Source organism: Salinimicrobium sediminis (assembly GCF_900215295.1).
Lineage (GTDB): Bacteria > Bacteroidota > Bacteroidia > Flavobacteriales > Flavobacteriaceae > Salinimicrobium > Salinimicrobium sediminis.
Map to the genome: position 1 here is coordinate 114,847 of NZ_OCMF01000002.1, position 230,686 is coordinate 345,532.

205 protein-coding genes and 3 tRNA genes (2 of these 208 running past the window's edge) are annotated in these 230,686 nt (G+C 40.6%); 83 read left to right on the forward strand and 125 right to left on the reverse strand.

Annotated elements, in window-relative coordinates; translation table 11 throughout:
• Positions 1-1,044 carry the 5' portion of a multicopper oxidase domain-containing protein gene (locus CRO16_RS08320; protein ID WP_097055929.1) on the reverse strand. Its footprint begins 1,041 nt before the window's first position, so only the first 1,044 of its 2,085 coding nucleotides appear in the window; its start codon is at positions 1,042-1,044; the stop codon falls past the left edge of the window.
• 320 nt (positions 1,045-1,364) lie between these two features.
• Here CRO16_RS08320 and CRO16_RS08325 point away from each other — a divergent pair, with 320 nt between their 5' ends.
• The 4 genes from CRO16_RS08325 to CRO16_RS08340 all read left to right on the forward strand — a co-directional run bounded on the left by CRO16_RS08325 (position 1,365) and on the right by CRO16_RS08340 (position 6,691).
• Positions 1,365-3,050: a formate--tetrahydrofolate ligase gene (locus tag CRO16_RS08325; protein WP_245858954.1), complete on the forward strand. Its 1,686-nt coding sequence runs from the start codon at positions 1,365-1,367 to the stop codon at positions 3,048-3,050.
• A 183-nt stretch (positions 3,051-3,233) separates the two neighbouring features.
• The gene (locus CRO16_RS08330; protein WP_097055931.1) at positions 3,234-4,691 is read left to right on the forward strand and encodes a RimK family protein; all 1,458 of its coding nucleotides are present in this window, start codon (positions 3,234-3,236) and stop codon (positions 4,689-4,691) included.
• On the forward strand, positions 4,688-5,914 hold the full coding sequence (locus CRO16_RS08335) for a carboxylate-amine ligase (protein ID WP_097055932.1): 1,227 nt from the start codon (positions 4,688-4,690) through the stop codon (positions 5,912-5,914). Before CRO16_RS08330 ends, CRO16_RS08335 begins: the two co-directional genes overlap by 4 nt.
• 93 nt (positions 5,915-6,007) lie before the next feature.
• Positions 6,008-6,691, forward strand: a complete 684-nt coding sequence (locus CRO16_RS08340; RefSeq protein ID WP_097055933.1) for an N-formylglutamate amidohydrolase — start codon at positions 6,008-6,010, stop codon at positions 6,689-6,691.
• A 4-nt stretch (positions 6,692-6,695) separates the two neighbouring features.
• On the opposite strand, the gene CRO16_RS08345 is transcribed toward CRO16_RS08340, so the two are convergent.
• The 5 genes from CRO16_RS08345 to CRO16_RS08365 are packed head-to-tail and all read right to left on the reverse strand — an operon-like array spanning position 6,696 to position 16,361.
• Positions 6,696-7,109 (reverse strand): OsmC family protein, encoded by a 414-nt coding sequence (locus tag CRO16_RS08345; protein ID WP_097055934.1) that lies wholly within the window; start codon positions 7,107-7,109, stop codon positions 6,696-6,698.
• Between the two features lie 2 nt (positions 7,110-7,111).
• Positions 7,112-8,170, reverse strand: coding sequence for an NAD(P)-dependent alcohol dehydrogenase (locus CRO16_RS08350; protein ID WP_097055935.1), 1,059 nt, complete (start codon positions 8,168-8,170; stop codon positions 7,112-7,114).
• Positions 8,171-11,068 carry a 1,4-alpha-glucan branching protein GlgB gene (glgB, locus tag CRO16_RS08355; RefSeq protein WP_317042520.1) on the reverse strand — a complete coding sequence of 966 codons (2,898 nt, stop codon included), beginning with the start codon at positions 11,066-11,068 and terminating at the stop codon, positions 8,171-8,173.
• A gap of 3 nt (positions 11,069-11,071) precedes the next feature.
• Positions 11,072-14,371, reverse strand: a complete 3,300-nt coding sequence (treS, locus tag CRO16_RS08360; protein ID WP_097055936.1) for a maltose alpha-D-glucosyltransferase — start codon at positions 14,369-14,371, stop codon at positions 11,072-11,074.
• A gap of 10 nt (positions 14,372-14,381) precedes the next feature.
• Positions 14,382-16,361 carry an alpha-1,4-glucan--maltose-1-phosphate maltosyltransferase gene (locus CRO16_RS08365; protein WP_097055937.1) on the reverse strand — a complete coding sequence of 660 codons (1,980 nt, stop codon included), beginning with the start codon at positions 16,359-16,361 and terminating at the stop codon, positions 14,382-14,384.
• A 191-nt stretch (positions 16,362-16,552) separates the two neighbouring features.
• Here CRO16_RS08365 and treZ point away from each other — a divergent pair, with 191 nt between their 5' ends.
• The 4 genes from treZ (at position 16,553) to malQ (ending at position 25,016) form a co-directional block, all read left to right on the forward strand.
• Positions 16,553-18,370 (forward strand): malto-oligosyltrehalose trehalohydrolase, encoded by a 1,818-nt coding sequence (gene treZ, locus CRO16_RS08370; RefSeq protein ID WP_097055938.1) that lies wholly within the window; start codon positions 16,553-16,555, stop codon positions 18,368-18,370.
• A gap of 151 nt (positions 18,371-18,521) precedes the next feature.
• Entirely contained in the window at positions 18,522-20,870 is a 2,349-nt protein-coding gene (locus CRO16_RS08375) for a DUF3536 domain-containing protein (RefSeq protein ID WP_245858956.1), read from the forward strand.
• Complete coding sequence (gene treY / locus CRO16_RS08380; RefSeq protein ID WP_097055940.1) at positions 20,867-23,509, forward strand: malto-oligosyltrehalose synthase; 2,643 nt, start codon at positions 20,867-20,869, stop codon at positions 23,507-23,509. Before CRO16_RS08375 ends, treY begins: the two co-directional genes overlap by 4 nt.
• A 1-nt stretch (position 23,510) precedes the next feature.
• Positions 23,511-25,016, forward strand: coding sequence for a 4-alpha-glucanotransferase (gene malQ, locus CRO16_RS08385; protein ID WP_097055941.1), 1,506 nt, complete (start codon positions 23,511-23,513; stop codon positions 25,014-25,016).
• A 71-nt stretch (positions 25,017-25,087) separates the two neighbouring features.
• Here the strand turns inward: malQ and CRO16_RS08390 are convergent, their stop codons facing one another.
• From CRO16_RS08390 to CRO16_RS08430, 9 genes are all read right to left on the reverse strand, one after another.
• Positions 25,088-25,408 (reverse strand): four-helix bundle copper-binding protein, encoded by a 321-nt coding sequence (locus tag CRO16_RS08390; RefSeq protein ID WP_097055942.1) that lies wholly within the window; start codon positions 25,406-25,408, stop codon positions 25,088-25,090.
• A 95-nt stretch (positions 25,409-25,503) separates the two neighbouring features.
• Positions 25,504-26,286, reverse strand: a complete 783-nt coding sequence (locus CRO16_RS08395; protein WP_097055943.1) for an ABC transporter permease — start codon at positions 26,284-26,286, stop codon at positions 25,504-25,506.
• On the reverse strand, positions 26,279-26,986 hold the full coding sequence (locus CRO16_RS08400; RefSeq protein WP_097055944.1) for an ABC transporter ATP-binding protein: 708 nt from the start codon (positions 26,984-26,986) through the stop codon (positions 26,279-26,281). The genes CRO16_RS08395 and CRO16_RS08400 overlap by 8 nt, the downstream gene beginning before the upstream one ends.
• Complete coding sequence (locus CRO16_RS08405; RefSeq protein WP_097055945.1) at positions 26,980-28,215, reverse strand: nitrous oxide reductase family maturation protein NosD; 1,236 nt, start codon at positions 28,213-28,215, stop codon at positions 26,980-26,982. Before CRO16_RS08405 ends, CRO16_RS08400 begins: the two co-directional genes overlap by 7 nt.
• Positions 28,212-28,652, reverse strand: coding sequence for a nitrous oxide reductase accessory protein NosL (locus tag CRO16_RS08410; RefSeq protein WP_097055946.1), 441 nt, complete (start codon positions 28,650-28,652; stop codon positions 28,212-28,214). The genes CRO16_RS08405 and CRO16_RS08410 overlap by 4 nt, the downstream gene beginning before the upstream one ends.
• A gap of 6 nt (positions 28,653-28,658) precedes the next feature.
• A complete protein-coding gene (locus CRO16_RS08415; protein ID WP_097055947.1) occupies positions 28,659-29,273 on the reverse strand; it encodes a hypothetical protein in 615 nt (204 codons plus the stop codon).
• A gap of 92 nt (positions 29,274-29,365) precedes the next feature.
• Positions 29,366-31,285, reverse strand: coding sequence for a Sec-dependent nitrous-oxide reductase (nosZ, locus tag CRO16_RS08420; RefSeq protein WP_394341396.1), 1,920 nt, complete (start codon positions 31,283-31,285; stop codon positions 29,366-29,368).
• A 63-nt stretch (positions 31,286-31,348) separates the two neighbouring features.
• Positions 31,349-31,945 carry a fasciclin domain-containing protein gene (locus CRO16_RS08425; protein ID WP_097055949.1) on the reverse strand — a complete coding sequence of 199 codons (597 nt, stop codon included), beginning with the start codon at positions 31,943-31,945 and terminating at the stop codon, positions 31,349-31,351.
• 54 nt (positions 31,946-31,999) lie between these two features.
• Positions 32,000-32,488, reverse strand: coding sequence for a c-type cytochrome (locus CRO16_RS08430; RefSeq protein WP_097055950.1), 489 nt, complete (start codon positions 32,486-32,488; stop codon positions 32,000-32,002).
• A gap of 210 nt (positions 32,489-32,698) precedes the next feature.
• On the opposite strand from CRO16_RS08430, the gene CRO16_RS08435 reads away from it, so the two are divergent.
• Positions 32,699-33,130, forward strand: coding sequence for an RrF2 family transcriptional regulator (locus CRO16_RS08435; protein WP_097055951.1), 432 nt, complete (start codon positions 32,699-32,701; stop codon positions 33,128-33,130).
• Between the two features lie 39 nt (positions 33,131-33,169).
• Here CRO16_RS08435 and CRO16_RS08440 read toward each other — a convergent pair whose 3' ends face one another.
• Both CRO16_RS08440 and pta read right to left on the reverse strand, forming a co-directional pair.
• Complete coding sequence (locus tag CRO16_RS08440; RefSeq protein WP_097055952.1) at positions 33,170-34,357, reverse strand: acetate/propionate family kinase; 1,188 nt, start codon at positions 34,355-34,357, stop codon at positions 33,170-33,172.
• An 82-nt stretch (positions 34,358-34,439) separates the two neighbouring features.
• Positions 34,440-36,533 carry a phosphate acetyltransferase gene (gene pta, locus CRO16_RS08445; RefSeq protein WP_097055953.1) on the reverse strand — a complete coding sequence of 698 codons (2,094 nt, stop codon included), beginning with the start codon at positions 36,531-36,533 and terminating at the stop codon, positions 34,440-34,442.
• Positions 36,534-36,713: 180 nt separating this feature from the next.
• On the opposite strand from pta, the gene CRO16_RS08450 reads away from it, so the two are divergent.
• Complete coding sequence (locus CRO16_RS08450) at positions 36,714-37,448, forward strand: class I SAM-dependent methyltransferase (protein WP_097055954.1); 735 nt, start codon at positions 36,714-36,716, stop codon at positions 37,446-37,448.
• A 62-nt stretch (positions 37,449-37,510) separates the two neighbouring features.
• On the opposite strand, the gene CRO16_RS08455 is transcribed toward CRO16_RS08450, so the two are convergent.
• Positions 37,511-38,125 carry a hypothetical protein gene (locus CRO16_RS08455; RefSeq protein WP_097055955.1) on the reverse strand — a complete coding sequence of 205 codons (615 nt, stop codon included), beginning with the start codon at positions 38,123-38,125 and terminating at the stop codon, positions 37,511-37,513.
• A gap of 437 nt (positions 38,126-38,562) precedes the next feature.
• Positions 38,563-38,958, reverse strand: coding sequence for a hypothetical protein (locus tag CRO16_RS08460; protein WP_097055956.1), 396 nt, complete (start codon positions 38,956-38,958; stop codon positions 38,563-38,565).
• A 172-nt stretch (positions 38,959-39,130) separates the two neighbouring features.
• Between CRO16_RS08460 and ychF the strand changes: the two genes are divergently transcribed.
• The 5 genes from ychF (at position 39,131) to mscL (ending at position 45,996) form a co-directional block, all read left to right on the forward strand.
• Positions 39,131-40,225: a redox-regulated ATPase YchF gene (ychF, locus tag CRO16_RS08465; protein ID WP_097055957.1), complete on the forward strand. Its 1,095-nt coding sequence runs from the start codon at positions 39,131-39,133 to the stop codon at positions 40,223-40,225.
• Positions 40,226-40,505: 280 nt separating this feature from the next.
• Positions 40,506-42,359: a DNA topoisomerase IV subunit B gene (locus CRO16_RS08470; protein WP_097055958.1), complete on the forward strand. Its 1,854-nt coding sequence runs from the start codon at positions 40,506-40,508 to the stop codon at positions 42,357-42,359.
• A 1-nt stretch (position 42,360) separates the two neighbouring features.
• Complete coding sequence (locus CRO16_RS08475; RefSeq protein ID WP_097055959.1) at positions 42,361-42,843, forward strand: hypothetical protein; 483 nt, start codon at positions 42,361-42,363, stop codon at positions 42,841-42,843.
• A 99-nt stretch (positions 42,844-42,942) separates the two neighbouring features.
• Complete coding sequence (locus CRO16_RS08480; protein ID WP_394341397.1) at positions 42,943-45,540, forward strand: DNA gyrase/topoisomerase IV subunit A; 2,598 nt, start codon at positions 42,943-42,945, stop codon at positions 45,538-45,540.
• Positions 45,541-45,996 (forward strand): large-conductance mechanosensitive channel protein MscL, encoded by a 456-nt coding sequence (gene mscL / locus CRO16_RS08485; protein ID WP_097055961.1) that lies wholly within the window; start codon positions 45,541-45,543, stop codon positions 45,994-45,996.
• A 46-nt stretch (positions 45,997-46,042) separates the two neighbouring features.
• Here mscL and CRO16_RS08490 read toward each other — a convergent pair whose 3' ends face one another.
• Positions 46,043-46,417: a DNA topoisomerase IV gene (locus CRO16_RS08490; protein ID WP_097055962.1), complete on the reverse strand. Its 375-nt coding sequence runs from the start codon at positions 46,415-46,417 to the stop codon at positions 46,043-46,045.
• Between the two features lie 9 nt (positions 46,418-46,426).
• On the reverse strand, positions 46,427-46,861 hold the full coding sequence (locus CRO16_RS08495) for a helix-turn-helix transcriptional regulator (protein WP_097055963.1): 435 nt from the start codon (positions 46,859-46,861) through the stop codon (positions 46,427-46,429).
• A gap of 278 nt (positions 46,862-47,139) precedes the next feature.
• Here CRO16_RS08495 and CRO16_RS08500 point away from each other — a divergent pair, with 278 nt between their 5' ends.
• The 4 genes from CRO16_RS08500 to CRO16_RS08515 all read left to right on the forward strand — a co-directional run bounded on the left by CRO16_RS08500 (position 47,140) and on the right by CRO16_RS08515 (position 50,625).
• Positions 47,140-48,288: a M14 family zinc carboxypeptidase gene (locus CRO16_RS08500; RefSeq protein WP_097055964.1), complete on the forward strand. Its 1,149-nt coding sequence runs from the start codon at positions 47,140-47,142 to the stop codon at positions 48,286-48,288.
• Between the two features lie 93 nt (positions 48,289-48,381).
• Positions 48,382-48,861 (forward strand): Lrp/AsnC family transcriptional regulator, encoded by a 480-nt coding sequence (locus CRO16_RS08505; protein ID WP_097055965.1) that lies wholly within the window; start codon positions 48,382-48,384, stop codon positions 48,859-48,861.
• Between the two features lie 82 nt (positions 48,862-48,943).
• Entirely contained in the window at positions 48,944-49,960 is a 1,017-nt protein-coding gene (locus CRO16_RS08510) for a YihY/virulence factor BrkB family protein (protein ID WP_097055966.1), read from the forward strand.
• A 116-nt stretch (positions 49,961-50,076) separates the two neighbouring features.
• Entirely contained in the window at positions 50,077-50,625 is a 549-nt protein-coding gene (locus CRO16_RS08515) for a type 1 glutamine amidotransferase domain-containing protein (RefSeq protein ID WP_097055967.1), read from the forward strand.
• Between the two features lie 76 nt (positions 50,626-50,701).
• Here the strand turns inward: CRO16_RS08515 and CRO16_RS08520 are convergent, their stop codons facing one another.
• Together CRO16_RS08520 and aroB are read right to left on the reverse strand one after the other, a co-directional pair.
• The gene (locus CRO16_RS08520; protein ID WP_097055968.1) at positions 50,702-51,028 is read right to left on the reverse strand and encodes a hypothetical protein; all 327 of its coding nucleotides are present in this window, start codon (positions 51,026-51,028) and stop codon (positions 50,702-50,704) included.
• 93 nt (positions 51,029-51,121) lie between these two features.
• Entirely contained in the window at positions 51,122-52,207 is a 1,086-nt protein-coding gene (aroB, locus tag CRO16_RS08525; RefSeq protein WP_097055969.1) for a 3-dehydroquinate synthase, read from the reverse strand.
• Between the two features lie 100 nt (positions 52,208-52,307).
• Here aroB and CRO16_RS08530 point away from each other — a divergent pair, with 100 nt between their 5' ends.
• Positions 52,308-53,519: a proline dehydrogenase family protein gene (locus CRO16_RS08530; protein ID WP_097055970.1), complete on the forward strand. Its 1,212-nt coding sequence runs from the start codon at positions 52,308-52,310 to the stop codon at positions 53,517-53,519.
• The gene (locus CRO16_RS08535; protein ID WP_097055971.1) at positions 53,503-54,042 is read left to right on the forward strand and encodes a 1-acyl-sn-glycerol-3-phosphate acyltransferase; all 540 of its coding nucleotides are present in this window, start codon (positions 53,503-53,505) and stop codon (positions 54,040-54,042) included. Before CRO16_RS08530 ends, CRO16_RS08535 begins: the two co-directional genes overlap by 17 nt.
• Positions 54,043-54,087: 45 nt before the next feature.
• Here CRO16_RS08535 and CRO16_RS08540 read toward each other — a convergent pair whose 3' ends face one another.
• The 3 genes from CRO16_RS08540 to CRO16_RS08550 all read right to left on the reverse strand — a co-directional run bounded on the left by CRO16_RS08540 (position 54,088) and on the right by CRO16_RS08550 (position 57,320).
• On the reverse strand, positions 54,088-55,257 hold the full coding sequence (locus CRO16_RS08540; protein WP_097055972.1) for a baeRF3 domain-containing protein: 1,170 nt from the start codon (positions 55,255-55,257) through the stop codon (positions 54,088-54,090).
• Between the two features lie 161 nt (positions 55,258-55,418).
• Positions 55,419-56,243 (reverse strand): DUF1853 family protein, encoded by an 825-nt coding sequence (locus tag CRO16_RS08545; protein ID WP_097055973.1) that lies wholly within the window; start codon positions 56,241-56,243, stop codon positions 55,419-55,421.
• Between the two features lie 3 nt (positions 56,244-56,246).
• On the reverse strand, positions 56,247-57,320 hold the full coding sequence (locus CRO16_RS08550) for an AI-2E family transporter (protein WP_097055974.1): 1,074 nt from the start codon (positions 57,318-57,320) through the stop codon (positions 56,247-56,249).
• Between the two features lie 125 nt (positions 57,321-57,445).
• Between CRO16_RS08550 and CRO16_RS08555 the strand changes: the two genes are divergently transcribed.
• Positions 57,446-58,234: a tRNA pseudouridine synthase A gene (locus CRO16_RS08555; protein ID WP_097055975.1), complete on the forward strand. Its 789-nt coding sequence runs from the start codon at positions 57,446-57,448 to the stop codon at positions 58,232-58,234.
• A 188-nt stretch (positions 58,235-58,422) separates the two neighbouring features.
• Here CRO16_RS08555 and recQ read toward each other — a convergent pair whose 3' ends face one another.
• Positions 58,423-60,525: a DNA helicase RecQ gene (recQ, locus tag CRO16_RS08560; RefSeq protein ID WP_097055976.1), complete on the reverse strand. Its 2,103-nt coding sequence runs from the start codon at positions 60,523-60,525 to the stop codon at positions 58,423-58,425.
• Positions 60,526-60,643: 118 nt separating this feature from the next.
• Between recQ and corA the strand changes: the two genes are divergently transcribed.
• A complete protein-coding gene (gene corA, locus CRO16_RS08565) occupies positions 60,644-61,726 on the forward strand; it encodes a magnesium/cobalt transporter CorA (protein WP_097055977.1) in 1,083 nt (360 codons plus the stop codon).
• Here corA and CRO16_RS08570 read toward each other — a convergent pair.
• Complete coding sequence (locus CRO16_RS08570; RefSeq protein WP_097055978.1) at positions 61,721-62,194, reverse strand: hemerythrin domain-containing protein; 474 nt, start codon at positions 62,192-62,194, stop codon at positions 61,721-61,723. The two genes, corA and CRO16_RS08570, sit on opposite strands and share 6 nt — an antisense overlap.
• Before the next feature lie 194 nt (positions 62,195-62,388).
• Here CRO16_RS08570 and CRO16_RS08575 point away from each other — a divergent pair, with 194 nt between their 5' ends.
• The 6 genes from CRO16_RS08575 to CRO16_RS08600 all read left to right on the forward strand — a co-directional run bounded on the left by CRO16_RS08575 (position 62,389) and on the right by CRO16_RS08600 (position 68,680).
• Positions 62,389-63,354, forward strand: coding sequence for a TIGR03885 family FMN-dependent LLM class oxidoreductase (locus tag CRO16_RS08575; protein WP_097055979.1), 966 nt, complete (start codon positions 62,389-62,391; stop codon positions 63,352-63,354).
• A 9-nt stretch (positions 63,355-63,363) separates the two neighbouring features.
• Entirely contained in the window at positions 63,364-65,004 is a 1,641-nt protein-coding gene (locus CRO16_RS08580; RefSeq protein WP_097055980.1) for an alpha-amylase family protein, read from the forward strand.
• On the forward strand, positions 65,001-66,596 hold the full coding sequence (locus CRO16_RS08585; RefSeq protein WP_097055981.1) for an alpha-amylase family glycosyl hydrolase: 1,596 nt from the start codon (positions 65,001-65,003) through the stop codon (positions 66,594-66,596). The genes CRO16_RS08580 and CRO16_RS08585 overlap by 4 nt, the downstream gene beginning before the upstream one ends.
• 1 nt (position 66,597) lies before the next feature.
• Positions 66,598-66,969, forward strand: a complete 372-nt coding sequence (locus CRO16_RS08590) for a sensory rhodopsin transducer (protein WP_097055982.1) — start codon at positions 66,598-66,600, stop codon at positions 66,967-66,969.
• A 114-nt stretch (positions 66,970-67,083) separates the two neighbouring features.
• On the forward strand, positions 67,084-68,247 hold the full coding sequence (locus tag CRO16_RS08595; RefSeq protein WP_097055983.1) for a lactonase family protein: 1,164 nt from the start codon (positions 67,084-67,086) through the stop codon (positions 68,245-68,247).
• A 91-nt stretch (positions 68,248-68,338) separates the two neighbouring features.
• Complete coding sequence (locus tag CRO16_RS08600) at positions 68,339-68,680, forward strand: hypothetical protein (RefSeq protein ID WP_097055984.1); 342 nt, start codon at positions 68,339-68,341, stop codon at positions 68,678-68,680.
• 9 nt (positions 68,681-68,689) lie between these two features.
• On the opposite strand, the gene CRO16_RS08605 is transcribed toward CRO16_RS08600, so the two are convergent.
• From CRO16_RS08605 to CRO16_RS08620, 4 genes are all read right to left on the reverse strand, one after another.
• Positions 68,690-69,589, reverse strand: coding sequence for a M14 family metallopeptidase (locus CRO16_RS08605; RefSeq protein ID WP_097055985.1), 900 nt, complete (start codon positions 69,587-69,589; stop codon positions 68,690-68,692).
• Between the two features lie 11 nt (positions 69,590-69,600).
• Positions 69,601-70,650 carry a glutathione synthetase gene (locus CRO16_RS08610; protein ID WP_097055986.1) on the reverse strand — a complete coding sequence of 350 codons (1,050 nt, stop codon included), beginning with the start codon at positions 70,648-70,650 and terminating at the stop codon, positions 69,601-69,603.
• Between the two features lie 91 nt (positions 70,651-70,741).
• Positions 70,742-71,791: a glutathione synthetase gene (locus tag CRO16_RS08615; RefSeq protein WP_097055987.1), complete on the reverse strand. Its 1,050-nt coding sequence runs from the start codon at positions 71,789-71,791 to the stop codon at positions 70,742-70,744.
• Positions 71,788-73,668, reverse strand: a complete 1,881-nt coding sequence (locus CRO16_RS08620; protein ID WP_097055988.1) for a flavohemoglobin expression-modulating QEGLA motif protein — start codon at positions 73,666-73,668, stop codon at positions 71,788-71,790. Before CRO16_RS08620 ends, CRO16_RS08615 begins: the two co-directional genes overlap by 4 nt.
• A 350-nt stretch (positions 73,669-74,018) precedes the next feature.
• On the opposite strand from CRO16_RS08620, the gene CRO16_RS08625 reads away from it, so the two are divergent.
• The 4 genes from CRO16_RS08625 to CRO16_RS08640 all read left to right on the forward strand — a co-directional run bounded on the left by CRO16_RS08625 (position 74,019) and on the right by CRO16_RS08640 (position 75,418).
• A tRNA-Arg gene (locus CRO16_RS08625) sits at positions 74,019-74,092 on the forward strand.
• A 45-nt stretch (positions 74,093-74,137) separates the two neighbouring features.
• Entirely contained in the window at positions 74,138-74,392 is a 255-nt protein-coding gene (locus CRO16_RS08630; protein ID WP_097055989.1) for a GIY-YIG nuclease family protein, read from the forward strand.
• Positions 74,393-74,490: 98 nt separating this feature from the next.
• Positions 74,491-74,745 carry a GIY-YIG nuclease family protein gene (locus CRO16_RS08635; RefSeq protein WP_097055990.1) on the forward strand — a complete coding sequence of 85 codons (255 nt, stop codon included), beginning with the start codon at positions 74,491-74,493 and terminating at the stop codon, positions 74,743-74,745.
• Between the two features lie 211 nt (positions 74,746-74,956).
• Entirely contained in the window at positions 74,957-75,418 is a 462-nt protein-coding gene (locus tag CRO16_RS08640; RefSeq protein ID WP_097055991.1) for a COG2426 family protein, read from the forward strand.
• A 211-nt stretch (positions 75,419-75,629) separates the two neighbouring features.
• On the opposite strand, the gene CRO16_RS16165 is transcribed toward CRO16_RS08640, so the two are convergent.
• Positions 75,630-75,806: a hypothetical protein gene (locus CRO16_RS16165; RefSeq protein WP_179670515.1), complete on the reverse strand. Its 177-nt coding sequence runs from the start codon at positions 75,804-75,806 to the stop codon at positions 75,630-75,632.
• 46 nt (positions 75,807-75,852) lie between these two features.
• On the opposite strand from CRO16_RS16165, the gene CRO16_RS16170 reads away from it, so the two are divergent.
• Positions 75,853-76,029 (forward strand): hypothetical protein, encoded by a 177-nt coding sequence (locus tag CRO16_RS16170; protein WP_179670516.1) that lies wholly within the window; start codon positions 75,853-75,855, stop codon positions 76,027-76,029.
• 76 nt (positions 76,030-76,105) lie between these two features.
• The gene (locus tag CRO16_RS08650) at positions 76,106-76,927 is read left to right on the forward strand and encodes an HAD family hydrolase (protein ID WP_097055993.1); all 822 of its coding nucleotides are present in this window, start codon (positions 76,106-76,108) and stop codon (positions 76,925-76,927) included.
• An 81-nt stretch (positions 76,928-77,008) separates the two neighbouring features.
• Here CRO16_RS08650 and CRO16_RS08655 read toward each other — a convergent pair whose 3' ends face one another.
• Together CRO16_RS08655 and CRO16_RS08660 are read right to left on the reverse strand one after the other, a co-directional pair.
• Positions 77,009-78,502 (reverse strand): S10 family peptidase, encoded by a 1,494-nt coding sequence (locus CRO16_RS08655; RefSeq protein ID WP_097055994.1) that lies wholly within the window; start codon positions 78,500-78,502, stop codon positions 77,009-77,011.
• 61 nt (positions 78,503-78,563) lie between these two features.
• Positions 78,564-79,403, reverse strand: coding sequence for a phosphatase PAP2 family protein (locus tag CRO16_RS08660; RefSeq protein WP_097055995.1), 840 nt, complete (start codon positions 79,401-79,403; stop codon positions 78,564-78,566).
• 197 nt (positions 79,404-79,600) lie between these two features.
• Between CRO16_RS08660 and CRO16_RS08665 the strand changes: the two genes are divergently transcribed.
• Complete coding sequence (locus CRO16_RS08665; RefSeq protein WP_097055996.1) at positions 79,601-80,077, forward strand: SRPBCC family protein; 477 nt, start codon at positions 79,601-79,603, stop codon at positions 80,075-80,077.
• Between the two features lie 68 nt (positions 80,078-80,145).
• Here the strand turns inward: CRO16_RS08665 and CRO16_RS08670 are convergent, their stop codons facing one another.
• Positions 80,146-81,600, reverse strand: coding sequence for a TonB-dependent receptor (locus tag CRO16_RS08670; RefSeq protein ID WP_097055997.1), 1,455 nt, complete (start codon positions 81,598-81,600; stop codon positions 80,146-80,148).
• Between the two features lie 121 nt (positions 81,601-81,721).
• Between CRO16_RS08670 and CRO16_RS08675 the strand changes: the two genes are divergently transcribed.
• Positions 81,722-82,483 (forward strand): MBL fold metallo-hydrolase, encoded by a 762-nt coding sequence (locus tag CRO16_RS08675; RefSeq protein ID WP_097055998.1) that lies wholly within the window; start codon positions 81,722-81,724, stop codon positions 82,481-82,483.
• Positions 82,483-82,980, forward strand: a complete 498-nt coding sequence (locus CRO16_RS08680; RefSeq protein WP_097055999.1) for a hypothetical protein — start codon at positions 82,483-82,485, stop codon at positions 82,978-82,980. Before CRO16_RS08675 ends, CRO16_RS08680 begins: the two co-directional genes overlap by 1 nt.
• On the opposite strand, the gene CRO16_RS08685 is transcribed toward CRO16_RS08680, so the two are convergent.
• The 8 genes from CRO16_RS08685 to CRO16_RS08720 form a co-directional block, all read right to left on the reverse strand.
• Positions 82,977-83,639, reverse strand: coding sequence for an alpha/beta hydrolase (locus CRO16_RS08685; protein ID WP_097056000.1), 663 nt, complete (start codon positions 83,637-83,639; stop codon positions 82,977-82,979). The two genes, CRO16_RS08680 and CRO16_RS08685, sit on opposite strands and share 4 nt — an antisense overlap.
• The gene (locus CRO16_RS08690) at positions 83,639-83,965 is read right to left on the reverse strand and encodes a DUF4870 domain-containing protein (protein WP_097056001.1); all 327 of its coding nucleotides are present in this window, start codon (positions 83,963-83,965) and stop codon (positions 83,639-83,641) included. The genes CRO16_RS08685 and CRO16_RS08690 overlap by 1 nt, the downstream gene beginning before the upstream one ends.
• Positions 83,966-84,000: 35 nt before the next feature.
• Complete coding sequence (locus CRO16_RS08695; RefSeq protein ID WP_097056002.1) at positions 84,001-85,269, reverse strand: dihydroorotase; 1,269 nt, start codon at positions 85,267-85,269, stop codon at positions 84,001-84,003.
• Complete coding sequence (locus CRO16_RS08700; RefSeq protein ID WP_097056003.1) at positions 85,266-87,191, reverse strand: BatA domain-containing protein; 1,926 nt, start codon at positions 87,189-87,191, stop codon at positions 85,266-85,268. The genes CRO16_RS08695 and CRO16_RS08700 overlap by 4 nt, the downstream gene beginning before the upstream one ends.
• Positions 87,192-87,227: 36 nt before the next feature.
• Positions 87,228-88,406, reverse strand: a complete 1,179-nt coding sequence (locus CRO16_RS08705; RefSeq protein WP_097056004.1) for a sensor histidine kinase — start codon at positions 88,404-88,406, stop codon at positions 87,228-87,230.
• A 164-nt stretch (positions 88,407-88,570) separates the two neighbouring features.
• On the reverse strand, positions 88,571-89,335 hold the full coding sequence (locus CRO16_RS08710) for a TIGR02757 family protein (protein WP_097056005.1): 765 nt from the start codon (positions 89,333-89,335) through the stop codon (positions 88,571-88,573).
• 133 nt (positions 89,336-89,468) lie between these two features.
• Positions 89,469-90,128, reverse strand: coding sequence for an ABC transporter ATP-binding protein (locus CRO16_RS08715; RefSeq protein ID WP_097056006.1), 660 nt, complete (start codon positions 90,126-90,128; stop codon positions 89,469-89,471).
• Between the two features lie 22 nt (positions 90,129-90,150).
• Entirely contained in the window at positions 90,151-92,589 is a 2,439-nt protein-coding gene (locus tag CRO16_RS08720) for a DUF5916 domain-containing protein (RefSeq protein WP_097056007.1), read from the reverse strand.
• Between the two features lie 109 nt (positions 92,590-92,698).
• On the opposite strand from CRO16_RS08720, the gene msrA reads away from it, so the two are divergent.
• The gene (msrA, locus tag CRO16_RS08725; protein WP_097056435.1) at positions 92,699-93,250 is read left to right on the forward strand and encodes a peptide-methionine (S)-S-oxide reductase MsrA; all 552 of its coding nucleotides are present in this window, start codon (positions 92,699-92,701) and stop codon (positions 93,248-93,250) included.
• A 44-nt stretch (positions 93,251-93,294) separates the two neighbouring features.
• A complete protein-coding gene (locus CRO16_RS08730; protein WP_097056008.1) occupies positions 93,295-93,600 on the forward strand; it encodes a hypothetical protein in 306 nt (101 codons plus the stop codon).
• 119 nt (positions 93,601-93,719) lie between these two features.
• Here the strand turns inward: CRO16_RS08730 and CRO16_RS08735 are convergent, their stop codons facing one another.
• The 7 genes from CRO16_RS08735 to CRO16_RS08765 all read right to left on the reverse strand — a co-directional run bounded on the left by CRO16_RS08735 (position 93,720) and on the right by CRO16_RS08765 (position 100,589).
• A complete protein-coding gene (locus CRO16_RS08735) occupies positions 93,720-95,975 on the reverse strand; it encodes a TonB-dependent receptor (RefSeq protein ID WP_097056009.1) in 2,256 nt (751 codons plus the stop codon).
• A 55-nt stretch (positions 95,976-96,030) separates the two neighbouring features.
• A complete protein-coding gene (locus tag CRO16_RS08740; RefSeq protein ID WP_097056010.1) occupies positions 96,031-96,348 on the reverse strand; it encodes a hypothetical protein in 318 nt (105 codons plus the stop codon).
• Between the two features lie 7 nt (positions 96,349-96,355).
• Entirely contained in the window at positions 96,356-96,676 is a 321-nt protein-coding gene (locus CRO16_RS08745) for a DUF6787 family protein (protein ID WP_097056011.1), read from the reverse strand.
• 64 nt (positions 96,677-96,740) lie between these two features.
• On the reverse strand, positions 96,741-97,166 hold the full coding sequence (locus CRO16_RS08750; protein ID WP_097056012.1) for a DUF6146 family protein: 426 nt from the start codon (positions 97,164-97,166) through the stop codon (positions 96,741-96,743).
• 196 nt (positions 97,167-97,362) lie between these two features.
• Entirely contained in the window at positions 97,363-98,319 is a 957-nt protein-coding gene (locus CRO16_RS08755) for a D-2-hydroxyacid dehydrogenase (RefSeq protein WP_097056013.1), read from the reverse strand.
• Between the two features lie 26 nt (positions 98,320-98,345).
• Entirely contained in the window at positions 98,346-99,410 is a 1,065-nt protein-coding gene (gene serC, locus CRO16_RS08760) for a 3-phosphoserine/phosphohydroxythreonine transaminase (protein ID WP_097056014.1), read from the reverse strand.
• Positions 99,411-99,509: 99 nt separating this feature from the next.
• Entirely contained in the window at positions 99,510-100,589 is a 1,080-nt protein-coding gene (locus CRO16_RS08765; RefSeq protein ID WP_097056436.1) for an acyl-CoA reductase, read from the reverse strand.
• A gap of 64 nt (positions 100,590-100,653) precedes the next feature.
• Between CRO16_RS08765 and CRO16_RS08770 the strand changes: the two genes are divergently transcribed.
• Positions 100,654-101,004 (forward strand): 4Fe-4S dicluster domain-containing protein, encoded by a 351-nt coding sequence (locus tag CRO16_RS08770; protein ID WP_097056015.1) that lies wholly within the window; start codon positions 100,654-100,656, stop codon positions 101,002-101,004.
• A 98-nt stretch (positions 101,005-101,102) separates the two neighbouring features.
• Here CRO16_RS08770 and CRO16_RS08775 read toward each other — a convergent pair whose 3' ends face one another.
• A complete protein-coding gene (locus CRO16_RS08775; RefSeq protein ID WP_097056437.1) occupies positions 101,103-101,531 on the reverse strand; it encodes an FKBP-type peptidyl-prolyl cis-trans isomerase in 429 nt (142 codons plus the stop codon).
• A 280-nt stretch (positions 101,532-101,811) separates the two neighbouring features.
• Here CRO16_RS08775 and CRO16_RS08780 point away from each other — a divergent pair, with 280 nt between their 5' ends.
• The 3 genes from CRO16_RS08780 (at position 101,812) to CRO16_RS08790 (ending at position 103,754) form a co-directional block, all read left to right on the forward strand.
• Positions 101,812-102,264, forward strand: a complete 453-nt coding sequence (locus tag CRO16_RS08780) for a 3D domain-containing protein (RefSeq protein ID WP_245858958.1) — start codon at positions 101,812-101,814, stop codon at positions 102,262-102,264.
• 11 nt (positions 102,265-102,275) lie between these two features.
• Positions 102,276-103,043 carry a phosphatase PAP2 family protein gene (locus tag CRO16_RS08785; RefSeq protein WP_097056016.1) on the forward strand — a complete coding sequence of 256 codons (768 nt, stop codon included), beginning with the start codon at positions 102,276-102,278 and terminating at the stop codon, positions 103,041-103,043.
• 78 nt (positions 103,044-103,121) lie between these two features.
• On the forward strand, positions 103,122-103,754 hold the full coding sequence (locus CRO16_RS08790; protein WP_097056017.1) for a CPBP family glutamic-type intramembrane protease: 633 nt from the start codon (positions 103,122-103,124) through the stop codon (positions 103,752-103,754).
• 12 nt (positions 103,755-103,766) lie between these two features.
• Here the strand turns inward: CRO16_RS08790 and CRO16_RS16405 are convergent, their stop codons facing one another.
• Positions 103,767-103,901: a hypothetical protein gene (locus CRO16_RS16405; protein ID WP_262507445.1), complete on the reverse strand. Its 135-nt coding sequence runs from the start codon at positions 103,899-103,901 to the stop codon at positions 103,767-103,769.
• A gap of 124 nt (positions 103,902-104,025) precedes the next feature.
• On the opposite strand from CRO16_RS16405, the gene CRO16_RS08800 reads away from it, so the two are divergent.
• Positions 104,026-104,853 carry a Vgb family protein gene (locus CRO16_RS08800; RefSeq protein ID WP_097056019.1) on the forward strand — a complete coding sequence of 276 codons (828 nt, stop codon included), beginning with the start codon at positions 104,026-104,028 and terminating at the stop codon, positions 104,851-104,853.
• Here the strand turns inward: CRO16_RS08800 and CRO16_RS08805 are convergent.
• Positions 104,850-105,497 (reverse strand): hypothetical protein, encoded by a 648-nt coding sequence (locus CRO16_RS08805; protein WP_097056020.1) that lies wholly within the window; start codon positions 105,495-105,497, stop codon positions 104,850-104,852. The genes CRO16_RS08800 and CRO16_RS08805 overlap by 4 nt on opposite strands.
• A 98-nt stretch (positions 105,498-105,595) precedes the next feature.
• Here CRO16_RS08805 and CRO16_RS08810 point away from each other — a divergent pair, with 98 nt between their 5' ends.
• Positions 105,596-106,924 (forward strand): aspartate kinase, encoded by a 1,329-nt coding sequence (locus CRO16_RS08810; RefSeq protein WP_097056021.1) that lies wholly within the window; start codon positions 105,596-105,598, stop codon positions 106,922-106,924.
• Positions 106,925-106,975: 51 nt separating this feature from the next.
• Here the strand turns inward: CRO16_RS08810 and CRO16_RS08815 are convergent, their stop codons facing one another.
• Entirely contained in the window at positions 106,976-108,220 is a 1,245-nt protein-coding gene (locus CRO16_RS08815) for a glycosyltransferase family 4 protein (RefSeq protein WP_097056022.1), read from the reverse strand.
• Positions 108,221-108,295: 75 nt separating this feature from the next.
• On the opposite strand from CRO16_RS08815, the gene CRO16_RS08820 reads away from it, so the two are divergent.
• From CRO16_RS08820 to CRO16_RS08830, 3 genes are all read left to right on the forward strand, one after another.
• Positions 108,296-108,808, forward strand: a complete 513-nt coding sequence (locus tag CRO16_RS08820; protein ID WP_097056439.1) for a GreA/GreB family elongation factor — start codon at positions 108,296-108,298, stop codon at positions 108,806-108,808.
• A complete protein-coding gene (gene gndA / locus CRO16_RS08825) occupies positions 108,805-110,715 on the forward strand; it encodes an NADP-dependent phosphogluconate dehydrogenase (RefSeq protein WP_097056023.1) in 1,911 nt (636 codons plus the stop codon). The genes CRO16_RS08820 and gndA overlap by 4 nt, the downstream gene beginning before the upstream one ends.
• Positions 110,716-110,802: 87 nt before the next feature.
• A complete protein-coding gene (locus tag CRO16_RS08830; RefSeq protein ID WP_097056024.1) occupies positions 110,803-111,219 on the forward strand; it encodes a DoxX family protein in 417 nt (138 codons plus the stop codon).
• A gap of 69 nt (positions 111,220-111,288) precedes the next feature.
• Here the strand turns inward: CRO16_RS08830 and CRO16_RS08835 are convergent, their stop codons facing one another.
• Positions 111,289-112,152, reverse strand: a complete 864-nt coding sequence (locus tag CRO16_RS08835; RefSeq protein ID WP_097056440.1) for an OmpA family protein — start codon at positions 112,150-112,152, stop codon at positions 111,289-111,291.
• 319 nt (positions 112,153-112,471) lie between these two features.
• On the opposite strand from CRO16_RS08835, the gene CRO16_RS08845 reads away from it, so the two are divergent.
• Together CRO16_RS08845 and tamL are read left to right on the forward strand one after the other, a co-directional pair.
• On the forward strand, positions 112,472-117,499 hold the full coding sequence (locus CRO16_RS08845) for a translocation/assembly module TamB domain-containing protein (protein ID WP_097056026.1): 5,028 nt from the start codon (positions 112,472-112,474) through the stop codon (positions 117,497-117,499).
• Positions 117,429-119,813 carry a translocation and assembly module lipoprotein TamL gene (gene tamL / locus CRO16_RS08850; RefSeq protein WP_245858960.1) on the forward strand — a complete coding sequence of 795 codons (2,385 nt, stop codon included), beginning with the start codon at positions 117,429-117,431 and terminating at the stop codon, positions 119,811-119,813. Before CRO16_RS08845 ends, tamL begins: the two co-directional genes overlap by 71 nt.
• On the opposite strand, the gene upp is transcribed toward tamL, so the two are convergent.
• On the reverse strand, positions 119,810-120,469 hold the full coding sequence (upp, locus tag CRO16_RS08855; RefSeq protein WP_097056027.1) for a uracil phosphoribosyltransferase: 660 nt from the start codon (positions 120,467-120,469) through the stop codon (positions 119,810-119,812). The genes tamL and upp overlap by 4 nt on opposite strands.
• Positions 120,470-120,672: 203 nt before the next feature.
• Between upp and CRO16_RS08860 the strand changes: the two genes are divergently transcribed.
• Positions 120,673-121,059 carry a nuclear transport factor 2 family protein gene (locus tag CRO16_RS08860; RefSeq protein WP_097056028.1) on the forward strand — a complete coding sequence of 129 codons (387 nt, stop codon included), beginning with the start codon at positions 120,673-120,675 and terminating at the stop codon, positions 121,057-121,059.
• Between the two features lie 32 nt (positions 121,060-121,091).
• Here the strand turns inward: CRO16_RS08860 and CRO16_RS08865 are convergent, their stop codons facing one another.
• Positions 121,092-121,484 (reverse strand): hypothetical protein, encoded by a 393-nt coding sequence (locus CRO16_RS08865; RefSeq protein WP_097056029.1) that lies wholly within the window; start codon positions 121,482-121,484, stop codon positions 121,092-121,094.
• Positions 121,485-121,641: 157 nt separating this feature from the next.
• Between CRO16_RS08865 and CRO16_RS08870 the strand changes: the two genes are divergently transcribed.
• Positions 121,642-122,307: a hypothetical protein gene (locus tag CRO16_RS08870; protein ID WP_143544486.1), complete on the forward strand. Its 666-nt coding sequence runs from the start codon at positions 121,642-121,644 to the stop codon at positions 122,305-122,307.
• Between the two features lie 5 nt (positions 122,308-122,312).
• Here CRO16_RS08870 and CRO16_RS08875 read toward each other — a convergent pair whose 3' ends face one another.
• Positions 122,313-123,554: an APC family permease gene (locus CRO16_RS08875; RefSeq protein ID WP_097056031.1), complete on the reverse strand. Its 1,242-nt coding sequence runs from the start codon at positions 123,552-123,554 to the stop codon at positions 122,313-122,315.
• A 151-nt stretch (positions 123,555-123,705) separates the two neighbouring features.
• On the opposite strand from CRO16_RS08875, the gene CRO16_RS08880 reads away from it, so the two are divergent.
• The 3 genes from CRO16_RS08880 to CRO16_RS08890 all read left to right on the forward strand — a co-directional run bounded on the left by CRO16_RS08880 (position 123,706) and on the right by CRO16_RS08890 (position 125,384).
• Positions 123,706-124,164: a universal stress protein gene (locus tag CRO16_RS08880; RefSeq protein ID WP_097056032.1), complete on the forward strand. Its 459-nt coding sequence runs from the start codon at positions 123,706-123,708 to the stop codon at positions 124,162-124,164.
• Positions 124,165-124,272: 108 nt separating this feature from the next.
• Positions 124,273-124,725: a cupin domain-containing protein gene (locus tag CRO16_RS08885; RefSeq protein WP_245858962.1), complete on the forward strand. Its 453-nt coding sequence runs from the start codon at positions 124,273-124,275 to the stop codon at positions 124,723-124,725.
• Between the two features lie 215 nt (positions 124,726-124,940).
• Complete coding sequence (locus CRO16_RS08890; RefSeq protein ID WP_097056034.1) at positions 124,941-125,384, forward strand: cold-shock protein; 444 nt, start codon at positions 124,941-124,943, stop codon at positions 125,382-125,384.
• 57 nt (positions 125,385-125,441) lie between these two features.
• On the opposite strand, the gene CRO16_RS08895 is transcribed toward CRO16_RS08890, so the two are convergent.
• Entirely contained in the window at positions 125,442-127,310 is a 1,869-nt protein-coding gene (locus tag CRO16_RS08895; RefSeq protein WP_097056035.1) for a M61 family metallopeptidase, read from the reverse strand.
• Between the two features lie 282 nt (positions 127,311-127,592).
• Here CRO16_RS08895 and CRO16_RS08900 point away from each other — a divergent pair, with 282 nt between their 5' ends.
• On the forward strand, positions 127,593-129,710 hold the full coding sequence (locus tag CRO16_RS08900) for an elongation factor G (RefSeq protein WP_097056036.1): 2,118 nt from the start codon (positions 127,593-127,595) through the stop codon (positions 129,708-129,710).
• 102 nt (positions 129,711-129,812) lie between these two features.
• Positions 129,813-130,274 carry a DUF1569 domain-containing protein gene (locus tag CRO16_RS08905; RefSeq protein ID WP_097056037.1) on the forward strand — a complete coding sequence of 154 codons (462 nt, stop codon included), beginning with the start codon at positions 129,813-129,815 and terminating at the stop codon, positions 130,272-130,274.
• Positions 130,275-130,610: 336 nt separating this feature from the next.
• Here CRO16_RS08905 and CRO16_RS08910 read toward each other — a convergent pair whose 3' ends face one another.
• On the reverse strand, positions 130,611-131,114 hold the full coding sequence (locus tag CRO16_RS08910; RefSeq protein ID WP_097056038.1) for a DUF4251 domain-containing protein: 504 nt from the start codon (positions 131,112-131,114) through the stop codon (positions 130,611-130,613).
• Positions 131,115-131,338: 224 nt separating this feature from the next.
• Between CRO16_RS08910 and CRO16_RS08915 the strand changes: the two genes are divergently transcribed.
• Positions 131,339-131,905 (forward strand): 3-hydroxyacyl-CoA dehydrogenase NAD-binding domain-containing protein, encoded by a 567-nt coding sequence (locus tag CRO16_RS08915; protein ID WP_097056039.1) that lies wholly within the window; start codon positions 131,339-131,341, stop codon positions 131,903-131,905.
• A gap of 49 nt (positions 131,906-131,954) precedes the next feature.
• Here CRO16_RS08915 and CRO16_RS08920 read toward each other — a convergent pair whose 3' ends face one another.
• The 15 genes from CRO16_RS08920 to CRO16_RS08990 all read right to left on the reverse strand — a co-directional run bounded on the left by CRO16_RS08920 (position 131,955) and on the right by CRO16_RS08990 (position 145,884).
• Entirely contained in the window at positions 131,955-133,985 is a 2,031-nt protein-coding gene (locus CRO16_RS08920) for an aconitate hydratase (protein WP_097056040.1), read from the reverse strand.
• A 300-nt stretch (positions 133,986-134,285) separates the two neighbouring features.
• A complete protein-coding gene (locus CRO16_RS08925; RefSeq protein ID WP_097056041.1) occupies positions 134,286-135,005 on the reverse strand; it encodes a hypothetical protein in 720 nt (239 codons plus the stop codon).
• 60 nt (positions 135,006-135,065) lie between these two features.
• Positions 135,066-135,668: a 4'-phosphopantetheinyl transferase superfamily protein gene (locus CRO16_RS08930; protein WP_097056042.1), complete on the reverse strand. Its 603-nt coding sequence runs from the start codon at positions 135,666-135,668 to the stop codon at positions 135,066-135,068.
• A complete protein-coding gene (locus CRO16_RS08935) occupies positions 135,665-135,919 on the reverse strand; it encodes an acyl carrier protein (protein ID WP_097056043.1) in 255 nt (84 codons plus the stop codon). Before CRO16_RS08935 ends, CRO16_RS08930 begins: the two co-directional genes overlap by 4 nt.
• Positions 135,920-135,996: 77 nt before the next feature.
• Complete coding sequence (locus tag CRO16_RS08940; protein ID WP_097056044.1) at positions 135,997-137,271, reverse strand: beta-ketoacyl-[acyl-carrier-protein] synthase family protein; 1,275 nt, start codon at positions 137,269-137,271, stop codon at positions 135,997-135,999.
• Entirely contained in the window at positions 137,268-137,699 is a 432-nt protein-coding gene (locus CRO16_RS08945) for a 3-hydroxyacyl-ACP dehydratase FabZ family protein (RefSeq protein ID WP_097056045.1), read from the reverse strand. Before CRO16_RS08945 ends, CRO16_RS08940 begins: the two co-directional genes overlap by 4 nt.
• Complete coding sequence (locus CRO16_RS08950; RefSeq protein WP_097056046.1) at positions 137,700-138,482, reverse strand: SDR family NAD(P)-dependent oxidoreductase; 783 nt, start codon at positions 138,480-138,482, stop codon at positions 137,700-137,702.
• A 117-nt stretch (positions 138,483-138,599) separates the two neighbouring features.
• Complete coding sequence (locus CRO16_RS08955) at positions 138,600-139,394, reverse strand: enoyl-ACP reductase FabI (protein WP_097056047.1); 795 nt, start codon at positions 139,392-139,394, stop codon at positions 138,600-138,602.
• The gene (locus tag CRO16_RS08960; protein ID WP_097056048.1) at positions 139,388-140,440 is read right to left on the reverse strand and encodes a type III polyketide synthase; all 1,053 of its coding nucleotides are present in this window, start codon (positions 140,438-140,440) and stop codon (positions 139,388-139,390) included. Before CRO16_RS08960 ends, CRO16_RS08955 begins: the two co-directional genes overlap by 7 nt.
• 10 nt (positions 140,441-140,450) lie before the next feature.
• Positions 140,451-141,158 carry a methyltransferase domain-containing protein gene (locus CRO16_RS08965; RefSeq protein ID WP_097056049.1) on the reverse strand — a complete coding sequence of 236 codons (708 nt, stop codon included), beginning with the start codon at positions 141,156-141,158 and terminating at the stop codon, positions 140,451-140,453.
• Positions 141,155-142,273, reverse strand: coding sequence for an NAD(P)/FAD-dependent oxidoreductase (locus CRO16_RS08970; RefSeq protein ID WP_097056050.1), 1,119 nt, complete (start codon positions 142,271-142,273; stop codon positions 141,155-141,157). Before CRO16_RS08970 ends, CRO16_RS08965 begins: the two co-directional genes overlap by 4 nt.
• Before the next feature lie 56 nt (positions 142,274-142,329).
• The gene (locus tag CRO16_RS08975) at positions 142,330-143,022 is read right to left on the reverse strand and encodes an OmpA family protein (RefSeq protein WP_097056051.1); all 693 of its coding nucleotides are present in this window, start codon (positions 143,020-143,022) and stop codon (positions 142,330-142,332) included.
• A 2-nt stretch (positions 143,023-143,024) separates the two neighbouring features.
• Positions 143,025-143,504, reverse strand: a complete 480-nt coding sequence (locus CRO16_RS08980; protein ID WP_097056052.1) for a lipocalin family protein — start codon at positions 143,502-143,504, stop codon at positions 143,025-143,027.
• 79 nt (positions 143,505-143,583) lie between these two features.
• Complete coding sequence (locus tag CRO16_RS08985) at positions 143,584-143,745, reverse strand: DUF1328 family protein (RefSeq protein WP_029033028.1); 162 nt, start codon at positions 143,743-143,745, stop codon at positions 143,584-143,586.
• Positions 143,746-143,874: 129 nt separating this feature from the next.
• A complete protein-coding gene (locus tag CRO16_RS08990) occupies positions 143,875-145,884 on the reverse strand; it encodes an alpha-ketoacid dehydrogenase subunit alpha/beta (protein ID WP_097056053.1) in 2,010 nt (669 codons plus the stop codon).
• A gap of 127 nt (positions 145,885-146,011) precedes the next feature.
• Here CRO16_RS08990 and CRO16_RS08995 point away from each other — a divergent pair, with 127 nt between their 5' ends.
• The 7 genes from CRO16_RS08995 (at position 146,012) to CRO16_RS09025 (ending at position 152,778) form a co-directional block, all read left to right on the forward strand.
• The gene (locus CRO16_RS08995) at positions 146,012-146,959 is read left to right on the forward strand and encodes an isopenicillin N synthase family dioxygenase (protein ID WP_097056442.1); all 948 of its coding nucleotides are present in this window, start codon (positions 146,012-146,014) and stop codon (positions 146,957-146,959) included.
• A gap of 5 nt (positions 146,960-146,964) precedes the next feature.
• Positions 146,965-147,321, forward strand: a complete 357-nt coding sequence (locus CRO16_RS09000) for a translation initiation factor (RefSeq protein WP_097056054.1) — start codon at positions 146,965-146,967, stop codon at positions 147,319-147,321.
• A gap of 12 nt (positions 147,322-147,333) precedes the next feature.
• On the forward strand, positions 147,334-148,269 hold the full coding sequence (locus CRO16_RS09005) for a DUF1835 domain-containing protein (protein WP_097056055.1): 936 nt from the start codon (positions 147,334-147,336) through the stop codon (positions 148,267-148,269).
• 1 nt (position 148,270) lies between these two features.
• Complete coding sequence (locus CRO16_RS09010; protein WP_097056056.1) at positions 148,271-149,143, forward strand: nucleoside phosphorylase; 873 nt, start codon at positions 148,271-148,273, stop codon at positions 149,141-149,143.
• A gap of 72 nt (positions 149,144-149,215) precedes the next feature.
• Positions 149,216-151,267 carry a polyphosphate kinase 1 gene (ppk1, locus tag CRO16_RS09015; protein WP_097056057.1) on the forward strand — a complete coding sequence of 684 codons (2,052 nt, stop codon included), beginning with the start codon at positions 149,216-149,218 and terminating at the stop codon, positions 151,265-151,267.
• Positions 151,264-152,118 (forward strand): substrate-binding domain-containing protein, encoded by an 855-nt coding sequence (locus CRO16_RS09020; RefSeq protein WP_097056058.1) that lies wholly within the window; start codon positions 151,264-151,266, stop codon positions 152,116-152,118. The genes ppk1 and CRO16_RS09020 overlap by 4 nt, the downstream gene beginning before the upstream one ends.
• Positions 152,119-152,121: 3 nt before the next feature.
• Positions 152,122-152,778 (forward strand): hypothetical protein, encoded by a 657-nt coding sequence (locus tag CRO16_RS09025; RefSeq protein WP_097056059.1) that lies wholly within the window; start codon positions 152,122-152,124, stop codon positions 152,776-152,778.
• Here CRO16_RS09025 and CRO16_RS09030 read toward each other — a convergent pair whose 3' ends face one another.
• Positions 152,779-153,444, reverse strand: coding sequence for a uracil-DNA glycosylase (locus tag CRO16_RS09030; RefSeq protein ID WP_097056060.1), 666 nt, complete (start codon positions 153,442-153,444; stop codon positions 152,779-152,781). It lies immediately after the preceding gene.
• 44 nt (positions 153,445-153,488) lie between these two features.
• Between CRO16_RS09030 and CRO16_RS09035 the strand changes: the two genes are divergently transcribed.
• Both CRO16_RS09035 and CRO16_RS09040 read left to right on the forward strand, forming a co-directional pair.
• Positions 153,489-155,660, forward strand: coding sequence for an endonuclease MutS2 (locus CRO16_RS09035; RefSeq protein ID WP_097056061.1), 2,172 nt, complete (start codon positions 153,489-153,491; stop codon positions 155,658-155,660).
• A 12-nt stretch (positions 155,661-155,672) separates the two neighbouring features.
• Entirely contained in the window at positions 155,673-156,086 is a 414-nt protein-coding gene (locus CRO16_RS09040) for a thiol-disulfide oxidoreductase DCC family protein (RefSeq protein ID WP_097056062.1), read from the forward strand.
• Between the two features lie 221 nt (positions 156,087-156,307).
• Here CRO16_RS09040 and CRO16_RS09045 read toward each other — a convergent pair whose 3' ends face one another.
• The 4 genes from CRO16_RS09045 to CRO16_RS09060 form a co-directional block, all read right to left on the reverse strand.
• Positions 156,308-157,507, reverse strand: a complete 1,200-nt coding sequence (locus tag CRO16_RS09045) for a flavohemoglobin expression-modulating QEGLA motif protein (protein WP_317042521.1) — start codon at positions 157,505-157,507, stop codon at positions 156,308-156,310.
• 62 nt (positions 157,508-157,569) lie between these two features.
• Positions 157,570-159,018: a dicarboxylate/amino acid:cation symporter gene (locus tag CRO16_RS09050; protein WP_097056064.1), complete on the reverse strand. Its 1,449-nt coding sequence runs from the start codon at positions 159,016-159,018 to the stop codon at positions 157,570-157,572.
• Positions 159,019-159,037: 19 nt separating this feature from the next.
• Entirely contained in the window at positions 159,038-160,102 is a 1,065-nt protein-coding gene (gene aroC, locus CRO16_RS09055; protein WP_097056065.1) for a chorismate synthase, read from the reverse strand.
• Positions 160,103-160,152: 50 nt separating this feature from the next.
• Complete coding sequence (locus tag CRO16_RS09060) at positions 160,153-163,062, reverse strand: FAD-binding and (Fe-S)-binding domain-containing protein (protein WP_097056443.1); 2,910 nt, start codon at positions 163,060-163,062, stop codon at positions 160,153-160,155.
• 132 nt (positions 163,063-163,194) lie between these two features.
• Here CRO16_RS09060 and CRO16_RS09065 point away from each other — a divergent pair, with 132 nt between their 5' ends.
• Complete coding sequence (locus CRO16_RS09065; RefSeq protein WP_097056066.1) at positions 163,195-163,686, forward strand: hypothetical protein; 492 nt, start codon at positions 163,195-163,197, stop codon at positions 163,684-163,686.
• 36 nt (positions 163,687-163,722) lie between these two features.
• Here the strand turns inward: CRO16_RS09065 and bshA are convergent, their stop codons facing one another.
• From bshA to CRO16_RS09080, 3 genes are read right to left on the reverse strand one after another with little or no spacing between them, the layout of a single operon-like run.
• Positions 163,723-164,865 carry an N-acetyl-alpha-D-glucosaminyl L-malate synthase BshA gene (gene bshA, locus CRO16_RS09070; RefSeq protein ID WP_097056067.1) on the reverse strand — a complete coding sequence of 381 codons (1,143 nt, stop codon included), beginning with the start codon at positions 164,863-164,865 and terminating at the stop codon, positions 163,723-163,725.
• 3 nt (positions 164,866-164,868) lie between these two features.
• Entirely contained in the window at positions 164,869-167,796 is a 2,928-nt protein-coding gene (locus CRO16_RS09075) for a glycoside hydrolase family 3 N-terminal domain-containing protein (RefSeq protein WP_097056068.1), read from the reverse strand.
• The gene (locus tag CRO16_RS09080; protein ID WP_097056069.1) at positions 167,796-168,281 is read right to left on the reverse strand and encodes an ABC transporter ATPase; all 486 of its coding nucleotides are present in this window, start codon (positions 168,279-168,281) and stop codon (positions 167,796-167,798) included. The genes CRO16_RS09075 and CRO16_RS09080 overlap by 1 nt, the downstream gene beginning before the upstream one ends.
• 177 nt (positions 168,282-168,458) lie before the next feature.
• Here CRO16_RS09080 and CRO16_RS09085 point away from each other — a divergent pair, with 177 nt between their 5' ends.
• Complete coding sequence (locus CRO16_RS09085; RefSeq protein ID WP_097056070.1) at positions 168,459-168,983, forward strand: hypothetical protein; 525 nt, start codon at positions 168,459-168,461, stop codon at positions 168,981-168,983.
• A 154-nt stretch (positions 168,984-169,137) separates the two neighbouring features.
• Here CRO16_RS09085 and CRO16_RS09090 read toward each other — a convergent pair whose 3' ends face one another.
• From CRO16_RS09090 to CRO16_RS09105, 4 genes are read right to left on the reverse strand one after another with little or no spacing between them, the layout of a single operon-like run.
• Positions 169,138-169,929: a (Fe-S)-binding protein gene (locus CRO16_RS09090; RefSeq protein WP_097056071.1), complete on the reverse strand. Its 792-nt coding sequence runs from the start codon at positions 169,927-169,929 to the stop codon at positions 169,138-169,140.
• A 41-nt stretch (positions 169,930-169,970) separates the two neighbouring features.
• The gene (locus CRO16_RS09095; protein WP_097056072.1) at positions 169,971-171,323 is read right to left on the reverse strand and encodes a (Fe-S)-binding protein; all 1,353 of its coding nucleotides are present in this window, start codon (positions 171,321-171,323) and stop codon (positions 169,971-169,973) included.
• 9 nt (positions 171,324-171,332) lie between these two features.
• On the reverse strand, positions 171,333-172,283 hold the full coding sequence (locus tag CRO16_RS09100) for an MlaD family protein (protein ID WP_097056073.1): 951 nt from the start codon (positions 172,281-172,283) through the stop codon (positions 171,333-171,335).
• 54 nt (positions 172,284-172,337) lie between these two features.
• Entirely contained in the window at positions 172,338-173,456 is a 1,119-nt protein-coding gene (locus tag CRO16_RS09105; RefSeq protein WP_097056444.1) for an N-acetylmuramoyl-L-alanine amidase family protein, read from the reverse strand.
• A 168-nt stretch (positions 173,457-173,624) separates the two neighbouring features.
• On the opposite strand from CRO16_RS09105, the gene CRO16_RS09110 reads away from it, so the two are divergent.
• Both CRO16_RS09110 and CRO16_RS09115 read left to right on the forward strand, forming a co-directional pair.
• Entirely contained in the window at positions 173,625-176,285 is a 2,661-nt protein-coding gene (locus tag CRO16_RS09110) for a putative LPS assembly protein LptD (protein ID WP_102016843.1), read from the forward strand.
• Between the two features lie 11 nt (positions 176,286-176,296).
• Positions 176,297-176,677: a Rid family detoxifying hydrolase gene (locus CRO16_RS09115; protein WP_097056075.1), complete on the forward strand. Its 381-nt coding sequence runs from the start codon at positions 176,297-176,299 to the stop codon at positions 176,675-176,677.
• A 138-nt stretch (positions 176,678-176,815) separates the two neighbouring features.
• Here CRO16_RS09115 and CRO16_RS09120 read toward each other — a convergent pair whose 3' ends face one another.
• Entirely contained in the window at positions 176,816-181,201 is a 4,386-nt protein-coding gene (locus CRO16_RS09120; protein ID WP_245858964.1) for a translocation/assembly module TamB domain-containing protein, read from the reverse strand.
• A gap of 126 nt (positions 181,202-181,327) precedes the next feature.
• Between CRO16_RS09120 and tsaD the strand changes: the two genes are divergently transcribed.
• Genes tsaD through CRO16_RS09150 form a run of 6 tightly spaced genes read left to right on the forward strand, consistent with a single transcriptional unit; the run spans position 181,328 to position 186,526 of the window.
• On the forward strand, positions 181,328-182,350 hold the full coding sequence (gene tsaD, locus CRO16_RS09125) for a tRNA (adenosine(37)-N6)-threonylcarbamoyltransferase complex transferase subunit TsaD (RefSeq protein WP_097056077.1): 1,023 nt from the start codon (positions 181,328-181,330) through the stop codon (positions 182,348-182,350).
• A gap of 3 nt (positions 182,351-182,353) precedes the next feature.
• Positions 182,354-183,067, forward strand: coding sequence for a 16S rRNA (uracil(1498)-N(3))-methyltransferase (locus tag CRO16_RS09130; RefSeq protein ID WP_097056078.1), 714 nt, complete (start codon positions 182,354-182,356; stop codon positions 183,065-183,067).
• A 20-nt stretch (positions 183,068-183,087) separates the two neighbouring features.
• The gene (locus CRO16_RS09135; protein ID WP_097056079.1) at positions 183,088-183,732 is read left to right on the forward strand and encodes a DUF4159 domain-containing protein; all 645 of its coding nucleotides are present in this window, start codon (positions 183,088-183,090) and stop codon (positions 183,730-183,732) included.
• On the forward strand, positions 183,732-184,244 hold the full coding sequence (locus tag CRO16_RS09140) for a TrmH family RNA methyltransferase (RefSeq protein ID WP_097056080.1): 513 nt from the start codon (positions 183,732-183,734) through the stop codon (positions 184,242-184,244). Before CRO16_RS09135 ends, CRO16_RS09140 begins: the two co-directional genes overlap by 1 nt.
• 19 nt (positions 184,245-184,263) lie before the next feature.
• Entirely contained in the window at positions 184,264-185,352 is a 1,089-nt protein-coding gene (locus tag CRO16_RS09145) for an AI-2E family transporter (RefSeq protein ID WP_097056081.1), read from the forward strand.
• Between the two features lies 1 nt (position 185,353).
• Positions 185,354-186,526, forward strand: a complete 1,173-nt coding sequence (locus tag CRO16_RS09150; RefSeq protein ID WP_097056082.1) for a THUMP-like domain-containing protein — start codon at positions 185,354-185,356, stop codon at positions 186,524-186,526.
• Positions 186,527-186,535: 9 nt separating this feature from the next.
• On the opposite strand, the gene CRO16_RS09155 is transcribed toward CRO16_RS09150, so the two are convergent.
• The 4 genes from CRO16_RS09155 to CRO16_RS09170 form a co-directional block, all read right to left on the reverse strand.
• Positions 186,536-187,360, reverse strand: coding sequence for a glycosyltransferase family 2 protein (locus tag CRO16_RS09155; RefSeq protein WP_179670517.1), 825 nt, complete (start codon positions 187,358-187,360; stop codon positions 186,536-186,538).
• Positions 187,361-187,597: 237 nt separating this feature from the next.
• A complete protein-coding gene (locus CRO16_RS09160; protein WP_097056084.1) occupies positions 187,598-187,990 on the reverse strand; it encodes a VOC family protein in 393 nt (130 codons plus the stop codon).
• 877 nt (positions 187,991-188,867) lie between these two features.
• Positions 188,868-188,942 (reverse strand) — tRNA-Pro (locus tag CRO16_RS09165).
• A 116-nt stretch (positions 188,943-189,058) separates the two neighbouring features.
• Positions 189,059-189,143: transfer RNA gene (locus CRO16_RS09170), tRNA-Ser, on the reverse strand.
• Positions 189,144-189,481: 338 nt separating this feature from the next.
• On the opposite strand from CRO16_RS09170, the gene CRO16_RS09175 reads away from it, so the two are divergent.
• A complete protein-coding gene (locus CRO16_RS09175; RefSeq protein WP_097056085.1) occupies positions 189,482-191,128 on the forward strand; it encodes an ABC1 kinase family protein in 1,647 nt (548 codons plus the stop codon).
• Between the two features lie 52 nt (positions 191,129-191,180).
• Here CRO16_RS09175 and CRO16_RS09180 read toward each other — a convergent pair whose 3' ends face one another.
• Positions 191,181-192,455: a capsule assembly Wzi family protein gene (locus CRO16_RS09180; protein WP_245858966.1), complete on the reverse strand. Its 1,275-nt coding sequence runs from the start codon at positions 192,453-192,455 to the stop codon at positions 191,181-191,183.
• Between the two features lie 164 nt (positions 192,456-192,619).
• On the opposite strand from CRO16_RS09180, the gene CRO16_RS09185 reads away from it, so the two are divergent.
• Complete coding sequence (locus tag CRO16_RS09185) at positions 192,620-193,384, forward strand: tyrosine-protein phosphatase (protein WP_097056086.1); 765 nt, start codon at positions 192,620-192,622, stop codon at positions 193,382-193,384.
• On the opposite strand, the gene CRO16_RS09190 is transcribed toward CRO16_RS09185, so the two are convergent.
• Genes CRO16_RS09190 through CRO16_RS09215 form a run of 6 tightly spaced genes read right to left on the reverse strand, consistent with a single transcriptional unit; the run spans position 193,353 to position 200,897 of the window.
• Positions 193,353-195,740 carry a GumC family protein gene (locus tag CRO16_RS09190; protein ID WP_097056087.1) on the reverse strand — a complete coding sequence of 796 codons (2,388 nt, stop codon included), beginning with the start codon at positions 195,738-195,740 and terminating at the stop codon, positions 193,353-193,355. The genes CRO16_RS09185 and CRO16_RS09190 overlap by 32 nt on opposite strands.
• Before the next feature lie 2 nt (positions 195,741-195,742).
• Entirely contained in the window at positions 195,743-196,552 is an 810-nt protein-coding gene (locus CRO16_RS09195) for a polysaccharide biosynthesis/export family protein (RefSeq protein ID WP_097056088.1), read from the reverse strand.
• Positions 196,553-198,538 (reverse strand): polysaccharide biosynthesis protein, encoded by a 1,986-nt coding sequence (locus CRO16_RS09200; protein ID WP_097056089.1) that lies wholly within the window; start codon positions 198,536-198,538, stop codon positions 196,553-196,555. It lies immediately after the preceding gene.
• An 18-nt stretch (positions 198,539-198,556) separates the two neighbouring features.
• Positions 198,557-199,687: a DegT/DnrJ/EryC1/StrS family aminotransferase gene (locus CRO16_RS09205; protein WP_097056090.1), complete on the reverse strand. Its 1,131-nt coding sequence runs from the start codon at positions 199,685-199,687 to the stop codon at positions 198,557-198,559.
• Entirely contained in the window at positions 199,674-200,291 is a 618-nt protein-coding gene (locus tag CRO16_RS09210; protein WP_097056091.1) for an acetyltransferase, read from the reverse strand. Before CRO16_RS09210 ends, CRO16_RS09205 begins: the two co-directional genes overlap by 14 nt.
• Positions 200,292-200,897 (reverse strand): sugar transferase, encoded by a 606-nt coding sequence (locus CRO16_RS09215; RefSeq protein ID WP_097056092.1) that lies wholly within the window; start codon positions 200,895-200,897, stop codon positions 200,292-200,294.
• A gap of 59 nt (positions 200,898-200,956) precedes the next feature.
• On the opposite strand from CRO16_RS09215, the gene CRO16_RS09220 reads away from it, so the two are divergent.
• A complete protein-coding gene (locus tag CRO16_RS09220; RefSeq protein ID WP_097056093.1) occupies positions 200,957-201,178 on the forward strand; it encodes a hypothetical protein in 222 nt (73 codons plus the stop codon).
• Between the two features lie 271 nt (positions 201,179-201,449).
• On the opposite strand, the gene CRO16_RS09225 is transcribed toward CRO16_RS09220, so the two are convergent.
• Complete coding sequence (locus CRO16_RS09225) at positions 201,450-202,613, reverse strand: glycosyltransferase family 4 protein (protein ID WP_097056094.1); 1,164 nt, start codon at positions 202,611-202,613, stop codon at positions 201,450-201,452.
• An 86-nt stretch (positions 202,614-202,699) separates the two neighbouring features.
• Positions 202,700-203,923: a hypothetical protein gene (locus CRO16_RS09230; protein WP_097056095.1), complete on the reverse strand. Its 1,224-nt coding sequence runs from the start codon at positions 203,921-203,923 to the stop codon at positions 202,700-202,702.
• 307 nt (positions 203,924-204,230) lie between these two features.
• Between CRO16_RS09230 and CRO16_RS09235 the strand changes: the two genes are divergently transcribed.
• Both CRO16_RS09235 and CRO16_RS09240 read left to right on the forward strand, forming a co-directional pair.
• The gene (locus CRO16_RS09235) at positions 204,231-204,893 is read left to right on the forward strand and encodes an acetyltransferase (RefSeq protein ID WP_097056096.1); all 663 of its coding nucleotides are present in this window, start codon (positions 204,231-204,233) and stop codon (positions 204,891-204,893) included.
• On the forward strand, positions 204,893-205,837 hold the full coding sequence (locus CRO16_RS09240) for a glycosyltransferase family 2 protein (RefSeq protein ID WP_097056097.1): 945 nt from the start codon (positions 204,893-204,895) through the stop codon (positions 205,835-205,837). The genes CRO16_RS09235 and CRO16_RS09240 overlap by 1 nt, the downstream gene beginning before the upstream one ends.
• Here CRO16_RS09240 and CRO16_RS09245 read toward each other — a convergent pair.
• The 23 genes from CRO16_RS09245 to CRO16_RS09355 form a co-directional block, all read right to left on the reverse strand.
• On the reverse strand, positions 205,817-206,674 hold the full coding sequence (locus CRO16_RS09245) for a glycosyltransferase family 2 protein (protein ID WP_179670518.1): 858 nt from the start codon (positions 206,672-206,674) through the stop codon (positions 205,817-205,819). The genes CRO16_RS09240 and CRO16_RS09245 overlap by 21 nt on opposite strands.
• 58 nt (positions 206,675-206,732) lie before the next feature.
• The gene (gene asnB, locus CRO16_RS09250) at positions 206,733-208,625 is read right to left on the reverse strand and encodes an asparagine synthase (glutamine-hydrolyzing) (RefSeq protein ID WP_097056099.1); all 1,893 of its coding nucleotides are present in this window, start codon (positions 208,623-208,625) and stop codon (positions 206,733-206,735) included.
• A 56-nt stretch (positions 208,626-208,681) separates the two neighbouring features.
• The gene (locus tag CRO16_RS09255; protein ID WP_097056100.1) at positions 208,682-209,659 is read right to left on the reverse strand and encodes a polysaccharide deacetylase family protein; all 978 of its coding nucleotides are present in this window, start codon (positions 209,657-209,659) and stop codon (positions 208,682-208,684) included.
• Between the two features lie 135 nt (positions 209,660-209,794).
• Entirely contained in the window at positions 209,795-210,700 is a 906-nt protein-coding gene (locus CRO16_RS09260; RefSeq protein ID WP_245858968.1) for a hypothetical protein, read from the reverse strand.
• 299 nt (positions 210,701-210,999) lie between these two features.
• Positions 211,000-211,941, reverse strand: a complete 942-nt coding sequence (locus tag CRO16_RS09265; protein ID WP_097056102.1) for a GNAT family N-acetyltransferase — start codon at positions 211,939-211,941, stop codon at positions 211,000-211,002.
• A gap of 144 nt (positions 211,942-212,085) precedes the next feature.
• Positions 212,086-213,213, reverse strand: coding sequence for a glycosyltransferase (locus CRO16_RS09270; RefSeq protein ID WP_097056103.1), 1,128 nt, complete (start codon positions 213,211-213,213; stop codon positions 212,086-212,088).
• Positions 213,214-213,340: 127 nt separating this feature from the next.
• A complete protein-coding gene (locus CRO16_RS09275) occupies positions 213,341-215,569 on the reverse strand; it encodes a glycosyltransferase (protein WP_179670519.1) in 2,229 nt (742 codons plus the stop codon).
• Between the two features lie 95 nt (positions 215,570-215,664).
• Entirely contained in the window at positions 215,665-216,558 is an 894-nt protein-coding gene (locus CRO16_RS09280) for a hypothetical protein (RefSeq protein WP_097056105.1), read from the reverse strand.
• Complete coding sequence (locus CRO16_RS09285) at positions 216,548-217,402, reverse strand: polysaccharide deacetylase family protein (RefSeq protein WP_097056106.1); 855 nt, start codon at positions 217,400-217,402, stop codon at positions 216,548-216,550. Before CRO16_RS09285 ends, CRO16_RS09280 begins: the two co-directional genes overlap by 11 nt.
• Positions 217,399-218,544, reverse strand: a complete 1,146-nt coding sequence (locus tag CRO16_RS09290) for a glycosyltransferase (protein WP_097056107.1) — start codon at positions 218,542-218,544, stop codon at positions 217,399-217,401. Before CRO16_RS09290 ends, CRO16_RS09285 begins: the two co-directional genes overlap by 4 nt.
• A gap of 4 nt (positions 218,545-218,548) precedes the next feature.
• Positions 218,549-219,457: a glycosyltransferase family 2 protein gene (locus tag CRO16_RS09295; RefSeq protein ID WP_179670520.1), complete on the reverse strand. Its 909-nt coding sequence runs from the start codon at positions 219,455-219,457 to the stop codon at positions 218,549-218,551.
• 65 nt (positions 219,458-219,522) lie between these two features.
• Positions 219,523-220,434: a glycosyltransferase family 2 protein gene (locus CRO16_RS09300; RefSeq protein WP_097056109.1), complete on the reverse strand. Its 912-nt coding sequence runs from the start codon at positions 220,432-220,434 to the stop codon at positions 219,523-219,525.
• Between the two features lie 27 nt (positions 220,435-220,461).
• Positions 220,462-221,886, reverse strand: coding sequence for a lipopolysaccharide biosynthesis protein (locus tag CRO16_RS09305; RefSeq protein WP_097056110.1), 1,425 nt, complete (start codon positions 221,884-221,886; stop codon positions 220,462-220,464).
• Positions 221,887-221,927: 41 nt separating this feature from the next.
• On the reverse strand, positions 221,928-223,055 hold the full coding sequence (locus CRO16_RS09310) for a glycosyltransferase family protein (protein WP_143544490.1): 1,128 nt from the start codon (positions 223,053-223,055) through the stop codon (positions 221,928-221,930).
• A 3-nt stretch (positions 223,056-223,058) separates the two neighbouring features.
• Positions 223,059-223,898: an NAD-dependent epimerase/dehydratase family protein gene (locus tag CRO16_RS09315; RefSeq protein ID WP_097056112.1), complete on the reverse strand. Its 840-nt coding sequence runs from the start codon at positions 223,896-223,898 to the stop codon at positions 223,059-223,061.
• A gap of 1 nt (position 223,899) precedes the next feature.
• Positions 223,900-224,436, reverse strand: a complete 537-nt coding sequence (locus tag CRO16_RS09320; protein ID WP_097056113.1) for a dTDP-4-dehydrorhamnose 3,5-epimerase family protein — start codon at positions 224,434-224,436, stop codon at positions 223,900-223,902.
• A gap of 2 nt (positions 224,437-224,438) precedes the next feature.
• Positions 224,439-225,764: a lipopolysaccharide biosynthesis protein RfbH gene (rfbH, locus tag CRO16_RS09325; RefSeq protein ID WP_097056114.1), complete on the reverse strand. Its 1,326-nt coding sequence runs from the start codon at positions 225,762-225,764 to the stop codon at positions 224,439-224,441.
• A gap of 2 nt (positions 225,765-225,766) precedes the next feature.
• Positions 225,767-226,873: a CDP-glucose 4,6-dehydratase gene (rfbG, locus tag CRO16_RS09330; RefSeq protein WP_097056115.1), complete on the reverse strand. Its 1,107-nt coding sequence runs from the start codon at positions 226,871-226,873 to the stop codon at positions 225,767-225,769.
• Positions 226,834-227,607 carry a glucose-1-phosphate cytidylyltransferase gene (gene rfbF / locus CRO16_RS09335; protein WP_097056116.1) on the reverse strand — a complete coding sequence of 258 codons (774 nt, stop codon included), beginning with the start codon at positions 227,605-227,607 and terminating at the stop codon, positions 226,834-226,836. The genes rfbG and rfbF overlap by 40 nt, the downstream gene beginning before the upstream one ends.
• A 10-nt stretch (positions 227,608-227,617) precedes the next feature.
• A complete protein-coding gene (locus CRO16_RS09340; RefSeq protein ID WP_097056117.1) occupies positions 227,618-228,595 on the reverse strand; it encodes an FAD-binding oxidoreductase in 978 nt (325 codons plus the stop codon).
• A gap of 15 nt (positions 228,596-228,610) precedes the next feature.
• Positions 228,611-229,627 carry an NAD-dependent epimerase gene (locus CRO16_RS09345; RefSeq protein WP_097056118.1) on the reverse strand — a complete coding sequence of 339 codons (1,017 nt, stop codon included), beginning with the start codon at positions 229,625-229,627 and terminating at the stop codon, positions 228,611-228,613.
• 1 nt (position 229,628) lies between these two features.
• Entirely contained in the window at positions 229,629-230,423 is a 795-nt protein-coding gene (locus CRO16_RS09350) for a hypothetical protein (protein WP_143544492.1), read from the reverse strand.
• Positions 230,424-230,426: 3 nt separating this feature from the next.
• On the reverse strand, positions 230,427-230,686 hold the 3' portion of the coding sequence (locus CRO16_RS09355; protein WP_097056120.1) for a sulfate adenylyltransferase subunit 1. Its footprint extends 997 nt past the window's final position; 260 of the gene's 1,257 nt are visible here — the last part of the coding sequence; its start codon lies beyond the right edge, outside the window; its stop codon occupies positions 230,427-230,429.

Here is a 230,686-nt window from a genome sequence, read left to right on the forward strand (position 1 = left end):
TCCGCCATCAGAACCTATCTGGTAGAAATCCACTCCGGGGATCTTAAGATCATAGAACCTGGAATCTGACCCATTCAACAGGCGTAGCCTGTATTTCCTTGGCTGCACATTTAAGAAGGGCCAGGCCTTTCCGTTCACCAGGATAAAGTCTCCAAACATTTCGGGCATTATGGAATTGTAGATAGTCTCCGGGCTTCCCTCTGTCATATTTATTCCTGTAAAAAGTTCGGTAGGATAATACAGTTCACCATCAGCAGTAAAAGACCTGTCCTGGATAGCAAGCGGAATCTCGAAATGTTCCATAGGCGAACTTTCATCGGCGAGATCCATATGTTGATCTCGGGGAATGTTCAGTTTATCTTCATGGTTATCCCTTAGAAGATAAAACCCGGCGAGCCCCGCATATACGTTGAGGCGGGTAATCCCTATAGTGTGATCGTGGTACCACAAGGTCGCCGCTTCCTGACTGTTGTCATAAGTATAGAGCCCTTCATTGTCGTAATACTGAGAACCTTTATACTTATGATTGGGAGTATACCAGGCTTCAGGATGCCCATCGCTATCGGCATCTGTATGTCCTCCATGCAGGTGGGTTACAGTAGGCATTCCATTAAAGCTTTCTCCCTCAGGAGGGAGTACTCCGCCCATGTCATTCCCGGCCCAATGAATGGTTTTATCAATTGGAAACAGATGTTCCTCAGGCAGGTCATTGTACCATTTAACTTTAATTTTCACCCCGGACCGGGCTTCAATGGTAGGACCGGGATAACTCACTTCAGAGTCACGGCCATACCCCCACACTTTAGTTAGTACAGGATCTCCCTGCAGGGTTTTTAGTCCTAGCAGATCCTGTTTAGTGGCTTGAATGTAAACTTCATAATTACCGGGACTCACCGGCTGCATAACTCCGGGAAATGGAAGTTCATTCACAAATTTAGGATGAGAGACGGGATCAAGCAAAGGCTGTTGTGAAAACATTCGCCCTGCAATAAGTAAGCTAAAGAAGAGGAATAGCCTGTTGCTGAAAAGTAAAGTTTTTTTCATAAAAAAAATAAATAGGTTAAACGAAAGGGATCAAAAGCCAGGGGGAAGAGCTTTAAAGAACACTTGTGGGGGAATCATTCAAAAGTAACGGGAAGGGCTTAATTAAAACCTGATTAATATCACAATTTAATAAATTTAACTTCCTTAAAAACAGATTATTAGAATAATTTAAAAGATTTTTTTTGAAGAATTTATAATGCTTAATAAGTTCTGTAATAAACAGCGAAAACGTTTGAAAATTTTAGCGAAACCTGATCCTCATCATTCTTCACACTGCTCTTTGATCGTAATTTTGACCTGTACTTAAAGCATTAAGATCAATGATGACAACCGCACCGCTCAGTGACCTGGACATTGCCCAAAAGATTAAATTATCTCCCATTACAGAAATCGCCAAAAAACTTGGCCTCGATCCCGAAGAAATAGAAATGTACGGGAAGTTCAAAGCTAAACTTCCATTGAACAATATTGATAAGGAGAAGGTAAAGCAGGGGAATTTGATCCTGGTTTCAGCAATTTCCCCGACCCCTGCAGGAGAAGGGAAGACCACGGTTTCCATAGGTCTTTCTGAAGCTTTGAACAGGCTTGGCAAAAAAACTACTGTAGTGCTTAGAGAGCCTTCTCTGGGGCCTGTTTTTGGGATCAAAGGGGGAGCGACCGGTGGAGGTTATTCTCAGGTTCTTCCAATGGAGGATATCAACCTGCACTTTACCGGGGATTTTTCGGCCATTGAAAAGGCTCACAACCTGCTTGCTGCACTTGTAGATAATAACATCCAGTCAAAAGTGAATAACCTCGGTCTTGATCCCCGTACCATTTCTCTTAAAAGGGTAATGGATGTTAACGACAGGGCATTGAGGAACATAGTTATTGGACTCGGCGGCACAGGATCGGGTATACCCAGGGAAAGCGGATTTGACATTACAGCGGCCTCAGAGATTATGGCTATCATGTGTCTAACCGAAAACCTGGAGGACCTTAAAGGCCGTTTAGGGAATATCTTTATTGGTTATACCTATGATAAAAAACCCATTTATGCCCGGGATCTTAATGCCGAAGGAGCAATGGCTACCTTGTTAAAGGATGCTTTGAAGCCAAACCTGGTACAAACCGTTGAAGGGAACCCGGCTATCATACACCTTGGGCCTTTTGCCAATATTGCCCAGGGTACAAACTCGGTGATCGCCACCAGAATGGGGATGAGCCTTTCTGATTATACTGTTACCGAAGCCGGATTTGGTTTTGATCTTGGAGCCGAAAAATTCCTGGATATTAAGTGCCAAAGTGCGGGGCTTGCACCAAAAGTGGTGGTGATGACAACTACCATAAGGGCTCTAAAATATCATGGGGGAGCTCCTTTGTCCACTCTCACCATACCTAATGTAGAAGCACTTATCAAAGGCTTGCCTAACCTTGAGAAACATCTGGAGAATGCAAAACTTTACAATATTACTCCTGTTATTGCCATAAATAAATTCTTTAGTGACAGCGAGGAGGAAATACAGGTGATCTTTGATCTTGCGAAAAGACTTGATATTAAAGTCGCACTTTCTGACGGATGGGCAAAAGGAGGTGAAGGTGCCCTGGATCTTGCTGCAAAAGTGATCGAGGCCATCGAAGAAAACGATGCTCCATTCAAGCCTCTGTACCAATGGGATCAGGATGTGATGACAAAGATAGACACCATTGCTAAAAAGATCTATGGAGCAGAAAAAGTAGAATACGCTCCCAAAGCCCGCAAAGATCTTAAAACCATTCTTGACCTTGATCTGGATAATTTACCAATATGTATTGCAAAAACACAAAAATCCCTCTCAGATGATCCGCTCTTGCTGGGTCGGCCTACAGGATTTACACTGAATGTAAGAGAGATACAGATCGCTGCCGGCGCCGGATTCTTGATTCCCATTACGGGAGAGATGATGCGAATGCCGGGACTACCTGCACATCCTGCTTCAGAAAATATAAACATTGATTTGGAAGGAAATATTTCGGGGCTGATATAAGGGCAAGATCTCTTTTCTTCTAGAAAATGGCCTTCCGGAAATCTTTCCGGAAGGCTTTTCTTTTTCCCTGATGAATTCTGTAAATTACATGAAAATAAGGATTAGAAGAGTCTACGGAATTTTGATTTCGTCTGAAAAAGATGACCTTATTTGATATACATTTGATCAAATTTTATAATCTTAATGAATAAATACATAGTTGTAAATAAACCTGAAAACTGGAACCTTCCGCTGGAGAATGTGAAGGTGATTTCGGCCAGGGATTATCTTACAAATCCTGAATTTTCCCGACTGAAAAAAGCCAGGATCTTTAACCTCTGTAAAGATTACTCTTATCAGTCAAAAGGCTATTATGTTTCTCTTTTAGCCGAAGCCCGCGGGCATCTTGCAATTCCTACAGTCAGAAACCTTGTGGACCTTAGGGAGCCCATCCTGGTAAAGATCGTTTCAGATGAATTTGACGACCTGATCCAAAAAAGCCTGAAAGGCATCAAATCTACTGAATTTACCTTAAGCATATACTTTGGGCAGAACGTGGCTCAAAAATATAAGGAGTTGAGTGCCATGTTTCACAGGCATTTCCAGATACCCTTTCTCAGGGTAAAATTTAGCTATACCAATAAATGGAATTTGAAATCCATCAAAGCGCTTTCTGAAATTGAAATTCCGGAAGAACATAAGCCAAGTATGCATGAATTTGCGGTGCAGTATTTTGCTAAAAAGCGTTATGACACTCCAAAGAGTGAAAGCTATGAATATGACCTCGCAATTTTAGTACAGGATCACGACCCGGCCCCGCCTAGTAATCCAAAGGCTTTAAAGAAATTTGCAGAGATTGCCGAAAAAATGAATTTTTATGTGGAATTCATTTCACCAAAGGATCTTTCGCGTCTTCCTGCCTTTGATGCTTTGTTCATTCGGCAAAGCACCGAAGTAAACAATGAAGCCTACGCCTTTGCCAGAAAAGCCCAACAGGAGGATATCGCGATAATTGATTATCCTGATGCTATCTTAAAGTGCTGCAATAAGGTTTTTATGGCCGAAGCTCTTGAAAACGCCGGCATTCCTACGCCCAAAACTATTATAGTACACAAGGAAAACCGTAACACGGTGATTGAAAAAACAGGTTTACCGCTTGTGCTTAAATCGCCCGATTCTACTTTTTCCTTCGGAGTTAAAAAAGCTTCCACGGTCGAGGAATATGAAAAGCTGGTAGGGGAGATGCTCAAAAAGTCAGAATTGGTAATCGCGCAGGAATATACTCCATCAGATTATGACTGGAGAATTGGTATCCTTGATGACAAGCCTATATTTGCCTGCCGCTATTATATGGCAAAAGGCCATTGGCAGATCTATAACTGGGATGCTAAAAAGAAGGATGACCGCGATGGAAATGCAGATGTTATGGCCATCGAAGAAGTGCCTAAAAAGATCATGAATGCTGCCCTTAAATCGGCCAAATTAATGGGAAAAGGTCTTTACGGGATAGATCTGAAGGAAGTAAACGGGAAACCGCTGGTCATTGAGATCAATGATAATCCCAACATCGATTTTGGAGTAGAGGACAGGCATTATGGTGATAAGATCTATACTGAAGTTTTAATGGCTCTTAAAAACCGGATTGAAAAGAAAACAGAATGAGTTATCACCTTTTTGAAGTCTACGGAATTGAACTTGAATACATGCTCGTAAGTTCCGGAAATCTTAAAGTAAAGCCTATTGTTGACAAGCTGCTCACCCGCAAAAACGGCTTCCTGACATCTGATGTTGAGAACGGAAAAATCGAGTGGAGCAATGAGCTAGTGGCACATGTGGTGGAAATGAAGACCAATGGTCCTACTGCAGATCTGGAAACTTTGGATGAACTGTTTGCTGAAAACGTGCAGGAAATGAACCGGCTGCTTAAGGAGTTCGGGAGCGAATTATTGCCTACAGCCGCACATCCGCTCATGCATCCTGAAACCGAAATGCAGCTGTGGCAACATAACTACAGCAAGATCTATGCATTGTATAACCGCATTTTTGACTGCAGAGGCCATGGCTGGAGCAATGTGCAAAGTATGCACATCAATCTGCCATTTTCGGGAGATGCTGAATTTGAAAAATTACATGCAGCAATAAGGATCCTGCTTCCTATCATCCCCGGGTTGAGTGCCAGTTCTCCTATTTTTGAAGGAAAAGTAACAGGTTTTAAGGATGCAAGGATGCATGTGTACAAAACAAACCAGAAGGAAATCCCGCAAATGACAGGAAAGGTGATCCCGGAACAACTTTTTAGCAGGGAAGAATATTTTGGTGGAATCTTTGAACCTATAAACCAAGCCATAAAACCTCATGATTCGGAAAACATACTGGATCATCATTTCCTGAATTCCCGAGGTGCTATTGCCCGGTTTGACAGGGGAGCTATTGAAATAAGGGTGATTGATATACAGGAATGCCCAAAAGCCGATGTTGTTATTGCCGTTCTCATCATTGAAGCCCTGAAACTGTTGGTGAGCGAAGAACTGGTATCTTTGGAAGATCAAAAAAGCTGGCACGAAAATGACCTTTTTGAGATCTTTGATAAGGTTATCGTTGATGCTGAAGATACAGTGATCAAAAATGCTGCTTTTGCCGGTCTTTTCGATCTTGAACCGGGAGTTACAGTCAGGGAATTGTGGGAAAAGATCTATGTTCTGGTAAAAGAAGAGCTTTCTAAAAAGCACAGGGAGAGTATCGAATTTCTTCTCGAAAATGGCAGCCTCTCCACCCGGATTTTAAAAGCAGTTGGAGACGATTTTTCTGAAGAAAAAATAATTTCAGTCTACAGGAAGTTGGGAAGGTGTTTGGAGGAAAACAGGTTCTTTGCAATTAACAATTGACAATTAACAATAAGCAATTTGCATGCACCGATTTCCAAAAATGGTCAACTCTATTAAGGACTCAACAAAACCTTAAACCTTAAACCTTCAACCTTGAACCTAATCCTTACATGTGAACACGCGGGCAATGAGATCCCTGCACACTACGAACATCTTTTTGCCAATGCTCATGATGTCATCCAAACTCATCGGGGATATGATCCCGGGGCATTGGACCTTTTTCGTGAATTATCAGGCTTAGCTGTTTTTAGTCAGGAGTACATGATAAGCAGGTTACTGGTGGAACCCAACAGAAGCCTGGGGCATCCGCAGTTATTTTCAGAATATACAAACCAGCTTCCGGAGGCAGAGAAAGAGGAACTGCTGGAGGAATTTTATTTACCCTACAGGCATTACATAGAAAGCCGTATTGGTAATTATATTTCTGCAGGAGGGGAGGTGCTGCACATTTCTGTACATTCCTTTACTCCCGAACTCAATGGGGAGGTAAGGAATGCTGATGTCGGGTTGTTATTTGACCCTGCAAGAGATGAAGAAGCACATTTCTGTAAGAGGTTCCAAAAAAGCCTTTTTAGGCAGGATAAGGAGCTTGAGGTAAAGTTCAATTATCCCTATTTAGGAATAGACGATGGTTTCACCACTTATCTGAGACAAAAATTTCCGAACCAATATGTGGGAATCGAGCTGGAAGTGAACCAAAAATTTGTGAAAGACAACAAAATGGAAAAGCGCCTCAAAAATGTCATTTTTGAAGCGCTTTTAGAAACTCTTAAGTAATATTCTAACCGTTTAAGGTGGATTCCAGGCTAATCTCGGTATTAAGAAGCTTTGAAATCGGACAATTTTCTTTTGCATGTTTTACCAGCTCCTCAAATTTTTCCTGAGAAACCCCCGGAACTTTTGCTTTCAACACCAAATGTGATTTTGTGATGCTGCCGTCTTCTAAAGTGATCGTAGCTTCTGTTTCCAAAGTAACAGGAGAAAATCCCTCTTTTGAAAGATTGGCAGAAAGCTGCATGGTAAAACAGCCTGCATGAGCTGCTCCCACCAATTCTTCAGGATTAGTTCCCTTTTCATTTTCAAATCGGGTATTAAAAGAATAAGGAGTCTTATTCAAAACCTCGCTTTGAGTAGATAAATTACCTTTTCCTTCTTTAAGTGTGCCGTTCCAAACGGCTGTTGCTTTTCTTTTCATTATTAGTTTTGATTAATTAGAGATTTCATGTCTATTACAAATCTGTAGCGCACATCGGCATCCAAAGTACGTTCATAAGCTTCATTGATCTGATCCATGTTGATCATTTCAATTTCTGAAACTATGCCATGTTCTGCACAGTAATCCAGCATTTCCTGGGTTTCCTTTATTCCGCCAACAAGAGAACCCACAAGGCTCCTTCTTTTCATGATGAGTTGGGCTGCCTGTACTTCGGAAGGTTTAGGTGGAATACCGAGTAATACCATTACCCCATCGGTTTTTAGCAGGTTAAGGTATGGATTATAATCATGTTGGGCGGAAACAGTGTTAATGATCAAATTAAAACTGCCTGCCAATTTCTTCATGTTCTCTTCACTGGTAGTGAGCTCGAAATGAGCAGCCCCTAATTCGTTGGCATCTTTTTCTTTTTCTGGAGATCGGCTTAGCATAGTTACTTCGGCACCCATAGAGGATGCCAGTTTAACTGCCATATGGCCTAACCCCCCGAGACCTACCACCGCAACTTTATCTCCTTTTTTAACGTTCCATCTTTTCAAAGGAGAGTAAGTGGTAATACCGGCACATAAAAGAGGAGCTACAGCGTTAAGAGGCAATTTGTTTGAAATTTTAAGCACAAAATCCTCCTTCACAACGATGTGTGTAGAATATCCGCCGTAGGTATGAACATTCCTGTCCAAAGGGGATGGAGAATTATAAGTTGCCGTGGGACCATTTAAACAATATTGCTCAAGATCATCCTTACAGTTCTCACAATGTCCGCAGGAATCAATAAAACATCCCACACCCACAGTATCTCCTTCTTTATATTTTTTTACATCTTTCCCTACACGGGATACCTTTCCCACGATTTCATGGCCGGGAACGCAGGGATATTTGGTGCCTCCCCATTCGTTCCTTGCAGTGTGAATATCTGAATGACAAACTCCGCAAAAAAGGATTTCAATTTCTACATCTTCGGGTCCCGGGTCAGGACGGTCAATAGAAAATGGCTCGAGTTGTTTATCGGCTGCCTGGGCAGCATAAGCTTTTACATTTTTCATTTATGCTTTTTTAAGATATATCACTGCCATTGGCGGGATAGTCAAAGATATGGAGTTATTTTGTCGGTGAGCCGGTAACTCTTCACTATTGATCTTCTCGGAATTCCTAACATTACTTCCCCCAAATCGTTCCTCATCACTGTTAAAGATCTCTTTCCAGCTTCCGCTTTGCTGTACCCCGATCCTGTAATTCTCCCTGGGTACAGGAACAAAGTTGCATACCACCAGGATGTTATCCTCAGGATCCTTTCCTTTTCGCAGGAAACTTACAATACTATTTTCTTCGTCATTGATATCTACCCACTCAAAACCTTCATGGGAAAAGGCTTTTTCATAAAGAGCAGGTTCCTGTTTGTACAATTTGTTAAGTTCCTTTAAAGTTTCCTGAATCCTTGCATGCGGTTGTTCATTGGTGAGATGCCATTCAAGGCTGGAATCATGATTCCACTCGGTTGTTTGGCCGAATTCTGCTCCCATGAAGAGCAGTTTTGTACCCGGATGCGCAAACATATAACTGTACAGGGTGCGCAGGTTTGCGAATTTGTTCCACTCATCTCCCGGCATCTTGTTCAGGATAGATTGCTTTCCATATACGACCTCGTCATGAGAGAGCGGTAACATGAAGTTTTCTGTAAAGGCGTAATTCGAGCTAAAGGTGATCGTATTTTGATGATGCCTTCTGTATAATGGATCTTTGCTGAAATACTCCAGAGTATCATGCATCCATCCCATCATCCATTTCATGCCAAAGCCAAGACCTCCAATATACGTGGGTTTTGAAACCATAGGCCAGGCAGTTGATTCTTCGGCAATGGTTACGGCATCGGGAAATTCTTTATAAACTACTTCATTGAATTCCTTAAGGAAACTTATTGCCTCCAGGTTTTCCCTTCCACCGAACTCATTAGGTTCCCATTCTCCTTCTTTTCGGGAATAATCCAGGTAAAGCATAGAAGCCACGGCGTCTACACGTAATCCATCCACGTGGAATTTATCAAGCCAGAACAAAGCATTACTTATAAGAAATGAACGTACTTCATTTCTTCCGTAGTTGAAAATATAGCTTTGCCAGTCGGGATGGAAACCTTTGCGGGGATCCTCATGTTCGTAAAGGTGAGTGCCGTCAAAATAGTGCAATCCATGAAGATCATTAGGGAAGTGGGAGGGGACCCAATCCAGAATGACTCCAATTCCTTCGCGGTGCAGGCTGTCAATCAATTGCATGAATTCCTGCGGAGTTCCAAAACGGCTTGAGGGAGCAAAATATCCGGTGATCTGGTACCCCCAGGAACCAAAGAAAGGATGTTCCATTACAGGCATGAATTCCACATGGGTAAAGCCCATCTCTTTTATGTAACCCGGAAGCTGTTCTGCCAGTTCCAGATAGGTCAATGAACGCAGATTATCTTCGGGTACTCTTTTCCATGAACCCAAATGCAGTTCGTAAACCGACATTGGTTGGGGTTTGCCTTTTTTGCTGTCCCTGTCTTTCATCCATACATTATCATTCCATGTATTTTCCAGATCCCACACCATAGAAGCGGTATTGGGCGGAGTTTCCCATTGAAAGGCAAAAGGATCCCCTTTTTCAGCTTCATATCCGGTATTGGACTGGATATAATATTTGTAAAGACTTCCCTTTTTGGCTACCGGAATAAAGACTTCCCAGATCCCCGAATTATCCCAACGGGCAGACATGGGATGAGCTTCCCGATCCCAGTTGTTAAAATCTCCTATTACCGAGATCTTTTCGGCATTGGGTGCCCATAAGGCAAAGTAAACTCCTTTTGTTCCCATATATTCCATGAGATGGGAACCCAGTTTATTGTATAGGTGGTAGTGCTTACCTTCCCTGAACAAATGGATATCAAAGTCGGTTAGCAGCGTAGCTTCGGCCGGTTTTTCAGCAGAAGATTTCTGTTCCTTCTTTTTATCGGTGGTAGCATCCTCAATCGTCTTTTTCACTTTGGCGGCCGCGGCAGTCACCTCTTCCGGGCTGGGAGTGATATCTTCCACGAATTTTTTAGCCTTTTCGGTCCCTTCCATCAATTTCTCTGCGATAGATCCGGCCACTCCTTTGATATCTTCAGAATCGGGAATATATTCTCTTGCCTTTTCCTCCAGGTCCCGCTTCGTTTTCTCATCGGGAGTAAGCTTTTCTTTCAATCCTTCTGCAGTTTCCTTGGCTGCATCCTTCAGGTCATCGGAAGGGGAAGTATTGGGTAATTTCATTTTCTCTTCTGCACTTATTCCCGGAACTGCCTTTGGACGGGACATCTTTTTAGCAGGTTTCTTCTCTTCAGGTTTTGCTTTGTCTTCGGCAGCTTTTTTTCCCGGAGATTTCTTTGCAGCAGGTTTTGAAGTTGAAGCAAATTTTTTATCTGCAGCTTTTCTTCCCGGTTTTTTCTTATCCTCCTCCTGCGGACTCCTCACTTCTCCTGTGGCAGGTGCCGAAACATGTGGCACAGGCTCATCGATCATAGGATCCTGAAATTTTGCAGGTTTACTTGAAGTTTTGGAGGCAGCAGCTTTCTTTCTTCCGGGTTTTCTATTTTCTGCTGAAGTTTTTCCTGTTTTTTCCTTGTCTGGCGTACCTGTTTCCGGTAAAGCCTTTTTTGGCTTCGGAAGTTTTGGTTTCCCGGAAGTATCACCGGGCGTGCTTCCTGCGGCAGAAGACTTACTTTTTGAAGGTTTTTTATCTGAAGTATCTTTTTTCAAATTTGAGCCTTTGGCACCCGATTTTGAACGGGTTTTATCACCAACTCCCATAGGTCCTTTTACATCACCTGATTCTTCAGCCTTTCCGGAAGTTTTAGTTCCCGGTCTGCCTTTAGGTGCCTTTTCTGAATTAGTAAACTTCTTTTCTTTATCTGGATTATTTTCCTTTTTCTTAGCCATTTTCTATCGTTTTATGCATGATTTTATTCCTCTTAGGGGGATCAAAACCCAATCTGGACGATTGTTCAATTCATAATTCATTTCATATATCGCTTTTTCAAGCAGGAAGATCTGCATTAGGATCTCTGTGTCTTCCTTATCTGCAGGAATAAATTCGTTTTCTCCCACATGGTCATAATATCCTTTTAAGAATATTTGGGTCACCAGGTAATACCAGTTCTCTGCCCAGGTATCCAGTTCCCCTGTTTTGTTCTGTTGATCAAATTCCGATTCCAGAATGCTGCTGTATGCTGCATAATGGAAGGATCTAACCATCCCGGCGACATCCCGTAAAGGTGAGCGTTTCAATCTTCTTTCACTGAAAGATCTTGCCGGTTCTCCTTCAAAATCAATGATCACAAAATCTTTCCCGGTCCAAAGCACCTGACCCAAATGATAGTCTCCATGGGTCCTTATCTTCATGATGGGGATCTTATGATCGTATACTTTCTTAAAAGTGTTTAAAACTACTCCCTTCATATCAAGCACCTCCTGTGCTTCGGGTTGGATGTGCTTCGGAAGCAATTTGATGCTCTTCTGAAGGTTTTGAAAAGCATTTCTGGTAAGCGACTGAAGCGAGGAGAAGAGAGACCTTTGATAATGCAGGGAAAAAGGTTCGGGTTCAAAATCCTTTTCAAGTGGATTCGCAGCCAAAGCTTTATGCATTTCGGCAGTCCTTTGTCCCAGCAGGGACATTCTCTCCGGGAATACTGCTCCCATTAATTCCTTCATATTTTCAGAAAGATCCTGATAAGAGAGCGGGGTAAGGGTATGGGGAACTTCTTCAAATTGTTTTTCTTTAGGAAGGGTTACTACCCTGTCAAAAAAGCGATTTAAAGAATCCTTTGTATAATCCCATGCATCTCCATGATTAGGAATGAGATCCTGCATCATTCCCAATACGATGATGTTCCTGGTACCCTGGGTATATTCTATAGCCCCTACAAACCTTGGGGAATTTTGATAATCGGTTTTTTCAGTTAGATACCTGGTGATCTCGAGATCTGGATTGATTGTATTATCCAGTTTACGGTACAATTTCAGGAAATATTTGTTGTCAAAGATGAGCGAGGTATTGCTTTGTTCGGCGTTAAGGATCTTCGACTGAACTTTTTCCGCTTCCTCCGCAAAGTCATTATCGCTGTGATAAAATACCAGGTTCCCCCGGCCGCTTTGAAGACTTCTACCTTTCTTTATATTACGGAACAGCACATTTCTGAAACTTTCACTGTACACGGCATCAAAAAGATATCCTTCTTCTCCGTCAAGACTTAATTTTGCAATAATACCCTTTGCAGGCAGGTCTTTGTACTCCTGATCCATTTTAGGACTTAAAAAACCTAGAGGTAGTTGATACACTTCCGGCAGGCCATCATTATAATTCACTTCAATAGTGATTAAGGTGGAAGGCACATTGTGCACAGGAATATCAACCTTATTCAAAATGGAAATATTCTGGATCACCCTGGATTTGCCTCCAAACCAGCGGCAGGTATTTAGGTATTGAGGGAGGATATCATGTTCAAAACGGGATTTTGTTTTATTTTGAAGCAGTTGCTCCCAATTATTGAGCTGCAATACCGGGGTTTCTGATTTTGCCACATGCCCTTCTTCCTTTTGAAGAATGAACCAGTAATACCCATGAGGTGCCATGGTAAATAAGTAAGGATGTTCTGTGATCCTTGGGAACTTATTGTGGCTAAAAACCTCTACCGGAATATAACCTTCATAAGCTTCAAGGTCTAACTCTGCTGCCTGTGGAAATCTGGAAAGATTTCCCAGCACCAGAATGTCCTCATCTTCAAAAGTTCGGGTATAGGCAATAACCTTAGCGTTACTTGGGGAAAGGAAGTTGATATCTCCGCGGCCAAAAGCTTTATATTTTTTTCTCATAGCAATGATCCTTTTCATCCACCATAATAGAGAAGAGGAATTCATTTGCTCGGTTTCCACGTTCACCGCCTCATATTTATATGAAGGATCAATGATTACCGGTAAATACAATTTGTGTGGGTTAGCGGTTGAAAAGCCCGCATTCCTGTCCGAGGACCACTGCATTGGTGTTCGTACCCCATCCCGGTCTCCCAGGTAGTAGTTATCTCCCATTCCTATTTCGTCTCCGTAATAGATCACCGGAGTTCCGGGAAGGGAGAAAAGCAGCACATTCATCAATTCGATCTTGTTGCGGTTGTTCTCCAAAAGCGGAGCCAGTCTGTGCCTTATCCCTACATTGATCTTTGCCTGCGGATCTTTTGTATATACCTTATACATATAATCCCTTTCCTCATCGGTCACCATTTCCAGCGTTAACTCATCGTGGTTCCGGAGAAAAATTGCCCATTGGCAGTTAGCCGGAATTTCAGGAGTTTGGTCAATGATATCCATGATTGGATAACGATCTTCCATTTTGACCGACATGAACATGCGCGGCATTATTGGAAAATGATAATTCATATGGCACTCATCACCCTCACCAAAATATGCAGCCGAATCTTCGGGCCACATATTGGCCTCGGCCAACAGCAGCTTGTTATCGTATTTTTTATCAACGTGAGTTCTAAGCTTTTTTAGAAATTCATGCGTCTCGGGTAGGTTTTCACAATTGGTGCCTTCTCTTTCGAAAAGGTAAGGCACGGCATCTAATCTAAAACCATCCACTCCAAGGTCAAACCAAAAATCCAGGACATCAAATACTTCCTGTTGTACCTTGGGATTGTCGAAATTAAGATCAGGTTGATGACTAAAGAATCGGTGCCAAAAATATTGCTTTGCTACGGGATCATAGGTCCAGTTTGAAGGCTCGGTATCTGTGAAGATGATACGGGTATCTTTGTATTTATTGGGATCATCTGTCCAGACATAATAGTCCCTTTCAGGAGAACCAATAGGTGCATTCCGGGCTCTCTGAAACCATGGATGCTGATCTGATGTGTGATTGATCACCAGCTCGGTAATGATTTTTAATCCGCGGCTATGAGCTTCTACAATAAGACGTTTAAAAACGTCCAGGTCGCCATACGAGGGATTGATACTGTAGTAATCCGCGATGTCATAGCCGTCGTCCCGCAGCGGGGAAGGATAAAAAGGTAACAGCCAAATGGCAGTAACTCCAAGATCCTCAAGATAATCCAGTTTTTGAAGCAGACCTTCAAAATCTCCTATTCCGTCACCATTACTGTCAAAAAATGCTTTTATATGTAGTTCATAAATTATAGCGTCTTTATACCAGGTTTCCTGATCGCTCGAATTAATTGGTTTGATCATGGTTTTATTTTTATCTGATTGGTTTTTTTGTTTCTACTTTTAAAATATGGGCAGGAACAGCCCGGGGATGTAACTCTACATAGTTCCATTCATTTTGCCAGATATAGCTGGCGCCGGTAAGCAGGTCTTTTACCGAATAGGAGTCGTGGTTCTCGATCTTTAATCTTTTTAATGGCACTTGAACCCAACCCGATTGGGTATGGTGGGGATCGAGATTAACAATGATGATAAGTTTATTGGTTTCTTCTTCGTCTATTTTGGAATATGCGATAATTTGATCATTATCTGTATCGCAGAATTCAATGTTCCAGGTGGTTTGCAAGGCAGCATTTTCATTCCTTATGCGGTTGAGAATACTTATCATCTCCTTGATCCTTGTATTTCTATGCCAGTCCCAGTGATAGACCTGGTACTTTTCTGAATGATTGTATTCCTCCTTACCCGGATAAGCTTCATTGAGTCCTAACTCGAATACAGGACCGTACAGGCCGTAATTAGAAGACATTGTTGCAGCAAGGATGAGGCGTATGATAAACGATGGCTCCTCTTGATTTTCGAGGGAAATAGGTAAAATATCAGGCGTATTGGGCCAAAAATTAGGGCGGTAATATTCCCTGACTTCAGTTTTGGTGAGCTGGGTAAGGTACTCGATGAATTCCTCTTTAGTGTTCCTCCAGGTAAAGTAGGTATAGGATTGATTGAACCCGATCTTTGCAAGTTCTTCCATCACCCGTGGGCGGGTAAAGGCTTCAGCAAGGAAAATTATACCCTCATGTTTTTTATTGATCTCCCTGATACACCACTCCCAAAAAGGGAAAGTTTTGGTGTGGGGATTATCCACTCTAAAAATGGTGATACCCTTGTCGATCCAGAATTCTACAATGCTCTTTAATTCCTCCCAAAGATTTTCCCAGTCTTCGGTCTCGAAATTCACAGGCAATACATCCTGATATTTTTTGGGCGGATTTTCGGCATACTGCACAGTGCCATCCGGCCGCCACTTAAACCACTGGGGATGTTCCTTCACATAAGGATGATCTGGAGAACATTGGATCGCAAAATCAAGCGCGATCTCGATATCCATATCTTTTGCTTTTTTGACCAGACGTTGAAAATCATCCATGGTCCCCAGTTCGGGATGTATGGCTTTATGGCCCCCTTCTTTAGCACCAATGGCCCATGGCGATCCGGGATCACCTTCTTCGGCATCGGTTGCGTTGTTTAAGCCCTTTCTATGGCTACGGCCAATAGGATGAATAGGGGGGAAATAGATCACGTCAAATCCCATTTTTGATACTTCAGGAAGCACATTCTCACAGTCTTTGAAAGTTCCGTGTTTTCCTTTTTCGGGAGAAGATGACCTGGGAAAGAATTCATACCAAGCACTGAATAATGCTCTTTTTCTTTCTACCCTTACCTCCAGGACTTTATCATATGCAAAAGCTTTGTTCCGGTCCCGGGATTCGTACATTACTTTGGAAGCCGAATCACTCAAAGCTTCAGAAACAGAACGGGCCTCATGATCCTCATCTTTAAAAAGAGATATCCACTCCTTTAATTTCTTTTTGTTGGGCGCAGAGGCGCGGGATAGAGCCTCCTCCATGAGTTCGGCGCCAATGAGCAATTCTGTTTTAAGATTTTGATTAGCGGCGGCTTTTTTCTTCAGTCCGTCCTGCCAGGTAGAGAAATGATCTACCCAGGATTCCAGGGTATATTCGTATTCACCAACCTCGGGAAGTTTAAAGACGCTGCTCCAGTGGTCATTGCCTTCAAACTCCATTGGCTGTTCCTGCCATTTTTTCTCACGTCCTCGGTTTTTCTTCTTCTCCCTGTAAAGCAGGACCGCATCCACCTTATCATGGCCATCACCAAAGATATCGGCTTCAACTTTTATTTCTTCGTTTATGATTCTTTTGATCGGATATTTTCCGCAGTCAATTTCGGGTTTTACATTTCTTATACTTACTCTTTTATGTCCATCAATTTTCATACGTAAATTTTAAAGGTAAAAGCTGGGTGATTTATGGAAGTACCTGCATTTACAGGATTTCCCCAATCTAAAACACTTAAATTTAGGCAAGTAAACCCACACCCTTAGTTAAAAAACTATTAAACATAAAATCTTCCGTTTTATCCTTCTTAGCTTTGAATGTGTTAGGAAAAATCTGAGGAATTTTATTTATGGGAAAGAAAGTTGGTGCAGTATATAAAGGAGAAAAAAATAGTCAATTTTGCATATGGGCTCCCAAAGCCGAATCTGTAGAAGTACTTATAAAGGATAAACAAAAGCCACTTCCACTAACCAAAGATGCTAAAGGTTACTGGAGTGGGGACTTTACTGAAATCGCTCCCGGCACCCTTTACAAATTCCGCATAGACAACGAGACATTTCCCGATCCTGCTTCCCTTGCTCAGCCTGAAGGAGTCCACTCCTGGTCACAGCTTGTTGATCATCATTCTTTTAATTGGCAGGATGCTGCCTGGAAGGGTCGTAAACTTTCAGAAATGGTCATTTACGAACTTCATGTGGGTACTTTTACACCTCAGGGTACTTTTGAAGCCATTATTGAAAAACTTGATCACCTGGAGGAACTCGGCGTCAATACTATTGAACTAATGCCTGTTTCTCAGTTTCCCGGCAATCGTAACTGGGGTTATGACGGGGTCTATCCTTTTGCCGCCCAGGATAGCTATGGCGGAATGGAAGGTCTCAAAAAGCTCATAAATGCCTGTCATTCCCGTAATTTTTCGGTGCTGCTTGATGTGGTTTATAATCATTTAGGTCCCGAAGGGAATTACATTTCTCAATATGGCCCCTATTTTACTGAAAAATATCACACTCCCTGGGGCAGTGCCATTAATTTTGATGATGCATACTCTGACCAGGTGCGGCATCATTTTCTCCAGAATGCCTTAATGTGGCTGGAAGATTTTCACTTCGACGGACTGCGGCTTGATGCAGTACACGAGATCATTGATAGGGGAGCCAGGCATTTCCTTAAAGAGCTGAGCGAAAAAACCGATGAGCTTGAACAAAGGACCGGAAAAAAATATTGCCTTATCGCAGAAAGTGATCTTAATGATTCCCGGCTGGTTACCTCTTATGAGAAGGGCGGCTACGGACTGGAAGGCCAGTGGGTGGATGATTTTCACCACGCCGTACATACTGTTTTAACCGGCGAAGATGCAGGTTACTACAGTGATTACGGAAAAATGGAATACCTGGCAAAAACCTTTACACAGGCATTCATCTATGATGGGATCTATTCCCCTTTTAGGAAGCGTAGTATAGGAAATAGCCCGCAGGGGATTGAGCCATCGCAATTCGTGGTGTGTATACAGAATCATGATCAGGTTGGCAACAGGTTGTTGGGAGAACGTCTTTCTGAACTGGTGACTTTTGAAAAAAATAAACTGGCTGCCGGCATTATGCTTTCTTCTCCTTATGTACCTATGCTGTTCATGGGGGAGGAATTTGGAGAAAAAAACAGGTTTCAGTATTTTATTAGTCACGGAGATCCAAATCTGGTGAAGGCCGTTCAGGAGGGGCGAAAAAGGGAGTTTTCATACTTCTTCCAAAGCCATAGCGATACAGAATTTCCCGATCCACAGTCAGAGAACACTTTTAAAAATTCTAAATTGAACTGGAATTTTAAAAAAGATGATCATCAAAATACCCTTTTTCAATATTATAAGGAGTTGCTGAAATTAAAAAAACAGGGGGCTTTTGATCTTTTCAGGCATGAAAGCCTTTCGACAGAAGCCGATGAGGCTTCAAAAGTTCTTAAAGTTTCGGCCTCAAATGGGAATAATACCCTTACCGGAATTTATAACTTCGGAAAAGAGCCATTTTCAGCAGAAATTTCCGAAGAAAAAAATATTAGAGTGATCATTTCCTCCTCCGCTACCAAATGGGGAGGAAAGAAAGCAGAAAACGAGGTGCAAAAAGGAGGAAGGATCCAAGTTCTTCCTGAAGCGATGCTAATCTTCAGTTACTGAAAATCATCATATTAAAAGCCCTTTTTAGAACCCGGAGTTCCCGGGGGGAAACAACTAACATATATCATGTAATATGAGTAAAAAATATATTTGCGTACACGGACATTTTTATCAGCCGCCTAGAGAAAACCCATGGTTAAATAAGGTGGAAATGCAGGAATCTGCATATCCTTACCACGACTGGAATCACAGGATCAATGCAGAATGTTATGTAAGAAATTCGGCATCCAGAATACTTGATGAGGAGGGGAGGATCCAGGAGATCATGAATAACTATGCCTGGATGAGTTTCAATATTGGTCCTACGCTCCTGGCATGGATGCAAAATGAGACTCCCGAAACCTATGAAGCCATCCTTGAGGCCGACAAGCAGAGCATTGAAAGCTTTTCGGGACATGGGGCTGCTTTGGCACAGGCTTACAACCATCTAATTATGCCCCTTGCCAATGAAAGGGACCAGGAAACGCAGGTAATATGGGGAATTGAAGATTTCAAATCGCGTTACGGAAGATTTCCGGAAGGAATGTGGTTGGGAGAAACCGCCGTAAATACCAGCGTCCTGGAAATGCTCGCAAAACACGGTATAAAATTCACCATTCTTTCTCCATACCAGGCAAAACAGGTAAGAAAAATCGGGGATAAAGAATGGAAAGATGCCACAAATGCAAAGGTAAATACCCGGCGGGCCTACACCTGCAAATTACCTTCAGGAAATGAAATAAGCCTGTTCTTTTATGACGGTCCGGCATCACAAGCCGTGGCCTTTGAAGGCTTGCTGAACAATGGAGAGGCATTTGCCGATCGTCTGCGCGGTCAGTTTTCTAATACTGAGGATAGGGAATTGGTAAATATCGCAACAGATGGGGAAAGCTATGGCCACCACCACAAGCTGGGGGAAATGGCACTTTCCTACTGCCTTAATGCCCTCGAACAGGATGAGGATATTAACCTTACGATCTATGGGGAATTCCTTGAGAAGTTTCCGCCGCAGTATGAGGCACAGATCATCGAAAATACTTCCTGGAGCTGTTACCATGGGGTGGAAAGATGGAGAAGCAATTGCGGTTGTAATACCGGGGGCAATGATGACTGGGACCAGAAATGGCGTAAACCTTTAAGAGAGGCCTTTGATGAGGTGCGGGAAAAGCTTATCGTGCTTTACGAAAACCAAATGCAGCAGTACACCCGGGATCCATGGGGTGTAAGGAATAAATACATCCAGGTGATCCTTAACAGGGATAATGAAAATGTAAGTACTTTTCTAAAAGAGAATTTTGGGAATGAACTTTCTGAAGAAGACGAGGTGAAACTGCTTAAACTGCTGGAAATGCAGTACCACGCTATGTTGATGTACACCAGTTGCGGCTGGTTCTTTGATGAAGTTACGGGAATCGAATCCATGCAGGACATTTTCTATGCTACCCGTGCCATACAATTGGCAGAAGAAATAAGCGGGGAAAGCTATGAACCCGATTTTGTTGAATCTCTTAAAAAGATCCCTTCAAATATTCCGGAATATGGAAGTGCTCATAAGGCCTATGAGTTGTTCGTTAAACCTACCGAGTTGGATATGATAAGGATCGGAGCCCATTACGCGATTTCTTCCCTTTTCGAAGAATTTCCGGAGGAGGTCACGCTATATAACTTTAGTGCCACTACAAAGGCAAGTCACTATTATGAGGCGGGAAAACAAAAATTGATCATTGCCCGCACAGAATTCCGAAGTGATATCACCTGGGAAAAAGTGGATATTTCTTATGCTGTTCTTTACATGGGAGATCACCACCTATTCGGGGGAGTGCGACAATACATTAGTGCCGAAGCTTTGGAAGAATTGCACAACAAAATGGCTGAATTCTTCGAAAGAGGGAATATCTACGAGATCTTTAATCTCATGGATGAACATTTTGGTAACCATAACTACTCCTTCTGGCATTTGTTCCGGGACGAGCAGCACAACATTATGAGGCAGGTGATGGAAAGCAATCTGCGCGGCGCCGAGGGTGCTATGCAGCAGCTTTATGACAATACTTATCCTTTGCTAAAAACTTTCCAGGAGATCAATATGAGGGTTCCGGCAAGGCTGAAGCTGCCTGTGGAAATGGCTGTTAACAACAGGTTAGTGAAGGAATTAAATAAAAAAGACTGCAATTTCAAAAAACTGGAATTACAGCTAAAATCTGCAGTTTCAATTGAAGTCGAACTGGATCTAGTTACGCTGAACTACCTGGTGGACCGCAGACTCACCGAAAAAATGAAAGAACTTCAAAACAACCCTAAAGATCTAAAACGGCTTGAAGATGTTAATGTACTGCTGTCTCTGTTAGAGAAAACCCCCTTAAATCCCGAAAAATGGGAAGCCCAGAATATCACTTTTGGTTTGAAAGCAGAATATTATCGTGAAATGCAGGAAAAAAGTGAAGAGGGAGATCAAAATGCCACCCAATGGGTAGATTCTTTTCAGATGCTTGAAGAATCTGTAAATCTGGTGATAGAATGAAAAATCCTGTCTCCACTTATCGGGTACAACTTTCACCGGAGTACACCTTAGAAGATATGGAAGAGATCCTCGATTATCTTGAAGCCTTCGGTATTTCCACCATATATTCTGCGCCATTATTTCAGGCAAGGAAGGGCAGTAGCCATGGCTATGATATCACTAACCCTTTCCGCCTGAATAAGGAGATAGGGAAACTGGCTCTTTTCAAGAGGATTAGCGACCGCCTGCAGCAAAAAAAGATGACCTGGTTACAGGACATTGTTCCCAACCATATGGCTTTTGACGGAGATAATATCTGGCTGCAGGATATCTTTGAATTAGGGCCCGAAGCGAGTCAATACAATTATTTTGATATCGATTGGGAGAAAAACGGAAAGCTCATGGCTCCTTTTCTGGGAAATCCTCTGGAAGAAGTCCTTGCAAATCACGAGTTGAAGCTAGAGGTGTCAAAAAGGGGATTTTCCTTTGTTTATTTTGACCACCGCTATCCGGCTGCTGCGAGATCCTATTATCTTATCCTGAAGGGTCTGGGGAAGTGGGACGAAAAATTCCGGGATCTATCAGACAAAAAGGAGAGATGGGAAGAACTAAAGGAATTTCTGGTCAGGGAGTATCAAAAAGTTCCGGATATTAGAAACAGCATTAATAAGAGACTAATAGATATAAATGCTTCCGAAGAAAAACTGAAACAAATCCTGGATCAGCAGTTCTTCCTTCCTGCACATTGGAAAGAAACCGAAAAAGAGATCAACTACCGCAGATTTTTTACTATTAATGATCTCATTTGTTTAAAAATGGAGGATGAGCAGGTTTTTGAGAGCTATCACCGTTTTATTCTGCAGTTGTGTGAAGAAAATCTTATCCAGGGCTTAAGGATAGACCATATTGACGGGCTTTTTGACCCCAAGGCTTATTTGGAAAGACTAAGGGAAAAATTGGGTCCCGACTTTTATATTATTATAGAGAAGATCCTGGAGTGGGATGAAAAGCTGCCTGTGCATTGGCCGGTTGAAGGAACCAGTGGGTATGGTTTTCTGGCCACGGTCAACCAGGTGCTTACGAACAAAAACAGTGAAGATCTATTCTTTAAAGCCTATTTAAAAGTGGATCCCGAACATCCAGATTATCATGACCTGGTTTACAAACAAAAGATGTTTATCCTCAATGAGAGAATGGGAGGTGAATATAAAAATTTATGGCAGCTTGCAATAGATCTTGAATTGCTGGAAGAGCAGGAGGATACAAAATTAAAGGAAGCCCTGGGCGCATTTTTGGCAGGATTTCCTGTTTATAGGATCTATCCCGAGGAATTTCCTTTGAGGAAGCGACAGAGAAAAATTATTGAGGCTGCCTATCAAAATGCTCTAACCCATTCCGAAGCTTTGGAACGGGAACTGGAGCAAATAAAAAATGTGTTTTTGGGAGATGCCGGTAAAGACAAAGAAAGTATGCTGATGTTTTTGCAGCGTTGTCAGCAATTTACCGGGCCTCTGGCTGCAAAAGGAGTGGAAGACACGTCCTTCTATATATACAATGAATTGATCTCTCATAACGAGGTGGGGGATTCTCCGGATGTCTTTGGAGTTTCTGTAGAAGGTTTCCACAAGAGGATGCAGTTGCGGAGAGAAGATTTCCCGCTTTCTATAAATGCGACGGCCACTCACGATACGAAACGTGGAGAAGATTCCCGAATGAGGATCAATGTGCTTAGTGAAATAGGAGAGGAGTGGTTTGAGAATGTAGGGCAGTGGAAGGAAATTGGGGAAAAACTTCGGAAAGAGAAAAGTATCCCTGATGCCAATGAGGAGTATTTTATTTATCAGATGCTTATTGGCGCCTGGCCTTTTGATGGAGAACCGGGAGAAGAATTTTTAGAAAGGTCAACCGCTTACCTTCAAAAGGTTTTGCGGGAGGCAAAGGTGAATTCTTCCTGGGCACAACCCGATGAAAAATATGAAGAACAGGTTTACGAATTTTTGAAAAAGCTCCTTAAAAGTGATGATTTTCGTACTTCCTTCGGAAAATTCCATCATAATGTCTCCGCATACGGAGCTATAAAATCCCTTTCCCAGTCGCTTCTGAAGATCACTGCCCCAGGAATTCCTGATGTGTACCAGGGAACAGAATTGTGGGATTTGAGTTATGTGGATCCGGACAATCGCAGGCCGGTCGATTATCAGCTTAGGAAACAATACCTGGAAGAAATAAACAGCTTAAAACCTGAAAATATTACCGAGCAACTTCAAGACCTGAAGCAGGATTTTCCCTCCGGAAAGATCAAGATGTTCTGTTTGCACAAAGCCTTACAAACCAGGAAAGACTTCAAAGAAGCTTTTGAAGAAGGAGCCTATTTGCCGTTAGAAGTAAAAGGTGAAAATGCAGAAGGAGTTATTGCTTTTGCCCGAAAGCTCCGGGAAAAAGTGGTGATCATAGTAGTTCCTGCCATGGTAACAGCATTTTTTACCGAAGAACTGCAGCTAAAAGAGGGGCTTTCCAATGATCTTAGAGTTGTGGTTCCTGAAGATCTTAAAGGAGATTTCAAAAATGCATTCACAGGAAAAACAATTTCTTCAGAAGAGATTGTGCTAAACACTATTTTTGCCGACCTACCGGTAGCACTATTAATAAAGGAAGTATAATATGAAATTAAAAAGGAGCAGTGGCATTCTTTTGCATATCACCTCCCTTCCGGGGAAATTCGGGATTGGAGATATCGGGCCTAACGCCTACAAATTCCTGAATTTTTTAAAAAGATCCGGGCATACTTACTGGCAGATCCTGCCGGTAAACCCCACAGACGGTATTTATCAGCATTCACCCTACAGCAGCCATTCGGCTTTTGCAGGAAATCCATTGTTGATAAGTCCGGAGTTACTGGAACAGGAGGGTTATATAAGACTATCCGATTTTTCTGTGCCTTCAGAAATTAAGGCTGAAAAAGTCATTTTTGACAGCGTAGAAAACTACAAACGCAAACTTCTTGATACTGCTTTCAATACCTTCAGTAATCAGGAACAGGAGGACAGTGATTATTTAGAATTTTGTGAAAAACACGGGCAGTGGCTGGAGAATTATGCACTTTACCTCGCGTTGAGGAAGAAGTATCACAAGGCCAATTGGGTGGATTGGCCAAAGGAGCTGAGGGATAGAGATCCCGAAGCCATGGAGGCAGTCCGGGAGGAATTGAAAGAAGAGGTAGATAAAGAAAAATTCATTCAGTTTATTTTCTTTTCCCAATGGTCACAATTCATGCAGGAGGCACATAAAGCCGGAATTAAAATCTTTGGCGATGTACCGTTTTATATCAATCACGATAGCGCCGACTGTTGGGCAAACCCTGAGTTCTTTAAGTTAGATAGGGAAAAACAACCCACGCATGTTTCGGGTGTGCCGCCAGATATGTTCAGCAAAACCGGGCAACTTTGGGGAACCCCAGTGTACGACTGGCAGGAATTACAGCGAAGGGAATACGAGTGGTGGATAGATCGCCTGCGACAAAACCTGCTGTTATTCGACGTGCTTCGAATTGACCATTTCAGAGCTTTTGCTGCCTATTGGGAAGTTCCGGCAGAAGAGAAAACAGCAATACATGGAAAGTGGCAGGAAACCCCCGGAATGGATTTCTTTAAGGTGGTGAAAGAGAAGTTTCCAAAAATGCCTTTTATAGCCGAAGATCTTGGGTTACTTGATCAACCTGTTTACGATCTTATGGAGGCCTATAATTTCCCCGGGATGAAGGTTCTTCAGTTTGCTTTTGGAGACACCAACAGAGAAAATCCATACCTGCCTTATAATCATGTTTTCAACAGCATTGTTTATACAGGAACGCATGACAACAATACAACCCGTGGCTGGTTCCATGAGAGTGGAAAAGATACGAGGCAGCACCTGGAGAAATATCTGGGAATAAAAGTTTCAGAGGAAAACGTGCACAAGGTGTTGCACCGGGTTGCATTACAATCTACCTCTGCTGTAGCAATTGTTCCCCTGCAGGATATTACCGGACTGGGAGGCGAGGCAAAAATGAATATCCCCGGAAGCAACTCAGGAAATTGGTCCTGGAGAGCAACTGCAGAAGATATTCCTGAGGAAAAAACCGGGGAACTTTTTTCTCTCAATGAGTTGTTTGGCAGGATTTCATATTAAAAAATGGCGAGAGTCCTTTTATCGATATTTTAAAACTAAAAAAGCCCGGAATTTTCCGGGCTTTTTTGATGTTATGCTGCATATTTTCTACAGGCATCTGCACAGTCGCGACAGGCTTTTGCACACTCTTTACAGTGTTGATGTTCATGTTTCTCACATTCCTGAGCACATTCTTCGCAAATCTGGATGCAGTAATCCATAAGGCCTTTTACATTAGTGTGTTTTGTGGCTAAGACATCTGCAAGGGTAGCGCAAACTGAAGCACAAACCTTATCTGTCCTTATACATTTGGCCATCATTTTCACATTGTCTTCATCCAGGCATGCATCGGCACAATAATTACACGCATTGATACAATCTGATAATTTGTTTAATATTTCCTGATTTCTCATCATAAATTTTTTTGGTTAGACTTTTATTAATTTCAAGATACCAAAAGCAGGAGGGAATTGGTGTAAAAGCCTGTTAAACAATGCTCAAGGACAGGTTAAAAATCCTTTTTCCCTACCACCCTTTTAAGCCTGAAAAGAGGAAGTATAACCCACAGGAAAAGCATTCCCAGAGAAGCCAGGGTACCAACGGGAGTCCCAAAAAACTGTTTAAAAACTGCTCCGGTATAACTGAGCAGGGCAGAGATATCTAACTTTAAAAGGATGAGGATCCTGGAGAGGTCAATAGGATTGAACATGCTTGCTGCAAGAGAGAATTTATCCAGAGGATAATCCTGAAAGTAGACCAAAGACAGGAGGAAGATCCCGTCATAGATCACCGCCAGGAACAACCAGAGCAAGATCGCATAACCAAAACCTTTGATTTTATTCTCATGGGAAAGAGCTATGTTAAACGCCAGTGCAGAAAAAATAAGGGTAAGGAAAAGCCCGGTGACCAGGAGCATTGAAAAATCCCAGATAGCAGAAGATTTAAATAAGCCATAGGCGGCAAAAGGTATTCCCAGTCCCAGGATCAAACTAAGAGATAAGGAAATAGCCACTCCAAAATACTGCCCCAAAAAAATAGAACTTCTTCTAACCGGCTGCGCCAGGAGTAACTGTGTAAATTCACGGGAGTTATAATAGTACATCACTCCAAAAATTGTCCCTATAAGCGGCACGATCATAATGATCACGTTCATTAGGGTGATGATCGCTGTAGAAAGGTCATTGTTAAGGAATAATAGAACACTTCCCAGCAGAAGATAAAAGAAGAAATATACGTAACTCCAGCTGCTTCTGGTGAGGTCAAAAAAGCTGTATTTTAATATTTTAAACATGATCTTCAGATAAAAGTTTGGCTATGGCGTGTTCAAAATCAGGTTGTCCCGTACTTGATTTAATTTCTGAAACCGTACCGTCAAAATAGATCTTTCCTTCCAGGAGAAAGACAATCCTGTCTGCCACTTCTTCCACAAAATTCATAATATGGGAAGTAATTAAAATTGTTTTTCCTTTTTCCTTTTCCTCCTGCAAAAGGTTTCTAAGTTGAAGCAAGGCAACAGGATCCAGTCCGGAGGTAGGTTCATCAAGAATGACCAGTTGACTGTCAAACATGAAACAAAGCACCAGGTTTACCTTTTGTTGTGTTCCCCCGGAAAGTTTATTTAGTTTTTTGTCCAGGAATGGCTGCAGCCTGAAGTATTCTATCAATTCCTTTTCTCTGGCAGGTTTCCCGCGTAGATCCTTGATCATTGTGATCAATTCCTGAACCTTGAGATTTCCGGGAAAATTAGCTATTTGAGGCAGATAATCTATTTCCTGCCGGTAATTCCATCTTTTCCTGATATTACTGCCGGCAATGCTGATCTCCCCCTTATCGGGTACTACCATCCCAAGGAGGCTTTTAATAAGAGTAGTTTTTCCGGAACCGTTGGGTCCCAGTACTGCAATGATCCCTTTTTCCATGATATCCAGTTCCAGTCCGTTAAGGACTTTTAGGGCACCAAATTGTTTATGCAGGTTTTGTATGCTTACCATTTTATCTTTTTCATTTGAGGGTAATCGTCTGTAAGTTCTGCCGGCGTAAAGACAGGGGAAACTTTTTCAGAAAAATCCAGAAGGCCTATAAACATACTACGGAGCAAAATTATTGCTTCGGGAGTACGGTTTACCAGGTAGGAGAATAACTTGACCGGCCGGTACGGTACATCCCCGATACCATCCTTATCCAAATCATAGCCTGTATATTCGCTCCAGTAATTTCTACTGAATTCGTTCTCATTGATATTGCCTGTATAGGACACGTCGAAGGAATTAGCGATGAAACTGTTTGCTGTAAAAACATTTTTATAACAGGCTCCCCTTATCCTCACAGCATATCCATTACCCCTGAATTCATTATTGATGTAATTGATCCTGTTGGTGTTATCTGCACTGATGGCTATGGTATTATCTTCAAAAATGTTATTTTTTAACTCAGCATCATTGATTTCCTTGAGAAGTAGTCCATAGGAGGCGGGTCCCCAGTTTTTTCTGAAGAGGTTTCGCTGCATTTCAATAAATTTCGAGTACATGACTGCCACCCCTGCGCCATTATTGTCAAAAGTATTGTCAAGATATTTATTGTTATCTGCAAACATAAAATGAAGGCCATAACGAAGATTTCCCTCACATAAATTATTTGTTATGGTACAGTTTTTAGAGAATTCGAGATAAATTCCATCTCTTACGCTTTTTACTATGTTATTGCTAACCGTAAGATCACTGCAGTTCCACATATGTATCCCATTGCCCGACTTAGCCTGAGAGACAGCCTTGCTGCTTATTTGATTCCGGGATATTACACCATGGGAAGACTTCTCCACAAGGATCCCGAAAAAGATATTTTCCAACCTGTTGTTCTCAATCCTGAAATTTTTTGATCCCGATACCAAAATGGCTGCATGATCACTTGTATGACTGGTTCCAATATTAATGATCTTCAGGCCTTCGAGGGAAAAATTTTCTGCCCTTACAGTAAGTGCGGTACCCTTAAATTGCGCATCGATCACCGGGTATCCCTCCCCGAGAAGGTGGAGGGATTTATCGATGATCTTGATCTCCTGCTCCCTGTAAGTTCCTTTTGCAATCTTTATAGTATCTCCATTATCTGCAAGATCTATAGCTTTTTGAATCGAAGAAACTTCGCAGGTAGGACAAACTTCTACGACCTGGGCCCGGGTAGTGAAGTAGAAGAGCATTAAAAGAACCGGAATAATTTTTTTCATTCTAGAATTTTTCCGCCTATAGAATCTTTCCGAAGGAAATATTCAAGGAGTTGATCCCACTCCAGTAAATCGTGTTTCTCTTTAGGAGGATTTTCTTTACTTACTGCAGCGAGGTTAGCTCCCATAGGACTGTTTATGCTGTCCTCCATGATGAAAAAAGCGTTTTCAACATTGAGCATTTCACCGGGATCTGAATAATTGGCCACCTGGATTACTGCCATCTCAATCTCTTTTTGTTCCAGGTCATGCACTAAACATTCGATCGCATCATACTTGAACTGTTTCCCTTTAGTACTTACTGCTCTTGCAGAAAAAACTTCATTAACTATGGTCATTTCACAGAAATCGCAGGTATCATGACCATAAGCTATAGGCTTAGGATCAGTGTTACAACCAAACAGGAGGAGCAAGGCCGCTAAAAAGATCAGCTTCTTCATTTTCAACTATTTTTTTGTTTTAACTGTACGAAAACCTGCAAACCAGGCGATCAAAGTTAAAAACATCCCTATAAACATCATGTAAGCACCGGTTCTTGGGTAGGAATGGGCAGTAAAATTGAGGATCTTTTCTGACCCTAATAAAGGTGGTTTATAATTTAGGGGATTTCCTTCAGCATCGGTTAACTTTATAATGGCCTTTGGATCCAAATCTGTTCCGTAGTCCAGCAGCCAGTTATTGAAATCATACATCCCAAGTATTCCCAGAATGATCATTAGAACCAGCCATCCCATAAACCAGTGGGGGCTGATCTTTCCGAAGAAACCAAGAAAACCTAAGAGTATTCCTAAACCTGCCATAGATCCAATAACAATTGGAAATACATTAAATTCCCACATTTCCTCGGGTTTCGGAATTTTTTTCATACCAATATAATGATTTACACCATCAATATTCTGAATGTCAAATTCTTCTTCACCCTCAATTCCGGCGATATAAATATCCATCCCCAGGGGATCGGGATATTGTGGCGCCTCCAGCCTTATGTTCCATAAGGGATAGAAGAAAAGGCCCAGCAACAAAGCGGAACCTAATATCATAATAGTTCCTGAAATTTTCATATCACTTAGTTTTAAGAAAAAGAAAGCGGGTAGTTTACCCAACCCGCTTTCTTAAAATTGAAGAGTTACATTTTATAACTAATTAAACATAATTACTCTCCGTCCAGGGTCCATGTAAGCGGGGTGTTTGAATTTTTACCCGATACCCGAACATATCCCTGCATTTCCTGATGCAGTGCAGAACAGAAGTCTGTACAATAGAACGGCCAAACCCCTGCTTTTTTAGGCTCCCAGGTAATGGTCTTGGTTTGTCCGGGCATAATCAGTAATTCTGAAGTATTGGCACCAATCATTGCAAATCCATGCGGTACATCAAAGTCCTGCTCCAGGTTGGTTACGTGGAAGAAAACCTTGTCACCTACTTTGATTCCTTCAATGTTATCTGGTGCAAAGTGGCTACGTACGGTGGTCATGTAAACATGCACTTCATTTCCTTGACGAACTACCTTGGTCGCATCTTCACTTGTAGCAGCAAATTCATGCTTGTTCTCATCCAGACGGTATATCTTCCTGGAGTTTGCTTTTACCCTGTCTGCAGAAATACCGGCAGCATAGTGTGGTTCCCCGTGAGTCGGGAAGTCCAGAAGTAATTCCATTTTGTCTCCGGAGATGTCATAAAGCTGCGCAGAGTGCTCTAATTCAGGTCCTGTTGGTAAGTAGCGATCTTTGGTGATCTTGTTCATAGAGATAAGATACTTACCTTCAGGCTTACGGGAGTTACCTCCTGGGATCATAAGGTGGCCTACAGAATAGTAACTTGGTTGTCTGTCAAGTACTTCCCAGGTTCCAAGTTTCCATTTTACCACTTCAGAAGAAATAAAGAAGGTAGTATAGGCATTTCCCTCCCCATCAAATTCTGTATGCAATGGTCCAAGACCTCCTTCTTTTACAGTTCCTGCTAAGGTAGATTCAAAGTTGAGGATTGGAATTCCGTAAGCATCTCCATCAAAATCCTTATTCTCAATAGCTTTCAGCATTTTAGAGAAGGAGTGAACAGTAAGATCTGTAGAGAGTTTACCGTTACCCACGATGTACTCTCCAGAAGGATCCACATCACACCCGTGTGGAGATTTTGGAGTAGGCATAAAGTAAACTGCACCTTCCACATCTCTTGGATCCACAGTCAATACCTTGTTCATCATAGTAGAGGTTGCGGTATGGGTTTCATGATCATAAACGTTATGAGCGTATTGGGCATCAATTTCCTGACCTCCCCCGTTGGCCACATATTCCTGGATCTTTTTCCAGTTTACGGCAGCAATAAAATCCTTATCGTTCTGAGATGCATTTACCTCCTGTAAAGTATGAGCTTCTTCGGTATTGTAAGTGGTAAAGAAGAACCATCCATGGGAATCTCCACGTCCCGGGTGAGAAAGGTCATAGTTGAAGCCCGGCATTTTTAACTGGAAATCGATCTTCATACGCCCTTCATCATCAATAGCGATAAAGGTAAGAGGGCCTTTAAAGTTACCTTTCATTTCTGAAATAGCGATATCTTCCTGAGGGTAGGGGACAGAGAATCTTGTTCCTGCTACCACATATTCTGTATTTTCGGTTACGAAAGAAGAGGAGTGGTTACCGGCACTGTGTGGAATTTCAATGATCTCTTCGGTCTCAAAGGTTTCAAGACTTATTCTGGCGATCCTTGGAGTATTGTTCTCATTAATAAAAACCCAGCGCCCGTCTGTCTCTCCATTTGTTTGAGAAATATCGGGGTGGTGAGCATCTCCCCATGGCACAAATCCGAAAGAAGTATTTAGCATGGGTTTTGTCTCTTCAGAATACCCATACCCCGAGGTTGGGAATTGAGAAAAGACAGGGATTTCTTTTAGCATTCTTCCCGATGGTAATCCATATACGGTAAGATTCCCACTATATCCCCCTGAAAGGAAGGCATAAAATTCATCATGTTCTCCCGGTGCGACATATACTCTTTCTGCGGCATTTGAAGCCATTGCACCTCCGGAACGACTATCCCGGGATTTTGCATCGTCCTCTCCACAACTCACCATAAGTATAGAAAGAAGAAATAAAAATAGAATTGAATTTAATTGTTTCATTGGTAGTGTATTAATTTAATTTTTTGGTAAAATGACTGCATCGACAACATGTACCCATCCATTACTGGCCTTGACCGTACCTAATATTTTGGCTCCGCCTACAAAGATGTCTTTTCCTTCCCGGGTAATTTCTACGTTCTCACCAGAAGCCATATAAAGGGTACGTCCTTTTTCAATATTCTTGTTGAGCATATCTACGGGATAATTACTGGGAGCTACATGGTGCTTTAGAATGTAGGCCAGTTTGCCCTTATTTTCAGGTTTTAGAAGGTCTTCAACTGTACCTTCGGGTAGTTTTTCAAAGGCTGCGTTAGTTGGTGCAAACACTGTGAGCGGTCCTACATTTACAAGGGCGTTCTGTACTTCAGCCGCTTCCACTGCTGCCACCAGCGTGGTATGATCGGGAGAATTAAGTGCTATTCGTAAAGCATTAGGATTATCACTTTCATCTTCGATATATGCCTGCCCCTGGTTAGAAACATTTTCTGTCGCGACAGGGGAAGCAGTATCTTCTGTGCGGTCTTCAGCAGTGGTGTCCTGCTTACAGCCGGTAAAAGCCAGGGCAAAAATACCCAGGGCGATCACAAGTAAAATTGGTTTGGTTGTCTTCATTAGAGGGTTGTTTTTAAATTAAGCCGTAATTAAGAAGATAAGAGAGTAGGGGAGTTAGTTTTCCTGGTCAAACTGCCTGAAATACTCCAGGATCGCTCTGGCTTCTTCCTGAGTAAGACCTTGATTTGCCATAACTGCCATATTGGATTCAATAAGAAGTTTTTTGGCAATGGGGTCTTCTTTGATCATCTTTTCGGGATTCAGGATCATATTCATGATCCATTCGGGAGTGCGTCTTTCTGTAACACCGGCCAGTTCGGGTCCAATGAATTTTTTATCCATTTTATGGCAGGCAGAACACATATTTTTGAATAGCTCTGCACCTTGGGTCGCCAGGGCTGCATCGATGTCTGCACCTATTTCTACAGATTTTACAGGTCCCACCCCTTTGTTGTCAAGATTGCTTACTTCAGCTGTAGTGGTTTTTGCCTCTTCTACAGTTTCGGGGTCTGATAATTTAGGTTGTTCCTTTTCTTCTTTCTCCCCACATGATATTGCGAAAAGGATTAAAAAAACGGAAAGGATCTTAAAAGTTAATTTCATGATAAAGGTTATTAATGTTATGCTGCAATATTACGACATTTACACTTATTAAAGATATTAAGGTCTTATAATATTTTTAACAAGAAAGAAATAATCTTATTAGGACAAAGTAATCCTAAAAGAGCAATAAAAAATATGACCGGCGTCAGGATTTATTATCTTTGACCAGCTTTTTTAGCCCCCGGGCAAAAACTAACCATTAATTATTATATGTTATCAAGCTCCAGTAAATATGCAGTAAATGCCGTGCTTTACCTGGCGGTACATTCCAGCCAGATCAATAAGATAAGAGCAAAGGAAATCGCGGAGGCTATTAAACTTCCCTCACCCTTCCTGGCAAAGTTGCTTCAAACGCTTTCCCGGGAAAATATAGTTTCCTCCTCCAAAGGACCAACGGGAGGATTTTATCTTACCCCCGAGGCTCAGCAAAGACCGCTTTTGGAAGTGGTGAAGATCATCGATGGGACAGACAGGCTCGATGAATGCGTGTTGGGATTGAAAAAATGCAGCTCAGAAAAACCCTGCCCGGTTCATTTCTCTGTACAGCCATTAAAGAAAACCTTCCGAAAAGAGCTTGAAGAGAACAGTATCGCTTCTTTTGCCGAAAAAGTAAAAAGCGGGGAGACCTATTTATTTGTTTAGGAGCTCCCCGCTTAAAAATGTCATATTTGACAGGTGATATCAGATCATTGCAAGCGTTTGCTTGGCGATCTCCAGTTCTTCATTTGTAGGGATCACCAGGATCTTTACTGCAGAACTTTCCTTGCCAATACTTCTTATTTCTTTGGAGCGAACACTATTCTTCTCTTCATCCAGCTGTAAACCGAGGAAATCCATATCCCGACAAACCATTTTTCGAATAACCTCACTGTTTTCACCAATTCCCGCGGTAAACACAACAGCATCAAAGCCATTCATGGCGGCGGCATAGGCGCCAATGTATTTTTTGATTCGGTAGGCATTCATTTCCAGTGCCAGGATACATTCTTTATTCCCTTTTTCGGCCTGCTCCTCAATATCTCTAAGGTCACTGTAACCGGTAAGGCCAAGCATTCCGCTTTTGTGGTGCAGCAGGTCGCTCACTTCTTTAGCTGTATACCCAAATTTTTCAATCATGTAAAAAATGACCGACTGGTCGATATCTCCACTTCGGGTCCCCATGATCAATCCGTTTACCGGGCCAAAACCAAGGCTGTGATCAACACTTTTTCCATTCTTTACAGCAGTTATACTGCAGCCGTTCCCAAGATGTACTGTGACCAGTTTGGTATCTTTTCTTTTGAGGTAATCATTCGCTTTTTCTGAAACATATTTATGGCTGGTGCCATGAAATCCATAAACCTGGATTTTATCTTCTTCGTAAAATTTATTCGGAATTGCATACCGGTTAGCCGGAGCGGGAATGGTTTGATGAAAAGCCGTGTCAAAAACTGCAACCTGTTTTGCTTCAGGAAAAATTTCTTCAGCTACTTCAATGCCCTTTAAGTTTGGCGGATTGTGGAGCGGGGCAAGGGAGAACAATTGTTCGATCTTGCTTTTCACTTTCTCATCAATAATTATGGTATCTGAAAAACTCGCACCTCCATGCACCACTCTGTGTCCAATTGCCGGAATTTCAGCAGGATCTTTGATCACGCCATAGTCCTTATGCATCAGGTGCTTTGTCACTCCTTTCAATGCTACGGAATGATCTGTTATTTCCATTTCTTCGGAAGTTGAGAAAGCTTCCGATTTATAATGCAACTTTCCTGAAGCCTGACCAATTCGCTCCACTAATCCCGATGCCAGTACTTTTTCTGAAGGCATTTCGATGAGCTGGAACTTTAATGAAGAACTTCCGGAATTAATTATCAGTATATTTTTATTCATAATCTTTATTTTGAATCAAGAGTTAAGAATCAAGACTTTTAGAATTTTGATTTTTTTATTACTGCCCATTGCCAACTGACGACTATAATCCCTGTGCCTGTATAGCTGTTAGAATTACAGTATTGAAAACGTCATCTACAGTACACCCGCGGCTTAGATCGTTGACAGGTTTGTTGAGACCTTGTAACATCGGGCCAATAGCCAAAGCTCCGGTCTCGCGTTGCACTGCTTTATAGGTATTGTTTCCGGTATTAAGGTCAGGGAAAATAAGGACGCTTGCCTGTCCGGCCACTTCAGATCCGGGAAGTTTGGCTTTCCCGACACTCAGGTCAACTGCGGCATCATACTGAATAGGACCCTCGATCTTAAGGTCTGGACGTTTGCGTTTTACAATTTCGGTTGCCTCCCTTACGCGGTCTACATCCTCACCTTTTCCTGAGCTTCCGGAAGAGTAGGAGAGCATAGCGATCTTTGGTTCAATTCCGAAGGCTTTACTGCTTTCCGCAGAAGAAATACAGATCTCTGCAAGCTCTTCTGCAGTGGGATTAGGATTAATTGCGCAATCCCCAAAAACGGAAACCCTGTCCTCCAGACACATAAAGAAAACCGAAGAAACCACAGATACTCCCGGCTTGGTCTTGATAAACTGCAGTGCAGGACGAATGGTGTGCTGGGTAGTATGTGCAGCACCCGAAACCATTCCGTCGGCATGACCTTTATAGATCATCATGGTGCCGTAGTAAGAGACATCACTCATAAGATCCCGTGCAATATCCATGTTGACATTTTTATGCTTTCGCAGCTCATAAAAAGTCTTCACGTAATCCTCAAAATATTCTGAAGTTGTGGGGTTGATGATCTTCAGCTTTTTGAAGTCCATTGGCAGCGCCAGCTTCATGATGAGCTTCCTGATCTCTTCTTCATCTCCAAGAATGGTAAGATCAACAATATCCATGGCGATGAGACGGGAAGCTGCGGTAAGGATTCGCTCGTCTGTACCTTCAGGCAGGACGATGTGTTTTCTCTTTTGCTGCGCTCTTTTCACCAGGCTGTACTGGAACATACGTGGCGTTAATCCTGAAGGTTGCAAGCCTGCAAACCTTTCGATAAGGGGATCTATTTTTATATATTTTTCAAAGGTGCTGATGGATGTTTCGATCTTTTGAATGCTGTCTGCATAAATATTCGAATTAATGGCACCCACTTTATTGGTCACGTTAAAAGTCCCGTCCTCAACAGAAATAATTGGCACCACCTGGGAAAGACCTTCAATAAGTTTTATAATGGAATCCTCCGGAATAAGTCCGCCGGTAAGTATGATCCCTGAAATTCTGGGGTAATTGCTGGAAATATGTGCCTGAAGGGCACCAAGAATGATATCGGCACGGTCACCAGGAGTGATCACCAGGCTCTCATTTTTAAGATGCTTCAGGTAATTGCGTAATTGCATGGCTCCCACATTGAAACTTCCGGATTGGTTGTCCAGGAATTCCTCTCCAAAAAGCACTTTGCCGTCAAGCTCTTCCACGATCTCTTTAAGCGTTGGATTGGCAAGGGTATCAATAAGAGGCAGGGCGAAAACCGCAACATCATCGGGTAAAAATTCCCTCATTCCATTGGTTGCAATGGCAAGGTTCGCAAGTTCGATTTTGTTGCTTACCATCGCCATGACCCTTACATCTTTATTGATGAAAGTTTGATATGCCATTTGCAGGCTCCCCATAAGGCCCTCTTTGGTTTTTCCGCGGCCGCTGGCCACGATGATCACCGGTAGTCCAAGGTTTTTGGCTATGGTAACATTCTCATCAAATTCAAAAACAGAGCCCTCGCCCGAGAAATCACTGCCTTCAACCAGTACAAAATCAAAATTCTCCTCCAGGGCTTTATATTTCCTGATGATGGTATCTATAATCTCCCCACTTTTTCCTTCATTCCTCTTTTGGATCACCTCTTTTCTTTCGAAGGCAAAAGCATCGGTATAAGCGAGGGGCAAGTCAAAATATTTAAGTACCGTTTCGATGTGGTTATCAAGGTTGCCGGGTTTTTCCTCATTAATGATGGGGCGAAAGTAGGCTACCTTGACCGTCTTGCCCAGGAGGGCTCTCATGAGGCCGAGAGAGATCAAAGATTTACCACTATTTGGCTCTAAAGTCGCAATATAAAGTCCTTTGTTCATAGTTATTCAAATTCTGATGCAAAAGTAAGGCTAAATGCAAACCTGAATTGGGATAGAGGGTTAAAAAGTCGTGAAAATCTGATGAAGATCAGCTGAACCAAGACCTTTTTGTCTTCAAAATTTGGGGTCTCTTGAATTCCTTTTTAAAATCATATTTTTGAGGGTACAGGCTCTTTAATTATGAAAGATCTTTTTTCCGGACATTCCGCAGCTTACTCACAGTACCGGCCAACTTATCCTTCAGGATTATATGCTCTGCTGCACAAACTTTGCTTAAACAAGGAAAAAGCCTGGGATTGCGGTACGGGAAACGGACAGGTAGCAGGGGAGCTGGCGAACTCTTTTGAGCAGGTATATGCGACAGACATTAGCACCAATCAATTGTCACAGGGTATTCAAAAGGAAAATATTCATTACACCAAACAAGCTGCCGAAAAAACCAATTTCCCCGATGCCTATTTTGACCTGGTAACGGTGGGGCAGGCGGTACATTGGTTTGAATTTGACAGGTTTTATGCTGAAGCTAAAAGAGTTCTAAAAAAGGATGCTGTAATTGCCATTTTTGGATATGGATTATTTAGGAGTGATCCTGTCACCAATGAGTTTATCGAGCACTTCTACAACGATATTATAGGACCATATTGGGCGACCGAAAGGCGATATTTGCAGGATAGTTATAAAACTATCCCATTCCCCTTTGAAGAAATTGAAACTCCTCCTTTTACCATGAAGCATACCTGGAGTTTTGAAAGATTATTAGGGTATCTCAACACCTGGTCTGCAGTGAAGGCTTTCGAAAAGGAAAAGGGAGAAAATCCGGTGGAACTGATTAAAAATGATCTTTTTAATAGTTTTGGAGAGCTGGGATCGGTGGAATTTCCTATTCTCCTTAGGGTAGGAAGAAACCCGGAGTGATAAATCAAAAAAAGGACGCCCAAACTGGGCATCCTTTACTTTCTTTAATACAATACGGACTACTAGTTATTTCCCTGAGCAGGTTGTATTTGTCCACAAGCCACTGGTAACGTAGCAACATATTCTCCTTCTACATACATTCCGTGTAGAACAATTACTCTGTTTTGAAGTGGAGTAACAGAAAAATCAAGATCACTTACGTTGTAGGTTTGTACAAATGAAATCATACCATTTGGCGCTGTTGGAAATGGATCAAGGGGTAAAAGCACAGGACCGTAAAAAGGTAATCCTTCCCCTAATTCTACAAGACCGTCCCCATCATTATCGGCAGAGGCCGGAGGACACTTTGCATTTCGGTTATCGTCCTGAAATCCATGAATATGTTGAGGATGCAACATATCCGGAACTAAATTCCTGGCATTAATAGTTACAGTAAGTTCATTACCTTCTAAAACAAGTTCTGCGGTACCCATTACGTCAGAGCCGTTTAATTCAGCTAATTCTGCAGTGTACATTTTTGCCTTTGAAGAATTATTAACATCCTTGTGTGCAGCCTGAAGATCACTTTCAATACCTGTCATGATAGCTTCATCATTATCGGGCGTTGAACAACTCACAGTAAATAAGATTGAACTTAAGAAGAGGCACGAATAAATAAATCGATTAAATTTTTTCATAATACTTATATTATAGGGTTTAAAGTTATAATCCAAAGATAGGGAGTGACAGCAGCGTTTTGAGAGCATAAAAAGCTAATTGTGAGCTTATTGTGATTATTCGGAAAGATAATTCCATGAAATACCTTAAATCAAGGACAAAAATGTCCTAATTGGATGGGAGTGAGGTTTTTCCTCTATAGAGAATTAAGAAAAAAGACCCTGAGATTGAGAAATTATCAATTATTATTACCTGTTAAGAGTAAAAATTAAGAATTCTATTGTTCTAAACAGGAAGTTGTACAGATTTTAAAATTAAGATGGGATATTTAAATTGCATCCATGAAGTGATCATAAACCGGAAAAATAATAGAGGAAATAGAAAAAGGCGTTTTTGGACTTTCTCCTCAAACGCCTTCCAGGTTGTAGGGGTAAAAACCTTTTAAAATACCCTACTTCTAAGGGTCTTGAAGTTTGCCGGAATTTTTAACAACAAAAAGATCTTCCAGTACAGAATCTCTTGTTATGTCGTATCTAAGAGTTCGGAAATTTCCTAAGGAATCAAATCTCCCAAAAGAAACTTCGTCGTTGAGAGTAGAGGTCATAATGTAAAGACCGTCATCTGTAGTTCTGCGCAACTGTGCAAATTCCATCTCCTCATCATTTTTCAGTTTTTTGATTCTGATGACGTCGTTCTCCGGTCTAAAAGTAAAATCTGTGTCTTTAAGTTGATAAACTGCCGGCTTTTTCAGCTCGTAAAGCTCTGCCCCGGCGTGGTGCACCCGGGTGGTAGTGTCCTGCGCCTTTCCAAAGGCAAAGACAAAAAGTAATGCAAGAGTTAAAACGATTTTCATAGTTTCATGATTAACAACACTCAAAATTAGCTTTCCGGCTAGACAAGTCTTAATAAGAAGGCGTTAAAATAGAGCTGTTGCTTCTTAGTATTTTCTGAAATTTTAGGTTTCTAAAAATTCAAATCCTTATACCTATATTTGCAGCCGCTAAAAGAGCATCTAAATTTTATATATGAAAGCCGGAATTGTAGGATTACCCAACGTAGGAAAATCGACCTTGTTCAATTGTCTCTCTAATGCTAAAGCTCAGAGTGCCAATTTTCCATTTTGTACCATTGAACCCAACATTGGAGTGGTTAACGTTCCCGATAAACGTTTGGAAAAGCTGGAGTCCCTTGTGCATCCTGAAAGGGTATTACCCGCCACTGTAGAGATCGTGGATATTGCAGGTCTTGTAAAAGGAGCGAGTAAGGGAGAAGGGCTTGGGAATCAATTTTTGGGAAACATTAGAGAGACCGATGCTATTCTACACGTGCTGAGATGTTTTGAAAATGATAATATTGTTCACGTAGATGGTAATATCAATCCTTTAAGGGATAAAGAGACCATCGATATGGAATTGCAGCTTAAGGATCTTGAAACTGTGGATAAAAAGCTGGAAAAGGTAAAACGTGCGGCAAAGACAGGAAACAAAGATGCGCAAAAGGAAGAAGCTGCATTGCTTAAAGTCAAAGCCGGTCTTGAAGCAGGAAAATCTGTTAGAGCAATTGATCTTACCGAGGATGAAAGAATAGAGTTTATTCGTCCCCTACAGTTCATCACAGATAAACCTGTTATGTATGTATGTAATGTGAATGAAGAAGACGCTGTTTCAGGAAATGAATATGTGGAAAAGATCAAGGCAGCAGTAAAAGACGAAGGAGCAGAAGTTCTTGTACTTGCAGTGGGAACTGAAGCCGATATTACTGAACTTGAAGATTATGAAGAACGTCAAATGTTCCTTCAGGATATAGGCCTGGATGAGCCTGGATCGGCTAAACTAATTCGTGGGGCCTATAAACTTCTAAATCTTCAAACATACTTTACCGCCGGAGTAAAAGAAGTGAGAGCCTGGACTATTCCTGTGGGTGCTACTGCGCCACAAGCTGCAGGTGTTATTCATACCGACTTCGAAAAGGGGTTTATCCGGGCAGAAGTTATTGCATATGATGATTATGTGAGCTACGGCAGTGAGGCAAAGGTAAAGGAAGCCGGAAAAATGAAAGTAGAAGGGAAAGAATACATCGTGAAAGACGGGGATGTTATGCATTTTAGGTTCAACGTTTAGTTAGATATGAGATTTTAGTATTGAGTATTGAGACTTGATACTCAATAAGACCTCATGGGTTTCTTAACCCTTTGAGGTCTTTTTGGTTAAAAGCTTCAGAATAAATTACTTCAGGAAATGGCATTTTAGAGGATCATATTTTCATCAGTCCAATCTTGAATATTGAACCCGGAATTTTGAATCTCCGGATTGTGAAACAATTGTTAATTATTTTGTTCCCCGGAGGTTTCAACTTTTTAGGGGAAAGCTTATATTAGCCACGAAACCGTAGGAAGCAGCTATGATCGAAGAAACTAAATATACCGAAGATAATATCCGGTCCCTGGACTGGAAGGAGCATATTAGAATGCGTCCCGGGATGTATATTGGAAAGCTCGGCGATGGTTCCAGTGCAGATGATGGGATTTACATCCTTCTAAAAGAGGTGATTGACAACTGTATCGATGAATTTGTCATGGGTGCAGGTAAAACCATTGAAATTTCGGTACAGAACCAAAAAGTAATTGTCCGTGACTACGGAAGGGGAATTCCACTTGGAAAAGTAGTAGATGTGGTTTCCAAAATGAACACCGGGGGTAAATATGATACCCGCGCCTTCAAAAAGTCCGTGGGCTTAAACGGGGTAGGTACAAAAGCAGTAAATGCACTCTCCAGCAGTTTTAGAGTAGAATCCACGAGAGATGGCAGGTCAAAGTCGGCCGAATTTGAGCAGGGAAACCTTATCAATGAAGAAGAGCTGGAGGAAACCTCGAGAAGAAGGGGTACTAAAGTTACCTTTATCCCAGATGAGCTCATTTTTAAGCACTATAAGTTTAGGTCTGAATACATAGAAAAAATGCTGAAGAACTATGTATACCTCAATCCGGGGTTGACCATAGTTTTTAATGGCGAGAAATTTTATTCCGAAGAAGGGCTGAAGGATCTTTTGTCTGATTCCATACATCCCGATGACAGGCTTTATCCTATCATTCACCTTCGCGGCAACGATATTGAAGTAGCGATCACCCATAGTAAATCCCAATATAGTGAAGAGTACCATTCTTTTGTGAACGGGCAGCATACTTCGCAGGGAGGAACACATTTAGCCGCTTTTAGAGAAGCGGTGGTGAAAACCTTAAGGGAATTCTACAATAAGAATTTTGAGGCCAGTGATGTTAGAAAATCCATAGTTTCGGCCATTAGTATAAAAGTAATGGAGCCGGTTTTTGAGAGTCAGACAAAAACCAAACTAGGCTCTACAGATATGGGAGGCGATCTGCCAACGGTACGTACCTATATCAACGATTTTCTGAAAACCCAACTGGATAATTTCCTGCACAAGAATCCTGAAACTGCAGATGCACTGCAACGCAAGATCCTGCAGGCAGAAAGAGAGCGAAAGGAGCTTTCGGGCATCAGGAAGCTTGCAAAAGACAGGGCCAAAAAGGCAAGCCTGCACAATAAAAAATTACGGGATTGCCGTATCCACCTGGGAGACAGTAAAAAAGAGCGGTACCTGGAAAGTACACTTTTCATTACCGAGGGAGATTCTGCGAGTGGATCTATCACCAAATCCAGGGATGTGAACACGCAGGCCGTTTTTAGCTTAAAAGGAAAACCTCTTAACAGCTATGGGCTAAGCAAGAAGATCGTATATGAGAATGAGGAATTCAACCTGCTTCAGGCGGCGCTGAATATTGAAGAATCCATGGAAGATCTTCGGTATAACAATATTGTGATCGCTACAGATGCCGATGTTGACGGGATGCACATTAGGCTATTGCTTATTACCTTTTTTCTGCAATTCTTTCCGGAGATCATTAAAGAAAATCACCTGTATATTTTGCAGACCCCGCTCTTTCGCGTGCGCAATAAGAAAGAGACCATCTACTGTTATAGTGAGCAGGAGAGGAGAGATGCTATAGAAAAACTTTCGGGAAAACCGGAGATCACCCGCTTTAAGGGATTGGGTGAGATCTCACCGGACGAGTTTAAACATTTTATTGGAGATAATATACGTCTGGATCCTGTGATGCTTGACAAGGATATGAGCATTGAAGAAATGCTGAGTTTCTATATGGGCAAAAATACCCCGGACAGGCAGGAATTCATCATTGATAATTTGAAAGTTGAACTGGACATTATCCAGGAGTAGTATGAAATTCAACAACAGAAAGGAAACCAGTATTATTCCCTCCATCTATATTATTGTAGTTGCAGTATTTATCACAAATGCTTTTGCTTCAGTTGAATTAAAATATGATGATGTTCCTTTTAACTACAGCAGCCTTATCCCTAATGGAATTGCCCTGCTCATTGGGATCTACATCTTCATTGTGGGAAAGACCTTTGAATTTGACAGTGATGGCGAAACCATAAATTTCAAAAGTAACGGGGTATTGGTTTCGCAGTTCATGCACTACAGAGAGCAGCGAACCGAGGTGCCTAAATCCAAACTTAAAGATTTTAAAGTAGAGAATTACTTTTTATACAAACGCCTGCACATTTTTATTCATTCCAGAAATAGCAGAGGGTACAGGCATTATAAATACAATATCACCTTTTTGACAGGTAAGAAGACAAAATCTTTAAAAATGTCACTAGCCAAAGTGATGGAAAGAAATAAAGCAAGGGTTTAAATGGAGAACGAGAATTTTGACAATCCTAAGGACAACCAATTTGAACAAAACGGAGAGGTAAATCCAGATAAAAATGAATCGCTTATCAAGGTTACCGGGATGTATAAGGACTGGTTTCTTGACTATGCCTCCTATGTTATCCTCGAAAGAGCTGTTCCGGCACTTGAAGACGGCTTTAAACCGGTACAGCGACGCATTCTTCATTCAATGAAGGATCTTGATGATGGCCGCTACAATAAGGTGGCGAACATTGTAGGTCATACCATGCAGTATCATCCGCACGGGGATGCCAGTATTGGCGATGCCATGGTGCAGATAGGACAAAAGGATTTGCTGATCGATACCCAGGGGAATTGGGGAAATATCCTTACCGGGGATGGGGCCGCTGCACCGCGTTATATAGAAGCAAGGCTTTCTAAATTTGCTCTTGATGTAGTTTACAATCCAAAGATCACAAACTGGCAGTTGTCTTACGACGGCCGAAAGAAAGAACCTATCAACCTGCCGGTGATGTTCCCTATGTTGTTAGCGCAGGGAGCCGAAGGAATTGCAGTTGGATTGAGCACACGTATTCTTCCTCATAATTTCAATGAGCTTATTGATGCCAGTATAAAACATCTGCAGGGGAAGAAATTTAAATTATACCCCGATTTCGTCACCGGAGGAATAGCAGATATTACCAATTACAACGATGGGATGAGGGGCGGTCGGGTTCGTGTTCGCGCAAAGATTTCCCAGCTGGATAGAAATACCCTGGTAATAAAAGAAATACCTTTTAGCACCAACACTTCTACTTTAATTGACTCTATCCTCAAAGCCAATGATAAAGGCAAGATCAAGATCAAAAAAATAGAAGATAATACCTCCAGCGATGTAGAGATCCTTATCCATTTACCCGGAGGAATTTCTCCGGATAAAACTATTGATGCGCTTTATGCCTTCACCAACTGCGAAATTTCGCTACCGCCATTAAGCTGTATCATCATTGATAATAAACCGGCTTTTCTCGGAGTTTCTGAAATCCTTAGAAGATCTACAGACCACACTTTAAGCCTGCTAAAACAGGATCTTGAAGTAAAACTTGAAGAGTTCCAGGAACAATGGCATTTCGCATGTTTAGAAAGGATCTTTATAGAAGAAAGAATCTATCGGGACATAGAAGAGGAGGAAACATGGGAAGGAGTAATAAGAGCTATTGATGAAGGTTTAAAGCCCCACATTGCTCACCTGAAACGTGCAGTAACCGAAGAAGATATTGTGCGTCTAACCGAAATAAGGATCAAGCGTATCTCTAAATTTGACCTGGAAAAAGCACAGCAAAAAATTGAAGCTCTTGAAGGAGAGATCGCTAAAATAAAACATCACCTGGACCATCTGGTAGCATATGCTATCGCTTATTTCACACGCCTTAAAAAGGAATATGGTGCAGGAAAAGAGAGAAAGACAGAATTACGACTTTTTGATGATATCGAAGCCACAAAGGTGGTTATCCGCAACACGAAGTTGTATGTAAACCGTCAGGAAGGTTTTGTAGGTACATCTCTCAAAAAGGATGAATATGTCACAGATTGTTCAGACATCGATGACGTGATCTGCTTTACAGCAGAAGGGAAGATGATCGTAACCAAAGTGGATGCCAAGACTTTTATTGGAAAAGATATTATCCACGTAGCCATCTTCAAGAAAAAAGACCGCAGGACCATTTATAATATGATCTATAAAGATGGTAAGGGCGGAGCTTCCTACATTAAAAGATTTGCAGTGACTTCGGTGACCCGGGACCGGGAATATGATCTCACCCAGGGAAAAAAGGGCTCAGAAGTATCCTATTTTACCGCTAATCCTAATGGAGAGGCCGAAGTGGTCATGGTTTACCTGAGACAGGTGGGGAGTATCAAAAAATTAAAATTTGAAGTCGATTTTGCAGATATGGCCATTAAAGGCAGAGCTGTAAAAGGAAATATTGTGACCAAATACCCTGTAAAGAAGATCGAACTTAAAGAAGAAGGGGTTTCAACCTTAAAACCCCGCCGAATCTGGTATGACGAGGTGGTGAGAAGACTCAATGTTGATGAAAGAGGAGAACTTCTGGGGGAATTTAAGGGAGAGGACCGGCTTTTAATCATTACTCAAAATGGGGTAGCCAAAACGATAAAACCAGAGCTTACTACAAGATTTGACGAAGATATCATCGTGCTTGAAAAGTGGTCGCCTAAAAAACCAATTTCAGCAATTTACTGGGAGGGCGAAAAGGAACGTTTCTATGTAAAGCGCTTCCTGATAGAAAATGAAGACAAAGAGGAGAATTTTATTGGAGATCATCCTAAGTCATATTTAGAAGTTGTTTCTACGGATTATTTACCGGTGGCCGAGGTGGTCTACGGGAAATCCCGCGGAAAAGATCAGAGACCCAATGACCTTTTAGAGCTTGAAGAATTCATTTCTATAAAAGGGATTAAAGCCCTTGGAAACCAGCTGACTACAGAAAAGGTAAAACAAATCAACCTGCTAGATCCAAGGCCTTTTGTAGAGCCGGAAGAAACCGCCCCGGAAGATATGGAAGTAGTAGATGAAGAAGCTGTGGATACAGCAGGTGAAAACTCTCCGGCAGGGGAGGCCCCTAATTTTTCAAAAGAAAAACTTCATAAGAAATCGGGCACCACAGATGAATCCCAGATCAAACTTTTTGAAGAGTAAATGGCACTTAATTTAATTAAGGAGTTTAAGGAGTTTGCCGTAAAAGGCAATATGATCGACATGGCGGTGGGTATCATTATTGGTACCGCTTTTAACCGTGTAGTAGATGTTCTGGTTAAGCAGGTAGTGATGCCACCTTTATCCATGTTAACCGGGAAGATCAAATACGCTGACAGGAAATATGTTTTAAAGGACGCGGTCCCCGCAACAGAAACTACCGAGGCGGTGGAGGAGATCGCTATTGGATATGGACTCTTAATAGAAGTTTTTATAGATTTCCTCGTGATAGGCTTTACGGTCTTCCTGGTTGTAAAATTCATGAACAGGTTTAGGAAAAAAGCCGAGGATCCTAAAAATAAAACGGTAAGTACTCCGAAAGATATAGAACTGTTGACTAATTTAAATGACCTGATGCAGGAACAGAATGAATTATTAAGGAAAAACAGCAGTTTATAAAGCAATCCGTTTATAGAACAAAGAGGGTGTCTACGGGTACCCTTTTTTATTCTACTTTCACCACTGTGCCTCTCTGTTTTTTAGATTCTCCCACTAATCCATATTCGAAGGTATAGGTATTTCCTTTAGTAGTAAGGATCTTTATGTGTATAGGCTTCTCCTCTGCACGGTTTTTAGGGTTTTTATTCGCAATAATATATTCACAGTTATTGATCCACCTTATGGAAGAGGTATCAGTGTTCCCGCGAAAATAATCAATTTCAATACTGTCATTGCGCACAAACTGACTCTTCACGAGCTCACCCTCCAGATAGGATTCAAATTCGAAGGTGCCTGTCTTAAAATCGCTGCAGTTGCGTTCAGGTTGAAAGCAGGAGCTTAGGCTTAAAATTAGAAGTAAGCAGGGTAGAATTCTTTTCATGCGTCAAATTTAAGATCTTTTTCTTCCTTCACCATTCTCAAAGGCTTCAAAAGTGCCATCTGAATAAAAGATCACGATCTTACTAATATTTTTTCCTCTTTCTGAAGTCATTTCTGAAAATGTTTCTTCTGGCAATGGAGAAGAGCTGGAGAAAAGGTCCCGGGCAGCAAATTTTTCTGAAGCTACTGGTTTATCCTCTTTTACTACAGATTCTGTGGTCTTCGGAAAAGATCCTTTTCCATTGAGCAGCCAGTAAAGTTCAACTTCCGGAAATGCCTTAACGATCTTCATTACAAAATCCAGGCTGGGTTTATTTCTGCCTGAAAGCAAATGGGAAATAGAGGAGCGGCCAACCTCAATTTTGTCGGCAAAAGAAGCTGCAGAAAGATCATAATATTCCATGACCTTATTGAGTCGATTTGTAAATTCTTCAACGTTTACCATTGTAAACAAGTATTAATTTCTTAGGTATTTACAAATGTAAAACATCTAAAGGAGGTGCGCAATTGACAGGTGTAAATTAATTTAAAACTTAAATACTAACATTAAGTAAATCTATGCAATAACTTAATTTATAGTAAGTTAAGTGTATTAAAATTAGCTACTGGAAAGTTTCCATCTCTTTTGTTTACAAGGATGTAGAGGCTGTTTACAGAAGTAGACAATAAACGATAGATTTCTTGTATACAAATGTAATTTTTGGATTATTTACTTTTGTAAACATGAATATCACAATGGACTTTTTCAGGAACTACGATCACTACAAGGCTTCAGAAGTGACAGGAAGATTTCTCCCCAGGAAGGAACTGGAGAAGCAACTGGAAAAATTAAAAAACTATTATAAGGTGTTTGAGATAGGACGTTCCTTTCTCAATTTGCCTATAGAAACTATTAGAATAGGAACAGGTGAAATAAAAATTCTCGCCTGGTCACAAATGCACGGGAATGAAACTACTACCACGAAAGGAATTCTCGACCTGCTTCAATATTTTATTAAAAAACGAGAGGATCCTGAGATAAGTGAGATGCTGCAAAAGATCACTTTGCTCATCATTCCCATGCTGAATCCTGACGGAGCTGATCGCTATACGAGGGAGAATGTCAACGGCACAGACCTAAACAGAGACGCTCTTAATATTATTGAGCCGGAAAGTAAAGTGCTTAGGGAATGTTTTGAGAAATTCGCTCCACATTATTGTTTCAACTTACATGATCAACGTACCATTTTTGGAGCTGGAGAGGAGGCACATCCCGCCACACTTTCTTTTTTAGCACCATCACTGGATTCGTCAAGGACGATTAGCGGCGGCAGAAAAAAAGCTATGCAGGTGATCGTGGCAATGAATACTGCCCTACAAGAGATAATTCCACACCAGGTAGGAAGGTTTGATGACTCCTTTAACCTCAATTGTTCCGGAGATTATTTCCAGGCGCAGGGCGTACCAACTATCCTGTTTGAATGCGGACATTTCCAGGAGGATTATCTGCGGGAAAAAACCCGTGAATTTTTTACTTTTTCGATGCTTACTGCTTTAAACGCTATAGCTTCAAGTTCTTACCTCTTGCAGGATTATGAGGAATATTTTAGAATTCCGGAAAATCAAAAGAACTTCTACGATATCATTTTACGCAATGCACTTATTGCAGGAAATATAGTTGATGTGGCGATCCAGTATTCTGAAAAGATCAAGTCAGGTGAGGTTGTTTTTGTTCCTACGGTAGCAACTATGGCGCCCGTTATTAGCTTTTATGGTCATAGAGAAATTGATTGTAAGGGAGAAGATGTTGAAAATATAGATGAAACCCCACTTTCCGAAAACGATATAGTAGAGGCTATTTTGTTAAATAAAGAGAAGTTATTAATAAAATAGCCTCATATTCCATTAATATTATTTATAATCTAATTATTTTGTGCTAATTTTGTACTTCATTTAAAATAATGGAGAATCTACAAAAGAGAAGATATGGCAAAGTTTAGATTAGATGAAACAGATCACCAGATCCTGAACATGTTGATAGACAACACCCGTACCCCGTTCACCGATATAGCGAAGAAACTCAATATTTCGGCAGGTACAGTTCATGTAAGAGTTAAGAAAATGGAAGAGGCAGGGATAATTCTTGGATCCTCTCTTACGCTTAATTACGAAAAACTTGGTTATGCTTTTATTGCATACGTTGGAATATTCCTTCAGAACACTTCTCAGACAAAGTTTGTACTGGAACGCATCAATGAGATTCCGTTTGTAACTGTTGCTCATGTTACCACAGGAAAATTCAACGTTTTTTGTAAAATACGGGCACGTGATACACAACATGCAAAAGAGATCATTTTCAAGCTTGACGATATTGAAGGAGTGTACCGCACAGAAACAATGATATCACTTGAAGAAAGCATCAATGACAAAAAACGTTTAATGCATTCTATTTTTGAGAATCTTTAGTGTATTAAAGTCTTATTAAAAACCCTCTAAACACCATGTTTAGAGGGTTTTTTTATTAAATTCAGACCAACGAGCAGCGAATATGCCTGACATAAAACGAAAAACGAAAACATTTTTCAGCCTGCTGAAAAGAGCTTATTTCAGTTGGGATCGTAATGATCCCTGGGCAAGAAGTGCTACTATTGCTTATTATGCGTTGTTTTCCCTGCCATCACTTCTAATTATTGTTGTGACCGTTGCCGGATATTTTTGGGGTCAGGAAGCAGTGCAGGGGAGGATTACCAAGGAAATTGGTGAATTTATAGGAATGGAAGCGGCCAATTCTATCGAAGAGATGGTGGCGGCTGCAGCTTTGGACCAAAGTTCTACCTGGGCCCTGGTTTTCGGATTCTTTTTTCTTTTGTTTGGAGCTACAGGAGTCTTCTTTCAGCTAAAAGCAGCCATGAACAATATCTGGAATATTGCCGCGAAGAAGAACAACGTGAAAAGGATCGTGATTAACCGGATCATTTCGCTGGGAATGGTTTTCGTTCTGGGCCTTTTACTCTTGATTTCGCTCATAATTTCTACAATCTTAAGAGCTATTAGTGATTACCTTGCCAAAATAACCCCGGGAATTACTACCTTTTTGCTGGACCTGGCCGATTTCGTGCTTTCTTTTACCATTATAATGTCTCTTTTCGCTTCCATCTTTAAATGGCTTCCCGATGTAAAGCTAAGGTGGAAGACCACTTATTTGGGCGCAATGTTAACGACAGCCCTGTTTTTAATCGCTGAATATCTCATTGGCTTCTATTTTGGCCAAAGCGATCCTGCTTCAGTTTATGGCGGGGCATCTTCTGTAGTACTTATCCTGCTCTGGGTGTATTACACCTGCCTTATAGTCTTTTTTGGTGCCGAATTTACCGTACAGTATGCGCTCCATAAAAAGGAAAAGGTAGAACCTAATGAATATGCCGAACCTGCTATTTATCAGGAATTACAGAGACTGGAATCCAAACGTGGACAGTTGATAGATGAAAAGCGTATCCTGGATACCCTTCAATCTCATACAGACAAAGATGAGGAAGAAAAGAAAAATCAAGAGAGCGAAAAATAAAAGTCTTAGCCTAAGTTTAACCTTAATCCCTCCAATTTTAAAGGCAATTTAGCACAGAAAGTACTGGTTTCTGGTTATCTTATCTATGAGAAAATGTTAAACCAAAAAACTTAGAAATGAAAAAGAAAGTAGCAATATTAGCCACCAATGGATTTGAAGAAATAGAATTGACTTCCCCAAAGGAAGCCATGGAAAAAGAGGGTTTTGAAGTCCATATTGTAAGTCCTGAAAAAGATAAGATCAAAGCCTGGGATAAGACAAATTGGTCCAAAGAATATAAGGTGGACAAAACTTTGGGAGAAGTAAGTGCATCAGATTATAATGCTCTCATGCTGCCGGGCGGAGTTATGAATCCCGATAACATGAGGACCAATAAAGATGTGCAGAAATTCGTAAAGTATTTCTTTGAGCAAAAGAAACCTGTTGCCTCAATTTGTCATGCCCCGTGGACGTTGATAAGTGCAGGAGTGGTAAAAGGAAGAACAATGACTTCCTATCATACCCTGAAAGACGATCTTATCAACGCAGGAGCAAACTGGGTAGACCAGGAAGTAGTGGTAGATGAAGGTTTTGTTACCAGTAGGAAACCGGATGATCTTCCTGCCTTTAATGCAAAATTAATTGAAGAGATTAAAGAAGGAAAGCATGAAGAACAACACGCCTAATCTCTTTTAGTTCATTTAATAAAAAAAGCCGCTCAACAAAAAGTTAAGCGGCTTTTTCTATTAATTATATTTTCTTCTATTCTTCGGCATCTTCCTCTTCCTCATCAATATCCTCTTCAACCTCTTCTTCGGTTTTTTCAGGAATTTCTACAATAGGTTCATTGAAGTCTGCGTCATCATAATCGTCTTCATCATAATTGGCCATGGTATTTTCCAGTCGGGTACTTACTTTGACCAGGTAAATGCTGTCTTCGGTTCTCACTTCTACTGCCTCTACGGTTTCATTCTTAGCATTTTTGAAAGAAATGATCTGGTCATCATCATAACCATCGGGATATTTCTCTACCAGTAGGCCCAAAATTTCGGGAGTAAGCTTTTTGTAGTCAACGATAATTCTTTTCATAAATAATTTTTAAGTCCTCCTTCTTAGCGAAAATAGCGATTACATCTTGCGCTGTCGTTAAAATAAATAAAAAATTTAAAGTCTTTTTTCTTTTTACTGTTGTTCATCCTGTTGTGGATCAAGGTAGTATTCAAAAGCTTCATGTATCAAGCTGTTTGGCACCTCACGATCCACTATGGGTTCTCCAATTTTCCGCAAAAGAACAAAATTTATCTTTCCGCCTTCATTTTTTTTATCAAATTTCAGCAAGCCGATTATTTTTTCTTTGTCCTCTTCAGTAAAATCAATTCTTCCGTAGAGAGAAATGATATTTCGCTTTATCTCATCCCGGTCTTGCTTCGGAAATTTTTCAATTTCTGAAGAAAGATATGCCGCCAGCACCATTCCTGCTGCCACAGCCTCTCCATGAAGTAGCTTCTTTTTATCTTTCTGTTCCAAAAACAAGGATTCTATGGCATGTCCCAGGGTGTGACCAAAGTTCAGGCTCTTGCGAAGGCCTTTTTCAAAAGGATCCTGCTGTACTACTCTTTCTTTTATTACGACAGATTCTTTGATCAATCCTTCAAGATCATCAAGATCTAAATTTTTCAGGGTGTTGAGGCGATTCCAGTAACCTTTATCTGCAATGAGGCCGTGCTTAAGCATTTCTGCCAGTCCGCTGCGCATTTCGGCTGCTTCCAAAGTACCGAGGAAAGAGGTATCTGCCACTACCATTTCAGGATTTTTAATCACACCCACCTGGTTCTTAAGAGTACCTAAATTAACGCCATTTTTGCCACCTAATGCCGCATCCACCATGGCCAGGAGGGTGGTGGGGAAATGTACACAGGAAATGCCTCTTTTAAAAGCTGCAGCCACAAAGCCACCCAAATCTGTGACCACTCCGCCTCCAAGATTTATTAATAAGCTCTTGCGGTCTCCTCCCAATTCTGATAATGCTCCCCATAAGCCGCTGCAGGTCTCCAGCGTCTTGTTTTCTTCCCCGGCTTCTATTTCCAGAATCTCAACAGGAGTGTCAGTTTTCAGATTTTGCATAAAAGGAGCAAGGCAATGCGAATGCGTGTTACTGTCTACCAGCACAAAAATTTTGGTGAACCGGTTCTTCTCTAAAAACTGGTTGAATTTTTGATATCCTTCAGTATTAAAATAAATGGAAGATTCAGCAGAGATTTGAGACATGATATTCGTTAGGTTTTCTTGAATTTAAGGCCGAAAATAAGGAGAAATATAATAACAATGTCTACCCAATAATTATCTTTGTCTTCCCTAATTGATATTCATGATCACGAAAAAAATCTTCAATGATACTGAAACAGCTTTTACACTTAAAACTGAATCAGAATTAAACCGGGCGATATTTCTTTTTGAAATGATTGACCGTCCTCTTTTGGTAAAGGCCGGTACTGCTATGACCAATCTTGCCCTAAAAGTTCACCTGCCGGTTGAAAGCCTCATCAAAAAGACCATTTTTAACCAGTTCTGTGGAGGAGTGACCGAGAAGGATTGCCTTCCTACTATTGAGAAAATGTACTCTAAAAACCTTCACAGCATTCTTGACTACTCTGTAGAAGGAAAGGAGAAGGAGAGTGAATTTGAAAAAGCTATAGAGCGTAAGACCAATATCGTTAAGTTCATTGCTAACAGAAAAGAGATGCCATTTGCTGTGTTTAAACCTACAGGAATCGGGAGGTTTGAGCTGTGGCAAAAAGTTTCGGCCAATGCCAGTCTTTCTTTAGAGGAAGAAGAGGAATGGCAAAGAGTGAAGAATCGTGTCAACAGGATTTGTGAGGAAGCCTACAATCAGGGGGTAAGGTTATTGGCCGATGCCGAAGAAAGCTGGATGCAGGATGCTGCCGATGTACTTATGGAAGATATGATGTTCAAGTATAACCGCGAACGTGCAGTCATTTTTAATACTTTACAGTGTTACCGATGGGATCGCATGCAATACCTGAAGGATCTACATAGTCGTGCAAAGGAAGAAGGTTTTATAGTGGGTGCTAAGATAGTGCGCGGTGCATACCTGGAAAAGGAAAACGAAAGAGCATCAAAAATGGGCTATCCTTCTCCAATTTGTGAAAACAAAGAGGCAACCGATGTGAATTATAATGGTGTTCTTACTTATTGTTTGGCCCACATTGATGATATACATGTATTTATAGGAAGCCACAACGAGGTGAGCAATTATCTTGCCCTGCAGGTGATGGAAGATAAAGGAATTGCAATCGATGATGACCGGGTTTGGTTTTCTCAGCTCTTTGGAATGAGTGAGCATATTAGCTACAACCTGGCACAGGAAGGTTATAATGTTGCCAAACTGGTACCGTTTGGTCCGGTAAGGGAAGTGGTGCCTTATCTAATTCGCAGGGCCGAAGAGAATACTTCTGTAAAAGGACAAACCAGCCGTGAATTAGGACTTCTTTACGAAGAAAGAAAAAGAAGAAACGGAGAGATCACAAAGAGCAACAGGGAGAGTGAATTGGCTGGCTAGATTCATCTACTTTAAGATCATGGGCTGGAAATTCTATGGAAGCTGGCCCGCCGGAATTAATAAAGCGGTTGTCATTGTAGTGCCTCACACCAGCTGGCATGACTTTTACCTGGGACTTTTGGTGAGAAGGATTCTGGGAGTGGATATAAAATTTGTGGCCAAAAAAGAGCTTTTCAAACCTCCTTTTGGCTGGTACTTTAGATGGATGGGCGGTACCCCTTTGGACCGTACTGCGGGACAGAACAAGGTGGATTCAATTGCGGCCTTATTCGGAAAAAAAGAGGAATTCCGCCTCGCAATCGCTCCCGAAGGTACCAGAAAGAAAGTAAAAGACTGGAAAACCGGTTTCTATTACATAGCAAAGACTGCAGACGTTCCTATTGTTATGATCGCTTTTGATTTTGGAAAGAAAAGGGTGAAGATATCAAAGCCCATGTATCCCACCGGGGATAAGGAACGGGATTTTGATAAAATTCGCGCATTCTATAAGGAGGTGACGGGTAAAATTGCTCATTACACATAAAAAAAGCTGCCGTGAAAGGGCAGCTTTGCTTTTCATTGCTTTCTGTTAATATCTAAAAACGGCATTCATCTTCGAATTTTTATCCGGCATAAATTCTTTTTCTACCAAATACACTTTTCCGTTTTGTTCGATAACTTTAACGGCTGCAAGATTCATTAGAGAAATACTTCCATTCTTTCTCTCTTCATGCACATCTACAGAAGCCATATTTTCATTGTAATTACCCCAGATATCTTCCCTGTTCTCCAGGAACAAAGTATCTACTTTACCTTCAAAGATGGCAGGAATAATTTCTGAAACCCGGGTCGAGGTACGGGAAGGGTTAAGCTCTGTGAACTGACGCATCTTTTCCTCTCTTTCCTTCCTAAAATGAGGTTCCAGAGTATCTAATGCTGCGGCATGTAAACCAAACATGTTCTTGTGATCTGCTTCCGGATTTCCGGGAACAGGCTTTGGATAAAGATTTTTATATCTGGAAGCTTCCTGGTAAATAGGAAAGTTTGAATCCTGGCAAGCCACTACCAAAGGTACATTTTCATTGTTGAGTATCTCGTAAATACCTTTATCTACTGCCCTAAAGAACCTAAGGATCTCATTTTTATCATCCCTGTTTGCTGCATCATATCCATGTTGAGTGGAAACTCCTGCATCACCTGCTCCCACGTTCCTCTGGGTCTTATGTTTGGTATTCTTTTCCTCATAATCATAACCTACTCTGTCTTCCAGTCGGGAAGGGGTGAGGTCGCTCACATCAACTTCTCCAATTGAATATTGTGTAGCCTCATATAACTTTACCTCATCCAGTTGCAGGTGAAGCAGATAAAACCTGCCATCTCCGTTGAACATGGGCACCAGGGGTTTCAGGTAAAAATGATCGGCTACATAGGTGAAAGTTTTAAAATTCACCGGCACTGTATGTTTTTCAGAAAATCCATCAGCTAAGAAAATTGCGAGACCATCGCTTTGGTGTCTCCAAAAATCGCGATCCTCCAGGATATCATTTACCGGCTTTCCGATCTTTTCAATTTTTTCCTGGGAATGACCCATCTCCTTTAGAGTTTCTGAAGCCTTTTTCCACTGGCTTTTCAAATTGATCTTATCCTTTTCTTCCAGCACATCTTTTCCTGCCCTTTGTGTAGGAATAAAAATCGATACACATGGATTGCTGTCAAATTTTGCTAAGTTCTGAAATTGCTCTTTACTCAAAATTGGCATGATCTGTAAGTTTTAATGGAAATAGTCCCGCGGAAACTGCGGAAGATTTTTCCGATTTATATTCCCTGTTAAGATACTAAGACCTTAAAAAAGCTAGCGAACGCGGGGTCATAATTTTTCCTTAACTCCTAAAGGTCTGCCCGTTAATATTGTGCTAAGGACTACCACCATACCACGAAAAACCGCTCATGTTTTCCCGAAGGCGTTTTCATCCAAACCAAAGGGGAAAATTTTTTAGCCAGTAATTGGTGAAGCTGTGGCTCGATTTCCTGCCTTGTCAACCAGGTACTGTTCCTTTGGGGTTTTACAGGCCAATAGTTTTTTGCGGGGATGAAAAATTTATTTTTCTGATAGGCTTCTAAGGTAAATTCTGAAGTTTTAATCCAGTACCCGCTAATGGTGGCGGGATTTATTATCTCCAAAGATATTCTGTCCATTCGCTTCGGAAGAAAAACGGATGCTTTAAAGCACATTTTTTGAACCACATCATTAGGAGCTACTTCCAATTCGTCCAGAAGGTTTCGGGTAGCTTCATGGTATAATAGCGGAAATTGTCTTTTTTTAAGTCTGTCTATTTTTCTACCTAAACTATCTCTTTTGTTGGGGCCAATAAGATGATCTGATTCTGAAGAACCGGTAGCCTCGTCATAGATATAAAACTTATAGACCAGCTCGACATGTGAAATTCCCCCTGAAATATTGTTCTTCAGCAGGAAATCCAGTTCTCCCAGAGTTTTTTGATCCTGAATGATCTGCCGGTTGTGAGCGAGGATCATTTCCGAAGTAAACTGATCGATATAAGAGGCAAAAAAATGTTCCATCCGCTTTCCGAGGATTGTGGCACCGGGAGCGGAAATTTCCGGAAGCTCCTCCGGAGAAGCTAAATGAAATGCATGGTAAAGCGGATAGTCTAAAATGTGATCTTCTGCATAGATTTGAGGGGTCGCTAAAAAACCTTCAAATTGTTCCTTAATAGAGAAGTCCATTTTTTAATCTGTTTCCTGACCCAAGAGGAATCCGAAAGGTTTAAGTGTCGTGACATGGTTAAAGATCACATTGATAATGGCAAGAATAGGAATCGCCAGCACCATCCCGGCAAGACCCCAAATCATTCCGCCAATTATAACGGCAAGGATCACGAAAAAGGGGTGAAGATCCACCTGGTCTCCCACCACATATGGTTCCAGCACATAACTTTCAACAAATTGAGCTACAGTAAATGTTATAATGATCCCAATTAAAACTCCCATTTCCCCCGATATGAGGTAACCAAAAATCATAGCCAGTCCAAAGCCTATGATATTTCCTATGTAAGGCAGCAGACTAAAAACAGCAGCAAGGATACTGATCAATATAAAATTATTAACCCCGGAAACTCCCAGCCCTATAGCATATAAAATCGCTAAAAGCCCTATAAGGATCAATTTTCCCACCAAGTATTTTTGAGTAACACTTGCCGAATCTTCTATTACTCCTTTAATTTTATGACGTTTTGAATCGGGAAAAAGCTTCAGGAGAAAAGCTTTGAACCGATGGCGGTAATTGAGCAGGAAAAAAATATAAATGAATGTAAGCAGATAATCCCCAAAAAAACCGAGGGTTTTATTGAGAAAAGTGGCTGCTTTTTGACCTGCATTGGAATTACTGCTCATCAATGGTAAACCAGATCCTTCTTTAGATTCTTTAAGGTCTTCCTCACTTAAAGGTGTGTGTTCAAAAAGAAAGGCTTTTAAATTTTCTATTTTAGGGGTCATGGTTTCTTCGATCTTTGGCCAGTCATCTACTACAGTTTTTACCTGCATGGAGACCAATGCTAAAAAGCCCAAAGAAGCCAGTAGGACGATAAAAGTGCTTATTAATGAGGAAGCTGTACGGTTTAGAAAAGATTTCTCCATTTTGCGTGAAAGAGGCAACATGAGCAAAGCAAGAATGAGCGCCGTAGTAAGCGGAATTAAAAATCCGCTGGCTTTAACCAGGCTCAAAAATAAGAAGTAAAAACCCAGGATTGTAAGGGTGCCGTAAATAAGCATCTGCTTTCCTTTGGAGGTCGTAGTTTTTTCCATATCAGTGAAGATACAAAAGTAAAGGCCATAATTTTTTAAGTAAAAGTTAAAGACTTTTCTCACATAGCCTGTATTAAGAGGGAACTGGCAAAAGAATTTCCGTTATTTTCGTATAAATTGAACACTTGAAACAGCAGCGATATTATTACTTAGTCAAGATCCAGTACCTGGGATACCGGTTGCATGGATGGCAAAGGCAACCGGGATTAAAGACAGTAGAAGGTCTGGTAAAGAAGACTCTTAAATTTGTACTCGGAGATCTCCGGTTCAAGATCCTGGGCTCCAGTCGCACAGATGCTATGGTTTCTGCACATGAATCGGCTTTTGAACTTTTTACAGACCATGAACCCCTTGAAAACCTGGCCGACTTCCTGGTGCTGTTCAATAAAAACCTTCCTCCCGACATCAGAGCTTTAAGTATTAAAGAGGTGGATGCGGGTTTTAATATTATTCAGCATCCAAAGAAGAAGGAATACCTGTATTTGTTTTCCTTCGGAAGAAAAAGTCATCCCTTTGCCGCCCCTTTAATGGCAACCTTTCCCGAAAAACTAGAGGTAGACCTTATGATGCAGGGTGCAAAATTGTTTGAAGGAAAACATTCCTTTCATAACTATTGTACCAAACCCACCCCACACACAGTACTGCAACGGGAGATCGTGCTTTGCGAGATCGTGCCGAACAAGGAAATAACTGCCAGTTTTTTCCCCGACAAATCTTTTCTCCTCCGGGTGACAGGATCCGGATTCCTAAGGAATCAAATAAGGCTTATGATGGGCTGCTTAGTCCAATTGGGAAGAGGGGAATACACTATTGAGGAAGTACAAAAAAGTCTTGACCCGGACGTAAAAATGCCCATGACCTACATTGCTCCCGGCAGCGGATTGATCCTGAATAAGGTGGAATTTGACCAATGATTAAGGTCTAAGGTTGGTGGAGCCTTATCGACTGGTTTGCCCGATTTAAATTTGCCCAATTGCGAAATCCCAGGTTACTATTCCATAAAAAAAATGAAAATAACGCTTAAAAACTGCTCACTGGCTCCTTTTTCCTGAACACTGATCACTGAACACTGATCACTGAACACTGACCACTGGCTACTTATCTACTCCTCCTTATTCAAAATCGTAAGCGCAACCCGAATGGTACCATAATCCATTTCCTCATTAAAATGTTCAAAATAGGGTCTTAGGGCATCGGCATCATTCAGTTCAGATTTAGCTTTGCGTATTGCATCCAGGTCTTGTGTGGAAATAAATTTCTTCAGGTCAACATCTTCTCCTGATTCATAGAGTTTTGAAAGGTGAGAAAAAATGGTAGTAGGAGAGAGGTTCCGCATTTGGGCGATGTCTTCTATAGTCATTCCGTCGCGGTAAAGTTTGAAGGTCTCTTTATATGTGTTACCTTTTTTCCGGGTTTTCTTTTCCCTTTTTTCCTTTCCAAAAGCGATTATTTCCTTTATAAAATGGTAACCGTAGTTCTGCATTTTTTGCCTTCCCACTCCGTTGATCTGTATAAACTCTTCATCGGTCATAGGGCGTTCTTTTTCCATTTCCTTCAGGGTTGCATCATTAAAAATAAGGTAGGCAGGAATTCCTTCTTCCCTGGCAAGCTCCAGCCTTAACTGTCGTAACCTTTCAAAAAGAGTATTTTCGGAAGCCTTTTCTGCAACTACAGGGGATTTTTTAATTTCAGCTTGTGTGACCTCTGCAAGTAAAACTTTTTGATGATCAAAAAGGACATTTTTCGCAAGGGAAGTAAGCTTGAGCTTGTTCTGGTCATGAAAAGCAATTTCTACATACCCCTGGTTGATCAACTGGATCATGTATTGTTGCCAGTCTCTCCAGGAAACATCCTGGGAAATCCCATAGGTTTTTAAATTTTGAAAGCCTTTCTCCAGCACCTGTGCATTCTGTGCCCCACGCAGTACATCAATAACCATCGAGATTGGTTCCTGCTCTCTAAGCCTATAGATGGTGGAAAGGGCTTTTTGTGCAAGAATAGTTCCGTCGAAGAATTCCGGCGGATTTTTACATACATCACAATTACCGCAGTCCCGGGGAATAATTTCCCCAAAATAGCTTAGCAGAATTCTTCGGCGGCAGGTAAGCGCTTCAGAATATTGTTTCATGCGCTCCAGTTTTGCAAGCTGCACTTCGGCATTTCCGGAACCTTCAGCAAACTTCTGCAGCTGCACCACATCGGCATAGCTGTGAAAAAGAAGCGTGGAAGAAGGCAAACCATCTCTCCCTGCACGACCTATTTCCTGGTAATAACCTTCCAGGTTTTTGGGCATATTGTAATGGATTACCCACCGCACATTTGATTTATCGATCCCCATACCAAAGGCGATCGTAGCACAGATGATCTCCAGCTTATCATTGATGAAATTTTCCTGAATGCTTATGCGGTCGCTGTGGGACAGGCCGGCATGATAAGCTTCGGCTTCATAGCCTTTTGCCTTAAGCTTTGCGGCGAGTTCTTCGGTATTTTTTCGGCTAAGGCAATAAATTATCCCGCTTTCGCCACGCCGGCCTTTCAAAAATACCAGGATCTGTTCAAATTTTTTGTTCCCCGGCCTCACATCCAGGCTCAGGTTCTTACGGTCGAAAGAAGAGATATGATGAGTAGCGTAAGGAATATTTAGCTGGTCACAAATGTCCTGCCGTGTAGCTTTATCGGCGGTAGCGGTAAGAGCAATCATAGGAGTTTGCGGGTGGCGGTTTTTTAGATAACCTAACTGAGTGTAGGCAGGTCTAAAATCATGTCCCCAGCTGGAGATACAATGTGCTTCATCTATGGCAATAAGGCTGATGTTTCCTGCGGAAAAAACCGCATCTATGTATTGCAGACTTTCAGGAGCTACGTAAAGGAGCTTGATCTCATTGAGTTCAATCTTTCTGAAGATCTCCTGCTGTTCCTTTTCCTGCTGACTGCTGTTTAGAAAAGCGGCGGGAATTCCGTTTGCTGTTAGTCCGTCAACCTGATCTTTCATCAGGGCGATAAGAGGAGAGATGACGATGGTAATACCGGGAAGCAGGAGAGCTGGGAGCTGAAAACAGATGGATTTTCCGCCGCCGGTGGGCATGATCACTAAATTGTCATTCCCTTCAAAAACTGAACGTATGATGTTTTCCTGCTGCGGCCTGAAGCTGTCATAGCCAAAATATTCCTTTAATGTCCTCTTTAGTTTTACCTCCTCTACCATACCACAAAGAAAAACAAACGCTGATTTACAGCCAATCAAATTCGGTTTGAAAAATTGCGATTTCCGCTTAAATTGATAATAAGGGAATATTCTTACTTTTAAGGAAACAAATTTCTCTATGGTAAAAAGAATCCGTCACCTCTCCAAAAGACCTAAGTCCACAAAAGCACTTCACCAGGCTCCGGGCACTGTCACATATGTGGGTAGTAAGGAACAGGTGGAAACGACCCTTGAAGTGATAGATTATAATGCAGATAACTTTGAAAGGTTTACCTCTAAAACTCCCGAAGACGCTTTTAAATTTGAAGCCGAAGACCGCACCACCTGGATCAATATTGACGGACTTAGCAATACAGCTGAAATTGAAAAGGTGGGGAAATATTATGAACTCCACCCGTTGATCATTGAAGACATAGTGAATACCAATCAGCGGCCAAAAATTGATGAATATGGAGATTATTTTTTCATAGTTGCCAAGATGCTCTATTACCGTAAAGACGGGAGATTGGAAAATGAACACATTAGCATTGTTCTCGGGAAGAACTATGTACTCACCTTTCAGGAAGCGGGAGGAGATGTTTTTGACGGGGTACGGGAACGGCTTAGCAATGCCAAAGGCCGCATTAGAAGCAGGGGAGCAGATTACCTTGTTTTTGCCCTTTTAGACGCCATAGTAGATAATTACTTCGTGGTGGTAGAGGAGATGAGTGATAAGATTGAGAGTCTGGAGGAACGTTTATTCAATGCACAACCAAATGATGATATTACTCTTGAAATTCAGGAATTAAAACGCACTATGTTAAGGATAAGACGGGCGGTGAATCCATTAAGGGAAGTGGTGAGCAGGCTTGAGAAGGTAGATCATGAATTGGTACAGGAACAAACCATCAATTACATTAGGGATCTTTACGATCACATGATCCAGGTTTCAGAAAACATTGAGATCTACAGGGAAATGACCTGGGGCTTAATGGATATGTACATGACCACCATTAGCAACAAAATGAATGAGGTGATGAAGGTGTTGACCATTATGGCCTCTATATTTATTCCGCTAACTTTCCTCGCAGGTCTCTACGGAATGAATTTCGAATACATGCCCGAACTGGAGTATAGATTCAGTTATCCTATTTTATTGGGCGTAATGTTCCTTATGTTGCTGGGGATGCTGTTCTATTTCAAACGCAAACACTGGTTATGATTCTTCCTTTAGCCAGAATTTGTCATCCCAGTCTTCAGGATCGGGGGTACGCACCTCTTCCTCCTTATTTGTGATGTTTTGAAGAGCCTCTTTAGAAGCTGTCTTTTGAAGCTCCTGAAAAAGTTCTCTTTCCTCAAACCTGATATGCCGGTTAAGTTCGGTCTCAATAGCAGTAAAAATTTCTACCGATGCTTCTTCTTTAAAAAGGAACTCCAGTCTTCTGTGTTCGTTGACTGCTCTTTCCTTCATTGAATGGTAGCTTCCTAAAAGCGGAAAGATCTCCCTTTCTTCAAATCTAAAGTGTGGTCTTAACTGGGAAGTGAAGAAATAATCTGTGTAATTCTTAATACGCGCGGGTGATACCTGCTTTTTTATCCCTTCTCTTATTTTCCAGCACAGCAAAAGGCCATGGTGGTGGTCTCGGCTCAACGGTTTCAAGGCTTCGTGTCTAACAATAGGCTTTGTCATGTTGTTGTATATGGATTGACGGCAAAGTTAAGCCCCTTGTCGGCAAGGCCTTATGATACAGGTCATGTATGGTGTAATATTGGAAGGAGGAAATAGATTTTATCTTTTTTTTAATATCCTAAACCCTCCAATATCCTTGAAAGCTTTATAATTTAGAAGAAACAGGATGAATTTTTGAATTAAAATCAATTCCAATGAAAATAGGATTTCACGCCTCTCATGAACAATTTTCTCCCCGCCATTTACTAGAACTGGTACAAAAAGCCGAGGCTGCAGGTTTTAAAGCAGTATTATCTTCAGATCATTTTCATCCCTGGAGCGACCTGCAGGGGGAAAGCGGTTTTGCCTGGAGCTGGCTGGGAGCGGCTATGCAGGCTACTTCTATGGAATACGGAATTGTAAATGCTCCGGGTCAAAGATATCATCCTGCTATTATTGCCCAGGCCGTTGCTACTTTAGATCAAATGTTCCCCGGGAGATTCTTTTTATGTTCAGGGAGCGGGCAACTGTTGAATGAAAATATTACCGGGGAGAAATGGCCTTCCAAAAGGGACAGAAACAAAAGATTACAGGAGTCAGTGGAAGTGATGCGGCGCCTTTGGCAGGAGGAGGATTATCTCAATCACAAAGGAATGTTTACTGTTGAAAGAGCTAAACTATTTACCAAACCCACTCACATTCCCACAGTTTTTGGAGCAGCAATCACTGAAAAAACTGCAGCCTGGCTTTCTTCCTGGGCAGATGGGATGATTACCATTTCTAAACCATTAGAGGATTTGGAGAAAATGGTAAAAGCGTTTAGAGGTACAGATGGTGCGAATAAACCTATGGCTTTAAAAGTGCAGATTTCCTATGCAAAAACCCGGGAAGAAGCTTTGGACGGAGCCTGGGAACAATGGAAAAATAACATTTACCCTAGCAAGCTCATAGCAGATATTGACAGCCCCGAAAAATTTGATGCTCTGGGTATGAATACCAGGAAAGAAGATCTGGAAAAGCACGTGATCATTGGAGATAGTGCAGAGATCTTTATTGACAGGATTAAAGAATATGAAGAAATGGGATTTGAAAAGATCATCATTCATAACGTGAATAAAGAACAGGAAAGTTATATCGATTTCTTCGGAAAGGAAGTGCTTCCCAATTTCCAACAACAATAATTAGCCAACATGAACAAATATTGGTATAAAAATGCCGTGATCTATTCGCTGGATGTAGAAACCTTTAAGGATTCAAATGGTGACGGCACAGGAGATTTTAAGGGCTTAAAAAATGCCCTGCCTTACCTTTCCAGCCTGGGGGTAACCTGTTTATGGCTTCTTCCCATATTCGATACTCCTAACCGCGACAACGGTTATGATGTAAAGGATTATTACAAAATAGATCCCAGGCTGGGAGACCTGGGCCACCTTGCGCAGTTGATAGACGCTGCGGAAGAAGTAGGGATTAGGGTGATCATTGATCTCGCCGTAAACCACACCTCGATTGAACATCCCTGGTTTCAGAAATCGCGGGAAGACAAAAATTCGAAATTTAGGAATTACTATATATGGCTAGATGAAAAACCGGAAGATCCCGAACGCAACATGATGGCCGAAGATGGGGAAGATGCTACCAGCTGGAAATATGATAGGAAAGCCAAGGCATATTACTTCCATTCCTTTTATCCACACCAGCCCGATCTTAATCTTGCCAATCCCGATGTACAGGAAGAGATCTTCAGGATCATGCATTTCTGGCTTAAAATGGGAATTTCAGGATTCAGGATAGACGCAGCTCCTCATATGTTCAAGGAAAAGGGAAGAATGGATTTTGAAGGAGATCCACATGAGATCTTTAGAAACTTCCGGTCTTTTGTTGAGACTCAAAAACCGGATGCCATATTACTGGCCGAGGTCGATCTCGACCCTAACCAGTACAACAAATACCTGGGAAATGAAGATCAAATGCATATGCTCTTCAATTTTTACGTGAATAATTTCCTTTACCTCGCTTTCGCTAGAGAAGAGGCCACTCCGTTGTCCCGTGCTTTACAAAGAATGCCTATTGAAATTACTGAAAAAGAACAGCTGGCCACATTTCTTCGGAATCATGACGAGCTCAACCTCGATAAATTGAGCCGGAATGAAAGGGAGGAGGTCTTTAAAGTTTTTGCGCCGGACGAAAATATGAGGATCTTCGGCCGCGGAATCAGAAGAAGATTGGCTTCTATTCTGGGCAATGACCGGAAAAAAATGGAACTGGCGCACAGTCTTTTATTCACCCTTCCCGGCACGCCGGTACTGCGATATGGTGAGGAGATTGGAATGGGAGAGGATCTTTCTATGGAAGGTCGGTCCAGTGTTCGTACCGTCATGCAATGGTCTAATGAGAAAAACGGCGGATTCTCCACAGCACCCACAGAAAATCTAATAAGAAATGTCATTTCCGGAGGGGATTACGGTTATGAAAAAGTAAATGTAAGTGATCAATTAAGAGATCCGGAATCATTTCTTACCTGGATCTCGAAGGCCATTGATTACCGAAAAGAATTTCCTGAATTCGGCTGGGGCCGTAATAATATCATAGACACCGGCGATCCTCACGTATTGGGTCATTACGTAAAATCGGATAAAGGAATGGGAATAGCCTTTCACAACATGTCGGGAAAAGAAATAACTATTAAACTGGAAATAGATAAAGATGAATTTAAAGATGTAGTAGATGTCTTTGGAAACATCAGGTATGAAAGTTTTGATCCTGAAAAACCGGAAGTGAGACTAACAGCTTACGGTTACAGATGGATGCACAAAAAACACAATTTCTTATGACAGAAAAAGAGTATTTATGGTGGCACAAGGGAGTAGTTTACCAGATCTATCCCCGGTCATTTCAGGATAGTGATGGTGACGGAATTGGAGATATCAAAGGAATTATTAACAGATTGGACTACCTGCAGGACCTCGGGGTCAAGGCAGTATGGGTATCACCTGTTTTTCCTTCTCCCATGGCCGATTTTGGATATGATGTAAGTGATTATACCGGAATACATGAAATGTTTGGAAGCATGGAAGATTTTGATGAGCTGCTTAAATCTGTTCATCAACGGGATATGAAGCTTATTCTGGACCTGGTGCCAAACCACTCCTCAAACCAACACCCCTGGTTTCAGGAATCTAAAAGTTCCATAGACAATCCCAAGCGTGACTGGTATATCTGGAAAGATCCTGCACAGGGCGGCGGACTACCAAATAACTGGCTAAGTGTATTTGGAGGTTCGGGCTGGGAATATGATGAAACTACAGGCCAATATTACTACCATGCCTTTTTGAAGGAACAGCCCGATTTAAACTGGAGAAATCCTGAGGTGCAAAAAGCTGTTTTTGATGCTATGCGTTTCTGGCTTAAGAAAGGGGTTGATGGTTTTAGAGTTGATGTGATGTGGCACATGATCAAGGATGAACAGTTCAGAAATAATCCACCAAATCCCGATTATTCCAAAGACATGTCTTCCTATAATAAACTTATTCCCGCTTATTCTACAGATCAGGATGAAGTACATGAGATTGTGGCCAAAATGCGAAATGTCATAGAAGAATTTGATGAACGGTTGCTTATTGGGGAGATCTACCTGCCCATCTCTAAATTAGTTACCTATTATGGCCATAACAATGAAGGAGCGCACCTGCCATTCAATTTTCAGCTATTGGAGCTGCCATGGGATGCTGAAAAGATCAATGCCACCATCAATGAATATGAAGGGGCATTGCCCGAAAATGGCTGGCCAAACTGGGTTTTAGGAAACCATGACAAATCGCGTATAGCCAGCAGAGTGGGGAAGGAGCAGGCAAAAATAGCAGCTATGATGCTCCTAACGCTTAGAGGCACTCCCACCATCTACTATGGAGATGAACTGGGAATGGAAGACGTGGACATTCCTGAAGATAAAATTAAAGATCCCCAGGCGCTCAATGAACCCGGAGTGGGTCGAAGCCGGGATCCTGAACGCACCCCTATGCAGTGGGATGATTCTCAAAATGCCGGCTTTACCAAAGGGGAACCATGGCTTCCGCTAAGTGATGATTTTAAAGAGGTGAATGTAAAAAGGCAATGGGATCAAAAAGGTTCTATGCTCAAGCTTCACAGGGATCTTCTAAAATTAAGAGCTGAGGAAGCCGCATTGAACATTGGAGAATACACTCCTGTTTTTACAAAAAAAGATCTCCTGTCTTACATCAGGGAGCATAAGAATTCAAAATTCCTGGTGGTACTTAATTTAGGTACTTCTGAAATAATTTTTGAACCGGAACTGGAGTGGAAAGGCAGCGTATTAATTTCCACACATCCGGAAATGGAAGGCAAAGAATTAAAAAATAAAACAAAAATAGCCCCTAATATGGGATTGCTAATAAAATTAAAATAACATGAGAGCATTAGGAAAGAAGACCTGGGTGATCGCTGAAGGCTATATACCCGAATATGGTACAGGAAAGGAACCGGAATTCACAAGTCATGAAACAGCCTGCATTCTCAACACCTCGAATGAGGATGCTAAGGTGGAGCTAACCATTTATTTTTCAGATAAAGATCCTGTGGGGCCATATAAAGTAACCGTGGAGGCACAGCGAACTAAACATTTAAGGTTCAATGATCTAAAAGATCCTGCGCCTGTACCTTTAGGAACAGATTATGCCTGTGTGATAGAATCTTCCATTCCGGTGGTTGTGCAACATACCCGCCTTGATTCAAGGCAGGCAGAAAATGCACTTTTGACCACCATTGCTTATTCGGAATAAATAGGAGCAGCACTAATTTGATCAAAAACCAGATTTTAAAAAAGGACCTGTCAAAAACCTCATTTTTGGAGATGATTTTGTGGGAAAATTCTTAGCTTTATAGAAAATCTTCCGATGCCCATATTTCACTCCAGACTTTTCGCCTTTGTAATTATCCTTGGTTTTCTTGGCTGTAAAAATTCAGAAATAGCAGGGGATAAAACATATACAAAAGCTTCTGAAAATAAAGATATGAATACCATGTTCGCAGGTACCTATACCAAAAAAGAGGGGCATGTGGATGGACAGGCAGATGGAATAATCGCTATCCAATTAGATCCTGAATCAGGGGAGATCATGTCTCAGAGCACTGTTGCTGAAGTTGTCAATCCATCTTTTGTAAAGGTTTCCAAAAATGACAAATTTCTGTTCGCCGTTAGTGAACTGGGAAGTGCCGATGCACCCAGCGGATATTTCTATTCCTTTAAAATAATTGAAAATAATTCTCTTGAGGAGATCTCCAAACTTAGTACTGAAGGTTTCGCGCCTGCGCATATAGCACTGGACCAAACAGGAAATTTCGCCTTTGTCTCTAATTACATGGGGGGAGTAATGATGGTATATCGTATAAATGAAGATGGTTCTCTAAAAAAACAGCAGCGGGTTGATCTGGAAAATCCTGAAAGATCACATGCTCATTCAGTGACCATTTCTGCAGATAACAAGAGCGCCTATATAGCTGATCTTGGCAATAACAAAATATGGATCTATAATTTCAATTCTGAAAAAGGAATTTTAACCCCTAATGAACAGGCTTTTGTCTCCCTGGAAAAAGGCTCAGGCCCCAGGCACTTTACGATTTCTGAAGATGGAAAAACGGCATATTCAGTTAATGAACTGAATAGTACAGTAACTGCTTTTGAAGTATTAAAAAATGGGGGACTGAAAATACTGCAGAATATTTCTACCCTTCCTGAGGATTATTCAGGTAAGAACTCAACAGCAGACATACATCTTCATCCTTCCGGAAAGTACTTATATGTTTCCAACAGGGGACATAATTCAATTGCAGGTTTTAAGGTGGAAAATGACGGAAGGCTTTCGGCTTCAGGTCATTTTTCAACACAGGGAGATACTCCCAGGAATTTTGCGCTTTCCCCTTCAGGAGATCATCTCTATGTTGCCAATCAGGATTCAAACAGTGTTGTACTTTTTGAGATAGATGAGAGCACAGGAAATCTTCTTCAAAAAGCTGATCCATACGAAGTCAAGACCCCGGTTTGCCTGGAATTCCTATAATTTCATCTCTTCCCTGATTTTTTTAACCGCGGAATATTTTTTTAAAAAGCTTTAGAAAAAATATTAATTTAATCTTACTAAACCAGTTAAGATGAAAAGTAAGATCACCACTGCAATGGGGGCTTGTTTGCTGCTGTTGCTTTTGAGCTGCGGCACCACCTCAAGTACCCGTTCAATGAAATCAATTGAAAGACAGGCGATGGATGTACCTGACCGTTTTGAAGCTCCTGCGGGAGTAGAAAGAACCAGTAATGCCTGTATAAGCCCTCTTACAGATCCTCGGGATGGAACCACGATCAAAATGGTCACCTCCTTTAGTGGAGAAGAAGTGGGAGATTACTCTGTACCGGCAGGTAAATACGGAGTAGAGGCAAACGAGCTGCTAAGGATCAACTGCCGAACAGGGGAAGTTTTAGGCATTGTAAAGAGGTAAGCTGAGTGATCACTCAGCTTCCTCTATAATGAAAAATCCGTCATTTCCCTGCGACTGGTAAAGGGGCATAAAAATATATGCATCCCATTCGCTTTCTATTTCACGGCCATTGCTGGTTGCCAGCAACTGGCCTTTTTTGATCTTCTGGAAATTCTTAAATCCGGGTTCCATTTTGAAACTATCGCCTTTCTTTATTTCATGGCGATAAGTAATCTCAAAGACCTTTTGAGAAGGAGCATTCTTTTCTGTAAACCGCTCTACACATTCTGGATAGCAGGAAAGTTTTTCCACCTCAAGGCCGTTTGCTTCCTTAAGAGCTAACCAGATGACCCCTTCATGGTTTTCTACAGATGCAGGATTCTCATGTTGTCCTGCTTCAAAAACGAATCCCGTAAGGCCTGTTCGGCTCATATAATGGTCAATTGCTCCGTAAATGATATCACTAAAACCCCGGACTATATAAGTGGGAAATTTTTGAGCCCAGCTATCATTATCGTTTACATCCTGCACAGAAATATACGGGTAGCTGTCTGAAGAGGTTGTATGACAATCTAAAAAGTACCTTTTTGAATAAACATCTTCCGGAAACTGTTCCAGCACTTCAATAATCTCGTGCATTTCACGCTGTTCCTGTGTTTCCGGGTCATGGTTATTTACATTATCCTCTGTCCAGGTGCGGTTAAGATCTTCATCTATATATCGTTGACCTTTTTGAAGTGCAGACTTATTACCCATAACTCCAACAATCCTGCCTTTGATCTCCGGCTTTGTTTTTTCCAATTCGGCAAAGACCTTTTCCAAAGCTTTTACGCCGCTGGGTTCGTTACCATGTACTCCGGCCGTAACAAAGAGTAAAGGACCTTCATTTCCGCTGGTATAATTTCCTATAATTCTTGAATTGTCTTTCATTTATATTTTCTTTATTCCATAGTGGCCAAAACATGGTTGTCGATCTGGCCTTTGTATAATTTTTTATACTCCACTTTTCTTTCAATAGAATCTATAACCACATCAGAAAAATCGGGTAATCCAATTTCTCCAAAATGATCCATGCCCCCTGGGCCAAGAACATTGATCTCTATAAGCTTATCCTTTACGATATCCAGACCTACAAAGAAGAGTCCGTCGCGAATCAATTTTGGGGCGGTAACATCAATAATTCTCTTCATCGCATCGGTAAAAGGACTTTTGTCTCCGGTTCCTCCCTGATTAAAATTGCTGCGGAATTCTCCTTCCCCGGTAACTCTCCGAATAATTCCGTAGTTGCCATCTTTTTCCATTACCCGACCATTCATAAGTAGTACTCTAACATCACCATCTTTGGCAGCCGGAAGATATTCCTGGGCAATAATATATCCCTGAGCAGAAAGATTTTCTATGATCTGATTCAGGTTCTTTTCATTTTTGTCTATGAGATAAACATCTCTACCTCCGGATCCCTCCAATGGCTTAAGCACCATCTTCTTTTTGTGCTTCTCAAAGAATTCCATAATATCCTCCTTTTTGCGGGTAATAATGGAATTTGGTTTAATACTGGCAGGTAATTCCTCGAAGTACAATTTGTCTATAAAGGCATTGGATAGGGCATAGGCATCATTAAGCACCAATACGCCTTCCTGCTGCATCATTCGTCCAAAGGCAACCCCGGCCTGTTCTGCCCATTGCCTGGAGGATCCTTCTTCGGTAGGATTATTTCTTATAAAAAGCACATCAAGATCTGTAGCCACGATGCGTTCTTTTATAGCTTTATCACTTTGCAGCGCCTCGAGATAAGCCTGAGGCGTCTTAATTTCCATTTTTTTAGGGACATATGTGGAATAGATGCTGAGGGCTTCATTTTGTGCGAAATAAAAATCGCCCACTCCCATGGCATAAACATCGTGATTCCTTTTTCTAGCTTCCTGCATTAGAAAAACAGTGGTCCCGCAAGTTTCGGTTTCCACATCATTGACTACAAAACAAATTTTCATATAATTATTTTAGATTTTTCTTATTCAATTTTTAATATTTCTATCCATTGCCCATTGAACCTTAAATGTAAATGGGGTTTTATTTTAAACTTTAAACCATTGTGGCGAGTTCCCTGTTATTAACGGTCTTCTCATAATGTTTTTTGTATTCAATTTTCCTTTCTATAGCTTCCACTATAACATCCGAAAAATTGTCAACTCCTATTTTTGCAAGCCCATCCAAACCTCCCGGACTAAGCACATTGATCTCGATCAATTTATCCTTTACCGCATCCAGACCCACAAAGAACATCCCGTCTCTAATTAATCGCGGCGCAATGGTATCTACGATCTTTCTTATATCGTCTGTGATCTCAATAGCTTCAGGAGTACCACCCTGGGAAATATTACTGCGGAAATCACCTTTGGAAGTCTTTCTTTTAATAATTCCGAATTTGCCATTTTTCTCAAGTATTTTTCCGTTTAGCAGTAACACCCTAACATCTCCTTCTTTTGCCGCCGGTAAATATTGTTGTGCTATGATATAACCCTCCTTTGTGAGATTTTCGATGATCTGGTTAAGGTTCTTCTCATTCTTGTCGATCAGGTAAACTCCGCGACCGCCTGAACCTTCAAGAGGCTTAAGGATCATTTTTTTCTTATGATTTTCGAAGAACTCCAGAATTTCGCCTTTATCACGGGTGATCAGGGAATCTGGTTTAATATGAGCCGGTAATTCCTCGAAGTATAGTTTATCAATAAAAGCATGGGAAAGTGCAAAAGCATCATTAAGGACCAGCACTCCTTCCTGCTGAATCATCCGACCAAACGCCACACCGGCATTCTCCGCCCAGTTGCGATCTGTTCCTTCCTCTGTTGGATTGTTCCTAATGAAAAGAACATCCAGCTCTGTAGCCTTGATCTTTTTCTTTACTGCTTTATCACTTTGCAGTAGCTCAAGGTTTTCCTCGGGGGTAGCCGGTTCAGACTTTTTAGGAAGAGTTACGCACAATATGCTTATAGCTTCATTTTGGGAGAAGCTAAAGTCGCCCACTCCCATAAGATACACTTCATGACCTCGTTTCCAGGCTTCGTGCATAATGTAAACTGTTGTTCCTGCTCCTTCAGTTTCAATGCTGTTAACTACAAAACATATTTTCATGCATTAATTAGTTGTGAAAGAGAAATCCCCTTTCTGATTTGATTTATTTTCTCGTTGGTTTCTTCTGTTTTTAAATATCTCGGGGTAAGGCTAACCGGTAATAACACCCGTCTGTCTCGCAATTCATTGATAATGGGCATATGTTCCAAAGCAAACTTTCCGGTTAACAAAGGCTCCAATTCTCCGCCTTCTTCTAGATATTCCTTTACCTGTAAAATGCCTTTGAAATAGGAGATATCTTTGGTAAAGCCGCCACCCTGCATGATCCTTGATGTAATATTAAAAGATCGGGCAGGGGAGAAGTTGTAATCCTTATGTAGCAACCGGAATATACCCTGGAAATCTGCACCATGCATTCTTGCTGCAGAAGCTACTACTCTCCCCGCAAGGGTTCTCATCCTGTTTGCGGTCAATCCTCCAACAAAATATTCAGACATTACGGCAAGGCCTTCCTGCAGGGTATCATAATCTGTAAGTCCAATTGATAAAAGCTTTAAAGGTTGCCGCTTTCCATTATAATAGGTAAGGACATGAGTACCTATTTCATGCTGAACAAGAGCAATGGTCTCATTGGTATTCAATTTATAATCTATCGGGATATATAATTCTCCCTGGGAGACCATTAAAATATTCACATCACTCCGCACGTGAACTTTACTGCTAAAGTTCTTATCCTGATTTCTGAAATAATCGAATTCCTGATGAGCAAGAGCCTTAAAATCATCGGCTTTCATGATGCTGTCAAACTCAACCTGTTCTACCTCATTTACCTCTCTTAAAAGATTCTCGGCTTCCTTTTGCAAGTGGGAATCTATATCTCCATACAACATCATACTATTATAGAAGAATTCCTTGCTTCCTCTGTCTGTCAGCATACTGATCTGCAGGTCCAGCTCTTCCCTTTTTTCCCTGAAGATGTGTGACAAAGCAGGATCGTCTATATCTTCCATTCTCAAATTGTACAATTTCCTTTTTAGTACATCGGGATCAAAGGGGAGTAATCGATAATGGTAGTTGAGCACCTTTTCAAAGTCAGACTCAAAAAAGGTTTCTTTGATCTGCCTTATATTGGCAGGGGAGACCAGCCACAGGAATTGATAGGAAGTCTCAATTTCACTAAGTTGCCTGTCGATTTCCAGAACGTTCTCCTGAAGGCTTTTTTGTCCCAGGGCCTGGTAACTCTTTACTCCGCTGGAAGTTTGAATACGTATGAATTCAAAAATGGCTTTATGAAGGGCTACTACCAGATCATCTTTAAAACTGCGGAAGAAGACAGGAAATTCTTCTCCTTCTTCATTCCTGTAAACAGGTGGAACTTCAAGTCCTAATAATAAACATCCCGCATCTTTTATTTCCTCCAGGCTTAGTAATGGTTGTTTTCCTTTAGGCTGTCTTTCGATAGTATTTTCAATTTCTGTTGTTTCCAGGTCTAAGACCTGGTACTTTGAGGTGAGATTGTCCAATTCATTTTTAAACATCTCCAGGGTGGAAGGCAATTTCTCGGCGGGACCTTTTATGCGGAATTTCCGGGAACCAAAGGCACCGGAATATATTTCTATCATTAAGAAGGATTTGAATTTAGATGACATAGCCTCGGCCAGACAATACATCAATCTTTTATATCCTTCAGAATTTTTACTTCCAATAATGAGAAAAGAAGCCTCACTTAATACAAATCTTACGGTCGCCCGATCTTCTTCCTGCTCATTGTCTGAACTTCTGTAGATCACCAGGTAGGGTAGTTCATCACTCATGTGAATATATCCTCCTCCCGGAAGATGTTTCTCTATTTCGCACTCTTCCTGAAGCTCTTCAATCATATTTTTAATGGAGGCCTCTTCAAGAACAGAGTTTTTATTTGAGGTGCCGGTTTCCATATTATTTTTTGAATTTTTTAAGGAGTTGAATGAGTAGTAAAAACCATACTTTGACTCCTGCTTAAAGCTCTTTTGTAAATTTAACCGATTAATATATTTTCAAAGAACGGGGATACCGTAATTAGCGGAAGTTTAGGAAACTTTTAATAGTACATTTGGATATGAAGGAGAAAGAGAAAAGGCTGAACCGACACTTGAAAATCTGTTTAAAATGATATAGACTTAACATTGTTGAAACAGAAGGTCTCTCCTAATACTCTGGTAAAAATACAGTTATGACGAGCAGGGAATTAATTTATTCTTTTTGCTTGTCTTTTTTAAAAACCTCATTATATTTGCACCGCTTTAATGGTCGCGTAGCTCAGTTGGATAGAGCATCTGCCTTCTAAGCAGACGGTCAGAGGTTCGAATCCTCTCGCGATCACAAAAACCCCTCTTTTCCGGAGGGGTTTTTTGTTATGTAACGGTTATGATTTTTCACACCTACATCCTTTACTCTGCAAATTTAAACAAGTACTATGTTGGGCATACAGGTTCTTCCCTGGACGAAAGGCTGAAAAAACACCTTTCCGATCATAGAGGTTTTACTGCAAAAACTAAAGACTGGAAAATTGTTTATACTGAAAAATATGCAACTAAAAGTGCGGCTTACAAACGTGAGTTAGAAATTAAAGCCAGAAAATCGCAAAAGTATATCGAACAACTCGTTCACTCAAGAGAGTAGAGCATCCCGCTCCTTGAGCGGGACGGTCAGAGGTTCGAATCCTCTCGCGATCACAGAAACCCCTCTTTTCCGGAGGGGTTTTTTGTTATATAACAGTTATGATTTTTCACATCTACATCCTTTACTCAGCAAATTTAGACAAGTACTATGTTGGGCATACAGGTTCTTCCCTTGACGAAAGGTTGAAAAAACATCTTTCCGACCATAGAGGTTTTACTGCAAAAACTAAAGACTGGAAAATTGTTTATACTGAAAAATATGCAACTAAAAGTGCGGCTTACAAACGTGAGTTAGAAATTAAAGCCAGAAAATCGCAAAAGTATATCGAACAACTCGTTCACTCGAGAGGGTAGAGCATCCCGCTCCTGGAGCGGGACGGTCAGAGGTTCGAATCCTCTCGCGATCACAGAAACCCCTCTTTTTCAGAGGGGTTTTTTGTTATAAAACAGTTATGACTTTTCACATCAAATTTATTAAAGAGCTAATCCAACCTTAAAATTTTTTATTGTACCCATAGTTCAAATCCCATACTTTTGGATATTTTTGTCGACTTTAAGAACAGGTATGCTGGCAGAATTAATACAGGCGATGTTATGGAGCATTTCTCCTTTTGGAGAAGCTAAAGTGGGAATACCGTATGCCATTTTAAACGGGGTAAATCCTGTTGTTGCTTTTATTTTTTGCTTTATAGCAAACGTGCTGGTTTTTCCTGTGATGTATTTTTTCCTCCATTTTATCAACAAACACTTTCTGAAATGGAGGTTCTATAAGTCCAATGCAATTAAGGTGGCAAAAAGAGCAAAAAAGGGTGCGGGAAAAGGAGTTTTAAAATATGGTTTTTGGGGCCTGATCCTTTTTGTAATGATCCCGATTCCCGGAACCGGAGTTTATGCAGGGACTATAGCCGGTTACTTATTCAGAATTCCTAAAAGACTTGCTTTTACGGCAAACACCATTGGTATTTTCTTTTCCTGTGTCTTTATCTGGATAGCAACTATCATTGCTTCAGGAGAACCGGTTTTTTAATCAGCTTAACAACTTAATTATTCAGGTGGAGCCTGAATTGTACTTCTTCTCCTGTTTTAGCTGAAGGTCTGTAGATGTCGATATACTTTAGTTTACGAAAAGGTTTAACAACTGTTACTTTTTCATTTCCTCTTGTGAGACAGATATATTTTACTGAAATCTCGTTTTGCTGAATTTCCTGAATAAAAAATGTTTCAATTTCTTTTCCCGATCATGTTTCCTTCGCAAGACTAATAGCATTTTCTTCAAATGAAATGCGGTGATCTATCTTTTCTACTTTTGAATTGAAAATTGTGGGCCAGGTTTGAGTATAGGAGGAGGTATAGATGCTTTGGCTAAAAACCGGAAAAATATAGAAACAGCTGATTATATAAAAATACCATTTCATAATGCCATTCTTAAAATTATAATTGAAGATGCTAAAAAGTTTCCAAATGGGCACTATCATAATCAAAGATCCCCGAAGCCTCGCCATTACCCCGCTTAATTTTGAAAATTTTGTATTTCCTTCGCCGGCACCTTTTGTAAAGGATTCTAAAAATCCTACTATAAGATCCAACGACCTCTTAATGCTATTCTTTAGTTTTTTGGCGTTGTTAATTCTTCCCTGACTTTTGCCATAGTTTAACGCAGCAACTACTGCCTTCCATTACTCATTGTGTAAATTTGCCCTTCAGAAAAAGATGTATGGATTATTCAAAGATAAAATTAATTGTGACCGACATGGATGGTACCCTGCTAAACAGCGATCATGAGGTTAGTCAGCGGTTTTTTGAAGCTTTCAGAAAGCTAAGGAACAGGGGGATCAAATTAGCGGTAGCTAGCGGGAGACAGTACTACAGTTTAAGGGAACGTATGGAACCGGTGAAGGATGAAATGATCTATATCGCAGAAAATGGCGCCATTGTTATAGACAGAGGGGAAGAAAAGCACCTTGTACCCATGGATATAAGGATCGTACATCAAATCATAAAAGAAGTAAGGGAACTTGAAAATAAATATTTGATCCTCTGTGGAAGAAAGCAGGCTTACATTGAAAGCACGGCGCCTGAATTCATGAAGCCATTTTTAGATCATTATGAAAAATATAAAGTAGTCGAAGATCTGCTTCAGGTAAAAGATGATATCTTTTTAAAAGTTACTATTTGTGACCTCCAGGGTGCCGAAAAAAATTCCATGCCTTACGTTGAACATTTTAAGAGGGAGCTGCAGGTAAAACTTTCCGGGGAAATTTGGATAGATTTCAATGACAAAAAAGCCCAAAAAGGAAATGCACTAAAGGCGCTTCAGGAGAATCTCGGGATAAACAAAGAAGAAACTATGGCTTTTGGAGACTACCTCAATGATCTCGAACTTTTTGAGCATGCGGGGATTGGATATGCAGTGGAAAATGCTCACGAAGAAGTGAAGAAAGTAGCAGCTCATGTTACCAAAAGCAATGATGAATTTGGAGTAGAAATGATTTTGGAAGAGCTACTCGAAAAGATATCTGTTGAAGCAGAACAATAAATTTATAAATACAGGAAGGAAAGGGTTCCAAAAATAACATTTTTGGAACCCTTCATTTTTGCCTGGCCTATAGTTTCTTAATTAATACATTGCAGGAGCACCCGGTTTAGGCAGAGACTTTAGAATGAATGCTCTCAGGTCATCATTTGCCTTTTTTAGATCTTCATTGCGTAGGTACATCATATGTCCGCTGCGATATCCTTTAAAACTCAGCCTGTCCTGCATCTTACCGCTTGGATCAAGCTGCCACATAGTGTATTTTGCATCAAAATAAGTAGTAGCTCCGTCAAAATATCCGCTCTGGATAAGCACATCGAGATTGGGATTTTGAGCCATAGCCTGCCTTAAATTTTCTCCCGTTTTATCACCGCTGCGGTCCCATGGATGAACAGGTCCAAACATGAAATAAGTAAGATCTGTTTTAAAGTTTAGGTCGTTACTTAGATAGTGATTAATAGCCGGTGTAAAGGAATGAAGCCAGGAGGTTAACTCCGAGTTATAATCAGGAGAGTCTCCCGCCGTTTTTTTATCAAGGCCCAAATATCTCGAATCCAGCCTGCCTACAGTAAGTCCTTTTTGATCTCTAAGCAAATCCTTCCAAAAATACCCGAATGGAACTTCCAGGTTATGCTGAAGAATCTCCTCTTCTGAAATTCCCGAATACCTGGCCATTTTTGAAGCTACTTCCTTCTTTTTCTCCGCTTCTAAAAATCCTCCTTTTGCCAGTGCCGGGAGTACTTCGTTAATGGCATATTCCTCCACCTCAGGGAGTAATTCCTCCAGATCTCTTTGCTGAAGCTCCTGCGGAAGAAGATTGTGATACCAGGCGGCGGCAGTAAAATAGGGGAGTCGGTTCGCGATCTCTACAGGACCATCTCTTTCTATCCCAATATCTGTGGGAGAAACCAGGATCACTCCGTTAAGATACATCCACTGGGAATTCTGAAGCTCCAGAGCTAAACCTGACACTCTTGTAGTACCATAACTTTCTCCTATAAGATATTTTGGGGATAACCAGCGATTGTTTCTGGAGACAAAGGTATTGATCCATTTTGCCAGATATTTTACATCTGCATTCACTCCAAAAAATTGATCCCGATCCCGCTTTTTGTCTCCCTCAGCTTCTATGACTCTGGAATAACCGGTATTAACGGGATTCACGTATACAATATCAGCAATGTCAAGGATGGAGTGAGGATTTTCTTTTGTTCCATATGGCTGAATAGGGAAACCTTCAGGATCTATTTCAAGTACTCTGGGTCCTGTATATGCAATGTGCATCCAAACTGAAGCCGAACCGGGACCACCGTTAAAAGAGATTACAAGCGGCCGGTTTTTTACATCCTCAATACCATTCCTCTTGTAATAGGTGTAAAAAAGGCTGGCTACAGCTTCGCCTTCATCATTCCATACCGGCTGCATTCCGGTAGTCGCAGTATAATCTATTCTTTTTCCATTTATATTTACCCGGTGATCGGTAACCACCGTAGTATCCACAGGAATTTCTACTTTTTGAGCCTTAACTTCAGCATGGAAAAATGCCAGTAAAATAGCTAAACAGGAAAGTTTTTTCATTTTCAGGTTTTGGTTTAAAACCTAAAAATAGAAAAATTAACCAGAACGGTTTGCTATCTCCCTAAAACCTGTAGCCTAATGAAATTCCCTGGTATTCGTTTCCGCGGAGATCCACACCCATTGCCGGGGTCATTCTAAAGTTTTCATTTTTCTTCTTATGAAACTCCGGAACCAGGATTCCGCTGGCAGCACCTACAACATAGCCGGCAATATTATCGGTAAGAAAGTGTTTACCTGACTTGGACCTTAAGTAACCCACATAAGCAGGAATAACGGCAGCAGCAGTCCAGATATAAGGTTTTGCACGCGAATCCGGATAAAAATCATTATAGATCTTGGCTGCAAAAAATGTTGCCGATGCAGTGGCAGCGGTGTGTCCTCCAATAAAGGATCTCTGTGCACTGGCTTCGGTACGCAATTCGTCCGGTAAACTGGTGTTATACGTTAAAGGTCGTGGTCTGTCTATCAACCCGGCACTAAGGGTAAAGAAAGCTCCGGTAGTTGCCATGCTTTCTACGAAAAGTACGGAGATTTGACCCGCATGCGGACTCAGATCGGGGGTAAGCATCATGATCACAGGTACAGCAAAGGAACCATAAAATGGATAGTAGCTTATATCATCGGCATTTTCATTATAATTTCCTGCCAGGAATCGGTCGATACGGGGAACATCATTCTTATCAAGATCATTCATCTCCTCGAGCGTAAGAGGATCTTTATCCTGGATCAATTTAAAACCCAGCACGTTGAGACCAATACTGATACCTAAATAAGGTGCATCAACGGCCCAGCTTGTTTTATACGGGGATTCATTGTTCCTGGATTGGGTTGAAGTATTCTGGGAGTAAGTGGATAGGGAAAAAGCAAAAAGAAGAAATAGTGCTATAAAATTTCGATTCATTTTCTATAAGTTTTTTCCAAAGCTCGGAGATTTATACCCGTGTTCCTTAGAGATTAACTCAATTATAAGAGTGATAACACAGCTTTTCAGAAAATTTTCAGAAAAAATCTAAGACCACGAAAGAAAAAACTAAAATTTATATGTTTAGATTAACATTGAATTATTTAAACAATAAGTAATTTTGTAAAAAACAAAAGATGACGATTTACAGCCTGCATAGCACACAAAAATTACCGATAAGCATTGAGGAAGCCTGGCGATTTTTTTCAGATCCAAAAAATTTAAAGGTCATTACTCCTCCCTACATGGGGTTTGATATCACTGCGGGAGGCGATAGGCCTATGTTTGCCGGACAGATCATACAGTATATCGTTACTCCCGTGGCAGGTATAAGAACAAAATGGGTAACAGAGATCACACATGTACAGGAACCATTGTATTTCGTAGATGAACAACGCTTTGGTCCTTACGCGCTATGGCATCACAAACATTTCTTCAGGAAATTTGAAGGGGGAGTAGAAATGGAAGATATAGTGGATTATAAACTTCCTTTCGGAATTTTAGGCCGGTTGGTCCATAAACCTGTAGTGAGGAAAAAGCTGGAAGAGATTTTTAACTTCCGTCAAAAGAAACTTTTGGAAATTTTTGGTTCCTATAAAGAAAGATCCGCCTAAAAATGCCATTTTTAACCTCTATAACAAAGGTCTGTAAAACACTTGAGACGGATCATTTATTATAGTTTCTAGATCTTTTGTGCGGCTTTTTGTTTTTGGTGACTAAAAAGATTGTGTTCCTTGATCATCGCCGTTGTTTTTTCAGGAAGCATTTCTTCCCAACCAGGTTTGCCTTCGGCGATCATTTGAAGTACCTCCCTGGAGAAGATATCCAGGATCTCCGGATCGTAGTTCTTAATATCCACCACTTTTCCGTTGTATTTGAAGAACTTGTAGAGTTCCTTCATTCTTGGATGCACCTTCAGGTTTTCGCTGGTGGTGATCTCTCCTGTCTCTTTGTCTTTAAAAGGATACAGATAGACTTTCAGGTCTTTAAAGAACAGCTTTCCGAAGGCTTCAAGAATTCCGCCGCTAAGATGCCTGTAATATTTCTCATCGAAAATATCTACCAGGTTATTTACTCCCATAGCAAGTCCCATTCTCTCCTTGGTATAGCGGGAGAAGTATTCTACAACCTTATAGTACTCCTGGAAATTGGAGATCATCACGGTTTGACCTAGGGAACACAGTAATTCGGCTCTGTCCATAAAATCTCTCTCGTCAATTTCTCCTTCGGCCCTCAGGTTGGAAAGGGTAATTTCAAAGATTACCTCTGTGTTTTCTTCAGAAACCCGGTTTTCTTTGAGGAATAGCTCCATGGAACGTTTGTACATGTCCATGTTAACCTTGGTTACCGGTCTAAAACTCCCTCTAAGAGCAAGGATATTCTTCTTGTAAAGGATCTTTGCGGGTAACACATTGTTTCCATCCGGTGCGAACATTACAGCCTCGGTCATTCCATTTTTAACCAGCTGCAAGCTCATAAGGCGGTTATCCACATTTTCGAAACGGGGTCCCGAAAAGTTGATGGTATCAATTTCTATTTGGTCTTTATCTATATGATCGTAAAGGTATCTAAGTAACTTCTTAGGGCTGTCATACTTATAATAGGCTCCATAAATAAGGTTTACCCCAAGAATTCCGAGTGTGTTTTGCTGCAACCGCGCATCGTTCTCATGGAAACGCACGTGTAGAATGATCTCATTATAATCCTCCTGCGGATGCACCTGGTACCTGATCCCTACCCAGCCGTGACCTTTGTATTTCTTTGCAAAGTCAATGGTTGCAACGGTATTGGCGTAGGTAAAAAAAAGTTTATTCGGATGTTTTTCACGGGAGATCCTTTGCTCAATAAGATTTGTTTCATGAGTAAGCATCTTTTTAAGACGTTCTTCGGTGACATACCTGCGATCATCTTCAATACCATAGATCGCATCACTAAAGTCCTTGTCATAGGCACTCATGGCTTTGGCTATGGTTCCCGAAGCTCCTCCTGCTCTAAAAAAATTACGAACAGTTTCCTGTCCCGCACCTATTTCAGAAAAAGTTCCATATATATTTTCGTTGAGATTGATACGTAACGCCTTGCTCTTTATTGACGGAACGTTTTCAAACTCCCGGTCACCCATTATAGTTATTGGCATAGCTGAATTTTTTGTCAAAATTGAGTTCCCGTTTCGGAACCCCTCATAATCACATCAAAGGTACTAAAATGAAGGGCTAAACAAAAAAATAATACTTAGTTTTGTGGTAAAATTAAGAGCATTGAAAGTAACATTTTTAGGCACAGGAACTTCGCAGGGAATCCCCGTTATTGGCAGCAACCATCCGGTTTGCCGAAGTTCAGACCCTAGAGATAAAAGACTAAGGGTTTCAGTGCTAATTGAGGTGGACGAGCTCAATATTGTAATAGATTGCGGGCCCGATTTTCGGCAGCAAATGCTCTCAAACCAGGTCCAAAAACTTGATGCCATTCTTTTTACCCATGAACACAGCGATCATACCGTGGGTCTCGATGACATTAGGCCTTATTTTTTCAAACAGGGGGATATTCCTGTCTATGCACATCAAAGAGTAATGGCTTCTCTTCAAAAAAGGTTCGACTATATCTTTGATTCAGAAAATAAATATCCCGGAGCTCCCAGTGTACAGGAGCATGTGATCACTAATACAGCCTTTACCGTCAAAGGGGTAAATATTATTCCGGTTGAAGTAATGCATAACCGGGTGCAGGTTTTTGGCTTCAGGATAAGGGATTTTGCCTATATCACCGATGCCAAAATCGTTGAGGAAGAGGAGGCAGAAAAACTTAAAGGAGTCGATGTGCTGGTAGTTAACGCCTTGCGTAAAGAGCCTCATCATTCTCATTTTAATCTTGAAGAAGCTCTTGATTTCATCCAAAAGATCAAGCCTGAAAAGGCATTTTTAACCCATATAAGCCATTTGCTGGGCTTCCATGAAGAAGTGCAGGCGCAGTTGCCTCCCAACGTTTACCTGGCTTATGATAACCTACAAATTGAAATATAATGCGGAAAAGTTTTTTAATGTACCTGTTTGTTTTTACAGCCCTCCTGGCTATTTTCTTTTACGTAAACGGAAATAAGATCGTTGATTCTAAAGAACAGGAAATTGCACTTCTTAAATCTCAATTGGAAGAGACTGAATATAATCCGGAAGCCTCTTCTTCTAAACCTACAGGGAATGACAGCTTCAGCCTTGTAAACAATGAAGAAGCTTTGACCTACCTGGAAAATCGGGGATTTGATCCTTCAGAAATCATTGCGAAAGTAGAGGAGGAGCTTATAAGCCGAAATGCAGCCGATGCCGATAATGAACTTATCCCATATGAAGGCATGGCAGGCCACTTCAGGATCAACAAGGTCAAATTGCTAAATCATAAATGGGCGATCGCCAGCTTTACCGATGGCAGCTATTGGGGAGATCTCTTCATTACCTATGAGATCGACGATGATGCAAACATTGATGTAGCTACAGAAAAAGCAGTGCTCTATCCAAATAATTAAAGCCGGTCTTCCAGCCACTTTTTCAGCTCCCTGAAATTATCGGGGGCTACGCCATGACCGACAGGAAATTCTGAATAGGAGTTCTCTATCTTCAGACTGTCCAGGAAAGGTTTCGTCATTCGTGCCCAGGCAACAGGAATCACCGGGTCTGCAGTACCATGCGAACTATAAACCGAAAGTTTTGAAAAATCATTCCTTTCAAAACCTTCTTTTATAATATTCTTATTGATATAGCCGCTTAACCCGATCACATTTTTAATCTTTTCGGGATAGGAGAGCCCAACAGCAAAGCTTAAAATACATCCCTGGCTAAAGCCTACCAAAGTAACATTATCGGGATCTACAGGATATTTTTCCTTTACTTCTTCCAGGAACTGAACAATCTTTTCTCTGGAGATCACCGCCTGTTCATCATCGCTAAATTTCCCGTCTGTACTGCCATTCCAGTGAATTTCATACCAGGCATGTCCATAAGGTGCCATGGGATATGGCGCTCTCACCGAGATAATAAAAAGCTCATCGGGCAGTTCTTCGGCAAAAGAGAAAAGATCTTCTTCATTGCTGCCATAGCCATGCAACATAATGAGTAGCGGAGCTTTTTCTGATGCTATTTTTGGTTTTCTAACTAAATGTTCTAAAGTGAAAGTATCTGTATCCATTAATTTATCGTGCTAAACCAGTTTTGAAAATATCTCCCCAAAAGAGGAGCTTCATTTCTTTCACCCTGTATAGCCGCTAAAATCCCATATCCCCAAAGGATAAGAATAAACAGGTAAAAAGGAGCCGAGATCAACCAGGTGTCAAACCAGGATACAACAATCCCAAGCAAGTAGAAAGTAATATGAATTCCCAGCGCCTGCCTTATATGAAAGGAAGCAAAGGGATTTTTGCTGTCATTATTAATAAAATAAGCAATAATGGTACCTATGATCGTAATATAGGCAACGATCGCAGCTGTTTTTCCTTCGTTAGCAACACTGTCCATGGTGAAAGTTTAGACTTCAAAAATACGGAATTTCCTTATTTTTCAGTGGCCTCCGAACTTAAAAAGTCTTCTCCTACCAAAACCCCGTAAACTTTTCCTTTCAGCTGTTTCTCCAGAAAAAGACTATTCTTAGAAGTGCTAAAAATATGCTCTTTTTGGAAGGTATATTCCTCATCCGGGTCAAAGAAACTAAAATTGGCGGGAGAACCTTCATCGATTACCTGCTCTGCCACATTGAATCTTGCTTTCCCCGCAGTAAGAACTCTTATCGCCGTCTTCACAGAAAATATCTGAAGCAAAGCGCCCAGGGCCGATTCCAATCCAAGGGTGCCAAAAAAGGCATTATCGAATTCCACTTTTTTATGCTCCACATCAATAGGCGTGTGGTCTGTTGTTACCATGTCGATAGTCTCATCTCTAACTCCCGCAATTAATGCTTTAACATCGGTTTTGGTTCTTAACGGCGGCAGCACCTTGGCGTTAGTATCAAAGTTTTTAAGCTGCTCATCTGTAAAGAAAAGATTATGAATCGCTACGCTACAGGTTACATCAAGGCCACGCTCTTTGGCTTCCCTGATAATTTCTACAGATTTGGCTGTCGAAATGGTAGGGATATGCAATTTACCGCCCGTGTACTCGAGAATATATAGATCACGGGTGATCTGTAATTCTTCAGCCAGCGCCGGTATTCCTTTTAATCCTAAAAGAGTACTGGGCTCATGCTCATTGACCTGTCCGTTACCTGCTATTTTATTTTCCTGCGGAAATGACATAACAAGTCCGTCGAAATTTTGAGCGTATTGCAGTGCGATCTTCAGCATATTTGGATTGGCAACAGATCTTTTGAAATCCCCAAAAGCAATGGCACCTGCCTGTTGCATATCATAAAGCTCGGCCATGTCCTTACCTTCACTTTTTCGCGTGAGGGCTCCAATAGGGAATAAGGACACCGGTTGTTTACTGGCTTTATTCAGCAGAAAAGTCACAGCACCCTTGTTGTCTGTGACAGGATCATTTCCGGGATTTAGAGCTATGGCAGTAAATCCACTTTGGCCAGCCGTTTTAAGTCCGTTTTCAAGAGTTTCTCTTTCCTCATATCCCGGTTCTCCAAAACTTACGCTACTGTCGAACCATCCCTGGGACACGTGGAGATTCTTAAAATTTATCTCAAGATCTGGCTTTCGGGATTTGATAGAAGGGGCAATCTCTTTGATGATGCCGCTCTCTACCAGAATATCCATCACCTTGTTGTTATATGGACTTTCATTATCTATGATCTTGGCCGATCTAACCAGTATTTTCATTTGAGGAATTTTAGGATAAGCATTTCAGTAAGTAAGAAAAACAGTGCTAAAATAATAAACCATTTCCAAAGCGTATGGACTTCGCCGGCAGATTTAATGTCGTTAAATACCTGCGGAATACTCTGGTGAACATAAACCCCGTCCAGCACCCGAATGTCCTTTTGCACAGGTAAACTTTCCCTGCGATCAACATTAAAACCAAGACTTGTTAGAATAACAGAATCCTGAAGCACATTATAATGCCCCTCCTGCTGTGGCAGCTCGTTCAAAAAAAGATCTACTTTATTCTGAAAGCTTTGCTGCTGCGGAATGAAGGTAGTTTTAGAAGAGGCAAGTTTAAGGATCTCGTCCTTCTGAAGATTTGCCTGAATACTTATTTTTTGCCGGTTTCCCAGGAGGTAATAAAGCTTATCGGGTGAGATAGCAAGATTACCAATATTGTAAAAGGTAGGAACGATAAGAGGTGCGCTTTTAAAGTTAGCATTCTCTTTTCTTAAAGCGGCTGTAAAGACGAAAGTGTTATTCTGCTCATAAAGAAAAGGCTGCCCGTTTTGATATTTCAGGATCCCTGATGGAGTTCCCATTACAGGAAAAGAACTTTTTACCTTTGGATATTCAAAGTTAGATACCCGCTCATTAAAAACGCTTTCATACAGCGGATGACTGAAAGTAATATCAGTAATTAATTTTTCCTGATCGTTTCTTATTCCAAAGACGGGAAGCCCCAGATTTTGAAAAAGTCCATTGTATTCGGAAAGGTTCGCTGCCGGAGCAGGGACAACAATGAGAAAAACCTGTTCCCGGACCAACTGCTGCAGCGTAGAGATGAGTGAAAAAGGGATCTTTTCGGGCTCGTTCAAAATCACAAGGTTCGCCTGCGATAATAGGTTATAATCGATGTTGTTTTCGGGAAAAATATGAAGAAGAAATTCCGGTTCTTTATAAATGCGCTGCAGGTATTCTGCTTCTGTATCCCCAATAACTACCACCTTCACCGGCGGAGTTTTATTGATACTGAAGTACAGCCGGTTATCAAACTGCAGCCCGTTATCATCTATCCTGATGCTTCCGAAGGGTATGGCTTCCGAAGCAAAACTAAAAGTTGTGCTGCCTTTTAGCTCTTCATTAAGCGGAATAGTCTTTCGTGCCAGCAGCCTGTCTTTATCATACAGCCCGACAGACACTTCCTCCTGCAAAACTCCTGAAGCCGAAATCTCCACTCCCAGCACCGTTTCATCCAGGCTTCGGGAAGAAACAAAAGCAGAATCTATGGAGATATTCAGATGGTTCTCTGTCTCTAATTTTACAAGATAAGTTGAAATATTATCAGCAATGGGTGCGATAGAGTCACCCGTCTTTTGAAAATCTGAAATTGCGATAAAGTTCCTTTGAGCATTCCCTTTGCTTCCAAAAAGATTTTGAGCTTTAAGATGTACGGATCTCCATGGCAATTGGGTTTCAGAATAATCCAGTGCCTGCAATCTATGTCTTAAAGTGGCAGCAGAAATATTCCTGTATTCGGAATTATTGGTAAAAAGAGTAACCTGTGCATCCTCCGGAAGGTTTTCCAGCAGGTCCTGAATGCTTCTCCTTAATAAAATGCCGTTTTGGCCACGGGCCTGCATGCTATAGGAATTATCCAGCCAAATTACGGTCTCTACTTCTTTGACCTCTCCCGAGGCAGGAGGGAAGTATGGTTGGGCAAAGGCGAAGATCACACTGGCCAACAGAAGCAATCGGGTGCAAAGGATCAGGAATTTCTTTAAACGGGAGCTTTTGCGCGTTTGAAGAACAGCCTTTTTTAAAAATTTTACATTGGTAAATTTGGTAGTCCTGAACTTTCGCAACTGGAAAAGATGCACCAAAATTGGGATGACCAGTAGAAATAGAGCGTAAAGAAGTTCAGGATGTTTAAAATACATGCGTTGGCATACTTTTACCAAATATAAAAAAAGGCCTTAGCAAGACCTTTTAATTTGGAATTTAAAATTACTGCCTATTCCGGGATCTGAATCGATTGAGATCCTGCCACCCATATGGTCCAGAAGTTTTTTAACGGTAGCCAGGCCAATCCCGCTTCCGGGATTCCCGTCACGATCGTTAAGGTCCAGAGTGGTAAAGAGGTCGAATATTTTTTCAAAATTTTCTTCCGGGATCCCGTTGCCGTTGTCTTTCACCTCGAAAAAGTAAAATTCCTGAGAGGCGTTGTAAGAGATATCTACCCGCCGCTCTTTCTTATCATTATATTTAAGGGCATTGCTAATCAAATTCATGAAGATCTGCGTTAATGCAGCCTTGTTTACCTGTTTAAGAATCCCGTGAGAAGGATAGGTGATGATCACCCCGGGATCTACGGTGTACAAGTTTATAATATTCTCAAAAAAGGGTTTTAGCTCCACATCTTCTTCTTCCTTTTCCAGAATACGTTCACTGCGATAAAAGATGAGCAGCCCATCGACATAATTGCGAAGGCTGTGGGAGGCCTGCGACAGGTATTCAATATATTGCTTGGTCTCCTCATTGAATTTTTCCTCGTTCTCTTCCCTGAGCAGGTCCACCAGAGATATAATGTTGGCGAGGGGGGATTTGATGTCATGGGAAACGACGCTTGCAAACTTTTCCAGGTCGTGATACCGCTGTTCAAGGTCTTTTTGAACCCGTTGATATTGGTTCTTTTGCTTCCCAAAAACAACTACGTTAAGCATTTGATTAACCAGTATCTTTAAACTGCTTTTTTGAACATCGGTAAGTTCATTTACTTCCGGATCAAAAATGACCAGTACGCCCAATTTTTCTCCGGAAGCGGTTTCCACAGGCACCCCGATAACCCCCGAATAGAATCTGTGGATCTTTTGCAGGTCTTCCCGGTCAAAAACAAGAATATCATCCTGCTGCAGGATTTTACTCCAAAGATTATCCCAGTAGGGAATTTCTTCAGGTGCACAGCCGTAACTGCTTTTTATCCAGCTATTACCGTTTTCAACGATAACCAATGCGGCAATTGGCGCCTGCACCGTTTCCGCACAAAGGAACAGGAGGTCCGAAAAATCTTTTTCTGAGGAAGATCTTAGGATACTGAATTCTTCAGGAGCCGATAGCTGCCGGGATTCATTTTTTTGAATATGCGAGTTAGGCATACATATTTTCTAACTTAGAGGTAGTTAAAGATATTAATTGTCCTTAATAAAAATAACATTTAATATTTTTTTTCAGAAATCTCCTACAGGATCTTTGATATAAATATTCATTTTATTTAGGCTACCTGCATGGTAGCCTTTATCTTTCCCTTTAAAGTAGCTCCTCAATAATTTTCAAAAACTCCAAGCCCAAAAAGGGCAAAATCATACTTCACGGGATCGACAGGATCCATTTTCCGCAGGTGCTTATCAAGTTCTGCCAGTGCTTTTGCATCATTTTGTTTCCGCTTAAGAAGGCCCAGCTTTCTGGCAACATTTCCTGAATGTACATCTAAAGGGCAGCTGAGTTGGGCAGGGGATATGCTGTTCCAAATTCCAAGATCCACCCCTTTATTGTCATTTCTCACCATCCATCTCAGGAACATATTGATCCTTTTTGCTGCGGAATTTTTCATTGGATCACTAACATGTTTTTCAATCCTTATCTCATGTGGCAATTCAAAAAATATTTTTTTAAACTCATGAATTGCAGTCTGTAAACCATGATCATTTGAATAATTACTGAATATATGTTCAGGACCTTTATATTCGCTGTAAATATGCCTGAAGGCTCTGATAAAATAGATAAGATCTCTCCCGTTAAAAGTACGGTGCACGAATTGCTGCAGCCTTTCCAGATCTGCTGCTGAGTGCTGCATCACAAAATCATAGGGAGTATGATCAAGCAGATCCATTAAGGAGTAAGCATTTTTAAGGATGCTCTTCCTGTTGCCCCAGGAAATGGTAGCAGTTAAAAATCCGGCGATCTCTATATCTTCTTTCCTGCTGAAAAGGTGGGGGATCTGAACAGGGTCTGTCTCAATAAATTCCGCAGTATTGTATTGTTCTACTTTAAAATCCAGGAATTCTTGGAGTTCTTTGCGGGTCATTTTGAGAATTGAGATGTGAGAAGTGAGATGTGAGAATTTTTTGTTTGGTACGGATTGTGGGTTAAAAATGAATTAAGAGATAAGAGCCAAGAATCAAGACTTTAGATAAAAGCAGAACCTTGAACTTTAAACCTTAAACAATCTTCCCGTCTACCATAGTCAGTTTCTTGTCTGCCATGTTTGCAAGTTCTTCGTTGTGAGTAACAATGACAAATGTCTGCCCGAATTCTTCCCTCAAATCAAAAAATAATTTATGCAGATTTTCTGCAGATTCACTGTCCAGATTCCCAGAAGGTTCATCGGCAAAAATAACGCCGGGGTTATTGATAAGGGAACGGGCTACTGCTACACGTTGCTGCTCTCCACCACTCATTTGAGCGGGTTTATGATCTGCTCTTTTTAAGAGCCCGAGAAAACCAAGTAGTTCTTTAGCTCTTTTTTCGGTTTCGGCTTTCGGCCGTTTTCCAATAAAGGCGGGAATACAAATATTTTCCAGGGCAGTAAATTCCGGAAGTAACTGGTGAAACTGGAAAATAAACCCAATGTTGGCATTTCGGAATTTTGCCAGTTCTTTGGCGTTGAGAGCATAAACGTCCGTATTGTTAACTTTTAGGATACTTTCGTTATTGCTATCGGGTTTTTCGAGGGTGCCAAGGATCTGGAGTAGAGTGGTCTTTCCGGCGCCCGAAGCTCCAACAATAGATATGATCTCACTTTTTTGAATGTGCAGGTCAACTCCTTTTAGCACATGTAGATCATTATAGGTTTTATGAATATTCAGGGCTTCGATCATAGTTTTTGTCTCAGTTGCAAACTTAGCCTTTAAAAATGTTTTTTATGTTATTGTAGTCCAAATAATAGACTATCCGCAGCGAAAGATTGTGTCTTGCCGGCTGGTTGAAGAGGTTCTCCAGGCTTTCGGTGTAGGCCAGGGCGCTAAGATTATCCTGTTTAAAAATAGAATTCCTGTAAAGAAGTATCATCTCACTTCCCGGGGCAAATCTCCACTGGTAACTCAGGTCGAGGTTCCATATATTAAAATTCGCATCGGGATCGTTATTCTCTGTTACCTCATATACTACAGGTTCCAGTCCTCCCGAATTCAACAATCTGCTGAAGTTATCTTCGGAAAAAGTAGCTGAAGACCAGAAATTCCGGAAGCTAAGGCTTATCGCCTCGCGGGTATTGAAGTTGTAACTTCCCTGTAGTGCATTCTCAACACTCTGCATATCCCGGGTCCCGAAAATGACATTTTTGGGCAGTAATGTCACAAAGCTCTCGCGGTTTTCCTCCTTCATCCATCCAAAATTATATATAAGTTTGAGCTTGTTACTCACCCGGAATCTTGGGCTAAAACTAAACCTTAATTGTTGATGGGTGGTTTTGAGGTATTTATTGTAACTCAGCCGCGAATCCACAGCGATTCTTTTCCGATAATCTGAAGAGATCCATGCTTCAGCAGCAGCATTTTCGGGATATTCAATATAAGTGTTATCCTTTCGAGGTTCAAAAAAGTCCCGGAAAGGCGTACTGTAATTGGCAGATCCTCCAAAGGCAAACCTGTCACGGGTCATTGCAAAAAAAGAGGTCCCAAAATTGGTGGTCACCGACATATCGGGATCATACCTGCGTTGATGATTTCCCATCAGCCTAATATTATATTCATTGAAAATCCCTTTAGGCTCAAAGATCCTGTAAGAGGTCTCCCAATAGAAGTTGTTATAATTGTTGGTGAAATTGAGGCCCATGTCATTGATGTCATAGGTTTCATTAGCAAATTCATGAGACAGGCCATACCTAAACCTTCCTTTGGAGCGTTCAAAAGACAATAAGGAGGCAAATCCCATTTTATTGCTGTTCGGTAAATTCACTCTGCTCATTTTTGCTTCTCCGGATAGGTTAAAAGCACTTGCAGGGGTATAGACATCAAAAAGAAAACCTGTGACATTAGCATCTCTAAAATGGCCTTCCCGGGTGACATTGGTGTTGATAAGGGAAACAGAGGATTTTTGGTCAAATTGCTGGTCCAGGACTAAAATATTGTAGTTTGCAAAAGGCTCCGTCACCACTTCTCTTGCCTCACCGGTGACCGGATTGTACAACCTTGCCTTTTGAACTTCGGTAATTGCATTGAAGAAGCCAATACCGAGGCCGCTGTCTGTCCTTCCCGAGATCTTGAGCGCATTAAGAAGATTGGTGGTTTCAGGATTATCAACAATCTCTTCATCATTCAGCTTTGCATCCTGTACAGCATTAAAACCTATGGGAGTATCACCAATTCTGCGGGAATAGAAAAGATCTCCCTTTGTAAAAAGTTCGGTTCCTTCAGTAAAGAAAGCCCTGTTTTCCCCAAAAGTCTGCTCGAAGGGCCCCAGGTTGAGCTCGACTTCATCGTAAGGAGTCTGTCCAAAATCGGGAATAAGCGTGGCATCAAGGGTGAAAGCATCGTTGATCCCATATTTAAAGTCCATTCCTGCGTTAAAGGCCGTGGAAGTTTCACCGTCAAAATGATCTACCTCTCCCGAAACATATGGATAGAAGCTTAACCTTACAGGAGCATCGATATCTCTTATGCCTTTCAAAAGTCCGTTGTAATGAGTCGATACCCCTATAGATTTATTGATATAATTCCAGACATAGCTCTCGTTAAGGTGATTGATTTTACGGCCCAGCTGCATACTCCACAATTGTTCCTCTTTATCTGAAAATCTCAGGGCAGAGTAGGGGATCTCCATTTCAACATACCATCCCTTCCCGTCTATGGATACCTTTGCATCCCAAACCACGTTATAGGCAAAATCTTCATTATTCTTTTTCATCCTGGCATCGGCAATTGTTCCTGCGGCAGTTACATAAAATCGGGTTTGATTCTCACCATCATTGTAGGTGTTGATGTCAATGATAAAATAATCAACAGTTGGAATGTTGTCCCTTTGCGCAAATTCCCGTCTTATTTGTGCAGGATTGCTGTCAAAAAGATAGGCTGCTACATATAGGGCCTTATCCGTATAGGCGATTTTCACCTCGGTAGGGTGGGTGCTTCGCGAAGGATTTCCATTTCCAGGTTCAAACATGACAAAATCTGTAGCTACAGGAATATTCTGCCATAGCTCTTCCCCAGGAACACCATCTATAACCGGCTTCGATTCAATTCTGGTTGCTGTATAAGACTTTTTCTGCTGTGCATTTTCCTGTGAAAAGATCAATCCGGAAACTAAAAAAGAAATAAAGAACAGCAGATTTCTGAAGGGCATGAGGTAGATGTTAAATCAAATAGTATTTTGCATTGCAAGTTTACGAATTCCTTATATTTTTAATATTGGCAGGTTGCTTGTTTTTCCTTACATTTTGAAAAAAGAAATGATGGAAGAACATAAATTTGAAACAGCCACTCTTGCAGGAGGATGTTTTTGGTGTACCGAAGCAGTTTTTCAGCGTGTGGATGGAGTAAAGAAGGTGATTTCCGGATTTACGGGAGGACATATTAAAAATCCGCCTTACAGGGAGGTGGTAACACAAAGGACCGGTCATGCCGAATCAGTGCAGATAAAATTTGATCCTGAAAAAGTCAGTTTTGAAGAATTATTGCTCATCTTTTTTGCTACCCATGATCCAACCACGTTAAACCGCCAGCAAAATGATGTGGGGACCCACTACCGAAGTGCGATCTTTTATCATTCCGCGGCACAAAAAGAAACAGCAGAAAAAGTTATAAAGCAACTGGAACAGGAGAAGGTTTTCCAGGATCCTATTGTGACCGAAATCACTGAAGCAGGTGATTTTTACGAAGCCGAACAGGAGCACCATGATTACTATAATCAGAACAGGAATCAGCCTTACTGCAGGGTGATCATTGATCCTAAAGTGCAAAAGCTAAGACATACTTTCTCTGAAAAGTTGAAATCTGAAGCTTAGAAAAATGGCACTTTTATTGCTAATTAAAGGAAAAAGAAAAACAGATGAACATCGAAAAGAAAAAGTTATTGATCAAAGGCCTGGTATATGACGCCATAGGTATGGCGAGTGGTGCGGTACCTTTAGTAGGTGGATTTCTTGACCTGTTATGGGCACCATATGCGGCTAAGAAAATGGCTGCCATGTATCCCGGTAGAAAAGGTAAATTAGGTTCTGTGATCGTCTTCCTGGAAGAAATACTACCGTTTAGTGATATTATACCAACCTTTACTTTAATGTGGCTGTACACTTTTGTATGGCAAAAGGATGAAGATTATGGTCAGCTACAACCAATCAGGGTAAGGAGCTAGGTCAATAACGAAAAGACAGGATATCAAAAAGCCGGTTGCTCAAGTGCAACCGGCTTTTTTATTTTCATTTTTGAGATTAACTTGTTTAACCGGGATCTGGCTTCTGAAGTTTTCTTTAGTTAAAACCTTATTCCCGCGCTTAAAATGATATTTCTCCCCATATTGGGAATTCCTTCAGGTTTCAACCTGGAGAGATGAGAAATATATGTCTTATTCAGCAGATTTGTTCCGGTGATCCTGAAATCAAGCAAAGCCCTATCCAGAATAACCGAGGTGCCAAGCCCGGCATTTAAAAGAGAATATCCTGAAGTTTCAGATTCAAAATATCCTGTTCTGTTTTGTTCAAAGACGCTTTTTAAACTCAGGCTGGCATAACCCTCCTTAAAAATATCATTTTCGGGTAGTTCTACCCAAAAAGTATTTAAGACAGATTGTGCTGGAATGAGAGGCAGGTATTCCCCGTTCTCCTGTTTTCCTATTACCAGCTCGTAATTGCTTTCAAAATGAAGCCAATCCAGGGGATGTGGATGAATGTGTATTCCCGCTTCCCCGCCATACAGCTCTGCATCATTTTGCTGATACTCGAATACAGGATCTTCATTCATAAATTCTCCTGTAGGATCCAGGAAAATATAGTTTTTAATGGTGTTGTAGAAAGCATTGGTAAATATTTCAAAGTGTTCATTCCTGAATTCCAGAGCCAGATCCAATTGATAATTCTGCTCATTATCGAGAGCAGAATTCCCGATTTCAAATCGGTTAGTACCATGATGGCTGCCATAGGAAGTGAGTTCGGCAAGATTAGGTGCCCTAAAGCCGCTCGCAAGATTTAATCTTCCGGTAAAACGGGATGTTAGATCCACTTTTACTCCCAACGCCCCATTATAGCTGTTGAAATTCCTGTCAAGAGCCGCAACTTCAGTTTCGGCCTCATGATTTTCGTATGCTTCCGCAGAAATTCTCCTGAAATCATATCTTAATCCCGCCTGGAAATCCACTTTTTCGAGGTGGTAATGCGTGGTTCCAAGAATTCCCACATCTGTTGTGGTTGCATCGGGAATTAATATTTCTTCAGCAAGATTTTTATTGGACTGGAACATTCCCTGCAGGCCGATTATAGTTTCGAATTTTCCACGGTCCGGGAAATGATATTTTACATCGTAGTTCAAGGTACTTAGATGCATCTCAAGAGCAGGCCCTTCCTCTTCATTTTCATGTTCTTCGTGCTCTTCCCCGGTTTCCTCTTCATGATGAGCCTCCTCAAATTCTTTACGGTTGTTAAAAAGATATCCCAGCTTCACATCCAGGCTGGATTCCTCAAAATAGAAAGAATTGTCAAAGCTAAGAATGTGGTTGGCTACCTGTTGGTACGGTTCCAGTTTTGTCCGGGAAGTGCTTTGCAGACCGATCTCTTCAGGAATACCCGAGGTATTGCTATTAAGATTATAGCGCAGATCTCCTTTGTAGCTGTTATTTCTGAACCCCAACCCGGTTTTAAAATCATATTCTGTAAAACGGGTATTTGTCACTCTTTCACCGTCTCCTGTTTCATAATCTACATGACTAGCAAAATTTCCGCGGAATATGAATTTAAGTTTATCACCTGAAGTTTTTACTCCGGCGTTAGCTTCAAAGCCTTCTGTATTTGAATAATAGGAAGTCTCACCATCCACAACCGTAGAATCTGCCGGGGCAAATCGTTCGGGATTGAGATACAGCACCCCTCCCAGGGCATCACTTCCATAAAGCAAAGATGCCGGACCTTTTATAACTTCCACACTCTCTATTCCCGAACTGCTTAGGCCTAAACCATGCTCATCTCCAAACTGCTGATTCTCGAGTCTCACCCCCTGGGCATAAACCAGCACCCGGTTTGAACTAAGGCCACGAATGACAGGTTTCCCAATTGAAGAACCCGTGGTAACCGTTTCTACACCGGCAATTTGAGTGATCCCATCGGTGATCCTGTTGCCACCGGTGCGTTGCAGACCTTCCATAGTGACACGTTCCACCTTCATGACGTTCTCGCTTTGAAGCTGATGAAATGGAGTGGAAATAATTACCTCTTCCATCTCTATAGCAGTAGGAGAAAGATTGATAACAAGATCCTGGTCAAGTGGTATTTCGATTTTAATGGTTCGGGTACCAAAACCAAGAGAGGAGATCACCAGGTCGTAACTTCCATCAGAAAGATTTTCAATAATGAATTTCCCTGTTAGATCTGTAATTGTATTTCTTTCGGGTTTAATTACCTGCACTGTAGCGCCAATAACAGGCTGATTATTTTCGTCATTTACAACCGTGCCTTTTATGGAGTTTTGGCTATAAATGTTGCCGGCTGCCAGTAATAGCAGCCCAAAAATGATATTTTTCATGGGTATTAATTAAGTACGTTATAAAACTGAAGCGACTGCTTCTCTCAAATTTGCGTTAAACCTGTGCCGGAGGGGCACGAAGGGAAAAATGCAGTTTTTGAAACGTACTAATATGAAGATATGCCCCCTTTACGGGATGCATGGAAACTTCCGGTTCCTGTGGGGTCCAGGTAAAGAGAGGAGGAAAGGAAAAAGAATTTTTCTGAAAATCAAAAAGTTCACAATCTATATTCTTTTCGTGAAAATGAGATTCAGCATAATGGTTACAGAACTCATGCTTATGTCCTGAAAAAACGTGGGCAAGATCTATTGCTGAAGGAAAGATGATCAATCCTGCAAAAACAATAAATAAGGTCTTTTGCCACATTTTCATGGAAAAATTATTTCAGGATTTTAGCAAATCCCATTCGGGACAACATATTCTTTTCGAACTGCCAAAAAAACCGGAATTGGCCAAAGATCCAACCGTAGGCTACAAGAAGTACCTGGTAAATTGGAAAGATCATTAATAATCTTAAAATATAATAACTTAGGCCTCCCCATAAAAATTCTGAAGAAAAAGCCATACGATCAAACCCGATCAATTCCAGAAGGGGTTTTGCTACAAACAGGGAAGATGAACCTGTTAGTGCAAAGACTGTAAGGATAATTAAAATTTGCCAGTTGGAAGAAATCCCCCAGCGTTTTTTCAATTTATTCATGCCGCAAATATAAAAAAGAAAAAAGGATTAAGACCTTTCATTTTTCACGGCTTAATATGTACAGCTATAATCGGGTAGGGACGGAGAATCTTTGATTGTGATTTCTTGAAAGATAGACGAAGTAATTATACAGTTTATAATTAACGTCATAACCGTAATCAATATTGGGATCATAATTGATCTCCCTTTCGTAAATATTTGGATCATACCTAAAAGGTTGCTTTACCCTGGCATTATAATCGGCCACAAGAAATTGATTTTTATTTTCAAGATAATCCTGTGAATAATAACCTTCGGGATGTGCCACAGCATTGAGGAAATAGGAAAATCCGGGATCAATTATAAGGATCTCATATTCCAGGCTGTCATTTGCGATTCTCACGGTATCACTTTCTGAAGCTACCGCGGTATCCTGCATTTTTCGGTCACGGGTAGAGGAGCAGCTGTAGATTCCTACCCCAAGGAATAGTATGAATAAAAAGTATTTCATCTTGTTGTTTTTAAATTCTATTATGTTGGCAATTGAATTATTCTAGTCAATTAGACAATAAGTATTTGCTGATATTCAATATATTAACCAAAAACCGAGCCAATCCAAGAGAGTTTTAATTGAGCTAATGATCTTCTAAAAAAAAAGTGCTTCTATTGACAGAAGCACTTTTTAGAGCAGTCTTAAAAATCCTGATCTATTTCAAAAGTTTGATCAGATGTTCTGCAAGTTCTTCTCCAATTCGTTCCTGGGCTTCGTTCGTAGCAGCACCAATGTGCGGGCTTAAAGAAACTCTCCCATTCATAAGTACTTTTAGAGCAGGAGTTGGCTCGTTTTCGAAGGTATCCAGGGCAGCAAAGGAGACTTTCCCATCTTCCAAAGCCTCTATGAGTGCAACTTCATCAATTACACCTCCCCGGGCAGCATTAATGATTGCCACACCATCTTTCATTTGTTGCAATTCATTTTTACCAATGACTGGTTCCTTTTGTGACGGAATATGAAGCGTAATAAAATCGGCTTCTGCAATAAGTTCTTCCATAGGTAATTGTTTGACCGGAAGTTCCACTTTTTGGCCGTTAAAGAATTCAAGAGTTACATTAACTTCCTTTTCTTCAGAAGAGCTGGTGCAGGCGATCACATTCATCCCGACTCCCAGTCCTATTTTTGCCACTTCCTGACCAATGCGTCCAAAACCAATGATCCCGAGGGTTTTTCCTCTAAGTTCCCGGCCTCCCGCATAATTCTTTTTGAGCTCCTTGAACCTGGAATCACCCTCTAAAGGCATATTCCGGTTGGAATCGTGCAAGAAACGAACTCCTCCATACAGGTGAGCGAAAACCAATTCGGCTACAGATGCCGAAGATGCCGCCGGAGTATTAAAAACCTTTAGGCCTTTACTGCGGGCATACTCCACGTCTATATTATCCATTCCAACTCCTGCACGACCTATGACCTTAAGAGTAGGGCAGGCGTCTATCAAATCTTTTCGCACCTTGGTGGCGCTACGTACTATAATTGCAGCTATTTCATTTTCATTGATGTAGTTGATCAATTGTTCCTGAGCAACTTTTGTAGTAATTACTTCAAAGCCGGCAGCTTCCAGCTGTTGTTTTCCGCCGGGAGCAATACCATCGTTTGCTAAAATCTTCATGAGTGGGATTTAGAAATATGTTTTAATTAAGCTTTTCTTTCAAGTTCGCTCATTACATCTACCAACACCTGGACGCTCTCCAGGGAAAGGGCATTATACATAGAAGCACGATATCCACCCACACTTCTGTGGCCGTTAAGCCCGTTTATTCCCGCTTCCTTCCACATCGCGTCAAAGCTTTCTTTAAGATCGTCATTAATAAGATTAAAAGTAGCGTTCATGTTAGAACGATCCTTTTTCTCAGCATAACCTTCAAAAAGCGGATTTATATCGATCTCTGAATACAGCAGATTTGCTTTTTTCTCGTTTTGTTCCTCAATTCCTGCTATTCCTCCATTCTTTTTGAGCCATCTCATTGTGAGTAGGGAAACATATACTGCATAGACTGCAGGGGTATTGAACATACTTGCTTTATTGAGGTGCACCCTGTAATCCATCATGGATGGTACAGAACGGTCAACTTTTCCAAGAATATCTTCCTTGATCACCACCAGAGTAGTTCCCGCTGGACCCATATTTTTCTGAGCCCCGGCATAGATAAGGTCGAATTTGGAAAAATCCATTTGCCTTGAGAAAATGTCACTGCTCATATCGCAGATCATCGGTTTGGGCGTATTTGGAAATTCTTTGATCTGGGTGCCGTAGATAGTATTGTTGCTGGTGCAATGGAAGTAATCAACGTCTGAAGGTATGAAATAGCCCTTTGGAATGTATTTAAAATCTTTATCGGCAGAGGAGGCTACTTCGGTAACTTCTCCGAAGAATTTCGCTTCCTTGATAGCTTTAGTACTCCAGGTTCCGGTATTTAAATATGCTGCCTTTGTCTGCAGTAGATTATAGGGAACCATGAGGAACTGCAAGCTGGCACCTCCCTGGAGGAACAAAGCTTTATAACCTTTACCCTCCAGCCCCAACAGCTCTAAAGCAAGGCTGCGGGCTTCTTCCATTACATCTACAAAATCTTTGCTGCGGTGGGAAATTTCCAGGATTGATAATCCAGAATTATTAAAATCTAATATTGCCTGTGATGCCTCCTGAAATACTTCCTGCGGAAGAATACAAGGTCCGGCACTGTAGTTATGTCTTTTCATATTTGCTTTTTAACAGTTACAAATATGAGAAAATCAAAGCGCATTTCCTGCTAATGAAATGATAATTTAGGATGAAAAGCCGCTAAAAACTGAAGGTTTTCAAACTTTTTCAATCAAAAAGGATAGAGTATCAACATTATCTGCATAATCCCATAATTGTGGCTGCTGGGTTTGTCCAAATCTCACTTCATTTTCTACCACCTGATTCCCAACCACACACTGGATCTCCTCTTTTCTGGAGGTAAGTTCCTTTCGAACCGACTCCAGATCCTCATACCTTTCATAGAACAAGGTTGCAATGGGAGAACTCAGGGACCGGTCTTCCTTGAGGATCAAAAATCCGTTTTCAAGCAACTTGTATAGGCTCATTAGGTAAACCGCTTTATTGTAATCGTAGTTATTGGCGTACTTAGCTTGATTCACTATGGTATTCCAGGGGTAAATGGCTTCAAAAAAAGCATTGAAATCATATCCTTGAGGCACGTATAATTTTGAAACATTCCTGCAACCTAAGCCATAATACCTAAAGATGTCTTCTCCCAAAGCTGCAAGTTCATCGGTAGTTTCATTTCCGGTTAATACGGCCACAGAATTTCGGTTCTTCCTGATGATGGAAGGTTTTCCTGCAAAATAGTATTCGAAGTAACGCGCAGTATTATTGCTTCCGGTAGCGATAACAGCATCAAAATTTGTCATTTTTGAAGCCCCGTCCCTGGAATCGGGAAGGATCTCGATAGTGTCTTTAAATTCCGGGGCAATTGCAATAAGATAATCAGCCAGCACAGGTAAAAGCAGCTTATCGTTGGAGGATTGCTTTACCAGCACCTTGTGGCCACTCACAAGAACCGAAATAAAATCATGGAACCCCACCAACGGGATATTTCCTGCCATGATCACCCCAACAGTTTTGGGAGTCACCTGCTGAAAATTATATCCGGAAAGCCATTTTTGGAGATTTGCTTCAGTTAAAGCTTCACTCCATTGTTCCATTGCAAAAAGCACATTTTCAAGAGTGAACCAGCCGTTGTGATGCACTGCAGCTTCAATTTTTTCTTTCAGTAATTCAAAATATGGATCGTTATGCGGCACCTGCTCCTGCTTTTCTATGCCCGATCTTTTGAACTGACTAAGAAACCGGCCAAGGTCTTCCAACTTCTTTCTGCGCTGCTCGATTGTCATCTCCATATTTGTTTAAGAACTGTTTTGGCTTTAAATTTGTGCAAATTTAGAATAAAAATAAGCTATGGCAATTATAATAACCGACGAATGCATCAACTGTGGCGCTTGTGAACCTGAATGTCCTAACACAGCGATCTATGAGGGTGCAGACGACTGGCGTTATGCAGACGGTACAGATCTTAGCGGTGATGTGGTTCTTCCAAATGGAAAGGCTGCGAATGCCAATGAGGCCAGGGAACCGTTAAGTGACGAGATCTACTATATAGTACCCGATAAATGTACAGAATGTGTTGGCTTTCATGACGAGCCGCAGTGTGCTGCTGTATGCCCTGTAGACTGTTGTGTACCCGATCCAGCAAATGAGGAGACACGTGAGCAACTGGAGGCAAAGCAAAGATTTATGCACCATGAGTGAAAGAGCAAAAAATAAAGAGGCAAGAACCAAAACTTGATTTTTAAACAAAAAAAAAGACCTGCAAATTTGCAGGTCTTTTTTGTTTCTATAGAAGAATATTATTTGATCTCTACAACTTCCAGATCAAAAATAAGGTCTTTTCCTGCCAATGGGTGATTCCCGTCAACAACAATAGTTTCTTCCTTAACTTCTTTCACTACAAGATTCATTTCACGTCCGTCAGGACTTTTAGAAACCAATCCCATTCCAGGTTCCGGCTTAATTTCTTCAGGTAGCTGACTTTTTTCAACTTCCTGGATAAGCTCTTCTCTTGGAGCTCCATAAGCTTCATCTGCAGGGATCTCGATAGTTTTCTTTTCATTCACCTTCATATCCAGCAATCCTTTCTCAAACCCGGGGATCAATTGTCCCTGTCCCATGGTGAACTCAATTGGTTCTCTTTCCAAAGAACTGTCAAAGATCTGCCCATCGGTAAGTTTTCCGGTGTAATGTACTCTTACTGTGTCATTTTGTTTAACCTGACTCATCATAAATGTGTTTTTCAATTAAAATAATTCGGGAAATGGAAATCAAACAGAAAATAAAAAGGAAGGACCTTAACAGCGCTGGGAAAAATCTCATTTCGCGATGCAAAGGTACCATTATAATGGCGGAAAGCCAAAAATATGCAGGTTTAGTGAGATATATAAGGTAGATAGTAGCTTAAGCTTAAAATAAACCTGCAAAAAAAGAGTTTACTTGCATAATTTTGAAACTGCTTCTCTTAAAGCAGGGTTAAGAGTTAAGGTTAATTTTTAAATTTTTAGTATGTTGGTATTAATGATCTCTGAAAAGCTCATTTTTAAATTCCTGATGCTTCCGCTATTTTTTATTGGCGGATTTGGAAGTTGTGAAGAAGCTGCAGAAGCAGAAATGAACAATTTTGAAGACTGGCAGACCATTACGGTTACAGCTTCGGCTTACAATTCATTAAAAATTCAGGGACAGGGAAACCCCGAGATCACTGCCTGGGGTGATACCCTTGCACCAGATGTATTGTCTATAGCTGTTTCAAGAGACCTGATCAAAAAGGGATTAAAACATAATACTCCTGTAATTATTGAAGGCTTTGAAGGGATTTTTATAGTAAATGATAAAATGCACCCGCGATGGAGGAACAAAATCGACATCTATATGGGAGAAGATAAGGAGAAAGCCCTCAAGTGGGGGCGAAGAAAGGTACAGATCTCCTATCCGCCTATAGAGCCACCGGGGGAATAAACCAACGAACTATGATAAAAGGGATAAAGGATTATCTAAACGATTTTGTAGAGTTTTTCAGAAAACATGTTTCAAGGGAACATCCCGATTACGCCCTTTATGTACTTATATTTTTTGCCTTTGTAGTTTTTATTCTGGGAACCAACTTTTTCGTTGAACTTACCGAACAGGTCCAGGGAGAAACAATCGATTCCTTTGACAATAGAGTTACAGATTATGTTACTTCATTTAGAACTCCGGGACTAAACGGCTTCTTTCAGTTTGTTACAGATCTTGGAGATGTCTATGCCTATCTTGTTGCTACAACCCTTGCTGCAATGTTCTTCTTCTTTAAGCTGAAGAATAAAAAGTTTATTTTTCAATTACTTGGAGTACTCATACTTTCTGCCCTTGCAAATATTGCTCTCAAAAGAGCCTTTGACAGGGCACGTCCCACGATTGAACATCTTGTAGTAGTGGAAACTCTAAGCTACCCCAGTGGTCACGCCATGAGCGCCATGGCCTTTTACGGATTCCTGATCTACCTGGTTTTTAAGATCAAGATGTATCAATGGCTCAGAATATTTTTAGCCCTGCTGTTTGCAGCCCTCATTTTTGCTATCGGGTTAAGTCGAATTTACCTGGGCGTTCATTTCCCTTCAGATGTCTTAGGTGGCTTCATAGCTGGCTTGATCTGGGTGGCCTTTTGCGTGGTATTGTTCAATATCATTGACCTCCTAAGACAGCGACGAATAAGATACAGTAGTGTAAAGGAAGAGGAGGAGAACCTGGAAGAATAGCAGCCCCGATTCTTATAATTATGTTATAGTGGCAGAGCTTACGAAAGAGATTTTTTATCTTTTCGGGTAAATAGGAAAATGAGTCCCAAGATCATCTATAATTCTACGCCTTACCTGGTATTGGAATTCATTATTTTTTACGTTTTTCTACCTTTTATAGCTAACAGACATCTTGATGGCTGGTTAAAGATCATTCCCTTATTCCTCATTGCCGGCTTGTTCCTGTTCATGTTGCTGCAGGATCATACTTTTGACAAGACAAGGCTTACCCGTTTTGAAAAGGCCTATGTGGGCAAGAGCATATTGAGAATGATCCTTATAACTATTTTATTGTTGTGGTTCACCTGGTGGATCTTTCCGGAATTATTTTTCATGTATCCTATGGAAGATTTTACGGGATACGTGATCACCTTTTTTCTATATCCTGTAGCTTCGGTCTTTCCGCAGGAAATTATTTACCGGGTGTATTATTTCCACCGCTATAAACACCTGGTGCCCGAGAAATACCTGCTCATGCTTAGCAATGCCGTCATCTTTGGTTTGACCCATTTCATTTATGGCAATTGGGTGGCACCCATAGCAACATTTTTGGCAGCCTGGATCTTTATTTACAACTACTTTCAAACGAAAAGTTTACTGAATGTAAGCCTTGAGCATTACTTCTATGGTCTCATCATGTTCACCATAGGCTTCGGATATTTTTTTCAGTAAAAGAAAGGATTATCAGATCCCAAGATTGGACAGAAGCCACCAAAGTATGATAAAAACCACTATGGTGCCTAAGCATCCACAACCGGTCTTACCTCCTAATTTCTTTGCGCCCCAACCCGCTAACAGGGCTCTGATAATCTTTCTCATAGCAATTTTTTTTTTAAAAGTAAACGGAACTGACATTCTACCGGGCATCTTTAGGATTTCTTTAATTCCTTTTTATCAATCTTCCTAAAAAATAGATTTTTTGATTACCTTGAAAATAAAAACCATGAAACCATTATTTATGATCTTCTTCGTCTGCGGAAGCTTCGCCTTTGCACAAGATCAAAAAGTGCCCGAGATCAAACTTACCGGTTTTAGCCATCCCGAATCTGTTATTTATGACGCAGGGACCGAATATTTTTATGTCTCCAATATGGCCGACAAAACTGAAGGGGACGGATTTATCTCCAGGATCTCCCGAAAATGGAAAGAGCAGGACCATACCTGGGTCACCGGCCTTGACGATCCAAAAGGAATGGTAATTAAGAAAAACAAGCTGTATGTAACCGATGTCACCCAACTTGTAGAAATTGATCTTCAATCCGGAGAGGTTTTAAAACGTATTCCAGTTGAAGGCTCGCAGTCCCTTAATGATCCTGCTTTAGATGAAAATGGAGTGCTCTATTTTTCAGATCTTGCAGCAGGCAGCATTTATAAAATGAACGAAGCCGGGGAAATAAAAGAGTGGCTCAAAAGTTCGGAATTGGAGAGACCTAACGGATTATTCCTAACACCAGAATATATTCTGGTTGCAGCCTGGGGCCAGGAACAAAATGGAAATTTTTTAAAAATTGACAGAAAGACCAGGGAGGTCACCCCGATATCCAAAAATGGAATTGGAAACCTGGATGGCATCCAACCTAAGGCCGATGGAGAATATTTTATTTCTGACTGGGCTTCAGGAAAGATCTATACTATAGATATGAAGGGCAATCTTTCAGAAGAATTCACTTCAGAAAAAAGTTCGGGAGACATCCTTTTTCAGCAGGATGAAAATAAACTTTACCTCCCAATGAACCTTCAAAACGAGATTTGGATCTACAACCTGAATTAGTTGGATTTGATCTCGTTCATTAGCAAAAATGCCTGATTCACATATTCCTTCTCCAAAAAAAGCGTAAAATAGTTTGAAGTTGAAATGATCTCGTAAACAGGAATTCCCTCGTATGCCAGGAGCTTAAAAATGTAAAAATAAAGACCTACTGTTTTGGTATTCTTTTCGGGCAGGGCAATGGTGATCGAAGATAGTTCTTCAGAAACGCTTACCAGCTGCTCATCTTTAAAGATCTTCTGAATAAGCGGTTGCAGAGTCGTAGAGACCAGGAAATTACTTTCCTGAAAGTTACTCGAATAATTGAGGAAGATCCCGTTTTGATCTTTAATAGCGTTGAGTAATTCTGCCTTTCGGGCTATAATATCCTTGGAATTCAAATAAGTATATTCGGTAATTCCCGAACGCACAATCATATCTCCCAGCTCCCTGAAATTCTTCGCATTGAACTTACTTCTTTTTGGATGGTACCTGCGCAGGGCCATAATAATGGACCCCTGTTTCACCGGTTTTCGCATCTCCTTTTCTACCTGCGGTTGCAGATCGGCCGCCAGGGAACTAAAATTAATAATATTTCGCGCCAGGGCATCGTCCAGAAAAGGCTGATGTTTTATAATATCATGTACACAGGTACTTATCGTCTTCATGTTAAATAATATACATTTTGTGCAAAGATATAAAAAAGACCCGGTTTTTTTTATTGGCTAAAAATCATCCTGTAATTATGCACTTTGGAAATTAGAATATGAAGGTTTTAAAATTTGGAGGTACTTCGGTAGGTTCTGCGGAAAGTATCAGGAATGTAAGAAATATCATTGCAGCTCAAAGCGGCCGCAAGATCGTAGTAGTTTCGGCTATGTCCGGCGTTACAAACAGGCTGGTTGAAATTTCTGAAGCTGTGAGGACCGGTAACACCAACAGCATTGATCAGCTAATGCTTGAGCTTAAGCTTAAGCACCTGCAACTTATAGAAGAGCTCCTGGAGTCTGAAAAAAACAAACGTGCTACCGAAAATTTATTCCTTGAGTTGTTTTGTGGCCTGGAAGAGGCCATAAAAGAGCAGCCGTTCAATGAAGCAGCTGTGATCACTTTTGGAGAAACTTTTCTTAGCCTCATATTTTCTGAATACCTCGAAGAAAAAGGCACTTCAAATACCCTTTTAGATGCAAAGGAATTCATGCAGGTTTCGAATGTGGAAAATCCTGAAATATCTACTGTTAGCAAACTTTTGAAAGCAGTTCTGCAAAGAGAAGTAACTTCAGAAGTTTATGTGACGCAGGGGTTTGTGAGAATAGATCGCAATAAGAACATAAGCACCCTTAAACGGGGTGGCAGTGATTATACCGCAACCATTATTGGAGCGGCGGTGAATGCCTCTGAAGTGCAGATCTGGACCGATATTGACGGTTTTCATAATAATGATCCCAGATTCGTGGAAAATACCTCAGCTTTAACCCAGCTCACTTTTGAAGAGGCGGCAGAGCTGGCATATTTCGGTGCGAAGATCCTGCATCCGCAAACCGTTTCTCCTGTGAAGGAAAGGAATATCCCTATATTTCTCAAAAATACCTTTACACCCGAAGCTATCGGGACTTGTATCTCAGATCGTTATCACAGTAAAGGACTCAAAGCTATTTCGGCTAAAGACGGTATTACAGCCATCAAGATCAAGTCAAACCGAATGCTCATGGCTCACGGTTTCCTTAAAAAGATCTTTGATGTATTTGATAAACATGAGACTGCGATCGATATGATCACAACTTCAGAAATCGCTATTTCCCTTACCATTGATGACACCCGAAACCTGGATAAGATCCTGTATGAACTTGATGAGTATGGAGAGATCACAGTAGATGCAAACCATAGTATTATTTGTGTGGTAGGAGAGGGTTTGATCGATGACAAAGACACCTGTAAACTTTTTACGCTCCTTAACGACCTGCCGGTAAGGATGATCTCCTATGGTGGCAGCAAGAACAATATCTCCCTGCTTGTCGATACCAAAAACAAAGTTCAGGCCTTACAGGAATTACATCAAAAATTTTTTGAACCTAAAATATTGACCGAAACCTAGTTGCTCAGCCTTTGAGTTGTTAGTTTATTTGTTTGGAGAGGATCGCCCGTATTACGGGCGATCCTTATTTTTAGCCTCTATGTACTTAGAAAGATATTTGGTGCTGGAAAGGCTGTGGTGCTGCAACATCTGTCCTGTAAAATTCGCCAGACGATGGACCTCAAGTTTTTCCTGGATTTGCTGAATTTTTCTTCGAAATTTCTCCTTATGTACTGCTTCTGAAAAATGCTCTCTTAAGATCCTGAAACCGTTTTGTTGTGCCTCCAGCCAAAGCTTTTCTTCTGAATATAATTTTATAGCAGCATCGGCAAATTTTTGTGGATCATCTTCCACAGAGCCACTCCACGGAAGATCCAGCGCCATTCCTTCTGCTCCCAATCTTGTGGTTACAGAAGGTGTCCCCACCTGCATGGCATCGGTGAATTTGCCTTTGATCCCTGCGCCAAACTGAAGCGGCGCAAGTAAAATTTTTGCTTTTTTTAATTCTCTCTTTGCAGATTCTGCCCTGCCATGAACCAAAAAACCTTCCCTTTCATTGTGCAGTTGCAGGATCTGCTGCGGAATATAGGCTCCATAGATGTGTATTTTAGCATCTTTTATTTTTTCTCTAATCAGTGGCCAGAATTCCCTTTTAAGACGCAAAACCGCATCTTTATTTGGTTCATGCAAAAAATTCCCGATGCTGATGAAATCTTTTCTTGAATTGAAGGCCGGTAGATCTCCATTTTCAGCTTCAGATGGAGTAGGAAGCATGAATGGCAAATAAAATAAAAGTTCTTCGGGAACTTTAAAAGTTGATTGCAGGAGCTGCATTTCAGCTTCAGAAATAATTAGGCTTAAGTCACAGCGGTAAATACTGGCGATCTCCCTCTTCGCAGTATCTGAAAAGAGTAGAGGGAGTGCTACTTCAGCTCCTAACTTTACCGCTTCCTGCCTCGCCTTGCGGTAAAAGTGCAGATCTTCGGTGTCCAGAATTCTTAGGGCTTCCGGAATAACTTCAGCAACTCTCCACCCGAATTGTTCCTCAATCATGAACCTGTCAAAAATGACAATTTCAGGAGAGATCTTTTTCAGAAAAACATCGAAACTTGCATTATTGAGTTCGATCTTTTCCGCAGCAATTCCAAGAGTAGGAAGATCCGCCATAAAATCGGTCTTTTTGGCGGTAGTTGCAAAGGTGACAGAAAAACCTTCAGCAAGAAAGAACTCCAGTAGCTGCATCATTCTTGCACCGGCGGCCGATGATCCTGGTTCGGGCCATACATAACCTATAACTAAAAGCTTCCTTTGGGACATGCTCCAAAATTAACAGGTTTTGTTAGACTTTTTGAATTGTGCGGGTAATTTGTGACCTTTAAGAAAAACAAAGCTATGAGTCGCGGATTTGTTAAGGAAGAAGACCAGGAAGAGGCACCGTTCATTCCGCCACGGGCTTCATTGCCGGCAGGAGTGACCAATTATGTTACTCCGCAGGGACACAGGCAGCTGCTGCAGGAACGGGAAACGCTGGAAGAGCAGCGAAAGGATCTGGACATTACCAGCGATAAAGATAAACGGCATGCAACGGCAGTGATTGATGGAAAACTGAACCTGCTTAACGAACGAATTGCCTCGGCGAGGATCCTAGATCCCAAAGAGCAGGCACAGGACGAGGTAAGGTTTGGAGCGATCGTTACTTTTAAATTCCTTACCGGAAACCAAAAAGGGCAGGTTCAGACTTTTGAAATTGTAGGAGTAGATGAAGCAAATATTAAGGCGCGAAAAATAGCATTTTTGGCACCTCTTGCAAAAGCGCTTACGGGCGGTAAAATTGGTGATGTGGTAAAAGTAATGATGGGCGGTGCTCTACAGGAGCTGGAAATATTGAACATTAGCTACGAATGAGGCGGCAGCAGGTTTATATAGTCATGGGTGTCTCAGGCGTGGGAAAGACCACCATTGGAAAGCTGCTGGCAAAGCAGTTCAAAATTCCTTTTTTTGACGCCGATGATTTTCATCCCTTACCCAATGTGGAAAAAATGAAGGCGGGAATTCCGTTAAACGATGATGACAGGCATGAATGGCTGGAGAATCTTGAAATAAAAATTCGGGAATGGCAAAAAGCCGGAGGTGCTGTCTTGGCATGTTCGGCTTTAAAGGAGAAATACCGTAAACAGTTGCAAAGCCTTCCTCAGGAACATATTACCTGGATCTTTTTACATTCAGAATTTGAGGTGATCCACGGACGAATTGCCAATAGAGAAAACCACTACTTCAAACCTGAGCTGCTTCAATCTCAGTATGACGCTCTGGAACTGCCATCCTATGGAATTCATATAGATGTAGATCAATCTCCTGATGAAATAATGAACGAAATTATGGATAAGATAAAAAGTAAGTCAGAAATAGGGCTTTTAGGTTTGGGGGTGATGGGAAAAAGTCTGGCGCTCAATCTGGCTTCAAAGGCTTATAAAGTCTCTGTCTACAACCGACATGTGGAAGAAAGAGAAGTAGATGTAGCAAAGAAATTTGTTATTGAAAATCCTGAATTGACTTTTCTGGGATTTGATGATTTAAAAGCTTTTGTCGAAAGCCTGAAGCGGCCAAGAAATATCCTGTTAATGGTAAACGCCGGAAAGGTAGTGGATTTCGTTATCGACGATCTTTTTCCTTTTCTTGAGGAAGGTGATCTCATTATTGATGGTGGAAATTCACATTATAAAGACACCATAAGAAGAGAAAGGGAATTAAGGGAAAAAGGAATTCTTTTCATGGGCGCCGGAATTTCAGGCGGGGAAGAAGGTGCCAGGAAAGGTCCTTCCATAATGCCCGGCGGCCCGGAAAGTTCTTATGAAAGGGTAGGGCAGATATTGGAAAAGATTGCAGCCAGGGATAAAAACGGAAATCCCTGCTGTACCTATGTGGGGCCCGATGGAGCTGGACATTTCGTGAAGATGGTTCATAACGGGATCGAATACGGGGAAATGCAGCTCATTGCAGAAACCTATCATCTGCTAAGATTCCATTCCGGTGTAAACCCTGAAGAAATTGCTGCTCTTTTTGAAAATTGGAACAGGGAAATGCAGAGTTATTTGCTTGAAATTTCCGTCGATATTCTGCGGAAGAAAGAAAATGGTGATTTATTGCTTGATAAAATTTTGGATGCCGCCAAACAAAAGGGAACCGGGGGTTGGTCCACCAATGCAGCTTTGGAACTTGGCGTACCGCTGGATACAATAAGTGCTGCAGTAATGGCAAGAAATATTTCCGGAATGAAGGAAGAGAGAATTGCTGCAGCTAGAAAGTATATTTTCCAATCTCCAGAAAAAGAAAAAACAGAACTGCCTCGAAATATCCTTTTTGAGGCCTTTAAAGCGACAGCTATAATTAACCACGCAATAGGATTCGATCTGTTAACAGCGGCTTCAAAAGAATATAACTGGAATTTAAATCTTTCAGAAATTGCGAGGACCTGGACCAATGGCTGCATTATAAGGAGTCAACTGATGGAGGATCTGGTAGAAAAATTCAGAGATCATCAGGGACATCTTTTAATGAATGAAGAAATTGTGAGAGAGATAAAGAGTATTCGGGAAGCACTTTCAGCTGTAGTAGGATCAGTTTTAAAAGCAGGATTCCCGATGCCCGTGATGAGTGCCGCTGCAAATTATCTGCTTAGTTTCACTGCGGAGCAATCTTCGGCCAATATGATACAGGCGCAGCGGGATTATTTTGGGGCCCATATGTATGAAAGAACAGATAAGCCGCGGGGAGATTTTTTTCATACGGAGTGGTCCGGGGAGCAGGAGTAAATTTTCAATAGTAAAGACTGAAAAAAAATCAGATCTTTCCGTTCTAACACCAAACATAGAATTCCGTTTCAAATTTAAATTACAAGTATGAAAAACACCTACACTACAAATTTGAACCTTTCCCAGATAGATCTGGGTTTATTGTTTCTTAGAATAGGAGCCGGAGGCTTAATGCTCACCCATGGTACTCCAAAACTTTTTAACCTTTTTGGAAGTGAAGAAATAGTTTTTGCAGATCCTTTTGGATTGGGAGAGGGAAATACCCTGGCACTTGCAGTGTTTGCAGAATTCATTTGCTCTATCCTGGTAATCCTGGGTCTTGGGACAAGACTCGCAGTGATTCCCTTAATACTAACTATGTTAACAGCTGCTCTCATAATTCATGCGGCAGATCCCTTTCAGCGTAAAGAAATGGCAATTATATACCTCCTGATCTTTACCGTGCTGCTCGTCACAGGAGCCGGAAAGCATTCCCTTGATTATTATTGGCTAAAGAGAAAGTAACAAATAAAGTCATAGAAAAAAAAAGGCTGCCCAATTGAGCAGCCTTTTTTGTTCAGCAAGATTTCTTGCTTAGTTATTGGTTTGGTCTACAGGTTGTGCAGCGGCATTGTTTTCAGAGTCAAGAAGTGCAAGGAACTTATCAAGATTTGGCAGGATAACGATCCTGGTTCTTCTGTTAAGCGCTCTGTTCTCTCTGGTATCATTTTCGGCTACTGGTTTGTAGCTGCTACGTCCTGCTGCGATCAATTTTTCAGGATCTACTCCAAATCGGTCTTGAAGTAATCTTACAATGGCAGTTGATCTTCTTACACTTAATTCCCAGTTATCCTGGATATAAGATCCTTCCACCATAGTTTGAGAATCTGTGTGTCCTTCAACCATAACTTCCATAGAAGGTTCAGAATTGATCACTTCTGCAAGCTTCTCCAGTAATGGATAAGCATCTCTGCTTACACGGTGGCTTCCGCTTCTAAAAAGAAGTTTATCGGAAACATTGATCATCACAACCGTTTTGTCAACAGTGATCTCAACGTCCTCAGAAGTGCCACTGCTAATCTGGCTTTCAAGATTATGAGCTACTGCAAGGTTGATGGAATCTTCAAGAGTTTCAGCTCCCGCAAGTTTTTCCGGATCTACATTGCGCAGGGTTTCTCTCATCTTTTGCTTATTAGCATTAGACATTGCAGTAAGATCATTCATTTCGAGTTTTTGATCATTTTCCTCTGTAAGAGAATTGATCTTAGCATTATAATCTGCTACTCGAGCTTCAATCGCATTTAATCTTTGTTCCAGCTCCTCCTTTTCTACCTGAGTTTGCTGAAGATTACTTCTCGTGTTGTTGTAATCCTCTTCCAGGGCTACATATTTTTTCTTGGAAACACAAGAAGTTAACATTGTTGCTGCTACTACCGTAACGGTAAGTATTCTTTTCATAATTTCTGATTTTTGTTCTAATGTGCATTTTAATTTTCTGAACATTACAACGGGTTATGCGATTCGAAATTATACAAAAGGCATTTTTGCTTCCGCAATTTTAACGTAAGATTATTAATTGAATTGAGCTGTTCCTAAAGTATTCCTAATTTAATGGTTCCTGCCGGCGAAATTTTTATCTTTTTCCTGATTATAGCCAAAAACTGAAGCCCATTAAATACCATTTTAGGCAAGCATTTGTTTAACAGGGATTTATCACAGGATCTCCTGCTGAAGTGGGTTGAATAAAATATATTAGGAGAAGAGATCATTACTACCATTGGAAGAAAAAAAGAAGAAGAAGGAAAAGAAAAAGAAAGGATCGGGCTTAAAGTTATTTTTCAAGATCTTGCTCGGGATCCTGATCTTTATTTTTCTGTTGATATTATTCGTCCGCAGTCCCTGGGGCCAAAATATCATTGTAGATAAACTGGTCTCCTACATCAGCAACAAAACCAATACAGTTGTAGAAGTCGATAGGTTATTTATCACTTTTGGAGGGGATATAAGCTTGGAGGGACTTTACATGGAGGATAAAGAAGGGGATACTTTAATATACTCCCGGAGTTTGGAAGCAGATATTCCACTCTTACCTATCATTCGTGGGCAGGGTTTCAGGATCAACAGCCTGGACTGGGAAGGGGGAAGAGCCAATATTAAAAGGCAGGACACCATTGAAGGTTTTAATTACCAATTTCTCATGGATGCCTTTGCAACTGCAGACTCTACAGCAACTACTACACCAGCAGATACTACTGCAGCTCCCATGGAATTCTCTCTCGGGGATATTGATATAAAAGATCTAAGGCTTAACTATGACGATGGCTACCTGGGCATAAGCAGCTATTTTAATGTGGGGCATTTAATGGTGGAGATGCAGGAATTTGGGTTGGATAGTATGGAGTTTGCCGCCGGGGATGCCCTCATTGAAGAAACAATGTTCAGGTATGCCCAAACCAAACCCGCTCCCCCTTCGGAAGGAGAAGAAGTACCTCTTCCCAAGTTTTCCATAGAAAATCTTGAGGTGAACCGGGTCACAGGCACCTATCAATCGGTACCTGATGGTATTCTTGCCGATGTTGATATAGCCAACCTGCTCCTGGAACTTCCCGAAGCCAATCTTGAAGGCACCTCTTTAGTGGTTGACCGCCTTGATCTTAGAAACTCCAATATTACCCTAAAGACTTCCCCAACTTCTTCACCTGTGCAGGATACTAACACCGTAGCTTCTGCTTCTGAAGGTTTTCAATGGCCTCTTTGGACAGTGAAAACTAAGAATATTGATCTGCAAAATATCGGTTTTAAATACCTGGTCAACGGGAAGGAACCTACCCGGGGAACTTTTAATGCTGAAGCTTTGGTTTTACAGGATTTAGATCTGAATATGCCCGCTCTTGTACTTGCCGACGAAATTCTCGAAGCGAAGGTGAAAAAATTAAATTTTGAAGAAGCCTCCGGTTTATTTTTAAAAGAATCAAATTTTGCCCTTTTAGTGACCGAAGAAAAAATGCAGTTGCAGGATCTCGTGGTACAGCTCAACGGCAATAGGATAGAGGGAAACCTGGTGGTAAACTATAATTCCCTGGATCAGTTTTTAGAAAACCCCGAAAATGCAACTGTAGATCTTAACCTGCCCACCTTCAATCTGGACCTGCAGGAGATCTACCGCTTTCAACCGGACCTGAGGCAAAATCAATATTTTGCTGTCCTTGCCAAAAAAGGTGTATCAGGTTCGCTTTCTGCTGAAGGAAGACTGGCAGCAGTACAGATTGAAAACGCTAATATTAATTGGGGTGCGAATACTTCTCTTTCAGCCAACGGTACCATTTTTAATGCGACAGATCCCGATGCTTTAAGATTCGATCTTCCCCGGGTGCGATTCAATTCTGCAGGGGGAGATTTAAAAGCTTTTGTGGAGGAAGATAGCCTCGGCATCAGGATTCCCGATAATTTGAACCTTGTTGGCAGCTTCAGCGGGACACCAGAAAATATTTCCGCAGATGCTGTGCTGGAATCTTCCGCAGGAAAAATTGATGTGGAAGGTAGCTTTACCAGTTCACCCGGCATAGCTTTTAATGCAGACCTGCAGGTAACAAGTTTGCAGGTAGGTCAAATCCTTCAGAATAAAGCCCTGGGACCTTTGAGTTTAAATATACAGGCTTCGGGTAGTGGCGGGGACGTAAATTCCCTCGACGCAGTAGTGGAAGGGACTATTGATACGCTAACCTACAACAATTATAAGTTTAACAATATTGCCCTTAAAGCCCAACTGGAAGACGGAAAAGGCTTTGCCAATATTGACTATAAGGACAAAAACCTTAATATGGAATTTGAAAGTTTCGTGCAACTGGATTCCATAGCACCCGAGATCGCCCTGAATCTAAACATTATTGGGGCCGATCTGCATGCCCTGGGCCTTTCCCTGAACCCGGTGAACACGGCAATGGAGATCAAAGGTAATTTCAAGGGAAATCTTGAAAATTTTGATGCAACTGCAGTAGTTTCAGATGGGGTTTTTGTGTATGCAAATGAATCATATCTGCTTGGAGATGTCGATATCCTGACTCATGTAAGACCGGACACTACTTCCCTTGCTATTCAAAACCGCATGCTGGACCTTAGGCTGAATTCCAATACAGATCCAAATAATTTCATTAATGCCCTTAATCGCCACTATCAAAGTTATTTTACAACTGTTGAGACCATTGACACTGTAGCGAATCCTGTGAACCTGGATCTTCGTGCACAGGTAAGCCCTTCTCCAATTCTGGAAGAAGTGTTTTTGCCTAGCCTGGAAGCTTTTGATACTATAAATGTGCAGGTAGATTTCCGGGAACGGGAAAAAACCCTGGTAGGGAATGTAAGCCTGCCTTTTATTAAAGCTTATGGAACAGAAATAGACAGCCTGCAATTTAGATTGGATTCTAATCCTGAAGAATTGGTTTTTGATTTCGGACTCCAAAGTTTGGACGCGGGTCCATTAGCTATAAAAGAAACCTTGATGGAAGGAAGACTGGTTGATGAAGAACTAAACCTTAGCTTTATTTCAAATTATGAAGGGGAGCCTTTATTGGCACTTAATTCAAAGATCACAAAAAATGAAGACGTTGTGAGGATACACCTGGAACAGGATAGCCTTATTCTTAATTCAAATTCCTGGCAAATCGATCCTCAAAACGAGATCCTGGTCGGGGAAGATTTTTATACCTTCAACGAATTCAGGTTAAGCAGAAATAATCAGCAATTAAGGATAAGCAATGAAGTCCCCAAGGTTCAAAAAGAGCATATCGGGATCGAATTTCAGAATTTCAATCTGGCCGCCATCTTTTCTTATCTGAATCCGGAAGATCAGCTTACTTCCGGAAATATGAACGGGAACTTTATTATTGAGGAACCTTTTGGTAATACCGGATGGGTGGCAGACCTTACAGTTAATGAATTCAATGTTATGGAAGTTCCATTGGGAACTTTGAGTTTTGATGCCAATGCAGTGGGAATGGACACCTATAATTACGAGCTTACCGTAAAAGGAAACAATGCCGATATTGATCTCGCAGGGACTTACCTCGCAGATGAAAATGGCGGAAATTTGGATATGAACATTGATCTCAACAGGGTCAACATGGAACTAATTGAAGGTTTTTCCATGGGAGCAATTAATAATACTAACGGAAATTTCTCCGGAAATTTCTCCGTTACAGGGGATCCTTTAAAACCTGACTATGAAGGAAATCTTCATTTTTCTGAAGCCGGTTTTACAGTTGCCATGCTTAATGCGCCATTTACTTTACCCGATGAAAATCTAAGAATTGACACCACCGGAATTTATATGGAAGATTTCGATATTCGCGATTCCAGGGGGAATTCCTTTGTTTTAAATGGGGCGGTACTTACAGAAAACCTGCTTAATCCCGGTTTTGACCTAAGTTTCTCTGCCAATAATTTTATGGCTCTAAACTCTACTGCCGAAGATTTTGACCTGTTCTACGGAACTGCGGTTTTTGATGCGACAGGTTCCGTAACCGGAAATCTGGAATTGCCTCAAATTGAACTGGATCTTGAGGTTTTAGAGGAATCAAATATCACTTATGTTATTCCGGAAGCTAATCTCGAAATAGAGGAAAGAGAAGGAGTAGTGATCTTTGTTAATCGCGAAAACCCTGACAGGATTTTAACCAGAAGGACCGATGAAGTTGAAGGTGGTGCATTTTCGGGATTTGCGCTGAATTCCTATATCTCTGTTCAGGAAGGGGCGACTTTTAAGATCATTTTAGACGAAGATACAGGGGATCACTTTCAGGCATCCGGCGACGGCGACTTATTGTATGACATCTATCCTAACGGCCGTACAACTTTGTCCGGGCGTATGGAGATCAATGACGGCTACTATGAAATGAGCTTGTACAACCTTGTTACCCGCAGGTTTGAAATTCTGGAAGGAAGCACTGTAGTATGGTCTGGAGATCCCATGGATGCCGACCTTGATATTACTGCAGTTTATAATGTAGAAGCTTCGGCCTCAGGATTAATGGCTGCCCAGATCACATCCCAACCTTTAGGCGATCAGGATCAATACAGGCAGGAATTGGATTTTCTCGTCTATTTAAGAATAGGAGGGGAGATCTCTGCACCAAAACTTTCTTTTGGATTGGATATGCCCGAAGATGAACAGGGAGCGCTTAGCGGCCAGGTATATGGAAGAGTCCAGCAGGTTAATCAGCAGGAAAACGAGCTTAATAAACAAGTATTTTCGTTACTGGTTTTAAACAGATTCTTTCCATCTTCAGGAAGTCCGGGAACAGAAGGAGGTACTTTATCATTTGCCAGGGACAATTTAAATGAAGCCCTTTCTGACCAGTTAAATGTCTTTTCAGACAGGTTAATGGGTGAAACCGGAATTGATCTCAATTTTGGATTAAATTCTTTTACAGATTATCAGGGGGAGAGTCCACAGGAAAGAACGCAGCTCGATATTACGGCCCAGAGAAGCTTTATGGATGACAGGCTAATTGTGAGTGTTGGAAGCGAGGTGGACGTGCAGGGGTCGAGCCCTGTGGAAGAAGCAAATCCTTTAATAGGAAAAGTAAGTCTTGACTATTTGCTCACCAAAGATGGAAGATTCCGCATCCAGGCCTTCAGAAGAAATTCTTACGAAAATATCATTGAAGGCCAGGTAATTATTAGCGGTCTCGCCCTCATCTTTACCCAGGAATTTAACCAGTTCAGGGAATTGTGGAATGAAGTCTTTAATCCCGGTGCAGGAAAAGAAGAAGAAGAAGAAGAAGAAGAAGAACAATCTGAAGAATAATATGCAGAAGATATTTTACTTTTTGGGAACTATAACAGCTTTAATCTTGCTGCATTCCTGTAGCGTAAAAAAATTCATTCCCGAAGATAAATTGCTCTATACAGGTGCAGACCTGGAACTTTCTTCAGAAGATGAAATAGAAGATCGAAAATCTCTTAAAGCGGAATTAGAAAACCTGATCACCCCCGAACCCAATTCCAGAATCCTGGGATCAAGGATAGGGCTTTATTTTCATTATAAAGCTCAAAAAGAAAATCCGGGGTTCATCAATCGCTTCATGAATAAAAGACTGGGAGAGGAGCCGGTATATCTTTCTGATGCAGATCCTTTTCAAACAGAAGACCTTCTTAAAAACCGTCTTGAAAACCGGGGTTACTTTTATAGCAGAGTAGGGCACAGCGTCAATGAAAACCCGGAAAATAAAACTGCATCCATTACTTATAAAGCAATTCTACCTCAAAATCCATACATCCTGGCAGATTATGCTATGGATTCAGATTCTCTTATGGTCTATCAAGCGATCGAGGAGACTCTCCCGGAAACTTTGCTGAAGGAAGGGGAACCTTTCAACCTTAGTATGATGAAGGCAGAAAGAGAACGAATAGACGCGGCTCTCAAGAACAGAGGGTATTATAACTTTAGCTCAAATTTTCTCATTTTTGAAGCCGATACCAATCAATATGACAGGAAAAAATTTGACCTTTTTCTGCGTGTAAAAAACGAAGTTCCTGAAGCCGGTTTAAAACCTTACCGTATAAAAGAAGTGAATATTTATCCAAATTATTCACTGGGTTCAGATTCTCTTGCGCAGGATACTATTAGGTACAACGACAGGAATTATATCCAGGATGAGATCTTTTTTAAACCTGAAAAATTAGATCCTTTTGTTTTGTTGGAGGAAGGTGATCTGTATAATCCGGAAAAATCCGGTAAGACCAGCAGGCGTATTACTTCAATTGGAACTTATCAATTTGTAAACATAAGGTATGATGAGATCGATTCTCTGGCCACTGATAGCCTTGGGTATTTGGAAGCAAACATTTTCCTTTCCCCAATGAACAAGCGGGCAATAAGGGCAGAGCTACAGGCCATTACTAAATCCAATAACTTTGCCGGGCCACATCTTGCGCTCACCTATACCAACCGGAATCTTTTTCATGGCGGAGAGATCTTGAATTTGTCGGGCAAAGTGGGTTATGAACAGCAACTTTCGGGAGGGGATAACATAGGGAAGCGCAGCATCATCCTCGGTGTAGATGCAGATGTTGTTTTTCCCCGCATGCTGTTTCCAATTATCGAGATCAACAGCAACTGGTTTGAGTATTCAATTCCAAAAACAAAAATTGGCGCCGGCTTTGAATATTTGAACAGAAGTGAGTTATTCAGCCTTTTCTCCGTTAACGGGAGCTTTGGCTATCTATGGAAAGCGAACAGGTTCATCACTCATGAACTCAATCCGTTTTCTGTAGATTATTCACAACTGAGTAAAACCACTCCGGAATTTGATAAAATCCTGAAGGAAAATCCTTTTCTAAAAAGCAGTTTTGAACAACAATTTATTGCTGGTTTAACCTATTCGTTCCTGTATAGTGAAATGATTGATGCACTGGATGAACACCAATTCTTTGTAAATGCCAATTTAGACCTGGCAGGAAATTTATTGGATTTGTTAAGCAAGGGAGAGGCGCCAAAGAAATTCCTGGGAATGGAATTTGCCCAGTATGCAAAGATAGATACCGATCTTCGTTACCATTTTAATTTCGCTCCCGAACAAACCCTTGCCACCAGGATTTTTGCCGGAATTGGTATTCCTTATGGAAATTCTGATGTCATGCCTTACAGCAGGCAATTTTATGCCGGGGGACCTTATAGCATCAGGGCATTTCCTATTCGCTCCCTGGGACCGGGGAGGTACACCATTGAAGGGGAGGAGGAAATACCCTATTACGATCGCACAGGAAACTTAAGGCTTGAGGCCAATGTGGAATATAGATTCCCTATTTATCAATTCCTGAAAGGGGCTGTTTTTGCAGATGCAGGGAACGTATGGAATACCAAAAGAAGAAATCTTCCACCAGAGGATCAACTTACAGAACAGCAAAAACGACTGATAGAAACCGGAACTTTTGGTTCTTCATTTATTGATGAATTTGCAATAGGAGTAGGGCCGGGTCTAAGAATTGATATTCAGAGTTTTGTGATAAGATTTGATCTCGGTTTTCCCGTACACACCCCATGGTATGAAAAAGGGGAGAGATGGCAATTTAGGTTTGATGACCCGCAATTCAATTTTGCGATTGGTTATCCTTTCTAATGCTGCATCTTGGAACCAAAGCAAAGATCTCCTGCATCTCCTAAACCCGGAACAATATATCCTCTTTCATTCAATTTCTCATCAATGGTGGCTATCCATAAATGGGAATTTTCAGGAAACACCGTTTCCAGGTATTCTATCCCTTCTGTAGCACCAATAACGGAAACCAAATGAATCACTTTAGGGGTTCCCATTTTTTCCAGAGCTTTTAGCACATTCACAAAAGATCTGCCGGTAGCGAGCATGGGGTCTGCCAGGATAAGGGTTTTTCCTTCAAGGGAAGGAGAAGCCAGATATTCAACCAGGATCTCGAATTCTTCATCATTGTTTGGGTGATGCCGATACGCAGAGATAAAAGAATTGTCGGCCGCATCGAAGTAATTTAGTAACCCGGTGTGTAACGGCAATCCTGCACGGAGGATGGAACAAATTACCAGTTCTTCCTGTGGAAGTTGAATTTTTGCCTGGCCCAGAGGAGTCTGCACTTCTTTTTCAGAAAAATTAAAATTCTTACTCAGTTCATATCCCATAATTTCTCCTAATCTTTCAATATTCCTGCGGAAGCGCATCCTGTCGGTTTGCAGGTTGATATCCCGAAGCTGGGATATAAAAGTATTGGCAATAGAATTCTTTTCAAGTAGGTGATGAACGTGCATAATAGCTTTGTGTAATGAAGATTTTCAAAGTTAAAAATTTTGCCTTAATAAGTCTCATTTTACATGATTCTAATAAAGATATTTCAACAGGGCATTTTATACTTACCCCATAGAAATATATTTAAAAATGTGATTAAAATTGTATCTTTAGGTATCCAGTATGCTGCAAAACAATTGATTAAAGAATTTATAAAATTATATTTATGAAAGAAAAAGAAGAGTTTTTGCGTGAAGTCAACAGAGCATACGCAGAAGGTGATGAGAAATGGTTTATGGACCATATTACCGATGATATTTGCTGGGTGATCGTGGGAGAAAAAGATATTGGAGGAAAATCGGAGTTTAAAGAGGTACTGGAGCAAATGAAAGAAATGCCCGCTCTTAACATTGAAGTGGAAAATATTTACGTGACTAACACCCACGGAATTGTCGAAGGGGTGGTAATAAGCAGGAACAGGCTTGGACAAAAGAAACATTACGGCTTTTGCGATATCTATAAATTTGCAGAAGGAAAAGACCTGCGAATTTCAACCATTACCTCTTATGTAATCGATATTAGCAGACACCTGCAATACAGGGAAAGCTGTTAAAGAAAATAGCCACTCCAGGAGTGGCTAAAAAATTATTTTCTATTGTCGTTATCTCTGGTCTTTTCCGAAGGATCTTTATATTTTTCCGCTTTTTCTCCTTTATAAACAGTCTCACTTTGAGATTCTATATTGTCATTTGAATTTGCAGATTCCTTAGGTCTTCTTTCTTTTTCCACGTCTTGCGGTTTGTTGGTGGTGGGATTGAATTTTCTGTCATCGTCTCCCGGAAGGTCAAGATCTGCACCTGCATAATCAATGGGTTCTTCTCTCTCTTTAAAATAATCTCCCTTTCCTTCGTCCTGGCTTTGGTTGTTTAGCACTTCTTTGTCTTCTGGGGTAATATTGGAGTTGTAGTTGTTATTATCCTGATCTCTTTCAGATTGACCGGCACGATTATTTTTGGGTTGTTCTTCTTTCTTTGTCATGATTTAGTTTTTATTTTAAATTACAGATTATCTTATATTTACCCGAGCTTTTGCGGTTAAATTGCAGTTAAATTTCCTCCGAGGGATTTAAATAATTTTTACTTCAGAAATAATTTGGTTAAATATTTGATACCCTGTCGTTGAAGATATACTGATGATGAAAAACTTTATTCTACTTCTTTTTTGCCTTGTCGGTTTTGCGGCTCAGGGGCAAATTGATAATCCTACAGCTCCTGTAAAGGCGCCGGGAGAACTTATGGCTCCTAAGACCGGAAGTGAATCTGAATCTTATTTAAAAACTTCGGGCAATCACAGTCTTAGCTCCAAAAAAGGAATTTTCAGCAATACCAGTGAACCCATAAAATTAGGAGAGAAGGAAGAAAAAAGCTTCAGCATGAGGACAGATCAAAATGGCCTGATGACCTTCAAAGGAAAAGATTATACCCCTAAAGCTTTCGTTAAAGACAAGGAAGTAAGGGAAGAATTCCGAAGAGATCAATATTTGGGAGATTTCAAAACTACAGGTGTGTTTGTGGAACTCTACTGTCGTGATCATGAATATATTGACGGGGACCGGGTGAAAATTAGTATCAACGGGGTTGTTATTGACGCCAACAATCTTTTGGGAGGAACTTTTACTCCTATTATGGTTAGGTTGGATGATGGCCTCAACAATATTGAGTTTGAAGCCCTCAACCAGGGAACTTCAGGGCCCAATACCGCAGAACTTCGGGTTTATGATGACCAGGGTAGGGAAGTGGTTCGAAAAGAATGGAACCTGCTTACCGGATCAAAAGCCAACCTGGTTGTTGTAAAACAGTAAATTTCCTATAAATTCCCCTGCATTAAATTATAGATATTAAAGCCGAAAAGGATCAGGATTGCTATCAATGCTAAAACTGTGGGAACAGGAATATTATTAATGTTGAGCCTAATGTAAAACGGCGGCTTTTTATCTGTCTCCTTACGTTTCTTATGTCTTAAATTAAGTAAGGCGACATTCACCATTCCAAACACAATAAAAATAAAGATATTACTGAGACTGGCCACGATCTTCAGGTTTCCTATCAATCCAAACCCTATAGCCACAATACTTATAGCTATGATTGCAAAGTTGGGTGCATTCCCTATTCCCGAAATTGTGGTAAATTTTTTGAGCCAGGATTTATTGCTATCCCTTGCCACATCATAAAGCAGTCTCGAAGTTCCAAGAATATTACTTAAGATGGTTTTGCTGGTAGCAAAAAGTGCTATGATGACCAGGGAAGTTGCGCCCCATGTTCCAAGCTTTGTCTCAATTACGGCAGCCAGCGGTCCATTTGAATTCGAAAGCTCATTCCAATCCAGCACGTTTACAGCACTAACAGCGATCAAAACGTAAATAATTAGGACCAGGATCCCACTCATGATCACTGCCTTTGGCATATTAACTTTGGGATTTTTAGTTTCTTCGGCCATTTTCACCAGGTCCTCAAAGCCTATATAACTAAAAAAGATCAATGCACCTCCCGCCAGTAGGCCGGTCCACCCGTTTTCATTCGTTTGCAGCAGGGGTTCAAGCCGGAATTCAGGAATGCTGACTACAACCACCGCAGCGAGACCCGTTAGGGTGATAATAGTGGCGAAGGAATTATAATAGGAGCTATATTTTGTGCCTATAATGTTGAAAAAGGCCATAAAAGCAATTATAACAATGACAATGATCCAGGAAGGGATATTGACCAGCCTGCTAAGATAATCGGCAAAACTAATGGAGATGGCGGCTGCAGCCACTATTCCCGTAAAAGCCATAAAAACAGACATAATAAAGGCTGTTTTTTCACCCAGGCCTTGTTTTATATACTCAAAACTACCTCCGGAATCGGGATAGCGGCTTACGAACTCTGCATAAGACAGGCCTGTTAAGAGTGCTACTGTCGCAGCGATAACAAAACTGAGCCATAACATATTTCCACTTAGACCTGCTGCCTTTCCTATTATAGCATAGATTCCGGCGCCAACGATACCTCCAACACCAAACATTAATACATCCCAGAATCCTAAATTTCTTTTGAGTTCCTTTTTTCCCATTGATGATCTTTAATTTAATCCATTTGTTTCAATATAATTTTTCATCTGGGATAGAAAATAAACTTAACAGGAACTAAAGAAAAAACTAACAAATTTTAAGCTGAAACAAGATCTCAGGGGAATTTTGTAAATTGAAGAGAAATTACGGTCTATGAAAAAAGTTCTTATTGCGATCGATTATCATCCCATTTCAGAAAAAGTTGCCGAAGCGGGCTATGAATTGGCAAAAAACCTTAATGCGGAAGTGTGCCTACTTCATGTTTTAAATGACGTGGGTTTTTATGGCACCCAGTATCCCACTTTTATGGGATACGACGGTTATTCGGGAATGGCTCCGGACCTTGACCTGGCCCTGGAAATGAGGAATATTGCTGAAGAGTTTATGGGAAAGGCTAAAGCTCATCTTAATGATGAAAGGGTGAGCACCTATATTGCTGAAGGAGATACCGCCAAAACAATACTAAATTATGCCGAAGAATGGGGTGCTGAGGTTCTGGTGATGGGCACCCATAGCCATTCCACCTTTGAAAAACTGCTGTTAGGAACCGTTGCCGGGAAGATCCTTGAAAAAACCAAAACTCCATTATATTTAATTCCTATTAAAAAATAGCTTCTTAAAATTGGCGTATCTTTATAAAGATTAGACCTTTTGTACGGAAATTATTTCCGAAAGATTCCCCTTTCAAACAAATCGAGCTAACGATTAAAATAGATTGATATGAAAAACAGGGAATTTTTTAGAGTATGCATGCTGGTAAGTATGCTATTCTTTTTCGCCGAGAACATTGCCCAGGAAGCAACAAATTCTGTTGTAAGGACAATTGATGATAAAGACCTGCAGTGGGGACCTTGTCCAGATTTTATGCCGAATGGTTGCGAGATTGCTATTCTCCATGGAGATCCTGCTAAAAAAAACGCAGATGTACTTTTCAAAGTACCTGCCAATACAGACATTCCAAATCATAGCCATACCTCTGCAGAAAGGATGATCCTCGTTTCGGGAGAAATGGATGTTACTTATGAAGGAGAGGAGACGCAAAAGCTAAAAACTGGAAATTATGCCTATGGTCCTGCCATGAAACCTCACAGGGCTCGCTGTGGAGATGCGGGATCTTGTGTACTATTCATTGCCTTTGAAGAGCCGCTTGATGCTATTCCCGTGCAGGAGTAAGGTAGAAAAACGATAAAATCAGGAGAAACTTCCGGGAATTCAGGTAATTTTTGGAGGGCTAAATAGTTGTGGTAAAAACAAAAAGAAATCATAACTTTGTGTTTTACTGCAGCTCTGAATAAATTAGGTTAATCTTCTTCCCGATCTTTTTCCAAAATTCCTTTTAGTTCTTCAGGTAAATTCTTATATTCATTTAAAATCACAACAAAGTCCGAATGGCAAAATCGCAACAAACGTACAACAAAACAGAAAAAGAAAAGAAACGCTTAAAAAAGCGGGAAGAAAAGAAGAAGAAGAAGGATGAAAGGAAGGCAAGTGGAGAATCTGCTTCAGAATTCGCCTATGTAGACGAATATGGAAATTTAACCGATACTCCGCCAGATCCATCCCGCAAAATTGAAGTTGATGCTGAAAGTATTGAGATTGGAATTCCGAAAAAAGAGGAATCAGATGAGGAAGTAGATTTCAGCAAGGAAGGAAAAGTTTCCTTTTTCGATCATTCAAAAGGTTTTGGATTTATCCTGGACAGTAAAACCCAGGAGAAATATTTTGTGCACGTTACCGGTCTCATTGATGATATCGAAGAAAACGACAAAGTTACCTTCGAACTGGAAAGAGGCCAAAAAGGTATGAATGCAGTCCGAGTTAAAAAGCTTTAGTTACTCTTCATAAAGAGAATAAAAAAGCGGCAGTTTAAAACTGCCGCTTTTTGCATTTTAAGATTTCAACCAGCTGTGCCGCAGCTCCATCTGCTCTCCATCTGCATTCATCAATTCCACAAGTCGTAAACCTTTTGACATAGGTTCAATGACCTTAGCCTTGAGTATCTTTTCATTTCCATCTCTCACTACTGTAATGGTAATATCCTCACCAACCTTCCAGTTTACAGAATCGGAGATTAGATCATAGATATTCTGAACATTATAAGCTTTGCCATTGATGCTTTTAATGATATCTCCGCCTTGCATTCCGGTTTTGGTAAAGAAGGTACTTAGCGCAATATCATCTCTCACTACAATCTCTCCTGCGGCGTTCACGGTTATATAGGGCGTCGCCTGGTCTTTGATAAAATAATCTACGGGAATTTCTCCTGAGCGCAACTCAAGTCCCACCTTCTTGAAGAATTCATTGTAGGGGATAGGAGTGGTACCACTAACATAAATCTCGAAGAACTCCCTTATTTCAGGGTAGGTGAGTTCAACAATAACAGAAATAAGTTCTTCATCCTTAAAAGGTCGTTCTTTACCATACTTGTCGGTAAGTTTTTTCATAAGATCCAGAAGGCCTCGTTCGCCATTGCTTAATTCCCTAAGCCTGATATCAAGAGCCATTCCTATTAGAGCACCTTTAAGGTAAACATTATAATAGCTGTCATGATATTCTTCTTCTAATATGTTTTGGCTCATTACCGTAAAAGGCATGGTGTCATCGAAGGCTTTTGAAGCCAATATCTTATCATTCATCCTGTCATAGAAATCCTGATTGGTAATTAACCCCTGATTCACCTGAAATAAGTTTGCAAAATATTCTGTTACCCCTTCATACAACCACAGGTGCTGAGACATTTTAGGATCGTTATAGTCGAAATAATGCACCTCTTCGGAATGAACGCCAAGAGGAGTTAAAATATGGAAAAATTCATGCGACACTATATCTGTAAGTGATTCTAATAAGGCTTCTTTTGCCATAGTTTCGGGCATAACTACTACTGTTGATGTATGATGTTCCAGGGCTCCGAAATTACCGGCATCTCCTTCACCGGGAGTAGCAGAAAGGTAGAGCAGAATAGCATATTTATTGGTGTCATCTATCTCTCCTAAAAAGCTCTTTTGGGCATTGATCATTTTTTCCATGGCAGGTTTAAAATCCTGTGCGCTGTAAACCTTATTTGGAGAGTAAACATGCAAAAGCACCTCCATGTTTTCCGCCTTAAAAGTGGCGGTATCGGCAGTGGCATACATGATAGGATTATCTGTCACTTCAAAATAGCGGTTTACACTAAAGATATCTTTTTGATGACCTTCAGCTCCTACAGTAGATTCATTTACGGTAAGGGCACTTCCGGGGAATAGTCCGTCGGGACGAACAACTTCCAGGCGATATGGTTCTTCGGTCATGTTTTCAAAATAGCCAATGAAGCCATGAAGATTGAGCATATAATTTTCTCCTTCCTTAATATTGGTTCCGGCCATAGAATAAATTCCCTTCTCGCCCTTCACATCATAAGAATCGTTCATCCAATAGGAAATTTTATCAAGACGCGTGGCATCCATGATCTTCCAGCTGTTCTCATCTAAACTGGTAACTGTTAGTTCCTTTCCTTTTTTGTCATAAGCCCTGAAATTCTCAGCAAATTGCCCATAATTCGCAGTAGAGTAGGTGCCGGGTACAGTTTTAGGAATATAGAAAATGATCTCTTCCGAAGTAATGTCGGCGGGATCTACAGTAACCATTACTTTATCATCCTGCACATTCACCAGATCCAGGGTGGCGATAATTGGCTGTTTTTCAGAAACCGGGGTTTGAGCAGTTTTACAACCTAAGATTGTGGCAGTTAATGCCAGGACATATATTATCTTCTTCATTTTATTTTTTTTATTGGACTATAGATTTAATGAAATGTTACACCCGTTATTGAATTGTGATAATTTTTATTGATGACCTAAAATTCAGGCAGGACCAAATTATGATATTGGTCAGGAAAGAACTAAAAAATAAAACAGTTCCTGAAAATTCTGGAGAAAGATTAATAAATTAGAGATGTCTTTTTAAGCCGGAACAGATGCTATTATCCTTGTACTTCACTAAAATCTTCTCCGGAATTCTCAAGATTCTCTATCCTTCTTGTTCAATTAAAATCTTACACGATGAAAATTTACGACGATAAACACATTAAAAATGTGGTCTTTGTGGGGGCACATAACAGTGGCAAAACTACTCTTGCCGAAACTATGTTGTTTGAAGCCGGATTGATCAACCGGCGCGGAACTGTAGAATCAAAAAATACAGTATCAGATTTTCATGATATTGAACATGAAAAAGGGAATTCTGTCTTTGCAACTCCTTTACACACCGAATGGCGTAACTATAAGATCAATATCATAGATACTCCCGGGCTGGATGACTATATAGGAGAGATCATTTCTTCTATAAGAGTGGCAGATACAATTGTAACCGTGTTAAATGGACAGTACGGAGTGGAAGTAGGCACAGAGATCATTTGGAATTATATAAAAGAATATCACAAACCCACAGTTTTTGTCATCAACCAGATCGACCATCCCGGGCTGAATTTTGAAACCGGTTACAATAGCATTAAGAATCTGGTAGGTAATAAGGCTGTAAAAATTCAATATCCGCTTATAGTAGACGGGGCTCAATGCATCATTGATGTTCTCAAAATGAAAATGTACAAGTTTTCTCCTGAAGGAGGAAAGCCTGAAAAACTTCCTATTCCAAAAGATCAAAAAGATACTACCGATGCATTACATAATGAACTGGTAGAAAAGGCAGCCGAAAATGATGAAAATTTAATGGAGCTGTTTTTTGAAAAAGGAACATTGAACGAAGAGGAAATGCGGAAAGGGATTAAAGCAGGAATGCTCAATTATGACCTCTTCCCGGTTTTCTGCACATCTGCACTAAATGATATGGGCAGCGGCAGATTGATGGGCTTCATCGATAACGTGGCACCTGCAGCGATGGACCTGAAACCTGAAATGAGCGTTGAAGGGAAACAGATCATGCCAAAGCCTGATGCATCACCTGTGTTGTTTGTATTTAAAACAGTGCATCAACCTAACCTGGGGCAGGTAACCTTCTTTAAGGTCAAAAGGGGAGAGGTGAGGCTGAATGATAAGCTTGTCAATTCAAGGAATGGAGAAACTGAGGTCATTAACCAGCTTTTTATTATGGATGGAAAAGAAAGAAATCCTATTTCAAAGTTGGTGGTGGGAGATATTGGCGCAACCTTAAAACTAAAACATACAGAGACCAATGACACCTTGGCTGCTCCCGGGGAAGAGATTAGCATTCAACCCATCGAATATCCACAGCCCAGGATAAGAAGAGCCGTGTCTGCAGTGAACACTAAAGATGAGGAGAAGCTAACAGAGGCTCTTAAAAAGATACATAGTCAGGATCCCACTGTAGAGATTTTCTTTTCCAATGAATCCCGGCAATTGATCCTCACTTGCCAGGGCGAGCTGCATTTGGCAACCATTGACTGGCTGCTTAAAAAGATCTATGGTGTGGAGGCTAAATTTGAAAATCCTAAGATAGCCTTTCGGGAAACTGTACAAAGACCTTCAGCTTCCAATTACCGTCACAAGAAACAATCGGGAGGTTCAGGACAATTTGCTGAAGTTCATCTAAAAATAGAGCCCTGGGATGAAAATATGCCTGAACCGGAAGGCTTCAACATTCGTGGAAAGGAGGAAGTCGATCTGCCCTGGGGAGGAAAGCTGGTCTTTTACAATTGTATAGTAGGGGGAGTGATCGATCAGCGGTATTTGCCATCGATCATGAAGGGTATTCTGGAAGTTATGGAAAATGGTCCTTTGACCGGTTCCTATATTAGGGATGTTAGAGCCATGATCCATGATGGTAAAATGCATTCTGTAGATTCCAACGATATTTCCTTTAAAATTGCCGGAGCACATGCCTTTAAAAAAGCCTTTTTAAATGCAGATCCTAAACTCCTTGAACCGGCACTGGATCTTGTGGTTAAAGTACCGGAAGAAATGGTTGGTAATGTGATGACCGAGCTTCAAAGCAGGCGTAGTATCATCCAGGGAATTGAGAGTGAAGACAATTATCAGGTGCTAAAATGCATCGCACCGGAATCTGAACTTTTCGGTTTTTCTACCGAACTCCGTTCCCTTACCAAAGGAAGAGCAACCTTTAGCACCAAATTTAATGGATACCAGGCTGTTCCGTCCAACATTCAGGATAATTTGACAAATAAGAGGGAATTAGTGCAATAGAGAATAAAAAAAGTTCAATAAGAACTATTTAGTACGCCGTAAGTCCTAATAGATATACGGCGTATTTAAATTTTATATCTTCACAAGATTTAAGATCAGGTAATGAAAGAAAAAGTACTGGAGGCCCAGCTGGAGGAAATGCGAGGTTATATTCAACATAAGGCTAAGCTGAATACAAAAGTATCCAGTGCACCTGTAGGCTGGCATTTGGCACATAACCTTAAAGTTATTCATTCAATCCTGGACGGACTGGAGAATTCAGATCCCGATCAATACAGGAGGTCCTTCAGCTGGAAAAAGCAGCTGGTTTACTTAACAGGAAAAATTCCCCGGGGAAAAGCCAGAGCTCCAAAAAGAGTTATTCCGGAAGATAATATTTCAGAAGGTGAATTGAGGGAACAAATTAATTCTGCTAAAACAGGAGTTAATTGTATCGTTAACCAGTCTGAAAAATCTTATTTTGAACATCCTTTTTTCGGACACATTAAGAGAGACGAGACTGCAAAATTCCTGGTGATCCATACAGAGCATCACTTAAAGATCATTCGTGACATCCTGAAATAAATACATTTCACTATAACTGGATCAAGAGGTTCTAAGAATTATTTCTATTCCTTTGGTAAAATAACTATCAGGAGTTCTTTTCTTTATAATAACATCTGCACTATAATTTATATTATGTAAAATAGAATATTTGGAAAACCTCCTTTATACGTATTCCATTTCCCAGGTCCCTCTTCCCGTTCTAAATCCTCCAAACCTGTTCTTGCCAAAAAAATTATTCGTTTAAGCCTAATGTCCTAGAAACCATAGATAATATAAAGGGTGGTTAGAAAATTCTGTTCTAACAAATATCTTATCGTGGTTCCATTAGGAACTTACCGTGGATTTTTTAAGCTATTATTTATTGACGATCCTGCCTTCATAGCTCATTCTATCTCTTTGAGATGAACCTACAGAAGTACTTGTTTTGCCACCGGGAAAAACAGTTACATCAAAGCTGAGTATTTCTGTTTTGTGATTCCCGTCAAAAAATAATTTAACTCTTCCTCTGCCCGGCATTTCCTCTATTCTCAAATTTTCTAAAGGTCCTTTATATACTATGGCTCCCTCTGTGCCATAGCCTCCACCCGCATGACGTACTCCAAAGAATGGAAGATAAACGTCCACACTGTCATTCTTAAATCTTATATGATTGGAATTTCCAATGATGTTGATACGGTTGCCCCGCAAAGGATTTGCCCACTCATTTTCAATTTCAAAATTTAGACTGCTAACCGTCTCCAGTGTCTGCTGATATTCCGCTGAATCTGCCGCTAAAAAATTCCTGTTTCCGCAGGAAATGGCCAGCGAAATTCCCGCTACCAACAAAAAATATTTAATAATAAATTTTCTATTACTCATAATGAACGTTTTCCTAAGTAAGTTACAAAATTCATATAAGTTTTCATATAGATTCAATTTTCTTAAATTTTAGAAGTCATAGATTCTCATTTTAATCTATTTTTTTGCCTCCCGTTAAACTATTCTCAAAACAGGACACATTTAACCCTCTGTTGGCAGGGTCAGGGTTTTATTTTTAGCAATTTAACTATGTCATCAGGTGATTTACCCTGAATTTTTAAATTATGAAAATAAAGAAAGTAACTGTTTTTGGTACTGGCAACTTTGGAGCACGCGTTGCTTTTCATACTGCCTTTAATCGAATTGATGTCACAGTCTACGACCGTGATTATAGTCTTCTGGAAGAGGCGCGTACAAAATTTAGGGAGTTTGCAGATATTTATGTAAAGGATTTTGGTGCTACTCAGGAAGAAGTGGAAACTGCACTCGCCAATATTGCCTATTCAATGGATATTACTGAAGCAGCAGGCAACGCCGATCTCATTATAGAAGCTTTACCCGAAGACCTATCGGTCAAAAAAAATTTTTACACTGAACTTCAGAAAACTGCTCCCAAAGATGCCATTTTTGCCTCCACTTCTGCAGGCCTTGATCCTGTAGAGCTTTCAGAAGCTTCAGGGAGAGTAGATAAATTCGTCAATTTTCATTTTCCTGTTGATATGGATCCTGCAGGTACTTCAGAAATTATTTGCCTTCCCACCATAGATTCAACCATTGTCGATACTATTACCCAGTTTGCAGAAGAACTTGAAATGCAGGTGATAGTGAGAAAAATGGAACAACAGGATTAAAAAACCCGGAGTAATTGTCCGGGTTTTCAGTGTTATTTAGTTTCAAAAATTATTTTACCTGATTCCTTTCATTATCTGTCACAGTATTTTTATTCACAGCCCCTACATCCCTATTCTTCAATTGCTCTTTGAATTCATTGATGATACCACCTTTCAGAAGCACCTGGATCTGCCTGTCGCTTAGGCTGTGTTTGGTCTCGATCTCAATTCTCTCACCATCTTTTTTACTAATGCTGACTTTTATATTATTTCGATTCTTAACGTCTTCCCGAACGTTAGTCAGGCTCACTGAATCACCCTGCTCAATTTTATCGAAGTCTGCAATGTCAATGAATTCCAGAGGTAAAATTCCGAAGTTTACCAGGTTTTGCCAGGCGATACGTGCATAGGAGTTGGCGATAACAGCAATCTGTCCCAGATACTTTGGAGCCAGGGCAGCATGTTCCCTGCTCGAACCCTGTGCGTAATTGTCTTTTGCGACTACTATATGTCCTCCATGATCCTCTTTCGCTTTTTGTGCTCTGTCGTAGAAGGTATCATCTATTACAGAATAAGAGAACTTGCTAATCTCTGGCAGATTACTTCTAAAAGGCAAAACCTCTGCTCCTGCTCTAAGGATCTCATCTGTAGAGATATTATCTCCCATTTTTAAAAGTACGGGCACATCACAGCTATCCCTTAATTCGGTAATGTATGGCAGCGATTTTATATTAGGTCCTTTTTTGAGTTCCACCTCCATATTATGTTCAGGCGGTGCTACAAGCATCATGGTATTGATCAATTCCTTTTCAGGATATTCATACCTGGGATATTTCATATCATACAGCTTCTCAAGATCCCGCGGATCTGTGATCTTTCCTGTTAATGCCGAAGCCGCAGCAGTCTCCGGGCTACACAGGTATACCTGGTCATCCTCTGTTCCCGAACGGCTTGGGAAATTCCGCGGCATGGTTCTTAAACTAATGGTATCTGAAGCCGGGGCCTGTCCCATTCCTATACAACCCATACATCCGGATTGGTGGAAACGGGCTCCTGCCGCGATCAGGTTTTCAAACCCTTTATTGGCAATTAAATTCTGAATTACCTGCCTTGAGGTAGGATTGATATCAAATGAAACTTCTTCCCTTGTGGCTTTTCCTTTTACGATGGCTCCGGCTATCCAGAAATCTCTTACTCCGGGGTTTGCCGAAGATCCAATGACCACCTGGCCTATTTCCATGCCTTCCACTTCTCTTACAGGAACCACATTTCCCGGACTGGTAGGCTTTGCAATTAAAGGAACCAGGTCATCGAGTACGATCTCATCTTCAAGATCATAGGTGCAACCTTCGTCGGCTACCAGCTCTGTCCAATCCTCTTCCCTGCCCTGGCTTTTCAGAAATTTGCGGGTCATATCATCACTTGGAAAAACTGTAGTGGTAGCACCGAGTTCAGCACCCATATTTGCGATCACATGACGGTCCATAGCACTTAACTCGGCTAAACCGGGACCGTAATATTCTATAACTTTTCCAACACCTCCCTTAACATCGTAACGCCGAAGCATCTCCAGGATCACATCCTTTGCACTGATCCAGTCGGGCATTTTTCCGGTGAGCTTCACTCCCATCACCTGCGGCATTTTCACGAAATAAGGCTGGCCTGCAATGGCTGCAGCCACATCCAATCCTCCCGTTCCAATGGCAAGCATTCCCAAAGATCCTGCTGCAGGGGTATGACTGTCTGATCCTACCATGGTTTTTCCCGGTTTTCCAAAGCGTTCCATATGTACCGGATGACTCACTCCATTTCCAGGGCGGCTATACCAGATTCCAAAACGCTGGGAGGCCGAAAGCAAAAATGCATGATCATCTGCATTTTTAAAATCGGTTTGAAGCAGGTTATGATCCACATATTGAACCGCCACCTCAGTCTTTGCTCTATCTAATCCCATTGCCTCCAGTTCCAGCTGTACCAGGGTTCCTGTGGCATCCTGTAACAGGGCCTGGTCGATCTTTATCCCTATTTCTTTTCCGGGAATCATCTCCCCTTTAAGTAAATGCTCTTTGATTAATTTTTGAGTGACGTTGAGTTTTGACATTTTGTGCAGTTTAATTTCCTTTTAAAATATTAAAATCGCTGTGGAATTACAGGCGGTTTAACAATATCTTAGTGTAATACCTATTCCTGAATAAATAAAAAAGAAAAGGACTATCCGAAAAACATCTTCAAACCATCGGCCGGAATTTTTTACTGTTCCCTGTGGAGTTTCGAAAATCGAGGCAAATGTGAAAATACTTCAGGGTATAGTCCCGTTTCCTTTTCATAGCAAAACCGCCAAAATGTAACATTCAAATAAAATTTTGGCGGCTGTTTAATTTAAAAATGGGGGGCTAAAATCTTATTTCTTAGAACTGCCTTCATTGGCAAGCCTTAATATCAAATCCTTTTGCTGGCCTTCTGAAAGATTAAATTTCGGTTTGCCCATATAAGGGAAAAAATATCTGAATTCTCTGTCAAACGTTCTCCAGTTCTCTGCTATACCGCGATTTTTATTTTCGCTACCGGTGTCGGTAGAATTAATGTCATCTCCATCTTCCCCGTAAGCTGTAGCTTCCACAGTATTTCCGGCGAAGACCATACCTTCATTGATTTCAGAATAAAGCACTGCAGTCTCTCCAGATTTCGAAGGGAAATCCAGTGGCACTATAGAAAAGTGTTTGAAAATATCATTTTTGGAATTGATATCCCGTACATTAAAATCAGAATTTGTATTGTTTACCGGGTGACTAAAAATGGGTGCACCGCCTGCATCTTCAGAAATGGATTTTAGAGGCGCATAGGTTTTTTGCAGGGCATCTTTATGAGTCACCAGGATAGCTTTGATCTTATAACCTTCCTCAACCAGATGTTTGATCCCTTCCCGGGCACCTTCTGCAGTGGTATCTATAAGGAGCATGTCCTGGCGGTTCAAATGCCTTATCGCATAACCCTGGGCACCATTTTCCATTTTAATAATAAAGGTATCGGGAATCATTTTGTGAAACTTACCGGCTTCGGCCTGTTGAATAAATTCAGCCGACTGGCTGCTTATCACTTCTTTCTTATCTACGGACTTCATTTATCTGATTTTTTGTGTTCAAAATAAATATACGACCGCACCCAAAAGTGCACAAAGTCTTTAGGACTGTTTAACTGTGGTTTCACAGTTAATTAACGACAGAATATATGCTGAAAACCTGCCATGACCGCTGAGGGAAAATCGGTCGAATAAAGAATGTTTATTGAGACTTAAAAAAGGCATTCCAAAAGCATCTTTTTGAAGCTGAAGCTGCGCAGGCTCTAAAGAAAAGAAATCTGAAACCCTTTTTATTATTGCTGCTTTTACTTCGGAAGAAGGGGCTTCAAAAATGGCATATTCAGCTCTTTTTTCTCTGGCATTTTCTGCGGAAGTATGAATAAATTCTGAAGTAATTTCTGAAGTGGTATAATACTCCTTGTCTTCTATAATCACTTTTCCTGAAACTCCTGCTGAAGAATACTGCTTAAGCTCACATTCCTGGAGCCGCCAGTTTAATCGTGGGGGTAAATCATATTGCCGTTGATGGGCTTTATAAACGGCTTCTTTCATGCTCCAAAGTAGCCATACCATGACATTTGGATCTTTAGATGCGGTGATGTATTCCTGTTCGGTAGCGGTAAATACTTTTTGAAGAAAGCCCCGGCGGCGCCAGTTACTCTCCCGGGCTGCCAGTTGAAGATCTACCACATCATTGCCTATCACGCCTGTTGTTGTTTACTTTTTATGATCCTCACTGCATCGTTAACAGTGGTCATATTATCCATAGAATCATTATCAATGGCGATATTGAACTCATCTTCTACATCAAGAACGATATCTACAAGATTAGCCGAATTGATTTCCAGGTCTTTGATAAAATCTGTACCCTGCCCAAAATCCTGAAATGCAAGATCATTTTGCACATAAGGTTTTACGATCTTCTTTAAGCAGTAAATTATTTCTTTTGTTTCCATAAAATGATTCGAAATTCAAGATTTAAAATTCAAAATTTCTTTATTAACTGACTTCCCTATCCACTGTCCCCTCTCCCCTATGATTGAAATTTACCAAAAATTACCACAGCATTTACATCACCAAATCCGAAACTTGCTTTAGCCACTGTACTTACTTTTCTATAAAGAGTTTTTTGAGGTACTTTTTTCCTTCCGGCTATGTTTTCTATTTCGGGATGCAGATCTTCGCAATTGATATTCCCGAATACGAAGTCATCTGAAATTTGCAACACGCTGGCTATGCTTTCTATACTTCCGGCTGCGCTAAGGCAATGGCCCGTAAGACCCTTTAAACTATTGATCAAGGGAAAATCATCTTTTTTTAAATCCAGTGCTTCGCTCCAGTTCTTTATTTCTGTAGCATCCATTCCTGTAGCAGTAATATGGCCATTGATACTATCTATTTCTGCTGCCTGTACTCCGGCGTCAAAAATTGCATTTTTGATACACCTTACCACCCCTTCAGAATTTGGTGCTGTCATGGAACCCCCATTTCGCTGGCCTCCACTGTTGATATGTCCCCCGAGTACTTCCGCATAGATCTTCGCGCCCCTTTCAAGAGCCGATTCCAGATCTTCCAGGACCAAAGCCCCTGCCCCACTTCCGGGAACAAATCCTGCTGCCGATGCACTCATGGGTCTGGACGCGGCTTCAGGATTGTCGTTATACTTGTGCGGTAGAATGCGCATGGCATCAAAGCCGCCCCAAACATAAGGTCCGCTATCGCTGCAGCTGCCGGCGAGAATTCTATTGGCCTTTCCTAACCTGATCCTTTCAGCGGCCATTAAGATGGCCTCAGTACCAGTAGTGCAGGCAGAAGAATTGGTGGTGACCTGATTTCCGCAGGCCAGCTTGCTGTTGAGATAGGCACTTATTCCACTGGCCATGGTTTGGATCACGCTCGTGCTTCCTAACCTGCGGGTATTTTTGTCATCAATAAGATGAATTGCTTCTCTGAATTTATCTACCCCCAGGATCCCGGTACCAAAAATGATCCCACTGTCCCAATCGGTCTTTGCATCAGGACCAACAGGAAGGCCGGCATCTTTCCAGGCATCCACTCCGGAAATTACTCCATAGACAATTCCGCTGCTGTTGAGGCCCCGCAACTCCAGATCTGAAAAGTAATCCTTCAGCATTTCTTCCGGAATTTCAGGGTTACCGGCGATCTGGCATCTGAACTTCAGCCTTTCCAGTTCCGGCTGAAACTTTATCCCGCTTTTGCCGGTTTTAAGCGCTTCAGAAAAGGCGGTGAGACCCACTCCATTTGGTGCGGCTACTCCCATTCCGGTAATTACTACTCTTCTGTTCATGATTTGATCATTCCTGAAATTTCGCCCTTACAAACCAGTTTTTCTTCAGCATTAAACATTTTCACTTTGCATTTCAATTTGTTGAACCTGAAATACATTTTTTCAGAAACTACTTTTACCCTCTCCCCGGGGAATACCGGAAGGTAATAATCCACACTGGCATTTGACAAAGCAACTTTAAAAGCTTCAGTCTTCTCATCCTTCAGCAGAAAAATTCCCAGGCAAACCACTCCTATCTGCGCCATACATTCTGTAAGGATCACGCCCGGCGTCACCGGATGCTTTTTAAAATGACCTTTGTAGAAGTAAGAGTCTTTAGGAAAAGAATAAATTCCGGAAGTGCCGTTTTCATTTACCTCCGTAAGTTCATCCACGAATAGAAAAGGTTCTGCATAAGGCAGTAAATTGAGGATCTCGCTTTTTTCCATTTATCTGAATCTACTGCTCATTCCGCCGTCGATCACAAAAGAATGTCCGGCAAAAAAATCTGATTCTCCCGAGGCGAGATAAAGAATTAAGGAGGCGATTTCCTCCGGATCTCCAAGTCTTCCTTTAGGAATGTTCTTTAGAAAATTCTCACGCACAGAACCCACACCGGCTTCATCACCCCCGGTATGCTTTAACATCGCCTTTCTAAGCAGCTCTGTTTCAAATGGTCCGGGCACAATGGCATTGATGGAAATATTGGAAGTAGCAAGCTCCAACGCAGCCGACTTTGTAAAGCCCAGTACTGCTGCCTTTGTCGCGGCATAAATAGAGCCGCCCTCTACCCCTCCTAAACCATTTACAGAAGAAATATTAAGAATATTACATTTTCTGTCAGGATGTTTCAACATTTTTTCGATTTGAAACTTCATGCTCAGCCAAAGGCCTTTTATGTTCACATTCATGGTAGCGTCAAATTCCTCTTCAGAAAATTCAAAGATCTTTTTGCCTATACCGGTATCCCCGGCAGCGGCATTTATTGCAACGTCGAGGTGAGGATGGATTTCATCGATGTGTGCAAAAGTCCTATGTACAGCCGCGGAATCGTTAAGATCAACAGCATAGGTGAAAAGTGCATCCTGCTTCTGAAAATTCCTATCGGGATTTCGGGACAGTACCAGGACATCTGCACCCGACTTTAAAAACTTCTGGGCGGTTGCAAATCCAATTCCCGAGCTCCCGCCCGTGATCATCACTGTTTTTCCTGAAAAGTCAAATTCAATCAAAATTTAAGTTTTAAAATTTAAAAATCGGGTATGCTAAGCTATTTGGATGTGAGGTGGAAATTACTATTCGTATCTCCTAACCTAAACTACTGCCTCTGCCTACTTAACACTGCCAACCTACTTTAAATGCTCTCCTCCATTTACCGGTATGATCGTCCCGGAGATCCAGCTGGCTTCATCTTTGCTCAGGAGGTAAACAGCATTGGCAACATCTGCAGGAGTGGTCAATCTTTTAAACGGATTCCTCTTTAAAGCATGTTGTCGCAGGGTTTCAAAACTGGGAATGAGTTCCAGTGAGCGGGTAACAGTAACCCCCGCCTGAATGCAATTGGCACGTATGCCTTTAGGTGCGAATTCGAGGGCAATGCTTCGGGTAATGGCTTCCAAAGCTACTTTGGCTGCAGAAACTGCTGCATAATTCTTCCAGGCTTTAGAGTTACCTTCACTGGTAAAGGAAAGGATTCGCCCATCTTTGGCGAACATTCCGGCGTCATAGATGAGTTTTGTCCAGTCATACAAACTTATAGCCATTGCATCTATGGTTTGCTGAAAATCATCTGACCGCAAAGTAGGCTCTTCTCCCAGCATAGATTTAAGATTTCCCTTGGAAATACTATGGATCATCGTCCTGATCTTGCCGGATTCTCCCAGGATCTCCTTCATTTCTTCCCTAATCTCCTCCCGCTTATCCTTACGGGTGGCATCGCGGTTAAAGGAATGTAATTTTACCCCGAGCGCCTTGATCTCTTCAAAAGCCGATTTAATTTCGGGCAGGTCATCTTTGCGATCCCTGTGCACAATAAGAATGTTCATTCCATGCTCTGCCAGCTTTTTTGCCGAAGCAAAACCCAGACCGCTACTGCCGCCAAGGACCAGGGCCCAGTAATTTTTTCCATCGAATTCCTTTACCATTGTAAGAGTATTTTTTGAGCTGAAAATCCGGGACCAAAACTCAACATTAAGCCCTGCTCTCCTTTTTCAAACTGTTTATCAAGAAATCTTTCCAATACATACAATACCGTGGCGCTGCTCATATTGCCGTAGAGACGCAACACCTCTTTAGTATCGTCAATATTCTTCCCTAATTTACCAAAAAGTTCTTCAACTGTCTGTACGATCTTTTTCCCGCCGGGGTGAAAAATTAAATGCTCCACCTGTTCAATTGACGAATTGTATTTTTCCAAAAAAGGATGGATGATCTGGGGAAAATGATCTGCTATGGTTTGAGGAACTTCGGGATCCAGGACCATTTTTAGTCCGTCATTGGTAAGGTCAAAGCCCATCATATGGGTGGCTTCAAAAAAATGGTACATTTCCTGCCCTATAATCTCGGGGCCTTCCACATCATCTTCAGAAGAAAGGAGCACACAGGCAGCACCATCACCAAAAATGGCCGCACTCACCATGTTTGCCATAGAAAAATCTTCAAGCTGCAGAGTAGCTGTAGGACTTTCTACCGCGATCACTGCTGCCCGTTTATTTTTATTTGCCTTCAGAAAATTGGCGGCATAGATCATTCCTGAAATTCCGGCAGCACAACCCATTTCTGTGACCGGAAGTCTTACCACATCCTGCCTCATCTCAAGCTCGTTAATTAAAAACGCATCAAGAGACGGGATCATGATCCCGGTACAGCTCACCGTTATAATATAATCAATGGAATCTGCTTCCCAACCTGCTTTGTTAAGAGCATTTTTAAGGACCTGAGATCCCAGCTTCTTTGCTTCACGTGAGTAGATATAATTCTTTTCTTCAAAGGAAGTAGCGGTAAAGACCTCTGCCGGGTCCATGATGGAATATCTTTTATCAACTGCAGCACCTTCAAAGATCTTGATCACTTTGCGCTTATATCTTTCTTCCTGACCGCTGAGCCAGGTTTCAACAAATGGGATGACCTCTTTTGTTTCTCTTGAATATGGAGGTAATTCTTTTGTTACAGTTTTAATTCTAACACTCATATAATATTTTCTATTTGAACAGGATCCACTGATACCTGAATGCCCATTTATAATTGATCTCCTGCCGCTTTACGTTCAATCCCCGGCCATACCTCACAATATCTTCCTTTTTAAAGCTTCTGAGAATAGATGTGAGACCATCCTTCCTGTTGATCTCTCTTATTCTGAAGGCCCGGCAAAATGCCTTAAAAAGATAATAGGCTGCCTTGCTTCGCTGCAGATCATTGATCACCACCCCCACTTTTGCCATTTCTGAAAAATTCCTCATCAACTGCTCGATTTCTGAATCTGAAAAATGGTGCAGCGTTAAGGTACATAAAATAATATCTGCTTCGAGGGCTTTAAAACCCTCTGAAAAAACATCCATGGCTTTAAAAGAAACTTCAGGAAATCCTGAAAGGTTTTTTTCAGCGATAGACATTGCATTTGAATTCGCATCCACCCCTAAAAGAGTCATTTTGATTCCCTTCCTCCTGGCCAACTCAGCAACTTGTTTTAGGACGCTTCCGTTACCACATCCTACGTCAATGATCCTAAGAGACCTGTCAAAACTTTGATCTTCCAAAAGTTTTTCCACTCCCTCCACAGTGATCCTGTTTCCTCCAAGCCATTTGTTGACTTTATCCAGGTCCAAAAGGGTTTTCTCCAGCTCCCTGCCCTGCATGTCTAGATCATCCATGATCTCTCTTTGTTGCGATCTTTTGCCTGTATCTATCATTTTATAGGGCTGCCATGGGTTTGTTTAATGATATGGGGTAAGAGAAAAGGCACTTTTGAGATAAGGCTTTGAGAGATTTCTGCCATTTTCTCTCTTAACAAGATCTTCTGAAGCCAGGTGGCGGTAGAGAATCTACGGCTAAAAGTAGCTTCCCAGCGTTTACGATATCTGTTCTCCAATTGCTCTCGTGAAGTTTTACTGTCAATATGGTGCAGCAGTTCTTCCGAAGCTATTTTTGCGCTGTGAATTGCTATGGCCATTCCGTTACCACATAAAGGATGGATCAAACCTGCTGCATCTCCCAACATTAACATGTGATCTTTTACAGCCTCTTTTTTTTCAAAAGAAATTTGGGCAATAGTCAAAGGTTGGGAAAAAACGGGAACAGCTTTTGCAAGAAAACTTTCTAAAAATGGATTTTCACACAGTACTTCCCGGTTAAATTTTTCGGGATCCTTGTGCTTTTTAAAACTATCATAGCTGGCCAGATAGCACATATTTATACTTCCTGATTCCGTTCGGGAAAGTCCGCAGTAACCTCCTTTAAAGTTGTGTAAAGCCACCAGGTCATCGGAAAAATTTTTCATGGCATAATGCGATTTGACGGCGACCCATGGGGCTGAAAGTTGAAAAAACTTCCTGTCCAGATTTTTATCCAAAACAGACCTTTTTCCAAAACTACCCAGCACATGAGCGGCAGCGTATGTGTTTTGGGAAGTACCCACTTCAAAATGATCATTCAAAAATTCAACTTTTAGCACCTTTTCTCTAATAACTTGTACTCCATTGGCCAGAGCTGTTTCGAAAAGCAAATTATCGAGAGAAAACCTACTGACGCCAAAGGCGCCAAGCGGCAACTTCACCTCTAAGGAGCGACCTGCAGGAGTACTGTATTGAAGCCGGGATATATTTTTTGGCAAAAGGTCTGCCAGCGGAATTTTCAAGTGATCAAAATAAGGCTTTATCTCCCTTGAAAGATATTCCCCACAAACCTTATGATGCGGATAGGTTTCCTTTTCAAAAAGGGTAATTTTTTGTCCTTTTTGAGCAAGATGAATGGCAGCGGTCAAACCGGCCAATCCTCCTCCAATAATGATCACAGTTCTTTTTTCCATCCCGGATATAAAAAAACCCGGCAGTTACCGGGTTTTTCATTGCTACTGCCGATATATTAATTACCGGCCTTTTGCTTTGCTTCTTCTTTTAATTGCTCATTAGCAACAATTGCAAGTTCTACTCTACGGTTCTTGGAACGGCCTTCTACAGTAGAATTATCATACTTAGGCTGTGCCTCTCCATACCATTTAGTGTCTATCCTACCCTTATCAATTCCCTGGTTTACCAAAAAGCTGGTTACAGCCTGGGCTCTGTTCTTGGAAAGGGTAAGGTTATAGGCGTCACTTCCGGTGCTATCTGTATGTCCTTCCACAAGAATATTCGTATTTGGATATTCTTTAAAAATGTTGGCAAGAGCCATTAAAGCCTCACGGGATTGACCTTCGACAGAATATTTATCGGTATCAAAATAAACTCCGCTGGTTTCATCGAAGGTGACATTTATTCCTTCACCTACTCTTTCAACTTCAGCTCCTGGAATTTCTTCTTCGATCCTTTGGGCCTGCTTGTCCATTCGGTCTCCAATATAAGCTCCGGCTGCACCACCCACGACACCACCTATAATGGCACCCAGTGCGGTATTACCATCACCTGTATTGTTACCAACAACACCGCCAATAACAGCCCCACCTGTGGCTCCAATGACGGCTCCTTTTTGTTTATTATTTGCGTTTCGTGTTGCATCACAACCAATAAGCATGGTTGAGGCAAAAAGAAGGGCAAAAAAGCTGTTTTTCGTAATTCTCATAATTATATTTTGTTAAAGTTCATTCTAATAGTGAAGGGCTTTCCTTCAAACTGCACAGTTTGTTCCCAAACCATTTGATCCTGGGAAAGGTTCGTAAGATTTAAGCGGTAACCCTTATTTCCCATTTCCGATTTATGATCTTCATTGGTAGGTTTGAACATAAGGTCGTAATTACCCATTGCGGCATTAGATCCGTCTATTGACCAGATGAAGAACTCAGTATTAGTGTCACAAGTCATGCCAGAAGGTTCATAGGACCCGGTGTTGTTGTTGGATACAAAAACCCAGGTGCTGTTTTCCAGGCACGGTGCAGGAATATCATTTAATAGAGAAACCTGTACATTTTGTGCATTGCCGGGATAGGTAATGCTTGTTAACTGCCAGTCACCATTCATAGTCTTTCTTGCTTCATTCACAACTTTGGCAGAGCCGCAGGAGACCAGAAAAGCAATACTTAAAAATAAAACCACAATCTTTTTCATTCTTTTTGTTTTAGTTAATAAAAAATCCAATGTCAAGGTGTAGCACCTATTATGACATTGGATTAAGTCGTCGTTACAATTATCTTCTGAAAAGTCTACTTATCAAGGCTATCACCAGAAGGACAAGGAAAATGTAGAAGATGATCTGCGCGATATCGGCAGCTCCTTCAGCAATTCCTCCAAATCCAAAGATGGCAGCAATAATTGCAATAATTAAAAAGATAACGATCAATCGTATCATAATTTAGGTTTTAGTGATTAGTTGATCTAAAATTACATCTCGACCTATCGTCAGACAAAAGATTATTACTTATTTAACAATTTTTTTGTAAAGAAATCCTAACAAACCCGCAATTGCCGGAATTCTTTCTTAATACTTTAATAATTCCTGAATTTTCACCTCAAAACGCTTCTTTGGAAGATAGCCTTCTTCCAATGCCTTGCTGAATGGTATTGGCATTTCAAGACTACCTACCCGTGCAACGGGAGCATCCAGAAATTCAAAACATTCTTCGGCGATCATAGCTGCAATATCAGAACCTACCCCTCCAAAAACTGAATCTTCCTGAAGGATAATGACTTTGCCTGTTTTCTTGACGGAAGCAAATATGGATTCCTTATCCAGTGGCTGAAGCGTTCGCAGATCCAAAAGATCGGCGTTGATCTCCGGATGCTTCTCTAAAGTTTCAAGTGCCCAATGCACCGCAGCACCAAAACTTATCACGGTTATATCATTTCCTTCCTTTAGCAAAGCTGCTTTCCCAAAAGGCAGCGTGTAATAATCCACAGGTACCTGTTGCCGGGTACTTCTGTATAAAGCTTTGTGCTCAAAGAATAAAACGGGGTTAGGATCATTTATGGCAGTATTTAATAGTCCTTTAGCGTCATAAGGAAAAGCCGGATAGACTACTTTTAATCCCGGAGTCTTGGTAAACCAGGCTTCATTTGTCTGGCTATGGAAAGGTCCTGCCCCTACTCCTGCTCCGCAAGGCATTCTAATCACTACATCGGCGTTCTGATTCCAGCGGTAGTGCACTTTTGCCAGGTAATTTACCACAGGATTGAACCCTGAGCTTACAAAATCGGCAAACTGCATTTCAACCATTGCTTTCATACCCTTGATGGAGAGTCCCATGGCAGTCTCAACAATACCCGATTCACAGATAGGTGTATTCCTCACTCGCTCCCTGCCAAATTCTTCCACGAAATTCTCTGTTATTTTAAAGACTCCGCCGTACTCGGCGATATCCTGCCCCATGAGAACAAGGTTCTCATGCCGCTGCATAGATTGTCTTAAACCTTGAGATACAGCATCTATAAATCTTAACTCTTCAGTTTTAGAAGAAGGCTTAACCTCCTCATATACAATAGGTTCGTAAACATCATTTAATTCTTCAGTTTCATTAAAATCTATAGCCGCTTCAGCATTTGCTGTTTTTAAACCTTCGTCTATTTCCGATTTAATTTCATTCCTGTATTGATTGTCCAGAGCTTCAGAAAGTATTTCTTCTAAAAATAAGAAGTTCCTGAAATTCTCCACCGGATCCTTCTTCGCCCACTCTTCCATAAGCTCATTAGGAACATATTTAGTTCCGCTGGCTTCTTCATGGCCACGCATTCTGAAGGTTTTAAATTCTACCAACACCGGCCGCGGATCCTTTCGCATACTTTCTGCCAACTGAGAAATTTTTCCGTACACCTCCAGCACATTATTTCCATCAATAATATGAGATTCCATTCCGTAGCCAAGAGCACGGTCGGCAAGATGTTCGCAATTATATTGTTCCGAAGTTGGAGTGGAAAGTCCATAACCATTGTTCTCAATGCAAAACAAAACAGGTAATTTCCAAACTGATGCGATGTTCAGGGCTTCATGAAAATCTCCTTCGCTTGTACCGCCCTCTCCTGTAAATACTGCGGTGATCTTTTCTTCTTTTTGAAGCTTATGTGCAAGAGCGATTCCATCGGCAACTCCTAACTGCGGCCCCAGGTGAGAGATCATTCCAATGATCTTAAATTCCTGGGTTCCAAAATGGAAACTACGGTCGCGGCCTTTGGTAAAACCGGAAGCTTTTCCCTGCCATTGCCCAAAAAGTCGGTGCAAAGGCATATCCCGTGAAGTAAATACCCCCAGATTCCTATGCATGGGAAGTATATATTCATCTTTTTGAAGGGAAAGGGTAACTCCTATAGATATAGCTTCCTGTCCAATGCCGCTGAACCATTTGGAGATCCTCCCCTGGCGTAACAAAACCAGCATTTTTTCCTCTATTAATCGTGGCTTTAGAAGAAACTTGTAAAGGTTGAGCAGCTGCTCATTAGAAAAAGTAGATTTATCGTAACGAATAAGAGATTTTTCCCTTGAATCCTTTATTTCCATAATAATTTTTTTCTTCCTCAAATGTAAATAAAAAAGGATTCCTGATTATTAAGAATTAATTAAAGACCGCCGCGCTCTTGGTATTTTATTTAACTTTGTGAGGTAAATTAAACATGATCTTATGGAAATGAACAACATTCCCAGCGTTGACCTTGCAGACTTTTTGTCTGATGACCCGCAGCGAAAGCAAAAATTTGTAAACGAAATAGGTAAAGCTTATGAAGAGATTGGATTTGTAGCTTTAAAAAATCATTTTTTAAGTGATAATTTAGTTGATGAGCTTTATAAGGAGGTGAAGAATTTCTTTGCACTGCCTCTGGAAACCAAACGTAAATACGAAATAGAAGGTCTTGCCGGGCAACGGGGTTACATTTCCTTTGGAAAAGAACATGCAAAAGGGAAGAAAGAAGGCGACCTTAAAGAGTTCTGGCATTTTGGACAGGAAGCTTCCAAGGATGCCAATCTTACCGAAGAATATCCGGAAAATGTACAGGTAGAGGAACTACCCGATTTCAACCATACAGGAATGGAAGCGTACAGGATGCTGGAGAAAACAGGAATTTATGTTTTAAGGGCTCTTGCGCTGTACCTTGGTCTTGACGAATTTTATTTTGATCACTGGGCCAGCAACGGGAACAGTATCTTAAGGCCAATTCACTACCCTCCTATTACCGAAGAACCAAAAGGAGCTGTTAGAGCGGGAGCTCACGGAGATATCAATTTGATTACCCTGCTTATGGGAGCTTCTACCGGAGGTCTTCAGGTGTTGCGCAAAGACGGCGAATGGATCGATGCTATTCCGCAGGAAGATGAACTTGTGATCAATGTTGGAGATATGCTTGAACGACATACCAACAACAAACTTCGTTCTACCATTCACCGGGTGGTTAATCCACCGAGGGAGCAATGGGGCACGCCACGGTATTCAATTCCATTCTTCATGCATCCCAGAAGTGAAATGCCTTTGAATTGTCTGGAAGAATGTATCGATGAGGCCAACCCTAAAGCTTATGAGGACATTACTGCAGGAGAATTCCTGGATCAACGTCTGCGTGAGATAGGTCTCAAAAAGTAGATTTTATGGCTAAGAAAAAAATGGGTCTGGAAGATCTTGGTGGCTTTGTATTCTCCACCAACGATGCTTTTGAACCCGGGAAATATGATGATGAAGATTCCGCAGAATCGCTGAAGCCGGAGGAACAATTGCTGGAGGCTCATTACAGTTCAAAGGGCCGGGCAGGAAAAAAAGTTACGGTAGTTAAGGGATTTGTTGGAACCGATGAAGATTTAAATGCTCTCGGAAAGGATTTGAAAAAGAAATGTGGTGTTGGCGGATCTGTAAAAGACGGAGAAATAATAATTCAGGGCGATGTGCGGGATAAAGTGATGGGTTATTTAAAAGAGCTGGGTTACAAGGTAAAACGCATCGGCGGTTAATCTACAATATCTATGGAGGACAACAAGTTACTGCATATCACTAACGGGGATGATCTTTCTGAAAAGATCCTTAACCTGGGTTTATCTGGGGATGTGATCACCTGGAGGGAAATGTTATGCGAAGGCCCTGCCTCCATAGATGTAGGAGATGAAGAGTTTGTTTTACTCAGGAGAAATTTTCTAAAGGAAACATATCAGATTTCCGAAGAAAGATACCAGGAAGAATTTCTGGCACAACTGGTAAAACTGGCGGCCATCAACAGCTACGATGAAGTGGTGCTGTGGTTCGAATTTGACTTGTTCTCACATATGAACATGCTGGCTCTAATCAGCTTTTTGCTTCAGAACAAAAAGAATGGTCCTTTTTCTCTTGTTTGCAGCCGAAAACTGAAAGGAGAACTGGAAATGGCCCCTCTGTCACAACTTTCAGAAAAACAGCTGCAGGAACATTACAGGCAAAGAATTCCCCTTACAGATGATGATATCCAAACTGCCCAGTTGATCTGGGAACTTTACTGCAGCAGTAATCCTCAACGTTTGGTTTCTGAAATTAAAAAAACTACCAATTTTGAATACCTGTCCAGTTCCATTAGGGCACACATAGAAAGATTCCCAAGTGTAAAAACAGGTTTAAACACACTTGAAGTCAACGTTCTCAAGCTAATTGATGAACATGAAATCAAGTCTCTGCATCATTTGCTGGGTTATGCATTGGAATACCAGGGATATTATGGGTATGTGGATGTACAAATGCAAAGGGTAATAGATAAACTAAGCCCTTTCTATGAAACATCTGAAGAAGGCGTAAAACTCAATGATGATGGGGTCAAAGCCCTCAAAGGCTCCAAGAATTATTACCAGAATTTAAAAGACAATGAACATTATGGCGGGGTTAGAAAATATGATTTTCTCTACGACCCGGACAGCCATGCCCTCCTAAAATTATAGCATGAATCATTTAGCAGCTTCAGAACTTATTCTGAACAATGACGGTAGCATATACCATTTAAACCTGCGGCCGGAACATATCGCCGAAACCATTCTTCTGGTAGGCGACCAGAATCGCGTAGAAAAGATCACACAATATTTTGACGAAGTTGAAGTAGTCATTCAAAAAAGAGAATTCCATACCCAAACCGGAACTTATAGAGGAAAACGAATTTCGGTGATCTCCACGGGAATAGGCACAGATAATATTGATATCGTCCTTAACGAACTCGATGCGCTTGTAAACATCGATTTTGGCAGCAGGGAAATAAAAAAGCAAAATACCAGCCTGAATATCATCCGCATTGGAACTTCGGGATCAATACAAAAAGAAATTCCGGTAGACTCAATCGTAATTAGTGAACTCGCTGTAGGATTTGATAGCCTGCTGCACTTTTACCAAAGCGACGAGGTGCAGCTCCAGGATTTCAATGAGGCGCTTGAGCAGCATTTAAATACGTATTCAAGAAACAGCAAGCCTTACGTAGTTGCTGCCGATGCTTCGCTGGTTGAAAAATTCAATTCTCCTGAAGTTTACTTAGGCTTCACCGGTTCAAACGTGGGATTTTATGCACCTCAGGGGCGCGTTTTGAGGCTTCCGCTGAGAGATGACAACATGAAAGATAAGCTGGCTCAATTCAGCTTTAAGGGCAAGAAGATCACCAATCTGGAAATGGAAACTTCTGCCATTTTTGGACTTTCAAAAATGCTGGGGCACAAGGCGCTTTCGGTAAATGCAATTATTGCGAACCGGGCCACAGGAAATTTCACCAAAGACGGTGCACAAGCGGTTGATAATGCCATTCGCTACACACTTGAAAAGCTGATTTCGTAAGCGTTTTCATTTAACACAAAATTAAAAGGGAGCGGCAGGCTTATTCGTATTTTTGGGGATAAACCCCACCGTATGTTAAAGCCTGAAGAGAAAATTATTAGGCACCGCGATCTCAATTGGTTAAGTTTTAATGAAAGAGTCCTTCAGGAAGCACAGGATAAATCCACTCCCCTTTATGAAAGGCTAAAATTCCTTGCAATTTTTTCAACTAACCTGGATGAGTATTTTCGCGTGCGAGTATCTCAGCTAAGGCAAATGAAACGGGTGGAAAAAAGCCTGCGAAAAAAGCTCGCTTTAAAACCCAACAAAACGGTTAAGGAAATTCTTCAGGAAGTAAAGAATCAACAGGAACGGTTTGGAAAGATCTATAGGGAAGAAATAATTCCGGAGCTGGAAACGGCAGGGATTTTCCTGGTGCACCGCGAAGATTACAGCGATCGACAGGAAGAGTTTTCGAGAAAATATTTCAATAAAATTTCTGAATGCATAAAGCCGGTGGTTGTTGATTACGAAGAAGGCGGCGATCTCTTCCTGGAGAATAATCAGTTATATTTTGTAGTGACCTTTGCTTACGAAGACAACTTCGCTGTGGTAAACATTCCTACAGATGAATGTGGGCGCTTTATCACCTTTACTTCGGAAGAAGGCCGGCATCAAATCACATTTTTAGATGATATTCTGAAAGTTAATATTCCGCAGTTATTTCCCGATAAAGAGATCGACGGAATATTTGAGATCAAACTTTCCAGGGACGCTGAACTTTATATTGATGATGAAATAGACGGCCTGCTTGCCGAAAAGATTTATGATTCCCTGAAGCAGCGAACCGAAGGCCAACCTACCCGGTTGCTCTACGATGCCAAAATGCCGGTAGAAGATCAAAGGATCCTGCGGAAGGTGCTGAAATTGGGAAAAATCGATATGATGCCCGGGGGGAGATATCATAATTTCGGCGATTTCTTTTCCTTCCCCGATCCCACCAATAATCCTGCGCTGCATTACGAGGAATTAATTCCAGTAAAGCATAAAATTTTGGAAACTGCGGACGATTATTTTAAAGTAATCTCGGAAAAAGACCAGTCAGTTCATTTTCCCTATATGTCCTTTAATTATGTAGAACGATTTCTCCAACAGGCAGCCAATGACAAAGGAGTAAGGGAAATAAAGATATCCATCTATCGCATTGCAGATGAATCTGTACTTACTTCTGCCCTGCTCACGGCACTTAAAAATGGAAAAAATGTTACCGTTTTTATTGAAGCAAAAGCCAGGTTTGATGAGAAAAACAATATCGACTGGGGCCGCAAATTTGAAGATGAAGGAGCGATAGTGATTTACAGTTATCCAAAGATCAAGGTGCATTCCAAGATCCTGTTGGTGACCCGTGAGGAGAATAATGAAATAAAGAATTACGCGTACATTGGTACAGGAAACTTCAACAGCAAAACCTCTAAAATATATTGTGATCACGCCCTCTTTACAGCTCATGAAAAGATCACTGCAGAACTTTCAAGGGTGTTTAATGTATTGGAAGGAGAATTGATTATTCCCCGGGCAAAACGCCTGCTCATCTCCCCTTTTTCAACCCGAAAGGCATTTACAGACATGATCAACCGGGAGATCCAAAATGCACAACTTGGGAAAAAAGCTGCCATAACGGCAAAAATGAATAGTCTGGAAGACCAGGAGATTATTGATCTATTGTATGAAGCCAGTGAAGCCGGAGTGAAGATCAGGCTGCTCGTACGCGGCTTTACCTGCCTGGTACCGGGACTGGAAAAGATAAGTGAAAATATCTTTATGACCAGCATAGTGGATAGATTCCTGGAACATGGGCGCATCTATATATTTGAAAATGATGGAAATGAAGAAATTTTCTTTGGTAGTGCAGATTGGATGACCCGTAATCTAGATCGCAGGATCGAAGTCATTGCCCCTATTTATGATGAAGAAATTGCTCAGGAATTCAAGGATATTTTAAACATTCAGCTAAATGATAATGTAAAGGCGAGAATTCAGGACCCCCTGGAAAAAAATGAATTCGTAACACCAAAACCGGGAGACAAAAGGATCCGTTCACAATATGAGATCTATAATTACCTGAAGGAAAAACACGAGGCATGAGGAAAATAAAAGTGGGTGGTGTCCCCGAACATTTTAACCTGCCCTGGCACCTGGGAATTGAAGAAGGTGCTTTTCGCAGCAACGGAGTGGACCTGACATGGAGGGATTTCCCCGATGGTACAGGCGCCATGTGTAAAGCTTTGCGCAATAAAGAGATCGATGTCGCGGTTATACTTACTGAAGGTATCATCAAGGACATCCTCAATGGGAACGAAGCTTTGATAGTGCAGGAATATATTGCTTCCCCGCTTATTTGGGGGGTGCACGTCGCTGCAGAATCCAATTTTAGAACTCCCGAAGACCTGAAGAATCAAAAAGTTGCAATAAGCCGGTATGGTTCGGGATCTCATTTAATGGCTTTTGTAAATGCCAGGAATATGGGCTGGGATCCTTCTGAACTTGAGTTTGAGGTAGTTGGAAATATTGAGGGCGCAGTAGAGGCCCTTCAAACAGGGAAAGCCGGGTATTTCATGTGGGAGCATTTCACTACAAAACCGCTTGTAGACAAAGGTATCTTCCGCAGAGTTGCAGATTGCCCTACCCCGTGGTCCTGCTTTGTGATCGCTGTTCGAAAGGAATTCCTGGAACAGGAACAGGCAACCGTTCAAAACATGCTCAAAACACTGAATACCATCACCCGGGATTTTAAAAAAATTCCAAAAGTGGAAGTTGCTTTGGCCAGAAAATATGATCAAAAGGTAGAAGATATTGAGCAGTGGCTTAAAATAACCAACTGGAGCCAAAAACAGATCTCTGTACAGGAAATTCAAAAGGTCCAGGAGCAATTGTTTGAACTGGGATTGATTCCTGAAATAAAAGAAAACATTTATTTCTTTACCCCTTTAAATTAGAAAATGAAAAAAATATTCCTATTGATATTCCTGATTTTGGCCATCCCCGCCACCTCTCAGGTAACTGAAACCGAAGAAGAAGTAACCAAAGAAATTATCGTTGAAGCTGAGATGCCTCAGTCGGAAAACGTGCAGGAAGTTCCCATTTTTAAAAGAGATACCACTCAACACGAGATCCACCTCAACATCCTGAACGTACTTGTCTTTGGAGCACTTGATGTTGCCTACGAAAGAGTCCTTACCGACCATAGTTCTGCAGGTGTGGAATTATTTACCAAGGTCTTCAATAAAAACGTGGGTGAAAAAGGAGATCTTTCCAAGGTATATGCAAAAGATTATTCCATTACCGCAAAATTCAAGTATTTCTTTGATGACGAAACCGTAGCCCGGGGTTATTACGCAAATGTCTTCGGGATGTTCTCAAACGGCACCAATGAAACCGAAATGGATTTTCCTGATCCCGAAACGGGAGATCCGGTGACTAAAGAGGTCGACATGGAATACACAGATCTTGCTTTTGGTATTGGAGTCGGCGGTAAATTTGTCGCCAAACAAGGATTTCTTATCGATGCTTCTTTTGGAATTGGCCGGAACTTCTTCGACAAATATTCTCCGGATATTGTGATCCTTCCTTCTATATATTTGGGCTACCGCTTTTAATTACCACTCAATAGGTTCTTTGCCAACAGATACAAGAAATTCATTGGTCTTGCTAAAGTGTTTGTTCCCAAACCAATAACCGCGATTAGCAGCAAGCGGGGAAGGATGTCCACTGGTAAGCACCAGGTGTTTTTCTGTATTTATCTTTTTACCTTTTTTCTGCGCAGGGCTGCCCCATAAAAGGAAAACCAGGTTTTCTTTTTCTTCGGAAAGGATCTGGATCACAGCATCAGTAAATTTTTCCCAGCCTTTTCCCTGGTGTGAACCTGCTTGTCCCGCTCTTACCGTAAGGGTGGCATTCAGCATCAATACACCCTGCTCTGCCCAATGCTTAAGATTTCCATGAGGAGGCAAAGGGCTTCCCAGATCATCCTTTATCTCCCTGAAAATATTTACCAGGGATGGTGGCACCCTGGTTTCGGGTTGGACGGAAAAACATAATCCGTGCGCCTGATTGTAACCGTGGTAAGGATCCTGTCCAATGATCACCACTCGGGTTTCCTCAAAAGGGGATAATTCAAAGGCTTTAAAAATATTTTCAGGTTTTGGAAAACAGTCGCTTTTCTCGTATTCGGCTTCTACAAACTTCAGAAGATCCTTAAAATAAGGTTTCTCAAGCTCATCATTTAACTTTTTTTTCCAACTCGGGGTTATGTTAAAGGTCATTTTAATAGTTAAATTGCGGCTTCCCAAAAATAGGGAAATTTTATATGATTAAAGTTACAGCTAAAACTCTTCAGGACCTTGAATTCCCTACTGTTTGCCAGCAGGTAAGCAAATTTACAGTGACAGGCCCCGGAAAAGAAAAAGCTCTTGAAATCGCCCCTTTCTCCAGTTATGAGAAAACAATTTTTGCCCTGCGGCAAACCAACGAATATGTTTCTTCATGGCAACAGGAGAGCCGTATTCCTAATCATGGTTTTGATGCCATAGACCAGGAAATAAAATTCCTTGGAATTGAAGAAACCCGGCTGGAAGCTGCAGGCTTCAGGAAGATCAGCGCGATCTCTGAGACTTCAAACACGCTTATCAAATTCTTTGACAAATTTCAGGAGATATACCCTTGCCTGCACAAAACAACTTCGGAAATCGAATTTACTCCGGTAATTATCGATCGAGTTAATAAAGTAATCGACCGGTTTGGAGAAGTTAAAGATGACGCTTCCCCCCTGCTTCAGGAATTGAGGAGGAAGATCAATCAGGTGAAAGGGCAGATCAATTCCAGCTTCGGAAGCGCTTTGACCCATTATAACAACCTGGGGTACCTGGATGATATTCGGGAAACCGTTGTTGATAATATTCGGGTACTGGCAGTTTCTGCTATGCATCGGCGTAAAGTAAAAGGCGGAATTCTGGGCAACTCAAAAACAGGTAGTATTGTCTACATTCAGCCGGAAGCCACCTACAACCACACCAGGGAATTGAATAACCTGGAATATGAAGAGAAGGAAGAGATCAAAAAGATCTTGAAGGAACTTACAAATTTCATAAGACCTTACCGCCCGTTGCTCATCGAATACCAAAGGCTGCTGAGTGATATTGATGTTATAGCAGCAAAGGCCAAATATGGAATTGAAATGAACGCGGTGATGCCAAAGATCTCGAAGGATAGGGAGCTGGAACTCATCGATGCCTACCATCCGCTGCTTTTGCTGAATAATCGTAGGAAAAATGAAAAAACTTTTCCGCAGACCATTGAGTTGAACAAGGAAAAACGCATCATCGTAATTTCGGGTCCAAATGCCGGCGGAAAAAGTATAACTCTTAAAACCGTGGGACTGCTTCAGCTTATGGTGCAAAGCGGATTGCTGATCCCGGTGCATGAATATAGCCGAATGTGCCTCTTCAATAAGATCCTTACAGATATTGGCGACAATCAAAGTATCGAAAACCACCTGAGCACCTACAGCTACCGGCTAAAGAACATGAATTACTTCCTTAAAAAAGTAGACGATAAAACCCTCTTTTTGATAGATGAGTTTGGAACCGGAAGTGATCCCGAATTGGGTGGTGCCCTGGCGGAAACCTTTCTGGAGGTATTCTACGAAAAAGAAGCTTTCGGAATTTTGACCACGCATTATGCGAACCTAAAAATGCTGGCCAACGAATTGCCCCATATAGTGAATGCCAATATGCTGTTCGATTCCCGCAGCCTTGAGCCACTATACAAGTTGCACATGGGGGAAGCCGGAAGCTCCTTCACCTTTGAGGTGGCCCAGAAGAACGGCATTCCTTACAGTTTGATCAATCGCTCCAAAAAGAAAGTAGAGCGTGGAAAGATTAGATTTGACAAAAGTATAGCCGACCTTCAGAAAGAGCGTTCAAAACTGGAAAAGACAACCACTGCTTTAAAGACCAAAGAACAAAAAACAGAATCTGAAAAGAAGAAGCTGGAAGAGACCAACGCCCGCATTCAGCAGAAACTGGAGAATTTTCAGGAGTTGTATGACAGTAATCAGCGGCTTATTTATCTCGGGAATAAGATCAATGACATCAGTGAGAAGTACTTTCAAAATAAAAAGAAGAAAGAGCTCATTGCCGAATTCCTGAAGATCGTGGAAATGGAAAATTCCAAACGTAAAAAGGTAACGGTTAAGGAAAAAAAGGCTGAAAAAGCCAAAGAAAAGAAGGTGATGCAGGAGGCCGAAAAAAAGGTGGAAGAGATAAGGAAAAAGAAAAAAGAAAAACAGGAAAAACAAATAAAAGAAGAAGTTGCTAAGCCCAAACCTGTACTAAAAGTGGGAGACCGCGTAAGGATGCAGGATGGAAAGGCCGTTGGAAGCATAGATAGCATTGAGAAAGGTAACGCAAAGGTCAATTACGGCATTTTTACCACCTCGGTCTCTGTAGACCAACTGGAACTGGTGCAGCGAATGAAATAGAAAAAGAAAAATATGGTAAATTTTCCCGAAAATAAAAAGATCATCCTCTTTGACGGGGTTTGCAATTTGTGCAATAAGACCGTTCAAACGATCATCAAAAATGATAAAAATGACGTCTTTAGATTTGCGCCGCTGCAAAGTGATGTAGCGCGGCAAATCATTAATGAAAGAGGGATCGACACAGCAAATCTAGATACGGTTATTCTTATCGAACCCGGCGTGGCTTATTACCACAAATCCACTGCCGCTATAGAGATCGCTAAACATCTGAAAGGCTATTCCTGGATGAGGATCTTTAAACCCCTCCCGGAAGGTTTCAGGGATGGTATATACAGCTTTATTGCAGACAATCGCTATAAATGGTTCGGAAAGAAGGAAAGCTGTATGGTTCCGACTCCCGAACAGCAGGCGCTTTTCCTGAAATAGTTCAAGGTTCAAGGATCAAGGTTCAAAGTTCAAGTTGTCGTGGTTGTTTGTCAGGCTGAGCCTTCCGGAGGAGGTGGTCGAAGCCATAGTTTGTTCCAGGTTTCAGGTTTCAGGTTAAAAATGAGTGGGAATTAGGAATTGGGTACGTCAATGTGAGCGCTCCACCTATACTGACCACTGAATACCGACCACTGATCACTTAAAAAAACTGCCAACTTACCCTACTTCAGATTGCTTAACAGGAAATCCAGTTTGTCATTCGTGTTCTTGTTCTCACGGAAGGAGTGTGTGAAAAAGGCATTTTTTTCCGCCAGTCCTTTTTGCTGCAGGCTTTCAATAAGATCAGCGTCCTCTACTGCTACTTTTCCGGTGAGGAGCAGGTTGAGATCTTTTCCGGAAGTATAGTAGTCATATACTTTTTTTAGTCCCGGTAAGTACTGGTGATCTTTTGTAAAACCTCCACCGCGGTGAGCTCTTAAAGTAATGATCCAGGCGGTTTCTTTATCCAGTTTGTACTGATTGTATAGCAGATCGAAAGTGTCACTAAAAGAATAGCCTTTGATAAGGCTGTCTGCTGCCAAAACCCGGTATGCCAGTTCTTTCATTCTCTTTAAGCTAAGACTGTCGCTCATATACTCACTCAAAACAGCTAAGCCGGCTTGTGTTAAGTGATTATTAGCAAAGCCATGAGAAAATATTCGCAGCGGCTGATTCAATCCATTGAAGGTGGTGAGCATGTTCACCCCTATTTCGTGATTCGCCTGGATCTTAAGATCATTGTCGCTGAACTTCCGGTTTTTCTTTACTATAAGAGATTTAGCCGTAGCCAGGGCCATCGCAGGACCGGTAATACTGTTGCTCTGTTTTATTTTAAAGTTTAATCCGTGCTTCTCACCAAAAGCCTGGAAATACGCCTGTGCCTGATCTGCATTGTACCGCGGCACCATTTCTTCGGCATCCTCTTCTTTATGGAAATGCAGGATGAATTTGGCATTTTTGACATCCTTCTCTTTGGGAGTTCCGAACACCCGAAGGGAGTTATAAAAGAATTTTGGACCCTTCCCTACCGTAGCCATACACTGTACCAGCCCCGAATATTCATAGATGGTGTCATGGTATAGTTTGTAAATATCTTCATCGGGAATATCCTCCAGCCGCTGACTGAAGAACTGACGTTGTAAGGTGTATGGATCGAATTTTAATTTCCGGTAGTTAAAGACAGGATCTTCAGAAAATTTAGAGGCAAAAAAGCGTTTTTTCTCCTGCTCGATATTCAGCGGATTCAGGTAGTTGAGCACATCGATCTCCCGCACCAGCCGGTCCAGGTTATGGTCGATTTCCAATAAACTGTCGTAATAACTGCGGACTTTCTCTGTCATTTCGGGCTTCAAAAATGGATAATTCTGGATAAATGTCCGCAAAGACACTTAATTATTTACAGCTTTCCAAATAATCTGAATCATATCTCCCTCACAAAACAATCTTACTTAGAATCCACATCAAATGTCTCTGAAGGATCTACTTCTCCGGGATAATGCAACATCCCTTCCCCTTGTGCTATCACAGAAGAAACTGTAGCGTCTCCAGTGACATTTACTACAGTTCGCAACATGTCCAGAATCCGGTCAACCGGGAAAATAATTGCGATCCATGCCGGATTTAATCCTACCGAATCCAAAACAATGATCAACATGACCAAACCTGCACTGGGAACGGCCGCAGAACCTATAGAAGCCAGAGTGGCCGTAAGAACTATAGTTAATTGCTGGCCTAAGGTAAGATCGATCATGTGCAGTTGTGCCAGGAAAACCACCGCTACAGCCTGATACAGACATGTTCCATCCATATTTACCGTAGCACCAATAGGCAAAACAAAACTGGTGATCTTTTTATCCACACCTAAGTTATCTTCCACGCACTCCATAGTGACAGGAAGCGTGGCAGCACTACTACTGGTTGAAAATGCCAGGGTCTGTGCCGGGCTCATGGCTTTAAAAAAGCCGGTATAGGGTATCGATCTGGTAAAAGTCTTCAGGATCAAAGGATAAACAACAAAGATCATGATCAGCAGGCCTAGAATAACGGTTAAAGAATACCAGCCAAGGCCTTTGAAGATCTCATACACTTTTCCTACATCATCTCCTGCCATCTTGCTCACTACCCCTGCAAGAAGAGCAAACACAAAAAATGGAGCCGCACGCATTACAAGATCCACCATCTTCAGGAAAACCTCCATGATACTGTCTACTACCGCAGTTACGGGTGCCGATTTCTCATTAGGAATGAATAATAGAGAAATTCCAAAGAAAAGTGCAAAGAAGATGATCTGCAACATCAAACCATTATCTGTAAGCGAGTGAAAAAAGTTTTCAGGCACTATATCTACCAAAGGTTGGAGCGGCCCGGCTTCTTTGGTTTGTTTGGCGGTTTCAAGTTTGTCCTCAACCGACGCTTCTTTTAATTCCTGTCTGGAAAGATCAGAAATTCTTTGAGCCTTGTCCAGGAATTCGGGGTCCTGTAAATAATTGATCCCATCCTTTATCTCATAACCCTGTGATCCTGCCCATAATTCATAACTAATCCGGTTATCAATGCGACTATCCTGCTCTACCAGTTTTCCTGGTTTAATAGTATTTACCAGCATCAAACCAAGAGTGACGGCAAGTACGGTAGTAAGCAGATAAGCAAGCAAGGTCTTTCCTCCCATCCTTCCTAAACTGGCGGGATCTCCAATATTAGCCACCCCGCTTATTACTGAAAACAGCACCAATGGCACGGCAATAAGTTTTAGAAGATTAATAAAGATGGTACCAAAGGGAGCGATCCAGTCTATTGTAAATTCGCTCCATCCCATTTGACTGGAGAGCATCGCCCATACAATACCCAATACTAATCCAATAATGATCTGCCAGTGCAGTGCTAATTTTTTCATAGAGTCTTTAAAAGTGTAATTATATTCTGGAGGTTTTATTTAATAGATAATAATCGACAAGAACAAGGGCTGCCATGGCTTCCACAATAGGAATAGCACGAGGTACCACACAAGGGTCATGCCTGCCCTTTCCCTGCATTTCCACCTCTTCTCCCGCTTTATTGATGGTCTGTTGTTTCTGAATAAGAGTGGCCACAGGTTTAAAAGCAACTCTGAAAACGATATTCATCCCGTTAGAAATTCCACCCTGGATTCCGCCGCTGTGGTTGGTCTTTGTGGAGCCATCGGGGTTGAAAAGGTCATTGTGTTCGCTGCCTTTCATAGTTGCGCCGGCAAATCCGCTGCCATATTCAAAACCTTTAACCGCATTTATGGATAGCATTGCTGCTCCTAATTTCGCATGAAGTTTATCAAAAACAGGCTCACCCAACCCTACAGGAACATTAGAGATCACACATTCCACTACTCCGCCAACGGTATCTCCCTGAGATCTTATTTCCTTTATAAAGGCTTCCATTTTTGAAGCCGTCTCAGGATCGGGGCACCGCACCGGATTCTTTTCTATTTCTAATAGATCAAGTTCCTGAAATTGTTTCTGAAGTTTTATTTCTCCCACAGAGGAAGTGTACGCCGTTATCTTTATTTCCTGCAGCAGTTGTTTTGCGATGGCTCCGGCTGCTACCCTGCAGGCAGTTTCCCTGGCCGAAGATCTTCCACCCCCGCGATAGTCGCGGTTCCCGTACTTTTGATCATAGGTATAATCGGCATGAGAAGGACGGTAAACATCCTTGATATGAGAATAGTCTTTCGACTTCTGGTCTGCATTTTCAATGACAAAGCCTATGGGTGTTCCCGTGGTTCTACCTTCAAAGATCCCTGAAAGGAATTTTACCGTATCAGATTCTTTACGCTGAGTAACAATTGCAGACTGCCCGGGTTTGCGACGGTCCATCTCCGCCTGAATTTGTTCAAGATCAACTTTAAGACCTGCCGGGCAACCGTCTATTATCCCGCCAATTGCTTCGCCGTGCGATTCCCCGAATGTGGTAAGTCTAAAAAGATTTCCGAAGGAATTTCCGGCCATAAAAGGTGATTTTGAGCAAATGTAATTTTTTAAGATAACTTTTAAAAATGTTATTTCAGCGCATTGGCCATGATCTCAATGGGATGTAAAGCTTTTCTGCCGGTGCCGTCATAGATCTGATGGCGGCAACTGGTACCCGGAGCTGCAATAACAGTTTCTTCGGAAGCCTTACGTACAGCCGGAAACAAGGTTTGCTCTCCAATTTGCATGCTCACTTCATAATGCTCTTTTTCATACCCGAAAGATCCCGCCATCCCGCAACAACCTGAAGGGATCACCGTCACCTCAAAATTTTCAGGAAGGTTAAGCATCACAAAAGTATTCTCCACTCCCGAAAGGGCTTTTTGATGACAATGTCCATGAAGCTTGATCCGCATTTTTTCAGAAGTAAAGGAGTCTGCCGTAATATTCCCGGCTAACACTTCCTTTTTGAAAAATTCCTCCAGTAAAAGGGCATTTTCAGAAAGCTTTTCTGCGGAAACCTTATCATCTGCCAGTCTTAAATATTCATCCCTAAAGCTTAATATAGCTGAAGGTTCAATCCCTAACAACGGACTTTCTTCAGAAACAAGGTCTTTAAAAATGCTGATATTTTTATTTGCTACTTCTCTGGCTTCCTCGAGAAAACCTTTTGAAAGGAAGCCGCGCCCGCTCTCCGGGTGCTCAACAATTTTCACCGCATAATTCAGCCCCCGAAGCAGTTTTAAGGCTGCAACCCCAAGTTCAGACTCCATGTAATTGGTGAATTCGTCATTGAAGAGGTAAACAGTTTTAATAGGCTGCCGGACTTCCACATCATTCCTTTTGTAGAAGGAAGAAAGGGTTTGTTTAGAGAGTTTGGGCATGCTACGCTGGGGAGCGATTCCCATTGACCTTTTGATCGCACCTGAAGTTATTTTATTAGAAAACATGAGGTTCGTAAAAGGGGAAAACCGGGAGGTCTTTTCGTTGAGCCGGGCATTAAATGCAAATGCCTTTGACCTAAGACTGCTGCCGTTGGCCTTCATGTATTGATATTGAAATTCGGCTTTATAGGCCGCCATATCCACGTTTGAAGGACATTCGCTCTTGCAGCCTTTACAGCTGATGCACAGATCCAGCACCTCCTTCAATTCCTCATGATCAAAGTGGTTTGGCTTGTCACTGCGGGTGAGAAATTCCCTAAGTGCGTTGGCCCTGGCCCGAGTGGTATCCTTTTCATTATGGGTGGCCCTGTAACTTGGGCACATGGTACCTCCCGCTTCGGCAGGTTTGCGGCAGTCCCCGCTTCCGTTGCAGTTTTCTGCGCCGCGCAAAATTCCGAGAGAATCGGAAAAGTCCATCAGCGTTTCTATCTCCGGCTCTTTCCTTCCAGGCACATATCGAAGGCTGGTATCCATAGGAGGCGCATCAATGATCTTCCCCGGATTAAAGATGTGCTGGGGATCAAAGATGTTTTTTACCCTTTTTAGCAAGTTATAATTTTCTGCACCTATCATGAATTCAATGAATTCGGCTCTTACCCTGCCATCCCCGTGTTCCCCGCTCATGGAGCCGCCGTACTTCTTAACCAGATTTGCTACCGCCATCGTGATCTTCCTGAAAAGCACCACATCTTCCTCTTTCTTGAGGTTAAGAATGGGTCTCAGGTGTAACTCTCCGGCCCCGGCATGTGCGTAGTACACTGCATCCTGCCCGTAATCTTTCATTAAGGCAGAGAATTCAGAAATATAGACTGCAAGATCTTCCACAGCAACAGCGGTGTCTTCTATACAAGCCACAGCCTTTCGGTCTCCCACAATGTTCCCAAGGAGCCCCAGTCCGGCTTTTCTCAATTCCAGAGCAAGTTCTATGGTTTCATTCCGCAGCACCGGTAAGGCATAAGCAAGTTCTGATTCTGTAAGGGTTTTAAGCAGCTCGGCAGTTCTGTTGGTAAGTTCCTCTTCATCATGCGCCCTGATCTCCAGCATAAGAATAGCTGCCGGATCTCCTTCAATAAAAAATCGGTTTTCCCTGTACTTCCTATTGCTTTTCGTACAGTCAAGGATCACCTTATCCATCATTTCGCAGGTGAACAGCGAATGTTGCATCGCAGGCACCACCGCCTGCAGGCATTTTTCTACCGACTCAAAATGAGCGGCGATCATGACGGCATTTTCGGGTGGAAGCACGTCGAGTTGTAAGGTTACTTCAGTCGTGAAGGCTAAAGTCCCCTCGCTTCCGCATAATAATCTGCAGATATTGATCTTCTCCTTTGCACCTCCAAATATTTCCGCAGCCAGCAATTCATCCACAGCATAGCCAGTATTCCGGCGGTGGATCTCAGGTTTTGGAAAACCTTCTTTTATTTGCTGCTGAATAGCTTCAGGCTTCAGTTCTTCATATAATTTCCGGTAGATCTCTCCTTCCAGGGAATCCTGCTGCATTTTGCTACGGAATTCTTCCGAAGTGATTTCAGAAAAAACAGCTTCAGAACCATCTGAAAGCAGCACCTTCATCTCCAGCACCCTATCACTCGTCACACCATATTTAATAGAAGTAGTTCCGCTGGAATTATTCCCTACCATCCCACCAATCATACAACGATTGGACGTGGAGGTGTTAGGCCCAAAGAATAAACCATGAGGCTTTAGATACCGGTTAAGATCATCCCGAATCACACCCGGTTGAACTTTTATGGTCTTAGCTGCTGTATCAAAATCAAGAATAGCGGTAAAATTCTTTGAAACATCCACTACAATGCCCTCCCCTACACATTGACCGGCGAGAGAAGTGCCGGCAGTACGCGGAATGAGAGAGGTGTTATTTAGGGAAGCAAAACGTATAAGTTCCTGAATATCTCCTGAAGTTTTAGGATAAGCTACAGCAAGAGGTAAATTGCGATACACAGATGCATCTGTAGCGTAAATACTTCTCCACAGAGAGTCATAGAACAGCTCTCCTTCCAGTTTATTGGCCAGTTCTTTTAAATTTTCGATCATAATAAGGTCATAATCAACTTCTACCACCAGGCTTAAGCGAGAATAGTTAAAATTAACAATTTATTAGCGGCAGCGGGGCTAAATGAGGTCTAAGATAGTCTAATTTTGTAGGAACAAATTAAATGAAAAGATATGAAAAAACTAGTTTTATTGGCCTTATGTATTTTTGGATTTTCTCTTTCTTCACAAGCGCAATCTGTTGCTGAAAATGCACTGGGACTTAGGCTTGGAGGAAGTGACGGTGTAGGAACAGAAATTTCCTATCAAAGAGGACTTTCAGAAAACAACAGGCTGGAACTTGATCTGGGGTGGAGAAATGGAAAGCATTACGACGCATTTAAGCTTACAGGACTCTACCACTGGGTTTGGAATATTGAAGGAGGTTTTAACTGGTATGCGGGATTTGGTGCCGGAATTGGTTCAGTTGACGGGAATGATGACGATCGTTGGGATGACGACGACAACGGACTTTTCGTTAATGCCGCCGGGAACATAGGTATTGAATATGATTTCGATTTCCCGCTATTGCTTTCCCTGGATTTTCGTCCGGAATTTGGCGTGATCAACTATTACGGTGACGATGTGGATTTCGACATTGCACTTGGAATAAGATACCAGTTCTAGGATCCGCTTAAATTATAGATTAAAGGCTGCTAAAATTTAATTTTTGGCAGCCTTTACTCTTTCCAATGCTTTTTGATATAGGTTTTCATAAAGCGGCACTACAGAATAGATATCAAAAAGGTAAGATTGTTTACGGGCATTCTCTTTAAACCTTTTCAGGTTCTCTTCATCTTTAAGTATACTTATCCCGTTCGCAGCCATCTCATCAACATCCCCCACGTTACTTAAATAGCCTGAAAACCCCTGCTTATTGACTTCGGGAAGTCCGCCGGTATTGGTGGAGATCACCGGGACCCCATTCACCATGGCTTCAAGTGCAGCCAAACCAAAGCTTTCTTTTTCAGAAGGCAAGAGGAAAAGATCTGAGTAGCTTAGAACTTTGTCGATCTCATGTGATTCTCCCAGGAATAAAACTTTATCTTCAATGCCGAGTTTTGCCGCCAGATCTTCTGCTCCCTCTCTTTCGGGCCCCTGCCCTACCATGATGAGCTTTGATTTTACCTCTTTCTGGATCCGGTAGAAAATATTAATGACATCATCAATCCGCTTTACTTTCCTGTGATTACTCACATGGGTAACAATCTTCTCATCATCTGCTGCCAGCACATTGCGATGGCAGTTGCTAATTGAATGGGTATATTTTGTGGTATCAATAAAGTTTGGCACTACATCAATTTCCCTTTTTAGATCAAACAGGCGCAGCGTATCGGCCTTTAAACTTTGTGAAACAGAAGTTACCACATCACTGTTGTTGATGCTAAAAGTGACTGCAGTTTTGTAAAAAGGATGATTCCCAACCAGGGTAATATCTGTGCCATGTAAGGTTGTCACCATAGGTAAACTGATCCCATCCTCTTCCAGCATCTTTTTTGCCATGTAACCGGCATAAGCATGAGGAATGGCATAATGCACATGAAGCATTTCGATCTTATGCAGCTTTACCATGTCCACAAGTTTACTGCTCAAAGCCAATTCGTAGGGCTGATAGTGGAATAGCGGGTATTCAGGAACATTAACCTCATGAAAATGAATATTGGAAGACAATTGTTCCAGCCTTACAGGTTGTTTATAGGTGATGAAGTGAATTTCATGCCCCCGTTTTGAGAGCGCTAAACCTAATTCTGTGGCTACTACACCACTTCCCCCAAAAGTAGGATAACAAACAATGGCTATTTTCATGAATTAGCGGTCTATAGCTTCGTAAATAAGTTCTTGAATATCGGAACGTATGCTTTCCCGGACCAGCTTAGTGTTCGAAGCCGAAGGATGTATACGGTTTGCCAAAAATACGTAAACTATTTCTTCATCGGGGTCTGCCCAGGTAAAAGTTCCTGTAAAACCGCTATGACCAAAGCTAGTCATGGAAACGCAACCACAGGTAGGCCCAACATTTGAAAGCTGCGGCTTATCAAAACCAACTCCGCGGCGCACATCTTCTTCACAATAATAACAGGTGTTGAATTTGTTCATCGTTTCCCTGTCAAAATATTGGATCCCACCATATTCGCCGCCGTTAAGGTACATCTGCATGATCTTGGCAACATCATTTGCATTACCGAACAATCCCGCCTGCCCTCCAATTCCGCCTAACAGAGCCGCACCTTCATCATGTACATACCCGTGCAGCAGCTGGTTTCGCCAGCTCTTATCATTTTCTGTAGGTACGATCTTCTCTTTCGGAAATTTAGTTAGTGGTAAATAGGTAGTATTGTTTGCTCCAAGGGATTTATAAAAATGATCCTGGGTAAGATAATCCAGTGAAGTGCCGTAAATATCTTCCAGAAAATATTTTAGAATATAAAATGGTAAATCGCTGTACTGATATTCTCTCTTTTTCTCCAGTTCACTGTTGCGAATAGTGTAAAGCACAGTATCCCTGATGTCATTACGTACAAACATATTTTCTGCCACCTTGATATCATAACCGGCATCCTGCTCCCTCCGGATGAACCGCACATCGGGCTTGGAAGTTTTTCCATCAATGGTCTTGCGGTGAAATGGGATCCAGCTTTTAAAACGGGCATAATGTGACAGCATTTGCAGCAACGTGATATGCTCTTTATTACTTCCCCGGAAATTGGGCAGCATCTCCCCCAAAGTAGTAGTGAGATCCAACTCATTTTGGTCAATAAGCTCCATCAATAACGGAAGCGTTCCCAGGATCTTGGTCAGCGAGGCAAGATCATAGACATCTGAAGCTTTTACCGGAATATCTTTCTCGTAAGTGTGGTAACCGGCATTCCTTTCGTAGATCACTTTTCCTTTTCGGGCAACCAGCACCTGTAATCCCGGAGTCATTTTTTCATTAATTGCTTTATCTACGAGCTCATCGATACGCCGAAGCTTATATGAATTCATGCCTACCTGTTCAGGTAATCCATATGAAAGCCTTTCAAGATTTCTTGTTTTATAACCCGTACCAACAGGAAAATCTTCCCCTGCAGTAACGGGCAGCTTTCCTTTAGCTTCTAATGCTCCAAAGATCACCTGCGCTGCCTTTTGCTGTGCTAGAATACTGTTTTGATAAGCTACCTGTATTGCTTCAAAATTGGCGGTCGTTCTTAGATCCAGCAAAGCATAAGGACGTGTAAAAATATTCAGGACCACCCGGTTCTTTCGGGCGATCTCATATAGCCATGTCTGTTCCCTGTCATTCATCCTGAAATCGCTCCAGGGAGAATCATTGGCCTGATGATAGCCTATGACGACGAGGTTGTAATTTTCCAGTTTGTCCAGCAGTTCATTCAGATTTTCTGCGGAAACTGAATCAACCTGGGTATATCTGTTCAACTGCTCAAAAAATGGATCTCCGGAATCTTTTCCGAAGTGCACATAAGCGATCTTACTGGTCTTTAGATCCCGCACAGGTATTGTAGAGCGATCATTTTTGATGACCGTCATGGCATTTTCATAAAGTTGGTGTGCCAGGACTTCATTCCTGATGGAATTTAGATCCTCGACCAAATAATCTGATTCAACAGGTTGGTACTTATTCAAGCCTACCTTGTATTTTGCGAAAAGAATTTTGCGAACGGAATGCTGCAGGCGTTCTTCGGTAATTATCCCCTCATTATAAGCCTCAATAATTCTGGCGGAAGCTTTGGGAACATCTTCAGAATAAAGAAGGATATCGTTACCTGCCAAAAATGCGGCCAGATCGATCTCTCCCGGTTCATCAAAATTGGCCACCCCTTTCATATTCAAAGCATCGGTAATAATGAGGCCATTGAAATCCAGTTCTTCTTTGAGAATGCCGGTAACGATCCTGTGAGAAAGGGAAGATGGAAAATTTTCACGTTCTTCCAGGCTGGGCACATTTAGATGTGCTACCATAACGCTGCTTAACTCTTCTTCAATTAAACGACGGTAGGGAAACAGCTCTTCCCTATATATTCTGTCTTTCGAAAAATCTATTGAGGGAAGGGTTTTATGAGAATCCTTTTCAGTATCTCCATGACCGGGAAAATGCTTGGCACTACTCAAGACGTTTTCCCTGTGCATTCCCCTCATAAAAGCTGCAGCTTTACGGGAAACATTGTTCTTGTTTTCACCAAAGGACCGGTTTCCAATTATTGGGTTTTCGGGATTGGTATTAATGTCTACGACTGGAGCAAAATTAATATGAACCCCAAGTCTCTTAGAATGTTTGGCTATACTCGCGCCTACTTCCTCTATTAGCTCATCATCCTGAATGGCTCCCAGGGTCATGTTCCAGGGATATGCATATGTTGAATCCAGCCGCATGGCCAAACCCCATTCTGCATCCATCCCTATCAACAAAGGCACTTTAGAAAGCTGCTGAAGTTCATTATTTAGCTTTGCCTGCCGTTGTGGACCGCCTTTAGAAAAAATGACTCCACCTACATAATGCTGCTCCACAAGAAGTTTGACCTTTTCAGTTTTTGAGGCAGGATCTGACGAGACAACATCAACCATAAAAAGCTGACCTACTTTCTCTTTCAGGGACATTTGATTATAGACACTGTCCACCCATTGACGCTGCTGTGCCGGATTCTCGGAGATCAGCGGTCGGGTTTGGGAGAATGAAATCGTGGTAAAGAATAGCAGGGCCAAAAAGAGGCCTAAAAGGGGACTAAGTTTAAAATTCATTAATTAAGAAATCTCTTATGCCAGCTTTCAGATGCAGGCACTTCCCAGTCTGAAAGATATTCGGCTTTATTGTTTACAAGATTATTGAACACTATGGTCTTTGGAGAAACGGCCTTATCTTTTGCCATTTTTCGAAAGTCAGTAAGGGTTTTATACGCAATAAAATCTCCCTGTTTATAGGATACATTCATCTTATCAAGCAGGTCAACGTTATAATCCTGCTCCAGTTGCTGAATAAACCTTACCGATTCATCAATAGAACAACCGGTAGCAACATTCATTTTTTGATCCAGCGCCAAAATGATAAATCGTTTATATTTTATTTCAAAAGAAGCCTTAAGGTTGGCTCCGTGAGCAGTCCATTGCTGAATAAAAGCTTGAAGCTTTGGTTCAATTTCTTCCAGCTCTGCATCTGTAAAAGAGCGGTTTGCCTGATAGATCCAAACGCGGGAGCTTTCAGGCAGGGTATCAAAAGGGACATACATGATGTGGAAATTTTAGTTGCACAAAAATAACGGATTTGAATCTTGGAAACCAATCCCTCAGGGTTAAAGTTCCCATATAATCTGTTCTTCTCGTGATGATGATAATTACCGCAAAAGCATTGCCAGAAGCTGATCAAAATCATAAACATCCTGATTTTCCCATGTTAAATTTGTGATATGAATAAGCAAGAAGATCAAATTCTAAAATCTTCCAGAAAACTGGGCTTCAAAAAACCGGGCAGCAGTTTGCATGAGCTGGCAGATTGGCTCCGGGAGGAGAAACAGATCCATGTCGAGATTGGCAGTATATGGGACGATCTTGTTAACCGGGTGGAGTCCTACTATTACACTGTAACTGCACCTCTTAATGTCTATTATACTCCGGCTATACAACGTGCGGGAGGTGCTTCTTACAAAGAAATGCTTTCAGAAGGAATTGAAGAGGCTTTAGGCATCCTGGCCGTTTACAACCAACAGAAGCATCTTAAGATCTCCGATGATCAGGTGGTCATCGCATACCTCAAAGGTTACGGAGACAAATCAAAACCCGCCGCAAAGAATAATTACACCAGTAATCTTGAGAAGTACGCTTATTTTTTGGGAAAGCAGGGAGATTATATTGAAGAAGGCCTTACTGAAGATGATATTCTTTACCTGGTAAAAAACAAATTACCAGATGAGGAAATGTTGCAGCTGGAATAGTTTTTCAGAATCAAGAGATTAGAGCTTACATGGAGTAGGCACTAAGAAGTTTTCAATTGCAGAAAACAACCTCCATTTACCAACCTCAAAAAAAAGACCTCAAAGGTTTTAAAAACCTGCGAGGCCTGGAATACCTATAAAAAATTAATTAAAGCTACAGATCTTCAGCGTTGGCGATCATTTCTGCCACGTCCATCACTTCTATATTCTTCTCCTGATCTTTGGCTTTTACACCGTCCGTCATCATGGTATTACAAAAAGGACAGCCTGCTGCAATCACTTCGGGTTTTACCTCCATAGCCTGTTCCGTACGGGCTACATTGACGTCTTCTTTTCCGGGTTCAGGTTCTTTGAACATCTGAGCTCCCCCGGCTCCACAGCACATGGCATCCTTTTTACACCTTTTCATCTCCACCAGCTCAACTTCCAGTTTTCTCAAAAGATCACGTGGGGCTTCATAGATGTCATTTCCGCGGCCCAGGTAGCATGGATCGTGGAATGTGATCCTTTTGCCTTTAAATTTTCCGCCTTCTACCGTCAATCTCCCCTCGTCAAGTAAAGATTTTAAGAAGGTTGTGTGGTGCATCACTTCGAAATTCCCGCCCAGCCCCGGATATTCGTTTTTCATAATATTGAAGCAATGAGGACAGGTGGTCACGATCTTTTTAATTTCGTACCCGTTTAAAACCTCGATATTCCCTGCTGCCTGCATTTGGTAAAGGAATTCATTTCCGGCGCGCTTTGCAGGATCTCCGGTACAGCTTTCTTCAGTTCCCAATACTGCAAATTCCACATTTGCCCGATTCAACAACCTCACAAAAGCCTTGGTTACCTTTTTAGCTCTATCGTCAAAACTTCCCATACAACCCACCCAAAAAAGTACTTCGGGAGCTTTACCTTCAGCCATAAATTGAGCCATCGTTGGGACTTGTATATTTTCTGCCATTGTATTATATGTTGCAGCCTGAATAAGGCCGAATTCCTGATTTAATTTTCGTTTGCCCAGTTTAACCTGTCCATTTGATTATAAGGCCAGGGTGCGCCATTATTTTCAATATTGGTCATCGCATTATTGAGGTCTGCAGGGCCTGCGCTTTGCTCCATCATAAGATACCTTCTCATTTCTACAATAATAGATAAAGGATCGATACCTACAGGACAGGCTTCAATGCACATTTGACAAGTAGTACATGCCCACAACTCCTCTCTTAGAATATAATCATCCAGCAATTGTTTCCCGTCATCAACAAATTTTCCATTTTTATTGATGTTCGCCCCTACCTCTTCCAAACGGTCACGGGTATCCATCATGATCTTACGGGGAGAAAGCAATTTTCCTGTATTGTTGGCCGGACATTGGTCTGTACATCTTCCACACTCTGTACAGGTGTATGCGTTTAGCAATTGAACCCTGTTAAGGTCAAAAACATCTGATGCTCCAAATTTTTCAGGTTCTCCTTCTTCTCCTTCAGCTTCAGTTTCTGCAGGGGTTGCAAAAGGATCGGCATCGGGATCCATCATTAATTTCACCTCTTTTGTAACAGCGTCGATATTATCAAATTCGGCCTTCGGTTTGATTTTGGAAAAATACACGTTCGGAAATGCCAAAAGAATATGTAAATGCTTTGAGTAATAAAGGTAATTAAGGAAGAATAAGATTCCGAGGATATGTAACCACCAGGCTGTTCTTTCTATAATGATAAGGGTAGAATCTGTTAACCCGTCAAAAAGGGGTAAAAGCCAGCCACTTACAGGAAAAGCTCCTGCAATTTCACCACCTACCATAGCATAATGGTTAGCTCCGTTTAACTGTAGTTGATAATCTGCCGCGTTCATGACCAGGAATAAGGTCATAAGCACCATCTCAAAATAGAGAATGTAGTTGGCGTCATTTTTAGGCCAACTTGTAAGTTCTCTGGCGCGGAATCTATAGATATTAAGAACATTCCGTCTTATCCAGAAGATGATCACTCCCACTAATACCAGGAGCGCGAGGATCTCAAAAGCACCTATAAGGAATCCATAAGTGACTCCCGCAAAAGCGAAAATCCGGTGAGTTCCAAAAATACCGTCGATGATGATCTCCAGGACTTCAATATTGATAATAATAAATCCCAGATATACGATCACGTGGATAATTCCCGAGACAGGTCGCCTCACCATTTTATATTGCCCAAGGGCAATTTTCGCCATTTTGCCCCACCTTTCTCCAGGATTATCATTTCGATCGATTTCACGACCCAGGTTAATGTTCCGGATCATTCTCCGGATGTTGCGTACGAAAATGCCTATCCCAATGGCCAAAGCCAGGATAAAAGCGATTTGTGCAAGGATTTGCATGGTTGGTGGTTATTTAAGTGAATCCTTCGGAGGCGAATATGGACCCGGATTTTTCCCAAAGATAGAAAAATGAACGTAACGTTTAGGGTTAAGTTTCACATCCTGTATCAACTCATCCAATTGCCTGGTGGCCTGCTCCAGGTTGTTATATACCTGAGGATCATTGATTAGTTTTCCTATGGTCCCGTCTCCTGAATTGAGTTTTTCACTCATGTCTTCGAGATTGGCAACCGTGGACTCCAGATCATTAGTGACCTTTTTAATATCAATTTCATTAAGAGTATCTGAAAATGTCTTTAAGTTAGTAGCCATTTCATCCAGATTGGTAAAGGTGCTGTTGAGTTTTGGCGTATTTTCGGAAAGCACTCCCTCTACAGAATTTGCAGAATTTCTTAAAGAAGCCACTGTAGCCTGAAGATTCTCAATGCTTAACTTTAAATTCCTTCTGGTGGCAGGATTCATTACCTCATTAAAGGAATTTACTAAAGAGTCTGTACTCGTGATCACCCGTTCCACTTTTTCCTGAAGCGGTGTTAAACGCTCATTTACCAGTTCCAGCAGACCCTCTTCTATTGCACTTGGTAGTGTATCACCGGATTTTGCCACCTTTCCGGCTTCATAATCGGGTAAAATTGCAAGTGATTTTCCGCCAATAAGACCACCCCCATAAACCTGAGCAATACTTTCTTCAGAAAAAGGAAATTCGTTATCTACTGTGAAGGTAACTAAAAGCCTGCCCGATGTATCCAAAAAGTTGATGGCTGTAACATTCCCCACTTTAAGGCCATTAATGGTTACAGGAGATGAAGGAGAAAGACCTTCAACATCATTATAAATAGCATAAAAGGTCCTGCTGGAATCGAACCAGTTTTTTCCTTTTAAAAAACTATAACCAAAAATGAAAAGAAGAATGGCGACAATGGCCAAAAGAGCAGTTTTTACCTCTTTAGTATATTTCACAAAGATGTTCTATTTGATTAAGGACAAATATAAAATTAATATAGAAAAGAAGTTCTATTTCGTTTTTGTTTTTAACGCGTCATTAACGCTGATCTTTTCATTACCGCGGAATGCCACAATATAACTATCGGGATAACCACTCCTCCTTGCTGTTTCATGAAGGTCCTTTATTTGTGAATAACTGGAGGTATTTCCTAAATAATATTTAAACAGTTTGCCTTCCTTATTTCTGGTGATCTCCCTTAATCCCTTAAAATTGTTTGGAGCAGGTTCGATCTTTTTCCCTGTTGCTGCAAGCTGGACCTTAAAGGTGATCCCTTCATATATATCTACGGGTTGCTCCTCGGTTTCAGTAGTAAGTTCCACAGGAGGGTTGGCCGAAAGACTTCCCAAAAGTTCTAAATTGATAAAGTTCTTGTAATCTTTAACAGCTTTTACAATTGATTGTGAGATCGCAGCCTGGCCACTTGAACTGTTCAAATATGCACCTTCAGATTTATTGCTGAGAAAACCGGCTTCCACCAGCACACTCGGCATATAAGTTTGGCGCAGCACAAGAAAACCGGCTTGCTTTACACCCCTGTCCACTCTTTTGTTGATGTTCGTAAAATTCTTTTGTATGAAATCTGCTAACATTATACTTTGCTCAAGGTACTCTTCCTGCATTAAAGTGAGGCCTATATAGGATTCAGGAGAATTTGGATCAAATCCATCATAGGTTACTTCGTAATCTTCTTCCAGAAAAATTACCTGGTTTTCCCTCATCGCTACCTCCAGGTTATCCTCATTACGGTGCAAACCTAACACAAAGGTTTCGGTTCCCTGCGCCTGCGATGTATGGCCGTTCATATGAACAGAGATAAAAAGATCGGCTTTGGCTTTATTAGCTATATTGGCTCTCCCGGCAAGGGTGACAAAAACATCGCTTTTGCGGGTATAGATCACTTTGACATCTGGCAATTTCTCCAGTTCAGCGCCAACCTGCATCACAATATTGAGCGCGATGTTCTTTTCAATAAAGCCATTCCAGGTGTTCCCGGGATCCTGGCCACCATGTCCGGCATCAAGCACCACAACAAACTGGCTTACAGGAGGATCGGTTTCACAAATAGCAGCATTGATTAAAGAAGTTGTAAATAAAAATATTAAAACAGTAAATAGGTTCGTTTTCATATTGAAGTAACGGTTCATTAGGGTGCTTATTATTTTTTGTTTAACTCAAAAGGTACCTTAAAAAATATATGTAATTTTGAGACTTCAAAAAACAAGCCACACCTTACAAAAATAGCATAACCAGCATTGCGAACAAAGATACTTTACATACTTTCCTGTTGTATTTTTATGCTATTTTCAGCCGCGAAAATTTCAGCCCAGGAGATCGGAACAAAGGAAGGTATCCGCATTCCTGCTGAACGGGAACCAGTGCGGCCCATTCAGGACTCGCTCGTTATACAGGCACCGGTGCCCGTCATTACTATCACTCCGCAAGATACAGTTCGTCCTAAAAAAGAAGTGCTTACAGATCAGGTGGTTTACACTGCCGAAGATTATATGAGATTGAGTCCGCGGGAAAACAGGCTTTATCTTTATAATAATGCTGAAGTTACTTACGGAGATATAAATATTACGGCAGGAAGAATAATTTTGGATAACGAACGAAATGAAGTGTATGCCTACGGAATCATTGATTCTGCCGGCACCTATACCCAAAAACCCGTTTTTACACAGGCGACAAATGTGGTCAAGCCCGATTCCATCCGGTTTAATTTTGACACAGAACGCGCTCTGGTTTTCAATTCCCGCACCGAACAGGGGGAATTTAAAGTTTTAGGCCAGATCACCAAGCGGGAGAATGATTCGGTGTATTACATGAAGAACGTAAAATTCACCACTTCTGAAGATCTTGAAAACCCCGATTATTATTTCTACGCCCGAAGAATAAAATTCGTTCCCGATAAAAAGATCGTTTCGGGACTGGTAAACATGTATATTGCCGATGTTCCAACTCCCCTGGGACTTCCTTTCGGGTATTTCCCTATGACCGACGAGGAAACATCAGGATTTATCATTCCTTCTTTTGGAGATGACAACAACCGCGGATATTACCTGCAGAACGGAGGTTACTATTTTGCCATCAGCGATTATGCCGATCTTACAGTTCTCGGGGATTACTATACAAATGGAAGTTATGGTCTGCGTATGGAATCTTCCTATGCTTTGCGGTATAGGTTTAGGGGAAACTTAAGCTTCAGGTATGAAAAGATGTTCAACAGCGAACGAGGATTTCCTGATTTTTCGGAATCATCTATCTACAACATCCGCTGGAATCATTCTCAGGATCCTAAAGCAAATCCAAGCTCTAGATTTTCGGCTTCGGTTAACCTGGGAAGCAGCACCTATTACCAGGAATCTACCAACCAAATGAATACCGGAAACCGGCTTACCAACACCTTAAGCTCTTCGGTTTCCTATTCCAAGACCTTTAATATTCAGCCGCAGGTAAACCTTAGTGTTGCCGCCACTCACAGCCAGAATACCAATACCCAACAGATCAACATGACGCTGCCAACTGTGCAGGCAAGCATGGCAAGGGTATATCCTTTCGAACCAAAAATAGGTGCCAAAAAGGGCATTATTGAGAACATTAATTTCCAGTATAATTTTAGAGGAGAGAACAGGTTTCAAACTACCGATTCCCTTTTCTTTACACCCGAGATGTTTAAAAATGCCATTTTAGGCGCTCAACACAGCATTCCATTAACCACTAACTTTAAGCTGTTCAATTATTTGAGCGTAAGTGCGGGAACCAATTACAACGAAGCCTGGGTATTCAAAACTTTTGAACGCTCTTATGATGAAGATGCCCGGGTTGAAGTAATTGACACCGTAAGTGGCTTCGATTCCTATCGCACCTATAACTTTAATACCAGCATAGGGACCACCATCTACGGGACCAAGACTTTTAGCGGCGACGGAAAATATCAGGCAATACGGCATGTGCTGCGACCCTCTGTTAGTTATAACATCAATCCGGGATTTGAACATTACTACGACTCTTATCTTATTCCTGAAACCGATGGCGAAAGTGAGCCGCGGGTCGTAGAATATTCCAGATTCCAGGGGACACTTTACGGACCGCCCGGAAAGATCTTTTCAAGCTCAATCGGATTGTCTTTAAGTAACACCTTTGAAGCGAAGGTCCGGGATTCGGTTGGTGCAGAACCGCGGAAAGTAACCCTACTGAACAACCTTAACGTGAGCACCTCTTATAACGTGGCTGGCGATTCCCTTAAGCTCTCCCCTATCAGCATCCGCGGAAGTATTCCGGTGGTGCAGAACAAGCTGAGCATTAACTTCGGAACCAACCTGGATATCTACGCGCTCAACAATAGCAACAGGCGAATAGACAAATTGAATATCGATAACGGAGGAAGTCTTTTTAGACTCACCAATGCCAACGTGAGCTTTGGTTACTCTTTTTCCAGCAGGGATTTTTCGGGAGGGAAAGAAAATGTGAACCGACTGGAAAATCAAACCTTCAGAAATGGTGGTCGGCCAGATGATCTTTTCGGAAAGGACATGGACATTGACGGCACTTTCTATGATGAAAAGGAAGAAGATATGCCTAATGAGGAGGGCGAGGAGAATGAGAACAGCTGGTACAATTTCGATATCCCATGGGATCTGAGGCTTGCCTACACTATGAACTACTCCAATAATGCACGGCAAAATCAAATTTCTTCACATTCCCTAATGTTCTCAGGAGATGTGGAATTTTCTCCAAAATGGACCGTAGGTGCTTCTTCCGGATATGATTTCGTAAATTCAGGTTTTACTCATACCCAGCTGAGATTTGCAAGAGATCTGGATAGCTGGAGGATGACCTTTAGCTGGACACCTTTTGGGGTGTATAAGCAATGGAACTTCTTTATTGGAATTAAATCTGCCTTACTAAGGGATATCAAATACGAGAAGAGAAGACAACGCGACCGACAACTTTAAAACCTGAAAATATGAAAAAGATCATCCAAACCAAAGATGCACCGGCACCCATAGGCCCATACAACCAGGCGGTCTTAAGCGGTAACACCCTTTACATTTCGGGACAGATCGCTATAAATCCCGTATCGGGAGAATTGGAACTGAACAATATCGAAGATGAGACAGAACAGGTAATGCGCAACTTGAGAGCTATTTTAGGAGCCGCCGAAATGAGTTTTGAAAATGTGGTCAAGTCTTCTATTTTCATTAGCGACATGAACAATTTTGCAAAGATCAATGCTGTCTATTCAAAATATTTCAAGGAAACAACTGCCCCTGCAAGGGAAACCGTAGAGGTTGCAAACCTTCCCAAGTTTGTGAATGTTGAGATCAGTATGATCGCAGTAAAATAGTGTTCAGTGATCGGTGATCAGTGGTCAGAAATTTCTTTTTTTAATAGTATTCAGTAGTCGGTAATCAGGGGGCAGAAATTCCTTTTTTCTCCCAACGCTGATATAATGATTGATCCTTTGACTTTATTCCCTAAACCTTTAAAAATCTTCGCTTCCCGGGAACCTGATGTACGCCGGGGCGAGGCTTTTTTGTTCTTCCTTCTTCTCTCCGTCTTCAGAAGTCTGAGGTCTTAAATTTGCCGTGTTTACTTCCTGATTTACGATCTTGCGCAGCAGTTCCTTAAAAGTGTCAAAATCTACCTGATAAGATAATCCCACTCCCTGCGTAAAGCCTAACTCTTCCCCCAGGTACTGAATATTATTTTCCCGGTTAAAGATCTTCGCCCTCAAATTTCCTTCTTCGTTCAGCAGGAATTCGATCTCCAGATTTCCGACTATTACTGTCTCAGTAACCCCTCCCACAGGCACTCCCACCTGTCCGTTGATAAGAACGCGCTCACTGATCTGGGTGGAAAGTGTCACCCCGAATCTATCCGCCATCGATTGCTCCGGAGTACGGACTCCCTGTTCATAATTGAGTCCCACCTGAAAAGTGCCGGAATCATCAGAAAGCAGGTTATTAAAAAATCCTGAAGCACTTTCAAAAAGGTTTCCTGCCCACAAGCTTCCGGGGCTGCCCGCCAATACATTTTCGGTATAGAATTGCCCAAGGGTAATCAGAGAAAATGCCTGGATCTCGGTATTGGTACTGGTTTCGATCTTGTATTCCAGTTCAGAACGTACTGCAGAAGCAACGTTAGGATATTCCAGGTCAAAGGAAATGTCGGGTTGCAAAAGTCCGCCTTCCAGGTTGATTACCACATCAACGGGAATCCTTCGGCTTATCCCGGGATTGTCGAGAATAATTGCCGGGTTGGCGTGAGCTTCATAAACTGCACTAATATTAATATCGGCCAGTGCCGGGTTTCCGTTCCAGTTGATGCTTCCCCCCGGCCGCACTTCGAACCGCTTTTGAAGGGCTCCATAATTAAAGATATATTCTCCCGTATTTGCAATAAAGTCACCCCACATATTGAATTTTCCGAGGGTATTGATCTCGATCAAAAGCGTCCCCGCCCCTCTACCCCGTAGAATGCTTCCGTCGATATCGAGTTCGACGAGCGCATCATTGGTGACATCAAGATCAAAATTCAACTCCAGCCCTTTTACATCTTCAAATTCGATCTCTTCGCCTGCCAGTCGTGCCGCTTTTTCTTCGGGACTTAAAAAGTGGATAAAAGAATTATCTCCTATACTTTCAGAATCACTAATTGGAATTTTAAACACCGTACCTCTTTCGGTTGCACCCATTACATCAATAACCAGCTCAGAAGTTGGTCCGTAGATGGAGGCATTCCCATCAATAAATGCAGTTCCATAATACAAGGCTTCATCATCAAATTCGGTATTTAGGACCAGAAGCCTGTCTGTAGAAATATTAAGACCCAGAATCCAGTGGCTAAAATTGCGATGGGATATGGTACCATCGAGAATTCCGGTGGTGTTAAATTTGGTGTCAGTTACCGTTATCTCATCAAAATTGAATTGCTGCTCGGTTAGATTCACCACAGCTCCCTCTTCAAATTTCAGATCTACATTGAGGTAAGGGATCTTAAGGCCGGCCTGGTTGAGAAACAAGCGGCCTTCGATATCGGGATTGCGATAATCCCCGGTAACATCTGCATCTCCTGAAACAAATCCCCGAATGTTGCTGATCACATCCTTACCCAACGGACTAAATGCTGCCAGATTGAAATTCCGGAGGTTAACTTCAAGATCTATACTCGGAGATTCCCCATCCACCGAAATCTCCCCAATCGCAGAAAGCGACTCCAGACCTGAATTTTTAAGAGTAGTATTGACATTGTACAAGCTCAGGTCCCTGTTCCCCATCACATCCAGGTTTAAATTCCCGAGTAGTTGGTCATTAACCGTCAGATCTTTTATCGTGAGAGAGGTATTGGGATAATAAGCGCCGTTTTGCTGTAACAGGTTAAGGGAGCCGTTTACAATACCGCCCATGGCAAGGCTGTTGATCTCCGGCGTAATCTTGTAAAGGTCTACATTCTCAAATTCCATTTGAAAATCCTTATAAGTAGTATCCCGCATTTGACCCGCCAGCCTTATCTCTTCATCCTGATGGCTCAACACCAGGGAATCCACTCTTATATCATTGAATCCATCTGAAAAAATCACCCGGTTGGATCTATTACTTTCTTCATTAAGGAACCAGATGCTTTCCTTGAATTTAATATCTGACCGTTGTAAGCCAACTACGGAATTATTGTTTTCATTGATGGTGTGGTACAGGTTTAAATTAAATTCATCATCACTCACCGGCCCGCCTTTAAATTCAGATCGAATGAACAGAGTATCATTCAGCGTTACGTTAATGAGATTAAAATCTTTGACATTGTAAAAACCGGTAGCAACGCTGTCAATTTCTATGAAAGTATTAAAAAGTGGATTCGAGTTATCTACCTGAATATTAACCTGTTCAAAAAGGTTATTGAAAGCATTGATTTGAGGTGAACGAAATGCCAATCTAAATTCAGATTCGTCCGATTCTACACTTCCCCGAATGAAGGTATTGGGCGCCAGAGTGATCTCAGGATAGAACACTTCCACGATTTTATTATAGATATCAAAGTCAAATGTGAGATATTGATTGGTGGTGATCTTATTGGGGCGATAGTTGGCGTAGAGGCTACCTACAGCATTTTCAACCAGGGCAGGAACTTCGGTAATATCAAAGATCCCTTCCACTTTTCCATTGATCACATCGGGTGAGTGAATTTCAATAGTTCTTACAGGTCCGTCGAAAGAGGATGTAATATCCAGGTCTCTAAAACGATAAATATCATTCTCATTCCTGTAGGAGGTGTTGAGCAAATAGATCTGGCCTTCAAAGTTATTCAAATTGGTCCCCTGCATATTCATGATCACATCTCCTTGAAAAACGGAGATACTATCCCTACTTACGAGGTTCAAAGTGGCAAGATCGGCGTGAGCTACAGAAGCTTCAAAATCGTACACGTTAGTGCCTTCAGAAAAATCTGCAAGCCCGTTGAACTCCATCCTCAAATTGGGATCAAGAGAAATCAGATTTCCGTTAAAGACGGGTGCCCTGAGAGTTCCCCGCACCTTGAGATTATTGTAGGTATAATTGTTATAAACAAATTTCGAAATGCTCCCCTGCACCTGCGTATTCAAAGTTTCCTTTGTAAATCCACTTCCGTCAAAAGTGATATTAAAAGAGGTATTTCCAATGCTGTTCACGTTACTGATCTTACCAACGTTGAAGTTGTTTGCCTTAAGCCGGCCTTTATAAGCTGTTGCCCCGCTCCCGGAGAATTCGCTCATTTGCAGGTCAATATCTGCCGTTCCAAGTTGGGAGAACAATTTGGATTTTGTTCTTAAAGCATTTTCAGAAACAAAAATATCTCCCACCAGTCGTACATTCCCAAATTCGCGTAGCTGCTCAGGCAATTTGTTCCTAAGCAGTCCAGGTAACAGGTTCACCAGGTCGTAATAATTCGTCGATAAATTACTTATGTTGCCATCCAGTGAAAATTCATTTTCTTCTGTAGACAGAGAGTTTTTTATCTGCAGGTCGCCTTCAAGCCGGGTGCGATCTAAACCGAACATTTCAAGATCGGAAAGTCGAAAATCATTTAAGATCCCTTCCATGCTGGTGGAAAAATTGATCTCCTGATCACTTCCAAAGTTATTATAAAATGGCTGCAGGTCGTTAGTAGAGATGGTAGAAGGCCTAAACGTTGCCCGCACCGGTACCTTATTGATGAATCCTGCAAACCCATTGGTGATGTCAAAGCTGATATCTGCATCTACAGAAGACTCCGGAGTTTGAATTTTCAAAGCCTCAAGGCTCATTTCTTCGGAAGTATAAGTGAAATCTGTACTTAACGCGTCTACCCTTATCCCTCTTCTTTCGTAGCCGGATAATTTATCTATGTTGACATAAACATCAGAATTTTCAACCAGCAGGTCACTGGCGTTGATATTGAGGTCTTCGAGTACCACAACCTCCGGAGAGCTTAGATTGTGGTTAATATAGCTATAACGCCCGTCCAGCACTTCCAGTTGAGTGATCTCCAAAAGAAATGGTTTAGACTCTTTTTTCTTCTGAGACTTTAGTTTGTTTAAAAAAACATTCAGGTTATCCCGCTCCTCCCCTTCATATACCTTCATATACATATGAAGGTCGCGGGCGGTTGTACTTCCCAGGGTGGGATTATTGTTATAAATACTGGAAAGACTGGTGGCCGAAGTTTTAATATTTTCAGCATAAATAAGAGTGTCCATGTGATGATCAAGCACCAGGACTTCCTCAAGATTCAGTTTTCCGCTGTAGGTAAGCCCTACCCGACCAATCCTAATATCAACATCTTTAGATTCTTTAAGGGAATCTGTAATTTTTCGGGCTACAAAAGTCTGGACGGTAGGAATAGAAAATACGATCAACAAAATGATGAAAAGCAGCAGCAGGGCGAGCAGCGTTTTACCTAGTATTTTCCAGAATTTTTTGATAGATTTTTATGTTATAACTTTGCGAACAATATTAACAATTTTCAGGCCTAATTACTAAGGATGCCTCCACAAAATATTTTCATTCTCGGGATCGAATCTTCCTGTGACGATACGGCCGCAGCGGTTTTACATAACGGCCGAATTTTATCTAATGTTGTCGCCACCCAGGAGATCCATCAAAAATACGGCGGCGTGGTGCCCGAACTCGCTTCCAGAGCCCATCAACAAAACATTGTTCCGGTGATCCATGAAGCGCTTTCCCGCGCCGGAATATCCAAGAATGAGCTTTCGGCCATTGCTTTTACCAGAGGTCCCGGGCTCATGGGATCTTTGCTAGTAGGCACCTCCTTTGCCAAGTCCCTTTCTCTGGGTTTGAAGATTCCGCTTTTGGATGTAAATCATATGCAGGCACATATCCTTGCACATTTTATAGAGGAAAAAGAATTTGAAAAGCCGCACTTCCCCTTTTTGGCACTTACGATTAGCGGCGGGCATACCCAGATCGTGAAAGTGACCAACTATTTCGAAATGGAAGTGATAGGTGAAACCCTGGATGATGCCGTGGGAGAAGCCTTTGACAAAAGTGCCAAAATTCTCGGTCTTCCCTATCCCGGCGGACCTTTGGTCGACAAATATGCTCAAAAAGGCGATCCCAAAGCTTTTCCATTTCCGAAGCCCAAAGTGGAAGGCCTGAACTTCAGTTTTAGCGGATTGAAAACTTCCATTCTGTATTTCATTCAGAAACAAGTAAAGGAAGATCCGAAGTTCATTGAGGATAATATTGAGGACATCTGCGCATCTATTCAACATACCATCATCGGGGTCCTGATGGATAAGCTGAAAAAAGCCGTAAAGCAAACGGGAATTAAACAGATTGCCATTGCCGGCGGAGTTTCAGCAAATAGCGGAATCAGGCAGACCTTGAAGGAAGCTGAAACAAAATACCACTGGAAAACTTTCGTTCCCAAATTTGAATATACTACAGATAATGCTGCAATGATCGCCATTGCCGGACACTACAAATATATTTCTGAAGATTTTGCCGATATGGGGGTAACTGCGAAAGCCAGAATCAAAATGTAAGCTATGCAATTATTCTTTCATCCTGAAGTTTCAGAAAATGATAAGGAAGTCCGCTTTTCACGGGAGGAGAGCAAACATATTGTAAAAGTGCTTCGGAAAAAGGAAGGCGATTCCCTGCACCTCACTAACGGAAAGGGATGGATCTTCGAAACCGAAATTACTCTGGCCGATCAGAACAACTGTAGTGCTAAAATCATTTCTTCTGAAAAAGAGCTTCCACCTCCTTACTATCTCCACCTTGCTGTAGCTCCTACAAAGATGAATGATCGTTATGAGTGGTTCCTTGAAAAAGCTACTGAAATAGGAATACAGGAGATCACTCCCGTAATTTGCGACCATAGCGAAAGAAAAGTTGTAAAAACTGAAAGATTCCAAAGAGTTATTCAAAGCGCCCTTAAGCAATCTTTGCATAGCAGAATGCCCATTCTCAATGAACCCGTGAATTTAACAGAATTTCTGCAACAGGAGATCTCAGGCGAAAAATTCATTGCTCATTGCGAGGAAGACAAACCGAGGAAACTGCTTTCCGGAAGTGTCAAAAAAGGCATTTCAACGACTGTATTAATTGGACCTGAAGGAGATTTCTCTTCCGAAGAGATCAAAAAGGCAACAGCTGCCGGCTGGCTGCCGGTGAGCCTTGGAAACAGCAGGTTACGCACTGAAACTGCTGCTATAGTCGCCTGCCATACAGTAGCTTTGATCAACGAACAGGAATAAATTTTTGCTATTTTAGACACATGAAAAATATTGCGGCCATAATTCTGTGTTTGGTTTTTGCAGCAACTGTGAACGCTCAGCAAATTGCCATTTTAAAATACCAGGGAGGCGGCGACTGGTACAGTAATCCTACAGCTTTACCCAACCTCATTAAATTTTCCAATCAGAACATCAAAACTGCAATCGATCCTCAACCTCAAACGGTGGAGACAGGCAGTACAGATATTTTTCAGTATCCTTTTCTGCATATGACAGGCCACGGAAATGTCTTTTTTAGCGAGGAAGATGCTCAGAACCTTCGGGAGTACTTACTTGGCGGCGGATTTCTACACATCGATGACAACTATGGAATGAATGAATTCATTAGGAGAGAACTTAAAAAGGTTTTTCCTGATAAGGAACTCGAGGAGCTCCCGGCCTCTCATCCCATTTTTTCCGCAGCATATAGCTTTCCCTCGGGGCTGCCAAAGATCCACGAACACGACGGATTGCGGCCACAGGCTTTCGGTATTTTTGACAACGGAAGACTTCTATGTCTGTTCACTTATGAAAGTGATCTGGGCGACGGTTGGGAAGATCAACAGGTGCATAATGACCCCGAAGAAGTAAGGCTAAAGGCATTGCAAATGGGAGCGAACATTATCAAATATGCCTTCTCGAATTGATGCAGAAAACTCACGACACCACTAATTTTGAGGAAAAGAAGTTTCCGCTGGTCCTGGTGCTGGATGGCATTTCAAGTCCGGCAAATATCGGCAGCCTCTTTCGGCTTGCAGATGCTTTTAATATTGAAAAAATAATCTTTTGTGGTATTGAAGTAGATCTCCAGAGCAACAGGCTCAAACGCACTGCAAGATCCACCATCAAAAATGTCATTTTTGAAGAGCATGAAATTGCAGAAGCTGTCTGTAAAGATTTGAAAAATTCAGGCTATACTCTGCTTGCCCTGGAGATCGCGGCAGGAAGTGAGGCTGTAGAAGAAGTGAATTATAGCAGCTTTCAGAAAATTGCTTTGGTGCTTGGAAATGAAAATTCCGGGATCCAGGATAAAATTTTGAAGTTAGCCGATAAAATGCTGCACATCAACATGTTTGGCAAGAACAGCAGTATGAACGTTACGCATGCCGCTGCTATAGCTTTATTTGAAATAACAAAAAGCCTGCAGCCAGTTCGGTGAGAAATAATATATTTACTTCGTGAACGAAAAAGAGCTTTCCTACGGAATCCTTCGGGCTATTGCCATTCTATTGGGAGTAGCCTTTCTCCTTTATTTCCTGTATCTCATTCAGTCAGTATTGGTGTATATTGCTGTGGCGGGCGTAATTTCCCTTGTTGGACGGCCTGTAGTGATTTTCCTTCGCAACCATTTAAAGATCCCGAATAAAGTCGCAGTGGTCCTTGTACTGCTACTGGTCTTAAGCAGTTTTATTGGCTTGATCACTATCTTTATTCCGATTGTAGTGGAACAAAGCAAGAACCTGGGGCAGATAGATATGGATGCCTTTACCCGCGATCTAAATGAATTAAATAACCAGATCAATAACTATTTAGGAGTTGAAGAGATCGATATCATTGAAGGGATCAAACAAACAGAATTTATCCGGAATTTTGATATTACTACCATTCCGCAGTATCTCAATAATTTCTTTGGAATTTTGGGAGCCGGAGTGATCGCTGTGTTTTCAGTGATCTTCATATCCTTCTTTTTCCTTAAAGACAGCAAATTGATGCTGAATAGTATATTAGTCTTTGCGAATAAAGGTCATGAAGATAAATTTCAACGGGTATTCAATAAGATCAAGGTCTTGCTATCACGGTACTTTGTGGGCTTAACTATGCAAATCACAGTGTTGTTTATATTATACAGTATTTTATTGTCGATCTACGAGATCAATAATCCAATAGCGATCGCCTTTATTTGTGCTTTTTTAAATATTGTACCATATCTCGGCCCTATTATTGCCGGAATTCTGGTGTCACTTTTCGTAATTTCCAGTAACCTTGGAGCCGATTTCCAGACGATCATCCTTCCGCAGCTTATTTACGTGATGGCAGGTTATCTTATTTGTCAGTTGATCGATAATTTTATCAATCAGCCGCTCATTTTTGGGGCCAGTGTACGATCGCATCCGCTGGAGATCTTCCTGGTTATCCTCATTGCCGGCCTCACCTCCGGAATCCTGGGAATGGTAGTCGCAGTGCCTTTTTACACGGCGATTAAAGTTATTGCCAAAGAATCTTTGAGTGAATACAAGATCGTAAAACGCTTAACCCGCGACCTCTAGTTTGAACCGGAAACTTCTAAATAAAGAGGTTCAGGATTTTATTGAGAGCCGGTATAAGGAAGAGGTGTCAAAAATGGCATTTCAGGGCAGTCCTTTTGAGGGCATTTCCACCCAGGAACTCCTGGTTCAGCTAAGCGGTAAAAAAAAGGCCGAAAAAAAACTCCCCACCTGGTTCACTCACCGCGGAATTGTTTATCCGCCGAATCTTAATCTGGAGCAAACCTCTTCGGAAATCACCGCAGTATATAAGGCTTCACTTGTTTCAGGAAATACTTTGGCTGATCTTACCGGGGGCTTCGGAATCGATTCCTATTTCTTCTCCAAAAGGATGAAAAAGGTGCATCACCTGGAACTGAATAAAGAGCTGCAGGAAATCGCCGCCCATAACTTTGGAATTTTAGGTTCCAAAAATGTCATTTCTGAAACCGGAGATGGATTGGCATTCCTGGAAAACACTTCAGAAAAATTTGACTGGATTTACCTCGATCCCTCCCGCCGAGATGATGCCGGCGGCCGCGTGTTTTTTCTAAGCGATTGCCTGCCAAATGTTCCGGATAATCTTGATCTGCTTCAGGAGAAGGCTAAAAATATCATGATCAAGACATCTCCCCTCCTGGACCTTTCAGCCGGATTGCAGGAATTGAAGAATGTGCACGAGATCCATATCATTGCGGTTGAAAATGATGTCAAAGAACTCCTGTGGATCATTGGTTCACAACCTTCAGCAGCAATCAGGTTGAAAACCGTTAATTTTCAGAAGCAGGAAAAACAGGAATTTGAAGCCAATTTTGGAGATGATCATGTGGAACAGTACGAGGAGCCGCAGGAATTCCTATACGAACCTAACGCCGCCATCATGAAAAGCGGATTGTTTGCTGTTTTAGGTTATCACTTCCGTTTGAGTAAATTACATCCTAATTCACAGCTATTTACTTCTTCAGAACTGCTGGATTTCCCCGGAAGGAGATTCAGGATTGAAAAAGTGCTGCCTTTCAGAAAAAAACTGTTGAAAAAGGAGCTTTCAGAAAAGGCAAATATTAGCGTCCGCAATTTTCCCGAAACAGTGGCAAACCTCCGGAAACAGCTAAAAATAAGAGAGGGTGGAGATCAATATTTATTTTTCACTACCCTAAAATCTGAAGAAAAGGTAGTGCTGGTTTGTCAAAAAGCGTAAAATTAAAAATTATTCCAGAGGCATTTCTTTTTCAGAAAAAGAAGGTTTTTCGATTGGCTGCTTTTTGGAGCTAAGCTTTCGAAGCAGATTGCGTGGAGCGATATAGAGCGCCCCAACGACCACAAAATAAATATTTAGAAGAGTAATTCTTGCCACATCCTGCCATGGTTTGAAGTGGGTCACACGCTCCTCGGGGTCATAAAGCACCTTTACGGGCATATTCATCACCTTCACGCCTTCCCAGGCCGCTTTTACAATGACTTCAATTTCGAGCTCAAACCGGGAGGTAAAGAGCCTGAGGTTATTTACAGCTTTAAGAGGATAAAGCCTGTAGCCGCATTGAGTGTCGGTTAACTTAATTCCTGTTTCGAGCCAAAAGGTAAGGGTGGAAAACCTGTTTCCGATATTGCTTTTATTGGGCACGCTGGGATCATCCATTTTTCGGGCGCCAATAATAAGAAGATCCGGCTGCTGCGGCAGGTGTTGTTCCAGGGTCTCGAGAAAAACATGGAGATCATCGGGAAAATGCTGTCCGTCTGAATCCATTGAGATCCCATAATCAAACCCAAGGTTCTGCGCAGTTTTAAATCCTGTTTTTAAAGCATTTCCCTTGCCTTTATTTTTCGGAATATGCAGAACTTCCACATCCTGAAAACTATTGAGAATTTGGGCTGTAGCATCTGTAGAACCATCATTGACTACAATAATGTTGCGGGTATACCGCAGTACATCTGATAATACCCTGGAAATTGTAGCGTGATTATTATATGTAGGAATGATTACGCAACATTTAAGCGCATCAAATCTTGATTGATATATTGGTTCCTGATCCAAAAAAGTGATTTTGTTTAAAAATAGAAAAATAACAGGAACATTCTTCCTATCCAGGGGACGAATTAGGGAGAAAGGCTATAAAAAGATGGATATCAACTTCCATCATTCTTTATTGCTTCCTGGTTTCCGGTTGGGGAACAATTCGGGAAAACCATAGGAATTTAAACGCAGTTACATTTAAGTTCCTGTTCTTACAAATCCTTTGGCAGGAATTGACTTAATGACTAAATAATTATCCTATTTAGCCGGGGAATGAACTCCAAACATATTACCTTCTGTATCATAAGCCAGGACAATAAAACCATATTCCCCGATTGACATCTTTGGTTTGAAAATTTTTCCTCCGGCATCCGGAATTCTTTTTTCCTCCACAGCACAATCTTCACTCCTGAAATAAATTATTGTAGAATTTCCACCTGCACCAACTCCCGGCATTTTTACCAGTGCTCCACTCGCTCCTTCATCATCCATCTCCATTGGAAAAGCTAACATTGTCAGTTCATCCTTGCTCTCATTAGACGAAGGAAGCTCACTTAATTTTACCTGCAGTACCTGTTCATAAAACTTCTTTGCTCGATTAAGGTCGTCAACATAAATTTCAAACCAAACCACGGGATTTTTTGATTTCATATACTATATTTCTGAAGTTAAACACCTATACAAAAATAGTCGGTTAGCGGTTTGGATAGATGAAATGGCTACATAAATTAATTATAAAAATTTGATTAACAATACATTATCCGAATAAAGAGGCAAGGAATGGAGAAAAAAAAACCTGTTAAAGAATTGATGTTCTAACTTCTGTTTCACTTTCAGGATTATCTCCCTTCGGTCGGTGATCCGTGGGGGTGGGACTAAAACAAAGCCTGCAGGCTGACGCCTGCACGGTCTTTTTTGTTATTCCGTTCAGATCAAGTAGTTATAAATTTAGCTTTAGCTTGAGATTTTTTGTATTTCTAGCTTTGTACTTGTACCTTCAGGATTACCTCCCTGCGCTCGGTGAGCCTGTGGGGGTGGGACTAAAACAAAACTCTGCAGGCTGGCGCCTGCACGGTCTTTTTTGTTGGCCCCGCGGCTTCAAAGCAAGCTTTGGCCTTGGCAATTAATACTTGCCACTTCGTAATTCTACCTTCGTATTTCTAACTTCGCATTACTACCCACAGGATTACCTCCCTGCGGTCGGTGATCCCCTGGGGGTGAAACTAAAACAAAGCCCAGCAGGCTGGCGCCTGCCGGTTTTTTTTTGTTGTCCCTGCGGCTTCAAAGCAAGCTTTAGCCTTGACAATTAATACTTGCCACTTCGTAATTCTACCTTCGTACTTCTAACTTCGCATTACTACCCACAGGATTACCTCCCTGCGGTCGGTGAGCCTGTGGGGGTGGGACTAAAACAAAGCCTGCAGGCTGGCGCCTGCACGGTCTTTTTTGTTGGCCCGGCGGCTTCAAAGCAAGCTTTGGCCTTGGTCCAACAAAAAAGCCCTGCACTAACGTGCAAGGCTTTATTTTGTCGGGGTGGCAGGATTCGAACCTGCGGCCTCCTGCTCCCAAAGCAGGCGCGATAACCGGGCTACGCTACACCCCGAGTAAGAGCTTCGCTCTTAATTCAAAGTTTAAGGTTTAATGTTCCAGGTTGTCATAATTTCAAGATTCGTATGACCAGAACCTTAAACCTGAAACCAAGAACTTTGAACTATTCAGCGGAGAGTGTGAGATTCGAACTCACGCGACAATTGCTCGTCGACAGTTTAGCAAACTGCTCCATTAACCACTCTGGCAACTCTCCTTATTGTAATGAACTTGCAAATATTTTGCGGTTGCAAATGTATGTGTTCAGATACATTTCTGCAAACCTTTTTATGCTTTTTTAAGCTTCCCCGACTTGCTTTTTTCTAAAGCATTTCTTTTCAGGTTTTTAAAAATTTAGAAAATCCGAGGGATGGAAATCATCACTATTAAATCCTCATTACAGCTATCCCGTATATCTTCAGTTAAAATATTGAAAAAGCTAATGAAACACTGTATTTAAATCATATTTTTAAGAGGAATTATAAAATATAGCTTCTAAGCCCGAATGTTATTCAGAGTAAACTTACTTTAGAACAAAATTTTAACCATCGACTTATGTCAATCCTCCCCGAAAATTTAGCCCGCTATCAAAAATTTTTGAGCTTTATGCTCAAGTACTGGAACAGCGATCTCCTAAATGAGACTGCTTCTAATGCCATGGATGAAGAAACGGCACGTTCCTTTCAGGATTACGAACAAACCCCGGAAGAACTGGTGGAAGACCTAAAACAAATGGGACCCACCTATATCAAATTAGGGCAACTTTTATCCACGCGCCCCGATTTGCTACCTGACAGGTATTTAGAGGCACTTAGTTCGCTTCAGGATGACCTACCCACCATTCCTTATGCGAAAGTACAGGAGATCATTGAAAATGAACTAGGCATAAAAATTTCTAAATCATTTAATTCCTTTGAAGAAGAACCTTTGGCAAGTGCTTCTATTGGCCAGGTGCATTTGGCTGAACTCCGCTCAGGAAAAACTGTAGCTGTTAAAGTGCAGCGACCCGGCATCAGGAAGAAATTTATGGATGACCTGGACACCCTGGAAGAAATGGCAGACCTGGCAGTGAAACATACAGAAGTCGGGAAAAAATATGGTTTTAATGACGTGCTGGCCGAGCTAAGACGCATCATGCTACATGAGTTGGATTATCTACGGGAGGCAAATAACCTGGTTACTTTGGGTATAAATCTAAAGGATTACAGGAGGCTAATCGTTCCGCAACCAATTCCCGACTATACTACTTCCCGCGTGTTAACCATGGAGTACGTAAAAGGGAAAAAGATCACCAGTGTTTCCCCTCTTAAAAAAACGGAAAATGATTATCTCCCCCTGGTTGACGAACTCATTGAAGCCTATTTAAAACAGATCGTTTCTGATGGGTTTGTTCATGCAGATCCACATCCGGGAAATATTCATTTGCTCGAGAATGAGAAGATCGCGCTTATGGATCTTGGTATGGTGGCGCAGTTTTCGAAACAGATGAAAGAACACCTGCTTAGGCTGCTTCTGGGCCTTAGCAAGAATGATGGAGAAGAGATCGCTGATATTCTGCTGAACATGAGTGATCTCACCGACCACGTAACCGAGAAGGAATTCAGGAGGGAAATTAGCATCATGGTGCAGGAAAGCAGTAACAGCACCGCCAAAGACATGCAAACCGGAAAGCTCCTTATCCAAATGAACCGCAGTGCAGCTATGAACGGAATCCATCTTCCTGTGGAGGTAAATATCCTCGGAAAGATCCTCCTGAACATGGATCAAATTATTGCATTTTTAGCACCTGAGTACGATCTGAGGGAAGCGGTAAGAAAGTACATGAGCAAATTGCTTCAGAATAAAATGGTGAATGAACTGAAGCCGGAAGAGATATTTTCGGTGTTACTGGATTCAAAAAAACTGGTGGAAAACCTTCCCGACCGTTTGGACAAGATCACAGAAAATCTGGCCAGGAACAATTTCCGACTGCAGATCGATGCTATAGATGAAAAAAGATTTACCGACGGTTTTCAAAAAGTGGCAAACAGGATCACCCTGGGATTGATCATCGCGGCTATGATCATGGGAGCTGCAATGCTAATGAGTGTCCCCTCGCCTTTTACCATTTTTGGATACCCGGGGCTGGCAATCATATTTTTCATGCTGGCCGCCGTAGCAGGTATTTATTTGAGCTATACGATCTTGTTTAAGGATGAATAGTTTGTTCAGAAAAATTCTAGAGCCTAGAGACTAGAGACTAGACTATAGACATTTAAAAAAAGCTTTTTTGAACCTTTAGGCCGATCCCTACATTAGAGGATTCTTCGGAATTAATGTCTGCCCCTATCTGAAGATTAACATTGACGAACTCCTGCCATACGTTCACATCCAAATAAGTGGAAATGATCCTTTCTATAGGTTTAGAAGTACCGGCCTTAGCTCCATAGTTAGCTCGATAACTGGCGAGAAGTTTATAAGGATAAATGTAAAATGCATTTCCGGTCAAGCCAAGATGATGAGCGACAATGTTGTTATGAGCCACTCTAAACCGGTCCTCATCAAGAAGAATAAATGGTAGACCGATGATCCTGTTTTCGTAAGTCCACCCTGAGCGATAGAGGTGGTTATTAAAATAATTATCCTTTCCGTCTGTAGTAGGGTAGTTTTTACTTTGGTTTCGGGTGAAATAATATTCGTACATGATAGCCTGCACCCATTTCTCCGGCTGCTGATCCTTTATATGGATCCCGTATCGGCCATCGGGAGTATTCCGCAACTTTATTCCGGAGAAATCTTCAAAAATGGTATTATAGACCAGCGACAGGTCATAGTTTGCAAAAGAGGTGTTTAGTTGAACTTCGTACCCCCCGAGGTGATTTCCAAGTCCGTTCACTTCCTGCTCTCCTACAAAGCCATCTCCTCCAATAATACTTCCTCCTGTAATGACTTTCAGATAATCCTCAAAACCGGAAGGTAATTCTCCGTACTCAGATGATTTTCCTGCCCATTGTACATAATGATGCCCTCCAGCAATCAATTCCACGTTCCTTATTCCGTTAAAAATAAGGTGAAAACTTTTGTGGTGAATTCGGGGTTTTTGGATATATCTATCTTTTTCGTCAGAGAAAAATTCCTCCCAGGAAGCTTTAAAACCTATCCCCGCCCGTTCAAAAAGCATAATAGGTTTAGTGTTGAAACTTACCCCGGGGACCGGTCTGGAATTAAGTGACCATAGCACATTCTCATTGGTGGCACTAATTCCGCTAAAAAATTCCTGCTTCTGTTTTCTTCCGGCGTAAGCTTCAAACCATTTGTTTTCATAACTTACAAAATATTCGTCAAGCTGAACATCATTTGAGTACCCATCATGATAGAGTATTCCGAGGCCTGCCTTTAAAATCCCACCGTAGCGGAATTCATATGTTCCTGTGCCATTGATCCAGGAACTAAGATTTGATTTTTCATCAATCCTTCCCCGCTGATTTGAATGCATCCAAAACGGATTCTCCTCCCCTGAATAAATTATTCCCTGAGCAGTAGCTGACACATTATAATTAATTTCCTGAGAAAAGGTTACTGTAATGAATAGTAACAATATGAGGGGGAATTTCTTAATCACCTTCTAGATTTGTGCAGCAAAAGTAGCATTCTTATATTAAAGCTCAATACGCTGTAATTTAAAAACAGTAATTTTAGCCGTAAATTTTAGATATGTTTTCCTTTTTTCAGAAAAAATATTTCTTACAGGACCAGTTAAATGGTTTTGTAGATATTCATAATCACATTTTACCAGGAATAGATGATGGTGCTCCTGATGTAGATGCCTCAGTCAAGTTGATAGAAGGTTTTGAAAAAATGGGAATTACCAGCTTTATTTCCACTCCTCATATCATGAATGATTATTATCCTAATACTCCCGGAAGTATAGCAAAGGCACAGGACAATTTGCAGAAACACCTTAAAAGCCTGGGAAAAGAGGTCAAAATTAAAACTGCAGCAGAATATATGATGGACCAGGCTTTTTTGGAACTTCTTGAAAAAGAGCGATTATTATGTCTAAAAGAAAACCTGGTGCTGGTGGAAATGTCCTACTTTCAGCCGCCAATCAATTTAAATGAGATCCTGTTCAAGCTGCAGACTGCTCAGTATAAGCCTGTGTTGGCTCATCCGGAGCGTTATGGATTCTTTCATTCAAAATCTTTAAGCAAGTATGAAGATCTAAAGACCAGAGGCTGTTATTTCCAACTCAACATTTTAAGCCTCGCCGGACATTATGGAAAAAGCATTCAGGATATAGCTTTCAGACTGCTGGAAAATAAAATGATCGATTTCCTGGGAACAGACACACATCAAATACGTCATCTTGAAAAATTGTCTACAGCCACTGTTACTAAAAAACAACTGGAGCTTCTTTTGCCTGTAATTAACAGGACAAAAGAAACTTTTAGCTTTTCCGGGATCTTTTCAAAAAGCTAAAAAAGCCTTTCTTTTCTTCATCGGCTGCATACCCATAGCCATAACCGTAAGAGTATCCATATTTAGCTCCATAGGAAAACTTAGAATAATCCACATCATTGAGGACGATTGCGAGACCTTTTATCTTCCCTTGTTGTTTTAGGTCCTTAGGGAAATCCAGGAGTTTCTTTTCTGTATATCCTGCCCTCACCACGTAAATCGTAGTATCCGCCAGCTGACTAATCAACAAAGTATCTGTGACAATCATAGTTGGTGCGGTATCTACGATAATAAAGTCATAGTTTTGCTTTTGGCTGGATAGAAATTCCTCCATTCGGTCATTCATTAAAAGTTCTGCAGGATTAGGAGGAATAGCTCCTGAGAAAACCATATCTACGGGAATATTTTCCTGATTTTCCCTATGGATCACCTGCTCAGGCAATAGATCATAGTCGTATAAATAGTCGGACAGTCCCTTAGTTTCCAAAGTGCTTCCTGCAAATTTATGAAGTCTTGGATTTCGTACATCGGCACCTACAAGTAAAATATTTTTCCCTGTACTGGCCAGGGTTCGGGCCAGGTTAAAAGAAATAAATGTTTTTCCTTCCCCTTTTATAGTAGAGGTAACAAAAATAACTTCTGCCTTTGCTTTATTTCTGGATTGAACCAGGTACGCCAAATTGGTTCTTAAGATCCTGAAGGATTCAGCTAATGGAGAGCGATCATTTAGTTGAATCACAGCATCTTCGTCCTTGCCTACCTGAGGTATTTCTCCTAAAAATGGAATATGTTTAATTAAAGGATTCAAATCCCCTTTATGATGCACCTTGGTATCTAAAAAGTTGACCACAAAAATGATCAATAGAGGAATAAGCAACCCTATTAATCCACCTCCCGTGAGGATCAACCATGGTTTGGGGTCCACCGGCTGATTATAGGTAAAAGCAGGATCAATGACTTTTGCTACCGGGGAGGTAGAGGCAAAAGCAATAGCAGATTCCTCCCTTCTCTGGAGTAAAAACAAATAAAGCTGTTCTTTGATCTCCTGTTGACGTTCAATGCTTCGGATCCCTTTTTCCAGTCCTGGAAAAGTACTGAATTGTCCTTCTGCTTTGCGGTCCAACTGGTTGAGTTCCCGAAGTTGAATATTAATCGAGTTTCTGGTTTGGTCTATATTGTTTAAAATATTAGCACGTAAAGCATCGAGTTGTTCTGTTATAGTCTCAACCACAGGATTTTGAGAAGTACCTGTTTTTAAATATGCATTTCTTTGAAGCACCAGTTGATTATAATTCCCGATGGCACTACCCATTCCTCCCCCTTCAAGGCCCATTCCTTCAGGTAATAATTGATAAGGTTTAGCAGATTGAAGTGTATTTTCAACTCCTTCCAAGACCATTAGCTGAGTTTCCATGGTAAAGATCTCCTGTTCTGCCATAGAAGATTTTGACAAATATTGGCCGGCACTACTACCTACGTCCATGAAGCGATTTTCACTTTTAAAATCGGCTATTCCGCCCTCAACAGAGTCCAATTCTTCAGTGATCAATTCAAGACGTTGCCGAATAAATTCTGATGTATTTTCTGCTACCTGTCGTTTATCAGCAACTCCATCAGCATTAAAATGCAGCATTAGCGTGTTCAGGAAATCCTGAGACTTTTGAGGCACTTCTCCAGTAATATAAAGAGACAAGATATCCTGTGCCTTCCCTCGAGGTGCCACTGTCATATTCCAAATATATTCATTGGCCACATCTCTTAGAGGCCTAACTAAAATATTGACTGTAACATTACTCCTGATTTCCTCCTTGTTAGGAGCAATTAAAAAATTAACCCCATTAAGACTGACTGGTTCTCCAAATTCATACTGTTTAGAGGAACCGTCAGAAGTTTCAAGCTTATAAGATGTAGCAGAAACCGGGGTGACCCAAAAATTTAAAGTAGACTCATGTACTAGACTCTTTTCGGAAAGAAATTCTATAACAACAGGGGAGTTCTCATAAGCTTCAACTGCAATTACATTTCCTTCAACATGATATGTTACATTTAGATCCAGTTCATCTATTACTCCCTCAACTAAGCGTTTAGATTTTAAATTAACAATTTGGTTTTCCAGAGAATTATTGTCAAATGCCAGGATGGAAGCACCTCCTGAAGGTAATGACCCCACGAGGTTACTACTCTCATCTTTAAGGATCATCATCGTGGCCTCAGTGGCATATTTGGGCAGAGTATATCTATTATAAAGGTAGGCGATAGTCAATCCCAGCAAACATCCAAAAACAAGCCACTTCCAGTGTTTGAGATATTTAAAGATCTCTGCCTTGAGATCAAAATTCGATTGTTCCTTTTCTGAAAACTCTTCGAGCTCTTCCATATTTACCTGCTAAAAAGTACAATTATACTAAAAGCCGTTGTTACAATAGACACTAATCCTTGCCAACTTGTTATAAATCCTGCTGATTTTACTTTTCTATATGTTGGCTCAACATATACTATGTCGTTCTGCTTTAAATAATAATAAGGATTCTGAAAAATATCCACACTGGTAAGATCCAGAGTTTCATAGGTTAATCGATCATCTACCTGGCGAATAACCAAAATATTATCTCTTTTCCCATCGTAACTGATATCACCGGACATGGCAATTGCCTGGGGTACGGAAATCCTTTCGTCAACTACATCGATGACGCTACTTCCGGTTTCCCCCATTACTGTCACCTTAAAATTGACAATTCGAACTCTTACCACGGCATCTTTGAGGTATTTTTCACGAAGCACAGTAGTGAGTTCCTCCTCTAGTTCTTCCCTGCTTTTTCCCTCAACATAAATTTCCCCAAGTACAGGAAAATTAATATACCCTTCAGAATTCACAAGGTAACCTGTCATGGCAGCGTTCTGACCTCCTCCTCCGCCACCGGCGCTTTGATTATTAAGGTTTAGCTGAAATGGCGCTGCTAACTCTTCATCCATAGAAGATACATCCACCCGAAGCACATCATTAATTTCAATTTTGGCAACAAAATCTTCAGGTGCAGCCATATTAGGAAGTCTTTCATAATCCTGGAAATAAACGATCTCTTTCCTGGTAGAACAGGAGGAAATCAATACTACTCCAAAAAGTAAGAGAAAAGATTTCAGGAAAAAAGATTGTTTCGGGATGTATTCTAGGGGATTGTATTTTACCATTTAAATTATCTTCTTCTGGTTTGGATGTAAAACAGGGTCTTTATCTAACTTTTCAAAAGTGGAATTATTGCTTTTAAATTCGGGCACTAAGGTTTTTAATTTAGCTACTACTTTATGACTTTTCAGTTTGGTTGCAGACTTAATGATCTGTTCCACTGATTCACTTATTTCAGAGAAATTCCCTACCTGGTCTACAGCGATCATGATCTTCTTATGGTGAGTTGGAAGGGTTTTACTTTTGTCACTGAGCAATTCTTCATAAAGCTTCTCACCGGGACGTAATCCTGTAATTTTAATACCAATCTGTTTATTTGGAATATATCCGGCCAGTTTGATCATTTTGATTGCAAGATCCATAATTTTTACGGGTTCTCCCATGTCAAAAATAAAGATCTCGCCTCCTTTTCCCATAGCCCCGGCTTCCAGCACTAACTGGCAGGCTTCAGGAATGGTCATGAAATACCGGATGATATCCGGATGAGTTATTGTAACAGGCCCGCCTTTTTCAATCTGCTTCCGGAATAAAGGAACTACAGATCCATTAGAACCTAAAACATTTCCAAAGCGGGTGGTAATAAATTTTGTCTTAGTATCACTTTCTGCACAGGCAGAATGATAAAGAGCCTGCACATACATTTCTGCCGCCCTTTTTGAAGCACCCATAACATTGGTAGGATTTACTGCTTTATCTGTAGAAACCATTACAAAATGTCCTACCTCATACTGAACTGCCAAATCTGCCAGGTTCTTTGTTCCCATGATGTTTACAAAAACAGCCTCATGAGGATTTGCCTCCATGAGGGGAACATGCTTATAAGCGGCCGCGTGGTATATCACGTCCACAGGCCTCTTTTGAAATAGTAATTCAAGTCTTTTTCTATTCCCTACATCACAAATAATACAGCTGAAATTCAGATCCGGAAATTTAGACTGTATCTCCAGTTGTAAATTATGCATGGGCGTTTCTGCCTGATCCAGAATGATCAGCAGCTTGGGATTATATTCAGCCACCTGTCTTACGATCTCACTACCTATGGAACCTGCACCTCCGGTTACCAGAATTGTTTTCCCGGTTAATTGTTGTCTTTTGTTCTCTTTATTTAGAAGAATAGGCTCTCTGTCCAGAAGATCTTCAATCTGAAGAGATTTAACTTTGTTGGAAACCGATTGTTCATCCTCGTAATTAGAAACTATAGGCGCATTAAAAACTTTAATATCATTTTCCAGACATTCTTCCACCAGAGAGAATTTTTCTTCTGCTGTAAGCGTGTTTTCTGAAAGTATTAAAGCTGTAGCACCGAGAGATTTAGCTTCGGCACTTACCTGTAAACCATTATATATAACGGGTTTTCCCAGGATCCTGATGTTCCTTCGTGTATTATCATTGGTAATAAATCCGCGGATATCAAACCTTTTTGGATGTTCTATTTCCAAAGCTCCTGCAATTGAAATGGCATTTTCATCGGCACCGAAAACCACCGCCTTCTGAAGGTTCTGATTTTTTTGGGTGGTTTTAAAATACTCATAAAGCTGCTTTACTGACAGTCTGAAAAGGAAAAGCAGAGAAAAGGAGACGAGAAAGTAAAAGATTAAACCCGCGACCAGGTATATTTTTTCACCAATGAGAAAAAAGGTGGCATAATTGATAAAGAGAAGGGTCACAAAAGTACTGAAACAGGCGAGCATGATCTTTAATGCATCCACATAAGAGGAATGCCTTATAAGACCAGCATAAGTCCGGAAAATAAAGAAAAAGAAAATATTTACTCCTAACACGAGAAACATTCTTTCATAAATGGAAAGAAATTCGTAAAAATGAGTCGTAAGATCCCTTAGCGCAATCATAGTAAGGAGATCGGCTACAATTATAATTGCAGTATCGATACCTAAAATTGCCCAACGAGGGAGATATTTGATATTCCTTATATCCAACCTGTTTTCGTTGGACAGAATTTGTTTAAGGGCGTAATTAAGTTTCTTACCCATAGAGTTCGGTTTAGGATTTTACTGCAGAAAATTTCTGATTGCAGTTTTGATCCTGTTTTTCTCTTCGTCATTCAGGTTTGAACCTGAAGGAAGACAAAGACCCGTTTTAAAAGCCTCTTCTGCAACTCCATTCCCGTAAAAAGGAGCTTCCCAAAAAACAGGTTGCAGGTGCATAGGCTTCCAGAGAGGCCTGCTTTCAATATTCAGTTCCTCAAGATCCTCTCTTAGAGCATCTGTATTAAAAGCTTCTTTTTCCACGATTATGACTGTGAGCCAGTGGTTGCAAAAGTACGTATTTTCAGGTTCATTTAATACTTTTACTCCTTTAACTCCTCCAAAAATATCATTATAGAAAAAATTCATCTCCCTTCTTTTAGAGATATGAGCATCGAGAACTTCCATTTGACCTCTGCCAATTCCGGCAGAAATATTGCTTAGCCTATAGTTATACCCAATCTCGCTATGTTGATAGTGAGGTGCTGCATCACGAGCCTGAGTTGCCAAAAAAATAGCCTTTTCTTTCATTTTTGGATCTTTACTCACTAATGCCCCTCCTCCGGAAGTAGTAATGATCTTATTTCCATTAAAAGAAAGAATGGCAAAATCTCCAAAAGTGCCACATTTTTCTCCTTTATAAGTACTCCCAAGAGCCTCAGCACTGTCTTCAATAACGGGTATATTGTATCTGGAAGCTATGGCGTGAATTTCTTCTACTTTATAAGGCATTCCGTAAAGGTGAACCGCGATAAGTGCTTTGGGTTTTTTTCCCTTTTTGATCCTGTCTTTTATGGCTTCCTCCAGGAATTCCGGAGAAATATTATAGGTATCTTTCTCACTGTCAATGAAAACCGGAGTGGCCCCCAGATACACTATTGGATTTGCTGAGGCAGCAAAAGTAAGGCTCTGACAGAGCACCTCATCACCACGCTCCACTCCGCAAAGGATCAAAGCAAGATGAAGGGCAGCAGTCCCGGAACTTAAGGCGGCTACTTTCACATCTTTCCCTAAATAACCTTCAAGGTCATTTTCAAAACCCGTGACATTAGGCCCCAAAGGAGCGATCCAGTTCTGGTCAAAAGCTTCATCAATATATTTTTGCTCATTACCTCCCATATGAGGAGAGGATAAATAAATTTTAGATTTGTTCATCTCTTTTCTCTGATATTTTAATCACTTTCCCCGGGTTCCCGACGACCGTAGCATAATCCGGGACCTCGTCAATTATTACAGACCCGGCACCAATAGTACACCATTTGCCAATATGTATTCCCGGTATCACCAGTGCCCCTATTCCAATGTGTGTACCCTCCCCTACTTTCACTCCTCCTGCCAGCACGGCCCCGGGAGATACGTGTACAAAATTTTCCAAAACGCAATCATGCTCTACAATACATCCCGTATTGAGAATGCAATGTTCTCCTATAATGGTATCTGCGTTGATGGCAGCATTCGCCATAACCACCGAACCTTTCCCTAGTTCCACCGTTTCATCTACCACAGCAGTTGCGTGACTAATTCCCCGAAAAAAATCTCCTCCATAATTCAAAGAAATTTTTTTTCGGGTTTTGTTGTCACCTACCGCTATAATTGTTTTTTTTCTAAGGACTTCAGGAGATAAATCGTGAATTACATCGTATTTGTAGATCCCCGTAATGGCTTTATTGTCATCTATAACATGATGAATCTCCTCCATTCGGGAGTGAACAAGATCAATGATCACTTTTGCATGTCCGCTGGCACCGTAAATATTCATTTAATTATTTCCATTAAAAGGTTCTGTCGTAGCCATATTTGCTGTGTTTACTCCTTCAGATTTAACCACCTTTAAAAAGGTCAACCACAAGATCTTAATGTCAAGCAAAAAAGACAAATTTTCAACATACCACACATCCAATTCCAGTTTTTTGTTCCAGGAAATAGCATTTCTTCCATTTACCTGGGCCCATCCGGTAATTCCCGGCTTCACCAGATGCCTTTTATGTTGTCTGGGGGTGTAAATTTTTAAATACTCCGGAAGCAGTGGCCTGGGACCAACCAGACTCATATCACCTTTGACTACATTGATCAATTGCGGGATTTCATCTACTGACGTCTTTCTCACAAACTTTCCGACGGCGGTTAACCTTTCAGAATCGGGGAGTAAATTCCCTTCAGCATCCCTGGCATCGGTCATAGTTTTAAACTTAATGATCCTGAATATCTCCCCTTGCTTCCCGGGACGTCTTTGAAGAAAAAAAGGATTTCCTCCATTGGCAAGTGCAAGTAAAAAAATAAAAAATAACAGAAACGGACTTAAGAATATCAATGCCGTGAAGGCAATTAAAAAATCAATAAGGGGTTTCCAATATCTTCTGTACACAAAGCTGATTTTTCAGGGGGCAAACTAAAGGATTTATAGGTTTAATCCGTCGCAAAGATATGTTAATTTTAGTAATTCGGGAATCGGGAATCGTTAATTCGAGAAGCGGGATTCGGGAATCGGGAAACGGGATTCGGGATTGGTTAACTGGGGAATCGGGAATTGTTTATTCGGGAATCGTAATTTGGGATTCGGAAAACGGAAAAATCGGCGGGAACCTGCCTCATCTGCGCGAAAAAGATGGAATACCTCTATCAATGTACTTACAAGAATTACTGTGATATCGAGATACGCTTTCCTCTACTCCTCGTCTGCCCAACTTTCCCGGAGCCGATCCACGGTATTCTTTTTCTGATCACTGAGTACTGAAAACTTTTTAAGTCTCCTCGTCTCCTCGTCTCCTCTTCCCCTAGTCCCCAAATCTAGATTTAGAATTTGGTGCATGGAATGCGGATCTGTGTATCGTCACGGATTACAAATCCGCGCCATCGGTATCTCGTTAATTCTAAGCCTTTTGGTCTCCCGCTCCCCTATCCTCTTGATATTCAAGCCCTAAAGCCCCGCTTCCTTCATCTGTAACTTATATTCCTCTAAAAGTAAACCCCAAAAAACTTTTCTTTCATACTTTTCAGTAATAACAGAACGGGAATTAGCGGCGAGCTTTCGGCGCAGTTCAGCATTGGTTGCCAATTTCTTCATGGCTAATAAAAGAGCTTCCTGGTCTTTTACCGGAATTATAAGTCCGTTTTCTTCTTCACGGATGATCTCATTACAGCCGTTTATGTCGGTTACAATAGAAGGTAAACCCATTGCCCCTGCCTGCATCACTACATTTGGAAAGCCTTCCCTGTAACTTGGAAACACCAGGACATCTGCAGCTGCAAAATAAGGGCGGACATCAACCTGATAGCCGGTAGTAAAGATCTTCGAATGTGCCTTAATTTCTCTAAGATTTTCCTCTTTTATAGGATCCAATTCCTGTTCAAAAGGCCCCACAAGCAGTAAACTAATGTCTTTTGTTTCTGAGGCTAACTGCTTAAAGGCCTGGACCAATTCGTTTATCCCTTTATCCCTAACAAGTCTGCCGACAAAAATGAACACCAGGTCATCAGAGGGAATGTTCAGGGATTGCCGGATTTCCTGCTTTTGTTCTGCCGTGAAATCTGCCGGACTGAAATACCCGGTGTCTATACCATTGGAGCTACCCTCTCCCAGCACTTTTAATTTTCCAGGTTTGGTAAAATTATGGCTTAGAATGATCTTTTTAAGACCTTCAGAATTCGGATACACTTTAGTAGCAAGTCTATACGTCAGTCGCTCCACCTGCTCCAAAATCTTTCGTTTAGCCCCAATAGTCTCCATTAAGGGCATTCCGGCGACTGTGTGCAACCGTACAGGAACTCCTGCCATTTTAGCTGCCATCATCCCAACAATTCCGGCTTTGGGAGTGTGAGTATGAACAATAGCAGGTTTTTCTCTTTTTAAAAACCTGTAGAGTTTGAATAAAGCTCTCAGATCTTTTGCCGGAGTAATTTCGCGTGTCATTTCCAGCTGAAAGGTTTCCACTCCATTATCCCGGCCGTACTTCTCAAGGCGTTCTTTTTCTGCAGCAACGGCAGTGACCTTAAAATATTCATTCATAAATGTCAGCTGTCCCTCAAGAAGTTTTTCTAAAGAAAGGGGGATGGTAGTGATGCGGATGAGTTTTAGGAACATATAAATTTTGTTCAAATATAATTTATCCTTTCCGGGAAAAAAAGAAAGGCTGCCAATTGGCAGCCTTTTTATAAGATTTTAAACGTCTAATTATCTGGAGTGACGTGAATTGTTAGTTCAATGGAGTCTGAACAATCTCCTTCCACCACAGTATATGTTGTTGTATAAGATCCAACCCCTCTTTCATTAAAGTCATTGATCAAGTCCCAAATAGAAGGATCAAATGATCCGCTTCGGCTAACTCCCTGAGGCAAAAGGCTCAAATAAAGCTTTCTTACTTCATCCCAACTAGGAATCGCCTCAGCTTCGGAATAGGAAATAGATTTTGAACTTTCGGTCTTTAGGATCAAATCACAACCTGGATCTGAAGATTGATCTGCAACCACATAAATAGTAAGTTCAACAGAATCTGTGCACTCCCCTTCACTAATTGTGTAGGTAGTGGTATACGTTCCCGGACCGGTATAGGAATTGATCAGATCCCATATAGATGGATGGAATTCTCCATTTTTGGAAATTCCTTCTTCCAGTAAGCTTAGATAAAGCTTTCTAACTTCATCCCAACTCGGAATGGCATCTGCTTCAGATTTGGTAATTGTCTTTGACGCATCTGCACCAGCGTTCAAGTTACAAGTAGGGTCTGAAGAGCCATCGGCAACTACAACAATGGTCAATTCCACAGAATCTGCACAATCACCCTCAGTTATTGTGTAAGTAGTTGAGTATTCTCCCGGGCCTGTGTAAGAATTAATAAGATCCCAAATGGAAGGATCAAATTCGCCGTTTCGGGCTACCCCTGCTTCCAATAAGCTTAAATAAAGTTTTCTTACTTCGTCCCAACTTGGAATAGCATCTGCTTCAGATTTTGTAATGGTCTTTGAAGCATCATCACCTGCACTGAGTTCGCAGGTAGGATCTGAAGGAAGGCTTTCTACCACATTAATAGTTAATATAACAGAATCTGAACAATCTCCTTCAGTAACTGTATAGATAGTAGTAAACTCACCCAGAGGATTTTCGTTGAAGGCATCGATAAGGTCCCAGATTGCAGGATCAAATTCACCATTTCTACTTACCCCTTCGTCCAGAAGACTCAGATATAATTTTCTAACTTCATCCCAACTTGGAATGGCTTCAGCTTGCGCCACAGTAATAGTAGTGGATTTATCGGCTCCCGCACTTATGGTGCAGGCATCTGCCTCTACTGAGGCGGTAAAAGCATAGTTGTCGCCATATTCAAGATAGCTATCATCTTCAACAGAACAAGAGTAAACTAAAGCGACCATTAGCAATAAGTAAATTTTTCTCATAACAATTTGATTTGGTTTCTATTAAGATAAAAGTAAGCCTTAGTTCAATCCATTTGTTAAAAGGAAAATTAAATTCGGTGAGATGTCAAAAAAGAGGATAGAATGTAGAATTTTAAAAGTTTTTTTGAAAATTTCACAGCTTGTTTAGAAGAAAAAGATGTCTAAAATTCTATTGATTTTTGATAATTTTACTCAAAAAATAGTTAACGAAAAATACCCAACCGACAGCTGTTGCTTATTTTGGTTTAAAAGTCAAAGAATCTACTGATGCTTTAGCTATATTTGACCGAGAACAGATAGAAAAAATATGAAGAAAAAGAAGCTGGTAATTTATGGGGTAGGACGATTTGCGGAATACGTTCAGTACGTTTTCGATAATGACAGTGAATTTGAGACAGTAGCCTTTTGCATAGAAAAAGCCTATTTAAGTTTAGAACACTTCGGGAATAAACCTTTAATTCCTTTTGAAGATATTTTTGTGGAATATCCTCCCGAAAAATTTTCCATGTTCATTGCTGTGGGCAGCAATTTTATCAGACAACGAATCTTTACTAAGACAAAAGAGTTGGGATATACCCTCGCTTCATATATTTCAAGTAAATCCAGCCATTGGGAAAACCTCTTATACGGGGAAAATGTTTTTGTAGATGAAGGGTGTGTGCTTCAACCCTTCACGAGGATTGGAGAAAACACCATTTTATTCACTTCACAAATTGGTCATCATACCTCTATTGGAGATCACACCCTCGTTAGCGGATCTAAAACCGGGGGTAATGTAAAAATCGGGGATAACTGTTATGTTGGATTAAACGCTTCTATTAAACAGAATTTGAATATTGCTGACGGAACTATAATAGGAATGGGTTGTATTATTGAAAAAGACATTTCTGAATCTTCAGTATATACTCACAAAGGAACAACCAAAAGAAAAATTGAACCGGATCAAATTGCGAGATTATTCCTTAAATAATGAATTTTACAGAATTCAGAGCTCGGTATGAAAGGCGTGAGATAATACCTTACCCAAATAATGTTAAGGAAAAACCTTTGCTTTCGGTACTTGTACAGACTTACAACCATGAAAATTTTATTCAAAAATGTTTAGAAGGTATCCTGGAACAAAGAACTGATTTTGATTTTGAAATTTTGCTGGGAGAAGATAACTCTACTGATAAAACGAGGGATATCTGTATTGAATACGCGGAAAAATACCCTAAAAAAATCAGGCTATTTCTGCACCATCCCGAGAATAAAATCAAGGTGCTGAATATTATTACCGGAAATTTTAATGCACTTTATAACTTTTACTCTGCCCGGGGAGAATATATTGCATTTTGTGAGGGAGATGATGTATGGAAGGATCCACTCAAATTACAGAAACAGGTAGATGTGCTCAAACAGAATACTCACCTTGCCTTCACCTATCATTCCTTCATAGAAGTCAACCATAAAGAGGAGCTGCTTCCAAAAGAATTCGTTTTAGAGCAGCCGGCACAAAATATCTCACGAGAAGATTTGAAAAAACTTAATTTCCACCCCCTCCTTTCGACGATGTGCTTCAGGAACTTTGGAAATGAATTACCGGAACAAATGGCTGAGGTCATTAATGTAGATAGTTTTTTGCTCAGTCTCCTTGGAAATTTTGGGGAAGCAGAATTTATTGAGAATATTGCACCGTCTTATTACAAAAGACATGAGGGAGGAATGTGGTCGGGACGTAATAAGGAATTGAAACTTAAGTCTAAGAATTTAACTTTTGAAGCTTTACAAAAATATTATCATTATAAGGGGGAGGAAGAGCTTAATAAGGAATTCCGGAAAGAAATAAAAAACACCCATCGAATTCTTTTCCTTTATTATTTAAAAAAATTTCAATTTTTAAATTCCTTCTACTTAATGAGATCTCTTTTTTAAAAGAATTTTACATCTCAAAAAAGGTATTTTTAGAAATGGTTTAAGGTACAGGCGCCTTCTTTTCCAAGCCATCTGATAGTAGCCTAAGGCGTGCCGATCCTCACCTTTTCTTTCATATAGATAACCTAATTGGTATTGAAGACGGGAATGAGATATGGGATCTGTTTTGTATAAATCAATATGTTTAGAAAGAAGTCTTTCATGGGAAGATATTTTCTTTGAAACACTGCTACTGGGACGGTTACTACTATCAATATTATAAATAAGAAAAGGCTCGTCGACAATTTTAATCTTTAACGACGGAATTTGTCCTATCCGAATCCCGAGTTCATAATTTTCCCCAAAAGTCATTTCAGGATCAAAACCGCCTGCCTTTAGAAAAACATCTTTTCTATAACAAATGCTCCCCGCTAAAAATGTTGCTGTAATACTGTTATAGATCATTTCAAGTTTTTCAGGCTTCCAAATGGAAGATTTACCATCAATTAATTTCGACACCTGCCAGCAAATAAGATCGTTTTGAGTATAATTTTCTTCCTTCAACCTGTTAAGGAGTCCCGGCAAAAATCTATCGTCGGAATCCAGAAAGATGATATACTCTCCCCTGCTTAATTCAACCCCCATATTCCTGGCGGTAGTAACTCCTAAGTTCTTTTGAAAATGATAAATAATCCTCTCATCATCAAGAAAGTGTTTTATCACTTCTTTTGTTTCATCTGTGGAGCCGTCATCAATAATGATAAGTTCCCAATTATTATCTGTTTGATCCAGGACACTTTTAATGGTAACCGGAAGGGAATGAGCACTATTAAAGGTGGGAATTATAATTGAAATCAATCGGTGTTCTGCTCTCGTTAAATCTGTAACATTTCCCATTATCCAAGTTCCTTGTTGATTAATTTCTGAGATATGTTTCTTTATACCACTTCTGAAAACAGAAAAAAGTCCAGACCCTGAAAGTATTGTCTTCCTTGCCTTCAATATGTTTGTTAACAAGATGGCTTATCTCCTCCTTATGGAAAATTCCCTGTTTTAACAAAAAGCCCTTTTCAATATAGGACATAAGCTCAGGCTTTAAGTATCCTCTAAGCCAGTCTCCTACAGGCACCCCGAAACCCTGTTTCGATTTGTTTAAAAAATCTTCCGGGAAATATTGTTTAAAGGATTCTTTCAGCAGGTATTTTTTATTCCAGCCTTTCATTAAATAATGTTCAGGAATACTTGAAGTAAAATTCCATATTTTCTTATTCAGGAATGGAGCTCTGCTTTCCAGAGATGTGAGCATACTGGTGCGATCCACTTTTACCAACATATCTCCTTCAAGACTTAACAACCTGTCAATATTCCTAAAATCTGAAAGAGATTTGTTTTTATCACCCACCTTGTCTTTATAATACTTCAGAGAATCTTTTTCGTAATTATCCTGCTGGAGAATTTCTCTTAACTCCTCATCCTGAAAGCCGAGAGAAATAATATTAAAGTAAAAATTTCCATCATAATTTACAGCCTTTAACAATCGCTTCATTTTAAATCTAAGGCCCCTGTTATCGTCTCCGGTTGAGAGCATGGAGGAAGCGAACTTTTCCGCTGTGGAATGTACAGCCTTAGGTATAACAGCTGTGTACTTGCGGTTCAATTTACCCATGTAATATTTGTTGTAGCCTCCAAACACTTCATCGCCCCCATCTCCTGTGAGTGCTACTTTTACGTGCTGCCGTGTCTTATTTGCTACCAAATATGTTGCAAGGGAAGAGGAATCTGCAAATGGTTCATCAAAATTAAGCAGAATATGATCCATGTTATCCTTAAGATCACCTTCAGAAACTATGAACTCATGGTGATTGCTGTTGATAAGCTTCGCCACCGTTCTTGATTTATCGGTTTCATCAAAGGATTTCTTTTCAAAACCTATAGAGAAAGTATCAATCTTTGCGTCGGACTGCTGTGCCAAACAAAGAGAAACAATCGACGAATCGACTCCCCCGGAAAGAAAAGTACCCAAAGGCACATCGGCAACAGACCTCGACAGAACACTTTCCTGAACCAACGTGTGTGTTTTTTCTGTTGCCTGCTCAAATGAAAGGTCTGACTTCTCCTTGTTAAAGTTCTGTCCTATCTCCTTTTCAAGATATTTTTGATCTGTACAGTCAAACTCCAGATAATGATTAGCTTTAAGCTTAAAAATTCCTTCATAAATAGTAAAAGGAGCCGGTATATAGGTCAGTTGAAAATAAAGGTTTAATCCCTCCTTAGAAATACGAGGTTTTACTTTCTTTTGCTTAATTATAGATTTTAGCTCGGATGCCCACATGAAACCTTTATCATCCGTGGTGTAGTAGAGAGGTTTTTCGCCAAAAAAATCCCTGGCAATAAAAAGCTTTTTAAGGTTACCATCATAGATACTAAAGGCAAACATCCCGTCGAGCATAGAAAAGGCAGCTGTTCCATGAACTTCATAAAGCCTTAGTATCACCTCTGTATCTGAGGTGGTTTTAAAGCTAATGCCTTTAGATTTCAGATCTTGTTTTAATTTCAGATAGTTATAGATCTCTCCGTTGAAGACAATAGAAATCTTTTGGTCATCGGAATAAATGGGTTGTTTCCCGGTAGAAAGATCAATAATCGACAGCCGGCGCATTCCCATCCCGACTGTATATTCGTTTGTGTTTTTCACAATAAGTCCATCCTGGTCAGGTCCCCGGTGGAATATCTCCCCGTTCATCCTGTTTAGGATTTGAGTTATATCATCTGAATCTGAAGTAGAGACCAGTCCATTTATTCCACACATTTATATTTGAATTTTTAGAGGCAAAGTTAAAAAAGGATTACAGAGTACTTCTGGTTTTAAACATTATTTAGGAAGGTGTTGTATATTTCATGCATATTAGCTGACTTAAAGCCATAGGTCCTTTGAAGTTTTCCGAAGTGACTGATAATTGTACTCAGATCATTCAGGCTTTCCAGAGGAGATTCTCCAAAATTATGGGGATGCCACCACAAATGATAAATCTCCCCGTGTTTGGCTGCATAGGACATTTCCTGAAATATTTTTTTCATCTTCAAACCATGAAGAATAGAGTTAGTCTCATAAGGACGGAGAAAGCGGCTCGCCGGTTGCTCTAAGGGTAGATCATTATCCTTTTTCAAACTGGAAAAGGAATAACTTTTGGAAGAAGATAAAAGATTATAAGCATCCCCCGTTCGAAATAGTTTAGTTTTCAAATCTTCACTGGCAGGATCTTTCCAGTACCAGACATCAGGATTTGAACGAACAGAGGTGATCTCAAGTCCGGTACAAACCTTCAGATATTCCCGATTCATTTGGTTTCTCGGAAAGACCAGGGATCTTAAAGGAAAACCAAAATCTTCAGCCATTTTGATAGCTGTTGTTAGATCAGCTTTAAATTCTTCCAGGGTCTGCCCAGCTTCCTTACAGTAATAATGAGAATAAGTATGACTCCCAATTTCTTGCCCCGGTACCTTTGCAATTTCCCTGATCAGGTCGGGAGCAAAGCAAAGTGCTTCCGTCTTTAAATTTTTTACCGCATTACCGAATCTATAGGAGGATAACCTTCCATTTTCATAATTCGGCTCTATCGTCGAATTATTCTCTTCCCACTCTTTCCAGTTTTTATTAAATAACATACCCACCGTCGCCCAGGTACAGTGTATTTGATTTTCTTTAAGTAGCTTGAGTATCTTAGGAATAACTGCTCTTGTATTTCGAAAGTATTCGATCCGCTGCCTGTAATCGACCATATCAAATACCCCCCAGAGGAGTTCAAAATCGAGAGATATTACTAAAGCTCCTTTATTATTCATTCTATAGTTAATTCGGAATCGTTAATTCAATTCGAAAAATTAGATGGACATTATTTTAGTTCTAAGCTTTTTATGGGAAAGAGGAAGAATGTTTTTACCTTTCCCTAAGTCTCCAGGCCCCTAAGTCTCCAAGTCTTAAACCGCCACTTCCATTTCTTTTATCCTCTGCTCTCTCAATTTTTTTAACCTTTTAATTCTGGTGTATTTTTTCTGGGCCAGGTAATAGTAGATTACAAAGAACAGGAAATACATTACCATGGATTTTTGACGCATGATAATTCCCAGATTAGACATTACGAAGGTCATGGCAAAAGAAGTACTAATAAATATCACAAAGCTCATCTTAACAATAGCTGGTGATCTCCTAATAAACTTTATAAAATCTTTTTTTAAAATCTTTATAAATAGCAGCAAGTAAATGAGGTTTTCAAAAGATGTTATAATTCCAAGAAAATTAGGTGCATCGATAAAAAGCGGTCTGAACCAAAAAGTAAATAATTTAAAGGCTATGGGATAAGAAGACATATCTACCCCCGATCCAGATCTACTTAAATCTTCAGCACGCTCCTCGGACTGTTCTTGAAAATCTGCAATGATATTTTCTGAATCCTGCAAATTCATTACCGCCAGAATCTGATCCTGTACCAAAATAAGAGCCCCTCCCAGAGATATAAAGACAAGGGCTTTTTGCCAGAATGGAAGTTTTTCCTTCCCGCTCATATATCCTAAAACAGTTCCTATTGCCACAAACATGAACACATGTGGCCTAATGTAATAAATGATAATACTCCCTAAGATTAATAAGATAATTCGTGATTTAGGTTTAATAATGGCATACGTAAACATCATTAAACCAAGAAAAATGGCTGATCCCTTTCCCAGAGAGGCTGTCCAGAAATGCATGTTAGGTAAGAACAATATTAGCGAAAACAGATCAATATTTCTAAAAACTTTAACCTTAACGGGAATCTTTTCCCTGAAGAACATATAAGCATATACGAAACCCAGGTAGCCAAACCAGGCAAAGGTAACCATTAGCATATCATAGGAAAAACCAATTTGATAGAAAGGATAAGAAAAGAAATTTATAAAATGAGTATCCGTACCAAATAAATCAAACCATCCACCGGTATGGGAACTAATAACCTTAAAATATCGTTTTGAATCTGAAGGGTTATTATAAGCATACCAGCTATAAACTCCATAAAAAATTATGTGATAAAGATATAGGAGATTTAATTTCTTTTTTTCAAAAAAAGAATGTCGGTGAGAGTAGACTCCAAAAATCACCTGATTTAAAAGAAAAAATAAAACGATTAAAAAGAAAACTCCCAACATATTTAAAATAATTCCAGGTCCCCTAAACTATTATTCCAATTATAGACTTTTAAAAAATCTTCTTTTTCTTCCTTTTTTAGATTTAAAACATTTAATGTAAGGATGGGCCCTAAATTTCCTTTTATACCACTTAATTGTATTAAGTTTGGAGAGAAACTAATTAGATGGCAGCTAAACTTTGTCACGACCTTGTCGATAATTTCCTGAAGATTCTTTTTCTTAACTATATTTTCATCATATAAAAAATCAGCTATCCTTAATTCTTTAAGCCATCCTCTATTTTTTACGTAGGCTGCCAAATAAAATCCAATATCAGACACTACTTCATAAGATTGCAGAGGGTTGTCTTCATAACGCCACTTAAGCATATCAGCAGATTTTGGGGTAAATAAACCTGGTTTAGACTCTAATTTTTTATTCCAGGTCTGACATAAGCCCTCCAATTGAAACTGAGAAATTTTCTTCTCCACATTATAAACCTGATCGATCTTTTGCGGCTTTAAAAAGGATAATGAAGGTTTTATTCCCACATAAATATTACCAACTTGTTCCCAACCCATTTTCAAATATCCAGGTCTGCTCTGTTCATTAGGGGTATTAAAAATAAAATTATCATTACTGGATTTAGCCACGTCCACAGCCTTTAGAGTCAGTTTCTTAAAAATACCTTTCCCTTGATGCTCCGGATGGGTGGCGGTATCTACAGCTCGTAGTGCAGAAAATCTTTTTGAACCTTGCTGCCATTGCCACCGCATTAATGCCCGTACTCCTACTATTTTTTCATTTTTAACAGCTACCAAAACAATCGATTTCCCAAGAGGATTATTAGTATGTTTAAACTTCCAAACCTCCTCTGACAGCTTCAATTGATCCTCCCCCAAGCTGGCCTTTAAAACTAGAACGATCTTCGGAATATCGATCTCAGTAGCTTCCCTAATCTCCATTAATAAGTTTTTTATTTAAAATTATTTGGTCTGTGCAAATTTAATTCTCCCTGAAAACGGAAAAGGAGTTTTGGCCCATTCAAATTAATTCGATATCTTTTTATCAAATGATCCAACTCTATTTCACGATCTTGCGTCACAAAATCACTGCTTCACTTCATCATTGATCAAATCAACATAACACTTCTCCAATTCCCTAACCATAATTTCCAGACTAAAAGAGGCAATTACCCGCGTTCGGGATTCATACTGAAATTTTTTTCTTCGCTCCGAATCTATTAAAAGTTTCATACAATTATCTGCAAGTGCCTGAACATCTTTTACTTCACTTAGTAATCCTTCCTTCTCATTTCTAACTACCTCCACTACCCCCCCTGCTTTAGTAGAAACAACAGCGCAACCGCTACTCATTGCCTCAAGCAAAGCTATAGGCAAACCTTCAAACTGGGAACTCATCATGAAGATGTCCATAGCTGAAAAGAAGTCTTTAGTGTTTGTTCTCAACCCGGGAAGGACTATTCGATTTTCCAGATCGTTTTCACGGATAAGGTTTTTTATTTCTTCTTCTTTGGGCCCCGCTCCCACAAGCAAACCATAAACATTCGAAAATTCTTTATTGATAATTTTGAATGCTTTTACCCAGCTAACAAGATCCTTTTGTTCCCTAAATACAGCCAAATTTCCAATTACCACAACCTCCTGGGGAATATTAAATTTTTTCCGAATCATGTTACCTGCCTGATGATCCCGACTGAATTTTTCGGTGTTCACTCCATTCAAGAGGGTTTGTACCGGTATATTTTGCTTTATATTTTGTTTTATTGACCTGCTTACATCTTTTGAAACCCCAATAGCCTTACTTTGCCAGTTAAAGGTCAAAGCATTTAATTTCCTGGTAGCAAAATGATATCGTTCCTGAATATTATGCTCGGTATAAATTAGAGGTATTCCAGTTTTTCTATGGACTAATCTTGATAAGAATCCTGACCATGGTAAATGTGCGTGAATAAGGTCTATTTCAAATTTTTTACAATATGAAGCAACATCTTGATACCTTAACAACATTTTTAAATTACTCTGAGCTTCAAAACAGGTGACTTTTCCTCCGGCTCTTTCAATTTCATCTACCATCTGATTTTTCCAGGGGAGAAAATAAATATAATGAAATTCAAATTTCTTTTGATCGTGCAGCTTAAGAGTTTCAGGTAGTAACATTTCTGCACCACCTCTTCCTAACGATTTTATAATGTGGAGAATCTTTTTCTTGCTCATTCTATAATAAAATGGCAAAGTTACACCATTCGCTCCCGTTAGCAAGAATTTTAAAATATATTAAGAAATACCACAATCAGTTCACTAGAATATAAAAATCACAAGGTTTGTGATATATATTCAATATCTAATCGATCATCTCCCTGTAAAATTCCAAAAAGTTTTTTGTCAATTTTTTATTCATAAATTTCTCTGTAACCATTTTATGGGCCTTCTCTATTTGAGAATAATCAGGCTGCTCTAAATTACGGAGTATAGCAGTAGCAAATTCCTCTTCATTCCCTTTTGCAATTAAACTTCCTGTATCTCTATTAACCACCTCACTTATTCCTCCTACGTCGTAAGCCACAACTGGTGTTTTACAATACATGGCTTCTAGTATAACTCCGGGAAGTCCTTCTATAATACTTGGTAAAACCAAGAGATTACCTGACTTTATAAAAGATAAAGGATTGTTGACAAAACCGTGGAAGTATACCACATCACTAAGTTTTTTTTCTTTTATTAAATTCTTGATTTCCGGTAAAAGTGGTCCATCTCCAATTAAATGTAATTTTACATCCTTTCTATTTTTCAGGACCTTTTGAAAAATGTTTATAAGGCCTTTATGATTTTTTTCAAAACTAAAACCTCCAATATGAATTATATGCTTACTTTCCTCAGATGAGAGTTCTATAAGAGGAATATCTTTCTTCCTTTCAAGTCCAATGGGAACAACAGTGGTTTTACCTTTAAGGTTCGGAAAGTGTTTTAAAAGATCTTTTTCTGAGCAGTTCGAAACAGACACAACTCCCTCTATATTTTGATATAAATACTTGTTTAATTTCAATTGTAATCCTGATCTTAAATATCTTCCCACTTCACTAGCATTCCTGAAAATAATAGGTGTTTTCCATCCAAACACTTTCTTTGAAAAAACAGCATACTTTAAAGTATCGCCGGCATTAGCCTGAACGAAATCCGGTTGGAAATCTGTAATTAAATTATTCAAATTCTTCCATGCTCTAAAATCAAAAAAACGTGAAGCCCCTGAACCTTTCAAGTTCTTAATTTCACCTTTCCAGTCAAGCACAGCTCCCCCTTCAAAAATACTGGCAATCTGCACCTCCATTCCTAATTCTTTTTGATGATTTGCTAATTGACAGGTAAAAATTTCGGCGCCTCGTGGCTGGGGTTTCTGAATAAGATGAAGAACTTTTAAAATTCTATTTGCTTTTTTTTCCAGAAGTTGATGATAGAAATGCTCATAGGAAGTCACCACTTTAGAAAGCTCAAATTTCTCTTTGGCTTTTTTCCTGGCTGCTCGTCCCAAAGATTTATAAGCCTCAGGATTTTTAAGTACTTTCCTCACTAATGCTTGTAACTCACTTATATCCCCTTTTTTGTAAACAAGTGCAGAATGTTTGTCAACACACTCCAGGTTTACAGGAATATCAGAACATATTATTATTTTCTCAGCCATCATGGCTTCTATCAGGGCACCCGGAAGACCTTCCGAATAGGATGGATAAAGGAAAATTTTAGAATGATTAAGTAAAGTATTAATATTTTCAATTCTTCCTAAAAATTCCACATGGTTCTGTAAATTCCAACGTTTCACTCCCTTTTCCAGTTCCCGTCTAAAAGGGCCATGGCCGGCCAGGAGCAATTTTACCTCTGGAAACTCCTTAATAATCCCAGGCAAGACTCTTAGCAGATCCAATTGGCCTTTAAGGGAAATTAAACGACTAACATTCAAAAGAATTAATCTGTCGTAATTATTTAGAAAAGGAGTTGGCCCCTCTAAGCGCTCTGATCTTGAGTTACAAAAAGCAGAACTACTTCTTCCTCTGTAAATCACTTTGATTTTCCACGCGGGAACCCCAAGGGCAGCTCCGGATATATCTTTAATAGTTTTTGAATTAGAAATAAAATAATCTACATGTTTAACCGTCTTTCTATCAATATTATGAAAGTATCTTAATTTTAAATTTTGAAGAGGATCATTTGTTTTATATCGATCAGAGGAATAAGCATTACTTACGAAACTTCCTATGAGACTTATTTTTCGAAAAATCTTTTTTAATTTCCTGGCGATGATCTCTGATCTAAAAAGTGTTGCATGAACAAGATCAGGCTTTTCCTTTAAATAAATAGGAATTAACTTTTCAACAGCTAGTTTAAATGCATATTTCTTATCTATATCAAGTGAATAAACTTTAATACCTGAAGATTCCAAATTTGCTTTTAACATATCCCCCTGGTAAATATGGACAAAGACAGGTGTAATGGTATTGAAATTTTGAGTTATTTCAACCAGGCTTTTTTCCGCTCCATAACCCTCAAGGGTATCAATTAAATATAATACTTTCAACATTTTCATCTCTTTTGACTTAATTTTCGAAGTATTTTCAGATTTTTCATTGAATACACCTGGTTTTATCTGTAATATATAAAATGCAATAATTCGTATTATATTTTGGCTTCCAGATCCCCCAGAGATAAATTGAGCGTTAGCAAAAGGTTATTTTTTTTGTCGTCTTTGACTACAACTACAGGTTTTTTTCTATTTATAATTTTTAAGAAAACTTTGCTTCTCAGATTCTTATAATAAAAATATATTAACCAAACTTTATTTTTCTTTCCCAAGGAGTTTAACATCTGTTCTATGAATTCAGGTTTTCCTATATTTTCATATACAATTAAAACGGGTAAACCCCCAATTTTACTTAATTTATAAATTAAATAATGGCCCGGTAAGGCAAAAGAAGCAATCCTGTAGTCTTCGCCTTTATAACGCCAAGCTAGAAAATCTTCAGTAAGGAGAGTTGATAAAAGAGGGTTAAAGGAGTCAGGCATCAATTTCATTTGAGATGAATTAATATCACTGAATTCCAAACTTTTAAAAAAGGGGTTCACTATACCTATTTGAAAATTAGATATATTTTCAAGTTGCTTCCATCCCATTTTTAAATTTCCCGGCAAACTGTTATTGTTGGGTGTATTAAATATGAAATCATAATGTGAAGGGGTAAATTTCATTAAAAAAGCATTTAATTCTTTAAAATAACCTTTCCCCCTGTAATTTACATCAATAGCCGTATCTACTGGCCTAACAGCTTTTAATTTCAGGTTCTCCCCTGAATTGAAAAACTCCCAATTCATCAACATTCTAATACCTACAATTTGAGACTCATCCTGTAGAAAGACTCCTTTGGACTTCCCAAATGGGTTGTTACAATGCTTCCAAATAAAAAATTCTCTGGTAAAACTTTTATCTAAATTTCTTCTAATCACATTTACCGCATCAGTTATATCTTTTGGATCGGATAAATTTAACTGACGAAAAATTAGACTAGTTTCCATTTCTTAGTTGATTGATTAAAGAATGAAATCCAGACACTTTGACTTTAAACTCACCCAATTCTGTAGTTGAATCAACCCTTATCCTGGAGATTCTTAAGGGATGAATCTTTGAATTATTTAATTTATGATCAAATAAAAAGGCTAAATCAATTTGATTGGCCTCTAAAACCTTTTCTGAGACTTCGTCGAAATTGCCGTTAGGATAAGCAAAAATGTTGTCTCCGGGAATTCCCCATCTATGGAATAATTCTTTACTTTTTTTAAATTCATGTTCTAATTCTTCCAGGGTACATTTATCAAATAAAGGATGCGTATGGGAATGATTACAGCAGCGTATTCCATTTTGCTCAAGTTCATATAGGTCTTCTACAGTTAACTGCCTCCTTTTTCCGGAATATTCTATTTTTTGCAGTTCAGTTATTCGCTCTTGGTTACTTAAACCTTTGAAATAGTTCAGTTTTTTTTTGCCATAAATACTATTAAATATATTCCACCAAAACTCCCTGTTCGTATCTATTAATTCTGTTATAATAAAAAGACAAGCAGGAATTTCATATTTTTTCAGAATAGGTAATCCATGTTTCAAAACTGAAAAATCTCCATCATCAAATGTAATAAGCAAGGGTTTTGGGGGTAATGGCCGTTGATTTTGGATATGATGATTTAGAGTTTTTAAGTCAATTATGTCGAAATGCTTAATTAAAAACTTTATTTGTTTTTCAAACAGTGTAGGATTCTCTATATCATGGTAAGCCAGAACTCTCAATCTACTTGAAGAGAGAAATCCAAAAAGATTACCAGGAATAGATAAGGTATTATAAATAAAACTACGAATATTTCTCATTTTGACTTATTCATTACTGTCTCGTAGAACTCTTCATATTGGTTTACCACCATCGCGATGTCAAATTTTCTATAGGCCTGTCTCCTGGCATTTTCGCCCATATATTTAAACTCCGGACCGTCTGCTAAAACCATTTTCATCTTTTCCTGCAGTTCATTAATATTTCCTTTTTTAAATATAATGGCAGATTCTTCATTAACGCATTCCAAATTCTCTCCAATGTCAGAGCAAATGATAGTTTTACCAGACATCATAGCTTCAATCAAGGCTCCCGGTAGACCTTCTGCATAGGAAGGATATAAGAACAAATCACAAATTTCCAGTAAGTAAGGAATATCCAGCCTCCTACCCAAAAGTTTTACATTCTCCTCTAAAGATAATTTGGATATCTCCCATTTTAACTGATTTTCACAAACACCATGACCTGCAATGAGTAAAATTGAGTTTGGAAAAGTATCTAAAACTTCCGGCATGGCCCTGATTAAATCAAGTTGTGCTTTTCGTGGTATTAATCTACTCACGTTTAATAAAACCTGTTTATTATCCAAGCCTAATTCCTTTTTTATTTTTTGAAGCCGAACAGGATCCAAATTTTCATATTTTCTAATATCCCTGCCCCTTGGGATCACTTTGATCTTCTCCTGTTCAACATCTAAGGCATTCCCCTCCTCTCTTCTAATTGTTTCAGAATTGGAAATATAAAAATCTACTAGTTTTGAAGACTTCTTATCCATTTGATAGGCTATCCATAACTTTAATTTCATCAAAAGGTTTTGATTTTTATAGCGCAAGGGAGTGTAAGAATTATTTACAAAACTTCCTATTAAAGGAATTTCTGGAAATTTCTTCTTCAATCGTCTAGCAACCATATCAGATCTAAAAAGGGTTGAATGAATTAAATCCGGTTTTTCGGCTAAGATTATTTTTGAAATATTTGACTCAGCCAGTTTAAAACCATATTTTTTTTCAATATTCAATGAATATACTTTTACCCCCTTTTTTTCAAGAGCTTCCCTAAGCATATCTCCTTTGTAAATATGGACAAAAACAGGCTTAACCTTTTTTAAATTTATGGCGATCTGGGTTAAGCTCCTTTCTGCCCCAGAGCTATTAATTGTGTCAATAATATAAAGTACTTTCATTAAGCTATTTTGATAAAAAAATATGTAATCGAGATGCAAATTTCAATGGAAAAGTTGAGTACAAATAAAAGGTAAAATAATATTTAAAGGTGTCACTCCATTTTTTCTTAGGGATTTTTTTCAGATATCTTTCAGCAGTAGCTTTATCCAATAAATGCATATTTAACCACATCATTTTATAATAGAATTTTTTCTGAAGATTCTCATCCTTATCGATTCTTTTAAAATGTTTGGGTAGGAATATATTATAAGCCTCAGCTATTTTGAAGAAATTCCCTGAAAGTCTATCCTTATTTCCTTTATAAATTTTTATCAGGTGTTTTTCTGTATAAGTATAGTCGAACTTTTGAGAGATTCTTAAAAAAAATTCTGTGTCTTCTGCAGCTGGAAGGTCTTCATTAAAAAAACCGGCCAGAAGAAAGACTTCCTTTTTAAAGGTAATTCCGGCTCCCGATCCTACCTGGAGATTATGTAAAAAAGTAGTATATGCTTCACCTCTTCTTTTTGGAACCCAGCTAAAACTATAACTCTTATGGGGATAAACATAGGTCACCCCTGTCCACATAAACCCAATCTCAGGACCGGAACTTCTCAAGACATTTTTGCTGACTTCCAGGAAGGTTTCTTCAAATTCGTCATCACTATCCAAAAGAGAAATTAATTCACCCTGACTAGCCTTTATACCGATATTCCTGGCTTTAGAAGCGCCACCATTTTTAGCTAATTCAATTAATTTTATTCTTTTGTCATTAAATGATTTTTTGATTAATTCTACAGAATTATCAGAAGATAAATCATCTACAACAATCAGTTCAAAATTTGTTTCAGTTTGTTTGAGGACACTATTTATTGCTCTGCAAATGGTTTCTTCTCTGTTATAATTCGGGATTATGATACTAAATAAAGGTTTCATACAATTATGTTTTGAACAACAGAAAGACATAAAAAATTTCAATCAGGAAGGATCTAAATGGCTGACTAATAAAACTTTTTGTTCATGATGAAATATTGCGTACTCTTAAAAAAGGTGGCCAATAGCCTTTTGATATTTTTAAAAAAGAAACGGAATTTAAACTGTTTAATTGCAACTAGAAAATTCCAAACCATATTCTTATACAGATACCAAAAATTGTTAAAATTGAGCATTCGATGATCAATTAAGACATTAATAGCGTATGCTCTCGCAAGTAGTTGATGCTTATAGTAAAAATTAATATCTTTTGAACTATGCATTTGATTTTCATGTAACCTTATATAAATGAGCACTTCTTCATCTATAAAATTTTTAGGCTTCTTCGAAAGTTGCGTAATAAGCATCAACCACTCCTGTGAATTTCTGAGATCCTCTTTAAAAGGAAGGGGTCCTAGGAATTCTCTTTTCCACAGACCATCTGCAGTACTAAATCTTATCTTCCCAAAGATAAAATTTTCAAGAGGTTTTATTAAGGGATAAGATTTAGACCAAAATTTATCCCATGTAATAATTCCATCTTTATTTATGTGAGAGAAAAAACGGGATCTGGAAAACACAACATCATAATTCCCCTGGTTTATAATCTCAAGTTGTCTTTCAAGAGCATGAGGAGCCAGTAAATCATCTGAATCCAACCATTTTACATACTTCCCTTTCGCCTTTTCTAAACCATAATTTCTCGCGGCGTTACCTCCCGGCAGTCTGTAATCAGGTCTCTTAAAAAGTTTGATTCTATCGTCTTTCAGAAATGCATTGATCACCTCCACAGAATTATCATTCGAGCCGTCATCTACAATGATCAATTCCCAATCCTGGTATGTCTGTGACCTAATTGAATTTATTGTTGCTGCGATTAAATCCCCTCTATTAAAATTGGGTATTATAATAGTTACTATATGAGAGTTTTTCTCCTCCAATTACCAAGGTTTTTAATTAAAATAATTTTATTTCTTTTTGATCCTTATTTTTTTAAATAAAAATTCTCTGGTGACAGGGGTAGCAAGAAAAAATATGACTAGAAATACCCCAAAGATTAGACTTTTAATCAAAAGATTTAAGATATCGCTATCCAACTTATTCTGGTCAAAAAGGAATAATGGAACTGCAGCGAACAGGCTGGCAATTAAAGGAATAATAAGCGTTTTTAAAAATAGTAAAAATGATTGATTCAGGGCGTAATGTGTAACCATAAAAAACCCCTGAAAAAAATTTAAAACAAAGGCGATTACCAAGCCTAAGCCCACTGCCTCAATATTGCCACCTATAAAAACACCATACATTATACCAGATACCATTAAGATAGCACTTAAAAGACCTGAAAGGAACAGGAGATCTGTACGATCAACAGCTTGAAATATTGAACCAGAACTGGAAAGACACACCTGGAAGCCAACGGTGAAAGCAAGAATTTGAAAAACAGGAATACTCGGACCCCATTGGTTACCATATATAATTAAAATAAGCTCTGGGGCAGCAAAATAAAGGAAGATGGACAAAGGAAATCCCAACATTGCCAATACCTTAATTAATTTTAAATAGGTATTAAAAATGAATAACTTATTGTGTTGATAATTGGATAAAACGGGATGCAATACAGGTGTAATTACGTTAGTTAGGTTACCCACCGGAAGCATCATTAGTCCATAGGATTTATTATAATAGCCAAGATTAGCATTACCTAAATATTTTCCAATTAAGAGATTGTCTAAATTCCTCGAAAAGTAATTTATGAAGTTGAACCCAAATTGATAGGTAGAAAAAGATGCTATCTCTCGCAGGGGTTTCTTACGGATGTTCAAAACAGGAATTACAGGCACCATTCCAAAAAATATAATAAAAATTAGAAAGCCATCTATTATACTTTTATATACTAACGCATAATAACTAAAATTATAATAGGCCATTACGATTGCTGCTAACCCGCTGAGAAGGTGAACGGATGTCTTTATTATACCAATTTGCTTGAATTCTAATTTTTTTAAAAGCAAGGCACTTGGTACTATCCTAAAAATATTAAATAGTATTGACAATGCTAAAATTCTAACAATTGGTATCAGTTCAGGCTCTTCATAAAAACCAGCTATAAGCCCTGCACTAAAAAAAAAAGCTGTGGCCAGGCCCACTCCCATTACAAGAGAAAATGAAAATATGGATTGAATATCGCCAGGAGTCAAATGCTTGCGTTGGACAATGGCGGGGCCAAGTCCGAAATTGCCTAACAAATTAAAGAAAGTTACAAAAACAGTTACCAGGGCAACTATACCAAATTCTTCAGGAGTAAGTAAGCGAGCCAAAACGGCACCAACCACTAAAGATATGATGACCCCTGAATATTTGGCAATAGCCGTATAAAAGATTCCTTTGAGCATTGGTTGATTACAAAATTACTGTTGGATGCCAAAAAATATTCTTACAAATTCATAAAGATGCTTTCCACCTTTCTATTAAAGGCATCAATTGAAAAGAATTCCTTAAAAATTAGATGTGCAGCGGACACTCTTTCATTTATGGCACTTTCATCGTATTGCGCAATATTATAAATCGAAAGAGCCATAGCTTCAGGAACATTTCTGGTGTAAAAAATTTGATCTTCCGAAAAGAATTCTTTAGGAGCTAGAGATTCTCCGGTGAGAACAGGTGCTTTCATAGCAATTCCATCAATAATTTTATTCACAATCACGTTTTTTGCCTTTTCACTATCACCAAAATTACCAAGAACTAGGTCACAATTTTTTAAAAGAAAACCTTCTAACTTTCCATTAGAGAAAGTTTTATCGTTATGAATACTCACAACATTTGACAGATTAAGATCTTGGATCAATTTTAAATAAGGTCTCGCTTTTTCTCTATTCGTACCCAAGAGATGGAAATGGAAGTTGAGCTTATAATTTTCTTTCAAAATTTGAGCAGCAGATATTATTTTTTCCAGTCCATGAAGGGGTATATAGGTGCCCCACCAGCAAATATTGAATGTTCTTTGGTTTTTATTGGAATAGTAATTTAACTCACAATCTTGCCATTCTTCGGTGCATATTGGTAGGATAAAGTGCTCTTCTGAACTATAATTTAAGTCCAATAGTTGTAAGTAATATTTGGCTTCAGTAGAGTTAAGAAAGAATGTGAAATCAGCATTTTTAATAATTTTCCTGTCGTTGTGCCACAATTTAGAGGCTGCAGATGAGTCCATGTTCACTATTTCACCCTTCGGTAAGGGCTTTTTGTCGAGAACGTGAGTGTCATAAAATGATACATAAAAATCGGTTACTATTTTCTTTTTTAACCAAACTGCTATTCTAAATTCAAATTGAAAGTTATTACACATGGCTGGCATAATCACCACATCAGCAAGTACTATATTAATTAAGCTACTAAGCTTAGAGAATAATGAAAACAAAAAACCGGGTAATCTATTCCTGTTTTTAAGGGAGTTGTAATAAAGTGGTTGTTGTTTATTTAACAAAAGTTGAATTAGGTTCTCCGTTCGGTGACCTCCCATTACTTTTCCAATAAAATAGTAATTTTTAGCTGTAGTTTTCATCATTTAAACTTCAGGAACAAATCTCATTACTTCATTCTCTCGATATGGTAATTTACCCACCAATAACTTACCTTTTGCACCCCACTTTTGCCACCAGAATTTAGAAAAATCATAAATTGATTGAGGATTGCCACTACCCAAATTTTGAATACTGATATGAAAAGTATCTCCGGTTTCTTTTATACGGTCACAAGCTATTATTAACTTTCCTGCTACTTCCTCTACACTGACAAAATCGCGAATTTGTTCTCCTTTTGTCATTGGAAAATCCAGGCCACTTAAGGCTGCCTTTTTAAGAGATGGCCATAGCCGTGTTTCTAATTCACCGGTACCATACACCTGGAATATTCGTTGGATAGAAATAGAAACATTTTTATCCCTTGCAAATTCTTTAAAAGCTAATGTTGCCATAGCTTTTGAAGTAGAATAGGTATTGGTAGGTTCTAAAGGAGCATCTGTGGGAATATAATCATATCGTTCTCCTGCTGTTCCATACTCAAAACATGTTCCTGCCACTACAAAACTTTTAATTCCGGCATCCTTAGCTTTCTTAAATAGAGCTAAAGGTTGTAGAACGTTATATCTAATACAATTCTCTAGGGTATCATAAGGAAAGTTGGCAGAATGAGCTGCTAAATGAACCAGAACCTCGCAATTTTTAAAATCCTCTTCCTCTACGTCTTCCATACTTTTATCTATCCATTCTGGTTGAGATTTTAGTTGAATTTTGGTTTTTGAATCAGGGGCTCTCTTAAGAGCCCTGATTATATGTCCTTGCTGCATAGCTTGACACAGAAAATGCGACCCAACAAACCCAGTACCACCTGTTAAAAAAATTTTCATTTTAGAACGGGTTTATAAAATTATTCAATGAAGGATGTTGCGTATCTCTTGGGGATAAGGTCGGGTTCGAAATAGGCCAATCGTAGTTAATTGTGTTCCACAAAATCCCTTTATCATTCTTTGGACTGTATACTGTAGAAACCTTATAAAAAAGAACAGAATTATCTTCTAAACTTAAAAAAGCGTGACCACATCCTTTGGGTATGTATACCATTTTATTATTTTCATCTGTTAAAATTGTTGAGAAACATTTCAAATAAGTAGATGAGGATTTCCTCAAATCAATTATTACATCAAGAACTTTTCCATTCAGGCAAGTGACAAGTTTAAAATGTTCATTAGGTGGAATTTGAAAATGAATTCCTCTTAGGACATTTTTATTAGAACAAGAGAAATATTCCTCCTCCCAATTTGTTTCTAACCCTTGGTCTCTGAATTGATCCAGGTGGAAGGTTTTTAAAAACCAGCCTCTGTTGTCCTTTAACATCTTTGGTTGAATTTCAAAGCATCCGGAGATATTCGTTTCTAAAACTTCCATTTTCAAAAATTCAGTCCAAAAAATTCTTCCAGCTTCTCTGCCACATAATCAAGATGTTCATGCCCAAGCGCGGGAAATATACCAATCCAAAAGGTTCTAAGCATAGTTATATCTGTATTGGTCAAATCACCAACAACACGATACTCGAGATTTTTAAAATAGGGCTGCTTGGTCAAATTGCCTGCAAATAAAAGCCTGGAGCCAATTTTATTGTCTTCTAAGAACCTTAAAAGGTCAACACGATCTACCCCGGCATTCTCTGTCAATGTTATAGGAAATCCAAACCAGGATGGGTTGGAATTAGGGGTGGCCACAGGTAATTTCAGGTAATCTGTTAGTGACTGCAACCGGGCATGTAAATATTCGAAATTTTCTCTTCTCTTTTGAATAAAGTATTCAACCTTATCCAACTGTGCTAACCCACAAGCTGCCTGCATATCTGTGATCTTCAGATTATAACCCAAATGGGAGTAAATATATTTATGGTCGTAGCCAAATGGTAAATCTCCCTGTTTTTGTTCAAAACGACAACCGCAAGTATTGTCACAACCCGGTGCGCAATAACAGTCCCTACCCCAATCTCTAAAAGATTCGGCAATGGTTTTTAATTCAGAGTTATTAGTAAAGACCGCACCACCTTCTCCCATTGTAATATGGTGAGCAGGATAAAAACTTAAGGTACCAATATCGCCAAATGTTCCTACTAATTTATTGTTATAGGTGGCTCCAAGTGCATCACAGGTATCTTCAATTAGCCATAAGTTGTGCTTTTTGCATATCTCTAGGACTTTTTCAAGATTAAAAGGGTTACCCAAGGTATGGGCAAGCATTATTGCTTTAGTCTTTGGGCTTATAGCAGCCTCAATTAGATCTGCATTAATGTTATGAGTTTCCAGGTCTACATCTACCAGCACTGGTACTGCTCCGAACTGGACTATTGGATTTACAGTTGTAGGAAAACCGGCTGCCACTCCAATTACTTCATCTCCTTTTTTAATAGCGCGTTCTCCTAATTTAGGAGAGGTCAAAGTACTAAAAGCTATAAGATTGGCAGAAGAGCCGGAGTTCACAGATATACAATGTTTTACTCCAAGAAAATCAGCCAGTTTTTTTTCAAAAGCCTCATTAAATCTCCCGGCGGTAAGCCAGCCATCGAGGGAGGCATCTACCATATTCATGATTTCATGTTTATCTAAAACCTTTCCGGAAGGAGGAATAACTGTCTCCTGCGGCACAAATTCTTTTTTACTATAATTCAAGTCGGCATATTCCGCCACCAACTTTTTAATATCAGTTCTAATTTTTTCTAAACTTCTAACAGCTTCCATTCTTAATAATTATTATATTCATCAATTTCTTTTAAACACACAGTATTCATATTGTTATCCTGCACCCAGTTTTTATGCCACTCAATTATTTTTTCCAAGGTATGATCAACGGTCCATTGAGGCTCCCAGCGCAATATTGCCTTTGCCTTAGAACAATCCAGTTTTAGCAATCGGGCCTCGTGAGGGTTTTCTTTATTATCTTTCTTCCAGCTGGCACCATTTCCCCATAAATGCACCATTTGATTTATGATATAGCCTACCGGTTTACAATCATAATCATTTGGGCCTAAATTCCACGCCTGATCATAGCCATTTTCAGAATACAAAGATTCAGCTAACATAAGATAACCTGCGAGTGGTTCGAGAACATGCTGCCATGGTCGTATTGCCAGGGGATTTCTTATAACAACAGGCTGGTTGTGTTGGAAAGCTTTTAAAATGTCAGGAATAAGGCGATCCTGGGCCCAATCTCCACCTCCTATTACGTTCCCGGCCCGGGCGGTGGCAAGATTCGCTGTACCTTCCTCTTTAAAAAAAGAACTCCTGTAAGCCGAACTTACCAACTCTGCACAACCCTTGCTATTGCTATATGGATCATGCCCTCCCATAGGCTCATTTTCACGATAACCCCACAACCATTCCTTATTTTCATAACACTTATCTGTAGTGACAGATACAATGGCTTTAAGATTTGTACATGTTCTTGCAGCTTCAAGCACGTTTACAGTGCCCATAACGTTTGTGGCATAGGTTTCGACAGGATTACTATAAGACAAGCGTACAAGCGGCTGTGCAGCCATATGTATAAGGATATCCGGATTAAATGTCGTCATGCTTTTTTTGATCGCATCCAGGTTCCTAATATCCCCAATTTCACTTTCCATTCCTGACTGGATATTTGCAACATTAAATAGTGCAGGAGTGGTAGGAGGTTCTAATGAAAAACCTTTAACAGAACTCCCCATTGACTGCAGCCAAAGACTTAACCAGCTTCCTTTGAATCCTGTGTGCCCTGTGACAAATACTTTTTTGTCTTTCCAGAACCCCGTGTCAACTTTTCTTACTGTTTTTATTTCCATACTTTCCACGGTGCTTTTCCACTTTGCCATAACTCTTCAAGTTTGTTCTTATCACGCAGTGTATCCATGGGCTGCCAAAAGCCTTCGTGATTAAATGACATCAATTCGTTATCATTAGCTAATGACATTAGGGGCTCCTGCTCCCATATTGTCGAATCATCTTTAATCCTTTCCAGCACCTTAGGGGAAAGAACAAAAAACCCACCATTTATCTTTCCACCATCTCCTTTCGGTTTTTCTTTAAAACTCCGCACTTCATGATCTATAATATCCAGTGCACCAAACCTTCCTTCAGGATAAGTTGCAGTAAGAGTCGCTTCTTTTCCACTTTTATGATGAAAATCTATGAGTTCCTTAATATTTACATCAGCTACACCGTCTCCATAAGTAAAACAAAAACTTTTTTCATTTCTTATATAATCCCCTACTCTTTTTAATCTTCCTCCTGTCATGGTATTGTCCCCTGTATTTACCAGAGTGACTTTCCAGGCTTCTGCTCTTTTATGATGAACTATCATCTCATTTTTTGCCATGTCAAAGGTGACATCGGACTGATGTAAAAAATAATTGGCAAAATATTCTTTTATTACATAGCCTTTGTAGCCACAACAGATGATGAACTCATTGATGCCATAATGCGAATAGATTTTCATAATATGCCATAAAATGGGCATCCCTCCTATTTCTACCATTGGCTTCGGTTTTGTGGTTGTTTCCTCACTCAACCTGGTACCCAGACCACCTGCGAGAATAATAACTTTCATATTTTGATTTTTAGTTTGAAATTACAAATGCATCGGAAAAGAAATTTTCTTCAGGTAAACCTCTTTTAACTAATTTAAACTCTGCTTCTTTGATCATTTTTTCAGATCCGCATGCATAAACAGCACTTTTTGATAGATCTAAATCCTGTTTTAATAGAATATCCTGAACATATCCATTGTTTACCATGGCCGACTTATCTCGGGATAAAACAGGAAAAAATTTTACAGGTATATCTGTTTCTTTTGGATCCCAGAAGAAATCTTGATTATATCTATTTCCCCAGAACAGGTAGATATTGTATTTCAAATTAGAAGTTTGTTTCAAATTTTCCATAATAGATTTCACCGGCGCAATCCCGGTACCGGTTGCCAAGAAAATAAGATTATTTACATTCTGATTTCTTCTAAAAAAAGTTCCTTTAGGCCCTTCTATTCTTAATAAATCATTCTTTTTTGCCTTATTAAACCAATACTGGGACATTTCACCCCCAATATAATTTTTTATAAAAAATTCCAGAGAATGATCATCGGCATTCGTATTTGCAATTGAATAACTTCTCTTAATACTTCCTTTTATAATATTAACATATTGACCATTTAGAAATTTAAATGACTGGGTTGGAGGAATTCTTAATACGACTTTTATGATTTCCTCTCCTATTATTTGAATATCTTGAATTTTTGCTGGAATAACCCTAGAACTAGGGATATTATATTCGCTCAAATCTTCGGTGTCTAAAACCATATCTGTTAAAGGGGAACGAACACAAGATAATATATATCCATTCTCAATTTCCTCAGAGGTTAAACCTAACTCTTTAGAAGTCGAAAATGATTGGCCAGATTGAACCTTTACTTTACAACTTGAGCATCTACCTATCAAACAACTATGTTCCAATATTACTCCAGACTTCTTTGCACCTTCTACAAGATTATCCTCACTCGAGCAATTGAAAATTCTATTATTTCTAAGAGAAATTTTAAACATATTGATTTTTTAACTTTAACTTATGTAGTAGTTTTTGTACCACTCTACAAATTTATTTACCCCCTCTTTTAATTTAATTTTAGGTCGATAATTAAAAGTGCTTTGAAGGTCGCTTACGTCGGCCCAGGTTCGTTCAACATCTCCCGGTTGCATGGGCATCATGATTTTTTCAGCTTTTCTTCCTAACTGATCTTCAATTTCTTCGATAAAACGGAGTAAATTTATTGGTTTACTATTTCCAATATTATATAAACTATAACCGTTTCCTTTATTTTCATTCACGATTCTGAGAATTCCTTGTACAATATCATCTATATAAGTAAAATCTCTTTCTTGATTTCCTTTATTAAAAACTTTTATAGGTTTCCCTTTAATTATAGCGTCAGTAAAAAGAAACATAGCCATATCTGGTCTACCCCAAGGGCCGTAGACAGTAAAAAATCTTAGACCGGTAGTTCTGAGGTTATATAAATGACTATACGTAAATGCCATTAATTCATTACTTTTTTTTGTCGCTGCATAGAGGCTAATTGGGTGATCTACATTATCCTCAATAGAAAAGGGGACTTTTTTATTTTGACCATACACGCTGGAACTACTGGCATAAATTAAATGGTCGATCTTGAAATTCCTGCAACATTCTAAAATATTTGCAAACCCTACAAGGTTACTGTCAATATAAGCCTCAGGATTCTCTAAACTATATCGAACGCCTGCTTGAGCAGCAAGATTAATTACCTTGTCGAATTTATAGTTTTTAAAAAACTCCGGAAGAGCTTTTCTGTCTTCTAAATTGAGACGAACAAATTGAAAATAAGGATAAATCTTACTACCAGTGATATTTCCATAAATCTCCGCATCTTGTCTTTCTATTCCCAATTCCAGTAATCTGTCATATTTTAATTCAACACTGTAGTAGTCATTGATATTGTCTAATCCAATTACCTCATACCCGTTTTCGGCCAGATTTTTAGAAACATGATATCCAATAAAGCCGGCTGCTCCGGTTACTAAAACCTTATTTCTATCCATATTATTTAAATCTATAATTCTTTAAAGATCTTAAGGGCCATGTTAAAAGATCTACTGTTATTTTCTGAAAGGTATTCAGTTGTGTTTGCCAGGAACTATTTAACCTAATATTTTTATCAAAATTCGTCCTTCTTTTATCACCCCAAAGGATATGATTCGTTATTTTGCTTTCATCAACAGCTATGTCATGATCATTATTAAAAGCTATTAGTTTATTTGGCAACTCATTAGGTAAAAAATCGTAGGTTAGCTCAAGATTTCTATCTCTTACTTTGATCTGCTCAAGAATAAAATTTCTATAGGTCCATTCTAAACTATCGTAAATCATCATCATATTATACCTCCTAGCAATGAATGGTTTTGGATGGCTTTTCTCTTTCACCCTTCTTTTTCTATTTTTCATACGGGAAAGAATAACACCTTTAGGGTTTCTTTTGATATGAATAGTGTAAAACTGGTCCTTAAAAATTTCGGAATATTCCTTCAAGCGATCCAATTGTTTGGAAGTATCCAGAATAATCTCTGCTCCCGTAATTGCCTGGAGCCTAAAAACAATATCCTTCAAATTTTTAAGTTCTCCGGAAGAAATTGATTTTTTAATTTGTCCCCAAACAGGACAATCAGGATAGGGTTTTCCACAACTACAAACCACTATTTGATCTGAAGTCGATTTCAAGATCTGAATAGCCTTGTCTATTTCACCGGCGTAGAATACATTTTTGGTAAAATGTGTGTAATAACTTCCCATGAAAGTAGTACCACTTCTATCGTAACCTATTATGGATATAAATTTCATTGCTTATACAATCATTCCCGCGGCTACGGTTTCATTAGAGTTTTCATCAATTATTATTATACTGCCGGTAATACGATTATCCCTGTACGAATCCAGCATTAACCTTCTGGTGGTTCGGATCTTCACTCTGGCAATGTCATTCATCTCTAAATTGGAATCTTCACTATCTCTTTCAAACGTGTTAATATTCATCTTATAAATCACCTCCTTGATAATTGCACGTTCTTCATTGGAAGTATGCACGATAGTATATTTAGCGCGCG

Coding starts and splice junctions, on each gene's coding strand:
- CRO16_RS08325 (WP_245858954.1), top strand. CDS start 1,365: ATGATGACAACCGCACCGCTCAGTGACCTGGACATTGCCCAAAAGATT.
- CRO16_RS08330 (WP_097055931.1), top strand. CDS start 3,234: ATGAATAAATACATAGTTGTAAATAAACCTGAAAACTGGAACCTTCCG.
- CRO16_RS08335 (WP_097055932.1), top strand. CDS start 4,688: ATGAGTTATCACCTTTTTGAAGTCTACGGAATTGAACTTGAATACATG.
- CRO16_RS08345 (WP_097055934.1), bottom strand. CDS start 7,109: ATGAAAAGAAAAGCAACAGCCGTTTGGAACGGCACACTTAAAGAAGGA.
- CRO16_RS08350 (WP_097055935.1), bottom strand. CDS start 8,170: ATGAAAAATGTAAAAGCTTATGCTGCCCAGGCAGCCGATAAACAACTC.
- glgB (WP_317042520.1), bottom strand. CDS start 11,068: ATGGCTAAGAAAAAGGAAAATAATCCAGATAAAGAAAAGAAGTTTACT.
- treS (WP_097055936.1), bottom strand. CDS start 14,371: ATGATCAAACCAATTAATTCGAGCGATCAGGAAACCTGGTATAAAGAC.
- CRO16_RS08365 (WP_097055937.1), bottom strand. CDS start 16,361: ATGAAAATTGATGGACATAAAAGAGTAAGTATAAGAAATGTAAAACCC.
- treZ (WP_097055938.1), top strand. CDS start 16,553: ATGGGAAAGAAAGTTGGTGCAGTATATAAAGGAGAAAAAAATAGTCAA.
- CRO16_RS08375 (WP_245858956.1), top strand. CDS start 18,522: ATGCAGGAATCTGCATATCCTTACCACGACTGGAATCACAGGATCAAT.
- treY (WP_097055940.1), top strand. CDS start 20,867: ATGAAAAATCCTGTCTCCACTTATCGGGTACAACTTTCACCGGAGTAC.
- malQ (WP_097055941.1), top strand. CDS start 23,511: ATGAAATTAAAAAGGAGCAGTGGCATTCTTTTGCATATCACCTCCCTT.
- CRO16_RS08390 (WP_097055942.1), bottom strand. CDS start 25,408: ATGAGAAATCAGGAAATATTAAACAAATTATCAGATTGTATCAATGCG.
- CRO16_RS08395 (WP_097055943.1), bottom strand. CDS start 26,286: ATGTTTAAAATATTAAAATACAGCTTTTTTGACCTCACCAGAAGCAGC.
- CRO16_RS08400 (WP_097055944.1), bottom strand. CDS start 26,986: ATGGTAAGCATACAAAACCTGCATAAACAATTTGGTGCCCTAAAAGTC.
- CRO16_RS08405 (WP_097055945.1), bottom strand. CDS start 28,215: ATGAAAAAAATTATTCCGGTTCTTTTAATGCTCTTCTACTTCACTACC.
- CRO16_RS08410 (WP_097055946.1), bottom strand. CDS start 28,652: ATGAAGAAGCTGATCTTTTTAGCGGCCTTGCTCCTCCTGTTTGGTTGT.
- CRO16_RS08415 (WP_097055947.1), bottom strand. CDS start 29,273: ATGAAAATTTCAGGAACTATTATGATATTAGGTTCCGCTTTGTTGCTG.
- nosZ (WP_394341396.1), bottom strand. CDS start 31,285: ATGGTGAGTTGTGGAGAGGACGATGCAAAATCCCGGGATAGTCGTTCC.
- CRO16_RS08425 (WP_097055949.1), bottom strand. CDS start 31,945: ATGAAGACAACCAAACCAATTTTACTTGTGATCGCCCTGGGTATTTTT.
- CRO16_RS08430 (WP_097055950.1), bottom strand. CDS start 32,488: ATGAAATTAACTTTTAAGATCCTTTCCGTTTTTTTAATCCTTTTCGCA.
- CRO16_RS08435 (WP_097055951.1), top strand. CDS start 32,699: ATGTTATCAAGCTCCAGTAAATATGCAGTAAATGCCGTGCTTTACCTG.
- CRO16_RS08440 (WP_097055952.1), bottom strand. CDS start 34,357: ATGAATAAAAATATACTGATAATTAATTCCGGAAGTTCTTCATTAAAG.
- pta (WP_097055953.1), bottom strand. CDS start 36,533: ATGAACAAAGGACTTTATATTGCGACTTTAGAGCCAAATAGTGGTAAA.
- CRO16_RS08450 (WP_097055954.1), top strand. CDS start 36,714: ATGAAAGATCTTTTTTCCGGACATTCCGCAGCTTACTCACAGTACCGG.
- CRO16_RS08455 (WP_097055955.1), bottom strand. CDS start 38,125: ATGAAAAAATTTAATCGATTTATTTATTCGTGCCTCTTCTTAAGTTCA.
- CRO16_RS08460 (WP_097055956.1), bottom strand. CDS start 38,958: ATGAAAATCGTTTTAACTCTTGCATTACTTTTTGTCTTTGCCTTTGGA.
- ychF (WP_097055957.1), top strand. CDS start 39,131: ATGAAAGCCGGAATTGTAGGATTACCCAACGTAGGAAAATCGACCTTG.
- CRO16_RS08470 (WP_097055958.1), top strand. CDS start 40,506: ATGATCGAAGAAACTAAATATACCGAAGATAATATCCGGTCCCTGGAC.
- CRO16_RS08475 (WP_097055959.1), top strand. CDS start 42,361: ATGAAATTCAACAACAGAAAGGAAACCAGTATTATTCCCTCCATCTAT.
- CRO16_RS08480 (WP_394341397.1), top strand. CDS start 42,943: ATGTATAAGGACTGGTTTCTTGACTATGCCTCCTATGTTATCCTCGAA.
- mscL (WP_097055961.1), top strand. CDS start 45,541: ATGGCACTTAATTTAATTAAGGAGTTTAAGGAGTTTGCCGTAAAAGGC.
- CRO16_RS08490 (WP_097055962.1), bottom strand. CDS start 46,417: ATGAAAAGAATTCTACCCTGCTTACTTCTAATTTTAAGCCTAAGCTCC.
- CRO16_RS08495 (WP_097055963.1), bottom strand. CDS start 46,861: ATGGTAAACGTTGAAGAATTTACAAATCGACTCAATAAGGTCATGGAA.
- CRO16_RS08500 (WP_097055964.1), top strand. CDS start 47,140: ATGAATATCACAATGGACTTTTTCAGGAACTACGATCACTACAAGGCT.
- CRO16_RS08505 (WP_097055965.1), top strand. CDS start 48,382: ATGGCAAAGTTTAGATTAGATGAAACAGATCACCAGATCCTGAACATG.
- CRO16_RS08510 (WP_097055966.1), top strand. CDS start 48,944: ATGCCTGACATAAAACGAAAAACGAAAACATTTTTCAGCCTGCTGAAA.
- CRO16_RS08515 (WP_097055967.1), top strand. CDS start 50,077: ATGAAAAAGAAAGTAGCAATATTAGCCACCAATGGATTTGAAGAAATA.
- CRO16_RS08520 (WP_097055968.1), bottom strand. CDS start 51,028: ATGAAAAGAATTATCGTTGACTACAAAAAGCTTACTCCCGAAATTTTG.
- aroB (WP_097055969.1), bottom strand. CDS start 52,207: ATGTCTCAAATCTCTGCTGAATCTTCCATTTATTTTAATACTGAAGGA.
- CRO16_RS08530 (WP_097055970.1), top strand. CDS start 52,308: ATGATCACGAAAAAAATCTTCAATGATACTGAAACAGCTTTTACACTT.
- CRO16_RS08540 (WP_097055972.1), bottom strand. CDS start 55,257: ATGCCAATTTTGAGTAAAGAGCAATTTCAGAACTTAGCAAAATTTGAC.
- CRO16_RS08545 (WP_097055973.1), bottom strand. CDS start 56,243: ATGGACTTCTCTATTAAGGAACAATTTGAAGGTTTTTTAGCGACCCCT.
- CRO16_RS08550 (WP_097055974.1), bottom strand. CDS start 57,320: ATGGAAAAAACTACGACCTCCAAAGGAAAGCAGATGCTTATTTACGGC.
- recQ (WP_097055976.1), bottom strand. CDS start 60,525: ATGGTAGAGGAGGTAAAACTAAAGAGGACATTAAAGGAATATTTTGGC.
- corA (WP_097055977.1), top strand. CDS start 60,644: ATGGTAAAAAGAATCCGTCACCTCTCCAAAAGACCTAAGTCCACAAAA.
- CRO16_RS08570 (WP_097055978.1), bottom strand. CDS start 62,194: ATGACAAAGCCTATTGTTAGACACGAAGCCTTGAAACCGTTGAGCCGA.
- CRO16_RS08575 (WP_097055979.1), top strand. CDS start 62,389: ATGAAAATAGGATTTCACGCCTCTCATGAACAATTTTCTCCCCGCCAT.
- CRO16_RS08580 (WP_097055980.1), top strand. CDS start 63,364: ATGAACAAATATTGGTATAAAAATGCCGTGATCTATTCGCTGGATGTA.
- CRO16_RS08585 (WP_097055981.1), top strand. CDS start 65,001: ATGACAGAAAAAGAGTATTTATGGTGGCACAAGGGAGTAGTTTACCAG.
- CRO16_RS08590 (WP_097055982.1), top strand. CDS start 66,598: ATGAGAGCATTAGGAAAGAAGACCTGGGTGATCGCTGAAGGCTATATA.
- CRO16_RS08595 (WP_097055983.1), top strand. CDS start 67,084: ATGCCCATATTTCACTCCAGACTTTTCGCCTTTGTAATTATCCTTGGT.
- CRO16_RS08600 (WP_097055984.1), top strand. CDS start 68,339: ATGAAAAGTAAGATCACCACTGCAATGGGGGCTTGTTTGCTGCTGTTG.
- CRO16_RS08605 (WP_097055985.1), bottom strand. CDS start 69,589: ATGAAAGACAATTCAAGAATTATAGGAAATTATACCAGCGGAAATGAA.
- CRO16_RS08610 (WP_097055986.1), bottom strand. CDS start 70,650: ATGAAAATTTGTTTTGTAGTCAATGATGTGGAAACCGAAACTTGCGGG.
- CRO16_RS08615 (WP_097055987.1), bottom strand. CDS start 71,791: ATGAAAATATGTTTTGTAGTTAACAGCATTGAAACTGAAGGAGCAGGA.
- CRO16_RS08620 (WP_097055988.1), bottom strand. CDS start 73,668: ATGGAAACCGGCACCTCAAATAAAAACTCTGTTCTTGAAGAGGCCTCC.
- CRO16_RS08630 (WP_097055989.1), top strand. CDS start 74,138: ATGATTTTTCACACCTACATCCTTTACTCTGCAAATTTAAACAAGTAC.
- CRO16_RS08635 (WP_097055990.1), top strand. CDS start 74,491: ATGATTTTTCACATCTACATCCTTTACTCAGCAAATTTAGACAAGTAC.
- CRO16_RS08640 (WP_097055991.1), top strand. CDS start 74,957: ATGCTGGCAGAATTAATACAGGCGATGTTATGGAGCATTTCTCCTTTT.
- CRO16_RS16165 (WP_179670515.1), bottom strand. CDS start 75,806: ATGAAATGGTATTTTTATATAATCAGCTGTTTCTATATTTTTCCGGTT.
- CRO16_RS16170 (WP_179670516.1), top strand. CDS start 75,853: ATGGGCACTATCATAATCAAAGATCCCCGAAGCCTCGCCATTACCCCG.
- CRO16_RS08650 (WP_097055993.1), top strand. CDS start 76,106: ATGGATTATTCAAAGATAAAATTAATTGTGACCGACATGGATGGTACC.
- CRO16_RS08655 (WP_097055994.1), bottom strand. CDS start 78,502: ATGAAAAAACTTTCCTGTTTAGCTATTTTACTGGCATTTTTCCATGCT.
- CRO16_RS08660 (WP_097055995.1), bottom strand. CDS start 79,403: ATGAATCGAAATTTTATAGCACTATTTCTTCTTTTTGCTTTTTCCCTA.
- CRO16_RS08665 (WP_097055996.1), top strand. CDS start 79,601: ATGACGATTTACAGCCTGCATAGCACACAAAAATTACCGATAAGCATT.
- CRO16_RS08670 (WP_097055997.1), bottom strand. CDS start 81,600: ATGCCAATAACTATAATGGGTGACCGGGAGTTTGAAAACGTTCCGTCA.
- CRO16_RS08680 (WP_097055999.1), top strand. CDS start 82,483: ATGCGGAAAAGTTTTTTAATGTACCTGTTTGTTTTTACAGCCCTCCTG.
- CRO16_RS08685 (WP_097056000.1), bottom strand. CDS start 83,639: ATGGATACAGATACTTTCACTTTAGAACATTTAGTTAGAAAACCAAAA.
- CRO16_RS08690 (WP_097056001.1), bottom strand. CDS start 83,965: ATGGACAGTGTTGCTAACGAAGGAAAAACAGCTGCGATCGTTGCCTAT.
- CRO16_RS08695 (WP_097056002.1), bottom strand. CDS start 85,269: ATGAAAATACTGGTTAGATCGGCCAAGATCATAGATAATGAAAGTCCA.
- CRO16_RS08700 (WP_097056003.1), bottom strand. CDS start 87,191: ATGTATTTTAAACATCCTGAACTTCTTTACGCTCTATTTCTACTGGTC.
- CRO16_RS08705 (WP_097056004.1), bottom strand. CDS start 88,406: ATGCCTAACTCGCATATTCAAAAAAATGAATCCCGGCAGCTATCGGCT.
- CRO16_RS08710 (WP_097056005.1), bottom strand. CDS start 89,335: ATGACCCGCAAAGAACTCCAAGAATTCCTGGATTTTAAAGTAGAACAA.
- CRO16_RS08715 (WP_097056006.1), bottom strand. CDS start 90,128: ATGATCGAAGCCCTGAATATTCATAAAACCTATAATGATCTACATGTG.
- CRO16_RS08720 (WP_097056007.1), bottom strand. CDS start 92,589: ATGCCCTTCAGAAATCTGCTGTTCTTTATTTCTTTTTTAGTTTCCGGA.
- msrA (WP_097056435.1), top strand. CDS start 92,699: ATGGAAGAACATAAATTTGAAACAGCCACTCTTGCAGGAGGATGTTTT.
- CRO16_RS08730 (WP_097056008.1), top strand. CDS start 93,295: ATGAACATCGAAAAGAAAAAGTTATTGATCAAAGGCCTGGTATATGAC.
- CRO16_RS08735 (WP_097056009.1), bottom strand. CDS start 95,975: ATGAAAAATATCATTTTTGGGCTGCTATTACTGGCAGCCGGCAACATT.
- CRO16_RS08740 (WP_097056010.1), bottom strand. CDS start 96,348: ATGAAAATGTGGCAAAAGACCTTATTTATTGTTTTTGCAGGATTGATC.
- CRO16_RS08745 (WP_097056011.1), bottom strand. CDS start 96,676: ATGAATAAATTGAAAAAACGCTGGGGGATTTCTTCCAACTGGCAAATT.
- CRO16_RS08750 (WP_097056012.1), bottom strand. CDS start 97,166: ATGAAATACTTTTTATTCATACTATTCCTTGGGGTAGGAATCTACAGC.
- CRO16_RS08755 (WP_097056013.1), bottom strand. CDS start 98,319: ATGAAGATTTTAGCAAACGATGGTATTGCTCCCGGCGGAAAACAACAG.
- serC (WP_097056014.1), bottom strand. CDS start 99,410: ATGAAAAGACATAACTACAGTGCCGGACCTTGTATTCTTCCGCAGGAA.
- CRO16_RS08765 (WP_097056436.1), bottom strand. CDS start 100,589: ATGACAATCGAGCAGCGCAGAAAGAAGTTGGAAGACCTTGGCCGGTTT.
- CRO16_RS08770 (WP_097056015.1), top strand. CDS start 100,654: ATGGCAATTATAATAACCGACGAATGCATCAACTGTGGCGCTTGTGAA.
- CRO16_RS08775 (WP_097056437.1), bottom strand. CDS start 101,531: ATGAGTCAGGTTAAACAAAATGACACAGTAAGAGTACATTACACCGGA.
- CRO16_RS08780 (WP_245858958.1), top strand. CDS start 101,812: ATGTTGGTATTAATGATCTCTGAAAAGCTCATTTTTAAATTCCTGATG.
- CRO16_RS08785 (WP_097056016.1), top strand. CDS start 102,276: ATGATAAAAGGGATAAAGGATTATCTAAACGATTTTGTAGAGTTTTTC.
- CRO16_RS08790 (WP_097056017.1), top strand. CDS start 103,122: ATGAGTCCCAAGATCATCTATAATTCTACGCCTTACCTGGTATTGGAA.
- CRO16_RS16405 (WP_262507445.1), bottom strand. CDS start 103,901: ATGAGAAAGATTATCAGAGCCCTGTTAGCGGGTTGGGGCGCAAAGAAA.
- CRO16_RS08800 (WP_097056019.1), top strand. CDS start 104,026: ATGAAACCATTATTTATGATCTTCTTCGTCTGCGGAAGCTTCGCCTTT.
- CRO16_RS08805 (WP_097056020.1), bottom strand. CDS start 105,497: ATGAAGACGATAAGTACCTGTGTACATGATATTATAAAACATCAGCCT.
- CRO16_RS08810 (WP_097056021.1), top strand. CDS start 105,596: ATGAAGGTTTTAAAATTTGGAGGTACTTCGGTAGGTTCTGCGGAAAGT.
- CRO16_RS08815 (WP_097056022.1), bottom strand. CDS start 108,220: ATGTCCCAAAGGAAGCTTTTAGTTATAGGTTATGTATGGCCCGAACCA.
- CRO16_RS08820 (WP_097056439.1), top strand. CDS start 108,296: ATGAGTCGCGGATTTGTTAAGGAAGAAGACCAGGAAGAGGCACCGTTC.
- gndA (WP_097056023.1), top strand. CDS start 108,805: ATGAGGCGGCAGCAGGTTTATATAGTCATGGGTGTCTCAGGCGTGGGA.
- CRO16_RS08830 (WP_097056024.1), top strand. CDS start 110,803: ATGAAAAACACCTACACTACAAATTTGAACCTTTCCCAGATAGATCTG.
- CRO16_RS08835 (WP_097056440.1), bottom strand. CDS start 112,152: ATGAAAAGAATACTTACCGTTACGGTAGTAGCAGCAACAATGTTAACT.
- tamL (WP_245858960.1), top strand. CDS start 117,429: ATGAAGTCTTTAATCCCGGTGCAGGAAAAGAAGAAGAAGAAGAAGAAG.
- upp (WP_097056027.1), bottom strand. CDS start 120,469: ATGCACGTTCATCACCTACTTGAAAAGAATTCTATTGCCAATACTTTT.
- CRO16_RS08860 (WP_097056028.1), top strand. CDS start 120,673: ATGAAAGAAAAAGAAGAGTTTTTGCGTGAAGTCAACAGAGCATACGCA.
- CRO16_RS08865 (WP_097056029.1), bottom strand. CDS start 121,484: ATGACAAAGAAAGAAGAACAACCCAAAAATAATCGTGCCGGTCAATCT.
- CRO16_RS08870 (WP_143544486.1), top strand. CDS start 121,642: ATGAAAAACTTTATTCTACTTCTTTTTTGCCTTGTCGGTTTTGCGGCT.
- CRO16_RS08875 (WP_097056031.1), bottom strand. CDS start 123,554: ATGGGAAAAAAGGAACTCAAAAGAAATTTAGGATTCTGGGATGTATTA.
- CRO16_RS08880 (WP_097056032.1), top strand. CDS start 123,706: ATGAAAAAAGTTCTTATTGCGATCGATTATCATCCCATTTCAGAAAAA.
- CRO16_RS08885 (WP_245858962.1), top strand. CDS start 124,273: ATGAAAAACAGGGAATTTTTTAGAGTATGCATGCTGGTAAGTATGCTA.
- CRO16_RS08890 (WP_097056034.1), top strand. CDS start 124,941: ATGGCAAAATCGCAACAAACGTACAACAAAACAGAAAAAGAAAAGAAA.
- CRO16_RS08895 (WP_097056035.1), bottom strand. CDS start 127,310: ATGAAGAAGATAATATATGTCCTGGCATTAACTGCCACAATCTTAGGT.
- CRO16_RS08900 (WP_097056036.1), top strand. CDS start 127,593: ATGAAAATTTACGACGATAAACACATTAAAAATGTGGTCTTTGTGGGG.
- CRO16_RS08905 (WP_097056037.1), top strand. CDS start 129,813: ATGAAAGAAAAAGTACTGGAGGCCCAGCTGGAGGAAATGCGAGGTTAT.
- CRO16_RS08910 (WP_097056038.1), bottom strand. CDS start 131,114: ATGAGTAATAGAAAATTTATTATTAAATATTTTTTGTTGGTAGCGGGA.
- CRO16_RS08915 (WP_097056039.1), top strand. CDS start 131,339: ATGAAAATAAAGAAAGTAACTGTTTTTGGTACTGGCAACTTTGGAGCA.
- CRO16_RS08920 (WP_097056040.1), bottom strand. CDS start 133,985: ATGTCAAAACTCAACGTCACTCAAAAATTAATCAAAGAGCATTTACTT.
- CRO16_RS08925 (WP_097056041.1), bottom strand. CDS start 135,005: ATGAAGTCCGTAGATAAGAAAGAAGTGATAAGCAGCCAGTCGGCTGAA.
- CRO16_RS08935 (WP_097056043.1), bottom strand. CDS start 135,919: ATGGAAACAAAAGAAATAATTTACTGCTTAAAGAAGATCGTAAAACCT.
- CRO16_RS08940 (WP_097056044.1), bottom strand. CDS start 137,271: ATGAACAGAAGAGTAGTAATTACCGGAATGGGAGTAGCCGCACCAAAT.
- CRO16_RS08945 (WP_097056045.1), bottom strand. CDS start 137,699: ATGGAAAAAAGCGAGATCCTCAATTTACTGCCTTATGCAGAACCTTTT.
- CRO16_RS08955 (WP_097056047.1), bottom strand. CDS start 139,394: ATGGTAAAGGAATTCGATGGAAAAAATTACTGGGCCCTGGTCCTTGGC.
- CRO16_RS08960 (WP_097056048.1), bottom strand. CDS start 140,440: ATGAGTGTTAGAATTAAAACTGTAACAAAAGAATTACCTCCATATTCA.
- CRO16_RS08965 (WP_097056049.1), bottom strand. CDS start 141,158: ATGATAGATACAGGCAAAAGATCGCAACAAAGAGAGATCATGGATGAT.
- CRO16_RS08970 (WP_097056050.1), bottom strand. CDS start 142,273: ATGGAAAAAAGAACTGTGATCATTATTGGAGGAGGATTGGCCGGTTTG.
- CRO16_RS08975 (WP_097056051.1), bottom strand. CDS start 143,022: ATGAGAATTACGAAAAACAGCTTTTTTGCCCTTCTTTTTGCCTCAACC.
- CRO16_RS08980 (WP_097056052.1), bottom strand. CDS start 143,504: ATGAAAAAGATTGTGGTTTTATTTTTAAGTATTGCTTTTCTGGTCTCC.
- CRO16_RS08985 (WP_029033028.1), bottom strand. CDS start 143,745: ATGATACGATTGATCGTTATCTTTTTAATTATTGCAATTATTGCTGCC.
- CRO16_RS08990 (WP_097056053.1), bottom strand. CDS start 145,884: ATGGAAATAAAGGATTCAAGGGAAAAATCTCTTATTCGTTACGATAAA.
- CRO16_RS08995 (WP_097056442.1), top strand. CDS start 146,012: ATGAACAACATTCCCAGCGTTGACCTTGCAGACTTTTTGTCTGATGAC.
- CRO16_RS09000 (WP_097056054.1), top strand. CDS start 146,965: ATGGCTAAGAAAAAAATGGGTCTGGAAGATCTTGGTGGCTTTGTATTC.
- CRO16_RS09005 (WP_097056055.1), top strand. CDS start 147,334: ATGGAGGACAACAAGTTACTGCATATCACTAACGGGGATGATCTTTCT.
- CRO16_RS09010 (WP_097056056.1), top strand. CDS start 148,271: ATGAATCATTTAGCAGCTTCAGAACTTATTCTGAACAATGACGGTAGC.
- ppk1 (WP_097056057.1), top strand. CDS start 149,216: ATGTTAAAGCCTGAAGAGAAAATTATTAGGCACCGCGATCTCAATTGG.
- CRO16_RS09020 (WP_097056058.1), top strand. CDS start 151,264: ATGAGGAAAATAAAAGTGGGTGGTGTCCCCGAACATTTTAACCTGCCC.
- CRO16_RS09025 (WP_097056059.1), top strand. CDS start 152,122: ATGAAAAAAATATTCCTATTGATATTCCTGATTTTGGCCATCCCCGCC.
- CRO16_RS09030 (WP_097056060.1), bottom strand. CDS start 153,444: ATGACCTTTAACATAACCCCGAGTTGGAAAAAAAAGTTAAATGATGAG.
- CRO16_RS09035 (WP_097056061.1), top strand. CDS start 153,489: ATGATTAAAGTTACAGCTAAAACTCTTCAGGACCTTGAATTCCCTACT.
- CRO16_RS09040 (WP_097056062.1), top strand. CDS start 155,673: ATGGTAAATTTTCCCGAAAATAAAAAGATCATCCTCTTTGACGGGGTT.
- CRO16_RS09050 (WP_097056064.1), bottom strand. CDS start 159,018: ATGAAAAAATTAGCACTGCACTGGCAGATCATTATTGGATTAGTATTG.
- aroC (WP_097056065.1), bottom strand. CDS start 160,102: ATGGCCGGAAATTCCTTCGGAAATCTTTTTAGACTTACCACATTCGGG.
- CRO16_RS09060 (WP_097056443.1), bottom strand. CDS start 163,062: ATGATCGAAAATTTAAAAGAACTGGCCAATAAACTGGAAGGAGAGCTG.
- CRO16_RS09065 (WP_097056066.1), top strand. CDS start 163,195: ATGAAAAAACTAGTTTTATTGGCCTTATGTATTTTTGGATTTTCTCTT.
- bshA (WP_097056067.1), bottom strand. CDS start 164,865: ATGAAAATAGCCATTGTTTGTTATCCTACTTTTGGGGGAAGTGGTGTA.
- CRO16_RS09075 (WP_097056068.1), bottom strand. CDS start 167,796: ATGAATTTTAAACTTAGTCCCCTTTTAGGCCTCTTTTTGGCCCTGCTA.
- CRO16_RS09080 (WP_097056069.1), bottom strand. CDS start 168,281: ATGTATGTCCCTTTTGATACCCTGCCTGAAAGCTCCCGCGTTTGGATC.
- CRO16_RS09085 (WP_097056070.1), top strand. CDS start 168,459: ATGAATAAGCAAGAAGATCAAATTCTAAAATCTTCCAGAAAACTGGGC.
- CRO16_RS09090 (WP_097056071.1), bottom strand. CDS start 169,929: ATGGCAGAAAATATACAAGTCCCAACGATGGCTCAATTTATGGCTGAA.
- CRO16_RS09095 (WP_097056072.1), bottom strand. CDS start 171,323: ATGCAAATCCTTGCACAAATCGCTTTTATCCTGGCTTTGGCCATTGGG.
- CRO16_RS09105 (WP_097056444.1), bottom strand. CDS start 173,456: ATGAAAACGAACCTATTTACTGTTTTAATATTTTTATTTACAACTTCT.
- CRO16_RS09110 (WP_102016843.1), top strand. CDS start 173,625: ATGCTATTTTCAGCCGCGAAAATTTCAGCCCAGGAGATCGGAACAAAG.
- CRO16_RS09115 (WP_097056075.1), top strand. CDS start 176,297: ATGAAAAAGATCATCCAAACCAAAGATGCACCGGCACCCATAGGCCCA.
- tsaD (WP_097056077.1), top strand. CDS start 181,328: ATGCCTCCACAAAATATTTTCATTCTCGGGATCGAATCTTCCTGTGAC.
- CRO16_RS09130 (WP_097056078.1), top strand. CDS start 182,354: ATGCAATTATTCTTTCATCCTGAAGTTTCAGAAAATGATAAGGAAGTC.
- CRO16_RS09135 (WP_097056079.1), top strand. CDS start 183,088: ATGAAAAATATTGCGGCCATAATTCTGTGTTTGGTTTTTGCAGCAACT.
- CRO16_RS09140 (WP_097056080.1), top strand. CDS start 183,732: ATGCAGAAAACTCACGACACCACTAATTTTGAGGAAAAGAAGTTTCCG.
- CRO16_RS09160 (WP_097056084.1), bottom strand. CDS start 187,990: ATGAAATCAAAAAATCCCGTGGTTTGGTTTGAAATTTATGTTGACGAC.
- CRO16_RS09175 (WP_097056085.1), top strand. CDS start 189,482: ATGTCAATCCTCCCCGAAAATTTAGCCCGCTATCAAAAATTTTTGAGC.
- CRO16_RS09185 (WP_097056086.1), top strand. CDS start 192,620: ATGTTTTCCTTTTTTCAGAAAAAATATTTCTTACAGGACCAGTTAAAT.
- CRO16_RS09190 (WP_097056087.1), bottom strand. CDS start 195,740: ATGGAAGAGCTCGAAGAGTTTTCAGAAAAGGAACAATCGAATTTTGAT.
- CRO16_RS09195 (WP_097056088.1), bottom strand. CDS start 196,552: ATGGTAAAATACAATCCCCTAGAATACATCCCGAAACAATCTTTTTTC.
- CRO16_RS09200 (WP_097056089.1), bottom strand. CDS start 198,538: ATGGGTAAGAAACTTAATTACGCCCTTAAACAAATTCTGTCCAACGAA.
- CRO16_RS09205 (WP_097056090.1), bottom strand. CDS start 199,687: ATGAACAAATCTAAAATTTATTTATCCTCTCCTCATATGGGAGGTAAT.
- CRO16_RS09210 (WP_097056091.1), bottom strand. CDS start 200,291: ATGAATATTTACGGTGCCAGCGGACATGCAAAAGTGATCATTGATCTT.
- CRO16_RS09220 (WP_097056093.1), top strand. CDS start 200,957: ATGTTAATTTTAGTAATTCGGGAATCGGGAATCGTTAATTCGAGAAGC.
- CRO16_RS09225 (WP_097056094.1), bottom strand. CDS start 202,613: ATGTTCCTAAAACTCATCCGCATCACTACCATCCCCCTTTCTTTAGAA.
- CRO16_RS09230 (WP_097056095.1), bottom strand. CDS start 203,923: ATGAGAAAAATTTACTTATTGCTAATGGTCGCTTTAGTTTACTCTTGT.
- CRO16_RS09235 (WP_097056096.1), top strand. CDS start 204,231: ATGAAGAAAAAGAAGCTGGTAATTTATGGGGTAGGACGATTTGCGGAA.
- CRO16_RS09240 (WP_097056097.1), top strand. CDS start 204,893: ATGAATTTTACAGAATTCAGAGCTCGGTATGAAAGGCGTGAGATAATA.
- asnB (WP_097056099.1), bottom strand. CDS start 208,625: ATGTGTGGAATAAATGGACTGGTCTCTACTTCAGATTCAGATGATATA.
- CRO16_RS09255 (WP_097056100.1), bottom strand. CDS start 209,659: ATGAATAATAAAGGAGCTTTAGTAATATCTCTCGATTTTGAACTCCTC.
- CRO16_RS09260 (WP_245858968.1), bottom strand. CDS start 210,700: ATGCTAATGGTTACCTTTGCCTGGTTTGGCTACCTGGGTTTCGTATAT.
- CRO16_RS09265 (WP_097056102.1), bottom strand. CDS start 211,941: ATGGAGATTAGGGAAGCTACTGAGATCGATATTCCGAAGATCGTTCTA.
- CRO16_RS09270 (WP_097056103.1), bottom strand. CDS start 213,213: ATGAGCAAGAAAAAGATTCTCCACATTATAAAATCGTTAGGAAGAGGT.
- CRO16_RS09275 (WP_179670519.1), bottom strand. CDS start 215,569: ATGTTGAAAGTATTATATTTAATTGATACCCTTGAGGGTTATGGAGCG.
- CRO16_RS09280 (WP_097056105.1), bottom strand. CDS start 216,558: ATGGAAACTAGTCTAATTTTTCGTCAGTTAAATTTATCCGATCCAAAA.
- CRO16_RS09285 (WP_097056106.1), bottom strand. CDS start 217,402: ATGAGAAATATTCGTAGTTTTATTTATAATACCTTATCTATTCCTGGT.
- CRO16_RS09290 (WP_097056107.1), bottom strand. CDS start 218,544: ATGAAAGTACTTTATATTATTGACACAATTAATAGCTCTGGGGCAGAA.
- CRO16_RS09295 (WP_179670520.1), bottom strand. CDS start 219,457: ATGAAACCTTTATTTAGTATCATAATCCCGAATTATAACAGAGAAGAA.
- CRO16_RS09305 (WP_097056110.1), bottom strand. CDS start 221,886: ATGCTCAAAGGAATCTTTTATACGGCTATTGCCAAATATTCAGGGGTC.
- CRO16_RS09310 (WP_143544490.1), bottom strand. CDS start 223,055: ATGAAAACTACAGCTAAAAATTACTATTTTATTGGAAAAGTAATGGGA.
- CRO16_RS09315 (WP_097056112.1), bottom strand. CDS start 223,898: ATGAAAATTTTTTTAACAGGTGGTACTGGGTTTGTTGGGTCGCATTTT.
- CRO16_RS09320 (WP_097056113.1), bottom strand. CDS start 224,436: ATGGAAGTTTTAGAAACGAATATCTCCGGATGCTTTGAAATTCAACCA.
- rfbH (WP_097056114.1), bottom strand. CDS start 225,764: ATGGAAGCTGTTAGAAGTTTAGAAAAAATTAGAACTGATATTAAAAAG.
- rfbG (WP_097056115.1), bottom strand. CDS start 226,873: ATGGCAAAGTGGAAAAGCACCGTGGAAAGTATGGAAATAAAAACAGTA.
- rfbF (WP_097056116.1), bottom strand. CDS start 227,607: ATGAAAGTTATTATTCTCGCAGGTGGTCTGGGTACCAGGTTGAGTGAG.
- CRO16_RS09340 (WP_097056117.1), bottom strand. CDS start 228,595: ATGTTTAAAATTTCTCTTAGAAATAATAGAATTTTCAATTGCTCGAGT.
- CRO16_RS09345 (WP_097056118.1), bottom strand. CDS start 229,627: ATGGATAGAAATAAGGTTTTAGTAACCGGAGCAGCCGGCTTTATTGGA.
- CRO16_RS09350 (WP_143544492.1), bottom strand. CDS start 230,423: ATGAAATTTATATCCATAATAGGTTACGATAGAAGTGGTACTACTTTC.